The 230,686-nt window shown below is 67.0% G+C and carries 196 protein-coding genes and 5 tRNA genes (1 of these 201 cut by a window edge); 76 read left to right on the forward strand and 125 right to left on the reverse strand.

Features of this window, described 5'->3' with window-relative positions; translation table 11 throughout:
- The 7 genes from CAL25_RS15510 to CAL25_RS15540 form a co-directional block, all read right to left on the reverse strand.
- On the reverse strand, positions 1 to 517 hold a 517-nt coding region (locus CAL25_RS15510), incomplete at its 3' end, for a nucleotide sugar dehydrogenase (RefSeq protein WP_432759244.1).
- Positions 518 to 538: 21 nt separating this feature from the next.
- Positions 539 to 1,633, reverse strand: a complete 1,095-nt coding sequence (locus CAL25_RS15515) for a polysaccharide biosynthesis/export family protein (protein WP_094801619.1) — start codon at positions 1,631 to 1,633, stop codon at positions 539 to 541.
- A gap of 10 nt (positions 1,634 to 1,643) precedes the next feature.
- Positions 1,644 to 2,570 carry a capsular biosynthesis protein gene (locus CAL25_RS15520; RefSeq protein WP_249279110.1) on the reverse strand — a complete coding sequence of 309 codons (927 nt, stop codon included), beginning with the start codon at positions 2,568 to 2,570 and terminating at the stop codon, positions 1,644 to 1,646.
- Between the two features lie 11 nt (positions 2,571 to 2,581).
- Complete coding sequence (locus tag CAL25_RS15525; protein ID WP_094801621.1) at positions 2,582 to 4,666, reverse strand: glycosyltransferase; 2,085 nt, start codon at positions 4,664 to 4,666, stop codon at positions 2,582 to 2,584.
- 40 nt (positions 4,667 to 4,706) lie between these two features.
- Positions 4,707 to 5,888 (reverse strand): capsule biosynthesis protein, encoded by a 1,182-nt coding sequence (locus CAL25_RS15530; RefSeq protein ID WP_094801623.1) that lies wholly within the window; start codon positions 5,886 to 5,888, stop codon positions 4,707 to 4,709.
- Between the two features lie 31 nt (positions 5,889 to 5,919).
- On the reverse strand, positions 5,920 to 6,645 hold the full coding sequence (locus tag CAL25_RS15535; protein WP_094801625.1) for an ABC transporter ATP-binding protein: 726 nt from the start codon (positions 6,643 to 6,645) through the stop codon (positions 5,920 to 5,922).
- Positions 6,646 to 6,652: 7 nt separating this feature from the next.
- Positions 6,653 to 7,423, reverse strand: a complete 771-nt coding sequence (locus tag CAL25_RS15540; protein WP_094802191.1) for an ABC transporter permease — start codon at positions 7,421 to 7,423, stop codon at positions 6,653 to 6,655.
- Positions 7,424 to 7,777: 354 nt separating this feature from the next.
- Here CAL25_RS15540 and CAL25_RS15545 point away from each other — a divergent pair, with 354 nt between their 5' ends.
- The 3 genes from CAL25_RS15545 (at position 7,778) to CAL25_RS15555 (ending at position 13,584) form a co-directional block, all read left to right on the forward strand.
- A complete protein-coding gene (locus tag CAL25_RS15545) occupies positions 7,778 to 9,100 on the forward strand; it encodes a glycosyltransferase family 2 protein (RefSeq protein WP_094801627.1) in 1,323 nt (440 codons plus the stop codon).
- Positions 9,101 to 9,132: 32 nt separating this feature from the next.
- Positions 9,133 to 11,217 (forward strand): glycosyltransferase, encoded by a 2,085-nt coding sequence (locus tag CAL25_RS15550; protein ID WP_094801629.1) that lies wholly within the window; start codon positions 9,133 to 9,135, stop codon positions 11,215 to 11,217.
- Positions 11,218 to 11,445: 228 nt separating this feature from the next.
- Positions 11,446 to 13,584 carry a capsular biosynthesis protein gene (locus CAL25_RS15555; protein WP_249279112.1) on the forward strand — a complete coding sequence of 713 codons (2,139 nt, stop codon included), beginning with the start codon at positions 11,446 to 11,448 and terminating at the stop codon, positions 13,582 to 13,584.
- 195 nt (positions 13,585 to 13,779) lie between these two features.
- Here CAL25_RS15555 and CAL25_RS15560 read toward each other — a convergent pair whose 3' ends face one another.
- From CAL25_RS15560 to CAL25_RS15580, 5 genes are all read right to left on the reverse strand, one after another.
- Entirely contained in the window at positions 13,780 to 14,289 is a 510-nt protein-coding gene (locus CAL25_RS15560) for a Dps family protein (protein ID WP_094801633.1), read from the reverse strand.
- 131 nt (positions 14,290 to 14,420) lie between these two features.
- Positions 14,421 to 15,380 carry a LysR substrate-binding domain-containing protein gene (locus CAL25_RS15565; RefSeq protein WP_094801635.1) on the reverse strand — a complete coding sequence of 320 codons (960 nt, stop codon included), beginning with the start codon at positions 15,378 to 15,380 and terminating at the stop codon, positions 14,421 to 14,423.
- A 64-nt stretch (positions 15,381 to 15,444) separates the two neighbouring features.
- On the reverse strand, positions 15,445 to 17,649 hold the full coding sequence (gene recG, locus CAL25_RS15570) for an ATP-dependent DNA helicase RecG (protein WP_249279113.1): 2,205 nt from the start codon (positions 17,647 to 17,649) through the stop codon (positions 15,445 to 15,447).
- 41 nt (positions 17,650 to 17,690) lie between these two features.
- Positions 17,691 to 18,077 (reverse strand): Rid family detoxifying hydrolase, encoded by a 387-nt coding sequence (locus CAL25_RS15575; RefSeq protein WP_094801637.1) that lies wholly within the window; start codon positions 18,075 to 18,077, stop codon positions 17,691 to 17,693.
- Positions 18,078 to 18,199: 122 nt separating this feature from the next.
- Complete coding sequence (locus CAL25_RS15580; RefSeq protein WP_094801639.1) at positions 18,200 to 19,108, reverse strand: LysR family transcriptional regulator; 909 nt, start codon at positions 19,106 to 19,108, stop codon at positions 18,200 to 18,202.
- 139 nt (positions 19,109 to 19,247) lie between these two features.
- Here CAL25_RS15580 and CAL25_RS15585 point away from each other — a divergent pair, with 139 nt between their 5' ends.
- From CAL25_RS15585 to CAL25_RS15595, 3 genes are read left to right on the forward strand one after another with little or no spacing between them, the layout of a single operon-like run.
- Positions 19,248 to 20,606 carry an acyclic terpene utilization AtuA family protein gene (locus CAL25_RS15585; protein ID WP_094801641.1) on the forward strand — a complete coding sequence of 453 codons (1,359 nt, stop codon included), beginning with the start codon at positions 19,248 to 19,250 and terminating at the stop codon, positions 20,604 to 20,606.
- Positions 20,599 to 20,991, forward strand: coding sequence for an AtuA-related protein (locus CAL25_RS15590; RefSeq protein ID WP_094801643.1), 393 nt, complete (start codon positions 20,599 to 20,601; stop codon positions 20,989 to 20,991). Before CAL25_RS15585 ends, CAL25_RS15590 begins: the two co-directional genes overlap by 8 nt.
- Positions 20,992 to 21,034: 43 nt before the next feature.
- On the forward strand, positions 21,035 to 22,012 hold the full coding sequence (locus CAL25_RS15595; RefSeq protein WP_094801645.1) for a Bug family tripartite tricarboxylate transporter substrate binding protein: 978 nt from the start codon (positions 21,035 to 21,037) through the stop codon (positions 22,010 to 22,012).
- Between the two features lie 119 nt (positions 22,013 to 22,131).
- On the opposite strand, the gene CAL25_RS15600 is transcribed toward CAL25_RS15595, so the two are convergent.
- Positions 22,132 to 22,908 (reverse strand): ferredoxin--NADP reductase, encoded by a 777-nt coding sequence (locus CAL25_RS15600; protein WP_094801647.1) that lies wholly within the window; start codon positions 22,906 to 22,908, stop codon positions 22,132 to 22,134.
- A 355-nt stretch (positions 22,909 to 23,263) separates the two neighbouring features.
- Here CAL25_RS15600 and CAL25_RS15605 point away from each other — a divergent pair, with 355 nt between their 5' ends.
- The 3 genes from CAL25_RS15605 to CAL25_RS15615 all read left to right on the forward strand — a co-directional run bounded on the left by CAL25_RS15605 (position 23,264) and on the right by CAL25_RS15615 (position 26,886).
- Positions 23,264 to 24,322, forward strand: coding sequence for a Fe(3+) ABC transporter substrate-binding protein (locus CAL25_RS15605; RefSeq protein WP_094801649.1), 1,059 nt, complete (start codon positions 23,264 to 23,266; stop codon positions 24,320 to 24,322).
- A 97-nt stretch (positions 24,323 to 24,419) separates the two neighbouring features.
- A complete protein-coding gene (locus tag CAL25_RS15610; protein ID WP_094801651.1) occupies positions 24,420 to 26,105 on the forward strand; it encodes an ABC transporter permease in 1,686 nt (561 codons plus the stop codon).
- A 1-nt stretch (position 26,106) separates the two neighbouring features.
- Entirely contained in the window at positions 26,107 to 26,886 is a 780-nt protein-coding gene (locus tag CAL25_RS15615) for an ABC transporter ATP-binding protein (protein WP_094801653.1), read from the forward strand.
- Between the two features lie 10 nt (positions 26,887 to 26,896).
- Here CAL25_RS15615 and CAL25_RS15620 read toward each other — a convergent pair whose 3' ends face one another.
- Both CAL25_RS15620 and CAL25_RS15625 read right to left on the reverse strand, forming a co-directional pair.
- Positions 26,897 to 27,805, reverse strand: a complete 909-nt coding sequence (locus CAL25_RS15620) for a pirin family protein (protein ID WP_094801655.1) — start codon at positions 27,803 to 27,805, stop codon at positions 26,897 to 26,899.
- A 122-nt stretch (positions 27,806 to 27,927) separates the two neighbouring features.
- Positions 27,928 to 28,626, reverse strand: a complete 699-nt coding sequence (locus tag CAL25_RS15625; protein WP_094801657.1) for a pirin family protein — start codon at positions 28,624 to 28,626, stop codon at positions 27,928 to 27,930.
- Between the two features lie 182 nt (positions 28,627 to 28,808).
- Here CAL25_RS15625 and CAL25_RS15630 point away from each other — a divergent pair, with 182 nt between their 5' ends.
- Positions 28,809 to 29,768 carry a LysR family transcriptional regulator gene (locus CAL25_RS15630; RefSeq protein ID WP_094801659.1) on the forward strand — a complete coding sequence of 320 codons (960 nt, stop codon included), beginning with the start codon at positions 28,809 to 28,811 and terminating at the stop codon, positions 29,766 to 29,768.
- 79 nt (positions 29,769 to 29,847) lie between these two features.
- Here the strand turns inward: CAL25_RS15630 and CAL25_RS15635 are convergent, their stop codons facing one another.
- The 3 genes from CAL25_RS15635 to araD all read right to left on the reverse strand — a co-directional run bounded on the left by CAL25_RS15635 (position 29,848) and on the right by araD (position 33,545).
- Complete coding sequence (locus CAL25_RS15635; RefSeq protein WP_094801661.1) at positions 29,848 to 30,843, reverse strand: Bug family tripartite tricarboxylate transporter substrate binding protein; 996 nt, start codon at positions 30,841 to 30,843, stop codon at positions 29,848 to 29,850.
- A gap of 135 nt (positions 30,844 to 30,978) precedes the next feature.
- Positions 30,979 to 31,698, reverse strand: coding sequence for a ribonuclease activity regulator RraA (locus tag CAL25_RS15640; RefSeq protein WP_094801663.1), 720 nt, complete (start codon positions 31,696 to 31,698; stop codon positions 30,979 to 30,981).
- A 116-nt stretch (positions 31,699 to 31,814) separates the two neighbouring features.
- Positions 31,815 to 33,545, reverse strand: a complete 1,731-nt coding sequence (araD, locus tag CAL25_RS15645) for an L-arabinonate dehydratase (protein WP_094801665.1) — start codon at positions 33,543 to 33,545, stop codon at positions 31,815 to 31,817.
- A 207-nt stretch (positions 33,546 to 33,752) separates the two neighbouring features.
- On the opposite strand from araD, the gene CAL25_RS15650 reads away from it, so the two are divergent.
- Positions 33,753 to 34,454 carry a GntR family transcriptional regulator gene (locus CAL25_RS15650; protein ID WP_094801667.1) on the forward strand — a complete coding sequence of 234 codons (702 nt, stop codon included), beginning with the start codon at positions 33,753 to 33,755 and terminating at the stop codon, positions 34,452 to 34,454.
- A gap of 153 nt (positions 34,455 to 34,607) precedes the next feature.
- Here CAL25_RS15650 and CAL25_RS15655 read toward each other — a convergent pair whose 3' ends face one another.
- From CAL25_RS15655 to rdgB, 6 genes are all read right to left on the reverse strand, one after another.
- Positions 34,608 to 35,660 (reverse strand): ankyrin repeat domain-containing protein, encoded by a 1,053-nt coding sequence (locus CAL25_RS15655; RefSeq protein ID WP_094801669.1) that lies wholly within the window; start codon positions 35,658 to 35,660, stop codon positions 34,608 to 34,610.
- A 214-nt stretch (positions 35,661 to 35,874) separates the two neighbouring features.
- Positions 35,875 to 37,413 carry a nitrogen regulation protein NR(I) gene (ntrC, locus tag CAL25_RS15660; RefSeq protein WP_094801671.1) on the reverse strand — a complete coding sequence of 513 codons (1,539 nt, stop codon included), beginning with the start codon at positions 37,411 to 37,413 and terminating at the stop codon, positions 35,875 to 35,877.
- A complete protein-coding gene (gene glnL / locus CAL25_RS15665; protein WP_170948520.1) occupies positions 37,410 to 38,471 on the reverse strand; it encodes a nitrogen regulation protein NR(II) in 1,062 nt (353 codons plus the stop codon). Before glnL ends, ntrC begins: the two co-directional genes overlap by 4 nt.
- 92 nt (positions 38,472 to 38,563) lie before the next feature.
- Complete coding sequence (gene glnA / locus CAL25_RS15670) at positions 38,564 to 39,976, reverse strand: type I glutamate--ammonia ligase (RefSeq protein ID WP_094801675.1); 1,413 nt, start codon at positions 39,974 to 39,976, stop codon at positions 38,564 to 38,566.
- Between the two features lie 182 nt (positions 39,977 to 40,158).
- Positions 40,159 to 41,385 carry a radical SAM family heme chaperone HemW gene (gene hemW / locus CAL25_RS15675; RefSeq protein ID WP_094801677.1) on the reverse strand — a complete coding sequence of 409 codons (1,227 nt, stop codon included), beginning with the start codon at positions 41,383 to 41,385 and terminating at the stop codon, positions 40,159 to 40,161.
- A 23-nt stretch (positions 41,386 to 41,408) separates the two neighbouring features.
- Positions 41,409 to 42,032, reverse strand: a complete 624-nt coding sequence (gene rdgB / locus CAL25_RS15680; protein WP_094801679.1) for an RdgB/HAM1 family non-canonical purine NTP pyrophosphatase — start codon at positions 42,030 to 42,032, stop codon at positions 41,409 to 41,411.
- Positions 42,033 to 42,265: 233 nt separating this feature from the next.
- On the opposite strand from rdgB, the gene CAL25_RS15685 reads away from it, so the two are divergent.
- On the forward strand, positions 42,266 to 44,104 hold the full coding sequence (locus tag CAL25_RS15685; RefSeq protein WP_094801681.1) for an EAL domain-containing protein: 1,839 nt from the start codon (positions 42,266 to 42,268) through the stop codon (positions 44,102 to 44,104).
- Positions 44,105 to 44,355: 251 nt separating this feature from the next.
- Here CAL25_RS15685 and CAL25_RS15690 read toward each other — a convergent pair whose 3' ends face one another.
- Positions 44,356 to 45,012 (reverse strand): SMI1/KNR4 family protein, encoded by a 657-nt coding sequence (locus CAL25_RS15690; RefSeq protein WP_094801683.1) that lies wholly within the window; start codon positions 45,010 to 45,012, stop codon positions 44,356 to 44,358.
- 144 nt (positions 45,013 to 45,156) lie between these two features.
- On the opposite strand from CAL25_RS15690, the gene CAL25_RS15695 reads away from it, so the two are divergent.
- Positions 45,157 to 45,537, forward strand: coding sequence for an RNA-binding S4 domain-containing protein (locus tag CAL25_RS15695; protein ID WP_094801685.1), 381 nt, complete (start codon positions 45,157 to 45,159; stop codon positions 45,535 to 45,537).
- Between the two features lie 7 nt (positions 45,538 to 45,544).
- On the opposite strand, the gene CAL25_RS15700 is transcribed toward CAL25_RS15695, so the two are convergent.
- Positions 45,545 to 47,236 (reverse strand): methyl-accepting chemotaxis protein, encoded by a 1,692-nt coding sequence (locus CAL25_RS15700; RefSeq protein WP_094801687.1) that lies wholly within the window; start codon positions 47,234 to 47,236, stop codon positions 45,545 to 45,547.
- A gap of 174 nt (positions 47,237 to 47,410) precedes the next feature.
- Entirely contained in the window at positions 47,411 to 48,331 is a 921-nt protein-coding gene (locus CAL25_RS15705; protein WP_094801689.1) for a LysR family transcriptional regulator, read from the reverse strand.
- A 133-nt stretch (positions 48,332 to 48,464) separates the two neighbouring features.
- On the opposite strand from CAL25_RS15705, the gene CAL25_RS15710 reads away from it, so the two are divergent.
- A complete protein-coding gene (locus CAL25_RS15710; RefSeq protein ID WP_094801691.1) occupies positions 48,465 to 49,625 on the forward strand; it encodes an acyl-CoA dehydrogenase family protein in 1,161 nt (386 codons plus the stop codon).
- A gap of 22 nt (positions 49,626 to 49,647) precedes the next feature.
- The gene (locus CAL25_RS15715) at positions 49,648 to 51,030 is read left to right on the forward strand and encodes an MmgE/PrpD family protein (protein ID WP_094801693.1); all 1,383 of its coding nucleotides are present in this window, start codon (positions 49,648 to 49,650) and stop codon (positions 51,028 to 51,030) included.
- A 99-nt stretch (positions 51,031 to 51,129) separates the two neighbouring features.
- Here CAL25_RS15715 and rph read toward each other — a convergent pair whose 3' ends face one another.
- Entirely contained in the window at positions 51,130 to 51,864 is a 735-nt protein-coding gene (rph, locus tag CAL25_RS15720; RefSeq protein ID WP_432759245.1) for a ribonuclease PH, read from the reverse strand.
- A gap of 194 nt (positions 51,865 to 52,058) precedes the next feature.
- Between rph and CAL25_RS15725 the strand changes: the two genes are divergently transcribed.
- Positions 52,059 to 52,994 carry a YicC/YloC family endoribonuclease gene (locus CAL25_RS15725; protein WP_094801697.1) on the forward strand — a complete coding sequence of 312 codons (936 nt, stop codon included), beginning with the start codon at positions 52,059 to 52,061 and terminating at the stop codon, positions 52,992 to 52,994.
- Between the two features lie 116 nt (positions 52,995 to 53,110).
- Here the strand turns inward: CAL25_RS15725 and CAL25_RS15730 are convergent, their stop codons facing one another.
- Positions 53,111 to 54,475, reverse strand: a complete 1,365-nt coding sequence (locus tag CAL25_RS15730) for an MFS transporter (protein WP_094801699.1) — start codon at positions 54,473 to 54,475, stop codon at positions 53,111 to 53,113.
- 316 nt (positions 54,476 to 54,791) lie between these two features.
- Between CAL25_RS15730 and cyoA the strand changes: the two genes are divergently transcribed.
- The 5 genes from cyoA to CAL25_RS15755 all read left to right on the forward strand — a co-directional run bounded on the left by cyoA (position 54,792) and on the right by CAL25_RS15755 (position 59,918).
- Positions 54,792 to 55,844 carry a ubiquinol oxidase subunit II gene (gene cyoA, locus CAL25_RS15735; protein WP_094801701.1) on the forward strand — a complete coding sequence of 351 codons (1,053 nt, stop codon included), beginning with the start codon at positions 54,792 to 54,794 and terminating at the stop codon, positions 55,842 to 55,844.
- 100 nt (positions 55,845 to 55,944) lie between these two features.
- Complete coding sequence (gene cyoB / locus CAL25_RS15740; RefSeq protein ID WP_094801703.1) at positions 55,945 to 57,948, forward strand: cytochrome o ubiquinol oxidase subunit I; 2,004 nt, start codon at positions 55,945 to 55,947, stop codon at positions 57,946 to 57,948.
- Positions 57,941 to 58,579, forward strand: a complete 639-nt coding sequence (gene cyoC, locus CAL25_RS15745) for a cytochrome o ubiquinol oxidase subunit III (protein WP_094801705.1) — start codon at positions 57,941 to 57,943, stop codon at positions 58,577 to 58,579. Before cyoB ends, cyoC begins: the two co-directional genes overlap by 8 nt.
- A 20-nt stretch (positions 58,580 to 58,599) precedes the next feature.
- On the forward strand, positions 58,600 to 59,043 hold the full coding sequence (cyoD, locus tag CAL25_RS15750) for a cytochrome o ubiquinol oxidase subunit IV (RefSeq protein WP_094802194.1): 444 nt from the start codon (positions 58,600 to 58,602) through the stop codon (positions 59,041 to 59,043).
- A 71-nt stretch (positions 59,044 to 59,114) separates the two neighbouring features.
- The gene (locus CAL25_RS15755) at positions 59,115 to 59,918 is read left to right on the forward strand and encodes an SURF1 family protein (RefSeq protein WP_249279114.1); all 804 of its coding nucleotides are present in this window, start codon (positions 59,115 to 59,117) and stop codon (positions 59,916 to 59,918) included.
- 40 nt (positions 59,919 to 59,958) lie between these two features.
- On the opposite strand, the gene CAL25_RS15760 is transcribed toward CAL25_RS15755, so the two are convergent.
- Both CAL25_RS15760 and CAL25_RS15765 read right to left on the reverse strand, forming a co-directional pair.
- A complete protein-coding gene (locus CAL25_RS15760; RefSeq protein WP_094801707.1) occupies positions 59,959 to 60,792 on the reverse strand; it encodes an EAL domain-containing protein in 834 nt (277 codons plus the stop codon).
- Positions 60,793 to 61,043: 251 nt separating this feature from the next.
- On the reverse strand, positions 61,044 to 62,522 hold the full coding sequence (locus CAL25_RS15765; RefSeq protein ID WP_432759246.1) for an AMP nucleosidase: 1,479 nt from the start codon (positions 62,520 to 62,522) through the stop codon (positions 61,044 to 61,046).
- A gap of 224 nt (positions 62,523 to 62,746) precedes the next feature.
- Here CAL25_RS15765 and CAL25_RS15770 point away from each other — a divergent pair, with 224 nt between their 5' ends.
- Complete coding sequence (locus CAL25_RS15770) at positions 62,747 to 63,346, forward strand: C40 family peptidase (RefSeq protein ID WP_170948510.1); 600 nt, start codon at positions 62,747 to 62,749, stop codon at positions 63,344 to 63,346.
- Positions 63,347 to 63,428: 82 nt separating this feature from the next.
- Here CAL25_RS15770 and ypfH read toward each other — a convergent pair whose 3' ends face one another.
- Positions 63,429 to 64,133, reverse strand: coding sequence for an esterase (gene ypfH, locus CAL25_RS15775; RefSeq protein ID WP_094801711.1), 705 nt, complete (start codon positions 64,131 to 64,133; stop codon positions 63,429 to 63,431).
- A 265-nt stretch (positions 64,134 to 64,398) separates the two neighbouring features.
- Here ypfH and imuA point away from each other — a divergent pair, with 265 nt between their 5' ends.
- The 3 genes from imuA to CAL25_RS15790 are packed head-to-tail and all read left to right on the forward strand — an operon-like array spanning position 64,399 to position 69,734.
- Entirely contained in the window at positions 64,399 to 65,130 is a 732-nt protein-coding gene (gene imuA, locus CAL25_RS15780; RefSeq protein ID WP_094801713.1) for a translesion DNA synthesis-associated protein ImuA, read from the forward strand.
- Positions 65,063 to 66,526 (forward strand): Y-family DNA polymerase, encoded by a 1,464-nt coding sequence (locus CAL25_RS15785; RefSeq protein WP_094801715.1) that lies wholly within the window; start codon positions 65,063 to 65,065, stop codon positions 66,524 to 66,526. The genes imuA and CAL25_RS15785 overlap by 68 nt, the downstream gene beginning before the upstream one ends.
- Positions 66,527 to 66,530: 4 nt before the next feature.
- The gene (locus CAL25_RS15790; RefSeq protein ID WP_170948511.1) at positions 66,531 to 69,734 is read left to right on the forward strand and encodes an error-prone DNA polymerase; all 3,204 of its coding nucleotides are present in this window, start codon (positions 66,531 to 66,533) and stop codon (positions 69,732 to 69,734) included.
- A gap of 70 nt (positions 69,735 to 69,804) precedes the next feature.
- Here the strand turns inward: CAL25_RS15790 and CAL25_RS15795 are convergent, their stop codons facing one another.
- The 3 genes from CAL25_RS15795 to hmpA form a co-directional block, all read right to left on the reverse strand.
- Positions 69,805 to 71,052 carry a D-amino acid dehydrogenase gene (locus CAL25_RS15795; RefSeq protein WP_094801717.1) on the reverse strand — a complete coding sequence of 416 codons (1,248 nt, stop codon included), beginning with the start codon at positions 71,050 to 71,052 and terminating at the stop codon, positions 69,805 to 69,807.
- Between the two features lie 202 nt (positions 71,053 to 71,254).
- Positions 71,255 to 71,695, reverse strand: coding sequence for an Rrf2 family transcriptional regulator (locus CAL25_RS15800; protein WP_094801719.1), 441 nt, complete (start codon positions 71,693 to 71,695; stop codon positions 71,255 to 71,257).
- 59 nt (positions 71,696 to 71,754) lie between these two features.
- Positions 71,755 to 72,972, reverse strand: coding sequence for an NO-inducible flavohemoprotein (gene hmpA / locus CAL25_RS15805; protein WP_094801721.1), 1,218 nt, complete (start codon positions 72,970 to 72,972; stop codon positions 71,755 to 71,757).
- Between the two features lie 148 nt (positions 72,973 to 73,120).
- On the opposite strand from hmpA, the gene CAL25_RS15810 reads away from it, so the two are divergent.
- The gene (locus tag CAL25_RS15810; protein ID WP_094801723.1) at positions 73,121 to 73,579 is read left to right on the forward strand and encodes a GatB/YqeY domain-containing protein; all 459 of its coding nucleotides are present in this window, start codon (positions 73,121 to 73,123) and stop codon (positions 73,577 to 73,579) included.
- Between the two features lie 54 nt (positions 73,580 to 73,633).
- Here the strand turns inward: CAL25_RS15810 and dinB are convergent, their stop codons facing one another.
- Entirely contained in the window at positions 73,634 to 74,716 is a 1,083-nt protein-coding gene (gene dinB / locus CAL25_RS15815) for a DNA polymerase IV (RefSeq protein WP_094801725.1), read from the reverse strand.
- A 218-nt stretch (positions 74,717 to 74,934) separates the two neighbouring features.
- Between dinB and CAL25_RS15820 the strand changes: the two genes are divergently transcribed.
- Positions 74,935 to 75,366, forward strand: a complete 432-nt coding sequence (locus CAL25_RS15820) for a PaaI family thioesterase (protein ID WP_094801727.1) — start codon at positions 74,935 to 74,937, stop codon at positions 75,364 to 75,366.
- Positions 75,367 to 75,368: 2 nt separating this feature from the next.
- On the opposite strand, the gene CAL25_RS15825 is transcribed toward CAL25_RS15820, so the two are convergent.
- Positions 75,369 to 75,821 (reverse strand): BPTD_2524 family lipoprotein, encoded by a 453-nt coding sequence (locus CAL25_RS15825; protein ID WP_094801729.1) that lies wholly within the window; start codon positions 75,819 to 75,821, stop codon positions 75,369 to 75,371.
- Positions 75,822 to 75,988: 167 nt separating this feature from the next.
- Between CAL25_RS15825 and CAL25_RS15830 the strand changes: the two genes are divergently transcribed.
- Positions 75,989 to 77,902 carry an alpha/beta hydrolase family protein gene (locus CAL25_RS15830; RefSeq protein ID WP_094801731.1) on the forward strand — a complete coding sequence of 638 codons (1,914 nt, stop codon included), beginning with the start codon at positions 75,989 to 75,991 and terminating at the stop codon, positions 77,900 to 77,902.
- 231 nt (positions 77,903 to 78,133) lie between these two features.
- The gene (locus CAL25_RS15835; protein WP_094801733.1) at positions 78,134 to 80,779 is read left to right on the forward strand and encodes a penicillin-binding protein 1A; all 2,646 of its coding nucleotides are present in this window, start codon (positions 78,134 to 78,136) and stop codon (positions 80,777 to 80,779) included.
- Positions 80,780 to 80,870: 91 nt separating this feature from the next.
- Here CAL25_RS15835 and CAL25_RS15840 read toward each other — a convergent pair whose 3' ends face one another.
- Positions 80,871 to 81,635, reverse strand: a complete 765-nt coding sequence (locus CAL25_RS15840) for a metallophosphoesterase (RefSeq protein ID WP_094801735.1) — start codon at positions 81,633 to 81,635, stop codon at positions 80,871 to 80,873.
- Positions 81,636 to 81,836: 201 nt separating this feature from the next.
- Here CAL25_RS15840 and CAL25_RS15845 point away from each other — a divergent pair, with 201 nt between their 5' ends.
- Both CAL25_RS15845 and CAL25_RS15850 read left to right on the forward strand, forming a co-directional pair.
- Entirely contained in the window at positions 81,837 to 83,012 is a 1,176-nt protein-coding gene (locus tag CAL25_RS15845) for a PepSY-associated TM helix domain-containing protein (protein ID WP_094801737.1), read from the forward strand.
- Positions 83,009 to 83,194, forward strand: coding sequence for a hypothetical protein (locus CAL25_RS15850; RefSeq protein WP_094801739.1), 186 nt, complete (start codon positions 83,009 to 83,011; stop codon positions 83,192 to 83,194). The genes CAL25_RS15845 and CAL25_RS15850 overlap by 4 nt, the downstream gene beginning before the upstream one ends.
- Positions 83,195 to 83,253: 59 nt before the next feature.
- Here the strand turns inward: CAL25_RS15850 and CAL25_RS15855 are convergent, their stop codons facing one another.
- Entirely contained in the window at positions 83,254 to 84,234 is a 981-nt protein-coding gene (locus CAL25_RS15855) for an aldo/keto reductase (protein ID WP_094801741.1), read from the reverse strand.
- Between the two features lie 50 nt (positions 84,235 to 84,284).
- Entirely contained in the window at positions 84,285 to 85,112 is an 828-nt protein-coding gene (locus CAL25_RS15860; protein WP_094801743.1) for an aldo/keto reductase, read from the reverse strand.
- Positions 85,113 to 85,295: 183 nt separating this feature from the next.
- On the opposite strand from CAL25_RS15860, the gene CAL25_RS15865 reads away from it, so the two are divergent.
- Positions 85,296 to 87,230, forward strand: coding sequence for an ABCB family ABC transporter ATP-binding protein/permease (locus CAL25_RS15865; protein WP_094801744.1), 1,935 nt, complete (start codon positions 85,296 to 85,298; stop codon positions 87,228 to 87,230).
- Between the two features lie 61 nt (positions 87,231 to 87,291).
- On the forward strand, positions 87,292 to 87,666 hold the full coding sequence (locus CAL25_RS15870; RefSeq protein ID WP_094801745.1) for a Rieske (2Fe-2S) protein: 375 nt from the start codon (positions 87,292 to 87,294) through the stop codon (positions 87,664 to 87,666).
- A gap of 42 nt (positions 87,667 to 87,708) precedes the next feature.
- Here the strand turns inward: CAL25_RS15870 and CAL25_RS15875 are convergent, their stop codons facing one another.
- The 6 genes from CAL25_RS15875 to CAL25_RS15900 form a co-directional block, all read right to left on the reverse strand.
- Positions 87,709 to 88,407 (reverse strand): alpha/beta fold hydrolase, encoded by a 699-nt coding sequence (locus CAL25_RS15875; protein WP_249279115.1) that lies wholly within the window; start codon positions 88,405 to 88,407, stop codon positions 87,709 to 87,711.
- A gap of 156 nt (positions 88,408 to 88,563) precedes the next feature.
- On the reverse strand, positions 88,564 to 88,896 hold the full coding sequence (locus CAL25_RS15880; RefSeq protein WP_094801747.1) for a hypothetical protein: 333 nt from the start codon (positions 88,894 to 88,896) through the stop codon (positions 88,564 to 88,566).
- 283 nt (positions 88,897 to 89,179) lie between these two features.
- Positions 89,180 to 89,395, reverse strand: coding sequence for a hypothetical protein (locus CAL25_RS24430; protein ID WP_094801748.1), 216 nt, complete (start codon positions 89,393 to 89,395; stop codon positions 89,180 to 89,182).
- 278 nt (positions 89,396 to 89,673) lie between these two features.
- Positions 89,674 to 90,792, reverse strand: a complete 1,119-nt coding sequence (locus CAL25_RS15890; RefSeq protein WP_094801750.1) for an AGE family epimerase/isomerase — start codon at positions 90,790 to 90,792, stop codon at positions 89,674 to 89,676.
- 219 nt (positions 90,793 to 91,011) lie between these two features.
- Positions 91,012 to 91,224 carry a hypothetical protein gene (locus CAL25_RS15895; protein ID WP_094801752.1) on the reverse strand — a complete coding sequence of 71 codons (213 nt, stop codon included), beginning with the start codon at positions 91,222 to 91,224 and terminating at the stop codon, positions 91,012 to 91,014.
- A gap of 157 nt (positions 91,225 to 91,381) precedes the next feature.
- Entirely contained in the window at positions 91,382 to 91,603 is a 222-nt protein-coding gene (locus tag CAL25_RS15900; protein WP_094801754.1) for a hypothetical protein, read from the reverse strand.
- A 717-nt stretch (positions 91,604 to 92,320) separates the two neighbouring features.
- Here CAL25_RS15900 and CAL25_RS15905 point away from each other — a divergent pair.
- Entirely contained in the window at positions 92,321 to 92,503 is a 183-nt protein-coding gene (locus tag CAL25_RS15905) for a hypothetical protein (RefSeq protein WP_094801756.1), read from the forward strand.
- A gap of 120 nt (positions 92,504 to 92,623) precedes the next feature.
- Here CAL25_RS15905 and CAL25_RS15910 read toward each other — a convergent pair whose 3' ends face one another.
- From CAL25_RS15910 to CAL25_RS15920, 3 genes are all read right to left on the reverse strand, one after another.
- Positions 92,624 to 92,905 carry a CsbD family protein gene (locus tag CAL25_RS15910; protein WP_094801758.1) on the reverse strand — a complete coding sequence of 94 codons (282 nt, stop codon included), beginning with the start codon at positions 92,903 to 92,905 and terminating at the stop codon, positions 92,624 to 92,626.
- A gap of 82 nt (positions 92,906 to 92,987) precedes the next feature.
- On the reverse strand, positions 92,988 to 93,581 hold the full coding sequence (locus CAL25_RS15915) for a BPSL1445 family SYLF domain-containing lipoprotein (protein ID WP_094801760.1): 594 nt from the start codon (positions 93,579 to 93,581) through the stop codon (positions 92,988 to 92,990).
- A 196-nt stretch (positions 93,582 to 93,777) separates the two neighbouring features.
- Positions 93,778 to 94,698 carry a DMT family transporter gene (locus CAL25_RS15920; protein ID WP_094801762.1) on the reverse strand — a complete coding sequence of 307 codons (921 nt, stop codon included), beginning with the start codon at positions 94,696 to 94,698 and terminating at the stop codon, positions 93,778 to 93,780.
- 153 nt (positions 94,699 to 94,851) lie between these two features.
- Between CAL25_RS15920 and CAL25_RS15925 the strand changes: the two genes are divergently transcribed.
- The gene (locus CAL25_RS15925) at positions 94,852 to 95,322 is read left to right on the forward strand and encodes an Lrp/AsnC family transcriptional regulator (RefSeq protein ID WP_094801764.1); all 471 of its coding nucleotides are present in this window, start codon (positions 94,852 to 94,854) and stop codon (positions 95,320 to 95,322) included.
- Between the two features lie 16 nt (positions 95,323 to 95,338).
- Here the strand turns inward: CAL25_RS15925 and CAL25_RS15930 are convergent, their stop codons facing one another.
- Complete coding sequence (locus CAL25_RS15930; protein WP_094801766.1) at positions 95,339 to 95,938, reverse strand: low affinity iron permease family protein; 600 nt, start codon at positions 95,936 to 95,938, stop codon at positions 95,339 to 95,341.
- Between the two features lie 80 nt (positions 95,939 to 96,018).
- Positions 96,019 to 97,893 carry an ABC transporter ATP-binding protein gene (locus CAL25_RS15935; RefSeq protein ID WP_094801768.1) on the reverse strand — a complete coding sequence of 625 codons (1,875 nt, stop codon included), beginning with the start codon at positions 97,891 to 97,893 and terminating at the stop codon, positions 96,019 to 96,021.
- 178 nt (positions 97,894 to 98,071) lie between these two features.
- On the opposite strand from CAL25_RS15935, the gene CAL25_RS15940 reads away from it, so the two are divergent.
- Positions 98,072 to 98,347: a hypothetical protein gene (locus CAL25_RS15940; RefSeq protein WP_094801770.1), complete on the forward strand. Its 276-nt coding sequence runs from the start codon at positions 98,072 to 98,074 to the stop codon at positions 98,345 to 98,347.
- A 303-nt stretch (positions 98,348 to 98,650) separates the two neighbouring features.
- On the opposite strand, the gene CAL25_RS15945 is transcribed toward CAL25_RS15940, so the two are convergent.
- Positions 98,651 to 99,205: a DUF4142 domain-containing protein gene (locus CAL25_RS15945; protein WP_094801772.1), complete on the reverse strand. Its 555-nt coding sequence runs from the start codon at positions 99,203 to 99,205 to the stop codon at positions 98,651 to 98,653.
- 364 nt (positions 99,206 to 99,569) lie between these two features.
- Here CAL25_RS15945 and CAL25_RS15950 point away from each other — a divergent pair, with 364 nt between their 5' ends.
- The 6 genes from CAL25_RS15950 to CAL25_RS15975 all read left to right on the forward strand — a co-directional run bounded on the left by CAL25_RS15950 (position 99,570) and on the right by CAL25_RS15975 (position 104,872).
- Positions 99,570 to 99,902 (forward strand): DUF4148 domain-containing protein, encoded by a 333-nt coding sequence (locus CAL25_RS15950; protein WP_094801774.1) that lies wholly within the window; start codon positions 99,570 to 99,572, stop codon positions 99,900 to 99,902.
- A gap of 632 nt (positions 99,903 to 100,534) precedes the next feature.
- Positions 100,535 to 101,212, forward strand: coding sequence for an HD domain-containing protein (locus tag CAL25_RS15955; RefSeq protein ID WP_094801776.1), 678 nt, complete (start codon positions 100,535 to 100,537; stop codon positions 101,210 to 101,212).
- A 14-nt stretch (positions 101,213 to 101,226) separates the two neighbouring features.
- Positions 101,227 to 101,865: a hypothetical protein gene (locus CAL25_RS15960; protein ID WP_094801778.1), complete on the forward strand. Its 639-nt coding sequence runs from the start codon at positions 101,227 to 101,229 to the stop codon at positions 101,863 to 101,865.
- 120 nt (positions 101,866 to 101,985) lie between these two features.
- The gene (locus tag CAL25_RS15965) at positions 101,986 to 103,581 is read left to right on the forward strand and encodes a sensor domain-containing diguanylate cyclase (protein WP_212590915.1); all 1,596 of its coding nucleotides are present in this window, start codon (positions 101,986 to 101,988) and stop codon (positions 103,579 to 103,581) included.
- 80 nt (positions 103,582 to 103,661) lie between these two features.
- Positions 103,662 to 104,489, forward strand: a complete 828-nt coding sequence (locus CAL25_RS15970; protein WP_094801780.1) for an isocitrate lyase/PEP mutase family protein — start codon at positions 103,662 to 103,664, stop codon at positions 104,487 to 104,489.
- Positions 104,486 to 104,872: a hypothetical protein gene (locus CAL25_RS15975; protein WP_094801782.1), complete on the forward strand. Its 387-nt coding sequence runs from the start codon at positions 104,486 to 104,488 to the stop codon at positions 104,870 to 104,872. The genes CAL25_RS15970 and CAL25_RS15975 overlap by 4 nt, the downstream gene beginning before the upstream one ends.
- 4 nt (positions 104,873 to 104,876) lie before the next feature.
- On the opposite strand, the gene CAL25_RS15980 is transcribed toward CAL25_RS15975, so the two are convergent.
- A complete protein-coding gene (locus CAL25_RS15980) occupies positions 104,877 to 105,437 on the reverse strand; it encodes a hypothetical protein (protein ID WP_094801784.1) in 561 nt (186 codons plus the stop codon).
- 227 nt (positions 105,438 to 105,664) lie between these two features.
- Between CAL25_RS15980 and CAL25_RS15985 the strand changes: the two genes are divergently transcribed.
- Positions 105,665 to 106,069: a hypothetical protein gene (locus tag CAL25_RS15985; protein ID WP_094801786.1), complete on the forward strand. Its 405-nt coding sequence runs from the start codon at positions 105,665 to 105,667 to the stop codon at positions 106,067 to 106,069.
- A 59-nt stretch (positions 106,070 to 106,128) separates the two neighbouring features.
- Here the strand turns inward: CAL25_RS15985 and CAL25_RS15990 are convergent, their stop codons facing one another.
- The 14 genes from CAL25_RS15990 to azu form a co-directional block, all read right to left on the reverse strand.
- Positions 106,129 to 106,884, reverse strand: coding sequence for a YoaK family protein (locus CAL25_RS15990; RefSeq protein WP_094801788.1), 756 nt, complete (start codon positions 106,882 to 106,884; stop codon positions 106,129 to 106,131).
- A gap of 61 nt (positions 106,885 to 106,945) precedes the next feature.
- Positions 106,946 to 108,634 carry a methyl-accepting chemotaxis protein gene (locus CAL25_RS15995; protein ID WP_094801790.1) on the reverse strand — a complete coding sequence of 563 codons (1,689 nt, stop codon included), beginning with the start codon at positions 108,632 to 108,634 and terminating at the stop codon, positions 106,946 to 106,948.
- A 269-nt stretch (positions 108,635 to 108,903) separates the two neighbouring features.
- Positions 108,904 to 109,761: a 3-deoxy-8-phosphooctulonate synthase gene (kdsA, locus tag CAL25_RS16000; RefSeq protein ID WP_094801792.1), complete on the reverse strand. Its 858-nt coding sequence runs from the start codon at positions 109,759 to 109,761 to the stop codon at positions 108,904 to 108,906.
- A 91-nt stretch (positions 109,762 to 109,852) separates the two neighbouring features.
- A complete protein-coding gene (locus CAL25_RS16005; RefSeq protein WP_094802206.1) occupies positions 109,853 to 110,632 on the reverse strand; it encodes a heme ABC transporter ATP-binding protein in 780 nt (259 codons plus the stop codon).
- Complete coding sequence (locus CAL25_RS16010; RefSeq protein WP_170948521.1) at positions 110,629 to 111,594, reverse strand: FecCD family ABC transporter permease; 966 nt, start codon at positions 111,592 to 111,594, stop codon at positions 110,629 to 110,631. Before CAL25_RS16010 ends, CAL25_RS16005 begins: the two co-directional genes overlap by 4 nt.
- 43 nt (positions 111,595 to 111,637) lie before the next feature.
- Positions 111,638 to 112,480, reverse strand: coding sequence for a heme/hemin ABC transporter substrate-binding protein (locus CAL25_RS16015; protein WP_094801794.1), 843 nt, complete (start codon positions 112,478 to 112,480; stop codon positions 111,638 to 111,640).
- On the reverse strand, positions 112,477 to 113,523 hold the full coding sequence (locus CAL25_RS16020) for a hemin-degrading factor (RefSeq protein WP_094801796.1): 1,047 nt from the start codon (positions 113,521 to 113,523) through the stop codon (positions 112,477 to 112,479). The genes CAL25_RS16015 and CAL25_RS16020 overlap by 4 nt, the downstream gene beginning before the upstream one ends.
- Positions 113,524 to 113,584: 61 nt before the next feature.
- Positions 113,585 to 116,170, reverse strand: a complete 2,586-nt coding sequence (locus CAL25_RS16025; RefSeq protein ID WP_094801798.1) for a TonB-dependent receptor — start codon at positions 116,168 to 116,170, stop codon at positions 113,585 to 113,587.
- Positions 116,171 to 116,299: 129 nt separating this feature from the next.
- A complete protein-coding gene (locus tag CAL25_RS16030; RefSeq protein ID WP_249279116.1) occupies positions 116,300 to 117,295 on the reverse strand; it encodes a FecR domain-containing protein in 996 nt (331 codons plus the stop codon).
- Positions 117,292 to 117,798: a sigma-70 family RNA polymerase sigma factor gene (locus CAL25_RS16035; protein ID WP_094801800.1), complete on the reverse strand. Its 507-nt coding sequence runs from the start codon at positions 117,796 to 117,798 to the stop codon at positions 117,292 to 117,294. The genes CAL25_RS16030 and CAL25_RS16035 overlap by 4 nt, the downstream gene beginning before the upstream one ends.
- Before the next feature lie 218 nt (positions 117,799 to 118,016).
- Entirely contained in the window at positions 118,017 to 120,425 is a 2,409-nt protein-coding gene (locus tag CAL25_RS16040) for a TonB-dependent siderophore receptor (RefSeq protein ID WP_094801802.1), read from the reverse strand.
- 124 nt (positions 120,426 to 120,549) lie between these two features.
- On the reverse strand, positions 120,550 to 121,503 hold the full coding sequence (locus tag CAL25_RS16045; protein ID WP_094801804.1) for a FecR domain-containing protein: 954 nt from the start codon (positions 121,501 to 121,503) through the stop codon (positions 120,550 to 120,552).
- A 61-nt stretch (positions 121,504 to 121,564) separates the two neighbouring features.
- Positions 121,565 to 122,074 (reverse strand): sigma-70 family RNA polymerase sigma factor, encoded by a 510-nt coding sequence (locus CAL25_RS16050; protein WP_094801806.1) that lies wholly within the window; start codon positions 122,072 to 122,074, stop codon positions 121,565 to 121,567.
- 194 nt (positions 122,075 to 122,268) lie between these two features.
- The gene (azu, locus tag CAL25_RS16055; RefSeq protein WP_094801808.1) at positions 122,269 to 122,721 is read right to left on the reverse strand and encodes an azurin; all 453 of its coding nucleotides are present in this window, start codon (positions 122,719 to 122,721) and stop codon (positions 122,269 to 122,271) included.
- A gap of 292 nt (positions 122,722 to 123,013) precedes the next feature.
- On the opposite strand from azu, the gene CAL25_RS16060 reads away from it, so the two are divergent.
- Complete coding sequence (locus CAL25_RS16060; protein WP_094801810.1) at positions 123,014 to 123,733, forward strand: hypothetical protein; 720 nt, start codon at positions 123,014 to 123,016, stop codon at positions 123,731 to 123,733.
- Between the two features lie 55 nt (positions 123,734 to 123,788).
- Here CAL25_RS16060 and CAL25_RS16065 read toward each other — a convergent pair whose 3' ends face one another.
- The 11 genes from CAL25_RS16065 to CAL25_RS16115 all read right to left on the reverse strand — a co-directional run bounded on the left by CAL25_RS16065 (position 123,789) and on the right by CAL25_RS16115 (position 134,793).
- Positions 123,789 to 124,472 (reverse strand): Fe2+-dependent dioxygenase, encoded by a 684-nt coding sequence (locus CAL25_RS16065; protein ID WP_094801812.1) that lies wholly within the window; start codon positions 124,470 to 124,472, stop codon positions 123,789 to 123,791.
- A gap of 28 nt (positions 124,473 to 124,500) precedes the next feature.
- Positions 124,501 to 126,708: a TonB-dependent receptor gene (locus tag CAL25_RS16070; protein ID WP_094801814.1), complete on the reverse strand. Its 2,208-nt coding sequence runs from the start codon at positions 126,706 to 126,708 to the stop codon at positions 124,501 to 124,503.
- 468 nt (positions 126,709 to 127,176) lie between these two features.
- Positions 127,177 to 127,253, reverse strand: a tRNA-Pro gene (locus CAL25_RS16075).
- A 401-nt stretch (positions 127,254 to 127,654) separates the two neighbouring features.
- Complete coding sequence (locus CAL25_RS16080; protein WP_094801816.1) at positions 127,655 to 128,068, reverse strand: MerR family transcriptional regulator; 414 nt, start codon at positions 128,066 to 128,068, stop codon at positions 127,655 to 127,657.
- Between the two features lie 57 nt (positions 128,069 to 128,125).
- Positions 128,126 to 128,470 (reverse strand): integration host factor subunit alpha, encoded by a 345-nt coding sequence (locus CAL25_RS16085; RefSeq protein WP_094801818.1) that lies wholly within the window; start codon positions 128,468 to 128,470, stop codon positions 128,126 to 128,128.
- Positions 128,471 to 128,472: 2 nt separating this feature from the next.
- Complete coding sequence (gene pheT / locus CAL25_RS16090) at positions 128,473 to 130,890, reverse strand: phenylalanine--tRNA ligase subunit beta (RefSeq protein ID WP_094801820.1); 2,418 nt, start codon at positions 130,888 to 130,890, stop codon at positions 128,473 to 128,475.
- Positions 130,891 to 130,902: 12 nt separating this feature from the next.
- A complete protein-coding gene (gene pheS, locus CAL25_RS16095) occupies positions 130,903 to 131,925 on the reverse strand; it encodes a phenylalanine--tRNA ligase subunit alpha (protein ID WP_094801822.1) in 1,023 nt (340 codons plus the stop codon).
- Positions 131,926 to 132,001: 76 nt separating this feature from the next.
- Positions 132,002 to 132,361, reverse strand: coding sequence for a 50S ribosomal protein L20 (gene rplT / locus CAL25_RS16100; RefSeq protein WP_094801824.1), 360 nt, complete (start codon positions 132,359 to 132,361; stop codon positions 132,002 to 132,004).
- Positions 132,362 to 132,376: 15 nt separating this feature from the next.
- A complete protein-coding gene (rpmI, locus tag CAL25_RS16105; protein ID WP_006387997.1) occupies positions 132,377 to 132,574 on the reverse strand; it encodes a 50S ribosomal protein L35 in 198 nt (65 codons plus the stop codon).
- Positions 132,575 to 132,811: 237 nt separating this feature from the next.
- Positions 132,812 to 134,320, reverse strand: coding sequence for a YifB family Mg chelatase-like AAA ATPase (locus tag CAL25_RS16110; protein ID WP_094801826.1), 1,509 nt, complete (start codon positions 134,318 to 134,320; stop codon positions 132,812 to 132,814).
- 191 nt (positions 134,321 to 134,511) lie between these two features.
- The gene (locus tag CAL25_RS16115) at positions 134,512 to 134,793 is read right to left on the reverse strand and encodes an accessory factor UbiK family protein (protein ID WP_094801828.1); all 282 of its coding nucleotides are present in this window, start codon (positions 134,791 to 134,793) and stop codon (positions 134,512 to 134,514) included.
- Between the two features lie 773 nt (positions 134,794 to 135,566).
- On the opposite strand from CAL25_RS16115, the gene CAL25_RS16120 reads away from it, so the two are divergent.
- Both CAL25_RS16120 and amt read left to right on the forward strand, forming a co-directional pair.
- Positions 135,567 to 135,905 carry a P-II family nitrogen regulator gene (locus tag CAL25_RS16120; RefSeq protein WP_094801830.1) on the forward strand — a complete coding sequence of 113 codons (339 nt, stop codon included), beginning with the start codon at positions 135,567 to 135,569 and terminating at the stop codon, positions 135,903 to 135,905.
- A gap of 34 nt (positions 135,906 to 135,939) precedes the next feature.
- Positions 135,940 to 137,178 (forward strand): ammonium transporter, encoded by a 1,239-nt coding sequence (amt, locus tag CAL25_RS16125; protein ID WP_094801832.1) that lies wholly within the window; start codon positions 135,940 to 135,942, stop codon positions 137,176 to 137,178.
- A 115-nt stretch (positions 137,179 to 137,293) separates the two neighbouring features.
- Here the strand turns inward: amt and CAL25_RS16130 are convergent, their stop codons facing one another.
- A complete protein-coding gene (locus tag CAL25_RS16130) occupies positions 137,294 to 138,325 on the reverse strand; it encodes a LacI family DNA-binding transcriptional regulator (protein WP_094801834.1) in 1,032 nt (343 codons plus the stop codon).
- Positions 138,326 to 138,533: 208 nt separating this feature from the next.
- On the opposite strand from CAL25_RS16130, the gene CAL25_RS16135 reads away from it, so the two are divergent.
- From CAL25_RS16135 to CAL25_RS16150, 4 genes are all read left to right on the forward strand, one after another.
- Positions 138,534 to 139,508, forward strand: coding sequence for a Bug family tripartite tricarboxylate transporter substrate binding protein (locus tag CAL25_RS16135; RefSeq protein ID WP_094801836.1), 975 nt, complete (start codon positions 138,534 to 138,536; stop codon positions 139,506 to 139,508).
- 65 nt (positions 139,509 to 139,573) lie between these two features.
- A complete protein-coding gene (gene gudD / locus CAL25_RS16140) occupies positions 139,574 to 140,923 on the forward strand; it encodes a glucarate dehydratase (RefSeq protein ID WP_094801838.1) in 1,350 nt (449 codons plus the stop codon).
- Positions 140,924 to 141,466: 543 nt separating this feature from the next.
- Positions 141,467 to 141,889: a tripartite tricarboxylate transporter TctB family protein gene (locus tag CAL25_RS16145; RefSeq protein ID WP_094801840.1), complete on the forward strand. Its 423-nt coding sequence runs from the start codon at positions 141,467 to 141,469 to the stop codon at positions 141,887 to 141,889.
- Between the two features lie 11 nt (positions 141,890 to 141,900).
- Positions 141,901 to 143,406, forward strand: coding sequence for a tripartite tricarboxylate transporter permease (locus CAL25_RS16150; protein WP_094801842.1), 1,506 nt, complete (start codon positions 141,901 to 141,903; stop codon positions 143,404 to 143,406).
- Between the two features lie 271 nt (positions 143,407 to 143,677).
- Here the strand turns inward: CAL25_RS16150 and CAL25_RS16155 are convergent, their stop codons facing one another.
- The 10 genes from CAL25_RS16155 to CAL25_RS16200 form a co-directional block, all read right to left on the reverse strand.
- Complete coding sequence (locus CAL25_RS16155; RefSeq protein ID WP_094801844.1) at positions 143,678 to 143,974, reverse strand: hypothetical protein; 297 nt, start codon at positions 143,972 to 143,974, stop codon at positions 143,678 to 143,680.
- Between the two features lie 313 nt (positions 143,975 to 144,287).
- Complete coding sequence (locus CAL25_RS16160) at positions 144,288 to 144,533, reverse strand: hypothetical protein (RefSeq protein WP_212590916.1); 246 nt, start codon at positions 144,531 to 144,533, stop codon at positions 144,288 to 144,290.
- A gap of 84 nt (positions 144,534 to 144,617) precedes the next feature.
- A complete protein-coding gene (locus CAL25_RS16165) occupies positions 144,618 to 145,319 on the reverse strand; it encodes a transposase (RefSeq protein ID WP_094801848.1) in 702 nt (233 codons plus the stop codon).
- 405 nt (positions 145,320 to 145,724) lie between these two features.
- The gene (locus tag CAL25_RS16170) at positions 145,725 to 146,033 is read right to left on the reverse strand and encodes a colicin (RefSeq protein ID WP_094801850.1); all 309 of its coding nucleotides are present in this window, start codon (positions 146,031 to 146,033) and stop codon (positions 145,725 to 145,727) included.
- On the reverse strand, positions 146,030 to 146,290 hold the full coding sequence (locus CAL25_RS24595; protein WP_094801852.1) for a polymorphic toxin type 50 domain-containing protein: 261 nt from the start codon (positions 146,288 to 146,290) through the stop codon (positions 146,030 to 146,032). The genes CAL25_RS16170 and CAL25_RS24595 overlap by 4 nt, the downstream gene beginning before the upstream one ends.
- Positions 146,291 to 146,397: 107 nt before the next feature.
- Complete coding sequence (locus CAL25_RS16180) at positions 146,398 to 146,868, reverse strand: hypothetical protein (protein ID WP_141217941.1); 471 nt, start codon at positions 146,866 to 146,868, stop codon at positions 146,398 to 146,400.
- 144 nt (positions 146,869 to 147,012) lie between these two features.
- Positions 147,013 to 147,453 carry a DUF4279 domain-containing protein gene (locus tag CAL25_RS16185; RefSeq protein ID WP_094801856.1) on the reverse strand — a complete coding sequence of 147 codons (441 nt, stop codon included), beginning with the start codon at positions 147,451 to 147,453 and terminating at the stop codon, positions 147,013 to 147,015.
- A 386-nt stretch (positions 147,454 to 147,839) separates the two neighbouring features.
- Positions 147,840 to 155,858 carry a hemagglutinin repeat-containing protein gene (locus CAL25_RS16190; RefSeq protein WP_170948512.1) on the reverse strand — a complete coding sequence of 2,673 codons (8,019 nt, stop codon included), beginning with the start codon at positions 155,856 to 155,858 and terminating at the stop codon, positions 147,840 to 147,842.
- Positions 155,859 to 155,996: 138 nt separating this feature from the next.
- The gene (locus tag CAL25_RS16195) at positions 155,997 to 157,742 is read right to left on the reverse strand and encodes a ShlB/FhaC/HecB family hemolysin secretion/activation protein (protein WP_094801860.1); all 1,746 of its coding nucleotides are present in this window, start codon (positions 157,740 to 157,742) and stop codon (positions 155,997 to 155,999) included.
- A gap of 579 nt (positions 157,743 to 158,321) precedes the next feature.
- A complete protein-coding gene (locus CAL25_RS16200; RefSeq protein WP_094801862.1) occupies positions 158,322 to 159,035 on the reverse strand; it encodes a TetR/AcrR family transcriptional regulator in 714 nt (237 codons plus the stop codon).
- An 84-nt stretch (positions 159,036 to 159,119) separates the two neighbouring features.
- Between CAL25_RS16200 and CAL25_RS16205 the strand changes: the two genes are divergently transcribed.
- Positions 159,120 to 160,409: an MFS transporter gene (locus CAL25_RS16205; protein WP_094801864.1), complete on the forward strand. Its 1,290-nt coding sequence runs from the start codon at positions 159,120 to 159,122 to the stop codon at positions 160,407 to 160,409.
- Between the two features lie 150 nt (positions 160,410 to 160,559).
- Here CAL25_RS16205 and CAL25_RS16210 read toward each other — a convergent pair whose 3' ends face one another.
- From CAL25_RS16210 to clpS, 14 genes are all read right to left on the reverse strand, one after another.
- A complete protein-coding gene (locus CAL25_RS16210; protein WP_094801866.1) occupies positions 160,560 to 160,778 on the reverse strand; it encodes a hypothetical protein in 219 nt (72 codons plus the stop codon).
- A gap of 164 nt (positions 160,779 to 160,942) precedes the next feature.
- Positions 160,943 to 161,680, reverse strand: a complete 738-nt coding sequence (locus CAL25_RS16215; RefSeq protein ID WP_094801868.1) for an ABC transporter ATP-binding protein — start codon at positions 161,678 to 161,680, stop codon at positions 160,943 to 160,945.
- Positions 161,677 to 162,480: an ABC transporter ATP-binding protein gene (locus CAL25_RS16220; RefSeq protein WP_094801870.1), complete on the reverse strand. Its 804-nt coding sequence runs from the start codon at positions 162,478 to 162,480 to the stop codon at positions 161,677 to 161,679. The genes CAL25_RS16215 and CAL25_RS16220 overlap by 4 nt, the downstream gene beginning before the upstream one ends.
- A complete protein-coding gene (locus tag CAL25_RS16225; RefSeq protein ID WP_094801872.1) occupies positions 162,477 to 163,571 on the reverse strand; it encodes an ABC transporter permease subunit in 1,095 nt (364 codons plus the stop codon). Before CAL25_RS16225 ends, CAL25_RS16220 begins: the two co-directional genes overlap by 4 nt.
- Positions 163,568 to 164,497, reverse strand: a complete 930-nt coding sequence (locus tag CAL25_RS16230; RefSeq protein ID WP_094801874.1) for a branched-chain amino acid ABC transporter permease — start codon at positions 164,495 to 164,497, stop codon at positions 163,568 to 163,570. The genes CAL25_RS16225 and CAL25_RS16230 overlap by 4 nt, the downstream gene beginning before the upstream one ends.
- A gap of 247 nt (positions 164,498 to 164,744) precedes the next feature.
- Positions 164,745 to 165,890 carry a branched-chain amino acid ABC transporter substrate-binding protein gene (locus tag CAL25_RS16235; RefSeq protein WP_094801876.1) on the reverse strand — a complete coding sequence of 382 codons (1,146 nt, stop codon included), beginning with the start codon at positions 165,888 to 165,890 and terminating at the stop codon, positions 164,745 to 164,747.
- A 370-nt stretch (positions 165,891 to 166,260) separates the two neighbouring features.
- Positions 166,261 to 170,082, reverse strand: coding sequence for a trifunctional transcriptional regulator/proline dehydrogenase/L-glutamate gamma-semialdehyde dehydrogenase (gene putA / locus CAL25_RS16240; RefSeq protein ID WP_094801878.1), 3,822 nt, complete (start codon positions 170,080 to 170,082; stop codon positions 166,261 to 166,263).
- A gap of 337 nt (positions 170,083 to 170,419) precedes the next feature.
- Positions 170,420 to 171,079, reverse strand: coding sequence for a PqiC family protein (locus CAL25_RS16245; protein WP_094801880.1), 660 nt, complete (start codon positions 171,077 to 171,079; stop codon positions 170,420 to 170,422).
- A 3-nt stretch (positions 171,080 to 171,082) separates the two neighbouring features.
- Positions 171,083 to 172,747, reverse strand: coding sequence for an intermembrane transport protein PqiB (locus tag CAL25_RS16250; RefSeq protein ID WP_094801882.1), 1,665 nt, complete (start codon positions 172,745 to 172,747; stop codon positions 171,083 to 171,085).
- Positions 172,748 to 172,867: 120 nt separating this feature from the next.
- Positions 172,868 to 174,202, reverse strand: coding sequence for a paraquat-inducible protein A (locus CAL25_RS16255; RefSeq protein WP_094801884.1), 1,335 nt, complete (start codon positions 174,200 to 174,202; stop codon positions 172,868 to 172,870).
- A gap of 13 nt (positions 174,203 to 174,215) precedes the next feature.
- Positions 174,216 to 176,525, reverse strand: a complete 2,310-nt coding sequence (gene clpA, locus CAL25_RS16260) for an ATP-dependent Clp protease ATP-binding subunit ClpA (RefSeq protein WP_094801886.1) — start codon at positions 176,523 to 176,525, stop codon at positions 174,216 to 174,218.
- Positions 176,526 to 176,580: 55 nt separating this feature from the next.
- Positions 176,581 to 178,806, reverse strand: coding sequence for a penicillin-binding protein 1C (gene pbpC / locus CAL25_RS16265; RefSeq protein WP_094801888.1), 2,226 nt, complete (start codon positions 178,804 to 178,806; stop codon positions 176,581 to 176,583).
- Positions 178,761 to 183,995: an alpha-2-macroglobulin family protein gene (locus tag CAL25_RS16270; RefSeq protein ID WP_094801890.1), complete on the reverse strand. Its 5,235-nt coding sequence runs from the start codon at positions 183,993 to 183,995 to the stop codon at positions 178,761 to 178,763. Before CAL25_RS16270 ends, pbpC begins: the two co-directional genes overlap by 46 nt.
- Positions 183,996 to 184,170: 175 nt before the next feature.
- Positions 184,171 to 184,485, reverse strand: coding sequence for an ATP-dependent Clp protease adapter ClpS (gene clpS / locus CAL25_RS16275; RefSeq protein WP_094801892.1), 315 nt, complete (start codon positions 184,483 to 184,485; stop codon positions 184,171 to 184,173).
- Positions 184,486 to 184,707: 222 nt separating this feature from the next.
- On the opposite strand from clpS, the gene CAL25_RS16280 reads away from it, so the two are divergent.
- A complete protein-coding gene (locus CAL25_RS16280) occupies positions 184,708 to 184,953 on the forward strand; it encodes a cold-shock protein (protein ID WP_094801894.1) in 246 nt (81 codons plus the stop codon).
- Positions 184,954 to 185,384: 431 nt separating this feature from the next.
- A complete protein-coding gene (locus CAL25_RS16285) occupies positions 185,385 to 185,849 on the forward strand; it encodes a DUF192 domain-containing protein (protein WP_094801896.1) in 465 nt (154 codons plus the stop codon).
- A 106-nt stretch (positions 185,850 to 185,955) separates the two neighbouring features.
- Here the strand turns inward: CAL25_RS16285 and pcaF are convergent, their stop codons facing one another.
- From pcaF to xseA, 3 genes are all read right to left on the reverse strand, one after another.
- Positions 185,956 to 187,161, reverse strand: coding sequence for a 3-oxoadipyl-CoA thiolase (pcaF, locus tag CAL25_RS16290; protein ID WP_094801898.1), 1,206 nt, complete (start codon positions 187,159 to 187,161; stop codon positions 185,956 to 185,958).
- 255 nt (positions 187,162 to 187,416) lie between these two features.
- Positions 187,417 to 187,995, reverse strand: coding sequence for a superoxide dismutase [Fe] (gene sodB / locus CAL25_RS16295; protein ID WP_094801900.1), 579 nt, complete (start codon positions 187,993 to 187,995; stop codon positions 187,417 to 187,419).
- 93 nt (positions 187,996 to 188,088) lie between these two features.
- Entirely contained in the window at positions 188,089 to 189,456 is a 1,368-nt protein-coding gene (gene xseA, locus CAL25_RS16300) for an exodeoxyribonuclease VII large subunit (RefSeq protein WP_094801902.1), read from the reverse strand.
- Positions 189,457 to 189,810: 354 nt separating this feature from the next.
- Here xseA and CAL25_RS16305 point away from each other — a divergent pair, with 354 nt between their 5' ends.
- The 10 genes from CAL25_RS16305 (at position 189,811) to rpsT (ending at position 198,218) form a co-directional block, all read left to right on the forward strand.
- Positions 189,811 to 190,422: a MotA/TolQ/ExbB proton channel family protein gene (locus CAL25_RS16305; protein ID WP_094801904.1), complete on the forward strand. Its 612-nt coding sequence runs from the start codon at positions 189,811 to 189,813 to the stop codon at positions 190,420 to 190,422.
- Entirely contained in the window at positions 190,419 to 190,838 is a 420-nt protein-coding gene (locus tag CAL25_RS16310) for an ExbD/TolR family protein (RefSeq protein WP_094801905.1), read from the forward strand. The genes CAL25_RS16305 and CAL25_RS16310 overlap by 4 nt, the downstream gene beginning before the upstream one ends.
- A 1-nt stretch (position 190,839) precedes the next feature.
- A complete protein-coding gene (lpxK, locus tag CAL25_RS16315) occupies positions 190,840 to 191,874 on the forward strand; it encodes a tetraacyldisaccharide 4'-kinase (protein ID WP_094801907.1) in 1,035 nt (344 codons plus the stop codon).
- Between the two features lie 75 nt (positions 191,875 to 191,949).
- Positions 191,950 to 192,129, forward strand: coding sequence for a Trm112 family protein (locus tag CAL25_RS16320; RefSeq protein ID WP_094801909.1), 180 nt, complete (start codon positions 191,950 to 191,952; stop codon positions 192,127 to 192,129).
- Between the two features lie 50 nt (positions 192,130 to 192,179).
- Positions 192,180 to 192,944, forward strand: a complete 765-nt coding sequence (gene kdsB, locus CAL25_RS16325) for a 3-deoxy-manno-octulosonate cytidylyltransferase (protein ID WP_094801910.1) — start codon at positions 192,180 to 192,182, stop codon at positions 192,942 to 192,944.
- Positions 192,945 to 193,038: 94 nt separating this feature from the next.
- Positions 193,039 to 193,695, forward strand: coding sequence for an adenylate kinase (gene adk, locus CAL25_RS16330; protein WP_094801912.1), 657 nt, complete (start codon positions 193,039 to 193,041; stop codon positions 193,693 to 193,695).
- A 99-nt stretch (positions 193,696 to 193,794) separates the two neighbouring features.
- Positions 193,795 to 194,553 carry a 3-hydroxyacyl-CoA dehydrogenase gene (locus CAL25_RS16335; protein ID WP_094801914.1) on the forward strand — a complete coding sequence of 253 codons (759 nt, stop codon included), beginning with the start codon at positions 193,795 to 193,797 and terminating at the stop codon, positions 194,551 to 194,553.
- A gap of 116 nt (positions 194,554 to 194,669) precedes the next feature.
- Positions 194,670 to 196,247, forward strand: coding sequence for a murein biosynthesis integral membrane protein MurJ (gene murJ, locus CAL25_RS16340; protein WP_094801916.1), 1,578 nt, complete (start codon positions 194,670 to 194,672; stop codon positions 196,245 to 196,247).
- Positions 196,248 to 196,591: 344 nt separating this feature from the next.
- On the forward strand, positions 196,592 to 197,584 hold the full coding sequence (locus CAL25_RS16345; RefSeq protein ID WP_094801918.1) for a FecR family protein: 993 nt from the start codon (positions 196,592 to 196,594) through the stop codon (positions 197,582 to 197,584).
- Between the two features lie 370 nt (positions 197,585 to 197,954).
- Positions 197,955 to 198,218: a 30S ribosomal protein S20 gene (rpsT, locus tag CAL25_RS16350; RefSeq protein ID WP_094801920.1), complete on the forward strand. Its 264-nt coding sequence runs from the start codon at positions 197,955 to 197,957 to the stop codon at positions 198,216 to 198,218.
- 93 nt (positions 198,219 to 198,311) lie between these two features.
- On the opposite strand, the gene garL is transcribed toward rpsT, so the two are convergent.
- From garL to CAL25_RS16375, 5 genes are all read right to left on the reverse strand, one after another.
- Entirely contained in the window at positions 198,312 to 199,085 is a 774-nt protein-coding gene (gene garL / locus CAL25_RS16355) for a 2-dehydro-3-deoxyglucarate aldolase (RefSeq protein ID WP_094801922.1), read from the reverse strand.
- Between the two features lie 78 nt (positions 199,086 to 199,163).
- Positions 199,164 to 200,156, reverse strand: coding sequence for a Bug family tripartite tricarboxylate transporter substrate binding protein (locus CAL25_RS16360; RefSeq protein WP_094801924.1), 993 nt, complete (start codon positions 200,154 to 200,156; stop codon positions 199,164 to 199,166).
- 154 nt (positions 200,157 to 200,310) lie between these two features.
- A complete protein-coding gene (locus CAL25_RS16365; RefSeq protein WP_094802211.1) occupies positions 200,311 to 201,420 on the reverse strand; it encodes an Ldh family oxidoreductase in 1,110 nt (369 codons plus the stop codon).
- Between the two features lie 85 nt (positions 201,421 to 201,505).
- Positions 201,506 to 202,225 (reverse strand): FadR/GntR family transcriptional regulator, encoded by a 720-nt coding sequence (locus CAL25_RS16370; protein WP_094802213.1) that lies wholly within the window; start codon positions 202,223 to 202,225, stop codon positions 201,506 to 201,508.
- A 177-nt stretch (positions 202,226 to 202,402) separates the two neighbouring features.
- Positions 202,403 to 203,332 carry a dihydrodipicolinate synthase family protein gene (locus CAL25_RS16375; RefSeq protein ID WP_094801926.1) on the reverse strand — a complete coding sequence of 310 codons (930 nt, stop codon included), beginning with the start codon at positions 203,330 to 203,332 and terminating at the stop codon, positions 202,403 to 202,405.
- Positions 203,333 to 203,537: 205 nt separating this feature from the next.
- On the opposite strand from CAL25_RS16375, the gene CAL25_RS16380 reads away from it, so the two are divergent.
- The 3 genes from CAL25_RS16380 to CAL25_RS16390 all read left to right on the forward strand — a co-directional run bounded on the left by CAL25_RS16380 (position 203,538) and on the right by CAL25_RS16390 (position 206,752).
- Positions 203,538 to 204,539, forward strand: coding sequence for a tripartite tricarboxylate transporter substrate binding protein (locus tag CAL25_RS16380; protein WP_170948513.1), 1,002 nt, complete (start codon positions 203,538 to 203,540; stop codon positions 204,537 to 204,539).
- Positions 204,540 to 204,681: 142 nt separating this feature from the next.
- Positions 204,682 to 205,623 carry a Bug family tripartite tricarboxylate transporter substrate binding protein gene (locus CAL25_RS16385; RefSeq protein WP_249279124.1) on the forward strand — a complete coding sequence of 314 codons (942 nt, stop codon included), beginning with the start codon at positions 204,682 to 204,684 and terminating at the stop codon, positions 205,621 to 205,623.
- A gap of 172 nt (positions 205,624 to 205,795) precedes the next feature.
- On the forward strand, positions 205,796 to 206,752 hold the full coding sequence (locus CAL25_RS16390; protein ID WP_094801930.1) for a 2-hydroxyacid dehydrogenase: 957 nt from the start codon (positions 205,796 to 205,798) through the stop codon (positions 206,750 to 206,752).
- A 160-nt stretch (positions 206,753 to 206,912) separates the two neighbouring features.
- Here the strand turns inward: CAL25_RS16390 and CAL25_RS16395 are convergent, their stop codons facing one another.
- Positions 206,913 to 207,203 carry a DUF3579 domain-containing protein gene (locus CAL25_RS16395; RefSeq protein ID WP_094801932.1) on the reverse strand — a complete coding sequence of 97 codons (291 nt, stop codon included), beginning with the start codon at positions 207,201 to 207,203 and terminating at the stop codon, positions 206,913 to 206,915.
- Positions 207,204 to 207,382: 179 nt separating this feature from the next.
- Here CAL25_RS16395 and CAL25_RS16400 point away from each other — a divergent pair, with 179 nt between their 5' ends.
- From CAL25_RS16400 to CAL25_RS16415, 4 genes are all read left to right on the forward strand, one after another.
- Positions 207,383 to 208,564, forward strand: coding sequence for an aspartate aminotransferase family protein (locus tag CAL25_RS16400; protein ID WP_094801933.1), 1,182 nt, complete (start codon positions 207,383 to 207,385; stop codon positions 208,562 to 208,564).
- A 57-nt stretch (positions 208,565 to 208,621) separates the two neighbouring features.
- Entirely contained in the window at positions 208,622 to 209,563 is a 942-nt protein-coding gene (argF, locus tag CAL25_RS16405; RefSeq protein ID WP_094801935.1) for an ornithine carbamoyltransferase, read from the forward strand.
- A gap of 153 nt (positions 209,564 to 209,716) precedes the next feature.
- A complete protein-coding gene (gene argG, locus CAL25_RS16410; protein ID WP_094801937.1) occupies positions 209,717 to 211,054 on the forward strand; it encodes an argininosuccinate synthase in 1,338 nt (445 codons plus the stop codon).
- A 244-nt stretch (positions 211,055 to 211,298) separates the two neighbouring features.
- Positions 211,299 to 212,915, forward strand: coding sequence for a methyl-accepting chemotaxis protein (locus CAL25_RS16415; protein ID WP_094801939.1), 1,617 nt, complete (start codon positions 211,299 to 211,301; stop codon positions 212,913 to 212,915).
- 80 nt (positions 212,916 to 212,995) lie between these two features.
- On the opposite strand, the gene CAL25_RS16420 is transcribed toward CAL25_RS16415, so the two are convergent.
- The 11 genes from CAL25_RS16420 to rnr form a co-directional block, all read right to left on the reverse strand.
- Complete coding sequence (locus CAL25_RS16420; RefSeq protein ID WP_094801941.1) at positions 212,996 to 214,906, reverse strand: potassium transporter Kup; 1,911 nt, start codon at positions 214,904 to 214,906, stop codon at positions 212,996 to 212,998.
- Entirely contained in the window at positions 214,903 to 215,988 is a 1,086-nt protein-coding gene (locus CAL25_RS16425) for a sensor histidine kinase (RefSeq protein ID WP_094801943.1), read from the reverse strand. Before CAL25_RS16425 ends, CAL25_RS16420 begins: the two co-directional genes overlap by 4 nt.
- A gap of 92 nt (positions 215,989 to 216,080) precedes the next feature.
- Complete coding sequence (locus CAL25_RS16430) at positions 216,081 to 216,752, reverse strand: response regulator transcription factor (RefSeq protein WP_094801945.1); 672 nt, start codon at positions 216,750 to 216,752, stop codon at positions 216,081 to 216,083.
- Positions 216,753 to 216,827: 75 nt separating this feature from the next.
- Complete coding sequence (locus CAL25_RS16435) at positions 216,828 to 217,370, reverse strand: ExbD/TolR family protein (protein WP_094801947.1); 543 nt, start codon at positions 217,368 to 217,370, stop codon at positions 216,828 to 216,830.
- Positions 217,370 to 218,344, reverse strand: a complete 975-nt coding sequence (locus CAL25_RS16440) for a MotA/TolQ/ExbB proton channel family protein (RefSeq protein WP_094801949.1) — start codon at positions 218,342 to 218,344, stop codon at positions 217,370 to 217,372. The genes CAL25_RS16435 and CAL25_RS16440 overlap by 1 nt, the downstream gene beginning before the upstream one ends.
- Position 218,345: 1 nt before the next feature.
- Positions 218,346 to 219,161 carry an energy transducer TonB gene (locus tag CAL25_RS16445; protein ID WP_094801951.1) on the reverse strand — a complete coding sequence of 272 codons (816 nt, stop codon included), beginning with the start codon at positions 219,159 to 219,161 and terminating at the stop codon, positions 218,346 to 218,348.
- A 538-nt stretch (positions 219,162 to 219,699) separates the two neighbouring features.
- Positions 219,700 to 219,775, reverse strand: a tRNA-Val gene (locus CAL25_RS16450).
- A 97-nt stretch (positions 219,776 to 219,872) separates the two neighbouring features.
- On the reverse strand, positions 219,873 to 220,145 hold the full coding sequence (locus tag CAL25_RS16455; protein WP_094801953.1) for an HU family DNA-binding protein: 273 nt from the start codon (positions 220,143 to 220,145) through the stop codon (positions 219,873 to 219,875).
- A 466-nt stretch (positions 220,146 to 220,611) separates the two neighbouring features.
- The gene (locus CAL25_RS16460; protein WP_094801955.1) at positions 220,612 to 221,853 is read right to left on the reverse strand and encodes a cystathionine gamma-synthase family protein; all 1,242 of its coding nucleotides are present in this window, start codon (positions 221,851 to 221,853) and stop codon (positions 220,612 to 220,614) included.
- Positions 221,854 to 221,908: 55 nt separating this feature from the next.
- Positions 221,909 to 222,646, reverse strand: coding sequence for a 23S rRNA (guanosine(2251)-2'-O)-methyltransferase RlmB (rlmB, locus tag CAL25_RS16465; protein ID WP_094801956.1), 738 nt, complete (start codon positions 222,644 to 222,646; stop codon positions 221,909 to 221,911).
- Positions 222,647 to 222,757: 111 nt separating this feature from the next.
- Complete coding sequence (gene rnr / locus CAL25_RS16470) at positions 222,758 to 225,184, reverse strand: ribonuclease R (RefSeq protein WP_170948514.1); 2,427 nt, start codon at positions 225,182 to 225,184, stop codon at positions 222,758 to 222,760.
- Between the two features lie 320 nt (positions 225,185 to 225,504).
- Between rnr and CAL25_RS16475 the strand changes: the two genes are divergently transcribed.
- A tRNA-Leu gene (locus CAL25_RS16475) sits at positions 225,505 to 225,589 on the forward strand.
- 240 nt (positions 225,590 to 225,829) lie between these two features.
- Here the strand turns inward: CAL25_RS16475 and CAL25_RS16480 are convergent.
- On the reverse strand, positions 225,830 to 226,450 hold the full coding sequence (locus CAL25_RS16480) for a tRNA-uridine aminocarboxypropyltransferase (protein WP_094801960.1): 621 nt from the start codon (positions 226,448 to 226,450) through the stop codon (positions 225,830 to 225,832).
- Between the two features lie 246 nt (positions 226,451 to 226,696).
- Here CAL25_RS16480 and CAL25_RS16485 point away from each other — a divergent pair.
- Positions 226,697 to 226,781 (forward strand) — tRNA-Leu (locus tag CAL25_RS16485).
- A gap of 234 nt (positions 226,782 to 227,015) precedes the next feature.
- Positions 227,016 to 227,100: transfer RNA gene (locus tag CAL25_RS16490), tRNA-Leu, on the forward strand.
- Positions 227,101 to 227,354: 254 nt separating this feature from the next.
- Here the strand turns inward: CAL25_RS16490 and CAL25_RS16495 are convergent.
- A complete protein-coding gene (locus CAL25_RS16495) occupies positions 227,355 to 227,795 on the reverse strand; it encodes a GNAT family N-acetyltransferase (protein WP_094801962.1) in 441 nt (146 codons plus the stop codon).
- A 150-nt stretch (positions 227,796 to 227,945) separates the two neighbouring features.
- Here CAL25_RS16495 and CAL25_RS16500 point away from each other — a divergent pair, with 150 nt between their 5' ends.
- The 3 genes from CAL25_RS16500 to CAL25_RS16510 all read left to right on the forward strand — a co-directional run.
- Entirely contained in the window at positions 227,946 to 228,896 is a 951-nt protein-coding gene (locus CAL25_RS16500; RefSeq protein WP_094801964.1) for an AEC family transporter, read from the forward strand.
- A 5-nt stretch (positions 228,897 to 228,901) separates the two neighbouring features.
- A complete protein-coding gene (locus CAL25_RS16505) occupies positions 228,902 to 230,212 on the forward strand; it encodes an arsenic transporter (protein ID WP_094801966.1) in 1,311 nt (436 codons plus the stop codon).
- Positions 230,213 to 230,352: 140 nt separating this feature from the next.
- Positions 230,353 to 230,686: the start of a YeeE/YedE family protein gene (locus tag CAL25_RS16510; RefSeq protein ID WP_094801968.1), read on the forward strand. It continues 893 nt past the right edge of the window; 334 of the gene's 1,227 nt are visible here — the first part of the coding sequence; its start codon is at positions 230,353 to 230,355; the stop codon falls past the right edge of the window.

A 230,686-nucleotide genomic window follows, 5' to 3' on the forward strand; every position in this document is an offset into this window, starting at 1 on the left:
TGATGGTGCTGACGCGGTGCGCCTTGTCGCCCGGATTGATGCGCTCGGGGCTGTAGCCGGCGTAGAAGTCTTCGTTGAACTTCAGGCCCGACACGCGCTCGAGCACCGGCACGCAGTCTTCTTCGGTCGCGCCCGGGTACACGGTGGACTCGTAGATCACGATGTCGCCGCGCTTGAGCACGGCGCCGATGGTCTCGCTCGCCTTGACCAGCGGCGTCAGGTCGGGCTGGCGGTACTCGTCGATCGGCGTGGGCACCGTCACGATGAACACGTTGGCGCGGCCGAGGGTTTCCTTGTCGGTGGTGTAGCTCAGCTGTTTGGCGCTGGCCAGCTCGTCGTCATCCACCTCCAGCGTGTGGTCATGACCCTTGCGCAGCGCATCGACGCGGCGCTCGTTGATGTCGAAGCCGATAACCTCGCGCTTCTTGCCGAACTCGACGGCCAGGGGCAGGCCCACATAGCCCAGGCCGACGACGGCGAGCTTGATTTGGTCCAAGGATTTAAGCAATTGCGACATGAAACACCTTCTACAAAAAAATCAGTTGGAGCCGACACGTTGGCCGACGATCAGGACCTGGACGATCGGGGTGATGATCTTTTCCCACTCGTACATCGGCGCGTTGCTCACGTACACCACGTCTTCCGGCATCAGCTCGAACTGCTTGGCCAGGAACATCGACTCGGGGTTGCGCATGTTCAGACGGAACACGGTCGGATGCGGCGCGGCGCCCGCATTGCGCCCATCGAGGCGGAACACGAACACGCCGGTCGCGTCGGCGGCGCGGTCATTCAGGCCGCCCGCCACACCCAGCGCGTCCAGCAGATTGGTCTGCTTGGAGGGCAGCTCGTGCAGGCCCGGCTTGGTCAGCGCGCCCATCGCCACGAAGCGCTTCAGATTGGGTTCGACCACCACCTCGGAACGCGGCTCGACGGCCACGTTGCGGCCATTGAGCAACTGCTGGTAGGGAATGCGCTTGACCTTCTTGCCGCTGCGGATCACCACGTCGGCCTGATACGGCGGCAGCGTGGAGCCGCCGGCCTGCGTGATGGCGTCCAGCGCGGTCAGCGGCCCCTTGTTGCCACCGAAGCGGCCCGGCCGGGGCACGGCGCCCGCCACCAGCACGGAGTTGGAGCGGTCGTCCGCCAGGTCCACCATGACCTGCGGCTGCACCGCGGCGCTGGCGCGCAGCGCGCCGCGCACCTGCTGCTCGATGGCTTCCAGCGACTTGCCCCGCACCTTCAGGCGGCCGACATAGGGCAGCGAGATCGACCCGGAGGCATCGACGCGCACCGCCTCGAACACCGTGCCGCCATTGGCGAGCGGCGCGAACAGGCCACCTTCCATGCTGTCGGCCACCAGCACGCGCAGCACGTCGCCGGGCATGACGGTCATGTTGCCCACGTAGCCGTCGCTGGTCGCGCCTTCGGCGTCGGCGTCGTGCCGCACCAGCACATACGGTGCGATCGTGTCGGCCCGCACATCCACCACCTCGTAGGCGGGCTGGGCATCGCCCGACGGTTTGGCGCCATCCAGGATCGCGCCTTTCGTGGGCCCCGAGCCGGACAGCACGCCGCAGCCGGAAAGCGCCAGTACGGCCAGCACCGATAGCAGTCGAAATAGGTTCTTATTCATGCCCGTCTTGTTACTCCGGTAAAGAAAAGGAATGGCGTGCGGCGCGAGCCGGACCCGAGCGGCGCAGTTGCGCGCGCACGCGGTCCAGCATGTGTTCGGCCAGCACAGCCTCGAAACGTGGGGAATAGTGATTGACGTCGGCCCCGTCCTTGTCGAGCAAGGCGGCTTCGTCCCAGCCCTGGGCAATCTCCAGCGGATCCATGACCTCGACGCCGGGCACGCCCTCGGCCGCGGTCTTGACCCGCTCGACGTGACGGCTGCGCGACACCATGCGGCGGCCGTCCGGGCGCGCCACGTCGACGTGCGTCACCGCGAGCAGCGGCTTGTCGACCACGCGGGCCAGATAGTGCAGATCGGCGCGCACATCGGCTTCGGTGTCCTCGGCGCACACCGCGCCGCGCAGCACGCGCTCGCCCGCCGGCTTGAGCGCATCGTCGATCACGTGCTCGAACACCGGCCGCACCGCGTCGTAGGCCTCGGGCAGCACCCGGCCGTTGCGGACCAGCGAGCGCCACCAGGCCATGCCTTCGTCACCCAGTTCACGCACCAGATGCCGCACGACGAGATTCTTCTGCAGGAACACGCCGTCGACGCTCACGCTGCGCTCGGCGGCCGCCTCCACCACGAGCAGGTCCGCGGTGCGCAGCTCGTCGGCCAGCGCCGGCGTCACGATGGGCACGCGCGCGGCCGGAAACAGGAACGGCAGCAGTTGACGGTCCAGCCCGGTGCGCTCGGCCAGCCAGCGCACGCGCTGCGCGGCCTCGCGGGTGCTGTGGATGTAGCCGCTGACGCCGGAGGTGTGCAACCGCGCACTCCCGCTTTCCTGCAGCAGCTTCACCGGACGGTGCACGCGGCAGCTGCCGAGCACGAACAGGTTCAGGGCGGCGGAATCGGGGGTGGACGCGGTATGCAGGGGCGCCTGGACGGCTTGGATCATCGGCGGTTTCCTCAAGGATTCTGGTAGCAACGCACGGTGGACGCGATCATCTGCGACAGCGAGAAGCGCGCCGTGGCCCACTGACGGGCGTGTTCGGCGATGCGGGCGTCGGCCTGGCACATCTCATGGATGCGCGTGAGGGCCTGCGCCACGTCGTCGGCCGTCACGGTGTCCGCGGGCAGCGTGAGACCGGTCACGCCTTCCTGCACGGCCTCGCCAGCGCCGCCCGCGAGCGTGGTCACGACCGGCACGCCCGAGAACTGCGCCTCGATCAGCACATTGGGCAGCCCCTCGAAACGGGACAGCAGCAGAAAGGCGTCGAACTGCGTGAGCCAGTAGCCCACGCGCTTGGACAGACCCGTGAAGAGGATGCGGTCGGCCATGCCGATGCGCTGCGCGAACTCCTTGACCGGCTCGAGCAGCGGACCGCCGCCCACCATGATGAAGCGCGCGTGCGGGTGCGTGGCGGCGAACTTCTGCGCCGCCTCGACCCACAGGAACGGCCGCTTGTTGTCATCCACGCGCATCACCGTGCCCACCGTGAACGTCTGCTCGGCGGTGCGCGACGCGAACTCGGCCATCAGGCCCAGCGCCTTGTCGTCGCTGGCGGGCTTGAGCGGCGCCAGGCCGTTGTAGACCACCGGAATCCGGCGCGCATCGACCTTGAGCCAGTCGGCATAGCGGTGCGCGGCGAATTGGGAATTGGAGCTCAACACCACGCCGCGCATCTTCAGCAACTCCGAGTAGATGGTGTCGTACTCGACGCGGTAGCGGTCGGGCCGGTCCACCGGCGGCATGGTGCGCACCGACAGCACGATGCGGGGCACGCCCGCGAGCAGCGCGGCCAGTGCGGTCGCGAAGATCGAACCGTCCTGCCAGATGTGCGCGACCTGCGGCACCGACGAGCGCATCACGTCCGTGAGCTTGGTGGTGCCCTCGATGATCTGCTTGGGCAGAAAGCGCAGATATTCGCGGTACGGGGCCAGCAGCGACGAATACTCGCAACCGCCCCACGCCTGCATGTCCGCGTAGACCGACACGGGGATACCGTTCTCGCGCAGCGTCGCCGCGAAAAAGTCGGCGCCCTCGCGGCTGCGCAGCGACCGGCACACCACCTGCACCGGGCCCACGACGCCATAGCCGGCCACCGACTGTCCCGACTGGATCGCGGTCTGCAGCGCCACCGCGGTGTTGACGAACTGCCGTTCCGCGCCGCCGGCGCCGAGCGAGCCGTTGATCATGAGCACGGTGCCCACGAACGATTCCGGGCCCGCGTCGTACTCGGCGTTGCGGCGCTTGCCGATCTCCTGGAACAGCCGCTCCAGCACCAGAATGCTGACCGGCACGTCGCGGCCTTCGCCCTCCACGCCCAACTGGCGCAACGCGGCGATGTCGTTGTCGAGTTCGCCCAGCCGGCGCGCGACCTTGCGCCCGGCATCGCCCAGCGTGGCCGCACCCGTGCGCAGCATGGCGCGGGCACGCCAGAGCGCGCCGCGGCGCACCAGCGATTGGGCCCAGCCCACGTAGCCGTTCTCGAATGCGGGATGCTCCGCGACCAGCCGCGCGAAGCAACGGTCGGCCTCTTCCGAATTACCGATCTCGTCCCAACTCTTGGCTTCGAGCAGGATGTCACGCGCGCTGCTGCTGCCGCCCGAGAAGTACAGCTCGAGCTCGCCGCGCGCCGCCTCCACGCCCAGCTGGCGCTTCACGCCGCGCAGCATCAGGATGAAGGCATCCGAGGAATCCGGAAAGCGCTGGTGGATGCTGCGCCACACGACCAGGCTTTCGTCGGGCTTGTGCGCCGCCTCCAGGCTGCGCGCCACCAGCACCTGGAACAGCTCCGTTTCGGGATAGTGGCGCACATACTCGAGCAGCTTGGGCACGGCGCCCTGCGGGTCGCCGGCGGCCACATGCTGTTCGAGCAGCTTGCGCGCCTCGAGCAGCGTGTCGCGCGAAGGCTCCTCGTTCTGCGGCTCGGCGGTCGCGGCCGCGGTCAACATATCGACGACAGCCAGCGTGCTCGGGCGGCCGCCGGCCGGGCCGTCGCCGGGCTCGGCACGACGCGGCTTGCGAAGACGTGAGAGAAAGGAAAACATCGAGATCTCGCTTTCGGCTATCTGCCCTCGCCCACCGGGCTCAGGCGTGGTCCTTGATCGCGTACACCACCAGCACCGCCACGATCCACAGGATGAACAGGCCCAGAATGCCCAGCGCCGTATCGATCAGGCGGCGCGGATACTGGGATTCGTCGGCCATCGTCGGCTGCGATGCCACCACCGTGTAGAGCATCTGGCGCGCGGCCAGGCCACGGGCCTCTTCGAGCGCCTTGAGGGCGCCGGTGTAGTACACCTCGGCAAACTGCCGCTCCGTTTCGGCCGCTTCGTACTCGCGCAGCACGGCCGACAGAGAGCCCTTCTCCTGGCCGGTGGTCGACGCACGCGCCACGCTGATCTGGTGATCGTTGAGTTCCTTGAGCTGGCGTTGCAGCGCCTGCAGGCGCGCCTGCACCCGCTCGTAGGCCGGGCCGCTGCGCAGTCCGCCGGCGCGCATGGCGTCCAGCTCGGCCGCCGCGGTGGCGATATCGGCGCGCACCTTGGCCGCGATCTGCAGATTCGCCTCGGCTTCCTTCACGGGGTCCAGCACGCCGGTACGGGCGCGCAGATCCTGCACCTCGATACGGGCGGCCACCAGACGCTTTTCGGCGGTCTGAACTTCGCCCTGCGCGAAGCGCACGCTGTCTTCGCGTGCCTTGACGGACATCTGATTCACCAGCTTTTCACTGGCGGTCAGGATGGCCTGGGCGAGGCGCAACGACTCTTCCGGCGTAAACGCGCGCACGCGCAGAATGATGGCGCCGGTCGACATGTCGAACTCGATGTCCACCATGCGCTTCCATTGCCGCCAGAGCGCCTCGTCGGTATCGTCGCTCGAGATGCGGTACCAGAGGTCGATCGTCGGCTTGGACCACATGTCGCGCAGATTGAGCTGCTTGTCCAGCTCGCGCACGATCTGGCGCGACTTGACGTAGTCGACCACCGCGAACGAGTCCACGAACAGCTCGGCCGTCATTTCGCTGCCGCCCAGCGTGGCGCGGCCGTCGCGGCTCGCCGCCGTCGACTGCGTCTGGGCGCCCGCGCGCAGGCCGAAGCGCGCCTCCGACACGAACTGGTCGTGCGCAATGAAGGTCAGATACAGGGCCAGCAGCACGCCGGGCACGCCGATCAGCAGAATGGCCGACCAGCGCAACCAGTGCGTCTTCTGCCGCGGGCGTCCGCCAGGCAGGCGCGGCCCCGTGTAAGTACTCTCCGGACTCGTCATAAGCAATCGTCGTCTTGGTTCAAAAAGGGGTTCAGGACTGCGGTTCTTCCTGCGTCACGTCGTCGGGCAGCGGCTCGGCCTTGGCGACCGGGGCACCGTCCTGCGTGAAGCGCTCGGCCACCTCGGGCAGCGGACCGAAGTCCACCAGCCGGCCGTCGCGCAGGATTACCGCGTGGGTGCAGAAGCGCCGCACGGTCGTGGTGGCGCTGGAGGCCATCAGAATCGTGGCGCCGCGCGTGCGTTCGGCGAACACCTCCAGGCATTTGCGCTTGAAGGCCATATCGCCAACGGCCAGCATCTCGTCGACGACGTACACGTCGCACACGAGTGCCATCGAAATGCCGTAGGAAAGACGGGCGCGCATGCTGTTGGCGTAGGTCGCCACGGGCAGGTCATAGGCGCGGCCCAGTTCGGAGAATTCGTACACGAAGCGCTCGACCTCGCCCACGTCGCAGCCGTAGACACGGGCGACGAAGCGCACGTTGTCGCGTCCGGTCATGTTGGAGCTGATGGCGCCCGCGAAGGCGAGCGGATAGGAGATCACCGCATGACGGTGGATCCGGCCCGAGTCGGGCAATTCCATGCCGCTGATCATGCGCACGAGCGTCGACTTGCCGCTGCCGTTGGCGCCGAAGATCGCCACGTTCTCGCCGGCGGCGAAATCGAAGCTCACGCCGTCGAGCACATGACGCGTGCCCTTCTTCGACCGGAAGCCCTTGCGCACATCGCGCAGCGACACCACGATTTTCTTGTCCATGGCGTCCTCAACGGGTATGCAGGCGGCGGCGCATCGCACGCTCGAGACACAGGCCGATCACGACGCTGCCGATGGCCCACTGGATGAGATAGGCCCGATCCAGCGTGAGCGAACTGAAGTTCGCGAAGTAGCCCACGCGGAACCACTCGATGGAATGCACGAGCGGGTTGTAGACGAGGACGCGGCGCGCCTGGTCCGGCAGCGAGTCCACCAGGTAGAACACGCCCGACAGCAGGTACAGCGGCCGCGTCACGGCGCTGTAGAAATGCTCCCAGGACTTGAACAGCATGTTCAGCACGGCGTTGATCAGGCCCACGCCGAAGCCCAGCAGGAAGGTGAAGAAGGCCGCGGCCGCGCAGGTTTCGATGTTCTCAGGCACGATCATCTTGTCGCCCAGCATCAGCAGGAACAGCAGGATGACGAACACCGCGACCCAGGTGAGCCCCTGCAGGATGGCCTTGGCGAACACGATGTCCATGTTGGTCACCGGCGGCAGGCGCAGCAGTTGCACGTTCGACGAGATCGAACGGGCCAGCCGCGACGACGTATGGCTGAACAGGAAGAACGGCATGATGCCGGTGATGAAGAACATCTGAAGGTTGCCGATCGGCGCCTGGCGGCCCCAGACCACATAGATGGTCGAGAGCACCGCCACGTGCAGGATGGGCTCGATCAGGGCCCAGAGGTAGCCGAGCCGCGTCCCGCCAAACCGCACCCGGGTTTCCCGGTAGATCAGAGACATCACCACCCGGGCCTGCACGCCCAGCGCCTGCGTCAGCACCTGCGCGCTCAAGCCGCCGCTCCGTGTCGCTTCATTCGCCGCTCCCGTTGATCCGCCTGATGACTTTCCGGCGGATCCAAATCAATTATTTGAATAAGGAAAAATAAATTCCACCGCCGGTTATTAATCCGGTCTCGTGGAACTGGGGGGCATCATATCGGCGGCCCCGGGGGCGGACATTTCAACTTATATCAAATCAACACCAAGCATGGGTCTGGATTTTCGGCAGCATTTATCGTGTAGACCAGCGCCTATAATTAATAGCGGCACCCTGCATTTACAGAGGGTTCACGTACGGTTTTGACAAGCGGAAGGGCCTCCACGCCCACCGCAAGGGAGCGCCCAGGGCAGATGCTGAGAACAACTCTGTTAAATCTTTATCAAAGACGAGTACACGAGCAGACCTGGGGTGAATGCGCGCATCGCATCTACCAGCAAGGCCCGCATGACCCCGTTCTGCTTAACCGGATCGGCCTGTTTGATACCTCTCGCAATACTGAGACGGGTGTCTCGGAAAAATCGCTCGCGCGTGCGCGTGCGGCACTCGAGTGGGATTCATCCGTGGGCGTCGAGCCGTCGCGGGCCTACCGGGGCAAGGTCTCCGACCATGAGCGGCGGCAGTACGCCCTGGCCCTGGCGCGCCTGGCGCCGGAGCGCGCCGCGGAGTGGCTGCGCCCCGCGGAGCGAGAGCTGGCGCTGGCCGCGGCCCTGGCGGCCGGTGACCTCGACCGGGCCCGGTGGCTGGCCCTTCGTATGCAAATGTCCGCAAATATGAGGAATTCGCATAATTTGCATGCAATGTTTGCTGCGCTGCACACTCGCCAGGGAGATAATCGCCGCGCTCGCAAACATTTAATGCATGTGCTGACAGATCAGCGCATCGAGTTACCTGATCGCGGCGCCCCTATGAAAATCAACGATTTTCTGACCGCCACCGGGGCGGCGCCCCCCGTTTGCGCCGCGCATGCCCCCCTGATCAGCGTCATTATTTGTGCTTATAATGCCGCGCCTCATATTCGCTCCGCCCTGCGCTCGGTGCTGCAGCAGAGTTACGGCAACCTCGAAATCATTGCGATTGATGACGGTTCGACGGATAACACATTCCTACATATGCAGGAAATGGCGGACCAGAATCCGCGTATAAATACCGCCAGGTTGGAAAACAGCGGTGTTTATGCGGCTCGCAATATGGGTATGCGCCTGGCTAAAGGTGACCTTATTACCTTTCTGGACGCCGACGACATAATGCTGCCGCTGCGCCTGGAACAACAGGCGGCACGCCTGCTCGCTTCGGGTGCCGGTGCGGTCGTGAGCCGCCTGCTGCGCATCACGACGCAAGGGGTGCCCGTTGCACCCCGCATTTATCCGCTGATCCGCCATAACCCCTCTTCGATCATGCTGCGCCGGTCCGCCGTGGCGGTCACCGGCGGCTTCGAAGAGGTCCGTTACGGGGCAGACGAGGAGTTCGAACATCGTATGCAGCTTTACATGGGCCGGCACGGCATCGTGCGCGACGCCACCATACAGACCATCGCGCTGCATCACGGTGATTCTCTGACGCAGCGCGGCGATACCGGCCTGCAATCCGAACAGGGCCGCCGCGCCCGGATCCGCTACCGCGAGGACTGGGTCCGCCGGCACGCACAGTTCGCCCAGCAGCGCAACGCGCGCTGACCCTGCCCCCACTCTTCAGAAGAACCAGACCCATGGACAATCGCAACACCGCACGCGTGATGCCACTGAGCGAGGCGGGACGGAGCAACGCCTCCGCCGATCACCAGCGGCTGCACGAGCTGCTGCAGGAAGCGCAGAACGCGCACGCCCGACTCGAGCAGGAGCGCGCGGCCCGCGTGCAGGCCGAAAAGGATCTCGCGAGCGTGAAGGCCTTGCTGCGCGAATCCAACCAGCAACTCGCCAAGCAGCGACGCACGCTCACCTGGCAGTTCGGCGAGGCCGTCACGCGCGCCAACTCGCTCGGCGCCTACGTCATGCTGCCCTATCAACTCGCCCGCCTGTCGCGCGAGCACAAGCGCGAATTGCGCCAGACGCCGCAGGCCCGCAAGGGCGCGGCCGCCCTGCCCGCCGAGACCGCCAATGCCATCAAGGAAGCGCTCGACTACGTCAAGCGCGTGCGCAGCCCCGAGGTGATCCTGTGGTGCGCGCGCCAGACCTGGCCCAACGACGTCCGCTCGAAGGTGCTGTGCGAGGTCGCCCGCTGGGCGCGCACCAGCTACCCAGAGATCGCCGAGCAGATCGCCGAACAGCTCGCCACGCTGGATCCGGGCGCACCGCATGCGCGTCAGCTGGCATACAGCCTCTACGACGCGGGCATCGTCACGGCCTCCGCGCGGCTGTTGCAGGCGGCGCTCGACAGCGGCGTGCGCCTCAACGCGACCGAGCAGCTGCGCAGCGACCGTATCCGGCAGTCGCAACGCATTCTCGAATGGAACGACGACGGACTGCAGCCGGACGGCCAGCGCTTCGATCTGCACGGTGACGGCCCGCTGGTGGTGCTGACCCAGCGTTCGATCCTGCACGGCCGCGGCGCCAGCGACAACGCGCTGCATCGTTACGCGACGAGCCTGAAGGCCCGCTTCGGCGATGTGCTGGTGATCAGCCTCGCGCCGGTCGAATCCGACGACGCCGATCCCAACCTCGCCCGCGCCGAGCTGCAACTCGATGGCATCGCCTACAAGGCCGCGCCACAACCCGCCCTCGATACGCAACCGGCCGACGCGCTGGCCGATCTGTTGTCCGAAGCCATCCTGGCCGCCACCGTGCGGCAGCGTCCGCGCGCGGTGCTGGCGTGGGACGACGCGCATTGCGCGCTCGGCGCGCATGCCGCCGCGCGCAAGCTGCGCGTGCCCAGCGGCCTCGTGCTGAACGGCATGCGCTATTTCCAGAAGACGGCGGCCAACCACACGCTGTCGCAGCGCGCGCATGTGGATCTGCGTCTGCTGCGCCGTGCGCTGCGCCAGACCGACATGCTCGCGCTCGGCAGCACCGCGCTGCACGAGCCCGTGCAGACCCTCATCGGCACGGAGCGCAACTGCACCATCGTGCCGCCCCTGCCGCTGCCGGCCGCCAATCTGCGCGGCCGTGACGATGGCCCGGCGGATATGCAGCTCACCTCCACCTTGCGCCAGCTCGAAGGCAAGCGCGTGATCGCGCTCACCGAAGACGAGCCGCCCGCCTTGATCGCCCGCGCGGTGATCGACCTGTACGCCGAGATCTCGTTGCGGCAGACCGATGCGGTGCTGCTCGTGCTCTCCGGCGGCAAGACGGCCGCCGCGATGCGCAGTCATGCCGTCGCCATCGGGCTGCACGAGGACCAGGTGATCTTCGCGCCGGACCTCACCGACGCCGTATCGCGCGAGCTGCTGCTGCGGCGCGTGGAGCTGGCCTTGTTTCCGTATCAGACGACACGCGCCGAAGCGGCCATCGTGCCGTCGCTCGCGAACCTGCTCGAGTGCATGGCGTTGGGCATCTGCCCCGCGGTCGGCCCGAGCGTGGCCTACACCAATCTGGTCGATGCCGGCGACAACGGTCTGTGCATCGACATGGCCGCGCCCTCACATGACACCGCCACGCAGGTTATCGAGGTGCTGCAGGCGCCCGACGCACTGAGCGCGATGGGCAGGCGCGCGCGCGAAAGCGTGCAACGCCGTGCGGCGTGGCAGGACTACGAAGAAGGACTGGCGGCCATGCTGTTGCAAGCCGCCCAACCCGAGCCGCGCGATCCGGCGCGGCGCGCGGAACCGCGCCTGCTGCATCTGAAGCGCGCATCTTGAAGTTTCGAGGAACGTAGCCGCCATGCACTCAGATGCAACATTGCCCTACGCCTGTGTTTGCGCCACTGACCGTTTGCGCCGCGTGACGGCCTAAACCCCGTTACGTAATCACACGGCCCGCAGCAGGACCGGCGGGCACGTTCCAGTATCTTTCCCTCCTTGTTGTACTAGACGGAGTATCGACCAGTGATTATCTCTACGATCGGTTCCTGCCGCGTTGCGGGCCCCATGACCAAAGTCCAGGCCCAGCGCAATTTCGTGCTGGATAACCGGCTGCTGTATGGCTACACGCACAACACCAAGGAAACGATCCAGGCTATCCGCTACATGCGCGGTGAACTGACGATTCCGGAAGCCGCCTGGAAATTCCTGTCCGACCAGCCCTACCGCGCGTCGAACCCGGCGCGTGCCCGCGAGGACGTGCCCAAGGAAGACCGCCATGTGGTGGAGATCAGCTCCATCAAGGTCCTCGAGTTCCGCGGCGTTCAGTTGCAGCTCGTGCGCTTCAAGGAAGCGCTGTCGTTCTGCCCGGACCTGCGCAAGATTTTCTTCGACCATCCCGACGCCGACGCCATCCCCGCACGACTGGCCGCGCTGCAAGCCACGCCCTCGTTCTCGCGTGTGCCGGCCAACGTGCAGGACGTGCTGCGCGAAACCGTGCTGCGCACGCAGACCGCCGCCGAGATCGAAGCCGACCTCAAGCAAGTGGTGCAGATGCTCGGCCAGCACTTCGTGCTCGTGACCCACTGCAATGCGATGAACGCACAGAACCAGCTCATCGCCGAGCGCGCCAAGATGGTCGAACGCGTCTCGCGCGCGGCCTCGCGCGCCGGCATCACGCTGGTCGATCCGGGCGCCCTGCTGACGGCCTACGGCCAGGAGCGCGGCATGCCCGACGACGGCCGCGACACCGCGCACTACACGCCCTCCTTTGCCCGCCTCGTGGGCAAGGAAATCGCCGACAAGCTGCTGGGCGTGCAGGAGCTCGCCGCGCTGCCCGCGGGCGAAGAAGGCCTGAACTGGAAGCAGTGCATCGAGCGCGCCAAGGAAACCGCCCAGGCACAGGAATGGGATCGCGCGCTGCTGTACGCCAACCGCGCCATCGATCTGAAGTCGACCATCTCGGCCGCCTACGTGCTGCGGGCGCGCGCCGTCACCGCGCTCGACCAGACGGACGACGTGCTCGACGCCTGGAGCGCCGCGCTCGCGATCGACGCCAACCGCAATGCCTACATCCTGCGCCAGGCCGCGGAAGCCGCGCTGTCGCTGCAGAACGATGCGCTCGCGCTCGAATGGGCCAGCGCTTCGCTCGAGAAAGAGGCCGACGAAAAGACCGCGCTGCTGCTCGGCCGCATTCATGCCCGCCTGGGCCAGAACAAGGAAGCCGAACGCGCCTTCCTGATCTGCGCCAAGCAGACGCCCGATCGCGCCCTGCGCTACGCGGTGCGCGGCTCGACCGCCCTGGAAGAGGCCGCCAGCATGATCAACGCGCTGGCCGCCACGCATGCCGTGGACTCGGGCTCGCTCGAAACCGCCCGCGACCTAGTGCTCAAGCGCGCCTCGCGTGAAGTGCGCCACACCGGCCGTGCCGGCGCGGCCCTGCCCAGCCCGGGCGCGTTCTACGCGCTGCTCACCCTGGCCGGCGACCGTCTGGCGGAGTTCAACGACGAAATCAATCAGGCCTACCGCCGCCTGTTGAAGGCCTTCGAGACGGTGTCCGAGTATCAGCAGAGCGAACAGGCAATCGCCCTGCTCGGCCAGCTCGCCGCGATCAAGGCCGTGGATCCGCGTTATGTGCAGCGTGCCGCCAAGGGCCTGCAGACCGCCGGCCATCGCGCCGCGGCGATCCAATGCTGGCAGCGTCTGGCCAACAGCGACCTGCCCGCGGAACGCGAAACCGTGGTGCTGGCCGCCGGCCGCCTCAGCCAGCTCGAGGCCCACACGCAAGCCGCCGACGTCTATCGCCGTCTGGCGCAAAGCGGCGCCGTGCCGGCCGACCAGGCCAACGACCTGATCGACCGCAATCTGCGCGCCCTGGCGCGTGCGGTGCGCAAGCACCTCACCGAAGGCAATCTGCGCGACGCGGAACAGGAGCTCGAAGCGATCAAGCGCATCGACGCCGAGTACCCGGGCCTGTCGTCCCTGCAACGCTCGCTCAACGATGCGCACCGCCGCGAGTTCCAGAGCCAGCGCGAGCAGTCGGCCGCCAACCCGGCGGATCTGGCCGAGAGCGCACGCCGCGTGATCGAGGCCAGCCCGCTCGACCGCGATGCCAACATCGAGCTCGTGATGCAGAACCTGCGCAACGGCAATCTCACCGAAAGCCGCCGCATCCTGAATCGCTTCCTCGAAGGCGCGCCGGCCTGACGCCGTCGGACGCGGGGCGGGCCCACACCCGCCCCGATGTTCCCGACGCGCCCTGGCGGCAAAAAAAATCGCCCCACCTCGGTGGGGCGATTGCATTCGAGGCGCGGCCGGCGAGGCGCGGCCGGCGAGGCGCGGCCGGCCAGGCGCGGCCGGCCAGGCGCGGCTGGCGAGGCGCGGCCGGCCAGGTCTACGCGATCACTGCAGCAGGCTGCGCAGCATCCACGCGTTCTTTTCGTGCACGTCCAGGCGCTGCGTCAGCAGGTCGGCAGTCGGCTGATCGTTGGCGGCATCGGCCTTTTCGAACGCGGCGCGTGCCGTCTTGGCCACGGCTTCGTTGCCCTTGACCAGCAGACGCACCATCTCGAGGGCTTCGGGCACCGACTCGGGCTCGGAGATCGAGGTCAGCTTGCCGAACTCGCGGTACGTGCCGGGCGCGTAGTGACCCAGCGCGCGGATACGTTCGGCGACGGCGTCGAGCGCGCCCCACTCTTCGGTGTACTGCGTCATGAACATGTTGTGCAGCGTGTTGAAGAGCGGACCCGTGACGTTCCAGTGGAAGTTGTGCGTCATCAGGTAGAGCGAGTACGAGTCGGCCAGCAGCTTGGACAGCTCACCGGCGACCGCGGCGCGGTCCTTGTCGGAGATGCCGATGTTGATGCTCAGGGCGCCCGAAGCGGCGGTCGATTTCTTGGACGATTTGGACATGTCTTGCTCCTTCTGAGGGATACATGATCAAGAATACACCGCACATCACGCCATTCGTCATGCGCGGCAAAGCAGGGTCGGCTCGCCTTGCGCGACATCAAATGCCACGCAACACGGGCCGGCACGAACAATCAGGCGGCAGCGCTCTGCTGCGAGGCCGCTTCTTCGCTCAGCATGCGCACGTTGGGCAGGTCGCAGGCATACACGGCCTGCGCCAACGCCTCGATCGCGGCCAGGCGCGGAAAGCTGCGACGCCATGCCAGCACCACGCGCCGCTCCGGCGGCATGCCGGTGAACGGGATGTAGCGCAGCAGGCTCTTGCTTGCCGGGTGCTCCGGCACCGCCGTTACGGGCAGCACCGTCACGCCGATGCCCGCCGCCACCATGTGGCGGATGGTCTCGAGCGACGAGCCCTCGAACGTGCGCTGGATGCCGTCGCTGGAGGCCGAAAAGCGCGAGAGCTCCGGACAGACCTCGAGCACCTGGTCACGGAAGCAGTGACCGCTGCCGAGCAGCAGCATGGTCTGCTGCTTCAGGTCTTGCGCGTCGATGGACTCGCGGTCGGCCCAGGGATGCTCGTGCGGCACGGCCACCACGAACGGCTCGTCGTAGAGAGGCTGCATGACCAAACCGGCCTCGGGCAGCGGCAGCGCCATGATGGCGCAATCGATCTCGCCCTGACGCAGCAGCTCGACCAGCCGGACGGTGAAGTTTTCCTGGAGCAGCAGCGGCATCTGCGGCGTGCGCTCGATCTGCAGCGGCACCAGGCGCGGCAGCAGATAGGGGCCGATGGTGTGGATCACGCCGACGCGCAGCGGGCCGGCCAGCGGGTCGTGGCCCTGCCGCGCGATCTCCTTGATGCTGGCGCTTTCTTCGAGCACTTTCTGGGCCTGGGCCACGATGCGCTGCCCGATCGGCGTCACGCCGACCTCCGCCCCGCCGCGCTCGAAGAGCGTGACGCCGAGCTCGTCTTCGAGCTTGCGGATCGCCACGGAGAGCGTGGGCTGGCTCACGAAACAGGCTTCGGCGGCGCGGCCGAAATGGCGCTCGCGCGCCACGGCCACGATGTACTTGAGTTCGGTCAGGGTCATGCGACCTGCTCCTCGAATTCGGCGCACGCGAGGGCGCGCGCCTGATTTTGCCCGAAAGATGATGTCATGTGCGCAGGAAATCCTCGCGCCCGCGCATCCACCGCGCCAGATGCGCCGCCACCGCGTCCGGCGCCGACTGGCGCAGCCATACCGCCGTGTCGCGCGCCTGCTCGGCCAGCGCCACGTCGCGCTCCAGGTCGGCAAAGCGCAGCAGCGCCATGCCCGACTGACGCGTGCCCAGAAACTCGCCGGGCCCGCGCTGCTCCAGATCGCGGCGCGCGATCTCGAAACCGTCGCCCGTCTCGAACATCGCACGCAGGCGTTCACGCGCGACCTGCGACAGCGGCGTCTGGTAGAGCAGCACGCAGACCGACTCGGCCTCGCCCCGCCCCACCCGGCCACGCAGCTGATGCAGCTGCGCCAGACCGAAGCGTTCGGCGTGCTCGATCACCATCAGCGAGGCGTTCGGCACATCCACGCCCACTTCGATCACGGTCGTGGCCACCAGCAGATCGATCTCGCCCGCACGGAAGGCCTGCATCACCGCGGCCTTCTCGGCCTGCGGCAGCTTGCCGTGGACCAGACCGACGCGCAGGTCCGGCAGCTCTTCCTGCATGGTCTGATAGGTATCAACGGCCGTCTGCAATTGCAGGGCCTCGCTCTCTTCGACCAGCGGACAGACCCAATAGGCCTGGCGTCCCTGGCGGGCGGCCTGCCCGATGCGCGCCAACACTTCTTCGCGGCGGGCATCGGACAGCAGCTTGGTCAGCACCGGCTTGCGGCCCGGTGGCAGTTCGTCGATCACCGACACGTCGAGATCGGCGAAGAAGGTCATCGCGAGCGTGCGCGGAATCGGCGTGGCGCTCATGTTGAGCTGGTGCGGCACGATGAGGCCGGCCTCGCCTTCGCCTTCGCCCTTGCGGGTCAGCGCGAGCCGCTGGCCCACGCCGAAGCGATGCTGCTCGTCCACGATGGACAGCCCCAGGCGATGGAAGATCACGTGATCCTGGATCAGCGCCTGCGTGCCGACCACCAGCTGCACCGAGCCGTCGGCGGCCGCGGCCGCGCCTTCGCGACGCAGTTTGGGCGTCAGGCTGCCGCTCATCCAGGCCAGCTTTACCCCGAGAGGTTCGAGCCAAGCACAGAGCTTGCGATAGTGTTGTTCGGCCAGGATCTCGGTGGGCGCCATCAGCGCCACCTGAAATCCGCGCGAGATCGCCTGTGCCGCGGCCAGCGCGGCCACCACCGTCTTGCCGCTGCCCACATCCCCCTGTAGCAGCCGATGCATCGGAAACGGCTGTGCCATATCGGCCGCGATCTCGGCGACCACGCGCTGCTGGGCGCCCGTGAGCGTGAAGGGCAAGGTCTGGTGCAGCCGCGCGGTCAGTCCCGCGCCCGGCGCCTCGGCCGGCATGGGATGGGCGCGCTTTTCGCGGCGAGCCGCACGCGCGGCGGCCAGCGATAATTGTTGCGCGAGCAACTCATCGAACTTGATCCGGCGCCAGGCCGGATGCGCGCGCTCCATCAGATCGTCTTCGGCGATGCCCGGCGGCGGTGCATGCAGCAGGCGCACGGCGGGTTCGAAGGCCATCAGATCGAGCTTGCGCAACAGCGCCCCCGGCAGCGTATCGCTCAGGTCGGCGCTGGCCAGCGCTTCGCGCACCGCCTTGCGCAGCGTGGGCTGCGGCAGTCCGTCGGTGCTCGGGTACACGGGCGTCAGGGACTCGGGCAGCGAGGTGTCGGCCTGGCTCATGCGCGGATGCACCATCTCGCGGCCGAACAAACCGCCCCGCACTTCGCCGCGCGCGCGCAGCCGCCGGCCGGCCGTGAGCTGCTTCTGCTGACTGGGGTAGAAATTGAGCCAGCGCAGCTGCAGTTCGCCGGTGTCGTCGAAGATCACCGCGGTGAGCTGCTTGCGCGGCCGGTATTGCACTTCGGTGCCGCGGATCTCGCCCTCGACCTGCGCCGAAAACCCCGGCCGCACCGATCCGATCGGCACGACGCGGGTTTCGTCTTCGTAGCGCAGCGGCAGGTGCAGCACGAAATCATCGGCGGTGAGCAGGCCGAGATTGCGCAGCTTGCGCTCGACGTCCGTGAGCTTGCGGGCCGCAGGCGCGGCCGGCCGCGCCGCGGCACCGGCCGCCGCGGCATCGGCCGCCGCGGCATCGGCCGCCGCAGCATCGGCCGCCGCAGCACCGGCCACCGCACCCTCGGGCACGGGCGCCGGCTTGGCACCGGCGGATTTGCGGGACTTGAGCGTCGCCGGCATGTAGCGGCTGGACCGTATGACGTACTGCGCGTGCGGGCCGCTTACAGGACCAGGATCGCCTCGACCTCGAACTGCGCACCCTTGGGCAGGCTGGCCACCCCGATGGTGGAGCGCGCCGGGAACGGCTGCGGAATCAGCTCGGCCATGATGGCATTGGCGGCCGTGAACTTGCTCAGGTCGGTCAGGAACAGCGTGAGCTTCACGATGTCTTCGAGCTTGCCGCCCGCTTCCGTGACCACGGCTTCCATGTTGGCGAACGCCTGGCGCACCTGGGCGTCGAAGTTCTCGGACACCAGGTCACCGGTACCGGGCTCGAGACCGATCTGGCCCGACAGATACACCGTCTTGGTTCCGGTGGTGGCCACGGCTTGCGAGTAGGGGCCAACGGCGGCGGGTGCGGCGTCGGTGTGAATGATCTGCTTGCTCATGGGACACTCCTGCGTGGGCAAAAAGGATGACTATCGAAGTTTAAACAGCAATAGACTTTCGCGAAAGCCCTGCATCGGCCTTCGAACCATCCATTATCACCACAAGACATGCACCGCGCGTGTCACGGACCGGCCTCACCCGCCCCCTCGGACATGGGATGCGCGAGCAGCAGGTCGTGCAGCCCCTGCGCCGCCACCGACAGCGCGCGGCCCTTGCGCCTCACCATATAGAGAGGCCGCGTCAGCGCCCGGCCCGCCAACGGCCGGATCACCAGACCGGGCCGCTGGAAATGGAACAGCGTCATCCCCGGCACCAGGCTCACCCCCACCCCCGCCTGCACCAGCCCCGTCACGGTAGCCAGGTGCTCGACTTCCAGCAGCGGCGGCGGCGCCGCCTCGCCCAGGGCCTGGTCGAGGTGTTTGCGCACGCTGCTGTTGCGGGCCAGCGCGATCCACGGCCAGCGCAGCACGTCGCGCAGCCGCACCGTGGCCTGCTGCGCCAGCGCATGATCGGCGCGGCACACCAGATGAAAGCGGTCGGCATGCAGAAACGCGCTGTCCAGCCCCGACATATCGGCGCGCCGCGACGCGACCGCGAAGTCGACCTCGCCCTGGCTCACCATGTCCAGACAGGGATCCAGCAAGGCATCGCGCAGATGCAGCTCGATGCCGGGATACTCGGCGTGAAAGCGCGCGAGCAGAGGCGGCAGCCAGCCCGCGGCGAGCGAGGGCAAGGCCGCCACCGCCACCCGTCCGCGCCGCCGCGCCGCGTGGTCGCGCAGATCCTCCATCGCCAGCTCCATGTCGGCGAGCAGCCGCCGCGCCGACACCTCGAGCACGCGCGCCTCGGCCGTGAGCTCCACGCGCCGCGTATTGCGGTCGAACAGCCGCACTCCGGCCGCCTCCTCGAGCGTGCGGATCAACGCCGAGAACGCCGGCTGCGTGAGATGGCAGCGCTGCGCGGCGCGCGTGAAATGGCGTTCTTCGACGAGCGCGACAAAGGCGCGCAGCTGGCGGGCGGAGAGATTCATCGGCGGCCGATTCATAGATGATTTGGATTAATTCATCTTATCTTTCTATTTTACGCATGATGCCCCCCTGCCTATAGTGCAGACAGAAAGGCGCGCCACGACGCGCGCCGCCACCGCAACACTGGAAGAGACACGCTTCATGCCCGACTCCATCTGCCTGGTCGGCTGCGCCACCGGCTTCTCGGGAGATCGCACCGACGGCGCCCCCGCCGTGGTGCGCACCCTGATCGCCCGGGGCGGCGGCACCCTGATCTTCGAAACGCTCGCCGAGCGCACCCTCGCCCTCGCCCAACTGGCGCGCGGGCAGAACCCCGAGGCCGGCTATGAGCCGCTGCTGGACGAGCTGGTCGCGCCCGTGCTCGCGGATTGCCTGCGGCACGGCATCCGCATCGTGAGCAATTTCGGCGCGGCCAATCCGCCCGCCGCGGCGCGCCGCATCGCCGAGCTGGCGCGTCAACAGGGCCTGCCCGTCCCGCGCATCGCCGTCGTGCATGGCGACCAGCTCGACAGCCCGGCACAGCGCGCCTTGCTGCGCGAGCGCCTGGGCCCGCGCCTGGACGAGGTCGACGTCGTCAGCGCCAACGCCTATCTGGGCGCGACCGACATCGCCGAAGCCTTGCGCGCCGGCGCGCAGATCGTGGTGGCCGGCCGCGTGGCCGACCCCTCGCTGACCCTCGGACCGGCCCTCGCCCATTTCAACTGGCCGGCCGACGCCTGGCCCGAGCTCGGCCGTGCCACCATGGCCGGCCATATGCTCGAATGCGGCACGCAGGTGAGCGGCGGCTATTTCGCCGTGCCGGGCCTGAAAGACGTGCCCGACCTGCACGACGCCGGCTTTCCGATCGCCGAGATCCATGCCGACGGCAGTTTCGTGATCGGCAAGGCCGACGCCACCGGCGGTCGTCTGGATGCCCTCACCGTCAAAGAACAGCTGCTCTACGAAGTGCACGACCCCGCGCGGTATCTCACGCCCGACGTGACGGCCGACCTGAGCGGCGCGCACGTCGAGACCCTCGGCGCCGAGCGCGTGGCCGTGCATGGCATCACCGGGCACGCGCGCCCCGCCGAGCTCAAGGTCAACGTCTGCTATCACGGGGGCTGGCTGGCCGAGGCCGAGATTTCGTATGCGGGCGTGCAGGCCGAGGCGCGCGCGCGGCTGGCCGCCGACATGGTCGGGCGCCGGATCGGCGCCGCCCTGCCCCTGCGCTTCGATCTGATCGGCGCGCTCAGCATCCTGGGCGATGACGCCGGACGTGGCCTGGCCAGCGAGCCCGACCGCCAGCGCCGCGACGTGCGCCTGCGCGTGGCGGGCGAACATGCGGATCGCAAGGTCGCCGAGCGCGTGCTGCGCGAAGTGACGGCGCTCTACACCTGCGGCCCCGCGGGCGGCGGCGGCGTGCGCACCAGTCTGCGTCCGCGGCTGAACATGATGTCGTGCACGATCCCGCGCGAGGCGGTGCCGTCGGGCTGGCGCTGGCTGGAGGATTCCCATGACTGACCGTACCCTCACCGTTCCGCTCTATCGCCTGGCGCACAGCCGCACCGGCGACAAGGGCAACACCTCCAACATCAGCCTGATCGCCTGGGATAGCGCCTGCTATGCCGTCATCCGCGCCGAGGTCACCGAGGCGCGCGTGGCGCAATGGTTCGCCAACCGCGAGCCGGCGCGTGTCACTCGCTACGACCTGCCCGGCCTGGAGGCCATGAACTTCGTGCTCGAAGGCGTGCTCGATGGCGGCGTGAACGATGCGCTCAACCTCGATGCCCACGGCAAGAGCCTCTCTTTCCACCTGCTGGACATGCCGGTGTCCGTGCCCGCCGACCTGGCGGCACGCCTGCCCGACATTCCCGCCCTGCCCCCCGACCCGCCGGCGCCTGCCTGACGGTCACATGTTCGTCCTATAACAACACCCAGGAGACATCCCCATGCGCTACCCCTTGCTCGGCAAGCTCACCACCCTGGCCCTGGCCTGCAGCGCGGGCTTTGCCGCGCCCGCCCTGGCCGCCGACACGTTCCCGACCAAGCCCGTCACGCTGGTCGTGCCCTTCGCCCCGGGCAGCGCCACCGACCAGATCGGCCGCGCCATCGCACAAGGCATCACCGAACAGACCGGCACGCCCGTCGTCATCGAAAACAAGCCGGGCGCCAGCGCCATGATCGGCGCGCAGTATGTTTCGCGGGCCCAGCCCGACGGCTACACGGTGCTGATCACGACCAACACGACGCACGCGGCCAACGAGCACCTCTACAAGTCGCTCTCGTACGACCCCGTGAAGGACTACGCGCCCATCACCCTGCTGGGCAAGGGCGGGCAGATCATGGTCGTGAATCCGAATTCCAAGGCCACCACCGTGCAGCAATTCCTGGAGCAGGCGCGCGCCAATCCGGGCAAGCTGAGCTTCGGCAGCGGCAGCTCGAGCAGCCGCATCGCGGGCGAACTGCTGCAGCAGATGGCCGGCGTGCAACTGCTGCATGTCCCGTACAAGAGCAATCCGCTGGCGGTCACCGATCTGCTGGGCGGCCAGATCGACATGATGATCACCGACACCGCGACCGGCCTGCCGCAGGTCAAGAGCGGCAAGCTGCGCGCGCTCGGCGTCACCGGCACCAAGCGCAGCCCGCTGGCGCCCGACGTGCCCACCATCGCCGAAGCCGGCGTGCCGGGCTACGAGATGGGCTACTGGTTCGCCGCCTATGCGCCGGCCGGCACGCCGGCGCCGGTGGTCAAGCGCCTGCACGAGCTCATGGTCAAGGCCACCGAGAGCAACGCGGCCAAGCAGTTCTACGCGTCGACCGGTACCGACGTGGCCACGTCGACCCCCGAAGAGCTCGCCAAGTTCCAGAAAGAGGAATCGGGCAAGTGGGGCGGCATCATCAAGAAGGCCGGCATCCAGCCCGAGTAAATCCTGGTCTGCCGCGGCGGCTCGCCGCGGCAGACCGGCCGCGCCCGCGCGGGCGCCGCCAGACGTAAAAAAAGCGACCTGTCTGCACAGGTCGCTTTTTTCGTGGCGCGGCCGGTCGATTACTTCTCGACGAAGGCGCGCTCGAACACGTAGTCGCCGGGCTCGCCCACGCCGGGCGAGACCTCGAAACCCCGCTTGTCGAGCATGTCGCGGATGTCGGCCAGCATGTGCGGGCTGCCGCAGATCATGGCGCGGTCGACCGCGGGGTCGAGCGGCGGCAGACCGATGTCTTCGAACAGCTTGCCGTTTTCGACCAGATCCGTGATGCGGCCCTGGTTACGGAACGGCTCGCGCGTGACAGTGGGGTAGTAGATCAGCTTCTCGCGCACGACGTCGCCGAAGAATTCGTTCTGCGGCAGCTCGCGTTCGATGAAGTCGGCATAGGCCAGCTCGCTCACCCAGCGCACGCCGTGCAGCAGCACGACCTTCTCGTAGCGATCGTAGATCTCGGGATCCTTGATGATGCTCATGAAGGGCGCGAGGCCGGTGCCGGTGCCGAAGAGGTACAGGTTCTTGCCGGGGCGCAGATCGTCGGCCACCAGGGTGCCGACGGGTTTGCGGCTCACCAGGATCGTGTCGCCCTCTTTCAGATGCTGCAGGCGCGAGGTCAGCGGGCCGTCCTGGACCTTGATGCTGAAGAATTCGAGGTTCTCTTCGTAGTTGGCGCTGGCGATGCTGTAGGCGCGCATCAGCGGCTTGCCTTCGACTTCCAGGCCGATCATCACGAAATGACCATTGTGAAAGCGCAGCGCGGCGTCGCGCGTGCAGGTGAAGGAGAAGAGAGTGTCGTTCCAGTGGCGCACGCTGAGCACGCGCTCGGTGTTGAAAGCTGCCATGTCGTATTCGAGGGGTTGCGGCACGAGGCCGGAGGGGCGATGGCGGGGCCGTGAAGGCTGGCCCGCAGGCCCTAGGGTTATCCCGATTCTACTCGATCTATCTAAGAATTGCTCTCATTAATCAGTAATACCCTTATAGCGTTTGCGCTGGGTCAAACCCTGGAATCAGGTCCGAAAGTTGGAACGCAAAAGCGCCGCAAGCCCCCGCCCCGCAAGCCTCTCCGACGGCTGAGAATCGTGGGCCTCAGCTGTCAGGAAGTTGAATGAAATCAGCGTTTTCTGGTATTGTCCGGCTCTCAGTTGATAATCATTTACGTTAGCGCAGACCGCGCTGGCGAGCACAGGAGAGACTCACATGTCGACCAAGCGATCCTCGTCCCTTTCGCTGCGTCCCTTGATGGCAGCATTGGCCCTCGCCGGCGCCACCGTCGGTATCGCGCAGACGGCCCACGCGGCCGAGGAAGTGAGCCTCTACACCACCCGCGAACCCAAGCTGATCCAGCCGCTGCTCGACGCCTTCACGAAAGACACCGGCATCAAGGTCAACACCGTGTTCGTCAAGGACGGCCTGCTCGAGCGCGTCAAGGCCGAAGGCGCCAAGTCGCCCGCCGACGTGCTCATGACCGTGGACATCGGCAACCTGGTCGACCTGGTCGACGGCGGCGTGACCCAGTCGATCAAGTCGGACACGCTCAACTCGGTGATTCCCGCCAACCTGCGCGGCGCCGATGGCAAGTGGTACGCCCTGTCGCTGCGCGACCGCGTGCTCTACGTCGAAAAAGACCTGAAGCTCGAGAAATTCAACTACGAAGATCTGGCCGATCCCAAGTGGAAGGGCAAGGTCTGCATCCGCTCGGGCCAGCACCCCTACAACACCGCCATGATCGCCGCGATGATCGCGCACGACGGCGCCGAGGCCACCGAGAAGTGGCTGCGCGGCGTGAAGGCCAACCTGGCCCGCAAGGCCGCCGGTGGCGACCGTGACGTCGCCCGCGACATCCTCGGCGGCATCTGCGACATCGGCCTGGCCAATGCCTATTACGTGGGCCACATGAAAAACGCCGAGCCTGGCACCGACGCGCGCAAGTGGGGCGACGCCATCAAGGTCATCCGCCCGACCTTCGCCAACGACAAGAGCCAGGGCACGCACGTCAACGTGAGCGGCGCCGCCGTGGCTGCCCACGCCCCGCACAAGGCCAATGCCGTCAAGCTGCTCGAATACCTCGTGTCCGAGCCCGCCCAGACGCTGTACGCCCAGGCCAACTACGAGTATCCCGTGCGTCAGGGCGTGAAGCTCGACGCCGTGGTGCAGAGCTTCGGTCCGCTGAAGGTCGACCAACTGCCGGTCGCCGAGATCGCCAAGCATCGCAAGCAGGCCAGCGAGCTGGTCGACAAGGTGGGATTCGACAACTGATGCCCGTGACGCGTCCCGCCTGCGCGGGGCGCGTCATGCAGTGCAGATCGGCAAAGCGGCCTCGTGCCGCTTTTGTGCTTTCCCTACCTGAAGAAGCATGCATATCGAATCGACCGCGAGGGTGCCCGCCCCCGTCCGCTGGTGGCCGCGCCGTTCAGAACGTGGCGCGGGCTGGCTCATCGGCGCCCTGCTGATCGCGCTGGCCGTCGCCGCCCCCATCGCCGCCCTCGTCTGGTGGGCCGCTGACGCCGACCTCGCCCACTGGCAGCACCTGGCGCAGTACGTCCTGCCGCAGGCGCTCGCCAACACCGCGATGCTGCTGGCCGGCGTGGGCGTGCTGGTCACGCTGCTGGGCACCGGCGCCGCCTGGCTGGTCACCGCTTACGAATTCCCGACCCGGCGGATGCTGACCTGGGCGCTGCTGCTGCCGCTGGCCGTACCGACCTATATCATCGCCTTCGCCTACCTCGATCTGCTGCATCCGATCGGCCCGATCCAGGGCGCGATCCGCACTCTGCTGGGCTACGACAGCCCGCGCCAGTTCCGCCTGCCCGACCTGCGCTCGATCTGGGGCGCGATCTTCGTGCTGGGCTTCGTGCTCTACCCCTACGTCTACCTGAGCACGCGCGTGATGTTCATGACGCAGGCCGCCAGCCTGCTCGAGGCCGCGCGCTCGCTGGGCGCCGGCCGCGTCGGCGTCTTCGTGCGGGTGGCGCTGCCGCTCGCCCGCCCCGCCATCGCCGTGGGCGTGAGCCTGGCGCTGCTCGAAACGCTCAACGACATCGGCGCCTCCGAATTCCTCGGCGTGCAGACGCTCACCGTGTCGGTCTACACCACCTGGGTCACGCGCTCCGACCTGGCGGGCGCGGCCCAGATCGCGCTCACCATGCTGCTGTTCGTGGTCGCGCTGATCCTGCTCGAACGCCAGGGCCGCAAGCGCCAGCGCTATGCCAACACCCAGCGCATGCGGCCGATGCAGCCGCGCCGTCTGCGCGGCGTGCATGCCGTGCTCGCCATCGTGCTGGGCTGGATCCCGGTGTTGCTGGGCTTCGTGGCGCCCGCGGCCTATCTGGTCTGGGAAACCTACAAGCGCCTGCATCTGGTGGGCGGGGTCTCGGGGCAGTTGCTCACCGGCCTGCAGAACACGCTCATCATCGCCACGGCCGCCACGGTCATCACGCTCGTCTGCGGCCTGATCGTGGCCTGGGCCGGCCGCACGCTGCGCGAAAGCGCCCGCTTCAACCCGGGCCGCATGTGCGCCCGCGTGGCGAGCCTGGGCTACGCCGTGCCGGGCACCGTGCTCGCCATAGGCCTGCTCACGCCGTTCACCTGGATCGACCGCGCCGCGGGTGGCCTGTTCGGCTTCGAGGGCATGCTGCTGATGGGCAGCATGGGCGCGCTGGTCTGCGCCTATACCATCCGCTTTCTCGCGATCTCCACCGGTGGCATCGAGGCCGGCCTGGCGCGCATTCCGGCCTCGCTCGAACAGGCGTCGCGGCTGCTGGGCGAAACGCCCGCCGGCACGCTGCGCCGCGTGCACCTGCCGCTGTTGCGCCCGGCCCTGGCCGCGGCCGCCCTGCTGGTGTTCGTGGACACCATGAAAGAGCTGCCCGCCACCCTGCTGTTGCGGCCGATGAATTTCGACACGCTGGCCACCTGGCTGTACGCCGAAGCCGCGCGCGGCACCTACGAAGAAGGCGCGGTCGCGGCCCTGGCCATCGTGCTGGCCGGACTCCTGCCCGTGATCCTGCTGGCGCGCACGAACCTGAAGATGGGACATTGAGATGTCGTCCGACCTGCTACAAATTTCGAACATCGCGCTGGGCTACGACACGCCCGCCGGCCTGAAGACCATCGTGAGCGATCTGAGCCTGGGCTTGCCCGCCGGCCACATCGGCTGCCTGCTGGGCGAATCCGGCTGCGGCAAGACCACCGTGCTGCGCAGCATCGCCGGTTTCGAGCCGGTGCGCGCCGGCCACATCGCGCTGGCCGGACGCGTGCTGTCCTCGCCCACCGAGCAGGTGGCGCCCGAACGCCGCAACGTCGGCATGATGTTCCAGGACTACGCGCTGTTCCCGCATCTCACGGTGAGCGAGAACGTGGCCTTCGGCCTGCGCAAGCTGGAGCGCGCCGCGCGGTCCGAGCGCGTCACCGAGATGCTCGAGCTCGTGGGCCTGGGGCATGTGGCGGGCAGCTATCCGCACGAGATCTCCGGCGGCCAGCAGCAGCGGGTGGCCCTGGCGCGCGCGCTGGCGCCCTCGCCCGAGCTGCTGCTGCTCGACGAGCCCTTCTCCAATCTCGACGTGGACACGCGCGAACGCCTCGCCTTCGAGGTGCGCGACATCCTCAAGAAGACCGGCCACACCGCCATTCTGGTCACGCACAACCAGGCCGAGGCCTTCGCCATCGCCGATCGGATCGGCATCATGGCCAAGGGCGAGATCGCGCAGTGGGACACGCCCTACAACCTGCGCCATCAACCGGCCAGCGACTTCGTGCGCGACTTCATCCGCCGCGAGGCCCTCGCAGAACAGCGCGAACAGGCCTACGCGCGGGGCCGCTGAGGCAGATCGTTCAGACGCGCGGCGGCGGCAGCGGAATGAACTCGCTCTCGTCGCCCGGCACGACCTGATTGAAGCGGTCGCGCGACCAGTCGTCCTTGGCCTGCTCGATGCGGTCCTTGCTGCTCGACACGAAGTTCCACCAGATAAAGCGCGGGCCATCGAGCGGCTCGCCGCCCAACACCGCGAAGCGCGCTTCGGTGAGCGCCTTCACGGTGACCGGACAGCCGGGCTTGAACACCACCAGACGGCCCGGCTCGAACACCAGTCCATCGACCTCGATCGTGCCCTGCACCAGATAGGCGGCGCGCTCCTCGTACTCCGCGTCGAGCTGCACCTGCGAACCGGCGCGCATCTGCACGTCGCCGTAGAACAGCGGCGACAGGGTCTTGACCGACGAGGTCTTGCCGAACAGCGTACCGGCCACCACCTGCGTGCGCACGCCCTCGCCTTCGACGATGGGTTGCGCGTCCAGGCCGTAGTGCGTGAAACCCGGATCGGTCTCTTCGTGCTGGCGCGGCAGGGCCACCCAGGTCTGCAGGCCGTAGAGCCGCTGCGGACCCTTGCGCGCCTCTTCCGAGGAACGCTCGGAGTGGACGATGCCGCGGCCGGCGGTCATCCAGTTCACTTCTCCCGGCGAGATCAGCTGCGTGTGGCCCGCGCTGTCGCGGTGCATGATGCCGCCCTCGTACAGGTAGGTCACGGTCTCGAGGCCGATGTGGGGGTGCGGCCGCACGTCCATCCCGGTGTTCGCGGGGAACAGGGCCGGACCCATTTCATCGAGAAACACGAACGCACCGACCGAGCGGCGCTGGGCCGACGGCAATGCACGCTTCACCTCGAAATCGCCCAGGTCGCTGGTGCGGGGCACGACGACCGTATCGACGGCGCTGGAGGGTTCGGAATGGGACAGATCGGACATGAGACACCTGAGTCGGAGGTAGGAAGAGTTGGGCAAGGCGCCCGGACAGGCAAGAGCGAAGGCGGCGCGGGACTCGGCGCGGCGCGCCCGGCTCGAGGCCGGGGCGCGCCACGCATCCCACTTTACGGCAAGTCGAACACCAGCACTTCGGCGGCATCGCCGTGTTCGATGCGCACACTGGCTTCGCCATCGAGCGCCACGGCGTCGCCGGCTTGCAGCACCTGACCATTGACGGTCACGTTACCGCGGGCCAGATGCACCCAGGCCTTGCGGCCCGCCGCCAGCGGCAGCTCGGCGGTTTCGGCGCCATCGAACAGGCCGGCGTACAGACGCGCGTCCTGGTGAATGCGCATCGAGCCGTCGGCGCCGTCCGGCGAAATCACCTGCACCAGCTTGCCGCGCTTGTCCTCGGCGGAGTACGACTTTTGATCGTACTCGGGCTCGATGCCCGTCACGTCGGGCTGAATCCAGATCTGCAGCATGTGCGTACCGGCGTCGGGCTGCGGGTTGAACTCCGAATGCAGCACGCCGCGGCCGGCGCTCATGCGTTGCACATCGCCCGGGCGCACCGTCGAGCCGGTGCCCATGCTGTCCTTGTGCGCCACCGCGCCGTCCAGCACGTAGGTGATGATTTCCATGTCGCGATGGCCGTGCGTGCCGAAGCCGCGGCCGGCCGCGATGCGGTCGTCGTTGATCACGCGCAGCGGGCCAAAACCCATGTGCTCGGGATCGTAGTAGTTGGCGAACGAAAACGTGTGCCAAGAATCCAGCCAGCCATGGTTGGCGTGTCCTCGATCGGCGGCGGGGCGAAGGGTGATCATGGTGTACTCCTGGTTTCGATTTGATGAACGATCTGTTGTCGGATGCCAGTCCAGCCTATTCCGTCTGGCGCTCCGGTGTCGTTCACCGGATGAATCACATTCTGCGCGCCGGGCCCGGCATTGAGGTGGCGTGGATTTGATGAGATCATTCAAATTAATTGAATGATCCCAGGCCTCCCTCGATGAACAGCCCCTTCCGCCCGTCCCCGGCCGCCCCCGACATCACCTCGATCACCCCGGAGCTGCTCGCCATGGTCGACGCCATCGCGCGCCACGGCAGCTTCGCCCGCGCGGCCCGCGAGCTGGGCAAGGTGCCCTCCGCCGTCACCTACGCGGTGCGCAAGCTCGAGGACGGCCTGGACGTGCTGCTGTTCGACCGCTCCGGGCACAAGGCGCGGCTCACCGAAGCCGGCCAGACCTTGCTCGACGATGGCCGCGTGGTGCTGCAGTCGCTGGATGATCTGGCCTGCCGCGTCAAGCGCGTGGCCACCGGCTGGGAGGTAGAGCTGCGCATCGCCGTCAGCGCCGTGCTGCCGCTGGAGCCGCTCTACGACCTGATGCGGGAGTTTGAATCGGTGGCGAGCGCCACCACGCTGCGCTTCTCCACCGAGGTACTGAGCGGCAACTGGGATGCGCTCATGTCCAACCGGGCCGACCTCGTGATCGGCGCCGACGCGGCCGCCGCGCCCGCGGGGGCCTATCGCAGCCAGCCCATGGGCGATACGCAGTTCGGCTTTTGCGTGGCCCCGCATCATCCGCTCGCCCGCCTGGACCGCCCGCTCACGCCGCAGGACATCGCCGCGCACTGCGTCATCGTGGTGGCCGACACCTCGCGCAACCTGCCGCCGCGCACGCGGGGCGTGCTGCAGAACCAGGCCATGATCGTGATGCCCACCATGGAGGCCAAGATCGAAGCGCAGATGCGCGGCCTGGGCTGCGGCCACCTGCCGCTCACGCTGGCCGCCCCGTACATCACCCAGGGCAGACTCGTGGTGTGCCCCACGTCGGATGTGATCCCGCTCACCGAACACGTCGTGTACGCGTGGCGCCCCGAAGCGGCCGGGCAGGCGCTCAAGTGGTGGCTGGAGCGGCTGCGCTCGCCGCGGCTGTGCGAGTCGCTGCTCGGCGTGCGCGCCGACTAGCCGCGGCCACGGCCGCGGCTAGTCGGCGCACAATGAAAAACCGGCCCATGCGGGCCGGTTCGGGATGCCGGGAAGGCGGTCAGTCGACGCTTGCGCCCGACTCCTGCACGACCTTGGCCCAGCGCGGGATTTCCGAGGCCATCAGCTCGCGCAGCTGCTCGGGCGTGCCGCCCACGAGTTCCATTCCCATGGTCTTGCCCAGGCGCTCCTGCACGTCCGGCTCTTTCAGGATCGCGGCGATCTCCTTGGACAGGTGGTCGACGATGGGCTTGGGCGTGCCCTTCGGGGCGTACACGGCCTGCCACGACGCCACCGAGAAGCCCGGCACGCCGGCCTCGGCCAGCGTGGGTGTGTCGGGCGACAGGGCGATGCGGTTGGGCGTGGTCACGGCGAGCAGCTTGAGCTTGCCCTGCTGCAGCAGCGGCAGCGCGGCCGTCATCTGGTCGAACATGAAGGTCACCGCGCCCGACGACACATCGATCATCGCGGGCGGCGTGCCCTTGTACGGCACGTGCGTGAGCGGCACGCCGATGGTGCGGGCGAACAGCTCGCCGGTCAGATGGGTGGAGGTGCCGGCGCCGGACGACGCGAAGGTGCGCTTGGTGGGGTCGCGCTTGAGCAGCGCGATCAGGTCCTGCACCGAGTTCACGTTGAGATTGGGATCGACGAGCAGCACGTTCGGCAGCGTGGCGACCAGCGACACGGGCTCGAAGTCCTTCACGGGATCGTACTTGAGGCTTTTGTACAGACTGGCGTTGATCGCGTGCGTGCTGATGGTGCCGCCGAACAGCGTGTAGCCGTCGGGCGGCGCCTTGGCCACGTAGGTCGCGCCGATGCCGCCGGCCGCGCCGGGCTTGTTCTCGACCACCACGCTCTGGCCCAGGCGCTCGCCCAGCTTCTGCGCGATCACACGGCCCACCACGTCGGTCGAGCCGCCCACGGTGAACGGCACGACATAGGAAATCGGCTTCTGGCTCGGCCAGTCGGCGGCCTGCGCCGCGCCGAAAGCCAGGGCGGCGCCGGCCGTCGCGACGGCCACGACGGCGCGCGCAACCGGGTTGCGTAAAGAGTTCATGCTTGTCTCCTGCCTTCTCGATGAGCCCGGCGCCCGCGATGGGACGCCGGACGAGCTGGACGCGGCGGGCTTATGTCTGCCCGCCTGCCTCCGATGACGCCGGCGCACTGCCGCCCGCGTATATGAAGCCTCGCGCTAGCGGCCCTTCTGCTGGCGCCAGGCGGCGAAACGCTCGCGCGTGCCCGGTTCGGTGGGCGGGTACAGGCCCAGGATGGACGCGCCGCCCTGCACTTCTTCCGTCACGAAGTCTTCGAAGGCGGTCATTTCGACGGCTTCGGCCGCGATCTCGTCGGCCAGATGCGCGGGAATCACGACCACGCCTTCGCGGTCGCCCACCATCACATCGCCCGGAAACACCGCCACGTCGCCGCAACCGATCGGCACGTTGATGTCGAGCGCCTGATGCAGCGTGAGATTGGTCGGGGCCGAGGGACGCTGATGATAGGCCGCGATGCCGAGCTCGGCGATCTCGGGCGAATCGCGGAAGCCACCGTCGGTGATCACGCCGACGACGCCACGCTTCATCAGGCGGGTGACGAGAATCGAGCCCGCGGAAGCCGCGCGCGCATCCTTGCGGCTGTCGATCACCATGACCGCGCCCTCGGGGCAGGTCTCGACGGCGAGGCGTTGCGGATGGCTGCGGTCTTCGAACACCTTGATCGAGTTCAGATCTTCGCGCGCCGGGATGTAGCGCAGCGTGAAGGCCTCGCCCACCATATTGGGCTGGTTCGGATTGAGCGGATGCACGTCCTGGATGAACTGGTTGCGCAGACCGCGCTTGAAGAGCGCGGTGCACAGCGTGGCGGTGCTCACGCCCAAGAGGCGCTTGCGGGTATCGGGGTTGAGCTTGGACAAGGCGAATCTCCGGTGAAAGGGGGCGATGCGAGGCGCGACGCGCCGAGGTGCGGCTGGCGGTGCGGGGCGCGGGATGCGTCGCGGGGGCCGGGCCGAGGCGCCAGCCCCCGCGGGGATCAGAAGATGTCGGGTTCCGGCACGGGCGCGCCGAAATCGGTTTCGAGAAAATCGAAGTCGCAGCCGTCGTTGGCCTGCAGAATGTGTTGCGAGTACATCCAGCCATAGCCGCGCTCGTAGCGCTTGGGCGGCGGCGTCCAGGCGGCGCGGCGGGCGGCGAGCTCTTCGTCGCTCACGTTCACGTGGATGGTGCGGGCGGGCACGTCGACCGTGATCAGGTCGCCGGTGCGCACCAGCGCCAGCGGACCGCCGATATAGGCTTCGGGCGAGGCGTGCAGAATGCAGGCGCCGTAGCTGGTGCCGCTCATGCGCGCATCCGACAGACGCAGCATGTCGCGCACGCCCTGCTTCACGAGCTTGGTCGGGATCGGCAGCATGCCCCACTCCGGCATGCCCGGGCCACCCTGCGGCCCCGCATTGCGCAGAATCATGATGTGGTCGGCGGTGACGTCGAGATTCTCGTCGTCGACCGCGGCCTTCATGCTGGGATAGTCGTCGAACACCAGCGCGGGCCCGGTGTGCTGCAGGAACTGCGGCGCGCAGGCGCTCGGCTTGATGACGCAGCCGTCGGGCGCGATGTTGCCACGCAGGACCGCCAGCGCGCCCTCGTCGTAGATGGCGTTGTCCAGCGGCCGGATCACGTCGTCGTTGTAGACCTGCGCGCCGGCGATGTTTTCGCCGATCGACTTGCCGGTCACGGTGAGCGGGCTGCGATCGAGATGCTCGCCCAGACGCTCCATCAGCGCCGTCAGACCGCCGGCGTAATAGAAGTCTTCCATCAGGTAGGTGTCGCCACTGGGCCGGATGTTGGCGATCACCGGCACCTTGCGGCTGGCCGCGTCGAAGTCGTCGAGCGTGACCTGGCAGCCGGCACGGCGCGACATGGCGACCAGGTGCACGATGGCATTGGTGGAGCAACCCATCGCCATGGCCACGTTGATGGCGTTCTTGAACGAGGCGGTGGTGAGGATCTTCTGCGGCGTGAGGTCTTCCCAGACCATCTCCACGGCGCGGCGACCGCACTCGGCCGACATGCGCATGTGGTTCACGTCGGCCGCCGGAATCGACGAGGCGCCCGGCAGCGTCATGCCGATGGCCTCGGCGATGGCGGTCATGGTGCTGGCGGTGCCCATGGTCATGCAGGTGCCGTAGCTGCGGGCGATGCCGCCCTCGACTTCGGTCCATTCGGCCTTGCTGATGTTGCCGGCGCGGCGCTCGTCCCAGAGCTTCCAGGCATCCGAACCGGAACCGAGAATCTTGCCCTTCCAGTTGCCACGCAGCATCGGGCCGGCGGGCACGTAGACGCAGGGGAGATTGGCGCTGATGGCGCCCATGATGAGCCCGGGGGTGGTCTTGTCGCAGCCGCCCATGAGCACTGCGCCATCGACCGGATGGCTGCGCAGCAGCTCCTCGGTTTCCATGGCGAGGAAGTTGCGATAGAGCATCGTGGTGGGTTTGACGAACGACTCGGACACCGAGATCGCCGGAAGCTCCACCGGGAATCCGCCCGCCTGGAACACGCCGCGCTTCACGTCGTCGACGCGCTGCTTGAAGTGGCTGTGACAGGGGTTCAGATCGGACCAGGTGTTGATGATCGCGATCATCGGCCGGTCGACCCAGTCTTCGGGCGCATAACCCATCTGCATCATGCGTGAACGATGACCAAACGAACGCAGGTCGTCCTTGGCCATCCAACGCGCGCTACGCAGGCTCTCGTAACTCCGCTTCATTGCTGTCTCCATGGTGCCGGGTGCGCCGGTCTGTTCCGGGATTGCACCGGCTATGCAGAAGATTGAAACACTAATATATTAGTATGTCAACGAAGTGCCGACCGGTAAAATCCCTAGGCCGGCGCGCTTCCGCGGCCCTTCTGGCGACACGCCGGAGGGTCGTGCAATACCTCGTGGCTCTATCCTGGCTACCGCACTTTTTCGCCCATGAATCTCGCCGACGTCCTGCCCGTGCTCAACCTCGACCGCTCGCGCCATGCCGCGCCGCAGGTCTTCGAAAAGCTGCGCGACCTGATCGTATCGCTGGAGCTCAAACCGGGCACGGTGCTGGCCCGGCCGGAGCTCGCCGAGGCCTTCGGTCTGTCGCAGACGCCGATCCGCGACGCCCTCATGCGGCTGTCCGAGGCCGGCCTGGTCGACATCTTTCCGCAGCACACCACCGTGGTCAGCCGCATCGATGTGGCTGCCGCCCGCGAGGCGCATTTTCTGCGCCGTTCGCTCGAGCTCGAAATCGTCAACCTGCTGGCCCAGCGCGACGACCCGGCGCTGATCGCCCGCCTGCAACTGCACATCGACGCGCAGCAGGCCGCGCGCCGCGCCGACGACTACCCGCGTTTCATCGCCGCCGATCAGGCGTTTCACCGCGACATGCACGAGGCCGCCGGCGTGGCCGGCCTCTGGGACCTGGAACAGCGCTACAGCGGCCATGTCGACCGCCTGCGCCGCCTGCACCTGCCCGAAACGGGCAAGGCCGAGCGCATCCTCGACGACCATCAGCGCATCCTGGACCGCATCGCGGCGCACGATGCCACGGGCGCGCAGCAGGCGCTGCGCGAGCATCTGTCGGGCACGCTGAGCCAGGTCGAAGAGATCTGTCAGCGCTATCCGGATTACGTCAGGCTGGCGTAGCGCGGCTCGCGGGTCCCGCACCGCGCATCACGGATCGCGCATCACGGATCGCGCACCGCGCATCGCGGATCGCGCATCGCGCATCGCGCATCGCGGATGACGCACCGCGCATCGCGCGCGGCCGGGCTTGCCAGACACGCCCTGCCGCCCCGCCTAGCGCTTGTAGGCCGGCGCCGGCAACGCCACGGGCTTCGGATTCAGCGCCACCCAGGCCACCGCCAGTTCGCAGAGCCGGAACGTATCGCCGTCCTTGCGCTTGACCTCGGCAACGAGGGTGGCCGCCTCGTCGCGCTGCGCCGCCGGCAGCGCCGCGCCCGAGCCCAGATGCACGAGCAGCGCATCCGCCATGGCGCGGAAATCCGCGCCCCAGTTCACCCCGCCGTTGCCGTAAAGCTCGCGATGGATCTTGCCCGTGACGCGGATCACCTCGCCCTGCACCGTGGCCGCGGCACCGCTCGACGGCACCAGCAACTCCCACAGTTCCTGATGCTGGTCTTCCCACGTGCCCGCGCGCGCGACGATCGGCGTCTTGCCGTCGTGCAACACGCGGCGCGGCACCGGCGGCACGTCGAACAGCGCGTAGAGCCGATCCAGCGCCGCGCTGGTTTCCGCCACCGAATCGGGATCGAAATTGGCGCGATGAAACTCGAAGTTTTCGCCGAGCCGGGTCACGAAATCCGTCATGCGCGGCGTGCGGGCGGCGCCGGCGTCGAGCAGCACGCAGGCCACCTCGGCCATGCCGCACAACTGCGTATTGCTGCAACGCTGCAGCGCATACTCGAGCGGCGTAAGCCGTTGCGCATTCAGCGCGTCGACCCTGGCGCCCCGCGCCAGCAGCAGCCGGGCATTGGCCGCGTTACCCACGCCCGCGGCCTCCTGGAGCGGCGTGCCGCGCGCCCCCTCGCCCGCATTCACGTCCGCGCCCAGATCCAGCAGCACCTCGATCCTGCCCTGCCAATGGCCGGCCCGCGCATGCAGCGGCGTCTCGCCGTAACTGTCGACCGCGCCGATGTCGGCGCCCTGCTCCACCAGCCAGCGCACCAGCGCATCCGGAAAGTCGTTGAACGCCAGCGCCGTCTGCTTGCTGTAGCCACCGCGCGCATCGAGCGCGCAGGTCTCGAATACCGCTTTGAGCGCCTCGTGGTCACCCGCCTCGAGCAGTTCGTCGAAATTCTTGGGCAGCAGTTTCTTCTTCGCCTTGGCCATGCGCGTGGATCTCCAGACTGGCGCCGGCATCGCGCCGGCTCGGGGCCAGAGCGTAAACCGCGACGCACGCGCATCGTTGTCAGTTTGAAACGGCGTGTGAGCGGCTGGATCGGGTGCGCGTCCAAGAAAAATCCCCCCAACGCCCGGCGCTGGGGGGATCGTTCCGGGCGGCGCTTTGCGCTCTCCCCTTTCCCCTTGGGTTGGCTGCCTTGATCTATTCGTCGGCAATTCCCAATTCACGCAGCTTGCGCGTGATCGTGTTGCGGCCGATGCCGAGCCGCGATGCGGCCTCGACCCGGCGGCCGCGGCTGGCGTCCAGCGCGCTTTGCAGCAGGATTTTCTCGAACTGACGCGTGAGCGTCGCCATCACGGCGGGCTCGCCGCGTTCGAGACGGTACTGCGCGTCGCGCAACAGGGCGTCCTGCCAGTTGCGGGGCACCTCGTCGACGGCGGCATAGGCGCTCGCCGCTGCGCCGCCATAGCCGCCGGCGGCCGGCGCAGGCGCGGCGGCGCCAGTGCCGGCCTCGGACGAGGCCAGCGGCCGCGCCGGATTGGCGTTGATGACGTGCGACTGATGCTCCACCGCGCGGATCTCGGGCGGCAGGTCATTGCGATCGATGGTCTGGCCCGGCGCCATCACGGTCAGCCAGTGGCAGAAGTTCTCGAGCTGGCGCACGTTGCCCGGGAAATCGAACTTGGTGAGCACCGACACCGCCTCGGGCGTGAGGCGCTTGACCGGCACGCCGAGCGAGCGCGCGCTCGCGGCCAGGAAGTGATTGGCCAGCGCCGGGATGTCTTCGATGCGCTCGCGCAACGGCGGCAGACGCAGGCGGATCACGTTCAGGCGATGGAACAAGTCTTCGCGGAACAGCCCCTGCTCCACGCGCTGCTCGAGCGGCTGGTGGGTGGCCGCGACGATGCGCACGTCCACGCGCACCGGCTGGGCGCCGCCAACACGATAAAAGCTGCCTTCGGCCAGCACGCGCAGCAGGCGGGTCTGGAGCTCGATCGGCATGTCGCCGATTTCGTCGAGGAACAGCGTGCCGCCATGGGCCTCTTCGAAGCGGCCGCGGCGCAGCGTGTTGGCGCCGGTGAAGGCGCCGCGCTCGTGACCGAACAGCTCCGCCTCGAGCAGGTCGCGCGGGATGGCCGCGGCATTGAGCGCCACGAACGGACCCGACGCGCGGGCGCCGTGGCCGTGCAGCGCGCGCGCCACCAGCTCCTTGCCGGTGCCGGACTCGCCGGTGATCAGCACGGTGACCTTGGACTGCGCCAGTCGGCCGATCGCGCGGAACACTTCCTGCATGGCGGTGGACGCCGACTGCGTCATCATCCAGCGCTCGTTGTTCTGTGCGGCCTCGCTGTTCTCGCTTTGCGTGGAGGCCGGCTCGGACTCCTGCATGGCGCGCTGGATCAGCGCCACGGCTTCGTTCACGTCGAACGGCTTGGCCAGGTAATCGAACGCGCCGCCCTGAAAGGCCGACACGGTGCTGTCGAGATCGGCGAACGCCGTCATCACGATCACCGGCAGGCCGGCGTGGCGCTCCTTGATCTGGCGCAGCAGCTCGAGGCCGTTGCCGCCCGGCATGCGGATATCGGACACCAGCACCGAGGGCATGTCATGCGCGAGCGCATCCAGCACATCGGGCGCCTGGTGGAAGCTGCGGGTGGCGATGCCGGCGCGGGCCAGTGCTTTCTCGAGCACCCAACGGATGGCCTGATCGTCGTCGACGATCCAAACGGGTTTCGTCACAATGAAGACTCCATCGGAAGGACCAGACGGAACTCGGTATGCCGGGGACGGGATTCGAATTCGATGATGCCTCCGTGCTGTTGCACGAAATCCTGGGACAGGCTCAGACCCAGGCCGGTGCCGCCGGCACGGGCGGTCACCAGGGGATGAAAGATGCGGTCGCGGATGTGCTCGGGCACACCGGGACCGTTGTCGATGATGGACAGCACGAGGGCGAGGCGGTGGTGGCGATGCGCCAGCATCACCTGCCGCGCCACGCGGGTGCGCAGCACGATCTGTCCGGGCGGCACGTCGCTGCCCTTTTGCAGATTGAGTTCCTGCGCGGCATTGCGCGCCACGTTGAGCACGGCCTGCATCAGGCGCGCGGCATCGCCCGGGATGTCCGGGACCGACGCGTCGTAGTCGCGCACGAGCGTCACGCTGTCGCGGAACTCGGCCTGGATCAGCGCGCAGACGCGCTCGCAGATCTCGTGGATATTGACCGGCCGCGTATTGAGCGGCACACGTTGCGGGCCGCTCAGGCGGTCCACCAGCGCCTGCAGGCGGTCGGCTTCGGAAATGATGACCTGCGTGTATTCGGCCAGCTCGGCGCTCGGCAGCTCGGCTTCGAGCAATTGCGCGGCGCCACGCAGCCCACCCAGGGGATTCTTGACCTCGTGCGCCAGATTGCGCAGCAGCTCGCGGTGCGACTCGATTTCGTCGACCAGGCGATGATTGCGGTCGGCCAGCACACGCTGCTCGATCTCGCGGGTTTCAATCAGGACGGGCCAGGTCTGGCCGGTCAGCGCCACGGTGGTGACCGTGACTTCCGCGGACTCGGAGCCGCGGCGGAAAGACGACAACTGGCGCACGTCGGCAAACTTGCCGGCCACCGCGCCATCGATGGACGTCTGCAGATCTTCGGGATGGTCGAACAGCGTGGCGGCCGAAGCGCCGCGCAACTGCTTGCGGGAGCGGCCGAAGAGGTCTTCGGAAGCCGCATTGGCGTATTCGATGTGGCCGCGCTCGTTCAGCAGAAAAACGGACGTGGCGAGAAAATCAAAAGCATCTACGTTCATCATTCGGGGCTCCGGGGCGGGTCAGTCGGCGGGCCAGCTACCGCTTGGCCCGCCCCTGGAAGGGGCCTAGGCCCCCATCAAGCCGCGGAAGATCACAGGCTGTAGTACATGTCGAACTCGACCGGGTGCGTGGTCATGCGCAGACGCGTCACTTCGAGCATCTTGAGCTCGATGTAGGCGTCCAGCATTTCGTTGCTGAACACGCCACCGCGGGTCAGGAACTCGCGGTCCTTGTCGAGCGCGGCCAGCGCTTCTTCCAGCGACGCGCAGACGGTCGGGATCTTTGCATCCTCTTCCGGCGGCAGGTCGTACAGGTTCTTGTCGGCCGGATCGCCCGGGTGGATCTTGTTCTGCACGCCGTCCAGACCGGCCATCATCAGGGCCGAGAAGGCCAGGTACGGGTTGGCCAGGGGATCCGGGAAGCGCGTTTCGATACGGCGCGCCTTGGGGTTGCCCACGTACGGAATACGGATCGAGGCCGAACGGTTGCGAGCCGAGTAGGCCAGCTTGACCGGAGCTTCGAAGTGCGGAACCAGACGCTTGTACGAGTTGGTACCCGGGTTGGTGATGGCGTTCAGCGCGCGAGCGTGCTTGATGATGCCGCCGATGTAGTACAGCGCGAATTCCGACAGGCCGGCGTAGCCGTTGCCCGCGAACAGGTTCTGGCCGTCCTTCCAGATCGACTGGTGCACGTGCATGCCCGAGCCGTTGTCACCCACGACGGGCTTCGGCATGAACGTGGCGGTCTTGCCGTAGGCGTGCGCGACGTTGTGGATCACGTACTTCATGATCTGGTTCCAGTCGGCGCGCTGAACCAGCGTGCTGAACTTGGTACCGATTTCGAGCTGGCCCGGTGCGGCCACTTCGTGGTGGTGCACTTCGACCGGCACGCCCATCTGCTCGAGCAGCAGGCACATTTCCGAACGCATGTCCTGGAACGAATCGACCGGGGGCACGGGGAAGTAGCCGCCCTTCACGCCCGGACGGTGGCCCATGTTGCCGCCTTCGAATTCCAGACCGGTCGACCACGGGGCTTCTTCGGACTTGATCTTGACGAAGGTGCCCGACATGTCGGTGTTCCAGGTCACGCCGTCGAACACGAAGAATTCGGGTTCCGGACCGAAGTAGGCGGTGTCGCCCAGGCCGGAGGACTTGAGGTAGGCTTCGGCGCGCTTGGCCAGCGAACGCGGGTCGCGGTCATAGCCCTTCAGGTCCGACGGTTCGACCACGTCGCACGACAGGATCAGCGTCGGCTCTTCGCGGAACGGATCCAGGTTGGCGGTGGTCAGGTCGGGGATGAGCAGCATGTCGGAAGCTTCGATGCCCTTCCAGCCCGGGATCGAGGAGCCGTCGAAAGCTTGACCGCTTTCCAGCTTGTCCTCATCGACCGCCGAAGTCGGCACGGAGACGTGGTGCTCACGGCCTTGCGTGTCGGTGAAGCGGAAATCTACAAACTTGACTTCGTTATCGGCGATCTGCTTGAGAACGTCTTTGGGGCTTGCCATGTCATCTCCATTAGAAAAAGCGTCGAGGGCTATGTCGCCCGACCGGCATAAAACAAGGAAGCAATATGCGTGCCAGGTTTTCCCCGGGGGAATCCCCGGGGGTCATGCACGGTTCTGGAAAATGGTAGCACCGTAATGGTGCAAAACGTGGGGCACGATTGCCCCAGTTTGGTGCCGATCAATTACAGGAAGATTTCCTGGAGATCGTTGAGAAAGCGCCATCCCAGTGCGCTGGCCTTGAGCCGGGTGGGATCCGCGTCGAGGAGATCGCGTCGGGTGGCCGCCTCCAATTGGTGCGCAATGGTGGCGAGCGACATTCCGGTGCGCTCCTCGAAGGCCGAGGCCGCCACGCCCTCTTTCAGGCGCAGCACGTTGAGCATGTACTCGAACGGCAGCGCGTCGGGTCCCACGAGCCGGGTTTCGGCGATATGGCTGCCGTCGCGCCGGGCCACCCGTTCCATCCACGATTCCGGGTTCTTCATCCGTGCCTCGCGGACGATACGGTCGTGAAATGACAGTTTGCCGTGCGCGCCGGGGCCCAGGCCGAGGTAGTCGCCGAACTCCCAGTAATTGACGTTGTGGCGGCAGCGCGCCCCCGGCCGGGCGTAGGCCGACACCTCGTAGCGCGCCAGCCCGGCCTGGGCCAGGGTGTCCTCGACCAGATCCTGCATGGCGGCGCTGGTGTCGTCGTCCGGCACCTCGGGCGGGTACTTGGCGAATACCGTATTGGGTTCGAGCGTCAGGTGATAGAGCGACAGGTGCTCCGTCCCGAACGACAGCGCCTGGCGCAGATCGGCCTCGCAGGCCGCCAGATCCTGGCCCGGCAAGGCGAACATCATGTCCAGATTGACCCGGCCGAATGCCGCCTGGGCCATCTCGATGGCCGCGCGCGCCTGCGCCGCGTCGTGGATCCGGCCCAGCTTCTTGAGCTGCGCGTCGTCGAAACTCTGGATGCCCAGCGACACCCGGCTCACGCCGCTCGCTGCGTAGGCCTTGAAGCGTCCGGCTTCGGCCGTGCCCGGATTGGCCTCCATCGTGATCTCGGCGTCGGGCAGCACATTGAGACAGGCGCGCAACATGGCGAGCAGTTCGTCCAGGCCCTCGGGCGACAACAGGCTGGGCGTGCCGCCGCCGATGAACACCGACACGACCTGGCGCCCCCAGATCGAAGGGATCGCCTGCTCCAGGTCGGCGCGCAGCGCGTCGAGATAGGCGCGTTCCGGAATCTCTTCTCCGCCGGCGGTGGCATGGGAATTGAAGTCACAGTAAGGACACTTGCGTACGCACCAGGGCACGTGCACATAGACCGACAGGGGCGGCAGGCTGGTGAGCGTGGCGCCGGCCGGCAGCACGACCGGCGCGCGCGCCGGGGCCGCGCCGGCGGACAGAATGGGAATGGTGATGGCCATGCGATGACGGGCAGCGCGCCGCCTCAGCGGGCGCGCAGCTTCTCCAGCAATTGAGCCAGGGCCATCGCGCGATGGCTGACCCGATTTTTTTCGGCCGGATCGAGCTCGGCCGCCGTCTTGCCCAGGCTGGGCAGGAAAAAGTGCGGGTCGTAGCCGAACCCATGCTCGCCGCGCGGCTCGGCCGCGATCTCACCGTGCCAGTGCCCTTCGCCGATGAGCGGACAGGGATCGTCGGCGCTTTGCACCATGACCAGCACGGCCACGTACCAGGCATGCCGATCGGCCTGACCGGCCAGATTGCGCACCAGCAGCGCGTTGTTGGCGCCGTCTTCGCGCGGGCCGCCCTGCAGCTGGGCATAGCGGGCCGAATACACGCCGGGCGCGCCGCCGAGCGCGGCCACGCACAGGCCGGAGTCGTCGGCCAGCGCCGGCAGACCGGTGGCGGCGCTGGCGTGGCGGGCCTTGGCCAGCGCGTTTTCGACAAAGGTCACGTGCGGCTCTTCGGCCTCGGACACGCCGAGCTGGGCCTGGGGAATCAGCTCGATGCCCAGCGGTGCGAACAAAGCGGAAAATTCACGCAGCTTGCCGGCGTTGTTCGAGGCGAGCACGACGCGGCGCGGGGCGCCGGATGAGGTATCGGTAGACATCCCGCCATTATAAAGAGCGCGCCCCGCCCTGCCCGGCCGGCCACCCTGACGGCGGCAGGGTCGGGCCTAGACGTCTGCACCGATTGTACCGTGTGCCGCCGCGAGCGCCCGAGTCATGCGGATCCGGAATGTCGTCATTCCGCAAACATGACAATTTGCAACATTCGGGACATAAACGCGCGGCATAGTGAGGACCTCGGCCACTCCGACGTGGCGCAGCCCTCAGACCTCAGATGAATTCCCTCCAAGCCCGGGCCATCAGGGCCGCGGACCTTTCGCTTGAATCCATCCTCCAGCAGGAATTGCTGGCCCCGCGCTTTCAGCCGGTGGTCGACCTGGCCAGCGGCCGCATCTACGGCCACGAGAGCCTGATCCGCGGCCCGCACGATTGTCCGCTGCACATGCCGGACGCGCTGTTCGCCGCCGCGCATCGCCAGCAGCTGCAGACGCAGCTCGAGTGGCAGGCCTTTCGCACCGGCCTGACCCAGTTCGCCGACACCGCCGCGCACGGCAAGATCTTCCTGAACCTGTCGGGCTCGGCGCTCTGCCACTACTGGACGCAATGGCGCGAGGCCCTGCCCGAGCAACTGTTGCAAGGCTGCCGGATCGACCCGACCAAGATCGTGATCGAACTGACCGAGCACGATCCCGCGAAGGGCGACCTGCAGGTGCTCACGCAGGCGCTCGACACCCTGCGCGGACATGGCATGCGGCTGGCGCTGGACGACTACGGCGTCGGCCATGCCACGCTGCAGCTCTGGGCCGAGATCCGGCCCGATCTCGTCAAAATCGACCGCTATTTCTTCAAGGACATCGCCCGCGACGAGCGCCGCATGCAGCTGGTGCGCGCCATGCTGGCCGTGGCCCAGCACATGAACACGGCGGTCGTGGCCGAGGGCGTCGAATGCCACGAAGACCTGGCCGCGATCAGCGAACTCGGCATCCGTTACGCGCAGGGCTGGCACCTGGGCCGCCCCGAGGCGCAGCCCCTGCCCCGCCTGCCCGACGCACTGGAGCACGCCATGTCGAGCCTGCCGCGCGCGGCCGGTCGGCCGCGTGCCTCGACGCTGGGATCGGGCCGCACCGCGTCGGCGCTGCGCGTGCAGGCGCGCCCGGTGCTGCTGAGCAAGCACAGCAACGACGACGTGCACCGGCTGTTTCAGGAACAGCGCGGCCTGCACGCGGTGGCCGTGCTCGATGGCGACAGCCGGCCGGTGGGCATCATCAACCGCCGCGATTTTCTCGAACACTACTCGCAGCGCTACACGCGCGACCTGTTCGGCCGCAATTCGTGCAGCACGTTCATGAACCCGGACCCCGTGCTGATCGACGTGGCCACCTCGATCGACCAGCTCAGCCACGTGCTGACCTCGGACGACCAGCGCTACCTGGCGGACGGCTTCATCGTCACCAGCGACGGCCGCTATGACGGGCTCGGCACCGGCGAAGCCCTGGTGCGCTCGGTGACCGAAATCCGGCTCGAGGCCGCGCGCTACGCCAACCCGCTCACGTCCCTGCCCGGCAACATTCCCATCAGCCAGCACATCGCGCATCTGCTGGAAGAGCCGGGCGAGTTCGTGATCTGCTATGCCGACCTGAACAACTTCAAGCCGTTCAACGACGTGTATGGATACTGGCGCGGCGACGACATGATTCTGCTGTGCGCCGAGGCCATCAAGCGCCATTGCGACGCGCAGCGCGACTTCGTCGGCCATGTGGGCGGCGACGACTTCGTGTTTGCCATGCGCAGCGAAGACTGGCGCAGCCGCACCGAGGCCGTGATCGCGCAGTTCAATCTGCTGGCCCTGGATCTCTACGACGAACAGGGGCGCAGCGAGGGCGGCATTCATGCCGAAGACCGCTACGGCGTGCTGCGCTTTTTTCCGTTCGTGACGCTGGGCATCGGCGCGCTGATCGTGAACCCGCCGCAGATCGCCGCCAGCGGCGTGCGCGTGCGGCCCGAAGACATCGCGTCGGCCGCCGCGCAGGTCAAGCACAAGGTCAAGCACGGCGACCACTCGCTGGTGGTGGAAAACTATCTGCGCCAGAGCTGGGCAACGGAGCGCGCCTGAGTGTCTGAATGCCCGAGTGACTGAGTGACTGAGTGACTGAGTGACTGAGTGACTGAGCGACTCAGTGACTGAGTGCCCGAGCAACTGGGTGCCTGAGCGCCCGATTGTCTGAGTGCCCGCCTCATGCAACCGGCCAGGGCGACCGGCGAGGGCGACCGGCGTGGGCAACGGCAACGGCGCCGGCGCCGGCTCAGGCGCGAGTACGGCCCGGCGCGGCTGCGGCCCGGCGCCGGGCCGCCCGCGCCCACCCTTCAGTCGTCGACTTCCCAGGACGGCACCACCGCGAACACCAGCGGTTCTTTCAGCGTGAAGGACGCGGCGCGCGCCTCGGCGTCTTCCTGGGCCAGCAGGGCCGGCACCTGGATCGGCCGCGCGCGCGGACCCGATTGGTAGGCGCGCGCCACGACCGCATTCTGCGCCGGCACCAGCAGCGCCTCGGCATGCGCGGGTGGAAGCGCCGGCGTGCTGCACGCCAGGCCGGCGCGTATCGTGTCGGCGATCGCGCTTTCGTCGTCACCCAGATGCGAGAGATCGGCGTACGACTGGAGATACGAGGCCGCGACGAAGTCCGCGAAATTCGCGTAATCGATCTGGCTGTTTTCGTCGTCGTGCCAGATGCAGGCCACGCCCTCGCGGCCGTCGGCCAGGCGCACCAGCGCGTAAAAATCGCCCCCGCCCGACTGCGCGAACGGGAAGAACCGGATGCCTTGCTGCGCATCCGGATTGAGCCATTCTTCGATCTCGCGCTCGCTGGCGTCGGGCGTGAGCCATTCGAAGTCATAGACGCCGTCCATGGCCTTGCCCGTGTGGTTGCCGGCGCTATCCGTGCGATACCACTGCGCGAGCGGCGCCGGCAGATCGAAGCCCGCGTCCCGCGCGATCGCGGTGAACCTTTCCAGCAATTCCATATGGCCTCCCGACGCCTCGCGTCCGTTCCTGACTGCGTCATATTGCCACGAGCGCGTGACACGCGGCCCGCACGGCGTGGCGCGGGTATCCCACGGGCTATCATAGGGAGGTCGCGCGTACTCCACGCGCCCGCCTGTGCACTCATGGACAAGATTCGACTCGACAAATGGCTCTGGGCCGCGCGCTTTTACAAGACGCGCAGCCTCGCGAGCACCGAAATCGGCAAAGGCCGCGTGCAGGTCAACGGCCAGCCGGCCAAGCCCGCCCGCGAAGTGGCGCCCGATGACCTGATCACGATCCGCAAGGACGATCCCGCCATCGAAGTGCGCGTGGTGGCGCTGAGCGCCGTGCGTGGTCCCGCCCCGGCGGCGCGCCTGCTCTACGAAGAGACCGAGGCGAGCCGCACGGCGCGCGAACGCGCCGCCGAAATGCGCCGCCTCGCCCCCGAGCCCGCGCTCGGCATCGCCGCGGGCCGTCCGACCAAGCGCGACCGCCGCCAGATCGATCTGGTGCGCGGCAAGTAAAACAGGCTCAGGCCGCCCGCCGTGCCGGCGGCGCGAAGTCCAGCATCGTCATCGCGGGCTGGGCGGCGGATTCGTCGCGCACCGCGCGCAATGCCGGGCGCATCTCGATCACCTCGGCGGTGGGATCGGCCTCGCCCGCCTCCGACATCAGGCGGAACACGGCGACGGCCTGGCGCAGCGCCTGCGCCTGACCCTCCAGCGCGGCGGCCGCGGCCGCGGTTTCCTCGGCCATGGCGGCGTTTTCCTGCGTGGCGCGATCCACGTCGGACACCGCGTTATTGATGGCCGCGATGCCGCCCGCCTGCTCGCCCGCCGCATGCGAGATCTCTTCCACGATCACGGTGACCCGCTCCACGGCCTGCACCACGTCGTCGATGGTCTGGCCCGCCTGGCCGACCTGGCGCACGCCCGCCTCGACGCGCGCGCCCGATTCGTCGATCAACACCTTGATCTCGCGCGCGGCCTGCGCGCTGCGTTGCGCCAGCGAGCGCACTTCGGCCGCGACCACCGCGAAGCCCTTGCCCTCCTCGCCCGCGCGCGCCGCTTCCACGGCCGCGTTGAGCGCCAGAATATTGGTCTGGAACGCGATGCTGTCGACCACGCCCACGATCTCGCCGATGCGACGCGCCGAGGCGGCGATGCCGCCCATCGTGTCGACCGCTTCGTGCACCGAGCGGCCGCCGGTGCGCGCCAGCTCGGTCGCATCGCGCGCCTGCTCGCGGGCCTGCTCGGCGTTGCTCGCCGTGGCGTGCACGTTCTGCGCGAGCTGCGTCATGCTGGCGGCGGCTTCCTGCAGCGAGGCGGCCTGACGCGAGGTGCGCATCGCCATCTCCGAGCCGCCGGCCGCGATCTCGCCGGCGCCGCCGTGGATTTCTTCCACGCCGTGCCGCACCGCGTGCACGGCCTTGGACAGCCCGTCCTGCATGCGGCGCATGGCCAGGAACAACACGCCGATCTCGTTCTCGCCACGGCGCTGGATGGTGCCGGTGAGATCGCCGTCGGCAATGTGGTCGAAGTGCCGGCCCGCCTCGCTCAGGGGCCGCAGCACGGCACGGCGGAAGGCCAGACGAATCACCAGCGCGGCCAGGGCCACGAACACCACCAGCGCGAGCGCGGCGGCGATGGCATGGTTCAGGCGCGTCCCGGCATCGGCGACCGCCGCGCGGCCCTGCGCACGGGCATGCGCCTGAAACGCGTCCACCGCCTGCACGTAGCCCTGCACCGCCTGCGGCAGGACCTTGTCGTTGATGCGATTGGCCTCGATGCCGTTCCATTTCGAGATCGCGTCGCGCATCGGCACGAGGGCCTGGTCGGCCAGCCCGGTGTAGGCCATGAGCATCGCGTCGAACAGGGGCGCGCCCTCGGCACCGGTCTCGGGATTGGCGGCGAGGCGCTTCTGGCTCTCGGCCGCGCTGCCGAGCAGCTTGTCGACCCGGCCCAGGAACTCGTCGCGCTGCTCCTCCATGCCGCCTTCCATCGCCGTCTTGGCGTCGGTCAGCAGCGCACGGGCGCGGAACAGCCAGCTGCTGGTGTCGTTCAGATCGCCGGCGCGCTCGATGCTGCCCCGCCCCAGCGCCTCGACATGTCCACGGCTTTCCTGCAGCACGGCGATCGCACCGGCGGCGGCCAGCGCGAAGATCAGAACGAAAAGAAGCAAGGTCGCCGACAGGGCGGTTGCGACGCGTAGATTTTTGCGCATGAATGATCCGTTACGAGCTCGCCCGGCCGATGCACGGGCAGACGGCGGCACAGAAATGTGCCGCCATAATCGGTAACGAATTATGTGCGCCGGACTTGGCAGTTTCTTTACAGCGCTATCACGACGTCAAGAATCGCAATAAACCGAATTGACGGCCAAATTGACGCCCGCGCCCTATATGCCCGGCTGACGCTCGTCGGCCGGAATGTCGTCGATGAGCGTCTGCACCAGCTCGCGCGCAAACGTCGGCAGCGCGTCGAGGTCGCGCACCACGATGTGCAGCTTGCGCAGGCTCCACTCGTCGGTGAGCGGCACCAGCGCGATATCCAGCACGCGGGCATAACGCAGCGCCACCGATTCGGGGATCACGCCGATCCCCACGCCGCTCTCGATCATCCGGCACGCGGCCTCGAAGTTGCCCACCTCGACACGAAAGCGGAAGGTTCGGCCCAGCGCCGCGGCCGCCTGCACCAGGAAGGGATGAATCGCGCTCCACTCCGACAGACCCACGTAGTCGTACGCCAGCGAATCGGCGAAAGGCACGGCGCCTTCGGTGGCGAGCGGATGGCGGGCCGCGGTGACCAGCACCAGCCGGTCGCTGCGGTACGGAATGAACTGGAGCTTGGGATCCGGACCGCAGCCGGCCACGATGCCCAGATCCGCCGAGCCATCGGCCACGGCGCGCACGATCAGATAACTCAGACGCTCGCGCAGCTCGACGTTCACGTCGGGGTGGCCGGCCAGATAGCGCGCGAGCACGCCGGGCATGAATTCGGTGATGGCGGTGGTGTTGGCCAGCACGCGCACATGGCCTTTCACGCCGCGCGCGAACTCCTGCATGTCTCCGCGCAATTGCTCGATCTGCTGCATCACGGTGCGGGCATGGCGGGTCAGCGCCTCGCCCGATGGCGTCATGGTGACGCCCTGGCTGGTGCGATAGAGCAGCTGGGTGCCGAAGTGCTCTTCGAGGTTCTTGACCCGGGTACTCGCCGCGGGCAGCGACAGATGCGACTTTTCCGCGCCGCGCGTCAGGCTGTGCCAGTCGCCGATGTGCACCATGAGTTGCAGATCGGTCAGGTCAAAGTGTGTAGCCATTCGTCCCCCTATACCTTCGGGATTGGAAAACCCCGTATTAAGCAATCATAAATTGGCAGCTTGGACCGCATCCGGCAAAGTGCGGGCTGACCCTGCCCGACCTGCAACCCGAGAGTTCGAGACGACGCACCCCATGGTTGATACCCAAACCGATTTCCAAGACATCCGCGAAGCCGTGCGCGACCTGTGCGCGCAGTTTTCCGCCGAATACTTCCGCAAGGTCGACGAAGAGCGCGGCTATCCCGACGCCTTCGTGCGCGCGCTCACCGAGGCCGGCTGGCTCGCCGCGCTGATCCCGCAGGAATACGGCGGCTCGGGCCTGGGCCTGACCGAAGCGTCCGTCATCATGGAAGAAATCAACCGGTCCGGCGGCAACTCCGGGGCCTGCCACGGCCAGATGTACAACATGGGCACGCTGCTGCGCCATGGCAGCGACGAGCAGAAGCGCACCTATCTGCCGCGCATCGCCAGTGGCGAGCTGCGTCTGCAATCGATGGGCGTGACCGAACCCACCACCGGCACCGACACCACCCGCATCAAGACCACGGCCGTGCGCAAGGGCGACCGCTACGTGATCAATGGCCAGAAGGTGTGGATCTCGCGCGTGCAGCATTCCGACCTGATGATTCTGCTCGCGCGCACCACGCCGCTCGAAGCGGTCACGCGCAAGTCCGAGGGCATGTCGATCTTTCTGGTCGACCTGCACCACGCCATCGGCCACGGCATGGAGGTGCGGCCGATCCCGAATATGGTCAACCACGAAACCAACGAGCTGTTCTTCGACAACCTCGAGATTCCCGCCGAAAACCTGATCGGCGAAGAAGGCAAGGGATTCAAGTACATCCTCGATGGCCTGAACGCCGAGCGCACGCTGATCGCGGCCGAGTGCATCGGCGATGGCTACTGGTTCATCGACAAGGTCACCGCCTATGCCAAGGAGCGCGTGGTGTTCGGCCGGCCGATCGGCCAGAACCAGGGCGTGCAGTTTCCGATCGCGCGCGCGCACATCAACGTCGAAGCGGCCAGCCTGATGCGCTATGAGGCCGCGCGCCGGTTCGACGCGCACCAGCCCTGCGGCGCGCAGGCCAACATGGCCAAGCTGCTGGCGGCCGACGCCTCCTGGGAAGCCGCCAACGCCTGCCTGCAGTTCCATGGCGGCTTCGGCTTCGCCAACGAGTACGACGTCGAACGCAAGTTCCGCGAGACGCGCCTCTACCAGGTGGCGCCGATCTCCACCAACCTCATCCTGTCTTACGTGGCCGAGCATGTGCTGGGCCTGCCCCGCTCCTTCTGAGCCCATTTTTCCCGGGACCGCCATGTCTGCCCTGCCTCGCTCCCTGCCCGACGCCCACCCCTCGGCCACGCTCGCCGAGTTTGCCAGCACGCTGCAGTTCGACGACATCCCCGCCGCCGTCGTGCGGCGCGCCGAAGACCTGCTGCTCGACACGCTCGGCTCCATCCTCGCCGGCGCCGGCTCGCGTGCCGTCCAGACCATCGGCCGCTACGCCAGCACCATGGGACCGGCGCAGGGCCCCGCCGAAGTGCTGATCGACCGGCGCGGCACCACCCCGCTCTTCGCGGCCATGGTCAATGCCGCGGCCGCCCATGTGGTGGAACAGGACGACGTCCACAATGGTTCGGTATTCCATCCCGCGGCGGTCGTGTTTCCGCCGGCGCTCGCCGTGGCGCAGGCCCTGGGCGCGAGCGGCCGCGACCTGCTGACCGCGTCGGTCGCGGGCTATGAGGTCGGCATCCGCGCCGGCGAATACCTCGGCCGCTCGCACTACAAGATCTTCCACACGACGGGCACGGTGGGCACGCTGGCCGCCGCCGTCACGGTGGGCCGGCTGCTCGGGCTCGATCCCGCCCGCATGCTGCACGCGCTCGGCTCGGCCGGCACCCAGGCCGCGGGCCTATGGGAATTTCTGCGCGATGCCGCCGACTCCAAGCAGCTGCACACGGCCAAGGCGGCGGCCGACGGCCTCACCGCCGCCTATCTCGCGCAGGATGGCTTCACCGGCGCGCAGCGCATTCTGGAGGGCAAGCAGGGCATGGCGGCCGGCATGTCGACCGACGCCGATCCCTCGCGTCTGACCGACCGCCTCGGCGAGCGCTGGGCCCTGGCCGAGACCTCGTTCAAGTTTCACGCGTCGTGCCGTCACACCCATCCGGCGGCCGACGCGCTGCTCGCGCTGATGCGCGACCATGGCCTGAAGGCCGACGACCTCGCGGAGGTCGACGCCCAGGTGCACCAGGGCGCGATCGACGTGCTCGGGCCGGTCGTGAATCCCACCACCGTGCACCAATCCAAGTTCTCGATGGGCACGGTGCTGGCGCTGATCGCCCGCGAGGGCCGCGCGGGCCTGGCCGAGTTCGATGCGGCGTTGCACGACGCCGAGGTGGCGCGGCTGCGCGAGCGCGTGCGCATGTCGTTCGACGCCGAAGTCGACGAGGCCTATCCGCAGCGCTGGATCGGCAAGGTGTCGGTGCGCACGACCGACGGCCGCATCTTGTCGGCGCGGGTGGACGAGCCCAAGGGCGATCCGGGCAACACGCTCTCGCGCGGCGAGATCGAAGACAAGGCGATGCGACTGGGCACCTACGCGGGCGCGGCCACCGAGGCCGAGATGCGCGCGCTCATCGATCAGGTCTGGCGCCTGGCCGAGCTGCCGCGCGTGGGGCGTCTGCTGCCCACCTGAGCCGCTGCATCGGCGACAAAAAAGGCGGGCCCGTATCGCACGGCCCCGCCTTTTTCATGCCCCCGAATCGGGGCGGTTCGAGCCTGACGACGCGCGCGCTCAGCCTGCCAGCGCCGCGCGCTGCTGCGCCACCAGCCGGGCGATGCCGGTCTCGGCCAGGCCGAGCATGGTGTCGAGCTCGGCGCGCGTGAAGGTGGCGCCCTCGCCCGTGCCCTGCACTTCCACGAAGGCACCGGCGCCGGTCATGATCACGTTCACGTCGGCATCGCAGGCCGAGTCTTCCTGGTAGTCCAGATCGAGCACCGGACGGCCATCGACCAGACCCACCGACACCGCCGCGACCGCGTCGCGGATGGGGTTGCGTTCGATGTCGCCGCGCTCGAGCAGCAGATTGATGGCATCGCTGGCCGCGACCCAGGCGCCCGTGATGCTGGCGCAGCGGGTGCCGCCGTCGGCCTGGATCACGTCGCAATCGAGATGCAGCGTGCGTTCGCCCAAGGCCGACAGATCGAACACGGCGCGCAGGCTGCGGCCGATCAGACGCTGGATCTCCTGCGTGCGGCCGCTCTGCTTGCCGCGCGCGGCCTCACGATCGCCGCGCGTGTGCGTGGCGCGTGGCAGCATGCCGTATTCGGCCGTGACCCAGCCCTCGCCGCGGCCTTTCATGAAGGGCGGCACCTTGTCGAGCACGCTGGCCGTGCACAGCACGTGGGTGTCGCCGGCCCGCACCAGCACCGAACCCTCCGCATACCGGGTGAAACCGCGCGTGAGCGAGAACGGGCGCAGCTCGTCGACGGCGCGTCCGCTGGGGCGGGAAGTAGAGGTGGCGTTCACGGAGAGCTCCAGGTGTTGATCGTAAGAAGAGCCGAATTGTACGGGCTCGACGGCTACAACGGCCGCGCGCATCGGTTATCCTGCGGCCGTGGGCGCGGCTCGCCCGGCAAGCAGACCGCGCGACACCCTGTCTACCTTCGTCTTACCCCGTGCCCGCGGCCATCGGCCCCGGGCCCTCTTCAGGATATCGCACCATGATCCGCAGCATGACCGCGTTCGGCAATGCCCGCGTCGACCTCGAACAAGGCACGCTCGCGCTCGAACTGCGCAGCGTCAATAGCCGCTTCCTCGATCTCTATTTCCGGCTGCCCGACGAACTGCGCCACGCCGAGACCCCGTTGCGCGAGCTGCTCACCGCCAACCTGGCGCGCGGCAAGGTGGAAGTGCGCGCCTCGTTCACGCGTGCCAGCAACACCGAAGTGACCCAGCTCGATCCCGAATGGCTCACCCGCCTGGCCGACCAATTGCAGGCCGCGCGCAAGATCCTGCCGGAGACCACCGCGCCGCGCCTGGTCGAGCTCTTCAACTGGCCCGGCCAGCGCACCAACGACGCGCTCGACCCGCAGGTCTGGGGCGCCGCCTGCGTGCAGGCCGGCCAACAGGCGCTCGCGCAGCTGCAGGAGGGTCGTACGCGCGAAGGCGAACGCCTCGCCGGCATGATGCGCGACTGTGCCGATGGCGTGGCCGCCATCGTCGATCAGGTCGAGACCCACCTGCCCCAGTTGCTGGCCGACCATCGCGACAAGCTCGCCACCAAGCTGCGCGAGACGATCGAAAACGCCTTCCCGGGCGGCTTCACGCACATCTCGGGTGCCGAGCTGTCCGAACGCCTGTCTCAGGAAGCCAACCTCTTCGCGCTGCGCATCGACGTCGCCGAAGAGCTGTCGCGCCTGCGCTCGCACCTCGAAGAGCTGCGCCACCTGCTCACCGAGGGCGGCGGCAAGGCGGGCAAATCCGGCGGCAAACAGGGCGGCAGCGCCGGCAAGCGCCTCGACTTCCTGTTCCAGGAAATGAACCGCGAAGCCAACACGCTGGGCTCGAAGGCAGGCAGCATGGAGGTCACGCGCGCCGCCATGGACCTGAAGCTGCTCATCGAGCAGATGCGCGAACAGGCGCAGAATCTCGAGTAAGAGCCCCCGCGCCAAAAACAAGGGCCGTCATCCTTACCGATGACGGCCCTTTTTTTACCGGTCCTCGAAGGCGCAGCTAGGGGGCAGCAACCCGAAGGCGCAGCGTGGGGGCACCTTCAATCTCTCGACTCCAGAAGTTTGTTGATGCGTAATGCCAACAGCGTGCACACCACACCCGACAGCAGATACACACTCACCGCGGCCAGACCGAATCGGTCCGACAGGCCCAGCGCGACGACCGGCGCGAACGCGGCGCCGATCAGCCACGCCATGTCCGTGGTGAGCGCGGCCCCGGTGTAGCGGTAGCGCCGCGTGAAGTTGGACGTAACCGTGCCGGCGGCCTGACCATACGAGACGCCGAGCAGCGCGAAGCCGATCAGGATGAACGCGTCCTGCGCGTAAGGCCCGCCGCCCAGCAGCCAGGGCGCGAAGAGCGCGAAGATACCGATCAGCACGGCCAGCACGCCGAGCGTGTTGCGGCGGCCGATGCGGTCGGCGATCACGCCCGAGAAAATCGTGCCGACGATACCCACCAGCGCGCCCACGATCTGCACCACCAGCACATCCGCCACGGGCTGTGTCTGGCTCACCACGATCCACGACAGCGGAAACACCGTCACGAGGTGGAACAGCGCATAGCTCGCCAGCGCGGCGAATGCACCGATGAACATGTTGTAGCCCTGCTCCCGCACGATCTCGCTGGTGCCGATCGGCTCGAGCTCGCCCTCTTCGAGCAGCTCGGTGTATTCCTGCGTGACCACGAGCCGCAGCCGCGCGAACAGCGCCACCACGTTGATCGCGAACGCCACGAAGAAGGGATAGCGCCAGCCCCAGTCGATGAAGTCTTCGTCGGTCAGGGTGAGATGCAGATACAGGAACAGCGCGCTCGCGATCATGAAGCCGATCGGCGCGCCCAGCTGGCCGATCATCGCGAACCAGCCGCGCCGCTTCGCCGGCGCATTCAGCGCCAGCAGCGACGGCAGCCCGTCCCAGGAGCCGCCCAGCGCCATGCCCTGCAGCGCGCGGAACACGGCGAGCAGGATGATGGCGTACATGCCGATGGAATCGTAGCGCGGCAGAAACGCGATGCCGCAGGTCGCGGTACCCAGCAGAAACAGCGACGCGGTGAGCTTGATGCCGCGCCCCCATCGGCGCTGGATCGCCATCGATATCGCCGTGCCCACGGGGCGCACCACGAAGGCCAGCGCGAAGACCGCAAAGGACCACAGCGTGCCTTCGAGTGGCGCTTCGAACGGGAAGAACACGCGTGGAAACACCATCACGCATGCGATGCCGAACACGAAGAAATCGAAGTATTCGGAGGTGCGGCCGATCACGACGCCGACGGCGATCTCGCTCGGCGCCACCTGCGTATGGCTGGCGCCCAGCGTCGGTACCGACCCCGGAGGGAGAGACCCCGGCTGATCGGTCTGACCAGGCTTGGGTGGGAGAGAGCCGGGGTACTGCGTGGTGGTCGACATATGCGCACTCGCTGAAAGAGGCCGGCTGCGGCGCGAAGGCGCGCTGTCTGCCCGGGTCTACGATCCTGCATCACAGTTGCAGGGCCATGGTCGCACGTTCCGCGCCCGACCGGAAGAGGCGGCGCGCGTCGCGCGGCACGCGCGCCACGACACGTGATTCAGGCATCGCACTTGCTATGGCCAGCGCCGAAAGACGTTGTGCGCGCAACACCCGGCGCTATCCGTCACCGCATTTTTACTCTTTTGGCCCTGGATTTTTCCGACCTTACAGCGTAGGGTTGAGACTCTTCCCACGGTTACGTTTCGGGGTATGGCAATGCCGTTATTCCAAAGACTCCGCGGAGCAGCGCTGCTGGCCTGCATCCCCATGCTTGCCGGTTGCAACACCGTGCTGATGGCCCCGTCGGGAGATATCGCCTGGCAGCAACGCAATCTGATCCTGATCTCTACAGGTCTGATGCTGCTGGTCATCGTGCCGGTCATCGTGCTCACGTTCGTCTTTGCGTGGCGCTATCGCGAGACCAATACCGAAGCTCGTTACGATCCCGACTGGAATCACTCCACCATGCTGGAGCTGCTGATCTGGTCGATCCCCCTCCTCATCATCATCGCGCTGGGTGCCATCACCTGGGTCAGCACTCACCAGCTGGATCCCTACCGTCCGCTCACCCGCGTGGCCGAGGGCCGCGAGGTGCCCGCGGGCACCAAGCCGCTCGTCGTGCAGGTGGTCGCGCTCGACTGGAAGTGGCTCTTCCTCTATCCCGAGCAGGGCGTGGCCACGGTCAATGAGATGGCCGCGCCGGTGGATCGGCCGATCGAATTCCAGATCACCTCGTCCACGGTGATGAACACCTTCTTCGTGCCCGCGCTGGCCGGCATGATCTACGCCATGCCCGGCATGCAGACCACGCTGCACGCCGTGATCAACCGCCCCGGCGACTACGACGGGCTCTCCGCCAACTACAGCGGCGAAGGCTTCTCCGGCATGCGCTTCCGCTTTCATGGCCTGGACCAGGCCGGCTTCGACCAATGGATCGCGCAGGCCAAGAAAGACGGCTCCGCCCTCTCGCGCGAGACCTTCCTGCAGCTCGAGCAGCCCAGCGAACGCAACCCCGTCGCCCGCTACGCCAGCGTGGCGCCCGGACTGTTCGACGCCATCGTCAACCGCTGCGTCGAACCCAACCGCATGTGCATGAAAGACGCCATGGCGATCGACGCCGCGGGCGGCCTGGGCATTCCGGGCGCACTCAACGTCACCACCATCGACCCCGCCCTGCGCGAACGCCTCGGTCTCACCGAAGGGCCGCTGCGTCAGTACGTGGGCGCGATGTGCACGGCGGCCAACGAGTCCGCACGCATTCCGCTCTGATCGCAGGCGCCGGGCCCTTGGCACGGCGCTTGATACACGCGCCAAGCAAGTACTGCCGGTCGGCGCCCTCCCCGACCGGATTCATTAGCCGGGAATCGAGATGCCAGAATCATCAGACATCACCACGCTGATCTTCGGACGGCTCACCTGGGAAGCGATTCCCTACCATGAACCCATTCTGATCGCGACCTTCGCCGCCGTGCTGCTGGGCGGCGCCGCGCTGCTCGGCGCCATCACCTATTACGGCAAATGGGGCTATCTGTGGCGGGAGTGGTTCACCAGCATCGATCACAAGAAGATCGGGATCATGTACGTGATCCTGGGCCTGGTGATGCTGCTGCGCGGTTTTGCCGATGCGCTGATGATGCGCGCGCAGCAGGCCGTGGCGTTCGGCGACAACATGGGCTACCTGCCGCCGCACCACTACGATCAGATCTTCACCGCGCACGGCGTCATCATGATCTTCTTCGTGGCCATGCCGCTGGTCACGGGTTTGATGAACTACATCGTGCCGCTGCAGATCGGCGCGCGCGACGTGGCCTTTCCGTTTCTCAACAACTTCAGTTTCTGGATGACGGCCGGCGGCGCGATGCTGGTGATGGCCTCGCTCTTCGTGGGCGAGTTCGCGCGGACCGGCTGGCTGGCCTATCCCCCCTTGTCGGGCATCCTGCACAGTCCGGACGTGGGGGTGGATTACTACATATGGGCGCTGCAGGTGGCCGGGGTGGGCACCCTGTTATCGGGGGTGAACCTGCTCGTGACCATCGTGAAGATGCGCGCGCCCGGCATGTCGCTCATGCGCATGCCGGTGTTCACCTGGACCTCGCTCTGCACCAACATCCTGATCGTCGCGGCCTTCCCCGTGCTGACCGCCGTGCTGGCGCTGCTCACGATGGACCGCTACGTCGGCACCAACTTCTTCACGGCGGATTTCGGCGGCAACGCCATGATGTACGTGAACCTCATCTGGATCTGGGGCCACCCCGAGGTCTACATCCTGATTCTGCCGGCCTTCGGCATCTTCTCCGAGGTGGTCTCCACCTACTGCCGCAAGCGCCTGTTCGGCTACGCGTCGATGGTGTACGCCACGGTGGTGATCACGGTGCTGTCGTACCTGGTCTGGCTGCATCACTTCTTCACGATGGGATCCGGGGCGAGCGTGAATTCGTTCTTCGGGATCACGACGATGATCATCTCGATCCCGACCGGGGCCAAGATTTTCAACTGGCTCTTCACGATGTACCGCGGCCGCATCCGCTTCGAAGTGCCGATGCTCTGGACGCTCGGCTTCATCGTGACCTTCGTGATCGGCGGCATGACCGGCGTGCTGCTCGCGGTGCCGCCGGCCGACTTCGTCCTGCACAACAGCCTGTTCCTGATCGCCCACTTCCACAACGTGATCATCGGCGGCGTGCTGTTCGGCCTGATGGCCGGCATCACCTACTGGTTTCCCAAGGCGTTCGGCTATCGGCTCGATCCGTTCTGGGGCAAGTGCTCGTTCTGGTTCTGGCTGGTGGGCTTCTACGTCGCCTTCATGCCGCTCTATGTGCTCGGGCTGATGGGCGTGACGCGCCGCGTCAACCACTTCGAAGACATGTCGCTGCAGATCTGGTTTCAGATCGCGGCCTTCGGCGCCATTCTGATCGCGATGGGCATCGCCAGCTTCCTGATCCAGCTGGTCGTGAGCTTCCGCCGCCGCGCGCAGCTGCGCGACACCACCGGCGATCCCTGGGACGGCCGCACGCTCGAGTGGTCGACCTCGTCGCCGCCGCCGCAATACAACTTCGCCTTCACCCCGCGCGTGCATGATCTGGACGCCTGGTGGCAGATGAAGCAATACGGCTACGAGCGCCCGCAATCCGGCTTCATTCCGATCCACATGCCCAAGAACACCTGGGCCGGCATCGTGCTGGCCGGGCTCTCCACCCTGCTCGGCTTCACGCTGATCTGGCACATGTGGCCGGCCGTGGTGCTCACCTTCGTGGCGCTGGTGCTGGTATCGATCGTTCACACCTTCAACTACAAACGCGATTACTACGTGCCGGCCAACGAAGTGGCCCGTTGCGAAGCCGATCGCACCTTGCTGATGGCCAACCATGTCTGATACCGCGGCTCACCTCACTCCCTCGGGCGCGCCGGCGGACCGGCCGCTCTTCTACATTCCCGAAGAACACCACCCTAAGAACGGCACGCTGCTCGGTTTCTGGGTCTACCTGATGAGCGACTGCCTCATCTTTGCGTGCCTGTTCGCCACCTACGGCGTGCTGGGACGCAACTATGCGGCCGGCCCCTCGGGCGCTGATCTGTTCGAGCTGGAGCTCGTGGCGCTCAACACCGCGCTGCTGCTGCTCTCGTCGATCACGTACGGCTTCGCCATGCTCGAGATGCGGCGCCGGCGCATCGGCGCCACGCAGGGCTGGCTGGCCGTGACCGGGCTCTTCGGTCTGGCCTTTCTGTGCGTCGAGATCTACGAGTTCCACCACCTGATCCAGCTGGGCGCGGGCCCGCAACGCAGCGCCTTCCTGTCGTCGTTCTTCGCGCTGGTCGGCACCCACGGTCTGCACGTGACGTTCGGCATCATCTGGCTGGTCGTGCTGATGCTGCAGGTGCAGCGGCACGGGCTGATCCTCGAAAACCGCCGGCGGCTGATGTGCCTGTCGATGTTCTGGCACTTCCTGGACCTGATCTGGGTGGGCGTCTTCACCTTCGTGTATTTGATGGGAGTCCTGCCATGAGCACCACCCGCAGCGATCACATGGGCAACCTGGAGTCGAGCCCGGATCCGCGCCACGTGACGCCTCACGGCGGCAGCGGCCATGGCCAGGGCGGCGGCCACGGTCACGCCGACCACGACGACGACGGCGGCGCGAGCCACGGCAGCTTCAAGAGCTACATGACGGGCTTCGTGCTCGCGGTGATCCTGACCGCCATCCCGTTCTGGCTGGTGATGAATCAGGTGTTCGAGAGTTCGCGCACCACGGCCCTCATCATCCTGGCCTTCGCGGCGGTGCAGATCGTGGTGCACCTGGTGTACTTCCTGCACATGGACACGAAGTCGGAGAGCGGTTGGAGTATGCTGGCGCTGATTTTCACGCTGGTGCTGGTCGTGATCACCCTGTCGGGTTCGATCTGGATCATGTATCACCTCAACAGCAACATGATGCCGATGGCCCCGCACGACATGCGCAACATGCCCTAGCGGACCTGGCGCACACGCGTCGTGCACGGGGGCCCGGCTGGGCCCCCGCCTTATTTCCAATAGCAGACATCTTGACCCGACCCGATTCCCTTCCGCCCCGCCCCGCCTCCGACGAGCCGCCCCGCCGCCCCCGCGGCACGCTCACCCTCGTGATCCTGGCCCTGATCGCCGCGTTCCTGTTCGCCGTGCTGTGCACGCTGGGCAAGTGGCAGGTGCAGCGTCTGGCCTGGAAAGAAAATCTGATCGCGCAGGTCGAAAGCCGCGTGCATGCGCCGGCCGTGCCGGCGCCGGCGCGCGCCGAGTGGGCCGGCCTGGACAATGCCAGTGCCGAGTATCGCCACGTGCAGGCGCAGGGCGTGCTGCGCCACGATCTTCAGACCCTGGTGCAGGCCGCGACCGAACTCGGCAGCGGCTACTGGGTCATGACGCCGCTGCAGCAGGCCGATGGCTCTCTCATCATGGTGAATCGCGGCTTCGTGCTGCCGGGCTGGCGCAAGCGCGCCCCCGAGGCCGGCACGAGCGAGCCCGTGAAGGTCGAGGGGCTGCTGCGCATGGGTGAAGGCCCCGGCGGATTCCTGCGCGAAAACGACGCCCAGGCCGACCGCTGGTATTCGCGCGACCTGCCCGCGATCGCCACGCGCCGTGGCATCGACCCGGCGCTGGTCGCCCCCTACTTCATCGACGCCGGCGCCAGCAGCGCCCGCGATCCCGAGACCGCGCCCGTCGGCGGTCTCACGGTGCTGAGCTTCGCCAACCACCACCTGGGCTATGCCATCACCTGGTTCGCGCTGGCGCTGATGGTGCTGGTGGGCGCGGGCATCGTCGCCCGCGAAGAATTGCGCACGCGCAGGCAGCAGCAGGCATCCGGGCGATAGAGAAGTGCCGCGGGGCGCGCCACGCGCCCCGTGCTCCGGCCTAGCCCGCCGGGGCGCCGGCTCGCAATTCGGCCTGCGGCAACCACACCGCGAAGGCCTCGAGCGACATGGGCTGGTCGAAGAAAAATCCCTGACCGCCCTGAATGCCGAGCTCGCGCAGGCGCACCACCTGCATGGCATTTTCGATGCCCTCGGCCACGACCCGCACGCCCCGGTATGCGCCCGCGTAGCGGGCCACGTCGAGCAGCGCCCGGTTTTCGTCGGGCGTGCCTAGCGCGGCGGTCAGCGATTGGTCGAGCTTGAGAAAATCGGGTTGGACGCGCGCCACGGTCTCGACGCCATTGAAACCGGTGCCGAAATCATCGACGCCGATCTTCACCCGGCCGTGCCGCACGCTGGCGAGCCGGGTCAGTGCGGCCTCGCTGTCCGGCAAGGCTTCGTCTTCGGTGAGCTCGATCCAGATGTCGGCCTGCGGCGGCAGGATCTGGTCGATCTCGGCCAGATGGGCATCGAAGCGGTCATCGAGCAGATAACCGGCCGGCACGTTGAACGACACATGAAAGCCGTCGGGCAGCCCGATGGCGGCCAGCGCGCTGGCCGCATGGACGAACACCTCCCGGCTCAGCACGGGCAGGCAGCCGAGCTCGCGCGCGATCGGAATGAAGCGTTCGGGGGGCACGTCGGTGCCATCGTCGAGGCGCCAGCGCATGAGCACCTCGGCCCCCACGCAATGGCCCGACTCCAGGGCCAGCATGGGCTGAAGCACCGCGCGAAACTGCGCCCGCAGGGCGGCATCGCGCCCCGCTGACTCGAGCATGGCGCGCAGCCCGACGGCGTCGGGTAGCGCGCGATTGCCTTCTTGTTCCTGCGTCACTCCCGGTCTCCTGTGTCCTTGCCACCGCGTGGCTGCCGTGCATTCGGCGCCGCGGGCCGGACCGGCGTGACCCTGGCGAGCGCAGGCCAAGCTTAACGCGTTGTGCGCGGGACTGCCGAGCGTGGCTCGATGCGAGGAGAAAAAAAAAGCGCCGACGAAGCGCGAGCTGGACGCGTGCCTGCTGCTCGTGCCTGCTGCGCGCGCTTCGCCTCACGCGGGCCGGCACCAGGATGGTGCGGGCCCGCCGCGGCTTATTGAAACGCCGTTTCAGTGAAGGTGCGCAGCTTGCGCGAATGCAGGCGTTCGGGCGCCATGTCGCGCAGCAGCTCGAGCGCGCGGATACCGATCTCCAGATGCTGGTTGACCTGGCGGCGGTAGAACGCGCTGGCCATGCCCGGCAGCTTGAGCTCGCCATGCAAGGGCTTGTCGGACACGCACAGCAGCGTGCCGTACGGCACGCGGAAGCGAAAGCCGTTGGCGGCGATGGTGGCCGACTCCATGTCGAGCGCGATGGCGCGCGACTGGGCGAAACGCTGCACCAGCTCGCCCTGGTCGCGCAGCTCCCAGTTGCGGTTGTCGATCGTGGCCACGGTGCCGGTGCGCATGATGCGCTTGAGGTCCCAGCCCGACAGCCCGGCCACCTCTTCGACCGCCTGTTCCAGCGCCACTTGGACTTCGGCCAGCGGCGGCACGGGCACCCAGGTCGGCAGGTCGGCGTCGAGCACGTGATCGTCGCGCACATAGCCGTGGGCCAGCACATAATCGCCCAGGCGCTGCGAATCGCGCAGGCCGGCGCAATGCCCCAGCATCAGCCAGGCGTGCGGGCGCAGCACGGCGATGTGATCGGTGATGGTCTTGGCGTTGGACGGTCCCACGCCGATATTGACCAGCGTGATGCCGGAATGATTCGGCCGGATCAGGTGATAGGCCGGCATCTGCGGCAGACGCACCGACGAGGCGTCGTTCGGTGCGCTTTCACCGCGGCGCGTGATGCGGTTGCCCGGCTCCACCAGCGCGTCGTAGTCGCCGCCACCTTCGGCCATCAGGGCCCGCGCGCGCGCGCAGAACTCGTCGACATAGAACTGGTAGTTGGTGAACAGCACGAAGTTCTGGAAATGCGACGGCGCCGTGGCGGTGTAGTGCTGCAGGCGATGCAGCGAATAATCCACCCGCGTGGCCGTGAACGGCGCCAGCGGTCGCGGCTCGCCTTCGCGGCCCTTCCAGGAGCCGTTCACGATGGCGTCGTCGGTGACGGCCAGATCGGGCACGTCGAACAGATCCCGCAGCGGCCGCTTCAGGCTTTCGAGGTGTTCGCCCTCGACATAGGCGCCATCGGGAAAGGCGAAGTGCAGCGGGATCGGCATGTCGGATTCGCCCACCTCGATCGGCACGCGGTGGTTCTGCAGCAGCTGGCCGAGTTGCTCGATCAGGTAGTCGCGGAACAGTAGCGGCTGGGTGATGGTGGTCTGGTAGCTGCCCGGCTCGGCCACATGCCCATAAGAAAGGCGGGTATCGATGGGATCGTAGGTGTCGACGCCCACCCGGACGGCGGGATAGCAGGCGCGAACCCGGGTTCGCAGGTCTTTGCCCTGCAGGACTTCCTGGAAGGCGTCGCGCAGAAAACCGGTATTGCGGGCGTAGATTTCGAGCAGGCGCTCCACCGCGCGTTCGGCGTCGTCGAAAGGCTCGAAAGGGATCGGGTCGGGGCTGTACAGAGGGGCTGCGGTCATGTTCCGGTCCATGGCCGACGCCGACGCGGCGCCGGTGGAGGGATTATGCCGCATGGCTCGCATCGCACCGCGTACATTCGCGCACATCGATGCAGCATTTCATTGCAAATGTAATGAAATACTATTGCATTACAATCGGACGGCGCTTCGATGACAGAATGCGCACTGCCGCCGGCTAGCACGTTGCAGCCATCACGCCCACTCCGATTTTTGAAGTGTCGCTAATGACTCCACCCACGCGAGAAGTCCGCCGACAATCCTCTGTGTTGTCTGCTTTGATCAGCGCCCCGCTTCTGGCGCTTTGTTTGACCACTTTCAGTGGCGCGGCCCAGGCCTCGCTGCACCCCACGGCCCGCTCCAACCTCAATGGTCTGGCGCTCGCCAACGAACCCACCGTTCCCACGCTGCGCGACCGCGTCGTGCAGGCCGGTCTGCAAGCCATCGGCACGCCCTATTCCTGGGGCGGCGATGATCCGCTCGACGGCTTCGACTGCAGCGGTCTGGTGCTGTTCGTGTACCGTGAAATCGCTGGCATGGATATGCCTCGCACGTCGCGTGCCCAGCGCAGCGCCGGCAAGAATGTCGCACGCACCCGCCTCAAGCCCGGCGACCTGGTGTTTTTCGCCACGCGCGGCCGCGGCGTGACCTCGCATGTGGGGATCTACATCGGCCAGGGCCAGTTCGTGCATGCGCCTTCGCGCGGTGCGAAGGTCCGTGTCGACCGCCTCGACAACACCTATTGGTCCAAGCGCTATCTGGGCGCGCGCGCCTATCTCGACGAGAGCACGCTCGACGGCGGCACCCTGGTGGCCGCCAAGGGCTGAGTCGGCAAAGCGACGCTTCGCGGCACGAAAAAAGCGGCGCAACGCCGCTTTTTTTACACCCTGCTTCTGTATTTTTTACCGCTCAGTGCACGCTGGTGCCGGCGGGCGGCGATTGGTCCAGGCCGAGCGCCGTTTCCCAACTGCGCAAGGGCACGCAGGTTTGCAGGCGCTGGATCGCGCGCTCGATGAGCGCCGGATGCAGTTCGTGGCCGATCGTGCTGGCGATGTCGAGGGTGGCATCGCCATGGAGTTCGTCGAGGCGCAACTGCGCCGCCTGGGCCAGCTGAACCGGCATCACGGGATCGGCCGCGCCATGCAGCAGATGGATGGTGGTGTAAGGCGGCGGCACCTTGGGCAGCTCGGCATAGCGCCCCGAGAAAGCCAGCACCCGGCCCGCCAGCGCTTCGTGCGCCTGCACGGCCTCGAGCGCCATGATGGCCCCCTGCGAGAAGCCCGCCAGCGCGGTGGCGGGGGGCAGCAGCTTGAAGCGCGCCTGGGCCTGGTGGATGTAATCCACCAGCGCCGGCAAGGCCTGCGCCACGCGTTCGGGGCGATTTTCGTCTGTGACGCCCTGCACCGAGAACCACTGGCGCCCGGCGCCGCCGCCCTCGAAGGGCGCGAAGCCCTCGGGGATCAGCACCGCGGCGGCGGGAAACGCCCGCCGGATGGCCTGTGCAAGCCCCTCGAGCCCCTCCGGCGTGCCGCCCACGCCATGCAACAGCACGAACAGCTGTTTGACCTCTCCGTCGGGGGTGGGCAGGAATTCGATGACGCGGGGCGAAGACATGATGCGCAAATCCAGGAACGGCCGGCGAACGGCCCAAGAAAACATTCTATACGTGTGCGCGCGGCGGATCCGGCCGGCGGACCGACCCAGGCGGCCGCCCATCCGGCGGGTGGCGCGGGCCACGCGGCACCCGGCGATGTGGGCCGTGGTCAAGGGAAGCCGCGCTTGGTTGCCAGTGGATTCGGACCCACGCTCAATTTTACTGTATATTTGTACAGTCCTATTCTGATGCTATGGATCGCCGCGCGCGACCCGCCCGCCGGCCATGCCTTCGCCCGAACTCATCCATCCCGCCCTGTGGCGCGCCACGCAATTGGCGCAGGGCAGTGCGCGCGCCGTGCCCACCGGCCATGCCGCGCTGTCGGCGCTGCTGCCCGACGAGGGCTGGCCGCAGGGCAGCCTCACCGAATTGCTGGCGCCTCATCCCGGCTGCGGCGAGCTGAGCCTGCTGCGTCCGGCACTGACCGCCCTGCCCGCCCATCGCGACATCGTCCTGCTGCAGCCGCCGTTCACGCCGCACATCACCACATGGATGCATTGGGGCCTGGATCCGCAGCGTCTGCTGTGGCTCACGCCCGCCTCGCCGCGCGACACGCTCTGGGCCGCCGACCAGGTGCTCAAGCACGGCAGTTGCGCCGCTCTGCTGTGCTGGCTGCCGCAGGTCCGGCCCGAGTCGCTGCGCCGGCTGCACCTGGCCGCGCAGGGCAGCGAAACCCTGTTCTTTGCCCTGCGGCCCGCCAATGCGGCCCAGCACGCCTCGCCGGCGCCCTTGCGGCTCGCGCTGGCGCCCGCCGCGGCCGGCCTGAGCGTGCAGGTGCTCAAGCGCCGCGGTCCGGTCTGCGACGTCACCCTGTATCTGCCTTTCGAAGAAAACACCGGCCGCCTGCTGCCCGCCGTACCGGCACAGCCGCTGCATTCCCCCTTGCCCCATGCGCCTCTGGATCGCCGTCTTCCTGCCACGCCTGCCGCTGGACGCCGCACGACCGCATTGGTCTGAGCAGCCCGAGCTGGTGTGCGCCGTGCTCGAACAAGAGCGCGTGATCGCCCTCACCCCGGCGGCGCGTGCGGCGGGCCTGCGCCTCGGCCTGCGCCGCGCCGGCGCGCTGGCGTTGTGTCCCGACGCGCTGCTGCTCGAGCGCGATCCGGCGGCCGAGGCCCGCACGCTCCAGGCCGCCGCGCTGTCCCTGCTGCAATACACGCCGCAGCTGGCCGTCCCCGACGGCGACAGCCTGCTGCTCGATGTGGGCGCGAGCCTGATGGTGTTCGGCGGCCCGCGCGCCCTCTACCGGCGTGTGCGCGACACCCTCGCGGCCCTGGACCTGCAGGCCGGCATCGCGGTGGCGCCGACCGCACGCGGTGCCTGGTTGCTGGCGCGCAGTCCGGGGCGGCGCCGGGTCTTGCGCGAACCGGCGCTCGCCCGCCGGCTCGATGCGCTGCCTCTCGTGCTGCTGCCCGAGGCCCAGCCCCGCCTGGCCTGGCTGCAGGGCCTGGGCTGCAAGCGCCTGGCCGACCTGCGGCGATTGCCGCGCGCGGGCCTGCAGCGGCGCAGTGATCCGGCGTTGCTGCGCGCGCTCGACGCCGCGTATGGCGATGCCGCCGAAGTCCACGCCTGGCTCACGCCGCCCGCGCATTTCGAGGCGCGCACCGAACTGATGGACTACGTGGAGCACGCCGAGGCGCTGTTGCATGTGAGCGGCCGCCTGACCGAACAACTGAGCGGCTGGCTGGGCGCGCAGCGGCTCGCGGTGCGCGCCATCACGCTCACGCTCGAACACGAACGAGGCCGTCACGCCCGCGATCCCTCGCAACTGCATCTGGCCATGGCCGAGCCGGTGTGGCAGAGCGCGCACCTGCGCGGCCTGCTGCGCGAACGCCTGTCGCGGCTCGAGCTGGCCGCGCCCGTGATAGCCGTCACGCTGTCCGCGCCGCTCACCGTCGACATGCCCGCGATCAGCACCACGCTTTTTCCCGAGCCGGGCGGCAACGCCACCGATCACGCCCGCCTGCTCGACCTGCTGTGCGCGCGGCTCGGCCCCGAGCAGGTGCGCCGGCCCGCCCCCCTGGCCGATCATCGGCCTGAAGTGGCCAACCGTTGGGTCGCCCTGGAGGCGGCGGGAGGCCGCCCGCCGGTGCTGCCGCCCGCCCTGGAACGGCCGTTCTGGCTGATCGAGCCCGCGCAGGCGCTCGAGATTCGCGCGCACCGGCCGGTCTACCAGGGCCAGGCGCTGCGCCTCACGCGCGGCCCCGAGCGCATCGAAAGCGGCTGGTGGGACGCCATCAATACCCAGCGCGATTACTTCGTGGCCGAAGACGCCGCGGGCGCGCGCTATTGGCTCTATCGCGAACGCGGCGGCGAGACCGCGCGCTGGTTCCTGCACGGACGCTACGCCTGATTCCATGCAGCCACCCCACGAACCCGCCTCCCTGCCGCTCCCGCCCGCCGATATCGGCGCGGGGCTGCCCGGCTATGCCGAGCTGGATTGCCAATCGAACTTCTCGTTCCTGCAAGGCGCCTCGCATCCCGAAGAGCTGGCCGAACGCGCGCATCGCCAGGGTTACGCCGCGCTCGCGCTCACCGACGAATGCAGCGTGGCCGGCGTCGTGCGGGCGCATGTCGAGGCCGAAAAACTCGGGCTGGCGCTGATCGTGGGCAGCCGCTTCGTGCTCCACGACGAGCCCGGCCCGCCCATCGAACTGACCTTGCTCGCCCAGGATCGCGAGGGTTACGGCAATCTCACCGAGTTCATCACGCTGGGCCGCTCCCGCGCGGCCAAGGGCAGCTATCACCTGCGCGCCGACGATCTCGCCGCCCCGCCCGCCTCGCTCGCGCATCTGCGCGGCCTGCCGGGTTGCCTGGCCATCCTCACGCCCACTTACGGGCTGGACACCGCGCAGATCGTCGCGCAGGCCCGCTGGCTGGCCCGCGTGTTTGCGCAACGCGCCTGGCTCGGGCTCACGCTGCTGCATCGATCGCGCGACGACCTGCATCGCGCCGCGCTGGACGCGGCGGCGCAGGCCGCGGCACTGCCTCAGGTGGCGGTCGGCCAGGTGCAGATGCACGTGCGCTCGCGCAAGCCGCTGCACGACACCCTCACCGCAATCCGCCTCGGCCGCCCGGTGGCGCAATGCGGCTACGAACTCGCGGCCAATGCCGAGCGGCATCTGCGCTCGCGTCTGCGGCTGGCGGGCCTGTACCCGCCCGCCGCGTTGGCGCAGACGCTCGAGATCGCGCGACGCTGCACGTTCTCACTGAAAGAGCTGCGCTACGAATATCCCGACGAGATCGTGCCGCCGGGCGAAACCCCCGCCAGCTACCTGCGCCGCGCCACCTACGAAGGCGCGCGCGAGCGCTACCCGGACGGCGTGCCGCCGATCGTCGAGGCGCAGGTCGAAAAAGAACTCGAGCTCATTGCCGACCTCGGCTACGAGGCCTACTTCCTCACCGTCCATGACCTGGTCCGCGAGGCGCGCCGGCTGGGCATCCTGTGCCAGGGCCGCGGATCGGCGGCCAATTCGGCGGTCTGTTATTGCCTGGGCATCACCGCCGTCAATCCCGCCAACGGCAACGCGCTTTTCGAACGCTTCATCAGCAGAGAGCGCAACGAGCCGCCCGATATCGACGTCGACTTCGAGCATCAGCGGCGCGAAGAGATCATCCAATATATTTACGGCAAATACGGCCGGCGCCGCGCGGCGCTCACCGCCGTCGTGATTTCGTATCGGCCCCGCAGTGTGCTGCGCGATACCGGCCGGGCATTGGGCATCGATCCGACCATCATCGATGCGGTGGCGCGCGCGCACCAATGGTGGGACGGAAAAAAGGCCATGCTGCGCACGCTCGGCAACTGCGGGCTCGATCCGGCCTCGCGCGTGGCGCGCCAATGGGCCATCCTGTCCGAAACCCTGATGGGCTTCCCGCGCCACCTGTCGCAGCATCCGGGCGGCTTCGTGATGTCGCGCGGCCTGCTCTCGCGCCTGGTGCCCATCGAAAACGCCGCCATGGCCGATCGCAGCGTCGTGCAATGGGACAAGGACGACCTCGACGCGCTGGGCCTGCTCAAGGTCGACGTGCTCGCCCTGGGCATGCTCTCGGTGCTGCGCCGCGCGCTCGAACTGGCCGGCGCGCGCCGCGGCGAGCCGCTGGCCCTGCATCAGATTCCGCAAGACGACACGGCCACCTACGACATGATCTGCGAAGCCGACACGGTGGGTGTGTTCCAGATCGAGTCGCGCGCGCAGATGAGCATGCTGCCGCGCCTGCGGCCCCGCGAATACTACGACCTCGTCGTGCAGGTGGCCATCGTCCGCCCGGGTCCGATCCAGGGCGGCATGGTGCACCCCTATCTGCGCCGGCGTCAGGGCAAAGAGCCCGAGACCTACCCCGGGCCCGCGGTCCAGGCCGTATTGTCGCGCACGATGGGCGTGCCGATCTTCCAGGAACAGGTGATGCAGATCGCGGTGGTCGCGGCCGGCTTCACGCCCGGCGAGGCCGACCAGCTGCGCCGCTCGATGGCTGCATGGCGCCGCAAGGGCGGCGTGGACAAATTCCGCGCCAAGCTGGTGGGCGGCCTGCTCGCCCACGGCTACAGCCTGGAGTTCGCCGAGGCCTTGTTCCGGCAGGTGGAGGGCTTCGGCGAGTACGGTTTTCCCGAAAGCCACGCGGCGAGCTTCGCGCTGCTGGCCTACGCCAGCTCCTGGCTCAAGTGCCACGAACCCGAGGCCTTCCTGGCCGCCCTGCTCAACTCCCAGCCGATGGGATTCTATGCACCCGCGCAGCTGGTGCAGGATGCCCGGCGCCATCAGGTGCGCGTGCTGCCGGTCGACATCATGCACAGCGGCTGGGAGGCCGCGCTCGAGCCGCGCGCGGATGCGGCCCGCCCCGCCGTGCGCCTGGGTTTCAATCAGATCAAGGGGATGTCCGAAGACAGCGCGCGCGCCATCGAGCAGGCGCGGGCACAGCGGCCCTTCGCCAACACCGCCGATCTGGCGCGGCGCGCCGGGCTGGGCCGCCACGAGCTCGATGCGCTGGCCGCGGCCGACGCGCTGGCCGCCCTCGCCGGGCATCGGCGCCAGGCCAGCTGGGAAGCGGCGGCCGGCGTGGCCGACCGCGACCTGCTGCGCGATGCGCCGATCGAAGAGGCCCAGGTGGCCGAGCTCGCGGCCCCCTCCGAAGGCCAGGGCATCTCGGCCGACTATCTCAGCACCGGCCTGAGCCTGCGACGCCATCCCCTCGCCTTGTTGCGCGCGCAACTGGCGGCGCGCCGTTTCGAGACCTCGCAGACACTCAACACCTACCCCAACCGCCGCCTCGCCCGCGCCTGCGGCATCGTCACCGTGCGGCAACGGCCCCAGACCGCCAAGGGCACCATCTTCGTCACGCTCGAAGACGAAACGGGGCCGGTCAACGTGGTGGTGCGGCCGGAGCTGATCGAGTCACAGCGGCGCGAGCTGCTCGAATCGGTGCTGCTGGGTGTCTACGGGGTCTGGCAAAGCCTCGATGGCGTGCGCCACCTGGTCGCGCGCCGGCTGGTCGACATGAGCCCGCTGCTGCGCGAGCTCGACGACGCCGGCCTGCCGGCGCGCAGCCGCAACTTCCATTGAGCTCGAGCCTGCAACCCCGCGCACCCCGCGCCCGCGCCGCGCCCGGACGCGTGGGTTCCGCGCGATCGCGTCAGGGCAGAAACGGCGAGTCGTCGATGGGCGGCTCGACGCCGCTCATGCGCGTGGTGAGCAGCGCGGCGCTGCCGCAGGCCAGCGTGAAGCCGAGCGCGCCCTGGCCGATGTTGAGCCACAGATTGTCCACCCCGCGCACGGGCCCGATGAGCGGTTTGCCGGTCGGCGTCGCCGGCCGCAGACCCGCCCACGGCTGCGCGTCGGACAGGTCCAGATGCGGAAAGACCTCCAGCACCTGGCGCTTGAGCAGCGCCACGCGCGCCGGATCGATGCCGGTGTCGCGGCTGCCGATATCCACCATCGCCGCGATGCGCAGCACCCGGCCCACCCGCGCATAGACGATGCGGCGTTCGTAGTCGGTCACGCTGATGCGGGGCGCGGTGTCGTCGTCATCGGACAGCGGCACGCTCAGGCTATAGCCCTTGAGCGGATAAATGGGCACGTCATGACCCAGCGGCCGCAACAGGGCCCGCGAACCCACGCCGGTCGCGAGCACGACGGCGTCGGCGCCGATATCGCCGGCATCGGTGCGCACGCCCGTCACGACCGGACCATTGGTACGCAGCCCCAACACCTCGGTCGACATGCGGCACTCGACCCGGTCGAGCGCGCCCAGGCGGTCGAACAGCGCCTGCGTGAACTGGCGGCAATCGCCCGCCTCTTCGCTCGGTGTGTAGATGGCGCCGGCCAGGCTCGCGCCCATGCCCGCCAGCGCGGGCTCGAGCGCCAGCGTCTCGCGCGCATCCAGCACACGCTGCTCGGCGCCCAGCCCGGCCTGATAGGCCACCAGCTTGCGCGCCTTGTCGAGCAGCTCGGGGCTGCGATAGGCGATCAATTTGCCGTTGCGCAGATGACCGAACGCCAGCGGCTCCTGTTCGAGCAGGCGGTGCATCACGTCGCGGCTCAGATAGGACAGGCGCTGCAACTCGGCCGTGGAACGCTGCGCCACCGAGGCGCGGCACGCGAGCGCGAACTGCAGGCACCAGCGCCACTGATGCGGGTCGAGACGCGGCCGGAAGCGCAACGGAGAATCGCTGCGCAGCAGCCAGCCCGGCACGCTGGGCAACACGCCCGGTCCGGCGAGCGGCGCCACGTAGCTATAACTCAGCTGTCCGCCGTTGGCGAAGCTGGACACCTCGGCCGGATAGGCCCGGCTGTCGACCAGGACCACCTCATGCCCTTCACGGGCGAGGAAATACGCCGAGGTGACACCGACGACACCCGCCCCCACGACACAGACACGCATAAGCCTTCCCTGCAAGGACAATGGCCCATTCTGTCCGCGGTCGGGCCCCACGCGCAAATAGCCAGCGCCGCAGCAGCCATAACTTCGGTCTATGGGCCGGTCTCGTCCGCCGATCGCGGCGCGGGCAAGACCAGGCGACATGGCCCGGAACCCCGGCGCCCGCGCCCAGGGTCAGTGACGGCGCGGCGCCGCGCGAAAGCCCCTACGCCGCCAGCCCGTGCAGCCTGATGATGGCGGCGCCGGTGGGCTGGCGCACCAGCTCCGCCAGCGTGTAGCGGTCGAGCTCGGCGTAGAAGGTGCGCAGGGCGTCGTGCAGCACGCCCGCCAGACGGCAGGCGCCGTGCAGCGCACAGGGCGGATCGGCGCATTCGACCAGATTGCCCTGATGTTCCAGCAAGCGCACCAGCTCCCCGACCCGATAGCTATCGGCCGGGCGCGCCAGCGCCAGGCCCCCGCCCTTGCCGCGCGTGGCGGCCACCAGGCCCTGTCGCGACAGGAAATGCACCACCTTCACGAGATGGTTGCGCGAGATGCCGAAGCGTTCGGCGATCTCGGGGATCGTCACGGGCTGGGCGCGATCGCGGCATTGCGTCAGGTACATCATGACGCGCAGGCCGAAGTCGGTGAAACGGTTGAGTTGCATGGTCGGTGATCCGTGCCGGGCGGGCAGCGGCAAGCATACACCGCACCCGCCCGCGCGCTTCAGAGCCCCGTGCCACCCGTGCCGAACACCTCGGCATGGATGCGCGCGGGCGGCACGCCCAGCGCCAGCAGCGAGGCGTGCTGCGCCTGCATGAAGGGCAGCGGGCCGCACAGGTAGTAGTCCGCCTCGGGCAGCACCACCTCGTCCTTCAGGGCGGCCAGGTCGATGCGGCCCTCGCGGTCGTAGTGCACGCCCTGGCGGTCGGCGGCGCCAACGGTCTCGTAATGAATCCACTTGCGCATCGTGGGGCTGCCCGCGACCAGCGCGTCGACTTCGTCGCGCATGGCGTGGCACGCGGCATCGCGACAGCCGTGCACGAAGCGCACCTCGCGGCCGGCACCGCGCGCGGCCAGCGTCTTGGCCATCGACAGCATCGGCGTGATGCCCACCCCGCCGCTGATCAGCACCACCGGCGTGTCGCGCGATTCGTCGAGCACGAAGTCCCCTTGCGGCGGCGCCAGGTCCAGCACGTCGCCCTCGTTGTAGCGCTCGTGCAGCAGCGTGGACACCATGCCGTCCGGGCTGGTGGCCACGCCACGCTCACGCTTGACCGAGATGCGCAGGCGGCCCTGGCCGGCCGCGTCCGACAGGCTGTACTGGCGCGGCTGCATCATGCCCAGCGAGGGCACGAACACGCGCACCGAAATGTACTGGCCCGGCTTGAAGTCGGGCACCTCGCCGCCGTCGGCGGGCGCCAGGTAGAACGACGTGATCTCGCTGCTCTCCGGCACCTTGCCCACCACCTTGAAGCCCCGCCAGCCGCTCCAGCCGCCCGGCTGCGTGGCCGCGGCCGTGTACAGCGCGGCTTCCTGCGCGATCAGCGCGTCGGCCAGTTGCTGGTACGCGGCCGCCCAGGCGGCGATCAGCTCGTCGGTGGCGGCCTCGCCCAGCACCTCGCCGATCGAGGCCAGCAGATGCTTGCCCACGATCGCATAGTGCTCGGGCCGGATGCCCAGGCTCACGTGCTTGTGCGTGACGCGCTCGATCACCGGGCCGAGCACCGAGGGATTATCGATATGCACGGCATAGGCGGCCAGCGCGCCGGCCAGCGCCTGCTGCTGACGTCCGCCCTGCTGGTGGCCCTGGTTGAAGACCTGCAACAGCTCCGGATTGCCGCGGAACATCCGCGCATAGAAGTGGCGCGTTAGCGCCTCGCCATGGGCCTGCAGAACGGGTGCGGTCGCCTTGACCTGCGCGCGGATGGTTTCGCTCAACATGCATCGACTCCTGGCCGGGCCACACGCCCGGTGTTAAAGATGCATTTATTCTACATCTTTTAAATCGCAGGATGCGGGCGCCGACTTGCGAGTGTGGGTATGGGCCGGTTAAAACACCGGCTCTGGTTGTCACTTATTAGGATTTGCCATGAGCACCGAATCGCTCAAGACCCGTCTGTCCAACGCCATGAAAGACGCGATGCGCGCCAAGGACAGCGCCCGGCTCGCCACCCTGCGCTTCCTGCTCGCCGCAGTAAAACAGAAAGAAGTGGATGACCGCCGTGAGCTCGACGACGCGGAAATCACCGCCATCATCGAAAAGCAGGTGAAGCAGCGCCGCGAGTCCATCGCCGCGTTCGAACAGGCCGGCCGCACCGAGACCGCCGAGCAGGAAAAGGCCGAAGTCGTGGTGCTGCAGGAATTCATGCCGCAAGCGGCGAGCGCCGAAGAAGTGGCGGCCACGATCGACGCCGCAGTGGCCGAAGTGGCCGCGCAGGGCGTGACCGGCGCCCCCGCGATGGGCAAGGTCATGGCCATCCTCAAGCAGAAGCTGGCAGGCCGCGCCGATATGTCGCAGCTGTCGGGTCAGGTGAAGTCGCGCCTCTGATCAAGGCGCACGGGGCGGCGCATCCGCGGCCGCCCCGCCGAACGATCCTCGTTCTCAGAACACCCCGCCAAAAAGATCCGGCTGCACCGCTGTCAGCTCCGGGTCCGCGAAGTTGCTCATCCCCACCCCCACCAGCCGGTAGCGCGTATGCGCCGGCAGCTCCACGCGCTCGCATAGATGCCGTGCCACCTGCGCAAGCTGCGCCGCAGTGGCCGGCGGCGTTGGCAGCGTCTGGCTGCGCGTGAGAATGCGAAACCGATCGGTCTTGAGCTTGAGCACCACGGTGCGGCCGATGCGCGCCTTGCGCAGCGCCTGCTCCCAGACCTTGCCCGACAGCCGCTCCAGCGCGGCGTCGAGCTCCACGATCCGCAGATCGGTGTCGAAGGTGGTCTCGGCGGACACCTGCTGCAGCGGCTGGTCGGGCTGCACCTCGCGCTCGTCGATGCCCTGCGACAACTCGTGCAGCCGCACGCCATAGCGCCCGAAGCGCTGCTCCAGCGCGGCGCGCGGATGACGGGCGAGGTCGCCGACCGTCGCGATGCCGAGCTCCTCGAGCTTGCCCTGCATCACCTTGCCCACCCCCGGCACCTTGCGCACCGGCAGCTCCTGCAGAAATCCGAGCACCTGGGCCGGGCGGATCACGCACAGGCCGTCGGGCTTGTTCCAGTCGGAGGCGATCTTGGCGAGAAACTTGTTGGGCGCCACGCCGGCCGAGGCGGTCAGGCGGGTCTCGTCGCGGATCTGGCGGCGGATGATCTCGGCCACCTCGGTCGCGGACGGCAGACCGAGCTTGTTGTGCGTGACGTCGAGATAGGCCTCGTCGAGCGAGAGCGGCTCGATCAGGTCGGTATGGCGGGAAAAGATCTCGCGCACCTGCGCCGACACGGCCTTATAACGCGCGAAATCCGGCGGCACATAGACGGCCTGCGGACAGAGCCGCTGGGCCCGCGCCACCGCCATCGCCGAGTGCACCCCGAACTTGCGGGCCTCGTACGAAGCCGCGCACACCACCGAGCGATTGCCCGTCCAGGCAACGATCACGGGCTGGCCACGCAGTTCGGGCTGGTCGCGCTGCTCGACCGACGCGTAAAAGGCGTCCATGTCGATGTGCACGATCTTGCGGGTCGGGGAAGGCATGGGAAGCGGGCGGAACCGGCGCCAGGCACGCGCCAAAACTACTGGATATATATACGGTACCGCTATTATGCCGCGCCCCGCGGCTTTGCGCCCGCCGAGGACGGATCGACCGGGCGGCCGGTGACCGGACACCGGCGCTGCCACCCCCGCCGATGTGCGCTACAGTCGCTGCTTTGCAGCAACCCTACCCGCGAGCGCACCCCGCGCCGCGTCTTGCGATGACCGATAACAACACCTCCGAGACTTCCCCCGCGGCCAGCTATTTCGGCCTCGAAATCCCGTTCATGAGCTTGCTGGGCCTGGTGCCCGAACAGGCCGGCGATGGCGTGGCACGCTGCCGCCTGCCCTGGCGCGCCGACCTCACCAACAGCCGTGGCGACGTGCATGGCGGCACGCTGATGAGCGTGCTGGACTTCTGTCTGAGCGCGGCGGCCCGGGGCCACGAGACCGACGTGGGCATGGCCACCATCGACATGACCACGAGCTTTCTGTCGCCCGGTCGCACCGACCTCGTGGTCGAGGCGCGCTGCCTGCGCCGCGGCATGTCGATCGCCTTCTGCGAAGGCGAGATCCGCGACGCCTCGGGAGAACTGGTCTGTAAGGCCAGCGCCACCTTCAAGGTGGTGCGCCGCCGGCCCGGCAGCGACTGAGCTCAGCGCTGGCGCAGACGCCAGACCTCTTCGGAGGGCTGCGGATCGCCCGGCATGTAGGCCACGCACGACGGCAGGCCATACACGACCGCTTCGCGCATCGCGCGCAGCGCATCCGAATTCCAGATGCTCTTGCCCCACATCGAAATGCGCACATCCGAGCTCTTGGCGTCGGTGCCGGCGATGGTCACGCTCGCCATTTCGCTATCGCTGAACGGCGCGAGCACGCGCACGCTGGCCTTGCGCTGGCCTTCGTCGACCTCGTTCACCAGCCGGTAGCCGCCCTGACCGAGCAGGCAGCGTTCGGATTGCGCGATCGCCGCGCGATAGGCATCGAGGTAATACACATTGACCTTGTAGTCGCCGTTGACGGCACCCGCGCCGGGTGCCGTACCGACGGCGCAACCGGCCAGACCGGCGCCTAGCGTGAGCGCGGCCGCAATCGCTTTGAGCATGATTCCTCCATAGTGCTTGGGCGCGATTATCCCGCATCTTGCGCGGTTCGACACCGTCATCGGCGCTGTGGCATGATCGGTCACGCTCGGCGCACCCCTCGCGCCGGCCCCATGATGGCCCCGGCACCCGCCGCGCGCGGCCGTCATCGCATCTACCGGAGGCTCTCTTGCTGAATTTCATGAAGCGCACGTTGATCGCCGCCAGCCTGATTGGCGCGGCCGCCGGTGCGGCTGCCCAGCCGCCGCGCGCCTATCCCCTGAAAGACTTCTTCCGCAACCCCGAGCGCGGCGCGTTCCGCCTGGCCGACGACGGCCGCACGCTCGGCTTCATGCAACCGGTCAGCGTCGACGGCAGCCCGCCGCGCATGAACATCTATGTGCAGCCGCTCGTCGATGGCAAGCCGCAGGGCGAGGCCCGCAAGCTCACCAGCGAAAGCGCGCGCGATATCAGCAACTACTTCTGGAAGGGCTCCGACGTCGTGCTCTACCAGAAGGACTTCGGCGGCGACGAAAACTTCCACGTCGTGGCGGTCAACACCAAGACCGGCCAGGTGACCGACCTCACCCCCTACGACGGCGTGCGCGCCGGCATCGAAGACGACCTGCCCGACGATCCCGATCATGTGCTGATCGGCCACAACCACCGCGATCCCGAAGTCTTCGACGTGTACCGCGTCAACGTGCGTACCGGTGCCGCGGTGCTGGTGGCCCAGAACCCCGGCAACATCGTCGGCTGGCAGACCGATCACGCGGGCAAGGTGCGCGCCGCCATCACCAGCGACGGCCTGAACACCACCCTGCTCTATCGCGACGACGAGGCCGCGCCGTTCCGCCCGCTCGTCACGACCGACTATCGCAGCAGCGTCAGCCCGATGTTCTTCACGTTCGACGACCGCAAGATGTATGCGCTGTCGAACCGCGGCCGCGACAAACTCGGGCTGGTCGTGCTCGACCCGGCCAAACCCGATGCCGAAGAGCTGATCTTCGTGCCCGACGAGGTCGATCTCGACGCCGCCGGCTATTCGCGCAAGCGCAAGGTGCTCACGCTCGCCGCCTACCAGACCGACAAGCCGCAGTACCGCTTCTTCGACAAGCAGACCGAGGCCCTCTACGGCAAACTGCAGGCGCACCTGGCCGGCTACGACTTCGCCCTGCAGGGCTGGAACCGCGAAGAAGACACCTTCATCGTGGCCGCCTACAACGACCGCACGCCCGGCTCGCGCTATCTGTACAGCGCCGCCACCGACACGCTCACGAAGCTGGCCGACATCAACCCGGCCATCCCCGAGGCCGACATGGCGCCGGTCAAGCCCATCAGCTACACCTCGCGCGACGGCCTCACGATCCACGGCTACCTCACCTTGCCGGTCGGACGCGATCCGCGCAACCTGCCTTGCATCGTCAATCCGCACGGCGGCCCGTGGGCCCGCGACGGCTGGGGCTACAACCCCGAGGTGCAGTTCCTGGCCAACCGCGGCTTCTGCGTGTTGCAGATGAACTTCCGCGGCTCGACCGGCTATGGCCGCAAGTTCTGGGAAGCGAGCTTCGGCCAATGGGGCCTGGCCATGCAGGACGACATCACCGATGGCGTCAAATGGCTGATCGATCAGGGCATCGCCGATCCGAAGCGCATCGGCATCTATGGCGCGAGCTACGGCGGCTATGCCACGCTGGCCGGCGTGACCTTCACGCCCGACCTCTACGCCGCCGCGGTCGACTACGTGGGCGTCTCGAACCTGTTCACGTTCATGCAGACCATCCCGCCCTACTGGAAGCCCATGCTCGAAAAGATGCAGGACATGGTGGGCGATCCCGAGCGCGACCGCGAGCGTCTGACCGCGACTTCGCCCGCGCTGCATGTCGACCGGATCACCACGCCGCTGTTCATCGCCCAGGGCGCCAAGGATCCGCGCGTCAACAAGGCCGAGAGCGATCAGGTCGTCGAAGCCCTCAAGAAGCGCGGCGTCGAGGTCGAGTACATGGTCAAGGAAAACGAAGGCCACGGCTTCCACAACGACGAGAACAAGTTCGAGTTCTACGAAGCCATGGAAAAATTCCTGACCACGCATCTCAAGCCCTGATTGCCATGGGCGTCCACGGGCCGGACACCACCGTCCGGCCCGTGATCAATTTTTGTGCAGGGTGGGCGTGGCGCCGCGTTCCGACACGCGCCTCGCCTGCCCCGGGCGCCCGGCCCCGGCCGCCTGCGCCTCGTCCCTGTATTTCTCCGCCGTCACGCCGGGCATGTTTGGTTACTGAAACCTTCAGGCCCGACCAACGGTCTATGCGGTTCTGCCCTAGAATCGGCTCCGATGAAAAACCCTGAGCACTCCCCCAACAGCGCGGGCCGCGCCTGGTCGCGCGCCCGCATCAAGCAGTGGGCCGTCCGCGCCGCCGTGGCGATGGCCGGCCTCGGCCTGTGCGGTGCGATCGCGATCGGCCTGGCCCTGGCGCTGGCCTGGCCCAGCCTGCCCGAGCTGCACGCCATGACCGATTACCGGCCGCGCGTGCCGCTGCGCATCTACACGGCCGACAAAGTCTTGATCGGAGAATTCGGCGAAGAGCACCGCAACGTGCTGCGCGCCGACGAGATTCCGCAGGTCATGAAGCAGGCCGTGCTGGCCGCCGAAGACGACGGCTTCTATCACCACAATGGCGTGGACTGGGCCGGCATGACCCGCGCGGTGCTCGCCAATCTGGTGAGCATGGCCAAGGCGCAGGGCGGCAGCACCATCACCATGCAGGTCGCGCGCAACTTCTATCTCTCGTCGGAGAAGACCTATTCGCGCAAGTTCTACGAGCTGCTGCTGACCTTCAAGATCGAGTCCGAGCTCACCAAGGATCAGATTCTCGAGCTCTACATGAACCAGATTTATCTGGGTCATCGCGCGTACGGCTTCGCGGCCGCGTCGCGCACCTACTTCGGCAAGCCGCTCTCCGAGGTCACGCCCGCCGAGGCCGCCATGCTGGCCGGCATTCCGAAGGCGCCCTCGCGCTCGAACCCGATCACCAACTTCGGCCGGGCCCAGACGCGCCAGCACTACGTGATCAACCGCATGCAGACGCTCGGCTACATCACCGCCGAGCAGGCGCAGGCCGCGCGCGACGAGCAGATTTCGGTGCGCGGCTCCGAGGGTGGACCGGCGCGCGGCTTCGCGGTGCACGGCGAATACCCCGCCGAACTGGTGCGTCAGCTGATGTACGGTGTCTTCCAGGAAGAGGCCTACACCCGCGGCATCAATGTCTACACCACCATCGATTCCAAGGCCCAGCAGGACGCCTACGTCGCCGTGCGCGACAACGTGCTGGCGTACACGCGCCGCGCCGCCTACCCGGGCCCGGAAGACCAGATCGACCTGCCCGACGGGGTCGAGAACGATCCGCAGGCCTTCGACGAGATCATCGACGGCGTCCAGGACAAGGCGCCCGACAGCGGCGAGCTGTACTCGGGCGTGGTGCTGTCTGCCAGCCCCACCGAGATCAAGGTGGCGCGCAGCGCCCGCGAGATCCTCACGATCGACGACAAAAAGGCGCTGGCCGTCGTGGCGCGGGCGCTCGCGCCCAATGCCAAGGACGACCTGCGCATCCGCCGCGGCTCGGTCGTTTACGTGCACAAGACCGGCGACACCTGGGAAGTGATCAACATGCCGGCGCTGCAGGCCGCGCTGATCACGCTCGACCCGCAGGACGGCGGCATCCGCGCCATGATCGGCGGCTTCGATTTCTATCGCGGCTCGTTCAACCGGGTGACGCAGGCCTGGCGCCAGCCCGGGTCGAACATCAAGCCCTTCATTTACGCCGCGGCGCTCGAGCGCGGCCTGACCCCGGGCACGCAGATCTCCGATCAGCCCTTCATGCTGACCGCCGCCCAGACCGGTTCGCGCGACTGGACGCCCAAGAACGACGGCAACCAGTACGAGCCCATGCTCACCTTGCGCGAGGGCCTGTACCGCTCGAAAAACATGGTGTCGATCCGGATCCTGCAGGCCATCACGCCGCAGTACGGCCAGGACTACCTGACCCGCTTCGGCTTCGAAAAAGAGCGCTGGCCGGCCGTGCTGCCGATGGCGCTGGGCGCCGGCGCCGCCACGCCGCTGCAGGTGGCGAACGCCTATGGCGTGTTCGCCAACGGCGGCTTCCGCGTCACGCCCTATCTCATCAACACCGTGACCGATAGCGCGGGCAAGGTGCTGATGCAGGCCGAACCCGTGAAGGCGGGCGACGAGACCCACCGCGCGATCGATCCGCGCACGGCCTGGCTGATGAACGACATCCTGCGCGATGCCACCACCAAGGGCACCGGCGCGCGCGCCTCGCGCACGCTCAAGCGCACGGACATCGGCGGCAAGACCGGCACCACCAACGACGCCGTGGACGTGTGGTTCTCGGGCTTCAACCAGCACATGGTCACCACGGTCTGGATGGGCTTCGACCGCCCTCGCCCGCTCGGCAGCAACGAGTTCGGCAGTGGCCTGGCGCTGTCCGCCTGGCTGGACTTCGCCCAGCCCTACCTGAAAGACAAGCCGCAGACCCCGCCGCCGCCCCGGCCGCAGGGCCTGATCGCCGCCAACGGCGACCTGTACTTCTCCGAGTTCCCGCCGGGACAGGCCGTCGCCGCGCTCGACCTCTCGTCGGGCGATCAGCTCACCGACTTCCTGAACAACATGCGGCCCAGCGACAACGCGCCCACGCGCGTGAATCCGCTGCCGGGGCAGCCCGCCGCGCCTTCTGGCGCCGGCCAGCCGCCGCAGCCCATGAGCGTGCCGGGCACCGGCGCGGCGCCCAACGGCGGTGGCCCGGTGAGCAGCACGCCGATGGGAGGCCAAGCGGCCGACGGCACGCCCGCCGCCTTCCCCGCGATCCCCGTGCCGCGCGCCGACGGCCCCGCGGCCCAGGCGTCGCCGGTATCGACCACGCCCGTCACGACCGGCGGCGGCCTCACCGCGCGTCCGCTCTGATCGGCCTTCGCGTTAAAAAATGCCCGCCGGGTTCGCACCCGGCGGGCATTTTTCCATTCGGCGCCGCCCCTGACCGGCGCGCGTGCGCGCCTCAGCCGTGCACGACGGGCCGCGGCCAGGCCGACAGGGCCTGCAGATCCAGCAAGGTGAAGTAGCCGTGCGGCTGCCAGCCTTCGGTATCGATGTGATAGACGTTGCCCAGCGCCAGCGGCTCGGGCACGGGCGTATGCCCCGCCACCACCGCCCGCACGCCCGCCACGCCGCTGCTGTCGCGCAGGGCCAGCCGCTCGCGTGACCATTGGCAGGTGGCGCGCGTGCGGCGCCTGCGCGTCAGGAAGCGGCCCGGCAGATTGTCCCAGTGGCTGACCGGACTGTCGGCATGCAGCACCGCCACGATCCCCATCGGCGTCGGCACTTCGATCACGACGGGCAGACGCGCGTAACGCGCGGCGAGTTCGCGCTGCCGGGCGGGCGGCAGATCGATGAACCAGCCGCCGCCATACCGGCGCCAGCTCTCCAGTTCCACCCGCCCGGTGCGCACGTGGCGGATCGCGTAATCCTCGTGATTGCCCTGCACCGCATGGAACCAGGGCTCGTCCAGCCAGTCGAGCGAGGCTTCGTTCTCGGGGCCGCGATCGACCAGATCGCCGACCGAAAACAGCCGGTCGCGCGCGGGATCGAATCCCATGCGATCGAGCGCCGTGCGCAGCCGCGAGAAATGGCCATGGATATCGCCCACGGCGAAATCCCGCCCTTCGGTATTGGGCGGCACGCGCTGCACCACGGGGCAGGCGGCGTCGGCGGAAAGAGGGTCGGAAGGGGCCGGGATGGCCGGGGTCTGCAGGGCGTCGGTCATGACGGATGAGGCCGGCACGCGGCCGGAACAGCGGTGAGTTTGCGGCATGCGCGCCACAAAAAGACCTGGGCGCGCCAGCGTTCCATGGTAACGCCGCTCGCGGCGCGAGGCGAATCGCCGATCGCTCGCCGCGATGCACTAGAATTCTGAGAATAACTATTATTCCCGGTCGAAACACGTCCCCCGGTCCGCTCGCATCCCATGACAAACGCCGCCCGCATCAAAACCTGGTACCTGGTCCACAAATGGACCAGCCTCGTCTGTACCGTCTTTCTCCTCATCATCTGCCTCACCGGGCTGCCGCTGATCTTTCACCACGAGATCGAGCACTGGCTCGACGAAGGCAAGCCGATCGTCGAGATGCCGGCCGACACGCCGCTCGCCAGCCTCGACAAGGTCGAGGCCACGGCCCGGGCGCTGTATCCCAACGAAGTCGTCGACTACCTGTTTCTCGACGCCGAGGAGCCGCAGGCCTACGTCGGCATGGCGCCCACGCCGGGCGAAGGCATCGCCAAGGGCCACGCCGTGCGCGTCGACACGCGGACGGCCGAGGTCCTGCACGACGGGCCGCTTTATTCGGAAGACAAGTTTTCGTTCATGGGGATCATGCTCGCGCTGCACGTGGACCTGTTCGCCGGTCTGCCGGGCGAGCTGTTCCTCGGTTTCATGGGCCTGCTGTTCTGCATCGCCATCGTCTCCGGCGTGGTGCTCTACGGCCCGTTCATGAAGAAGCTGGAGTTCGGCACGGTGCGCGCGTCGCGCTCCACGCGCCTTAAATGGCTCGACCTGCACAACATGCTGGGTATCGTGACGCTGGTGTGGGCCTTCGTGGTCGGGGTCACCGGCGTCATCAACGAGCTGTCCACGCCGCTGTTCCGCATGTGGCAGGCCAACGAACTCACCGCGCTGGTCGCGCCGTTCCAGGGCAAGCCGGTGCCGACCCAGGTCGCCGCGCCGCAGCGCGTCGCCGAAACCGCGCTTGCCGCGGTGCCGGGCAGCAAGCTCACCACGATCGCCTATCCCGGCAACGCCTTCGGCAGTCCGCATCACTTCATCGTCTGGCTGCGCGGCGACACGCCGCTCACCTCCAAGATGAACACCCCTGTCCTGGTCGATGCCGTCAGCGGCGATCTGGTCAAGGTGGCGCACATGCCCTGGTACCTCACCGCGCTCGAGCTTTCGCGTCCGCTGCACTTCGGTGACTACGCGGGCCTTCCGCTCAAGATCATCTGGGCGCTGCTGGATCTGATCACGATCGTCGTGCTGGTCAGCGGCCTCTATCTCTGGCTCGCCCGCCGCAAAGCCACCGAGGCGCGCGTGGCCGAGCTGATCCGCAAGCATCAACAGGCGGCCGAGCCGCAAAGGACGCCCGCATGACCCCGCGCCAACGCTTTCTGTTCGTCTGGGGCATGCCGATCCTGCTCGGCATCCTGAGCACCTTCGGCCTGCTGGCCGCCCTGCTCGGCACCGGCGTGTGGCATTGGGCCTCCTGGGCCTCGCTCACGTGGCTGCTGGTGGTGATGGCACGCTTCTGGATCATTCCGCGCCAGCCGCGCTGAGCGGCACCGCTGCACAAAAAAACGGCCCCTCGGGGCCGTTTTGCATGAGTGCTGCCGGCTCAACTGAAGCCAGCCACCGCGTGCGGCACGTAGTCGCGCTCGAGCCGCGCGATCTCGTCGTCGCTCAGCTTGAGCGACAGCGAGGCCACCGCGTCTTCGATGTGCCCCGGCCGGCTGGCGCCGATGATGGGCGCGGTGATGGTGGGCTGGGCCAGCAGCCACGCCATCGCCACCTGCGCGCGCGGCACGCCGCGCCCGCTCGCCACTTCGCCGACCGCATCGATCACGCGGGCATCGGCGGCTTCGGTGGCGCTATAGAGACGCTTGAACACCTCGTCGCTGCGCGCACGGTCGCTGGACTGCGTCGCATCACGCGTGAGGCGGCCGCGGGCCAGCGGGCTCCAGGGCAGCACGCCGATGCCTTCGGCGGCGCACAGCTTGAGCATCTCGCGCTCTTCTTCGCGATACAGCAGGTTGTAGTGCGGCTGCATGGTCACGAAGCGGGTCCAGCCGTGGCGATCGGCCAGATACAGCGCGCGGGCGAACTGCCACGCATACATCGACGAGGCGCCGATGTAGCGCGCCTTGCCCGCGCGGACCACGTCGTGCAGCGCCTCGAGCGTTTCTTCGATCGGGGTGTCGTAGTCCCAGCGATGGATCTGATAGAGATCGATGTAATCGGTGCCGAGCCGGCGCAGACTGGCGTCGACCTCGCGCATGATGGCCTTGCGCGACAGGCCGCCGCCGTTGGGGCCCTCGTGCATCGGAAAGTACACCTTGGTGGCGATGACCACGTCGTCGCGCTTCACGTATTCATTGAGCGCACGGCCGACGAACTCTTCGCTGGTGCCGTCGGAATAGCTGTTGGCGGTATCGAAGAAGTTGATGCCGGCGTCCAGCGCCTGCTTCAGGAAAGGCCGGCTGGCCGCCTCGCCGATCGTCCAGGGATGTTTGCCCCGCAACGGCTCGCCGTAGGTCATGCAGCCCAGGCACAGGCGCGACACCTTCAGACCGGTACTGCCCAGATTCACATATTGCATGGTGGCTCTCGAAAGCGCCGCGCCGGCGGGCGCGGCCGGTTGGAATGGAATCAGCCCTTGAACCGCGCGGGATCCGGACCGAGCCGGCCGCCTTCCGGGATGGCGTCGATCGCGGCCATGTCGTCGGCAGTGAGCTCGAAGCCGAACACATCGATGTTGGCGGCGATGCGCGCCGGCGTGACGGACTTGGGGATCACGATGAAGCCGCTCTGCAGATGCCAGCGCAGGATGACCTGAGCGGGCGTCTTGCCCAGGCGCTGCGCGATGCCGGCGATCACCTTGTCGTGCAGGGCCTCGCCCTGCCCCAGCGGGCTCCACGATTCGGTCGCGATGCCCTGCTCCGCATGGTAGGCACGCAGCTCGCGCTGCGCGAACCCCGGGTGCAGCTCGATCTGATTCACCGCCGGCACGACGCCGGTCTGGTCGATCAGCAGTTCGAGGTTTTCGCGGGTGAAGTTGGACACGCCGATCGAACGGGCGCGGCCGTCCTCTTTCATCTCGACCATGGCGCGCCAGGCGTCGAGAAACTTGTCGCTGCCCGCGACGGGCCAGTGGATCAGATAGAGATCGACATAGGCCAGGCCGAGCTTCTGCAGGCTCTCGTCCATGGCGCGCTGCGCCGCGTCGTAGTCGTGCTTGTCGTTCCACAGCTTGGTGGTGACGAAGAGTTCGCGCCGGCCCAGGCCAGCCGCGCGCAGGCCTTCACCCACGCCCGCCTCGTTGCCGTAGATCGCGGCGGTGTCCACCGAACGATAGCCGGCATCGAGCGCGGTCTTGACGGCCGCCGATGCCTGCTCGTTGGGCACCTGCCATACGCCCAGACCCAGCTGCGGCATCTTGTTGCCGTCGTTCAACGTGATTGCGGGGACCTTCGTCATACCACCTCCCGATTCAGATAGACGCAATGCCGGCCCGGCCAGGACGGACCCGGAACCGCCCCCCGCGATGCGCCCTGCGCGGCCTGGGGGTATTGCCCTCGATGATAGCGCCGTGCGGGATAATGGCCAGAAATCCCCTACTTTGCCCACCGGGCGCGCACGGCGCCCCTTTCGCGCGCCTCCATGTCGTCCTCCGAAACACCCCCGCCACGCAGCAATCTCGCCACCTTCCGCACGCTGATGCCGTATCTGTGGCCCAAGGGCGAGACCGGCCTCAAGCTGCGCGTGGTGCTGGCCGTGCTGAGCCTGCTGATCGCCAAGGCGGCGCTGGTCTACACGCCGATCCTGTACAAGTCGGCCATCGATGCGCTGAGCGCGGGTGCCCCGGGCGCGGTCACGGTGCCGCTGGGCCTGATCCTCGCCTATGGCGCCGCGCGGGTGCTGTCGCTGTTGTTCTCCGAGCTGCGCGATGCGGTCTTCGCGCGGGTGGCGCAGCATGCCATCCGCGCGGTGGGCCTGCAGATCTTTCGTCACCTGCACGCCCTCGCGCTGCGCTTTCATCTGGCGCGGCAGACCGGCGGCCTGACGCGGGCGATCGAACGCGGCACGAAGGGCATCCAGACCCTGCTCACGTTCCTGCTGTTCAACGTGCTGCCCACGTTCTTCGAGATCGGCCTGGTCTGCATCATCCTCTGGAAGCTCTTCGATGGCTGGCTGGCCCTGGCCACCGGCTCGACCGTCACGCTGTACCTCGCCTATACGCTGGTGGTCACCGAGTGGCGCGCGAAGTTCCGCCGCGCGATGAACGAGACCGACGCGCAGGCCAACACCAAGGCCATCGAAAGCCTGCTCAACTACGAGACGGTGAAATACTTCGGCAACGAAGAACACGAGGCGCGCCGCTACGACGCCTCGCTGCGCGACTATGAGCGCGCGGCCGTGCGCAGCCAGGTGAGCCTGTCGATTCTCAATATCGGTCAGGCCGTCATCATCGCCGTCGGTCTCACGCTGGTGATGTGGATGGCGGCGCAAGGCATCGCCGACGGCCGCTATACGCTGGGCGATTTCGTGCTGGTCAACACCTACCTGCTGCAGCTCTACGACCCGCTGTCGTTCTTCGGCTTCATCTATCGCGAGATCAAGCAGGCGCTCATCGATATGGAGCGCATGTTCGAGCTGCTGGGCCAGGACCGCGAGGTGGCCGATGCCGCCGGCGCGGCGGCGCTCGTCACGCGCGGTGGCCGCATCGAGTTCCGCGATGTCTCGTTCGGCTACGACGCGCGCCGACCCATTCTGCAAGGCGTGAGCTTCACCATCGAGGCGGGCAAGACGGCCGCGGTGGTCGGCACCTCGGGCGCGGGCAAGTCCACGCTGGCGCGTCTGATGTTCCGCTTCTACGACCCGGACGGCGGCGCCATCCTCGTCGACGGGCAGGACATACGCCAAGTCACGCAATCCAGCCTGCGCGCCGCCATCGGCGTGGTGCCCCAGGACACGGTGCTGTTCAACGACACCATCCGCTACAACATCGCCTACGGCCGGCCCGGCGCCAGCCAGGCCGAGGTCGAGCATGCGGCGCGCCTCGCTCACATCCATGATCACATCATGGGCATGCCCGAGGGCTACGACACCGTCGTCGGCGAGCGCGGCCTCAAACTATCCGGCGGCGAGAAGCAGCGCGTGGCGATCGCGCGCACCATGCTGAAGAACCCCTGCATCTTCCTCTTCGACGAAGCCACGAGCGCGCTCGACACCCATACCGAGCGCGAGATCCAGGCCAATCTGCGCGAAGTGAGCACCGGCCGCAGCACGCTGATCATCGCGCACCGGCTGTCCACCATCGCCTACGCCGACGAAATCCTGGTGCTGGGCGGCGGCAAGATCCTCGAGCGCGGCCGTCACCACGAGCTGCTGGCAGCCGGCGGCGTGTACGCCGGCATGTGGTCGCGCCAGCAAGAGAGCGCGCGTCAGGCCGAAGCAGGCGGGGCCGGCACGGCATCCGCTGCGGACGCCGACGCACAAGATGGCGCCGACACATCGGATGGCACCGTCGCACCGGATGGCGCCGTTGCGGCACAGCCCGGCGAAGTGCCGCCCACCGACGACACCCCGCGCTGACGCGGGCAGGCATTACACTGCCCGCTGTTGCGCCTCAGCCTAGACTTACTCCCTTCCCGCCATGTCCGATTCTCCCGCAGTCCGCGTCTGTGCCGCCTCCGATCTCGTCAATGGCGGCCTGGGCGTCAAAGTCCCCGTCACCGACGGCACGCACGAAACCACGGTCTTCTTCGTGCGCTATCAGGATCGTGCCTACGGCTACCTCAACCGCTGCACCCATGTGGGCGTCGAGATGGATTGGGAAAACAGTTTCTTCACGCGTGCGGGCGATCTGATCATGTGCGCGCGCCATGGCGCCACCTACCACCCGGACACGGGTCTGTGCGCCGGCGGCGCCTGCCGCGGCAGCCGCCTCACGCCGCTGCAGGTCGAAGAGCGCGAAGACGCCGTCTACTGGCTGCCCGCGGGCAAGATCCAGCCCCTGCCTTCCGCCTGAGCTTCCGGCTTCGAGGCGCCGCACCTGCCCACCCGGGCGCGCTCAGCTTCGATCCGGCAGGCCGCGGCTGAACGCGATGAGCGCGTGGGCGGTCGTTTCCGGCGATGCCTGCAACAGGCAATGCGGCCCGCGCACCGCCTCGATGCGGGTCGCGGGATAAGCCGCCTGGATGCGCGCCGCCGCCGCTGGCGGCACCACCCTGTCCTGCAGGGCCTGCAGATACAGCAACGGCACCGACAGGCCCCGCAGCGCCGCGGTCATATCGACGCGCGCCACTTCGCGCAGGCGCCGCGCAAGCACCGCGGCGGGCACCTCCGCCAAGGCCTCGGCCAACGCCAGCCGCAACGCCGGCGTCTCGAACGGGCCCAACAGCGCCCGGGACGCGATGAGCCGGGGCGGCGAAGGCAGCGGAAGGCGCCCGGCCAGCGCCATCAATGCGCCCGCGCCGGGACGGGGATTCGACACAAAGCTGCAGCACAGCGCGAGCGCGGCCACGCGCTCGGGCAATCGGGCCGCCAGCGATACCGCGATCGGGCCGGAGAACGACTCGCCCAGCAGCAGCAGCGGTCCGTCCGGCGGCAGGGCCTGTGCGGCATGCTCGGTCAGCCTGGCGTAGCTTTGCTCGCCGGTCACCGGATAGCGCACGATCACCGTGGGAAGCGCATCGCCGAGCGCGTCGACAAAAGGCGCGAACAGCCGTCCCGTGCCGTCCATGCCGGGCAGCAACACCAGGGTCACCATCGATAGAGATCCATGCAGCGCTCCAGGGGCCCGCTGCGAGCCCGAAACCGCGCGCCGGGGCGCGTCCGTGCGGACGCGGCACCGGCCGCCAAGCGCGTCATCCTACGCGAAGGCCGGGCGGCGCGGCGCAGCGATGGCGCCCGCGCGGGCCTTGCCTCATTCCGGCAGCGGGTCGGGCACGCCGTCCTCGTCGACGGTGCGCACGCGGTCCAGCGCATTGCGCGCGGCGGACATGGCTTCCACGGTGCTGCGAAAGCGCCGCGAAATGAAGATTTCGAACGCCTGGGGCGCCTCGGGCTCCGGCGCGACATCCTCTTCCACCGGGTCGGCGTCGCCCGCCTCTGCCTGCGCCTTGTCGGCCTGCGCGGCCTTGGGATCGACCTTGGGCGGCAGGCGACGGCTTTCGATGAAGGCGCGCGGCGGTATCCCATGCTCGGGTTGGGTCGCATATGCAACCAGCGCAAACCCATTGATCAGTTTTTCCGCCATCACGCCTCTCCGTCAACACATTGCCCGGCCATGCCGTAATTCAGGGTTAACGGCCGCAAAGAACGGAAACTTAAGGGTCGGCGGGCCGGCACCACCGGTGCCGGTGTCGGCCCGGCGAGCGATGCGTGTCGAAGGAATGCGGCCCGGCGAGCGCGCAGCAAAAACCGCGTGGGGTTCATGTCGTCGACATGCCCATCACGCGGTCGAAATGGCCGGCACGGCTACCAGGGCAAGCCGGATGCGACGGAGGCCAAGCACGCAAGCCGCCTTCGCATCAGGCTTGTCAGGGTGCCAGTCGGAATCCGAGGTCCACGCCCCACTTGTCGGTCTCGCGCAGCCACTTGGCGCCGCACTCGATGCAGCGGAAGTGATCTTCCCGATTCTCTTCTCGACCTTTCTGGGTGGGACTCGTGAATCCCTGGTGCCCCATCCGGTGATGCGGTTGCACCCCCGACTGTCCAGGGTAAATCGCCTGGCACGCAGGACACATCACGCTCATGGCTTACTCCCTTCACAATAACTCGCAAATTGTAAGGGATTCGGTCCGATCCGCGTGTTGCGGTAACGTTTTACGACTATGAAAGTAACTTCATACGTCAATTTAGCCACAATCCGATATCTGCGGAAGCAGAGCGCAGCAGTGCGGACGTAGGGTCGGTCAGAGAGGCGAGTGGGCGCACGCAAGCGCGTGCACCCGGCCGGACGCCCGGCAGCCAGAAGCGCCGCCTCCGTTCACATCGAGTGACGTTTCAAAGTTGCAGCCGCCACCCGCCGGCGCTAGGCCGAAGGCAGCGCCGCATAGCCGGTGGCGAGATGGTAGGGCGTGGTGGCGGGCATGTCGGCGCGCACCACGGTCCCGTCGGGGCTCAGGCATTCGTGCCAGCCGCGCTCGTGCAGGAAGCGGCGGCGCAGCGCGTCGAGCTGCCGCGCCAGTGCATCGTGCTCCCCCACCAGCGCGAGGTAGCGGGTGTACTCCGTCTGCGCCCAGATACGCTCCACGGGGTCGGCGATGGCGCCGCTCAGATCCAGCGCCGCCACGACCGCGGAGGTATCGGCGCGCACGCCGTGCACGCGCGCCCAGGCCGCGCCTCGCACCGTGGCGGTCTCGAGCTCGAGGCCCTCGAACACCTCCGGCGAGCGGGTGACGAGCGCATGCCATTCGAACTGATGCCCGGGCTCGATGCGATTGTCCGGGGTGCCGATCGGCGCCTCGGCAATGCACAGCGTGGGACCGTGCAGATAGAGGTCGGCGACATCCTGCGCGATGTGGCGCAACAGCTGGGCGAAGCGCGCGGGCTCCGCCACCGCGGCGGCGGCCAGATAGGCCTCGGTGAGATGCATCACGGGATTCTGGGCCGGGCCGCGCAGGACCGCCTCCCAATCGCTGGCCAGCGCCGCTACATAGTGCCCATCGGCGCGCCGGAACTGCGACTCGACGCGTTCCGCGGTCGCCAGCATCAGCTTGCGCGCCGTCGCGCTCTGGCTGCGCGCCGCCCAGGCGGCGCAGGCGAACACGACGAACGCATGGGTGTAGAGATCCTGCGTGGTGTCCAGCGGCGCGCCGGCCGCGTCCACGCTGTAATACCAGCCGCCGTGCTCGCGGTTGATGAAGTGCTTCTGCAACGACGCGAACAGCTCACCGGCATGCCGGCCGGCGTGCGGGTCGGGATCGATCGCGTGCACATAAAGCTGCCTTGCACACGCCATCGCGCGGTAGCGGGTATCGGGCAAGGGCTGGGCGCTCGCGCCATCCAGCGATTCATGCGCCAGACCCAGCGCCGCGTTCCATCCCTGGGCCCGCCACGGCGGCAATACGACGGCGGCGTAGTGCTGTCGCAGCGCGGCGGACAGCGCGAGAGGAGTGCTCGAGGACGACGGAGACGGGGCGGAAGGCATAGGGACAATGACACCAGAACCGGGATCGTGGCGCAGGACGACCGCCTGGCTGCACGCACCCGGGACAATACCGCAGTTCGGTCGCGCCTCGCGCGTGTCTAGATCAAACGCAGGCCAAATGGCGAATCAGGGGGGATAAAGCGAGGAAGGAAATGCGGGTCGGCCGTGGGGCCGGACGGGATGCCGCGCCAGGCGCGGCATCCACGGAGAGGCTGAAGATCAGCGATAGATGTTTTCGCGCAACCAATCTTGCGCGAAAGCCTCGGCGCGATTGCGTGCCTCGTCGAGCGAATCGCAGGCGCCCAGATAAGAAAAGGCCGCGTCGACTTCAGTACCGCCTTCGGCGGTCACGGTAAGCAAGACCCCGTATCCGCCGGTATCCATGGCTGCCGTGGATACGTCGATCAGTACTTCCTGGTCACGATGCTGCATGGCGTCCTCCCAGTCGATTTACTGCAGCACACAGATCGGATGATCTGCATGTCGGCGGCCGGCTTGCACCGCCATTTACTACTTGGACTGTCCCAATGCCTGCAAGTTCAACCGTTATTGATGCGACTACCGCAACAGTGTGTTCGATGTTGCAAGGTCAACGGTGTATCGCACCCGGTCCTTCCATATGCAATGCCAGCTTGCCTTTCTCCGTCAACACCAGCCGGCCATCTTCGGACTGCGTAACGCATCGCAGCGTCGTCAACGCTGCAACGAACTGCTCGGGCACGGTGGCTTCCAGGCCCTTCCCCTGCTCTTGCTCGGCCACGACCTGAAGCCAGTAGGCCAATTCTCCTTGCTGCATGCGGGGGCTTGCCATGAACGCTCGTACCTATGAATGAAAGCGTAGACCATACCACGCGACCCATCAGCGACCCGTGATCGGCTGAAACAATTTTGTGCTTGCAGCCCGAGGCTCACAGCAATAAATTGGACTTGCCGGGCCCACTGACACCCAATGCGTGCGTAGGCCGGCAAGAGCGCCCCAGACTCATCCGCGAGCTGGGGCGCTCTTCATTGTGCGCCCCACGCATGATGGCCCTGCTGCCTCCCGCGCCCTGCCTTCATGACTGTTCTACGGCAGCTTGCGCCGCCTTCTTAATCGCGCGTTACATCGTCGCCCCACTTTGGCACGAACGCCGCGCGCGGCGCAATCCATCGGATGCGCGAGGGGGTAAGCACTGCTGTTGCCCGCTCCCCACACGCGGGATCTCATCCAAGCTGTGACAAGGCATTGCGCCGCTCGCGCTGACGCGATGCACAAGCCTTGGCCGACAGATCCCCCGCAACTCCAGTGCCTGCGGCAAGCGGCGGGCTTGCTGCACGGCAGCGCGCGACCGCCCTCCTCTGTGATGCCCCCGCACGCGCCATGCCGGGCCCCAGGAAAACCCCCACAGCAATTCGCCAAAAGCGGCGTAGATTGATCTCGACAGCAGCACGAGCATCAGGCATCGATTCCGCAATGGAAACAAGACCAAGCCCCGGCGCATCGCGTACGCGGCACTGACTTCCCCTGGTGGGTAAGGACGGAGGCAACATGACCTATGTAGCAGTCTGTTCGTTGTTGGTGATCCTGGCCATTCTGGCCCTGTTGGTGGCAACCATCCGATTCGCGGGTGCCGAGCGGTCGGCACGCGTTTCGGCGGCGCTGGGCGGATCCACATTCGCCTTCCTGCTGATCCTTCCCGTGAGCCTCGTGCTCGTACAAAGCTTCGAATGAATACCGGAGTCCGGTCGCGCTGCGGCCGGACTCCGTTTCGTTCGGCGCAGCATGCATGAAAAAACCCGCCGCAAGGACGGGTTCTTCTGCCTGCGCATCCCTTGCGGGACGACGTGGCGTTTAGTCGCGGCTGAAACCGCTGCGCACGCGGCCGATCAGATAGGCGAGAACGCCCACCGCGACCACCGCGCCGACCGGGTGACGGCGCACCAGCGTGCTCACGCTGTCGGCGAAGGTGTCCAGGCCTTCGGCGGCGTGGCCGACGGCGTACTGCACCTTGCCTTCGACCTGGCGCGCGACACCGCGCAGGCGGGCTTCGGGATCGGAGAACGCATCACCGAGCGCCTCTTCGCCACGTCCGACCAGGTCCTTCACTTTTCCTGCTGCACGATCCATCGACATATTGGGACTCCTTGAGGCCTCCTGAGAGGAAGCATTGCGCGGGGCGCGCGGGCGCCCCGCTGGTTGCTGCGATCAGGGCGGATCAGAGATCCAGCTTGTTGATCTTCGCGCCTTCGAGCGACACACCCGCCATCAGGCCGGTGTTGTTCATCACGAAGCCGACGATGGGCTGCTGCGCGGTGTTCGTATCGATGCGGCCGTTGGCGCCGATGTTGGCCACGGCGACCGACGCGTCGGCACCGGCGGTCCAGCCATTGCTGTTGCGGAACTTGTCCAGCGACTCTTGCGTCATGAAGAGCAGCACGACGGCCTTCGACTGCGCGCCGGCCTGGAAGCCCACCGAACCGGCGGTGGTGCTGTAGTACCCGGCGTTGGCGCCGTTCACGCGCAGCACACCCTTGCCGTGCTGGGCGCCGACCACGAAGCTCGCGCTGAGCACCGACGGGAAGACCAGCACGCCCTTGGCCTTCTGCACGAGATCCTTCGCCTGCGGCGAAGTCTGATACAGCTTGCTCAGCGTGGCATCGGCGCCGGAGTTGATCTCCTGGCGTTGGCTGGTCGACGACGCGGTGCTCTGCGGAGAGGTGGTCGTGCAACCCGTGAACACCAGCCCTGCGAGGGCCACCGTTGCCGCAGCAAGACCACCACGGCGCAAACCGGGAAATTGATCCAACATGGAACTCTCCTTGATTGTTGTATACACAACCACCCTGGCAAGGTGCTTGTATCGGACCACGACAGCGACGCGACACGCGTCCCGTCATGATTGGGGCGGGTATCCGCAAGTACCGTGCCCAGCCCCTGCCAGGTGTGCCCGACGCGCGTGGCGTGGGCCTTTCATGGATCCGTAAGCTCCGCGCGGACCGATCCCGCTAGGCTGCGCTTCGGGCCACGCCCCGGCCCATGGCCGGCAGGCGGTGGCCGACCGCCGACACCAGCACGCTCGCGCCGATCAGCGCCAGGCCCGCCATCAGGTCCGCCGACAGCCGCTCCTGGAACACCCCGGCGGAAATCAGCAGACCGATGAGCGGCACGCACAACATGGCGATCGACGTGGCCACCGGCGGCATGCGCTGCGTCATGCCCAGCACGACGATGAAAGTGAGCGCGGTGGCGAGCGGCCCGGTGTAGGCGATGAGCGGCCATACCGCGGCGTCCGCCAGAAACACCGGCGCCCCGTCGTGCAGCCAGGCCAGCGCCAGCAACGGCACCGCGGCCACGGCGGTCTGCCACGGAATCATGTCCACGCCCAGCCGCACATGGCGGCTGGCGCGCAGCTGGATGATGTTGCACGCCCATGCGAATGACGCGCCCAGCAGCATGACGAGCCCGATGACGGTCTGCGGCTGCCAGGGCGAAAAGGCCGGCGCCACGATGGCGCCGATGCCGGCATAGCTCAGGATGGTGGCCAGCCATTGAGCGGCCGTGAGGCGCTCGCGCAACAGCAGGGACGAGAGCGGGATGACCCAGATGGAGGTTGCGTACGCGATGATCGACGCCCGGCCGGGCGGCACATATTGCAGCGCCCAGAGCGCCAGCGCGGTGAAGGCGCCCATCTGCAGCAGCCCCACCCCCGCCACCAGCGGCCACTCGCTGCGCGTGGGTCGGCGCAGCCGGCCCAGCAGCGCCAGCACCACCACGCTCAACAGCGCCGCCGAGGCGAACCGGCTGGCGGCGAGCCACAGCGGGCTCATATGCCCGAGGCCCAGTTTCATGACGGGCCAATTGCCGCCCCAGATCACCACCGCCCCGATGAGCGGACCGAACCTGCCCCACATTCCCTGCTGCGCCATCTTTGACTACCGACCCTTCGCGGGCCACCGGCGGCAGCCCCTGCAACGCAGCAAAGTCTATCGGGGGTGGCGCCGCAGAGGTGACTGCAATACACTGCGCCAGGCCGCACGCACAGCATGCGAGAACGGTATTTTCAATATTTGAGGCATATCATGCTGGACATCTCCCTGGATGCCACTGACATCCGAATTCTCAACGAACTCCAGCGTGATGCGCGCCTGACCAACGTGGAGCTCGCGCAGCGCGTCAACCTGTCGCCGTCGCCGTGCCTCGCACGAGTGCGCAAGCTCGAAACCGACGGGCTGATCGACCGCCGCGTCACCCTGCTCAACGCGCGCAAGCTGGGCCTCAAGGTCAATGTGTTCATCTCGATCTCGCTCGACAAGCAGCGCAAGGCCGCGCTCGATGTGTTCGAACGCGAGATCGCGGTGCTTCCGGAGATCATGGAGTGCTACCTGATGTCGGGCGACGCGGATTACCTGGTGCGCGCGCTGGTGCCCGACGTGGACGCCCTGGAACGGTTGATCGTGGAACACATCACCCGCATCCCGGGCGTGGCGAGCATCCGGTCGAGCTTTGCGCTCAAGCAAGTGCTCTACACCACCGCGGTTCCGCTTTCCTGAGACGCCGCTCGCCCGCTCAGTCGCCCGGCCGATCGCCGGGCTCGTCGATGCGCGAGATCCGGCCCTGCACATGCCGGGCCAGCCGCGTGTAATGCTCGGCAAGATGGCGCAGCTCGTCTTCGTCCAGGTCTTCCGCGTCGACCAGACGGTCGTCCGCGCCGCGCAGGGCGAGCAGCAGCTCGTCGAGCTTGAGGTGCACCGCCTGGCTATCCTTGTTCTGGCTTTGCTGAATCAGAAACACCATCAGGAAAGTGATGATCGTGGTGCCGGTGTTGACCACCAATTGCCAGGTCTCGGAAAAACCGAACAGCGGTCCGGTCACGCACCAGATCACGATGGCCGCCAGCGCCAGGCCGAACGCCACGGACGACCCCGTCCAGCGCGTGACCGTCCGTGCGAAGCGATCGAAGATGTGCCCGTGCTTGTGGGCGGCGGCAGCGCCGTCCTCGCCGGCGTCGCGGCGCTCGTCCGCGTCGCCGCGCGCGTCCCCCGCGTCGCGACTGGCTCGCCCCGGCGGCGAATGACAGGCCTGCCCCCGGGAAGGCTTGTGCGGCGTGGCGGCGCGCCGGGTGCTGCGGTCGGGGCGTGTTGCAAACTTGCGCGATGGCAGGCTCATATACGAGTCTCCGTGGCCTAGGCTGCAACCAACATAGCGCAGCGCCCCGCCCCGGACAAGCCATCACACGGTCGGGAGCCTCAATACACCGTGTTCCACGGCGCGGGCCCCTCCGAGGCCTGCGGCCGATCGTCGTCGTCCTCGTCACCGTCCGGCTCGAGACCGCGCGTGAGTTCAAGCGCCTGGCGCTCGAACAGGCGCCGATAGAGACCCTGGTCGCGGCGCACCAGTTCGGCATGGGTGCCCTCTTCGATGACGCGGCCGCGCTCCATGACGAGCAGACGGTCGAGCGCCCGCACTGTCGACAGCCGGTGCGCGATCACGAGCGTGGTGCGTCCGACCATGAGGCGCTCCATGGCCTGCTGGATCAGCATCTCGCTTTCGCTGTCGAGGCTGGACGTGGCTTCGTCCAGAATCAGGATCGGCGCATCCGCCAGAAAGGCGCGCGCGATCGCGACGCGCTGGCGCTCGCCGCCCGAGAGCTTGATCCCCCGCTCGCCCACCAGGGTGTCGTAGCCTTTGGGCAGACGCATGATGAAATCGTGCGCGCTGGCCAGGGCGGCGGCCGCCTCGATCTCCGCGCGCGTCGCGCCAGGGCGGGCGTAGGCGATGTTCTCGGCCAGGGTGCGGTGGAACAGCACGGGCTCCTGCTGCACGATCGCGATCTGGCTGCGCAACGATGCCTGACTCACGCGCGCGATGTCCTGTCCGTCGATCAGGATGTGGCCCGCGTTGATGTCGTAGAGGCGCTGGATCAGCTTGACGAAGGTGGTCTTGCCCGAGCCCGAGTGGCCGACCAGCCCCACGCGTTCGCCCGGTGCGATGCGCATCGAGAAGTTTTCGTACAGCGGCGTGCTGCGCGGGCCGTAGCGGAACGTCACGTTCTCGAAGCGGATTTCACCGGCGCCGATGCGGATGGCTGGCGCCTTGGGCACATCTTCCACGCCCAGCGGCTGCCGCTCCATCGCCACGAGCTCTTCCATGTCGTTGACCGAGCGCTGCAGGTTGCGGATGTGCATGCCCACGTCGCGCAGGTAGCCTTCGAGCACGAAGAACATCGTGAGCGCGAAGGTGATATCGCCCACGCTCGCCTGCTGGCTGGCCCACAGATACAGCGCGGCGCCCAGCATGCCGACCTGCATGAGCACCAGCATCAGGCCCTGCACGCCGCCATTCAGGGTGCCGCGCACCCAGGTGCGCTGCGTGCGCGAGCGCCATTTGAGGATGACCCGGCCCAGGCGCGCCTGTTCGCGGTCTTCGGCGCCGAAGGCCTTGACCACGGCGTTGCAGCTGATGGCGTCGGCCAGCGCGCCGCCCATGCGGGTATCCCACGAATTGGCCAGACGCGCGGCCGGCGCCACAAAGCCCAGCGACAGCGCCACCGTGACCGACACATAGACGACGGACCCCACGCCCACCACCACGCCCATGATGGGCCAGTGCAGGCCCAGCATGACCGTGGCGCCCACCAGCATCGCCACCGACGGCAACAAGGCGATGAGCAGCGTGTCGTTGAGCAGGTCGAGCGACCACATGCCGCGCGTGATCTTGCGTACGGTGGACCCGGCGAAGCTGTTGGCGTGCCAGTCGCTCGAGAAGCGCTGCACGCGATAGAACGAATGCGTGGCGATGTCGCTCATCATCTTCAGCGTGAGCCGGATGATGTTCATGTACACGCCCTGGCGCAGCAGGGTGCCGGTCAGGCCCAGCGCCGCGAGCGTCACGAAGGCCGTGATCGCAGCCTGCCAGGCGAGCTCGTCGGAGGCCACGCCCGACGCCACCGCGTCGACCAGCCGGCCCGCGAAGAGCGGCGTCGCGATATCGGCGGCCGCGGCCGCCAGCGCCAGGAATGCGATCACCACAATGCGCAGCGGCTGCCGCACCCAGTGCTTGAAGGTGAACCCCAGGACTTCCTTGAAGACCTCGCCACGAAACAATGAAGGTTTACTTGCCATATGCCATCTGGCCGCGCGATGCGCGGCACGCTCCTTTGCGCGAGGGCCCGCCTCGCGATGTTGCGAGGCCGCGGCCCCGACCCGGCGCACGGGGCAGCCGTTGCGCCTGCGCGGCGGACGGCCTTGCCCGTACACTCGGGGTTTTGTTCATCACGCGCCACTCGGGCACGACATCACCATGGAAAATCAGGAAATCCTCATCGCGCTGGCGCAGGCCATTCAAAGCGTGGCGGCCAAGCAGGCCGTCGCCGAAGCCGTGCTGCAGAGTCTCATCACCGCGCAACCCGCGGAACAGCGTGAGCAGTTCCTGGCGTCTTTCCAGCAGGCCACGGAAGGCTTGATGGTGGGCGCCGACGGCCAGGCCCTCACGGGCTCGACGCTGGCTCAGGTCACCCTGGCCATCAACGCCTACCTGGAAACGGCGGGCAGCCCGTCGCTCGCGCCGCGCGGCTGAACGCCGCGAGGCCGTCCGCCTGGCACCCGTCGGGCGGCGCAGGCCGGGCGCTCGACGGATCCGCCTAGCGCGGACCGCGATGCGTCATGTGCCGCTCGAGCGGAGGACGTGGGCGAGCCGGTCGCGGCAACGGCGCGGTCGCCGTGGCACGATAGTTGATGGTCTTGGGCATCGCGGACCTCCTGTGTGGCGAGTGAGGGCAAGGCTGCATTCTAGCGGGAAGCCCGATGCGCATCCGGAATCCCCCTGCCCGCCCAGGGGTTCGGCAAGCCCGCGATGCGCGGGCCGGCGCTGCTGCCCGCGCTAGGGCTTGAGGTCGACCTTGTCCTGCAGGCTGCGCGCCTGGTCCAGTTGCTTTTGCAAGGCCGGCAGGCGTTCCTCGACGTACGCCCGCACATCGGGATCCTGCGTCTGGTGGGCCGCCTCCTGAAACAGCACCAGCGCGTCCCGATGCGCCGCCACGCCGAAGCGTGCCGCGTAGGCACGATCGAACGCAGCGCCCTCTTCGCCCACCAGCGCCCCCAACTTGCCCTTGCCCACGAATGACGGCCCCTCGGGAACGCGCACGCCCTTCGCCTGTCCCAACTGGGCCAGTTTGTCCAAAGCCCGCGATTGGGTCTCGTGCACCTGCTCGGCATACGCCTTGACGTCCGGATCGGCGCTGCGACCCTGCACCAGTGTGCTGCCGGCCAGCTCGGTCTGACCGCCGCGCGCGGCGCGCTCGATGAAATCACGATCCGTGGCGGTCAGACCGTCGGCCCAGGCGGCGCCGCAAGCCAGGGCGGTGGCGGCGATCAGCGCGCGGGCGACGTGGGCGCGGCGCGCGCGCCGGGCGGGGAGGAAATCGGTTTTATGCATGGCGTTCTCCTTATAGGGGCCGTGCCTGCCCGGCCCTGTCCGGGGTGAAACACACCTCCAGCTTACCGGGCGGCCCGCCCACGTGGCGACGACGGGGCGACGAGGACATGTCCCGGTTTAGAGCCTGGAACAATCAAGACAGTTCACCCGATTGTCACATTGCGATACCACTTTCCCATACAATGATCGCAAATGATTTTTCGTGATGATTACATCGTTCAATGGAATAATCTTTTCAGATATACAGGGTTTATCCCTAGTCAAACGGAGTGCACAATTCGTTCATTGGGAAACACAACACGAACGACGACGGAATAACCCGCCGTGTCCGGATCCCAGATCCAAGTGAACGGAGGAATGCACCATGAAGACCCTTACCAGCGCCCTTTTCCTATCGATGGCCGTGATGAGCACCGGCGCCCTGGCGGCGCAAAACATCGAACCGAACAACGTGCCCTTCCAGGGCGTGTACGGCCAGGTTGACGCCAACGGCGCCACCCGCGCCCAGGTCCAGGCCGATCTGGCCCAGGCCAAGGCCAACGGTACCTACACGTTCGGTGAAAACGACTACCCGCCCGTGCAAGCCACGTCGGGCGCCTCGCTGAGCCGCGATCAAGTGCGTGCCGAGCTGGCCCAAGCCAAGGCCGACGGCACCTACACGTTCGGCGAACTGGACTACCCGCCCGTCGCCAAGTAAGGCGAGTGGCGACACCCTCTCTAGGGGGCAATCTGGACGCAGTACGGTCCAGACGCGGTACCCGGGTTGCGGTACGAACCCGGTGCAACACCCAGGCGGCAGCAATGCCTGGCGCTTCATCCGGGCAGCAGTCAGGCCCGGTGCTCGAACCGGGTCTCGCAACACGCCCGGCGCTTCACCCGGATCCGCTGTCAGGGGTCCGGCGCAGGACCGGGCGTGCAGTCTGCCCGGCGCATGAACCGGGTCTCGCAACACACCCGGCGCCTCATCCGGATCAGCCGTCAGGGTCCGGCGCATGATCGGGCCGCTGCACGCCCGGCCGCGTTCCAGGTCCGCTGTATACCTGTTCGCGGCCCGCGCCGCTGCACGCCCGCGCACTAACCGGGTATCGCAACACACCCGGGGCAGTCCAACGCCGGCGCATCGCGCCGGCGTTCCTTTTTGGGCGGCCGTATCACGCGCCGCCCGTACGCGGAGCCCGCTTCGCCGCGCCCGTCGCACGCGGTCCGTTGCACGGCGCCCGTTGCACGGCGCCCGTTGCTCGGCGCCCACATGCCACGCCGCCGGGCCGGGCTTTTGCACCGGCGGGCGCCGGACGCTAAGCTTTGCGGTTCGATCGCCGGAGCCTTCGCTTGTCACTCGCTCGCCCGTATTCTCCCGACCTCTGGGAACCCCGCGTCATCGCCATCGCCACCGCCGCGCTCGACGGCGACGCGGCGCACGACCTCACACACCTGCGCCGGGTCTGGGGCACTGCCCTCGAACTGGCGCGCGGCCACCCCGAAGCGGATGTCCTCGTCGTGATGGCCGCCGCCTACCTGCACGATCTGGTCAATCTGCCCAAGAATCATCCGCAGCGCGCCCAGGCCTCCACGTTGGCCGCGCACAAAGCGCGGGCCGCGCTGGCCGACGCCGGCTTTCCCGCGGACCGCCTCGACGCCGTGGCCCACGCCATCGAAGCCCACAGCTATTCCGCCGGGATCGAACCGTGCACCCTCGAAGCCTGCATCGTGCAGGATGCGGACCGCCTCGACGCGCTCGGCCCCGTGGGCCTGGCGCGCATGCTCCACGTCGGGGCGAGCCTCGGGCGGGCCATGGCCCACCCGGACGATCCGCTCGCGCAGGCGCGGCCCCTGGACGACAGCCGCTACACGCTCGACCACATCGAAGTGAAGCTCGCCACGTTGCCTGCCACGATGCGTACCGCGGCGGGGCGCGCGCTCGGCGAAGCGCGGCTCGCCTGGATGCGGGATTTCCGCGAGCGCTTCGCGGCACAATGGTCCGGCAGCGCCACCTCTCCCGCCGTTTGAACCCTCCTCTCCTCATGCCTCACACCTACTGTGTTCGCGCCATCCGCCGCGTGGCCCGCTACGCGGGCGCCGTCCTGCTCGCCAGCGCGAGTCTGGCTCACGCCGCGCAATTCAACGCGACGAACGCGTCGGCCGACGTGCTGGTCAATGCGCGCGATGCGGCCGCCTACCTGACCGCCGACAATAAAGACGCGCTCCCGGCCCTCGAAGCCGGCAAGGTGTCCGTCAACGACGTGCACGAAAACTGGCCTCCCGAGGGCTGGCCGTACACGCTGACCTATGCCTACCAGAACGCGGGCGGCCTCATTCTGGTGTCCGGGGTGATCGTCAGCCGCGACGCCAAGCAGGCCCGGGCGGTGTTCCGCCAGACCGCCACCGATCTGCGCGGCGACGCCATCAAACAGGCGCTCGCCCTGGCGCCGCTCGAGGGGCTCAAGGGCTGGCAGGAAGACGTCACCGCCTGGTCTGCCGCGCAGGGCGAGCGGCAGACGCATCCGAGCGGCGTGGTCGCCGTGATGCGGCGCGGGGTCAACGTGGCCTACGTGATCGTGCTCGGCCCGGCCGCACCCAAGAATGCCGCGGCGTTCAAGGCTTTCCTGGACCACAAGGCCGATCGCATGCTGAGCTTCAAGCCCGAACTGCCCGTACGCTGAGCGGCGGGCCCGAGCGCCCGGACAGCCACGTGGGGGGAAGTGTCAAAAAAACGACAAGGACGCTCCGAATGACCTATCATGTAACACACCCCCCAAACACCGTAGCAAGGACGCGTGCTTATGCGCCTGAAGCAGCTGTTTCGTGTGGACCTGTTGCGCCTGATCCTGGCCCTGGCCGTCGGCAGCGCGCTGCTCACCCTGGCCAACGGCCTGCAGGCTTCGTACCGTCTCCAACGTGACGTCGTGCTCGAGGCCACCCTCGAAGCGAATCGCAGCTACGCCGCCAAGCTCGCCGACAACACGCACCAATTTCTCACCACCGCGCAGCAGCGCCTTGCCTACAGCGCGGGCCTGCTGGCCGACCAGACCGGCCACGCGGACCGGCTCTACAACGAAGTCAGCCGGCTGCGCGATGCCCAGCAAAGCTTCAATTCCACCGTGGTCGTCGATGCCGAGGGGCGCGTGCTTGCCGCCATGCCCGAGAACATCGGCCAGCGTCTCGTGGGTACCGTCCTCGACACCATCGGTTCGCGCGGTGCCCTCTCCTCGCAGGCCCCGCTGATCAGCAAGCCCTACGTTTCCGCGGCCGGCAACCTGATGATCCACATCAGCTATCCGATCCGCGGCGGCAACGGCGCCTATCAGGGCTACGTGGCCGGCACGATCTATCTGCAGCAGAACAGCGCGCTCCAGACCCTGCTGGGCGTGCACTACTACCGCGACGGGTCGTATCTGTACGTGGTCGATCAGGAGCGCCGCATCCTCTATCACGCCCAGCGCGATCGCATCGGCGAGGTCGTGGGCGGCAACCTGGCGATCGATGCCGTGCTGCGCGGTGAGTCCGGCGCGCAGAACGTCATCAACAGCCGCGGCGTGCCCATGCTGGCGGGCTACGCGCCGGTGGGCGCGTCCGGCTGGGGTGTAGTGTCGCAGCGGCCGGTCGATGCAGCGCTCGCGTCGATGGGATCCATCATGGGCCGCATGACGGTCTACCTTTTGCCGCTCACGTTGGTCGCGCTCGGGCTGATCTGGTGGCTGGCCTATCTGATTTCCAAGCCCCTGCGCGATCTGGCCCACGCGGTACAGGCCGCCGAAGCGCCGGACGTGCCCAAGCAGGTCAAGGGCGTGCGCGCGTGGTACTTCGAGGTACACCAGCTGCGCCGCGCCGCCCTCACCGCGCTGACCGTGCTGCACGAACGCATCGGCTCGCTCAATCAGGTCACGCTGACCGACCCGCTCACGGGCCTGCTCAACCGGCGCGGCCTGCAGGCCCGGCTCAAACAATGGCAGTCAGAGCGGCGCGCCTTCTCCGTGCTAGCCATCGACACCGATTGCTTCAAGCGCATCAACGACACGCTCGGCCATGCCGAGGGCGACGAGGTGCTGCGCCGGATCGCCCGCGTCATGACCCAACAGGTGCGCGGCGGCGATATCTGCTGTCGCACCGGCGGCGAGGAGTTTCTGATCCTGCTGCCCGACACGGGACTGGCCGAGGCCTGTCATCTGGCGGAACGTCTGCGCATGGCGGTCGCCGCCCACGCTCCCGGCGCCGGCCAGGTCACCGTGTCGATCGGGGTGGCCCATTGCGACGGCATGCCGGAGGCTCAGGGCCAGGCGCTGCGTTGCGCGGATGCCGCACTCTATCGCGCGAAGCAGCTCGGACGTAACCGGACGGAATGCGCGCCCACCGCGGAAGACGCGGCGGCCATACACTAGGCGCACCCTCAGCAGGGCCGCCTCAGGCAGCACCCGGCAGGCCCCTTCGACGCCCCTCTGGAGCCCCCTCGGAGCCCACCATGTCCGCCAGTCTGCAAGCCGCCGTCTTTCGCAAGTTGCACCAGCAGGCCCAGCCCCTGCGCCTGCCCAACGTCTGGGACGCGGGCAGCGCCGTCCAGATCGAGAACCTCGGCGCGCAGGCCGTGGCCACCAGCAGCGCCGCGGTGGCGTGGTCGCTTGGCTACCCCGACAGCAACACCGTGCCGCAGCACCTCTATCTGGCCCAGGTGGCGCTGATCGCCCGCGTGATCCGCATCCCCCTGTCGGTCGATATCGAGAGCGGCTATTCGCGCACCCCCGAAGAGGTCGGCGAGGCGGTCGCGCGGTTCATCGATCTGGGCGCCATCGGCATCAACATCCAGGATGGCACCAGCGAACCCGATCTGCTGGCCCGCAAGATCGAAGCGGCGCGCCACGCGGGCGAGGCGCGTGGCGTCCCGCTCTTCATCAACGCCCGCACCGATGTTTATGCCCGCGACCTGGTCGCGCCCGGCGAGCGCGTGGCCGAGGTATTGCGCCGGGCCGCGCAATACGAAGCCGCCGGCGCCGACGGCCTGTTCGTGCTCGGCCTCACCAATACCTTCGAGATGCGCGACATCGCCGCCGGCACGCGGCTCGCCCTGGCGCTGGCCGTGGCCCAGGGCCTGCCGCCCGTGGGCGAGCTCGGGGACTTCGGCGTGCGCCGCGTCAGCATGGGATCGCTCGTGCCCCAGACCCTCTGGAGCCACGCCGGCGCGCTGGTCTCGGGCTTTCTCGCCGATGGCCGGGCCGAGCCGCTGGTGCGGGGCGCCGTCATGTACAACGAGATCAACGACCTGTTCAAAACCGCCACGGAGAATACGCAATGACGATAGTCGTCCATACCGCCGATGCCAAAGCCCTCTGGCAGCACCTGCGTGATGGCCTCAAACGCATCAACGACGGATCGGTCGCGGGCGAAGGCACCTGGAAGAAAGACGACACCGAACGTTCCACCAAGGTCTACTACGCCCCCAAGACGGGCGAGTACGACAAGCGCGCTTATTTCGTCGGCACGGTGCGCACCGGGCAACTGCTGCTGCTCGACCTGCTGCCGGGCAGCGAAGGCCTGAGCTGGCAGCTGTTCGGGCTGTTGCACGGTCGCATGGTGAGCCTGCTCATGACGACCTATCCCGACAAGATCATGTCGCTCAACGTATTTCCGAATCGGCCGGTGCCTGGCGAAGCCAGCGCGAACGCGCCGGGGCAGTGACCGGCTACTGGCCGGTGGCGAAGACCTTGCTCGCCACCGCGCCGTGCGCGAGCATCGAGATCGTGAACGCCGGCACCAGCGCAAAATAGCTCCAGGCCGCGGCCACCGGGCGGCGCACGTCCGGCATGGCTGCGCTGAGCGCCGTCGCCAGCACCCATGGCGAATACAACAGCACCGCGATCAGGAAGGCGTTGGGCAGGCCGAGCGCCGACAGCACCACCACGACCATATCGAGCACGAACCAGCAGGCGATGATGAGATTGAACAGGCTCCCCTCGCCATCCCAGCGCTGAGTCACCCGCAGCCAGCCGAAGCTCACCAGCCACACGGCCAGCATCGCCCCCCACGCGCCCGCCATTTCGGTCGCCATGAAGCGGGGCATCAGCATTTGCGCGATCGACGGATCCTGCGGCGCGAACACGGTGCCCATACTGATCTGCGCTCCCGAGGCGATGCCGACCAGCATCACGGCCAGCACCGACCAGTGCGTGGGGTAATCGTAGGCGGACAGCGGCAGGGGCTTGAGCAAGGCGGCACGCCAGGAAGCGCGAAGCAGATCGATCATGGAAGGCAATGTCGGGAAGGCGGCGGGGCCGCGGGCGTGCCGCCGGCAGCGGCCCGCGGGCTACTGCGGCGGCCACGGACAGGCGCGGCGGCGAGGCGCAAGAATAACGTTCGCGGGCACGCGGGCGCAAACCGGCGGCCGGCGATCCGGCGCCCGGCGATCCGGCGACCCGGCGGCTCGCGCGCCCCTATGCGAAAATGCGGGGTTTCTTACGTGCCGGGGCCGCCATGTCGACCAACGTCTTTCTCGAACACTTTCCCGCCGCCCCGCCGGCGCCGCTGGCCGACGTGCTCGCCCTGTTCTCGCCCTACGGCGAGATCACGCACATCGACGAGCGCTTCGAGGTGGCCTTCACCGATGGTCAGCCCGCCCGGCTGGCCTGGATCGACAGCAGCGATGACATCTCGGTCGATGCGATCGGCTTCGAAGATGCCGATCTGGCCGACCCGTTGCGCCATCTGGTCTACGCCGCGATGCAGCGCTTCGGCTTCGTGGCGCTCGACGACGACGGCCGCCACGCCTACGTGCGCAGCGGTCTAGCGCACGCCGTGCCCGCGCCGCTGCTGCAAGACCTGCCCGGCGGACTGATCGAGGTGAGCCACCCGGGCGAGCTCTGGCCTGGCGAACACTGACGCCGGGATTGCTTCGGCGGCGCGGCGGCCAGCGCGCGCGCCCGCCGCTCTGACGCCGCTCAGTGGCGCAGATGCCACTGCCGCAGGTCGTCCACCATCGGCACGGCCGCGAGCAGCGCCAGCATGGCCGCCAGCGGCAGCGTCGCGCCGAAGCCGAAGTGCGCAAACGCATAGGCGCCGGCAACGCCGCCGCCGAAAAACAGCAGCACCAGAGTGATCAGCACGCGCAGCTTGAGGCGATCGGCGCGCACGTGCAGCGCCGGGTCATCGATGCGCGCGGCGTTCCAGTAGCACAGCTTGCCCAGCTCGATGCCGATGTCCGTGACCATGCCGGTAATGTGCGTGGTGCGGATCTCGGCGCGCGAGACCTTCGTGATCATCGCGTTCTGCAGACCCATGATGAAGCACAGCAGCATGACCGTGACCGGCACATACAGCCAGCGATGCTGCTCGAGATTGGCGCCGAGCAGGCCGAACGCCAGCAGCAGCGCGGCCTCGAACGCGAGCGGCAAGGCATAGCCGCTCGCGAGATGCGCGCGCTTGCCCAGATTGATCAGGAACGCGGACGTGGCCGCGCCGGCCACGAACGACATCAGGGCAGCCGCGCCTTGCAGCACGACCACCAGCCCGCCGAGCGCGAGATAGTCGGCCATGCTCGAGACGATGCCCGACATGTGCGACGTGTATTGCTGCACGGCCAGGAAGCCGCCGGCATTGACCGCCCCCGCCACCAGGCTGAGGATGTAGGCCAGATGCCGGTTGGCTTCGGGACTGCGTTGCAAGGCCGTGAGCGTACGCAGATACGGAATGGCCACGATGGTTGCCCCCGCATGAACAGAACCGGCTCATTCTAGACCCGGTTCGTCCTGCCGGCGTCTACTCGTCGCGGGCGGAGGCCAGTGCCAGACGCTGGACGTGTCCGCCACCCTGCCCCAGGCGCGTCGCGCGCGCCTCGCTGCGCAGTAGCACCGCGTCCGGGGCGGCGCGGCTCGCCGGCGTGCGGAACACGCCGATCGCCTGCGCCAGCGCCGCCGACTCCTCGCCCAGATGCTCCGCCACGTGCGAGAGCTCGCCCACGAGCGAGACGTTCTGCTGCACCACGCCGTCCATTTCGTTCACGGCGGAGCTGATGCGGTCGACCCCCTGCGCCTGCTCTTGCGAGGCGGTCGAGATCTCTTCCATCAGCACGCTGACCCGCTCCACCGACTGCAGGATTTCCTGCATGGTGGCGCCGGCCTGGCTGGCCTGGTTCGAGCCGGCCGACATGCGGCCCACCGACTCTTCGATCAGCGTCTTGACCTCCTTGGCCGCCTGCGTGGTGCGCTGCGCCAGGCTGCGCACTTCACCGGCCACGACCGCGAAGCCCTTGCCCTGATCGCCCGCCCGCGCCGCCTCGACGGCGGCATTCAAGGCCAGGATGTTGGTCTGGAACGCGATGCCCTCGATCACCGACACGATGTCGGAGATCTTGCGCGAGCTCTCGTCGATGCCGTGCATGGTCGACACCAGCTGGCGCACGATCTGACCGCCCTGCCCCACGACCACCCGGCTTTCCTGCGTCAGCGCGGCCGCGCTGCGGGCGCTCTCCGCGTTGCGCGCCACGGTGGCGGCCAGCTGCTCGACACTGGCTGCCGTGTCCTGCAGCGAGCCCGCCTGCGCCTCGGTGCGGTCCGCGAGGCCCTGGCTGTCCGTGTGCAGCTTGGAGATCGTGCGCACGTGATCGCTGGTCTTCCCGATCACCTCGGTCGAGATCCCGATCAGGCTCTTGCGCATGATGTCGAGATAGAAGTACAGATTGCGCAGCTCGCCGCGGGCATCGGTACTCACCTCGTTCACGAGGTTGCCGGCCGCGATCTGGCGCGCCGCCTCTTCGGCGTTCACCAGCTGGCGGCTGAACCTGCCCGCCACGCGCTGCGTCGCCCACAGCACCGCCAACGCCGCCACGGCATAGCCGCCCCAATACCAGGGCAACTGCTCGGCCGGCGCGGCACGCGCGGCAAGCCAGGTCGGAATCGCACCCAGGGCCGCGGCACCGACGGCCACGCGCAGCATCGCCGGCCGCAGGCCGCCGCGAAACGGCATGCCGAGCGCGCGCACGCCGCGGCGCCAGCCCGCCGGCACACGCCGCCCGTGCTTGAGGGCATAACCGCCCAGATTGCCCTCGGCCACTTCCTCGTAGAACGCGGCGGCGGCATGGATCTGCTCGGCGCTGGCCTTGACCCGCACCGAGGCGTAGCCCGTGACCTCGCCGTTCTCGATCACCGGCGTCGCATTGGCCAGCACCCAGTAATAGCCCCCGGACTTATGCCGGTTCTTCACCACGGCAAGCCAGGGTTTGCCGGCCGCCAGCGTGTCCCACATGTCTTCGAACACCGCGGGGGGCATATCGGGGTGCCGCACGATGTTGTGCGGCTGCCCAAGCAACTCTTCCCGGGTGAACCCGCTGATCGCCACGAAAGCCGGATTGCAGTACGTAATGCGGCCCTTCAGGTCAGTCTTGGAGATCAGGTATTGATCGTCCTGCAGCACGAATTCCTGATCCGTAATGGGCAGATTCTTGCGCATGGAATGTTTCTCGCCAGTAATGGATTAACCCCGGGCGCCACACTGCGCCCGGCGGAATAATCAATGTAGAGAAACCGTCATATCCGTGAAACGCAAATAGCGGCACCTTGATACCCTAATTTCACGGCGACCGTAATAATGCGCAATAAATCCCTTATCTATCAGGGCACAGGCCGCCGCAGCGCCGCATCGCATTAATCAAACAAAAAACGCGGCGCCGCTCCGGACTGTATTTCCGGCGCGACACCGCGTCAGGGATAAGGCGGGTATCAGGGCTGAATGTCGAGCGCCGGGAAGGATTTCACCAGGTCATCGATCGCCTTGAGCTGAGTCAGGAAGGGCTCGAGCTTGTCGAGCGGCAGCGCGCTCGGACCATCGCACTTTGCCTGGCTGGGATCCGGGTGCGCCTCCAGAAACAGGCCGGCCAGACCGACGGCCATGCCCGCGCGCGCGAGCTCGGCCACCTGTTCGCGACGGCCGCCCGACGCGGTGTCCAGCGGCGAACGCTGCTGCAAGGCATGCGTCACGTCGAAAATCACCGGGCGATCGCCGCAGGTTTTCTTCATGACACCAAAACCCAGCATATCGACCACCAGATTGTCGTAGCCGAAATTGGCGCCACGCTCGCACAGAATCAGTTTGTCGTTACCGGCTTCGACGAACTTCTCGACGATATTGCCGACCTGCGTCGGGCTCAAAAACTGCGGCTTCTTGATGTTGACGATGCGCCCCGTTTTGGCGAGCGCGACGACCAGATCGGTCTGCCGGGCCAGGAACGCCGGCAATTGCAGCACGTCGACCACTTCGGCCACCGGCGCGGCTTGCCAGGGCTCGTGCACGTCGGTAATCACCGGCACGCCGAAGTTCTCTTTGACCGCCTCGAAAATACGCAGGCCTTCTTCCAGCCCAGGGCCGCGGTACGAATGGATCGAGGACCGATTCGCCTTGTCGAACGACGCCTTGAACACATACGGGATATTCAGCTTGCGCGTGACACGCTGATATTCCTCGCACGCACGCAGGGCCAGATCCCTGGACTCGAGCACATTGATGCCGCCGAACAGCACGAACGGAAGGTCATTGGCGCAGCGGATATCCGACGCGATGGAAACAAGAGGAGCGCTCATGATGAAAACCGGAAACGACTGGGACAGCCGCTACTGTACTAAATGCGGCAGCGGATCGCTTCGGGCGGGCGCGTCATGAAACGGGGCGGCGTCAATGCACCAGCACCAGCGGCCGCTCGGGCGCGTGCGGATGCGGCAGGATCTCGGCCTGAACGCCATAGGCCGTGCGCAGGTGCGCGGCGGTCAGCACGGCGGCAGGCGCGCCGGCCGCGGCCACCCTGCCCTCGGCCAGCAGCACCAGCTCGTCGCACCAGCGCGCGGCCAGGTTCAGGTCATGCAGAATCACGAGCACCCCGGTATCGCCCGCGTGCGCCAGATCGCGCGCCACGGCCAGCAGGTCGAGCTGATGGCGCGGGTCCAGGCTGGCCGTTGGCTCGTCCAGCAGCAGATACCTGGGCCCGGACGCCGCACGGCACTGCAGCAACACGCGCGCGAATTGCACCCGCTGCTGCTCGCCCCCTGACAGCGACAGATAGCGCCGCCCGGCGAGATGCGCCACGCCGGCGAGTGCCAGCGCCGCTTCCGAAGCACGCCGCACGGCCGCGGGGCTGAGCTCCGGAAACGGATAGGCGCCCATCGCGACCACGTCGTCCACGCCGAGATCGAAGCTCAGGCCGGGCTGCTGCGGCAGGACGGCACGGCGCCGCGCCTGCGCAGCGGGCGTCAGGCCCGCCAGCACATCGCCATTGCAACGCACCGTGCCGGCGCGCAAGCTCAGTTCGCCGGCCAGCGCGGCCAGCAAGGTGGACTTGCCCGCGCCATTGGCGCCGAGCAGACCGACCAGACGCCCCGGCGCCACCTGCAGCGACACGTCCGCCACGACCTGACGGCCGCCGCGCATCAGCGTCAATCCTTGGGCCTGCAACATCAGAAACGCCCTCCGCGGGCCAGCAACCAGAGGAAGAAGGGTCCGCCCACCAGCGCCGTGACCAGGCCGATCGGCAGCTCCGCCGGCACCACGACGATGCGGGCGAGCAGATCGGCCAGCACCAGTGCCAGGCCACCGCCCAGCATGGATGCCGGCAACAGCCAGCGGTGATCCGCGCCCAGCGTCAGACGCACCAGATGCGGCACGACCAGTCCGACGAAGCCGATGCCCCCGGTGGCGGCCACCAGCGGCCCCACGAGCAGCGCCGTCATGACGACCAGCCGCACCCGCACGGCGCGCAGCGCGTAGCCCAGATGCGCGGCCTCGCGCTCGCCCAGCAGCAGGGCGTTCATCACGCGCCACTGACGACATAACCACCACGAGCCGGCCAGCGTCCAGGGCAGCAGAAAGGCCAGCAAGGACCAGCGCGCGCCGGCCAGACTGCCCATGTTCCAGAAAGTGAGGTCGCGCAGTTGCGCGTCGGTCGCGAAGAACGTCAGCAGCCCGATCAGGCTGCCGGTCACCGCGTTGATCGCGATGCCGGCCAGCAGCAGACCGGCCACGCCCGGCACGCGCCGGCCCAGCACATACGCGCAGGCCGTGGCCGCGAGGCTGCCGACGAAGGCGCTCGGCGCCACGAGCGCGAAGCCGCCCGCGCCCAGCACGATCGCCGCGACCGCGCCCAACGCACCACCGGCCGAAATCCCGACCAGGCCGGGCTCGGCAAGCGGATTGCGAAACAGGGCCTGCATCGCCGCGCCGCTCACGGCGAGCGCGCAGCCCGCCACCATGGCGAACAGCACACGGGGCAAGCGCAGCTCCAGCAGCACATTGCGCCAGAGCGCGTCCTGCGCGTCCGCGGGTGCCCACAGCACGCGCGGAATCGCGGACAGCGGAATCTGCACCGCCCCGGTCGCCGCCGCCACCAGCGCCACCACGGCCAGTACCGCGGCCAGCCCGAGCATCACCCCGATCTGGCGCGGACAGCGATACGCACGCGGCGCGGCCTCAGCCAGCGCTGGCGACACAAGCGGTCTCCTTGAGCATGCGCAACGCCTCCGGCAGGCGCGGGCCGGCGCCCAGGGCGAGCAGATCGTCCATCACGACGATGCAGCCGCGCCGCGCCGCCGGCGTGGCCGCGACGCCGGGCCAGGTCTGCACCTGCGCGACGCCGCCCTTGCCCTCGATCGACGCGGCCGTCACCACGATCACTTCGGGTGCGAGCGCGGCCAGGGCTTCGGCATTGAGGGGCTTGTAGCCTTGCTGTTCGGACAGCGCATTGCGCAGACCCGCCAGCCGCATCACGAGGTCGGCGGCGGTGCCCGCGCCGGCGGCCTGCGGCGTGCCGGCGCGGTTCATGAGCAGCACGGTGCTGCGCTGCGAGGCGGGCATGGCCGCGACCGTGGCCAGGGCCTCGCGCACCTCGGCGGCGAGACGCTCGCCGCGCTCCGGCACGCCCAGCGCCTGCGCCACCTGCGCGATCCGGTCGTAGAGCGACTGCACCGACGCGGCATCCGACACGGTGGTGACCTTGACGCCGACCGACGCGAGGCGCGCGAGCGCGGCGGGCGGGCCCGCCTGCTCCGACGCCAGCACCAGATCCGGCGCGAGGGCCAGCACGCCTTCCACCGGCACGGCACGGTAGTAGCCCACGCGGGGCAGGCGCGTGGCCGCCTCGGGATAGAGGCTGGACTGGTCGTCGGCCACGACCCGATCGCCCTGCCCCAACGCGAACACGATCTCGGTCACGCTGCCACCGAGGGTGACGACGCGCTGCGGTCCGGCGGCCATCGCCGTGGCGAGCGGCAGGAGCGCCGTCAGCCACAGCCCTGCTGCAAAAAGGCGCTTCATGCGGCGAGCGGCTCCGTGCAATAGCCCGTGAGCAGCTTGCGCCAGGCGGTGAGCTCGGGTTGGCCCGGTTTGCGCTCACCGAAAAACTGCACGATCAGGTCGCCATTGGCGGCGTAGCACTCGATCGACGTCACCCAGCCGTCGGTCGTGGGCTTGTTGACGATCCAGGCCTGCTCGATCGCGGTGGTATCCAGGTGCAGATTGAAGCGCGGATCGAGCACGTTGAACCACGGACCGGTGCGACGCAGGTTGTTGACCGTGCCGGTGTGGATCTGGATCATGCCGCGATTGCCCACGAAGCACATGATGGGCAGCAGGTCTTCGGCGGCCTGCGTGAGCATGCGCTCGGCCACGTCGGTGGGCACCTGTTGCGCGAGATCGTGGCCGGCGGCGCGCAGCGCGCCCAGGCGCGAGACCTTGTACTTGCGCAGCAGCGGGAAGAAATGGTGCGTGTCCGTCATGGCGAGCCACGCGTCGCGGAACGCGGCGGCGTCGGTCACGTCGGGCTGCTCCTCGGCCGGCGCGATGGCCTGCGTCTCGGGCCAGACCGGCGCCACAGTGTGCTTCTGCACGAAGGCGTCCCAGGCCGCCACATCGCTCTCGTCGGTGCGATAGACCTTGTGCACGGCGACGCCGGCGCGGTCGAAAAACTGAATGCTGTGGCGTCCATCCTGATGCACGGCCCACGCGCTCTGCCAGCATTCGAAGAACACGCGCAGATCGATGTCCGGACCGAGCACGATACCGACCATGCCGGTGGCGTTGATGTTCTCGTAGCGGCCGTGACGCTCATGCACGCACGCGTCGTTGCGCGTGAGGGCCATCACCTCGCCCAGCGTGCCGATGTCGCGAAAGAGGGCCTGCATCTCGCCACCCAGCGGCGTGACATCGGCCCCGCCACAGCCGGCGGCCACCAGCTCGGCCTCGCTCACGCCCAGCGCCTGCGCCTGATTGCGGGCGCGCATCTTGGGCTCGCGCTCGGCCAGTTCGGCCGCGCGGCCACGCAACGCCTCTGCGCGCGCTTCGAAACTCAAATCGGTCATCATTACACTCCTCGTTGATGCGGCGGCCGGAACCTCCGGCCGCCAGGGGCGGCCTCGGGCCTCAGTATTGATAGGTGAGCGACAGACGCACGCTGCGTCCGGGCTCGGTGTACCAATCCACCGGCCGCGGGATCGCCACGGCGCCCGCCGTGGGCACGTTGATCGCTTCCCAGTACTTCTTGTCGAACAGGTTATAGACGCCGAGCTGAACTTGCACGCCCTTCACGGCCGCCGGGCGCCAGTAGCCCGACAGATCGACGATGCCATAGCCGGGCGCCTGGAAGTCGGGATTGGGCGCGGCGGCCGAGTTGCCGTCGTACTGGACCTTGCTGCGGCTGGCGGCCGCGGTCAGCATGGCGTCCACGCCCCACTGCTCGCGTTCATAGCCCAAGCCCACGATGCCTTTCACGGACGGCACCGAGTTCAGGTACTGGCCGGTGACCTGGTCTTTGCCCACCGCCCATGCCACGGAACCCCACGTGCGCCAGCCCGGCGCGAAGCGCCATTGTCCGGCGGCTTCGGCGCCGTAGATGCGAACACGCGCGCGGTTCACGGCGCCCGTCACGCCCAGCGGATACGCGCTCCAGCCCGGCTGCCACTGCGGCGAGCTCGCATTGAGCGGCACCTGTTTGTCGATGAAGTTCTGATAGCGGTTGTCGAAGAACGACAGCGAGCCGCCCAGCGTATCGTCGCCGAACTTGCCACCGAGCTCCCAGCCCTTGCTGGTCTCGGGCTTCAGGTAGGGGTTGCCGACGCGCAGGTACGTGCCCGCGCCGCCGTAGTTGGTGTAGAGCTCGCTGGCCGACGGCGCGCGGTAGGCATAGCCGTATTGCGCGTACAGGGTCACGTTTTCCGCGGCCTTCCACGAGCCCAGCAGTTTCGGCGAGAAGCGGCCTCCCGACGAGGACGGCGGCAGACCGCCGGCCGAATTACCGTTGCTATCGTAAGCCGCGGTGTTCTGCGGCTTCTGCTCGTAGTGGTCGTAGCGCAAGGCGGGCGTGAGCGTGTAGCGTCCGTCGGCAAAGCCGAATTCGTCCTGCACCCACAGGGCGAACTGGCTGCCCTTGACCCGGGGCATGTCGGCCTGGTTGGTGTGCAGCATGTCGCAGGAGCGCGGACCGAACGGCGCGGGCAATCCCGGCGCGATCGTGGGGCAGTTGTCGTAGCCGCCCGAATACTGCTCCGTGCGGTTGCCGACCCACTCGCCGCCCACGGTCCAGAGCTGCGACACCGCGCCGTCGAACCGGCGCTGCGCCTGGCCACTCACGCCGAAGAGCGACTCCTGGATGGAGTTGCTGCGGCCGTAGTCGCCCGAAGGGAAGCCGTAGCGGAAGGGGTCGCGCGGAATGATGGAGGCGCGGGCATCGCGACTGCGCACGCCTTCCAGCGAGTTCTCGAGCGTCATGCGCTGCCAGTACACGACGGCGCTTGCACGATCGACCAGACCGCCGGACGACGGCGCCACGTACGAGTAATCGGCCGACACGCGCTCGCGCTTGGTGGTCTTGATCGTGCTGTTCTGACCGATCAGGTAGCTCGTGCCCGGGCCCTGCTCCCACATGCTGTCCATGTCGGCGTGGCGCTTGAAGTATTCGCCCGTGATGCCGAACTTGTGACCGCCGTCGACCTTCTGCTGCAGCTTCAGCAGGAAGTTCTGCTGGAGATAATTTTCGGGTGTGGGCTCGCTGCGCGCCGCGCCGTAGCCGCCCTGGTCGCCGCGATTGTCGAGCGCATGGCCGCGGCGCATGCCGGCCTGCAACAGCCACGAGGTGTTTTCCTGTACCCGGCCCGCGAGCGCGGCATTCGCGCCCCAGCTGCTGTCGGCGCTGTCGTAGTCGGTCTTGGTCAACGCGACGAAGTTGCGGTCGCCGCTCAGCAGGTCGCCCGGCTCGAGCGTGCTCAGATTGGCCGCGCCGCCCAGCGCGCCCGAACCGGCGCTGGCCGAGTCGGAGCCGCGCACGATATCGAGCCGCGACAGGGAATTGAAGTCGATCGTGTCCAGGCCGCCTTTCACGCCACGCGCGCCGTCATCCAGAAACGGCACGCGGATCCCGTCGATGCGAGTGACCACGCGGTTCTCGTCCAGACCGCGGATGTTGATGCTGTTGTTCTGCCGATTGAACGACACGCCCGGGTCCAGGCGCTTGCCCACGTCGCTCCAGCTGCGCGCCTGCACGCCATCGAGCTGGCGGCGCGTGGTGGTGCTCACCCAGGCCGGCTCCGCGCGCGGCGTGGCCCCTTCCACCATGACCGGCGCCAGCTGCGTCACGGCGTCCTGCGGCTGAACCACATACGTGCCATCGCCCTGCGGCCGCGCCGACAGGCTGCTGCCCGCAAGCAGACGACGCAGCCCTTCGGCCACATCGTAGCTGCCCGACAGGCCCGCGCTGCGGCGCCCCGCCACGCTCTCGGGCTGATACAGCACCGTCACGCCTGCCGTGTCGGCAAAGCGCGCGAGCGCTTCGGCAAGATCGCCCGCGGGAATCTGGAAGCTGCGGCTGGCGGCCGAAGCGCTGGACTGCGCCGCGGCCGGCGTGCCGAACACCAGCAGCGGCGCGGCGAATGCCACCGCGCACAAGGCGGCGCCGAGTGCCTGAGGCAGCGCGCGGCGCGCGCCGGGAGAGACAGGATGACGTGCGTGAGCCATGAGGGTCGTTCCGTTCAAAGTGAAGCCGGCAACTGAGTGCCACTACTTCCCATGACCCCCGGCGGCGGCAAACCGGACAGCATTGGCCTCATTTTTTTGTAACAGCGGCCCGCGGGCCTGACGCGGACCTCAGGCCGACTGCTCGCGCGGGCCCACCACCACCCAATACGCGGTGCGCGTGCGCACCTGCACGGGCAGCAGCGCCGGCAGCGCCTGCAGGATGCCGTCGATGTTGTCGAGCTGGAAGGCGCCCGACAGGCGCAGCGAGGCGACGTCGGGATCACAGCGCAATACGCCCTGGCGATAGCGCGCGAGCTCGGTGACGAACGCGTCCAGCCGCATGTCGCGTGCATGCAGCACGCCGCGCATCCAATCGGGCGGCGTGTTGGCCGCCCCTGGCGCGAGCACATGCAGCCCGGCCGCGTCGAGCCGCGCCCTGGCCGGTGCCAACATCCGGTGCGGCGCGACGCCCGCCATGTCGGCCAGGGCCAGCTGCACGCTGACCTCGCCCTGCATCACATCCACAAGACACTGCGCGTCGGAATGGCGCACGCTGAAATGCGCATGGCGCGCGCGCACACTGCCCTGCCGCGTGCGCACGGCGCACGGCCCGGCCGTCTCGACGTAGATCTCGCCCGCGCGCAGTTGCACGAGCGTCTCGCCACCGAGCACCGGATCGCCGTAAGACACGTCGACCGCGGTACCCGTATTCATGTGCACGCGCGTCCCGTCGGCAAGCGTGATGGCGCGGCGCTCGCCCGCGGCCGTCCGGTATTCGGCCAGCCAGCCCTGCTCGCGCGCCGAGCGCCACCCGGCCCAGCCCAGCGGGCCGGCCGCGATCAACACGGCCATGGCCTTCAGCGCCTTGCGCCGGCTCATATCGGGGCGGGTCAGCGCCCCGCGCGCCAGCTCCGCGGGCAATTGGCCGAACAGGGTATTGATGCGCTGGGCCCGCTGCCAGGCGTATTCGTGCATCTGGCTGCGGGCGCGCCAGCGCGCGCATTCGGCATGCGTCTCGGCATCGTGGCTGCCCTCGCCCAGGCGCATCAGCCACAGCGCGGCCTCGCGGGCGATCCGGCGATCGATCGGATCCGCGCCCATCGCGGTATCGGACACCGGCGTCATGGCGCGGCCAGAATAATCTGCTCGTAGGCACGCACGATGTGCCGTTGCACGGTACGCACCGACACCTGCATGCGCTCGGCGATCTCGGCATAGGGCATCTGATCGACCTGCGCCAGCAGAAACGCCTCGCGCACGGCCGCCGGCATGGCGGCCAGCAGGCAATCGATCTCGTCGAGCGCCTCCAGAATCAGCAGCTGCTGCTCGGGCGACGGCGCCAGGGGCTCGGGCATCGTCGCCAGCGCCTCTTCGAAGGCGCGCTCGAGCGAGCGGCGGCGATACAGGTTGATGACCAGGCGGCCCGCGATCGTGACCAGATAGGCGCGCGGCTCACGCACCGCCGCCAGCTCGCGACGGTGCCGCAGCACCCGCACGAAGGTGTCCTGCACCAGGTCGGCGGCATCGAAGGTACTGTCGAGCTTGCGCCGCAGCCAGCCGTGCAGCCACCCCTGGTGTTCGGTGTAGAGATCGCGGACGGCGTCCGGGGCAGCGAGGGTAGACGGCACGATAGACCCAATCATTGCAAATGAGATTGGCTATCATTCTAAATAAAAATCAGGATTCTTCAAGAATCTGTAACGATTTTGTTGAGGCAGTCGTCCGAGATTTGGTTTGACACCGTCCGATTCCGCTACTCGCCGAGGTCTATGGCCCCGGCACAGGGGCGGCGGCCGGACATTGCGTATCGTCCGAAGCCCCCGCCCTGGCTGGGCTCGCCGGCGCGTCAGTATTGATAACGCAGGGTCAACATCACGCTTCGCGGCTGGCCGTAATAGTTCTGCCGCGAGGCTCCGCCCAGCTTCTCGTAGTACTTGCGGTCGAACAGGTTATCGACCGTCAGCGTGCCCTCGATGTGCCGGTCGTACCGGTAGCCGATCTGCGCCGACACGAGCGCGTAGCTGCCCTGGTCCCATCGCACGTTGCCGCTCTGCAGGTAGTTGCCGCTGTTCCAACGCACGCCCGTGCCCACGCTGAAACCCTGCAGCGCCGGTTGCGTGAAGCGGTAGCGCGTCCACAGATTGATGGCGTGGCGCGGCGTGATGGTGCTGTACGACAAGCCCTCCGTGCCCGCGGCCGCCTCCAGGTACTTGGTCTGCGTGTAAGCGTAGCCCGCCACGATGTCCCAGTTCGGCAGCGGTGAGCCGCTGATCTCGGTCTCGAAACCCTGGCTGCGCACTTTACCGGCCGCCACCGAGTACATCGGGTTATCGATATCGTTCATCGCGCGGTTGCGATCCACGATCTGGAACAGCGCGGCATGCGCGTTGAGGCGGCCATCCATGAACGCGCCCTTCAGGCCGGTCTCGATCTGGCGCCCCACGCGCGGTGCCAGAGTATTGCCCTGCGCGTCGATGTCCGTCTGCGGCTGAAAGATGCTGGTGTAGCTCGCGTAGGCCGACAACTGCGGCGTCAGGTCGTACACCAGCCCGGCATACGGCGTGGTGCGCGCGGCGATGCGCGTCTCGGCCTGGCTGAAGTCGCCGAAATACTGGTTGGCGTTGCGCGCGTCATTCTTCCACCACGCCAGCCGGGCGCCGGCGATGACCTTCAGGTGGTCGGTAGCCTGGATGTTGGCGCGCGTATACAAACCGAACTCGCTGGTACGCCCATCGTTGCCGTTGACCTGGTCCATGTCCGGGAGCGTCATATCGATGACCGGCGCGTAGACATTGGTGGGAAACACGGTGCCGCCGCCGTAGCTGAACTGCTTGCGCGTATGGCTGTAGTCAGCGCCAACCAGCAGGCTGTGTTCGCGCCCGAAGGCCTCGATCGGCAGGTTCAGGTTGGCATCCGCACCGGTGGTTTTCCAGTGATTGCGGTACGACCATGCGATGAGATTGGTGGCGCCGGTGACGGGATCCACCGCCCGATTCGGCCAGGTCGTCAGGCGCGTCGGCGTATCCGTGTCTCGATGGAACACGCTGGCCTTCACAGTGCCGCCGCCCGCCAGCCCGTGCTCCAGGTCGGCGAACAGCTCCGTGGTTTCCTCTTCGATCCGATTCCAGGCAGCGCTCAGGTTGGTGCCGCGGCGCACGTCGAGTAGCGAGCCGTCGGCGTACGCGGGCAGGCCGAACGCGGGCGTGCTGCGCGAGCGCTGATGCGTGAGGCCGGTGGCCAGCTTGGTGCGCGGCGTGAGATCGGCCTCGACGATACCGTAAAGCGTGGGCCGCTCCGAGCTCACGCGATCCACGAACGAACCGCGATCCTCATAAGCGGCGATGAACCGTCCACGCACCTTTCCCTCGCTGTCGAACGGCGTGCTCAGATCGGCCACCGCGCGGTAGTAATCCCACGAGCCCACACTGGCTTGCGCGCTGAAGGCGAAGTCCTGCAGGGGCCGCTTGCGCACGAGGTTCACACTGCCGCCCGGCTCGCCTGTGCCCTGGTACAGCCCGGAGGGGCCACGCAGCACTTCGATGCGATCGTAGATGGCGAGATCGAAACCCGCCGACAGATTCCCCGCCCCCGCAGGCGTGCGCATTCCGTCGACCTGAATCGCGTCGAGCGTGTAGCCGCGCGAGATAAAGCCCGAGATATCGCCGCCGCTCGAAAGCGTCTCCACCGTGATCCCCGTCACGTTGCGCATCGCGTCCGACAGGCTGTTCAAGTTCTGGTCATCGAGCTGCTGACGCGTCACCACCGACACCGACTGCGGAATCTCTCTGAGCGTCTGCGTGCCCTTCCCCAGCGTGACCGCATTGCTGGTGTATGACTGCGTGCCTTCGCTGGTGGCGCGCTCGCCGACGCCCATTACGGTCACGGCCTCCAGCTGCGTGACGCCGCCCGCGCTCTGCAAGGAATAGGTACCCGCGCCGCTCGGCACGGCACGATACGCCGAACCCGCGAGCAGGCGGTCGAAACCCTCCTGCACGCTCATCTGCCCGGAGATCCCCGTGCTCTGGCGGCCCGCCAGCCAGGCGGGGTCGTACACGATCTGCACCACCGCCGCGGCGGCGTAGCGGGCAAGCACGGTATCGAGCGGGCCCGGGCCGATCGCCACGTCGTGAATCTGCGAAGCCGGCGCGGCGGTCTGTGCGCCGGCAGCGGCACTCGCCAGGGCCGAGCACCAGAGCGCCGACCAGATCAATGCCTTGCGGGATCCCCTGCCCCGCGGTGCGCGTACACGTGCCATCACTCTTTCATCCTTTCGTCGTCAAGCAAGAAGCGCCCGCATCCCCTCGATGCGGTGTCACTACCTACTCCGCACGAGAACGAAAAAGTGATCACCTCGCAGCAAAATATTTTGGCGCCACCGCTCAAGCGTCGGCCGGCCCCACCGACACCCAATAGCGCGTGACGCGCCGCACCGCGATCGGCAGGCGTTCGGCCAGGGCGGCCAGCGCCGCATCGGTGTCGCGCAGCGACAGCGCGCCCGACACCCGCAGCTCGGCAACGGCAGGGGCGCAGCGCAACACGCCGGGGCGGTGCCGGGCCAGCTCCGCCACCACATCGGCGAGGCGCTGATCGCGCACGACCAGCATCCCCCGCTCCCACAACGCCGCGCTGTCGTCCACCGGCGCGAGCGCGCTGGTGCCGGCAACCGTGAAACTGGCCCGTTGCCCCGCGTCGATGCGCAGCGGCGGGGCATGCACCGGACGCGCCATCACCGCGTGCTCGAACACCATCACCTGCGTACGGTCCTCGAGCAGGCGCACCGAAAAGCGCGTCCCCAATGCCTGCACCTCGCCTTGCGGCGTCTGCACCACGAAGGGCCGGTAGGCGCCCTGCGGCTTCTGGCCCGTGGTGACCAGCACCTCGCCGGCCAAAAGAACCAGCCTGCGCTCGGCGGCGCCGTAGCGCAGATCGACCGCGCTGCCACTGTTCAACACCAGCCGTGTGCCATCTTCCAGCGTGCGGCTCAGTGGCTCTCCCGCGGCGGTACGCAGATCCGCCCGCCAGGCGGGCGCCTCACGCCACACCATCCAGCCGACCGGCACGGCCACGCCCAAGCCCAGCGTGGCGCGCAGCACGGCGCGCCTGCCCTGCCGCTTGCGCGTGGCGCGCAGCACATCGTGTCCGATGCGCGCTGGCACCCCTTCGAAGGCGCCCAGCACCTGCTCCGCGCGTGCCCAAGCCCGGGCGTGCGCCTCACCCTGAGCCAGCCAGCGTTCGAATGCGCGGTGCGTGATGACATCGGCGGGCTCGTAGCGCAGCCGGATCACCCAATCGGCCGCTTCTTCGAACAGTGGATCGTCAGGCCCAGCCGTCATGGCCTGAAAACCCAGGCGGGCACAGGCAAGGCCACCGACGTCGGCGCAATCACATGGGAAGTCATGCGGCGGCCGTCATGCACGCCACCAACGCTTTCTGCAGGTGGCGCCGCACCGTGATGACGGGTTTGCCCGTCTGCTCGGAGATCTGCTGCAGCGTCAGCCCGTCGAGCTGGGCCAGCAGGAACATCTCGCGGGTGGCCGCGGGCAGCCGCTGCAACATGGCGTCGATCGCCACCAGCGTCTGCACGATCATGAGACCCGTTTCGGGCGGCGGGACCTGCGGCTGCGGCAGGTGCGCGATCGCCTCAATGTAGGCCTGCTGCACCGCGCGGCGGCGCCAATGATCGACCAGCAATCCCTTGGCAATATGCGTGATCAACGCGCGCGGCTCGTCCTGCAGTACGGGTGGACGCCGCGCGGCCATCAGCCGCACGAACGTGTCCTGCGCCAGATCGGCCGCGTCGCTGCTGTCGCCCAGCTTGCGATGGAGCCAGGTTTGCAGCCAGCCATGGTGATGGCGATACAACTGCTCGACCGCGGGGAGAGAAAGAGAGTCGGTAGATGACAAGATGCCCTGCAGTCTACCGAATGCGAATAAGAAATACTATTAATTAGAACGAAGCACCCGGTGCCACCGCGGCGCGGGCGCAACAACGGGCCGGCGGTTGCGTTGCGGCTATGTCTGCCGGGCGCCGGCCAACCCCGTGCCGGCGACGGCGCTGCACCCTGGCCCACACCGTCGCCGAGCAGGGAGACCGTCAATCAGGGAGCCAGCGTCAGCTCGCCCTTCATCAGCGCCGAGTGGCCCGGGAACGTGCAGTAGAAGCTGTACTTCTGACCCGCGGCCAGCTTGGCCACGTCGAACGTGGCGGTGTCTTTCTCGCCGCCGCCCAGCATCTTGGTGTGCGCGATCACGCGGGTATCGCCTTCCTTGAAATAGCCCTTGGCGGCACCGGCCGCCATGGCTTCGCCGATCACGCCCTGCATATCGGCCGTGCTCGACAGCACCCAGTTGTGGCCCATCACGTTCACCGGCAGCTTGCCCGCATGCGCCAGCGTCACCGAAAACGTTTTGCACGACTTCGGCACTTGAATGGCCTTGGTGTTGTATTGCATCTGGTCGTTGGACGAGATCTCGACCGCGCACTCATTGGCGAACGCCGGCGAGGCAAGCAGGGTCAGTGCGATCAATGCAGCATGTTTGGCGAATACCACGGAACACTCCTTCGAATTCGGTAAGCCGCGCGCACCCCGCGCGCGGCGCGCATCTCACGGTGTCCCGGCCATGACCCGGTAACCGCACGACGACGCAGACAGAGCGTACCGCTGCAGTTGAAGAATAGTGTTGATATGGGACAAGTATCGAGCACGCGCTCCGAGAACGAACACCGTTGTTCTTTCTCATCAAGAGTGGGCGCGCGCAAACGGAATGCCGATTCAAATTGCGCTTTTGCCCGCTACTCGACAGCGACCATTTATAGTTGGCACTTCTTCACGCGAGCTCGTCATGACCAATCCCAACTCCGAATCGCTCATTGCCCTCAAAGATTGCACGGTACTTGGTGCCAGTGGCTTTCCGTTCGACACCGGGACCCCTGTCACTATCGGCTTTCTCGGCGCCGATGTCATATGCACGAGCGGGCAGCAAATCGCCAAATTTTCACTCGTCGAAGTGTTGGATATTGAGATAACCGGCCCGGGGACGACCGTCAGTGGCGGAGGATTTTTGGGCGGAGGCTTTGGCGTCGAGGGAGCGCTGCAGGGGATGGCCATCGCCGGCGTGCTCAATGCACTCACAACAAAGAAGACTACCCACACGTTCCTGACCATCACCACCAACTTCGGTGAGCTGCATCTGCACTACGGTCTGATGGAGCCAGGCGCCTTGCGCATTTACCTGTCGGGAGTTTTTGTGCATCTCAGGCGCATGAACGCTCAATGGGCTAATGCACGGGTCCAGCTCATTTCTGCCCAAGTGGCTGCGGGCGCCATCGCAGCCGAAGATGCGGAGATCTATAAGTCTCGCGTCCTGTCTCCCGCCGTCTGGCCAGACCCCTACGCCGAACAAAAGGCGCTTGCACGCATGGAAGAACTGGCCTTTCAGGAGGCCCCGAAGGGCCGATGTCCCAATTGCGAGAAGATCATCCCTCTTCTAAGCGAAACATGCCCGTTCTGCCGCGCCAATTTCGGCGAGTACGCCCATTGGAAGGTGCTTCCCCTGACCTAGCGCGCCCGCACCAGCTGACCAGCTCTGCAATACCCGGGCACGTACCGGCAAAGCCCTACGGCGTCGCCCACCGGCGCAGCAGGTTGTGATACGTGCGCGTCAGCCGGACCACGGTGTCGTGGCCCGGACCGAGCTGGCTGCCCGCATCCTGAATGGCGCAGTCGAGGTCGAACAGCAAGGTTCGCTGGCCCTCGTCCCGCACCATGCTTTGCATCCAGAAGAACGAACACAGCCGCATCCCGCGGCGCACCGGCGTCACGTAATGCAGGCTGTCCGAGGGGTACAGCACCATGTCGCCCGCCGGCAGTTTGACCGCGTGCTCGCCATAGGTGTCCTGCACCCGCAATTCGCCCCCGTCGTAGCTGTCCGGCTCGGCCAGGAACAGCGTGGCGGACAGATCGGTGCGGATGCTCACACCCGTGCCCGGAATGCGGCGGATGGCGTTGTCGACATGCAGACCAAACGACTGGCCCTCGCCGTACACGTTGAACAGCTTGGGAAAGATGCGCGCCGGCAGTGCCGCCGACATGAACAACGCGGACCGTGCGAGCCCCGCGTCGATCAGGGCGGCGGCCTTCAGCCCTTCTTCCGAATCCGGCGGCAGCTGCAGATTGTCTTTCACCAGCGCCGACTGAAAGCCGGCCGTGCCGCGCCCGTCCTGCCAGTCTGCCTGCAGCAGGAGCTGGCGGCACGCGTGCACCTCGTCGGCGCTCAGCACGCTGGGTATGTGAACCATCATGACGCTGACCTCCGGATGTGTGTGGGCATCAGAACCGATACAGCGCGGACAGCATGGCCGAGCGGCCGTCGCCGTATTCGATCGCCGACGACCGCGCCTGCGTGCCGGCGGTCTGGCGCACGCGCTCGACATACAGCTCGTCGGTCAGGTTCTCGATATTGAGCTGCAGCTTCAGGTTGCGTGTCACGTCGTACGACGCCATGACGCTGTGCACCCAATAAGGGCTCAGCTTGCCATCGCCCTGCGACGTGACATTGCGCGAGCCGACAAAGCGCGTGCCGTAACCCACCGTCCAGCCCTGCGGCAGCACGTACGTGGTCCACAGACTGAAGGAATGGCGCGGCGTGTTGCCCAGCGCCTGGCCGATGCGCGCGGGCGTCACCAGCGACCGTCGCGTCTCGCTGTCGCTGTACGTGTAGTTGGCGAACACATCCCACTTCGGCGTCAGCTTGCCCGAGGCATCGAGCTCGACGCCCTTCACGCGTTGCGCCCCCGCGAGCAGGTAGGAGCCATCGGCCAGCGCTTCGCGGGCATTGGTCTTGTCGACCTGGAACAGCGCACCGCCCACGGCGAGCCGCTTGTCGAACAACTCCCACTTGGTGCCCAGCTCGAGCGTGCGGTTTTTCTCGGGTGCGAGCGAGGACGTGCTCTGACTCACGCCCGAGCCCGTCGTGACGAGAAACTCGGCGGACGGATTGAACGACGTGCCGTAGGCCACGTAAACACGGCCATTCTGCGCCGGCTTGTAGGTGAGCCCGAAACGCGAGCTGAGCTTGCGATCGGACGTGCGGTCGTCGGTGCTCGCGGCAGAGACCGAGTGGCTGGCCGAGCGGCCGTCGATCCAGTCGTAGCGCAGCCCGACGTTGGCATCGACACGCTCGCTGAGCGCGACCGTGTCCATGGCATAGATCGCCTTGGTGTCGAGCCGGGTTTTGTTGCGGGCCGATATCTTTTTATCGACGGCGCCGCGCCAATACCCCGGCGGATTGGCCAGGGCATAACCCGCTGCGGGGAACAGCCTGCTGATGTTGTACGAGTACGTGTCCCGCTCGTAGTCTTCCTGCGAGAACTCCACGCCCGTCACGAGGGTGTGCTGCAGCCCCATCGTGCCGAACTTGCTCGTCAGATTGGTTTGATTGGCCCACATGGTCGTGTGCGAATCGCGCCCGTAAGCCTGCGGGCCGGCGGGCTTGTAGTAGCCCGTGCGCATGCCCTGGCGGTTCACGTGCGAGGCGGAGATCACGGTGTCGCGATTCAACGATGCATAGCGCAGCGTGTTCTGCAGCTTCAGGCTTTCCGAGAACGTATGCTCGAGGCGGGCGGTCGCCGTGTCGGACTGAATTTTGTCTTTGTCGAGATTGCGCCAGCCGAAGTAAGCGTGGCGCGACACGCCATCGAGCGGCTTGCCGCGGAAGGCCGGCACGCCATAATCGGGCACGTTGTCGTCGGTCTGATGAAACACGCTGACCGTAAAGGTGGTGGGACCGTTCAGGCCCAACGCGAACGACGGCGCGATCCCCCAACGCTTTTTCTCGATCTGATCGCGGCCGGGCACGTCGTTGCCATGCCCCATCAGGTTCAGGCGGAACGCGCGCGATCCGTCGTCGAAGGCCTGGTTGGTGTCGAGGGTCAGGCGCTTGTACCGGTCGGTGCCCAGGCCCGCGCCGACCGTGGTGAGGTCGGAGGACTTGGGCGCCTTGCTGATCATGTTGATACTGCCGCCCGTCGTGCCCGCTCCGCCGAAGACGGAGTTGGGCCCCTTGATGACCTCGACCGATTCGATGTTGAACAGGTCGCTGCGACTCGTTTGCGCGCTGTCCCGCATGCCGTCAACCTGCATGCTCGCATTGGCGCTGAACCCGCGGATGTTGATGGAGTCGCCACTGCCGCCACCGCCCTCGCCCGCGTTGAACGTGATGCCGGAGACGTTGGATAGCGCCTGCCGCAGGCTGAGCGCGTTCTGCTCGTCGAGCACCTGGCGCGGCACCACCGTGATCGTTTGCGGCACGTCGATCAGCGGCGCGGCGTACTTGCCCGACGCGGACGCATCGGTCTTCGACCCCTGGGGCGCATCTCCCGTCACGGTCACCGGCGCGAGCTGCACCGGCGGCCTGGCGTCGTTGGGCGAAGCCCCGCTGGCTTGCGCCGGCACGCCAAGAACGGCGACAGCAGCCAACGCGGGCGCCAGGCAAGAACGGGGAGGAAGCGCGCGAGCGGTAATGTGCGGCGATTTCATCGGAGCATTGATTCTTTAATGAGAACCATTACGGTTCCTGGATAGACGGAGACACAGCCGACCGATGGTTGCACGCGAGCAAACCGCAAAGACTGATGAAAACTGGACGCCGCCAGATGGCCGCGGCGCCGTGGCGCGGCCCGGCCCGAGCCGCGCGAATGAGGCCAGCCGCTGGTGGCACCGTGCAGGTGGCAGCACTCAGGCGGCAGCACTCAGGCGGCAGCACTCAGGCGGCAGCACTCAGGTGGCAGACATTCAGGTGGAAGATATTCAGGCGGCAGATGCAGGTGCCAGATGCAGGTGCCAGATGCAGGTGCCAGATGCAGGTGCCAGACGCAGGTGCCAGATGCAGGTGCCACATACTCAGGCGCCAGATAGGCCACAAATACCGGATCGGCCATTGCAGCCAAAATCCGAAGCACCAACGACAAAGGCCGTCAGTGATTTCTCACTGACGGCCTTTCTTTTTGGTCGGGACGGCGGGATTCGAACTCGCGACCCCTTGCACCCCATGCAAGTGCGCTACCAGGCTGCGCTACGCCCCGAAGACCGAAAGTATATCAGAACTAAATCAATTTGCGCAAATCCGGGCATCTATCTTTGCAAGCCACGCAAAAGCGAGATCACATCGATGGCGGGTGGCGAACCTGGCGTTTGGGGAACGCCTCGCATGCCACGCGCATGCCGGAATGCACGAACAGACTGCGCGAAACGGAGGCGGAAATCTTGCGATGCCCTGCTCTTCGTGCCGCGTCGCTGAGCTACGACCGGGCCGGAATAATACCCCATAAAAAAGACGCGTGCGGCGCATCGGCGACTTTTTTTCATGCTGATGACATGAGGGGATGCCGCGGCGGCCACATCCGCGCGCACCAAAGCAAAAGGCACCCGAAGGTGCCTTTGCGAATGCGTGTGTGGCGAGAGCCGCGCCCTCACCTGCCACGCGTCATGCGGCCTGACTGGCGGGCTTGGAACTCGAGGTGCCGAGCGCTTCGGCCAGCGAGGCCGAGATGTCGCCCAGCTCGTTGCGCAGCGATTGCAGTTCGGCTGCGCTGAGGCGGACGGCGGCGTCGGCATCGTGCGGCACATCGCGCGCATCGCCGAGGCGATTGCGGGCACCGCTGATCGTGAAGCCTTGCTCATACAGCAAGGAACGGATGCGGCGGATCAACAGGACTTCATGGTGCTGGTAATAACGCCGATTGCCACGACGCTTGACCGGCTTGAGCTGCGTGAATTCCTGTTCCCAGTACCGCAGGACATGGGGCTTCACCCCGCACAGGTCGCTCACCTCACCGATGGTGAAATAGCGCTTGGCGGGAATGGGCGGTAGCGTGACAGTGGATTCGGGACGAGTCATAGGTGGATTTTATGCCGCAACGCTTCGAGGACCGATAACAATTGCCGACAAAGCGTATCACTCCGCGGGGTTGATGAGAGGGTCGGACGCCGGGGTGTGCTCGACCACGCTTTTGAGCTTCTGGCTGGCATGGAATGTCACCACACGGCGCGCCGCGATCGGGATCGTTTCGCCGGTCTTGGGATTGCGCCCGGGACGCGGCGGCTTGTCGCGCACCTGGAAATTGCCGAAGCCCGAGAGCTTCACGGCATCGCCACGGGCCAGGGCTTCGCGGATCTCTTCGAAAAAGGTATCGACGATATCCTTGGCCTCGCGTTTGTTCAGACCGACCCGCTCGAACAGAAGTTCGGCGAGTTCGGCCTTGGTGAGCGTGCGCGGCTCGGCAAGCATAGGGTTCCCCATGATCACACCCGTTGACGTGCGCCGTGTGCGGAGACCAGCGCGTCTTTGAGGCGGGCCAGGCAGTCGGCCACGCGGGCTTCGTCCAATGTTACCGCAGTGTCCTGCAGCCAGAAGCGGAAAGCCAGGCTCTTCTCGGTGACGGGCTGACCGTCGCGCGGCTTGTCGCGCCACACGTCGAACAGGCGTGCATCCTGCACCACCGCCAGTTGCGGATCCGCGGCCACGGTGGCGGCCACGGTATCGAGCATGGACTGCACCTGCACGCCCTCGTCGACCCACAGGGCCAGGTCGCGCACCACCACCGGCTGGCGCGACAGCTCGGCCACGCGCGGCAGACGCCCCGCGGCAAGCGCGTCGGCGTCGAGTTCGAACACGACCGGCGCATGCGCCAGGTCGGCCTGACGCGCCCACTGCGGGTGCAGCTCGCCGATCCAGCCCACGACCTTGCCGTCGAGCTCGATGCGGGCGCTACGGCCCGGGTGCAGCGCGGGATGACGATCGGCCGTAAAACGCAGCTCGGGGCCACGCACGCCGAACAGTGCCACCACGTCGAGCTTCACGTCGAAGAAATCGACCTGACGCGTGGGCTCGCCCCACTGCTCTTCGTTGGCGGGGCCCCAGGCCACGCCGGCGAGCTTGATCGGCTGGCGCACGCCCGCCACTTCGAGGGGGCCATCGGCCAGCTGCGCATCGCGCACGAACACGCGGCCCAGTTCGAACAGGCGCACGCGCGATTGCTTGCGATTGGCGTTGTGGCGCACGATGGCCACCAGGCCGGCGATCAGGCTCGAACGCATCACCGACAGATGGCTGGCGATGGGGTTGAGCAGGCGCACCGGGTTGGTGTTGTCGGCGTAGTCGCGTTCCCAGTCGGCTTCGACGAAGCTGTAGTTCACGACCTCTTGGTAGTCGCGCGCGGCGGTGGCGCGGCGCAGCGCGTGCGGACCGTGCTGCACTTCGGGCGTGGCGTGCATCTTGGCGCGCGCCACCGGCGGCACGCTGGGGATGCGCTCGAAGCCATAGACACGGGCCACTTCTTCGATCAGGTCTTCTTCGATCTCGATATCGAAGCGATACGACGGCGGCGTGACGATGAAGTCGTCGCCTTCGCGGGTATGGGGCAGGCCCAGACGCGTGAAGATGTCGGCGACCTCGGCGGCCGTGACGGGCACGCCGAGCACACGATGGCAACGCGCCAGACGCAGACGCACGGGCGCGCGCTCGGGCAGACGGGCTACCTGGTCATCGACCGGGCCGACCTGACCGCCGCAGATGTCCACGATCAGACGCGTGATGCGTTCGATGTGCTCGACGATGTTGTCGAAATCGACACCGCGTTCGAAGCGATGGCTGGCTTCGGAGCTGAACTTGTAGCGGCGCGCGCGGCCGGCGATGGCCTCGGGCCACCAGAACGCGGCTTCGAGGTAGATGTTTTGCGTGTCGAGCGTGACGGCGGTGGCCTCGCCGCCCATGATGCCCGCCAGGCTTTCGACCTGCTCGCCGGCGGTCACGACACCGACCTTCGGGTCGAGCGTGACGGTCTGGCCATTGAGCAGCTCGAGCGATTCACCGGCGCGCGCCCAGCGCACGTTGATGTCGCCCTGGATCTTGTCCAGGTCGAACACGTGCGACGGACGGCCCAGCTCGAGCATCACGTAGTTGGAGATGTCGACCAGCGCGGACACCGAACGCTGCCCCGAACGCTCGAGGCGCTCGCGCATCCAGTCGGGCGTGGCGGCCCGGGCGTTCACGCCACGGATCACGCGACCGGCGAAGCGGCCGCACAGGTCGGCGGCCTGGATGGAGACCGGCAGGCGGTCGTTCAGCGTGACGGGCACGGGCTCGAACGCGGGCAGCGTGAGCGCGGCGCCGGTCAGCGCGGACACCTCACGCGCCACGCCGAGGATCGACAGGCAGTCGGCGCGGTTGGGCGTGAGCTTGAGCACGAACAGCGTGTCGTCGAGCGACAGCGCGGCGCGGATGTCGGTACCGGGCGCGAGGTCGCCGGCGAGCTCGAGCAGGCCGCCGTGATCTTGCGACAGGCCGAGTTCGCGTGCCGAGCACAGCATGCCCGACGACTGCACGCCGCGCATCTTGGCCACGCCGATCTTCATGCCGCCAGGCAGCTCGGCGCCCACGCGGGCGAGCGGCACCGTGATGCCGGCCGCCGCATTGGGCGCGCCGCACACGATCTGCAGCAGTTCGCCCGAGCCGTCATCGACCTTGCACACGCGCAGTTTGTCGGCATCGGGATGCGGCGCGATCTCGGCGATACGCGCCACCACCACGCCTGAGAACGGCGGCGCGGCGGACAGGGTTTCTTCGACTTCCAGCCCGGCCATCGTGAGCTGGTGCGCGAGTTCGTCGGTTGCGATCGCCGGGTTGACGAGCGTGCGCAGCCAGGATTCAGGAAATTGCATGATCAGCCGTCTTTATTCGTTGAACTGGCGCAGGAAGCGCAAATCGCCTTCGTAGAACTGGCGCAGGTCGTTCACGCCGTAGCGCAGCATCGTCAGGCGCTCGAGGCCGGAGCCGAACGCGAAGCCGATATAGCGCTCGGGGTCGAGCCCGAAGTTGCGCACCACCTGCGGATGCACCTGACCCGAGCCGGAGATTTCCAGCCAGCGGCCACGGTTCGGACCCGAGGTGAACATCATGTCGATTTCGGCCGAGGGTTCGGTAAACGGGAAGAACGACGGACGGAAGCGCACGACGAGGTCGTCGCTTTCGAAGAAGCAACGCAGGAAGTCGGTGTAGACGCCCTTCAGGTCGGCGAACGAGATGTCTTCGGCGATCCAGAGGCCTTCGACCTGATGGAACATCGGCGAGTGCGTGGCGTCGCTGTCGACGCGATAGGTGCGGCCCGGCGCGATCACCTTGATCGGCGGCTTGTGCATGCGGGCGTAGCGCACCTGCATCGGGCTGGTGTGCGTACGCAGCAGCAGCGGCAGGCCATCGGCGTCGTTCATGTCGACGTAGAAGGTGTCCTGCATGGACCGCGCCGGATGATCCAGCGGATTGTTCAGCGCGGTGAAATTGGTCCAGTCGTTTTCGACTTCGGGGCCGTCGGCCACATCGAAACCGATCGAGCGGAAGATGGCTTCGACGCGTTCCCAGGTGCGGATGACCGGATGGATGCCGCCTGCCACACGGCCGCGGCCGGGCAAGGTGACATCGATGGTTTCCGAAGCGAGGCGTGCGTCGAGCTCAGCCTGCGCCATCTGGGCGCGGCGAGCATTGAGCAGCTCTTCGATCTGTTGTTTGGCCTTGTTGATTCGGGCGCCGGCCTCGCGCTTGGCTTCGGGATCGAGCTTGCCCAGCGCCTTGAGCTGCACGGTGAGCGCACCGTCCTTGCCCAGGAATAGCGCTTTCGCGTTTTCCAGCGCGGCCGCATCGGTGGCGGCGGCGAATCGTTCTTGCGCCTGGGAAACCAGGTCGTCAGCCAGTAGAGTCATGAAATGTGAGCCTTGAAAACGCAAACGGGGCCATTACAGCCCCGTTTGCAGCGATCCGCGATGTATGTGGACGCGATCAGGCAGCCAAGGCCGCCTTGGCTTGTTGCACGATGGCGGCAAAGCCAGCCTTGTCGCGCACGGCCAGATCGGCCAGCACCTTGCGGTCGAGTTCGATCGCAGCCTTCTTCAGGCCGGCGATGAACACGCTGTACGACAGACCCTGTTCACGCACGGCGGCGTTGATACGGGTGATCCACAGAGCGCGGAACGTACGCTTCTTGTTGCGGCGGTCACGGTAGGCGTATTGACCGGCGCGCATCACCGCTTGCTTGGCGATGCGGAAGACGTTGCCACGACGGCCGCGGTAACCCTTGGCGGCGGTCAGGACTTTTTTGTGACGGGCACGGGCGGTAACGCCACGTTTGACGCGAGGCATATCAGATCTCCGTTATCAAGCGAAAGGCATCATCGCTTTCACGGAAGCGACGTTGGTTTCGTGGACCGCAGCCGAACCGCGCAGCTGGCGCTTGTTCTTCGTGGTCTTCTTGGTCAGGATGTGACGCTTGAACGCCTGACCGCGCTTGATGGATCCGCTGCCGCGGACCTGAAAGCGCTTTGCAGCGCTTTTCTTGGTCTTCATCTTGGGCATGATGATTCCTAAAAGGCTTTGTTGATTGATTGTGGCAACAGGTGCTTGATCCGCCCAAGAAGGAGAAACCAAAACTTGTAGACCCGCGCCACTTCTAATTTTCCCGACAGAGAATGCCGGAAAGCCTTTGATTATATGGTGATTTTGCGTCGCTTGTCTATTCGCCTGACACAGCCGTGTCGGATAGCGGCGACGGCGGGCGTTTCGGGCCCGATAAATTAGGGCCGGAGAGGCCTGTCAGCGAACCGCTCCGGCGTGCCGGTACTGGAGTGCTTCGGCCAGGTGAGGCACCCCTACCCGCTGCGCGCCCTCCAGATCGGCCAGGGTGCGGGCCACCCGCAACAGCCGATGCGCGGCACGCGCCGACGCCCCCGCCCGCTCGAGGGCGCGCGCCAGCCAGACCTGCGAGCCGCCATCGAGCCCGCACACCCCCGCCAGCGCATCCACCGGGAGCTGCCCGTTGGCGCAGCCCTGCCGCAAGCGCTGCCGGCGGCGGCAGCGCCGCACCCGTGCCCGCACCGCCTGCGAGGTTTCGCCGGGTCCGTCCTCGAGCCGCGCCGGCGCGACCGGCGGCAGATGCACATGTAGATCGATGCGATCGAGCAGTGGCCCCGACACGCGCCCCACATATCGCGCGACCTGATCCGGCGTACAGCGACACGGGCGGGTTGGATGGCCGCGCCAGCCGCACGGGCACGGATTCATCGCGGCCACCAGCAGGAATCGCGCGGGATAACGCACCCGATGCAAGGCGCGCGCCACCATGACCTCGCCATTTTCGAGCGGCTCGCGCAAGGTTTCGAGCGCCTGACGGCCGAACTCCGGCAGTTCGTCGAGAAACAGAACACCGTGATGGGCCAGGGTCACCTCGCCCGGACGCGGCCGCCCGCCCCCGCCTGCCAGCGCCGCGGCGCTCGCGGAGTGGTGCGGCGCGCGCCAGGGCAGCCGACCGAAATGCACGGCCTGGCCCGCCAGATCGGCAATCGCGGCCACCTGCAGGGCCGCCGTGCGGCGCAGCGGCGGCAACAAGCCGGGCAGGCGCTGGGCCAACATGCTCTTGCCCGCCCCCGGCGGCCCCGTCAGCAGCAGGCTGTGGCCGCCCGCGGCCGCCACCTCGAGCACGCGCCGCCCCTGCGCCTGGCCGCGCACGTCCGACAGGCAGGGCCAGGGCGGACCCGCGGGCGGTGGCGCGGCGGCCGGCGGGGTCAATGCGCCCTGCCCGGCCAGCCAGGCCGCCACCTCGCCAAGCGTGTGCGCGGCCAGCACCCGCAAGCCGGGCACCCACGCCGCGATCGGCGCGCACGAGGCCGGCAGCACCAATATGGCGTCGGGTTGCTGGCGGGCCACGCCCAGCGCCAGCGCCAGCGGCTGTGCCACGGCCACCACCGCGCCGGTGAGCGATAGCTCGCCGGCCAACACCATATCGGTCAAGACCTGGGCCTGCGCCTCGGCCAGCACCAGCTGGCCCGAGGCCTGCAGCACCCCGAGCGCGATCGCCAGATCGAACCGGGCCGACGCCTTGCGCAGATCGCCGGGCGACAGGTTCACCGTGACCCGGCCGTGAGGAAAATCGAATCCGCTATTGAGAATGGCGGCGCGCACGCGCTCGCGGCTCTCGCGCACCTCGGTGTCGGCCAATCCGACGACCGTGAACGCCGGCAGGCCGCCCGCCACATGGACCTCGACCCGGACGACAGGGGTATCGAGTCCGGCCAGCGCGCGGCTGGCAAATACGGCCAGGGTCATGGCCACTCCAGCAGTCAGGGGGAGTGGCAGTATGCAACGCCGGCACGGGCTTCGTGGCCGCGCCGGGACGCTTTGGTCGCACCCCTGCACGGCGCAGGCGGCGCGGTTCGCAAAGCCGCGGGGCGGCCTCGCGCTGAGTCGGGTTCACCGCGTCGGACCCGATTGCAACAGGGCCCGGCGCGGTGCGAGGCTCAGGCCTCGCTGGCGGGCGAGCCGGTGCGGCTGCGCTCGAACGCGTCGAGGCGCGCTTCCAGCGCCTGAACCTGCGCGGCCAGCTGATCCACGCGGGTGCGGGCGCGCGCCAGCAGGTCGGTCTGCACGTCGAACTCTTCACGCGTGATCAGATCGAGCTTGGCAAAACCCTGCGTCATCATGGAGCGCATGTTGCGCTCCAGATCCGCTGCGGGGCTGCGTGCGATGAGGTCGGAGATGTTCTTCTGGAACTCTTCCATCCATTGTTGGGTGCGGTTCATGATTGCGCTCGCCTTCGTATGAATGACAACACTGCCAGTGTAGAGCCTGACGGGCTTCCCTGCAGACACATCGCGGCACCGGGCCGCATCGGGCTCCGCTGGGATGGCGCGAATGGACGGCCCGGACAACGCGCCCCGCCGGTGGCAAAAAAAAAGCGGGCCGATGTCGGCGCCGCTTTTCAAAGCACAGGAGAAAAACAGAATCGCCGGGAGGCGACTCCAGGAAGCTGCCGTCAAGGCGCACCCCCAAAACCTGCCGGATATCGATTGCCGCGACATCCGACGGGCTGTTGCTCGCGCAATGCACTAACAACGCCTCGATTCTTCCCCAGCCGGGTCAGGTCAACAAGCGCATACGTGTAAACCCGCGTTTCAGCGGCGCGGTAATAACGTGGCCGGAACAGGCCATGGCGAGGACGCCGGCGTCATGTCGAGACCCGCGGACCGCCCCAGCAAATCAAGGGTCTACGCCCGAAAAATCCGCCGACGGGCGGCCCTGGCCACGCACGGCGCGACGCGAGCCCGCAGCGCCCCGGATACGCAATTTGCTACAAACTCGCGACGCTTCACACATTCCGTTGCAGCGCGTGAGCCGACGGCGCCTTAGCACCATTTTGATGCATGGACGCCCCGCTTTATGCCCCAGTTTGGCGCTGCGTGCGCGGAAACTGTGCCTGTCCTCTCGCACCCGTCCCTGACCAGCGGGTCAGCAAAAGTTGGCATGGATGTTGCTTGATAGCCCATGCCAACGTGCAACCATGAGAGGAAAAGCCATGAAACTCGTCATCGCCATCATCAAGCCATTCAAGCTCGACGAAGTGCGGGTGGCTCTGTCCGGGATCGGCGTCCAGGGGCTGACGGTCACCGAAGTCAAAGGCTTCGGCCGCCAGAAGGGTCACACCGAACTGTACCGGGGCGCCGAATACGCCGTCGATTTCCTGCCCAAGCTGCGGGTGGAAGCCGCCGTGCCCGACCACCTGGTCGACCAGGTCGTCGAAGCCATCGAACAAGCGGCCCGTACCGGCAAGATCGGTGACGGCAAGATCTTTACCGCCCCGCTGGAACAAGTCATCCGTATCCGGACCGGCGAGTCGGGCGAAGCAGCCCTGTAATAACGATAAGCAAGACTCTTTGGAGCCATGAAAAATGGATAAAGCGGATATCTCCTGGTTGCTGGTCTCGACCCTGCTCGTGCTCATGATGGCCGTGCCGGGCCTGGCCCTGTTCTACGGCGGCCTGGTGCGCAGCAAGAACGTGCTGTCGGTGCTGATGCAGGTGCTCTGCACCTTCGCGCTCGCCGTCGTGCTGTGGTTTGTCTACGGCTACTCGTTGGCCTTCACCGAAGGCAACGCCTTCTTCGGTGGATTCAGCCGTACCTTCTTCTCAGGCATCTTCAACCCGGCGGACGGCACCTTCGCGCTGTCCGGCACGTTGCCCGAGCTGCTGTTCGCTTCGTTCCAGGCCACGTTCGCCGGCATCACCTGCGCGCTGATCGTGGGCAGCTTCGCCGAGCGCGCGCGCTTCTCCGCCGTGCTGGTGTTCACGCTGATCTGGTTCACGTTTGCCTACATCCCCATCGCGCACATGGTGTGGTTCGCTTCCGAAACCGCGCCGGGCCTGCTCAATGCGCGTGGCGCACTGGACTTCGCCGGCGGCACGGTCGTCCACATCAACGCTGGCGTGGCCGGTCTGGTGGGCGCCTACGTGATCGGCAAGCGCGTGGGCTATGGCCGCGAAGCGATGCAGCCGCACAATCTGCCCATGACCTATATCGGCGCGATGCTGCTGTGGGTGGGCTGGTTCGGTTTCAACGCGGGCTCTTCCCTGGCCGCCAATGAAGGCGCCACGCTGGCCTTCTTCAACACCATGGTCGCTACCGCTGGCGCCGTGCTGGCCTGGATCTTCACCGAGTGGTCGATCAAGGGCAAGCCCTCGATGCTGGGTGCCGCCTCGGGTGCCATCGCCGGTCTGGTCGGCATCACCCCGGCCGCTGGCCTGGTGGGTCCGGTGGGCGCGCTGTTGATCGGTATCGCCGCCGGCGCAATCTGCGTGTGGGGTGTGAACGGTCTGAAGCGCCTGCTCAAGGCCGACGACGCGCTGGATGTGTTCGGTGTGCACGGCGTGGGCGGCATCATCGGTGCGCTCCTGACGGGTGTGTTCAACGCCAAGGCCCTCGGCGGCCCGGGCCTGGACAGCGCCGGCCTGATCCTCGGCCAAGTGTGGGTGCAACTCGAAGGCGTGCTGCTGACCATCGTGTGGTCGGGCATCGTCGCCTGGATCGCCTACAAAATCGCCGACATGCTCTGCGGCCTGCGTGTGCCGGAAGACCAGGAACGCGAAGGCCTGGACGTGACCAGCCACGGCGAATCCGCGTACCACAGCTGATCTCGGTTTCTCGCCCTGCCCCGCCCGAAGTCTCCCGGGTCGGGGGCAGGCAGAAAGCGCACGGCGCCCTTCGGGGCGCCGTGTTTTTTTGGCGAGCGCGACGAAGCTGCGCGGCTTACGCGCTGTCGCGGGCCTCGATGCGGAATCCGATCTCGACGACGTCGCTATGCGGCCCATCGCCGTTGGCGCGGGCCGCGATCATGTCCGCGGCCTGCGCCCCGATGGCCGCGCCGTCCACATGCACCGAGGTGATCGCGGGCTGCATCGACGCGGCGAATTCCATGTCGCCAAAGCCCACGACCGCCAGATCGCCCGGCACGGACAGGCCCTGCGCGATCGCTTCGGTGATCACGCCCGCCGCCATCAGATCGGAGCTGCAGAACACCGCGTCGATCGGATGCCCTTGCGCCTGCAACGCGCGCAGGCCTTCGCGCCCTTGCGCATGCGTGGTCGCCGGTCGCACATAGTGCACCGGTGGCTCGGCGAGACCGAGCTCGCCAGCCGTGCGCACGAAGCTCTGCGCGCGCAGACGGGCGCGCTCGTCGCCCCCGCTCAGCACCGCGTGGCGCGTCTTGCCGGCAGCATGCAGATAGCGGCTGACCGCCGCGCCGATGTCGGCGTGCGACAGGCTGAGCAGCATGTCGATCGGCGTGGGCGTGGTGTCCCAGGTCTCGACGATAGGAATGCCCGACGCCTGCAGCAGCGCCCGCCCCTGCGCGGAATGCATCACGCCGGTGAGCACGATGCCATCGGGCCGCCGGCCGATGATGGCGCGCAACAGCGCGTCTTCGCGCGGTGCGTCGTAGCCGCTCTGCCCCACCATCAACTGATAGCCCTTGGCCTCGAGCGAGTGCGTGAGCGCGCTCAGCATGCCGCCGAACAGCGGCCCCGCCAGCGAAGGAACCAGCACCATCACGAGATTGCTGCGCGACAGCCGCAGCCCGCCCGCCATCAGGTTGGGCACATAACCGAGCTGTGCAATCGCGGCGTTGACCTTTTCGAGCGTCGCGGGCGAGACGTGTTGCGGCGTATTGATCACGCGCGACACGGTGATCATCGACACGCCCGCCGCCCGCGCCACTTCGCGAACGGTGACGCCGGCTTTATCGGCGCGGCGGGCGCGAGGTTTCGGGGCGGACGTGGGCATGCGGATCGGATCGTGTGAAGGAATAAGGGCCACAGCCTACCTGCTGCAGCCCGCCATGGCGCGGCGGCAGGCCTAGGGTTTATACGGGGTAGCGATGCGCTCCCGCCTGAACCTATCCTAACAAAATCCTGTTGTTAACGTTACCAACGCAAATGGTAACGTTAACTCACCCGACAGGGCCTATACCAATTCAACCAGGAGACAAAGAATGAACCTCACTGCACGCCGGTGGATGGCCGGACTGGGCCTGCTCGTGGTCGCCAGCTCGGCCCAGGCCGCCTGGCCCGACAAGCCCGTGACGATGATCGTGCCCTTCCCGCCGGGCGGCGCCACCGACTCGGTCGCCCGCTCCGTGGCCAACAAGCTCGGCGAATCCCTCAAGCAGTCGTTCGTGGTCGAGAACAAGGCCGGCGCCACCGGCACGATCGGGGCGGCCCAGGCTGCGCGCGCCGCTCCCGACGGCTACACGCTGATGGTGACGTCGCTTGCGCCGCTGGTCGTCGCCCCGCATCTGATGAAAGGCATTCCGTACGATCCCGCCAAAGACTTCACCTATCTGACGGTGGCCGTGCAGACCCCGAACGTGCTCGTCGTGAATCCCAAGCTCGCGCCGCAGATCAATTCGGTGCAGGACGTCCTGGCGCTGCTGAAGTCCAAGCCGGGCGAAATCAGCTTCGCCACCTCGGGCGCCGGCTCGTCGGATCACCTGACCGCCGAGCTCTTCTGGCAGAAGACCGGCACCAAGGGTCTGCATATTCCGTACAAGGGCGGCGCCCCCGCGATCTCGGATCTGCTGGGCAATCAGGTCGACATGTCGTTCCAGAACGTGAACGCGGTGCTGCCGCACATCAAGGCCGGCAAGCTCAAGGCCATCGCCGTCACGGGCAACAAGCGTTCGCCGGTGCTGCCCGACGTGCCCACCTTCGCCGAAGCGTCCGTGCCCGGACTCGAGGTGTACGCGTGGCAGGCCGTGGTCGCCCCCAAGGGCATTCCGGACGACGTGCGCAACAAGCTTTCGCAGGCGCTCACCGCGGCCATCAAGGATCCGGCGGTGAGCAAGCCCTTCACCGACGTGGGCCTCGAAGTCGTGGCCAACTCGCCCGAAGCCTTCACCGAGTTTCAGAAGAAAGAAAGCGCGCGCTGGAAGCAGGTGATCGAAGCCGGCGGCATCACGGTGCAGTAATTTCACATCGACGCATTGCCCGGCGCGCGCGGCGCGCCGGGCCCAACTTGTAGAAGCAGCTCATCATGTCCCACACCTCGCAAAGCCCCTCTTCCACGCCCACGGTCACGCAGATGCGCGTGATCCCCGTTGCCGGCCAGGACGCCATGCTGCTCAACCTGAGCGGCGCGCACGCCCCTTATTTCACGCGCAACCTGATCGTGCTGACCGACAGCGCCGGCAATACCGGCGTGGGCGAAGTGCCGGGCGGCGAGAAGATCCGCGTCACCCTCGAAGACGCGCGCGAGTTCATCGTGGGCAGCCCGATCGGCCAATACAACCAGACGCTCAACCGGATGCGCCACGCCTTCGCCAGCCGCGACAGCGCCGGCCGAGGCCAGCAGACCTTCGACCTGCGCGTGGCGATCCACGCCGCCACCGCCGCCGAATCGGCGCTGCTCGACCTGCTGGGCAAGCATTTGGGCGTGCCCGTGGCCGCGCTGCTCGGCGAAGGGGTGCAACGCACCTCGGTACAGATGCTGGGCTATCTGTTTTATGTGGGCGATCGCAACGCGACGCCCCTGCCCTACGCCAGCGCCCCCGACGAAGCCGACGACTGGCTGCGCCTGCGCCACGAGAAAGCGCTCACGCCGGAAGCCATCGTGAAGCTGGCCGAGGCGGCCTACCAGCGTTATGGCTTCGAAGATTTCAAGCTCAAGGGCGGCGTGCTCAGCGGCGATGCCGAGGTGGAAGCGATCCGCGCGCTGCACGAACGCTTTCCGAAGGCCCGCATCACGCTCGACCCCAACGGCGGTTGGCTGCTCGACGAGGCGGTACGGCTCTGCCGCGACCTGCACGGCGTGCTGGCCTATGCCGAAGATCCCTGCGGCTCCGAAGGCGTGTTTTCGGGACGCGAGGTGATGGCCGAGTTCCGCCGCGCCACCGGCCTGCCCACCGCCACCAATATGGTTGCCACCGATTGGCGCGAAATGGCGCACACGCTCTCGTTGCAGTCCGTGGATATCCCGCTGGCCGACCCGCACTTCTGGACCATGCAAGGCTCGGTGCGCGTGGCCCAGACCTGCCAGGCGTTCGGCCTGACGTGGGGCTCGCACTCGAACAACCATTTCGACATCTCGCTCGCCATGTTCACGCATGTGGGTGCCGCGGCACCCGGCCGCGTCACCGCGATCGACACGCACTGGATCTGGCAGGACGGCCAATACCTCACGCGCAACCCGCTGCAGATCCGCAACGGCTACATCGAACTGCCTCAAACCGGCGGGCTGGGCATCGAACTCGACATGGATGCGGTCGAGCGCGCGCACCAGCTCTATCTGCAACATGGTCTGGGTGCGCGGGATGACGCCATGGCGATGCAGTATCTGATCCCGGGCTGGACCTTCGACCGCAAGCGTCCGTGCATGGTGCGCTGAGCCCCGGGCTCCGGGCCTAGGCTCCAAGCCAGGTTGCGGCGCGCGCGGACGCGCCGCCGCCCCGTTTGCGCCCGCGCCGCGCGGCCGGGTCGAGCCCCCATGACACCTGCCGCGTGCCAGCCGCCTTGCCGCGGCCAGCGCCCCTCTTCCCCGCATCCGCAGCACCTCCTCCCCGGCGCGTAGCCCCCGGGCACACCGCTTGCCTTCGCGGCGGACCGTCGCCCTTCCTCGTCCGAACGCCTGTCAGTCAGCTTTCATGCCGTAAGCAATTCGCGCATGCGAACGACCCACGCTCGAGCGTTCATTCTCTGGACTAGGGGAAATCCCGGAAAAATTTATCGCAATTACGGGTTTTCAGGAAATTCCGATACCGGTACCATTCCGTCTGCTTTCGATTTGCTTTCAATACGCTTTCTTCATGAAAGCGATTTGAGAGGTCAGAATGCGTTCCCGCCGGGGCTACCCCGGTTTTTTTATTTGGGCGCGCCAGAACTTGGAGACACGACGTTGTTAAGAAACAGACAAGACTTTTGGTCTGGGGTGATGTTCATCGGCCTGGGGGCTGGCTTTGCAGTACAGGCCACGCAATACAGCATGGGCACCGCTGCCCGCATGGGCCCCGGCTACTTCCCATTCTGGCTCGGCATCGTTCTCGCGCTCATGGGCGCCATCGTGATGCTGGGCGCCCTCAACAAGCGCGCCACCGAGACCCACGTGTCGCGCTTCGATTTCCGCATCGTCGCGTTGGTGGTCGGATCGGTGGTGCTGTACGGCTTCGCCCTGCGTCCGCTCGGCCTCTACCTCTCGCTTTTCCTGCTGGTCATCGTCAGCAGCTTCGCAAGCCATGAGTTCAACTGGAAGGTCGCCGTCGCGAACGGCCTCTTCCTGGTGCTGTTCTCCTATGTGGCATTCATCCGCGGCCTGGGCCTGATCTTCCCGCTCTGGCCCGCGGCGCTGGGCAACTGAGGAGCACACACATGGAACTGATCGACAACCTGATGCTCGGCTTCTCGGTGGCCTTCACCCCCGAGAACATGCTCTACGCCTTCATCGGCTGCCTGCTCGGCACGCTCGTCGGCGTGCTGCCCGGCCTGGGCCCCGTGCCCACCATCGCCATGCTGCTGCCCATCACGTATGTGCTGCCGCCCACGGCGGGCCTCATCATGCTGGCCGGCATCTACTACGGCACGCAGTACGGCGGCTCGACCACGGCCATCCTCGTGAACCTGCCTGGCGAGACGTCCGCGGTGGTGACCGTGCTCGACGGCCACCAGATGGCACGCAACGGCCGCGCCGGCGCGGCCCTGTCGCTGGCGGCCATCGGCTCGTTCTTCGCGGGCAGCGTGGCCACCCTGCTGCTCGCCGCCTTCGCGCCGCCGCTGGCCAATGTGGCCTTCGCGTTCGGCCCCGCCGAGTACTTCTCGCTGATGGCCCTGGGCCTGATCGGCGCCGTCGTGCTGGCCTCGGGCTCGCTGCCCAAGGCCATCTGCATGATCCTGCTGGGCCTGTTGCTCGGCATGGTCGGCACCGACGTGAACTCGGGCGTGGCGCGCTACGACTTCAGCATCCCCGAGCTGCAGGATGGCATCGACTTCGCCATTGTCGCCATGGGCGTGTTCGGCCTCTCCGAAATCATGGCCAACCTCGAGCTGAAAGAACAACGCGTCGAGATCCAGGACAAGGTGGGCTCGCTCTACCCGAGCCGCCAGGAATTCCGCGAAGCGGCCCCCGCCGTGCTGCGTGGTACCGCGCTGGGCTCGATCCTCGGCATCCTGCCGGGCGGCGGTTCGGTGCTGTCGGCGTTCGCGTCGTACACGCTCGAGAAGAAGATCTCGAAGAACCCCGAACGCTTCGGCAAGGGCCACCCGGCGGGTCTCGCCGGCCCCGAGTCGGCCAACAACGCGGGCGCGCAGACCTCGTTCATCCCGCTGCTCACGCTCGGCATCCCGGGCAACGCCGTGATGGCGCTGATGGTCGGCGCCATGACGATCCACAACATTCAGCCGGGTCCGCAGGTCATGACCAGCCACCCCGAGCTCTTCTGGGGCCTCATCGCCTCGATGTGGATCGGCAACCTGATGCTCGTGGTGCTCAACCTGCCGCTGATCGGCATCTGGGTCAAGCTGCTGCGCGTGCCTTACCGCATGCTGTTCCCGGCGATCCTGGTGTTCTGCACCATCGGGGTGTATTCGCTGAACTACAACGTCTTCGACGTCTTCATGTTCGCGATCTTCGGCATCATCGGCTACATCTGGAGCAAGCTGCGTTGCGAAGGCGCGCCGCTGCTGCTGGGCCTGGTGCTCGGCCCCATGATGGAAGAAAACTTCCGCCGGGCCCTGCTGCTGTCGCGCGGCGACTTCACGACCTTCGTCACGCGCCCGCTCTCGGCCTCGCTGCTCGCCGCCGCCGCCGTGCTGCTGGTACTCGTGGCCCTGCCCGCGCTGCGCAAGAAACGCGAAGAGGCGTTCGTCGACGTCGACTGACCCACATCGAATAGATTGGCTCTTTGCCCGGGTTTTCTGCCGATTCCCCGGGCATTTTTTTATCTGCCGATTCCGTGGGCTTTTTGACCTGCCATTCTGAACTCCCCCCCGAAGGTCGGATCAATGTCCAAATTTCGGGGGTTAGTTCATTCCCCGGGCTTTCTTCATCCGCGGGCTTTAGCTTCTGACCATCCAACTTCCGGGGGTCAGTTCAATTTCCCCGGGGTTTCTTTATCTGGACGTAGTGCAGCGCCCACCCGCGGCGCCGGGGTCACTCAGGCGACCCGACCCCCAGCACCTGACGCACCGCCAGCGCAATGCGTTCGACCAAGCCGCTGGGGCCCGCGATGCTCAGCCCCATATAGGTCTCTGACTCCACCGTGACCAACTCCCCCGCGACCCGCAGACGCATCGTCTCGACTTCCTGGGACCCACCCACGCCCCACGTCCGATCCAACAACTCCATATCCATCTCGAGCAACACGCGCCACAGCGCGCTGCGCAAGGCATCGTCGTACTCATCCCCCAAAACGAGGGTGTCTATCGGCTGATCGGGCTCGGTGCTCATGATGGATTCGCGGCTGGGGGTTCAGATGGGCAATAGTGGGCAAGTGCTTGGGCCGTGCCGGGCATATGACACGGAGACGTCTTACCGGACGGGAAAGCTGATGAAGTTACCACCGGAACTTCAAATTCGCTGTGAGACAGGAATGGATAGAGCAGATCGAAGCGAGAGGGGAGTCTGGCACCTTATTTACTTAGCATGGCGAAAAGGCAAGCTGACACCTTATTCTCCGGGAGTGGGACTAAAAACGGTGGGCTGACACCTTGCTTCTCCGGGCACCGGGCTATCCGACGGAGCTCACCCGAGCTCTATATCTTTATGTATAAATTTTAACGGAAATGCAGTAATCGGGACCCAATTCTTCCCTCAGACATTCTGCCAAGCGCTCACCTTCTGATCGGAAATTTTGGGCCATTTCCTCAGTTTCGAATCGCGAATCAGGTGGATATTCCTCATCCAGCGTTTCATCGTAGAGGGCAGCCCATTTCAACAAACGTTCCTGAAGGCCTTTGGAGATAGGAAGTGCAGAGGGCGGTATATCGCCGTAATCCTCGTGCGACATGTTCCATATCGGGTAGCATTTATAATCGGCCATTAACTTTATATATTTCACCTCACCCTCCTTCTTGGATTGGCACCCACCGCATTAAGGTGTCAGACTGCCTTTTAAAGGCCTTCCCCTCTTGCCAACGAGCACCTTCCGACCCAATGCGCCTTCGAGTTGCCGGGAGTACTGTTCGCTGGCTAGCGGCTGCCCTGATCTCGTTGCCGTACGAATGCGGTCCGTGGCTTCAGCGTCACACGACGAAGCGATGTACTCTCGATAGACCCGTCTGCGCTCGGCCTCGTCGCGACCGAGGGCAAGATAAACCGGGTGAAAGTTCAAAAACCCCATGCTGGCTGTTCCCATTCGCGCGCGATGGCTCGACCAGCGATAGTCCTCTGCCGCCGTGACCATGCCCGCCCTCACCGGATTGAGCTCGATGTAGCGTATGCACGCCAACAGGTACAGCTCAGTTTGGACGGCGCTTGATTTATAACGGCTCTCCCAAAGCGTGCCTGTTGCTCCAATCCGAACATTCCACCGCCGCGTCGCGCGCCGCGAAACCTCTTTCATGAGCTTTGCTAATGCGGCGGGCTCCGAGGGCGTCAGCAAAAGGTGCACGTGGTTCGTCATGAGGCAGTACGCGTGCACCTGCACGTCGAGCTCTTGCCTCTTCTCGTCCAGATCATCCAAATACGCTCGGTAATCGTCATCGCCAGCAAAGATCGTCTGGCGACGATGCCCCCGCTGGACTATGTGATGCGGAACGTGAGCCACCACGGTTCGTGCGAGACGGGGGGACATGGCACTTCCTTTCGAGCCGGACGGCTAAGGAAGTTACCACCGGGACTCCGTATTAGCTGTCCGACAGTGATCGATCAAGCACATCGAAGCGAAAAGGCAGTCTGACACCATATGCCCGCATATCTATCTCCTAAAGCTTGGGGTGGACCGCCCTCTTTGGACTGAGATAGCCTTCAATGAAAGGTATCAGAATGCGATTATTAAGCGGGAGGGAGATGAGCCCCCGGATCATTTGTGGGGCCAACGCGTTTAGGATGCTTACATTATGGCGAAAAGGCAGTCTGACACCTTAGTCTCTGACACCTTAGTCTCTGGTACTTATTCCTCCGGGTTAGCTCAATCTGACAACTTACTCCCTGAGGCGAGGGTGACGCCTTAACGCGGAGCCAGTTTTTGCTAGCGCACCTACAAGTCATACTCTCGGCGAGAGTAGACAAAACCTCCCAAGGACTCAAGCATTCCAATAGGACCCAACTCAAATTTGCATTCCAAATCTATCTGCGTAATTTTGTCCTGTCCCATTGAGGCAGAAATGTTTGTAGCGACAACTTCCAAGCTCTCCCAATCAAAGTCGGTTGGCTGCCTGTCGAGGTAGTAGCGAATAAGCAATCTACCATCATCATCGAGGGATATAGCGATTGATCTTATGGCCGAATATATCTCACCAATTAAAGCGCGCCAAAGGCACAGAATTAACCATTCTGGATTTTTCATGGCTTTACTCCACTCCTAGCGGGATTTGCGGGAACAATATGTGCTCCATTTTTCCCTGAATGTAGCGTGCCATATCGCGTCGCTGAGCCGGATGAGGCATCAACACCAATATCTCGACCGAAATCAACGATTGGCTGACCGCGGGAACTGTAACCTACGACCGGAAATTCTCCCGCAAGAGCACCATTTAACAATTTTTGAGGATCAACACCATCAAATAAATAACTACGTCCGGGAATAACAATGAAAAGTGTCAGACTGCGATTTTCAAGCGGGGAGAGAGGAGCCCCCGGATAATTTTTTTTGGGGCCAACGCGTTTAGGATGCTTACATTATGGCGAAAAGGCAGTCTGACACCTTAGTCTCAGGAAACAAATATCTCGCATCCCAGTCTTAACTTAATTAGCTCGCGCATGATATTTGGAGTGATTTCAGGACCACCCCCGCCCCTGTGGTTTACCCATTTGCACACCGCCTTCACTTCGACGTCACCCTGACGCAGGCTCAGTTCATTGAAATAAAGCGCCTCATACTGCGGAAGAAGCCAATTGAAGTGCTCTGACATGTCCTCCGAAATGATGACGCCCAATGAGGTCAACAGTTCGGCCCCCTCCTCGTCAACGGGGATAGATCCCGCATGGGCCACTTCGACAGAAGACCTTCTCTTCACCCTAATGCAAACATGTATATCCCGCATGCCCCACCCGAAAAGTTTGATTAAATGGTGACAGACCACGCTTTCGGCAATCCCCGATTCGGAGACGCGGCGCCGCCTTGAGTAGATCAAGCGGGCGGAAAGGAGCCGCTGGATCACTTGTGGCGTCGACGCGTTCAAGATGCTTACCTTGCGACGAAAAGGGAGTCTGGCACCTTATTCGCAAGATTAAATTTACAAATTGCTTGCATAGTCTTGCTCACTCGCACTCAAAGTGAACGCCAGTCTGAATACCTCATTCAAGCCAAATGGTAATTTGATGCCTCAATCTTGCTCGTCTCCGTCGTCAAAATAAACACCGACGGAATAATTTATATTTAGATCTGCCAGAATCTGCATGTGGTTTACATCTAGGGTCCCCGCCCACGAAGGGGCCGAGGAAAAAACCACCAGTCGAACCCTCGCAATTACTTTTCCCAAGGTTTGGATGGTACGGGCGGCTTCCTGGATCGTCGACAGCCTAGCCATAATCCAGCCAAAATGATCCGCCATGTTTGGCGAATCAATCTCTTTTTCTGAACTGATACCCCATATAGACTGGGATGCCACACGCTCCTTCCCTGATGGGGTAGTAAATTTCTCCCCTCTCACGCGAAACATAGTGGGCTCCATACTCAGCAATGCTGTAACGTCTTGCGGGCGGACATCCCCAGTATAAATTGTAAAATCAGCGTAACATTCAACCGGTGGAAGTTTTTTCTTCATGTCGGTAGTAGATTTTCCAGTGCGAGCTAGGTTTTCATTCAGTCTACGTAACAATTATTTCGCAACCCAATCTTAATTTAGTTAGCTCGCGCATAATGTTCGGAGAGATTTCCGGACTGCCACTTGCAGACCGCCCTCGCCTTAACGTTACCCTGCCGCACGCATACCTCATTAAAAGAGAGTGTTTTATACTGCGGGAGAAGCCATTGAAGTGGTCTGACACGTCTCCGAATTGACGCCCCCCAGTGACATCAAGAATTCAGCACTCTCCCCGTCAACGAGGAAAGATCCTGTATTGCGTACTTCGACGGAAGACTTTCGCTTCGCTCTAATTCAGACATGCATATTCGCATTACTCGCTCCCAGAAAACTTCATTTGCTAATTGTTAGTGAATCCCCTCGCCTATATTTCCTAGCCATTCTCCGGTTTGCGACTGATAATCGCCGTTACTGAGCAAACGTCCGTGATGATCGTTGCCAAGGAGCAATTCTCTTTTTAGCGCCTCCAAAGCCCTCCCCCACTCTCTCGCGTGAAGATTCTTCCCAAATTCCTTGTTCAATATTTTCGCAGCCGTTGAGTTGATAGTTCTCCCGCCCGTCTGAATTACTTTAGCCGGACTGCCGTCGGCATTTCTAACGTTATAGATTAGATCAGGACCTACAACGTCCGGAATCGGATTTATCAGCGTCCCGTCGCCGTATTGCTCGCCACTATCTACCGGATTTTCAAGCCTCTCCCCAGTGGCCACCGGCTGCGCAGGTGAACCCGGTGTCGTGGTATCCACCGTCCCCGACGTATCCGGATTAACCAGCACCGAATCGGTCTTCGGCGGCTCGGAGGGTTTGCCGGGGATTGCGCCGGCGCCGGCCGGCTTGTCGATTACCATGGCCGACGAACTGGCCAGGAGCGCGACGAGTTCTGCTGTCGCGGCCGCTTCGGCGCCGCTTTCGGACATGCCCTGCAGCACCTTGGCTGCCACCAGCGCTTTGAACGCGGGTGAGTTCAGCGCCTCGGCAAATTCCTTCAGACCGACTTTGGCCAGGCCACTCAAACATGCGGGGAATCTGGCGCACACGGCAATTCCGCGCGCGCCCATCTTCAGCGCCAGACTATTGTTTTCCAGTTCGAGCTGGGCACTGCCCACCAAAGCTGACAGGTCGGATCCCAGGCTTCCCGCCACACCGGCAAGCAGGCTGGTGATCAGATTGATCCGCTGTTCCCGCTCTTCCGCGGTATTGGCTTTGTCGAGTTTGTCCAACAAGGCCGCAACGACGGTGGCCGATGCCGCGCCCAGCGCCGACGCACCGCAAGAGCCGGTCACGGAACCGCCACCGCATGCCACCAAGGCGTGCAGTGCGGCTCTGGCGGCTATCCCGGCTGCGTCGTCTCCCAGGCTGGCGGTGAACGCCTTCACCTGCTGAGCCCCAAGCCCCTGCAGATACGCTGCCGCGCTTGACCGGACCATGTCGACCGCACTGGCCGAGATGTTCCCCGAGATTCCCCCCATGATCGCGGTCGCGATCAGACGGTATTGGCCGCCCGGTGCCCAGTTGCTCGCCGTTTCGAGTTCTTTCGCGAGCCGGGCGATCTTGCCGGCGTCCTTGCCCTTCTGCAGTTCCTCCGCCAGCTCGTTGCCGATCCGTGTCTGTTCTGCCTCGGCTTCTTTTGCGCGATTGGCGAGGAACGTGCCGGCCTGCCTCTGCAGCTCCAGCGCGATCTCCAAGCCCGCCTCGATCTTTTCCTTGTCGAAGATCGGCTTGAGCGTGTTCAGCGTGTCGCTGGTGTCGCGATTCACCTTCGCGATGGTCTCCGGCACGGTCATGCCGGTCAGGTCGCGTTGTGCGACGGCATCGCGGATGAGGATGGTGCCGCCGCTGATGGCGCTTTCCGTGGTCGACGTGGCGTTCTTGTACGCCCCGGCCACGGCCGGGGGGCCGAGGCCTGGCTTGCTCATCGACGGGCTCAGCGTCAAAGACGCCTGCGCTGCCTTGTATTCGGCCTTGTTCTTGATGTCCTTCGTGATGAGCGTGCCGGTGGCGAGCTGGTTCAGGTTGTCGTTGACCGCCTTCTCGCTGCTGCCGATCACCGCGCCGATGAGCGAGGTGTTGCCCTTGACGTCGATCTGGAAGCCGCGGTCGCCGGCCCACAGGCCTGCCTGGCTGGTCACCGAGTCGAGGTTGCTCTTCATGTAGCCCGCGCCGACGCTCAGCGAGCCGGAGCTCGTGCCGTAGCAAAGAGGCGGAATGCAGAGCGAGACCGACACGCTTGCGTTGGATTGCGAAGACTTGAACCGGCTGCTGTCCTGCAGGCTCTCGATCAGCAGATTGCCGCCGACCGATGCGATGATCTGGTCGGCGCGGCCCGCGGCACCGCTGAGCGTGGTGTTACCGCCGGACTGGATGGCCAGGGTGTTGCCTGCAACGAGGCTGCTGTTGGTCCAGCCGTTGTCCTTGCCGTCCTCCTTGGCGCGGGACCGGTTCATGCCCGCCTCGAAGGCGATGCCGTTCTGTTGGCCCGTGCCAATGCTGATCCCGAGACTGGCGCCCGAGCTCTTGGTGCGGGTCTTCTCCTCGTAGAGATTCTTCGCGGCCTCCAACAGGACGTCGCCATCGGCCTTGAGCACCGCGTTGCGCCCGGCGGCCAGGGTCGAACCCGTCACCGTGATGTCGGAATCGCTGCCCGCGCCGCGAGCGATGATGGTCAGGTCATTGCCTGCCGTCACCTTGGAGCCGGCCGACGTGGAGGAGGAGCGCTCCGTGGTGGAGGTGCTCTTGCTGTTGCCATAGCTGATCTTGATGCTGCCGCCACCGGCCTTGTCGAGCGCGCTCACGCCGGCGTCTGGATTTGGCGAGCCCGTCGGGGCGTTCGCCCCCGAGCCTGCCGAGGCGGGACTGCTCGCAAGAGAGGCCTGCCGGGCCGCAGCTTCCGCGCTCTTGATCTCGTCATAAGCGTTGCTCGCCGCGAGGACCGTGGTGCCGCCCGCCAGCGTCGCCATCACGGCGTTGCCCGACTTCTTTGCCTTCTCGGCCATGCGTACGCCCGTCTTGGCCGCATCGATGATCGGACTGCTGGCCGTCACCGTGAGCCCCGACTGCTTGGCCTCGAATACCTCGCGTTGACGCATGGTGTTCGACACCGCACCGATCGTCACATCGCTCGCGACGAGCGATATGTCGCCTCGGCGCGCGATGATGTCGCTGCCCATGACCCGCAGCGAGCCGCCCGCATTGATCAACACGTCGCCTTCGACGCTGCCCAGCAGGCTGCCGGTGTTCATGCCCCGCTGCGTGTCCACGGTGCGCGTGGTCTGGCTGCTGCCGTAGCTCAGGCCGCCCATGGCGCCGAAGCCGGACTTCTTTGTCTTCTCGTAGTACAGGTCGGTCGAGCTGTTCTGCGCCGTGACGATGTTCACGTTGCGGTCGGCGGAGACGATCATGTCGTTCTGCGCGCCCGCGTTCGAACCGGTCACGTTCACGTCGCGTCCGGCCATCATCACGAGCATGTCGCCCGTGAAGGTGGTGGACAGCGACTCGGTCCAATCCGACTGCTCGCGCGTATGGCGGCTGCGGCTGGACATGAACCCTCTCTTCTTGAGATAGGTCTCGACGTAGCTGTGGCTGGACTTCTGGCCAGCCTGCAGGTTGATGTCGCGCCCCGCGCCGACCGACAGGCGGCCGTCGGCCGACACCTCCGCCGCGCGGGCGTTCACGTCGCGCCCGGCGATCATCGTGAAGTCGCCACCCGCCGAAAACTGCGAGCCGATCTCCGACGTCACGTTCAGGTTGCTGCTGTTCCTCGGCTTGCGGTAGTAGCTCTCGGAGTATGTCGTCTGGGTGGTCGTCAGGTTGATGTCGTTGCCTGCCTGCAGGCGCGCATCGCCCTCGGCACGGATCACGGCGGTCCGGGCGTTGATGTCGCGCCCGGCCTGCACCTCGAGGTTCTTCGCGTCGATGCGGGCAACGCCGTCGACCGCGGTGCCGCGCATGCCGCGCAGGACGTCACCGGCCTGGAACGAGCGGGTGGTGGCGAGCAGGTTCACGTCGCGCCCCGCGGAGAGCGAGACGTCGTCGCCCTTGATGAGCCCCGCCACGTTGGTGATGTCGGTGCGCGCGGCGAGGTCGACCGTCTTGCCCTGCACCGTGCCGATCGTGTTGTTGATGTTCTCGGCGGAGACCACGAGTGCTTGCCGGGCGCCCAGGGTGCCGCTGTTGTTCACGTTGCCGCTGACCTCGATCACCGTGTCGCGGCCCGCCATCAAGGTGCCATCGCCCTTCAGGTCGCCGGGCTTGAGCACCAGATACACCTGCGGCGCCAGCACCTTCTGCCGGCTGCCGTCGGGCAGCGTGACGGTCTGCTCCACCATCCATACGATGTCCGAGGTCAGATGTTTCATCTGCTCTTCGGACAACGCGACGCCGATCGTCAGGCCGAACTTTTTGGCGAACTCGGCGCCCGCCTGCATCAGGGCTTTGTATTGGGATTCGTTGTCGGTGTAGTCGCCCACGAAGCGTTGGCCCGTGCCCAGACGGATCTGCTCGGCGACCAGGCTCTGTTCGTAGAAGCCGTCGCCCAGGCGCTTGAGCACGTGGCCGGGGTCCTGGTTCAGTTGCTGGAACAGGAAGTCGCTCGACAGCACGCTGCGCTGGCCAATGAAGCGCGTGTCGGTCTCCACCAGATAAGGCGCGTTGGGCGCGCCGATCACGCGGTAGAGCGAGGTCGTGGGGATCACCGGCGGCAAGGTAACGACCGAGATGCTGCGGCCGCCGGGCATCGAGACGCGCACGACTTGCGCGGGAGGCACCTGCGCCGTCGCGCCCGGGCTCGCGTTGGTGGGCACCGCGCCCGTGTTCTGTCGGGTAACGCCGAGCCCGACGTCGATGCGCTCGGACGAGATCACGGCGTCATACGGTGACTTGCTGTGCTTGCGGCCGTCGGAGTCGTAGGTCCATACCGCCTCGCCGACGAGTCGCGTGACGCGTTCGCCCGCTGCACCGATGTTGTCGAGCTGGCCGCCGGTGACGGCGAGCGTGCCCCCCGCCACGATCTGGCTCATGTCGTTGACCACGTGCCCAGCCAGGCGGGCGTCGCCACCGACCAGGATCTTGCCGGGGTCGCTCGAGGTGATGCGGGTCTCGCGCGTGATCTCGACGACTTCGTAGTAGAAGAAGTCTTTGACCATGCGGTTGTTGAGGAAATCTTTGTTGAACGCGCGGATCTCCGCGTTCAGCGCTTCGTAGAGCGTGAGATCACGGTCGTAAGCGGCCTGCTGGGCCTGCAGTGCCGCGCAGTCTGGGGCGCACTGGTCCAGGCCGACCGGCTCGCGGACGCCCGACGGGCGCTCGATGCCAAAAACCTCCCAGATCTTGGCGTCGGGCTTGTACATGAACGTGGCCGGCCACGTGATCGTGAGGTCCGCGTCGCCGCCCGACGATCCCCTTCCCGCCGGCGTATAAGCCAGTCCGATCGGTGCCGACTCGCCACGACGTCCCAGGTCGTCGCCCTGAATGTTGCTGTAGTCGAACGGCGGGCCATACCGAGACTGCGGGTAGCGCTCCGATGGCAACAGCAGGCGCCGCTCGTGGTATTCGCCCAGGAAGCTCGGCGTCTGTCCGCAGATCGACTTCACGATGTTGCAGAACCACATCCCTGTGCCGTCGTGGATCTCGTCGGAACCTTGGAAGCGGTAGTACCACTTTGATTGCCGGCCCGTCTCGACCGTCTCGCTAGCGAAGTGCAAGTTGCGGTTTCGCAGTAGCGCGGCGGTGATGTGGGCGTTGCCCGCCACTTCGATCGTGGCCGAATCGTTCGATACGAGCGTGGCCTCGCCCGCGGCTCTGTGGCTGGCGTCGAGCGCGCCGCCGATGCCCATGTCGCCGCCGGCATAGATGAGCGCGTGCTCGCGATTGATGAGCGTGTTCACGCCCAGATCCAGATCGCCGCGCGACGCGATGACGGCATTGGGCTCGTTCTTGAGCGTGGGCGTCTGAATGGCCACCCGGTCGCCATAGATGCGGCCGGTGTTCGTCACTTCGTTTGCGCTGATGCGGGTGAAGCCGCCGTCGATGAGGCCTGCATTCGCGAGCGTGCCGGCCACGTTCAAGACGTTGCTGCCGCGCGCCACGATCTCGCCCGTGGCGTGGTTGCTCAGCGACGTCGCGTCGAGGGTGAGGTCGCCGCCCGCGTGGATGCGGCCGGTGTTGTCCAGCGCACCGGTCTTGAGCGTGAGCGAGCCGCCCGCGGCCACCGTGCCGGCGACATTGTTCAGGGCCGAAACGTTCAGGCCGGCGGTGCCGTCCGAGCCGATGAGCCCGCTGGTGTTATCGAACGCGCCCGTACTGACGGTGAGCGTTTCGCTCGCGCCGATCCGGCCGCGCTGGTTGTCGACGCTCGTGGCATCGATCTGAACGTGTCTGGCGATGATGCCCAGCGACGCGCCGCTGGCCGGGGCGGTATCGCGGTTGAGCACACTGCCGGCCGTGATGCCCAGCGTGCCGTCGGCCTGCAGCAGTCCGCCGGAGTTGTCCAGCACGCCTAGGTTGGCCAACGTGATGCCTTGGGCGGCAATCAGGCCGCCCGTGTTGGTCAGGCGCTGTGCGCCGAGCATGGCCTCACCGCGAGCCGCCATCGTGCCGCGGCTGTTGTCGAGCAAGTCCTGCGCACGCACGGCCAGCGTGCCGCTCGCGACGATGCGCCCGCCGGTGTTGTCGAACGTGGCGGCGCTCACGTCGATGTTCTTGCCGTAGATTTCGCCGGCGGCGTTGTTGAGCGCCCCGGCCGGGTTTGCGTCGAGCGCACCCTGCGCCTGCAAGACGCCGCCGCGGTTATCGATCGACTGGGTCAGCCCGAGGGCGAGGGTGTCGCCCGCGATCACGCCCCTGTCGCGGTTGTCCAGCGTGCTGCCCGACAGCGTGAGGGCGCCATCGGCGGCCAGCTTGCCGGCACGGTTGTCGATGGTTTCGGCCTGCACCCGAAGCGCGCTGCGCGCGGCAACGGTGCCCGAGCGATTGTCGAGCGCCCCCGTCCGCAGGCTCAGCGCGGTATCGGAGGTGAGCGCGCCGCCCTGGTTAACGATGGTCGCGGCATGGACCTCGACGCCGCGGCCATGCGCCGTGCCGCCCCGGTTCGAGAGGGCTCCGGCGGTCTGTAGCGACAGGAGGTCGCCCGCCACGACCTTGCCGCCATCGAGCGTGATCGCGTCGGCAGTGATCCGCGCATTGCCACCGGCCACCAGCGTACCGGTGTTGTGCACCAGGGCCGACGTGACGCGCAGCTCCGCGTTGCCTAGAGAGCCGTCGTTGCGCTGGCCTGCCGTGATGGTGCCTGTATTGCTGAACGCGCTTGCGTTCACGGTGGTATCACCCACCGACGACATCGCGCCCGTATTGCTCAGGCCACGGTTGGCAGAGAACGTCAGGGCACTGCCCGCACTCACGCCACCGGTGTTGGTCAGCGTGCCGCTGGATACGAGGGAGAGGTCACGCGCGGCGACGATGGTGCCGTCGTTGGCGATCGTCGTCGCCCGCAACTGGAGGCCCTGCGCAGACTGCAGGCGCCCCTCGGAACGCACGCGCAGCTCGCCGTTCACGTCGAGCTCCAGCGCGCCGGTCATGGCCGTGAGGTTGCCGCCCACGTTCACGCCCACCCCGGCCTCGGTGCCCACCAGGCGAATACTGTTGGCGTACATGCCGCCCAACGCCGCGGTGTCGAGCGCGAACGCCGGTGCACTGCCCTCGCCCGCGATCACGCTGTACGCGCCGGTACCGTAGTCGACGCGGATCGTACCGGTTACCACGTCGAGATGGCCAGCCCAGAGGCCTGCGTTGAGTTCCAGCGAGCGCGACAGCAGGTCCACGCGCGAGAGGTTGCTCGCGTTCAGGCCCAGCCCTTCGATCCCGATGTGGCCACGCGTGACATCGAACTGCAACGCCCCATCGGGCCCGAGGATGGGCTTGCCGGTGGTGAGCGTGGCGCGGTTGGCATTCAGGAAACCGCAGCCGTTGCAGGTCAGGCCGGCCGGATTTGCCACGATCACGTTGGCGCGATGGCCGGCCACTTCGATCAAACCCTGCAAACGCGAAGGATTGTTGGCCGTGACCTGGTTCAGGATGGTGGTGGCGCGCTGGTTGCCCAGCATCGGATTGCCCGTTACCGGGCCCGCGAGCTGCGTCTGGCTCGACCCGCCGCTGTTGTTGAGCACCACGCCACCCGGCCCCACGTTGAACTGCAGGTAGCGGTTGTTCGACACGCCCCCCGCCGAGGGCGGTGCGATGTTCACGACCGGCACGCCCTGGCTCTTGCTCACGAACGGCCGCTGCCCCGGCGCGCCGGGGTCGACCTGGATCGGCAGGGTCTGCGCCAACGCAGGCGTCCAGACTTGCGTGAATAAAAGCAGCCAGGCAATCAAGGCGCGACACTTGGTCATGATGAGTACGTCAGGTGATGAAGATTGCTCTTCGATTACGGGGTCTTGCGGAAGCTGCTGGTGCTGTCTTCGATACCGCCGGGTGGTGCAGGACCTGCCTTCGATACGGGTAAACGGGCCTCAGAACTCGAACGTCAACGTGGCGGCCACCACCATGCTCTGGGCCTTGAGCACGTCGGGCTTCTTCAAGGGCCAACCGGCGGAGAGGTCGTAAGCAGCGGTGACGTAGGGCATGGGGAGGCGGCCACGCAGCCCCGCGACCGCGCCCACCAGCGTGCGACTCGCGAGGTATTCGGCCGAGGGGCCCGAGACACGGCCCACGTCCAGGCCGGTGTAGAGCTGCTGGCCGCCGAGGCCCGCGCCATCGAGGTTGAGGGATACGTCGTTGCGCAGGCTCCAGCCGTGTTCGGCGGCGAGGGTCATCTGGCCATCGAAGCCGCGGACCGCGTAGCGATTGCCGATCGTGAAGAAATCGGCCGGCACCAGCGGCGTCTTGGCATGCTGGATTTGAGCGACGCCCTGATATGCCATTTGCTGGCCGGCGAGGGTGAACGGCAGATACAGCCCGGCGTTGCCACTGAGAATCAGCGTGCGGCCGTCCCAGTCGGGATCGCCCAAGACATAGCCCACGTTGTTCGACCGGCTGGGCACCACGCCGCGCACGCCCCCGCCGATATCGAGGGCCGCGCGGCCCACGTAATGACGGTGCCCATAGCTGAACTCGTAGCCCGCCACGTCGCGGCGCTGCACTTCGATATCGATGTCGTTGAGGGTGCTGTTGGCGCGCTTGCGCAGCACCTTGAGGCTGGCCGTGCCCTTGTACGCCGCCCCGCGGTACGGCACGACGGCCACGCCCGCCTCGATCTGCTTGCTCGTGCCGCCGTACACGATGGGCTCGTCGAAGCCCGCCACTGTCTGGCGATAATGCGAGCGGCTGGCGCCCGCGAAGACGCTCCAGTAACCCACCGGCACGCTGTAGTTGACCGACGCGGCACGGGCGCCCGCCTGCCCGTTGCCCATGTCGGCGTTGCTGTTCCACGAGGCCGACAACTGGTCGTAGAGGAACAAGGGGGAATCGAGCGTGAGGCCCGCGTTGATCTGGTTCTTGCCCGTGGTATTCATGCCCGCGTTATCGGCGCCGACGTTGGCGTGCCAGCGCTTGCCGGTGCCGGGCTTGATTTGCAGGTCGGACTCACCGAGCTCCGTGCCGGGCACGAGGTCGATGGACGCATCGCCCTGGCCGGCCAGGCGGCGGATGTTTTCGAGGGCCTGATCGAGATCGCGCTGATTCACCGCGCCACCGGGGCCGGTGGGTAAGGCGGTGCGCCACCAGCCCGGCGTGGCCTCGTCGCGTATGACGCCGATCCTGCCGGCCATATAACGCAGGGTCAGCGTGCCGTCGGCCAGCGACTGTTCGGGTACGAGCACCCGCGTCGTGATCAAGCCCGCGTCGATGAGCAGCTCGCCGAGGTACTTCTGGAATTGCTGCAGGCCCTGGACGCCGACGCAACGCCCTTGCACCGCTTCGGCGGCGCGCCGCAAGCCCGCGGGCGGCGCGGGGGCCTCCCACTGAACGCGTGCGATCAGGAAGCACGGATCCTCGGTGGGCAGGCGCAGGTCGCCCGACGCGTCCGGTGCCGCTTCGGGGGCCAGCACGTCGGGCCGGTGTTGCGCCCGCTCGCGCTGCGCCTCGATCTCCTGCTGCTGGCGCCGTTCGATCTCGTGCCGGGGCGCGGCCTCGGGCGGCAAGGGCTGCGACTGGGCGTGGGCGAAGCCCGCCGCGCTGAGCGCACCGAGCGCCACGATCCCGGCTGCCAGGTGAAGTCGAGTCTTGCTGGGTCCCGCCTGTGTGTGTCGATCGGCCACGTTTCTGCTCTAGCTGGTTGTTGCGGGCCCATCGCCGGCGGCAGCTTGCGCTACCCCGACGCGAAACCTGCCTGTTCAGTGTCGGTGCAGTCACATCCGATCTTTCTGCCCACCCGAGATTTCGGACGGACGTCGCCGTCCACCTTTTGCGGCCGCGCAACGGCGTAGCGCATGCCACGTCGGCTCCCGACACGAGGCAGGCGATATGAAGTGCATGCACTTCGTTGCGAAGCGCGCATGGTCGGCTGTTGATTGAAAAGCACGTGTGGTGCGAGGGATGGCGCGAGCGTGTGCGCCAAGTGCATGCAATTCGTGAAAGGGCCGCGCCCGGGCGCTGAGGACGCGGCGCGGGTCGCCGCCGTCAGCGGAGGCGTCGCGCCTTGGCCTTTCAGGACAACGCGAGCCGCCGCTCGAATTGCATGCAGTTTTTAGGGATGCCGCGCGCAGGCGCGCACCGACGCGCCCGGGCCGCCGGTTGGCGGAACCCGAGGGGTCGGCTCAGGGAAAGAGAGGAAGGGGTGAAGCGCAGGCAGCGGAGGCAACGATGCCGGTGCCCCGCGGCCTGGCGTGGCCCGCGGCTCAGCGCAGGCTGGCGTCGATCAGTCGCTCGGCCGCGGCGACGAGGTACTTGGGCGGGCCGTCTTCGCCGAACATCTGGCCGGTCAAGAAGGCGCCTTCGAGCATGAGCAGCAGACCGTTGCCCAGTTCGTCGGGATCCTGCGCGCCCATGGCCCGGGCGAGTTCGACCATGCGGTCACGCAATACATGTTTGTGCGCGACCGCAACTTCCCGCGCCGGATGGTCGGGCTCGGGATACTCCACGCAGGCATTGCTCAGACCGCAGCCCCGGTAGTTCGGCAGCTCGGTGGCGCGCTGGGACAACACGCGAAAGTAGGCCAGCACCTGCTCGCGGGGATCATCGGGATGGGTGTCGAGGCCGGCGTCGAAGCGCGCCCAGAACTCCTGTTCGTAGTCGCGCAGGTAGGAGGCGGCGAGCTCGTCCTTGGAGGAAAACGCCCGGTAGAGGCTGGGCTTGGTGACGCCCGCCTCGTTCACGATGGCATCGACGCCCACGGCACGGATGCCGTCGCGATAGAACATGCGGCGCGCGGTTTCGCGGATACGGTCGGCGGCCAGGCGCGGCGTGGCGGGTTGCGGGCCGGCCTGCCGCGGCGCGGCCTCACGCGGCCCGGCCTGGCGCGGCCCGGCCTGACGCGGCCCGGCCTGGCTTGCCTGCCCCGCTTCCGTCGCGCGGGGAGCCGCGGAAGGGGAATCCGTCGTCTTGGAAGCCATCGTGTCTCCTCCAGAAAAAACGCTTGACGATGTTACTGACCGGTACGTACGATTCGAGTTCCTGATTACGTACCGGTCAGTAACATGAGTATAGCCCAGCCTCCTGCCCCATTCCGCCGCTACGGCCAGAAGTACGCTTTCGTGGTCGTGGCGGTGATTTTCTTCGCCCTGCTGATCTCGGCCGGGCTGCGCTCCACGCCCAGCGTGCTGATCGTGCCGCTCGAAGAAAACTTCGGCTGGAGCCGCGCCACGATTTCGTTCGCGGCGGCCGTCGGCATCTTTCTGTACGGCCTGACCGGGCCGTTCGCGGCGGCCGCGATGGAGCACTTCGGCCTGCGCCGGGTGTTGATCGGCGCGCTCATTCTGATGTCGGCCTCGAGCGCGGCCAGCGCGTTCATGACCGAGTCCTGGCAGCTGTTGCTGACCTGGGGCGTATTTTCGGGAATCGCCTCGGGCGCGGTCGCCGTCGTGCTCGGCGCCACGATCGTCAATCGCTGGTTCGCCACCCGTCGTGGACTGATGATGGGCCTGCTGACCGCGAGCACCGCGACCGGCAACCTGCTGTTTCTGCCCATTCTGGCCGCGCTCGCCTCGTCGGGCGATTGGACGCGCGTGGTCTGGGCCGTGGCGGCCGGCGCCGCGGTGCTGGTGCCGTTCGCGATCTGGCTGGTGCCGGACCGGCCGGCCGACGTCGGCCTGCGCCCCTATGGCAGCGCGCCCGACGCGCCGCCGCCCTCCTCCGCGCCGCGCACCGGTCTGCTGGCCGCGACGTTCGGGGCCCTGCGCCGGGCCTCCGTCACGCGCACGTTCTGGTATCTGTTCGCCACGTTCTTCGTGTGCGGCTTCACCACCAACGGCCTCGTGGGCACGCACCTGATCGCCATGTGCGGCGACCACGGCATCGCCGAGATCCAGGCTGCGGGCCTCCTGGCCTTGATGGGCATCTTCGATCTCGTCGGCACCACGGCTTCCGGCTGGCTCACCGATCGCTACGACCCACGCCGTCTGCTCTTCATGTATTACGGCCTGCGCGGGCTGTCGTTGATGTATCTGCCCTACTCCGATTTCTCGTTCTACAGCCTGTCGATCTTCGCGATCTTCTTCGGGCTGGACTGGATCGCGACGGTGCCGCCGACGCTGCGCCTGACCACCGAGGCGTTCGGCGAACGCGACGCGCCGATCGTGTTCGGCTGGATCGTGGCGGGCCACCAGCTCGGCGCGGCCAGCGCCGCCTGGATGGGCGGCTACGTGCGCGAATCCACGGGCAGCTACCAGTGGGCCTTCGTGATCGCGGGCGCCACCGGCCTGATCGCCGCCGTGATTGCCCTGATGATCGCCCGCCGCCCGGCCACGGCGGCCGCGCAGCCGGCCTGACGGCCGGCGCCAGGCGCATCAAGCGCGCAGCACAAACGAACCGCCCCCCGGCGCATGGGTTACTTCCCAATGCGCCGGGGGGCGGTTTGCATCGCCGGGCTTGCGCCGCGCCGGTCGAGGTCTCGTGTCGCTGACCTCGATGCGCAACGCCTACTCGGCGATGTGCGTGCCTTTGACCGAAGCGGGGTCGATGCCCGCCTTGCGCAGACGCTCGTCGGCGCTGGCCTCCTGACCGCCCTCGGCCTCGGGCGGACGCGCCAGCTGATCGGCGAGCGCGCTCTTGGCCTGCACCACGTCGGTGGCATCGCCACTGACGAGCGCCACGCCTTCGCTGCCGTCGGTCTTCTTGAACTGGATCTGGGTCTTCATGCTGCTCTCCTTTGGGCGGACGGGGACAACCCCCCTATCAGCATGCGCCGTGCCGCGACCGCGCCGTAACACCGGGCGGACGGGCCCCGCTCGAACCGCACAAACGACAAGCCCCGGCTTACCGGGGCTTGGAGGCTTGCGTGGCGGCACCCGAGCGCAGCCGCTCAGGCCTCGGCTTCGACCTCGCCGAGATAGGCCGCGCGCACCTTCGGGTCGTCGAGCATCTCGCGGGCGGGGCCCGCCAGGATGATCTCGCCCGATTCCATCACGTAACCGCGATGGCTGTTCTCCAGCGCCAGACGCGCATTCTGCTCGATCAGCAGAATCGTGACGCCTTCGTTGGCGATGGTGCGCACCACCTCGAAGACTTTCTCGACCATCAACGGGGCCAGGCCCATCGAGGGCTCGTCGAGCAACAACAGCTTGGGACGCGCGATCATGGCGCGACCCATGGCCACCATTTGCTGCTCGCCGCCCGACAGCGTGCCGGCGGCCTGCTTGCGCCGCTCGGCCAGACGCGGAAACAGCGTGAACACGCGTTCGGTGTCCTGCCGGATCTGCGCCGCGTCGCGCCGGGTATAGGCGCCCATGGCGAGGTTCTCTTCGATGGTGAGCTGGCCGAAGATGCCCCGGCCTTCCGGCACCATGACGAGCCCCTGGCGCACGAGTTCGTAGGAGCGCTTGCCCGCGATGGACTGGCCGTTGTATTCGACCACGCCGCCCGCGGTGGGCACGAGGCCGGTGATCGCGCGCAGCGTGGTGCTCTTGCCGGCGCCGTTGGCACCGATCAGGCACACCAGTTCGCCTTCGTTCACATGCAGGTCGATGCCGCGCACGGCACGGATGCCGCCGTAGGCGACTTCGAGCTGGCGCAGCGCCAGTAAGGGTTGTGCAGTGCTCATGCCGGCTCCTCCGAATGATGCAACAGCGGATCGGTGGCCGCACCGGCGCCGAGATAGGCTTCGATGACCTTGGGGTCACGCTGCACCTGCGCGGGCTTGCCCATCGACAGCACCTTGCCGTACTCGAGCACGAGTACACGGTCGCACAGGCCCATCACGAGCTTCATGTCGTGCTCGATCAGCAGCACGGTGATGCCGTCGGCGCGGATCTTCTCGATCAGCTGGCGCAGCACCACGGTCTCGGAAGCGTTCATACCCGCCGCCGGCTCGTCGAGCGCGAGCAGCTTGGGATCGGTGGCGAGCGCCCGCGCGATCTCCAGGCGTCGCTGATCGCCATACGACAGCGCGCGTGCGACGTCGTTGGCGCGATGGCCGATGCCGACGTACTCGAGCAGATCATGCGCCCGGCGCTCGATGGCGGCCTCTTCGGCGCGCTGTGCCGGCGTGCGCAACACCGCGCCGAACACGCCGGCGCGGGTGCGCACGTGACGCCCGATCATGACGTTTTCGATCGCGCTCAGGTTCGCGAACAGGCGGATGTTCTGGAAGGTGCGGGCCAGCCCCGCGGCCGCGACTTCATGCGGCTTGGTGCCCACCAGCGAAATGCCGTTGAACGTGCACTTGCCGTCTTCGGGGATATACAGCCCGGTCAGCACGTTGAACAGCGTGGTCTTGCCCGCGCCGTTCGGTCCGATGAGGCCGTAGATCTCGCCCTCTTCGATATCGAAGCTCACGTCGGTGAGCGCGCGCAGGCCGCCAAAGCGTTTGCCGAGTCCTTCGGCCTTGAGGATCACGCTCATGCCGCACCTCCCTGCTGGCGGTTGCCCGCCAGCTCGCGCTTGCGCACCGCCGAGGGCCACAGGCCGGCCGGGCGGAACAGCATCACGCAGACCATGGCCAGGCCGAACAGCAGCATACGGATGCCTTCGGGGTCGAGGACCACGGCGCCGAACAGCATGTGCTGCACCGGCTCGACGACCGCGCGCAGGAACTCGGGCAATGCGGCCAGGATGATGGCGCCCAGGATCACGCCCGGGATGTTGCCCATACCGCCCAGCACCACCATGCACAGGATCGAAATCGATTCGGTGAGGCTGAAGCTCTCGGGGCTGACGAAGCCCTGCATGGCCGCGAACATCGCGCCCGCCACGCCGCCGAACGACGCGCCCATCGCGAAGGCCAGCAACTTGATGTTGCGCGTGTTGATGCCCATGGCCTTGGCGGCGATTTCGTCTTCGCGGATCGCTTCCCAGGCGCGGCCGATGCGCGAATTCTGCAGTCGCGCGCACACCAGGATGATCAGCAGCGTGAGTCCCACCAGCAGGTAGTAGTACTTCTCGGGCCCCGTGAAGCGGATGCCCATCAGCGTTTCGGTGCGATTGAAGGCGAAGTCGCCCACCCGGAACGGATCGATGCGGTTCACGCCCTGCGGCCCGTTGGTGATGTTGATCGGCGCGTTCAGGTTATTGAGGAAGATCCGGATGATCTCGCCGAAGCCCAGCGTCACGATGGCGAGGTAGTCGCCCCGTAACTTCAGCGTGGGCGCCCCAAGCAGCACGCCGAAGACGCACGCCAGTGCCAGGCTGATCGGCAGGATGGCCCAGAACGGCAGGTGCAGGCCGAAGTGCGGCGAGGCGAGCAAGGCCCACACATAGGCGCCGACCGCGTAGAACGCGATATAGCCGAGATCGAGCAGGCCGGCGAAGCCCACCACGATGTTCAGGCCCAGCGCCAGCATCACGTAGAGCAGCGCGAAGTTCATGATGCGCACCCAGCTCTGGCCGGCCATGCCGATCACGAAGGGCAGCACGGCCAGCACCACGCCGATCAGCGTGATGGCGGCGAGCTGGCGGGTGTTGATACCCGAGCGGTTGGAAGGCAGCGTGCTCATGCGCGGTCCCCCACCCGTTCGCCGAGCAAGCCCGACGGACGGAAGATCAGCACCAGCACCAGCACGACGAACGCGAACACGTCCTGGTAGTGGCTGCCCAGGAAGCCGCCGGTGAGGTCACCGATATAGCCCGAGCCCAGCGCTTCGATGATGCCCAGCAGCAGGCCGCCCGCCATGGCGCCGACCAGATTGCCGATGCCGCCCAGCACGGCGGCCGTGAAGGCCTTCAGCCCGAGCATGAAGCCCATCGTGTACTGCGACACGCCGTAGTAGGTGGTGATCATCATGCCGGCCACGGCGGCGAGCGCCGAGCCGATCAGGAAGGCCGCGGAAATCACGGTGTTGATGTTCACGCCCATCAGTCCGGCCACTTCGCGATTCTGCGCGGTGGCGCGCATCGCGGTGCCCAGGCGGGTCTTGTGCACGACCACCAGCAGCGCGCCCATGATCGCGGCGGCGATCACCACGATGGCGATCTGCAGCGTGCTCATGCGGGCGCCGAAGATGTTCAGCACGTCGGGCTGCAGCACCTGCGGGAAGTTGAGATAGTTGCGCCCCCACACCATCATCGCGACGTTCTGCAGAATGATGGACACGCCGATGGCGGTGATGAGCGCGGCCAGGCGGGGCGCGCGGCGCAGCGGCCGGTAGGCCACGCGCTCGGCGGTCCAGCCCACCGCCATGCACAGCGGCACGGCGACCAGCATGCCCACGCCGAGCACCATGAAGGCCGAGGCGTTGGGATCGGCGCCCACCATGGCGGCGGCGATCATGGTGGCGGTCATCGCGCCGATCATGACCACATCGCCATGGGCGAAGTTGATCAGACCGATGATGCCGTACACCATGGTGTAGCCCAACGCGACGAGCGCATACACGCTGCCCAGCGTGAGGCCATTAATCAGTTGTTGAGTGAAGATATCCATACGGGCTTCGAAAAGGAGCCGGGTAACAGGCCGCCGTGCGGTCTGCACCGGTGCGCGCCCGGTGAGGGGTCGGCGCCGTTATGGCAGGCGGCGCGGAGGCCGGTCCGCCGCGGCGACACGGTGTCGGGGCGGTACGGACGGCCGCCGGCCGCGGCACGGTCGGCGGACGAAGCGCGGTGCGCTTCGCCGCGTGGACACGGCACATGCCGGGCCGTCAGGCGCCAGGCAGGTGCCGGGGTCGGTCGGCTCAGTTGGCCTGGCTGACCATCGTTTCGACCATCTCCCACTTGCCGTTCTTGACTTGATAGATCGTGACCGAGATTTCTTTCAGGTCGCCGTTCTTGTCGTACGAGATGTGCTCGCTGGTGGCGCCCTTGCGCTCGAGCTTGGCCAGCGACGACAGGTACTTCGAGGGATCGGCCGAGTTGGCCTTCTCGATCGCCGCGATCATGTTCCAGGCGCCGTCGTAGGCGTAGGGCGCGTACACGCCGGGGGCCTTCTTGAAGCGGGCTTCGTAACGTTGGGCGAAGTCCTTGCCCGCGGTCATCTTGTCGAGCGGCACACCGGCCAGCGAGGCGTAGGTGCCGTCGGCGGCGTCGCCTGCCAGCTTGATGAAGGTGTCGCTGCGGGTCATTTCGCCCGAGACCAGCGGTGCCTTGATGCCCAGCGTCGCGATCTGGCGCTTCATCGGGCCGGACTGCGCGTCGAGGCCGCCGAAGAAGATGGCGTCGGGCGCGCTGCCCTTGATGTTGGTCAGGATCGACGTGAAGTCGTTGGCCTTGTCGGTGGTGTACTCGCGGCGCACGATCTGGCCACCGGCAGCCTTGACGGCCTTCTCGACTTCGTCGGACAGACCCTGGCCGTAGGCGGTGCGATCGTCGATGATCGCGACCTTCTTGGCGTTGAGCTTCTCGACGATGAACTTGCCCACGGCGGCGCCCTGCTGGGTGTCGCTGGTCATCATGCGGAACGTGGTCTCGTAGCCTTGCTTGGTGTACTCGGGCGACGTGGCCATGGCGATCTGCGGCAGGCCGGCGTCGTGGTAGACGCGCGACGCCGGGATCGTGGTGCCGGAGTTGAAGTGGCCGAGGATGCCGTTGACGTCCTGGTCGACGAGCTGCTGAGCCACCTGCACGGCAACGCGCGGGTCGGCCTGGTCATCGCGGGACACCAGCACGAACTTGGCCGGCTTGCCATCGATCTTGATGCCCTTCTGGTTCGCTTCTTCGAGCGCCAGGTTCAGGCCGTTCTGCATGTCTTCGCCGTAGTGCGATTGCGGGCCGGTCAGGGGCGCCGCGAAGCCGAACTTGATGTCGGCAGCCTGGGCGGCGCCTGCCACGCAGGCGGCGGCAATGCCCGCGGCCAGCAGTTTGATGGGGGTGCGCAACGTCATGGTTTCCTCCCGATAGGTCGCACGAAATGCCTTGCTTTGTTTTATATCCGGGCTTGTGGCCCGAAGCCGGTTTTTCTGCCGCCGGGCTGGCCTGGGACTGCGCTCTCGAAGGAGCCAGAGGCCGCAGGCGCTGCACGGGGCAGGTCTTGTGGCACCCCGGGTTCGGGGTCCGACAAGCCGGCGCCTTGCAACAGGCACCGGGCACTGCAGGAAAACGACCGGAAACGACGGTAAAGCAACTGCAATCTGACTGCTGTATATCCCGGTGGGAGCGGATTGTGAACGGGTGCAACCCGGGCTGGTATTGGAGATAACCCGAGGTTGTACATCGGGTTAGCCCTAGCTCGAATCGCCCCCTATTCTTTCTTCCTCAACCGATGGTCATGAGGCTGGCATTGCCCCCGGCGGCGGCCGTATTCACGCTCAACGAGCGCTCGCACAGCAGGCGCTCGGGCGCGTAGCTGGCGCCGGCGGCAAGCGCGTCCGACGACAGTCCATGCACCGCCACCAGCGGGCCGGCACGACGCGCCACGCGCTGGTTGAGCGCCCGCAGCGTGTCGCCATCACCCTCGAACAATACGGCCTGATACTGCGCCTCGTCGACCTCGGCGTCATCCAGGATGGCGGCCTGCTCGCGTGCCTCGGCATCGAGACCGGCCAGCAGCGCCTGCGCGGCCGGCGTGTCGGCGAACCAGGCCTGGTTGCCGGTGGCGCGCGCCACCGCCCATTGCGCGCGGGCACCGGCATCCGTCGCCGCCACGCAATAGACCGCGCCGCGCGGCTCGACCATATAGGTGTTGGTTTCGCCCGTAGGGCCGGGCAGCGCCAGCGCGACCGGCATGCTGGTGGCACCCTTGAGCGCCGGCGGCAGGCCTTGCGGACGCACCGACAGCAGACGGTACATGTACAGCGGACCGCCCGCCTTCGGACCGGTGCCGGAGAGGTTTTCACCGCCGAAGGGCTGCACGCCCACCACCGCACCCACGATATTGCGGTTGACGTAGAGGTTGCCGGCCTGGACGGCCTCGGTCACGTGCGCCACGGTTTCGTCGATCCGCGTGTGCACGCCGAAGGTGAGGCCGTAGCCGGTGCCGTTGATCTGCTCCAGCACGCGGTCGAGGTCGCCTCGCGCGTAGCGCACCACATGCAGCACGGGGCCGAACACTTCGCGCTTGAGTTCGCCGATGTCCTGGATCTCGATCAGCGTCGGCGGCACGAAGGTGCCGCCGCGGCATTCCGGTGCCAGCTCGACCTGGTCGACGCGATGGCCGGCCGCGCGCAGCGTGTCGATGTGGTTGAGGATGTTGTGTTGGGCTTCGCCGTCGATCACCGGACCCACGTCGGTAGAGAGGCGATCGGGGTTACCCACGCGCAGCTCGCGCATCGCGCCGCGCAGCATGGTGAGAACGTGATCGGCGTTGTCTTCCTGCACGCACAGCACACGCAGCGCCGAGCAGCGCTGGCCTGCCGAATCGAACGCCGAGCTCAGCACGTCGAACACCACCTGTTCCGACAGGGCCGACGAGTCGACCACCATCGCATTCTGGCCGCCCGTCTCGGCGATCAGCGGAATGGTGTGGCCGTCGTCGTCGAGGCGCTCGGCCAGGCTGCGGGCGATGATGCGCGCCACCTCGGTCGAACCGGTGAACATCACGCCGCGCACGGCGGCGGCGCCCACCAGGCGCGCGCCGATGGTCTCGCCACGCCCCGGCAGCAGTTGCACCGCGCCCGCCGGCACGCCGGCGGCGCGCAGGATGGCCACGGCCTGGGCCGCGATCAGCGGCGTCTGCTCGGCCGGCTTGGCCAGCACGGTGTTGCCGGCGGCCAGCGCGGCGGCCACCTGACCCGTGAAGATCGCCAGCGGGAAATTCCAGGGGCTGATGCACAGCACGGTGCCCAGCGGACGGTGCGTGTCGTTGTCGAACTCGCGTTCTGCCTGGTCGGCGTAATAACGCAGGAAGTCGACCGCCTCGCGCACCTCGGCAATCGCGTTGGGCAACGACTTGCCGGCCTCGCGCACGATCAGGCCGAGCAGATTCTGCATCTGCTCTTCGAGCATCTGCGCCGCGCGGCGCAGGCATTGCGCGCGTTCGGCGACCGGCGTGGATTGCCAGATCGGGGCGACGTTGGCCGCGCCGCGCAGCGCGATGTCGGCCTCGACTTCGTTGGCTTCCATCACCCGGCCGACCACGTCCCGCTGATTGGCCGGATTGAGTACGTCGATGGCGCGGGCATCGTCCCAGAGCGGATCGCCCTCGCCCAGCATCGGCGCGGCGCGCCACGGCATGGCGGCGCTGGTCTGCAGTGCGGCCGACAGCGATCCCAGACGATGTTCGTTGCTCAGATCCAGACCGGCGGAGTTGGCGCGCACCCCTTCGCTGGTGTTGCCATACAGGTCGCGCGGCAGCGGGATCTTCTCGTGCGGCGCGCCCAGCGGCACCACGCGCGACGCGGCTTCGACCGGATCGGCGACCAGCTGCTCGACCGGAATGGTCTCGTCGCCGATGAGGTTCACGAACGAGGTGTTGGCGCCGTTTTCGAGCAGGCGGCGCACCAGATAGGCGAGCAGCGTTTCGTGCGTGCCCACCGGGGCGTAGATGCGGCAGGGGCGATTGAGCTTGCCCTGGGCCACGGGGCCGACCACTTCGTCGTACAGCGGTTCGCCCATGCCGTGCAGGCATTGGAACTCGTATTGGCCGGGGTAATAGTTTTGCCCGGCCAGGTGATAGATGGCCGCGAGCGAGTAGGCATTGTGCGTGGCGAACTGCGGGTAGACCGCCTCGGGCGCGCCGAGCAGCTTGCGCGCGCAGGCCAAGTAGGCCACGTCGGTATAGACCTTGCGCGTATAGACGGGGTAGCCCTCGAGGCCGTCGACCTGGGCACGTTTGATTTCGCTGTCCCAGTAGGCGCCCTTGACCAGGCGCACCATCACGCGGTGGCCGCTGCGGCGCGCGAGATCGATCACGTAATCGATCACGAAAGGCGCACGCTTCTGATAGGCCTGGATCACGAAGCCGATGCCGTTCCAGCCGTCGAGTTCGGGCGTGAAGCACAGCGCTTCGAGCAGGTCGAGCGAGATTTCCAGGCGGTCGGCTTCTTCGGCATCGATGTTCAGGCCGATGTCGTATTGGCGGGCGAGGATCGTGAGCGCGCGCACGCGCGGCAGCAGCTCGGCCATCACGCGCTCGCGCTGGGCACGCGAGTAGCGCGGATGCAGCGCCGACAGCTTGATCGAGATGCCCGGGCCTTCGTAGATGCCGCGGCCGGCCGCGGCCTTGCCAATGGCGTGGATGGCCTGTTCGTACGAGGCGTAGTAGCGCTCGGCGTCTTCGGCCGTGGTGGCGGCCTCGCCCAGCATGTCGTAGGAATAACGGAAGCCGCGCGACTCCAGCTTGCGGTTGTTGGCCAGCGCCTCGGAGATCGTCTGGCCCGACACGAACTGCTCGCCCATCATGCGCATGGCGATGTTGACGCCCTTGCGCACCAGGGGCTCGCCCCCCTTGCCGATCAGGCGCGTGAGCGCGCGCGACAGCGATTGTTCGCTGCTCACGGACACCAGCTTGCCGGTGATCATCAGGCCCCAGGTGGCGGCATTGACGAACAGCGACTGCGAACCGCCCATGTGCGACTTCCAGTCGCCGCGGGCGACCTTGTCGCGGATGAGCGCGTCGCGCGTGGCGCGATCGGGGATGCGCAACAGCGCTTCGGCCAGACACATCAGGGCCACGCCCTCCTGGCTCGACAGCGAAAACTCCTGGATCAGCCCTTCGACACCGCCACCGGTGCGCTTGGCGCGCAGCGCCTGCACCAGCTTGGCCGCCATCGCATGCGTCTTTTCGAGCTGCGGCATGCGGGCCTGCCCCAGCAGCAGCGGCACGCATTCGGATTCGGGGCGGCGGTAGGCAGCCGTGATCGCGGCGCGAAGGACCGACTGCGGCTGCACGTCCTGGCCGAAATCATAGAACGGCGGGTGATTCACGACCGGCGTGTCGTCGAGGTCATCCACACCGCCGTCTTCACGGCCCAGATGCGCCATCTCGGGCGGCAATTGGCCGCGTTCGATCTTGTCGAGATAGGAGACGATGGCCTGCTTGTGCAGCCAATGGGGTGTGCAGTTCAGCTTTTGTGCGGCCGCCTTGAGGCGATCCCGCAGCGCGTCGTCGACCTTGACGCCCAGGGTCGTGCTAGCCATAAATCGTGGGTTCCTGATACAGCATGGGAAGGCCGCGCGAGGCGGCATGGCGAGCGTGCCCCGGTGAAACCCACAGACGATCGGGGGCCCCGGAGCACCTCGGTGCCACCGTATGCTAATCAGGTTGCAACCCGGTCGATATACAGGTTAACCCTTACGTGCCTCGGGTTAACCGCATGGAAACAAGAGAGATTCTTCGGAATAACAGGAATCAACACGGCGCCTCGCCCGCCGCTCCCCGCTCCAAAACGGGACAAATGAGGCCGAACAGCCGGCAACGCGTCGACAAAATAAAAAAGGCGCGGTGCTACCCGCGCCTTCGGATCCGAAAATGTCTTCAGCGGGCCCCGTCCGCCAGTTGGGTGCAGCCGGAGACCCTCACCTGTTCGCTCGCCGGCTGGGCGTCCTGCCCGCCGGAACGCACCGCGCTGGCGATGGTGCGGGCGAGCAATTGCGCGGCCTGCTGCTGCGCGGTGACGAGGCCGGTCACGGCCGCACCCTCGACCGGCACGCTCACCACGGTGCGGCAGACGAGTCCGCGGCCCTGCGCATTGAGCGGCCGCGCGCGCCAGGTGGCGTCGAGCACGGCCGGGCCCCCGTCGTTCATGTCGAAGCGCTGCACATCCGTCTGCACGCGCCACACCGGCGCGCCCGCGGCCGGCCGCACCACCTGCACGTCGAGCACGCCCAATTCGCGCGTGAGGCCGTCGGACAGTGCCGAGCGCAGTTCGTCGGGCAGCGCGCCCGTCCAGCGGTCCGAATACAGCGGCGCCACGGTACCCGCCCCCGTGCGCAGCATGATCTGAGGTTGATCCACCTGACTGGGCACCGTCACCGGCAGCACCTCGATCATGTACGACGCATTGCCCGTGGACGCTGGCGCCGCCTGCTGAGGCGCCAGCAAGGTGTAATAGCGAGGCGTGGGCGAGGAGCCGCAGGCCGCGAGTGTCACCGCCACGCCTACATACGACAGACCGCGCAAGAAAATGGACTTCATGGATTAGTTCCTGACAGGGCCCGCGCCCGGGATGGGATCTTCCCCACGCCCGCGCAGCAAGGCTTCGGGATTGGCCTGGAGATAATCGGACAGCGCACGCAGCGAGCGCGCGGCCCGGCCAAGCTCCTGCATGGCGCGCTCGGTATTGACCGGCAGCGACGAATCCGAAGCGAGCAATTCGTTGACCGCCGACAGCGACTGACGCGCCTGCTTGAGGACCGACTGCGCCTCGGGCGCCACGTCTTTCTCGAGGCGGCCCATGAGCTTGGAGGTGTTGGCGAGCGTGCTGCGCAGCTCGTTGCCGATCTGCTCGAACGGGATCTTCTCGACCTTGTTGACGATGCTGGTGATCTGCTCCTGCAGCTGATCGAACTGACCCGGAATGGTCGGGATGGTCATCGGCTCGGTCGGCTTGTAATCCACCGGCGGCGCCTTCGGGAAGTGGTCGAGCACGATGAAGAGCTGGCCCGTCAGCAGGTTGGCCGACCGCATCTGCGCGCGCAGACCGTACTTCACCATCACGGTCATGACCTGGCCCGGCGCCAGATGGCCCGTGCCCACCTTTTCGGCCTCGGCGCGGATCTCTTCGTACAGACGGCCCAGACGCTCGGGGTAGAGCGTGGCGTCGACCCAGGCGAAGAAGCGCTTGGTCTTGCTGTCGAAGTCGATCGTGATCTTGGTGACGTCGCCGAGCGTGATGCCCTGGAAGTCGATCGGCGCGCCGACCGACAGGCCGCGTACCGACTGATCGAAGCGCATGCGCACGGGGAACGGCTCGCCATCGGTGTTGGCCTTGGCGACGCCTTCGCCGGTGTAGAGCTCGAACGTGTCGTTCTCCTTGGCCACCTCGGTATTGCGCGGGGATACGTCTTCGAACGCGATGCCGCCGATGGCCACCGACACCAGCGACTGCGTGCGGACTTTCAGCCCTTCCGCGTTCACCGAAAAATCGACGCCGCTGGCGTTCCAGAAGCGCGTGCCGCTGGTCACGAACTTGTCGTTGGGCGCATCGACGAAGATCTCGACGTTGACGGCCTTGCCGTCCTGGTCGAGCGAGTAGCCCACCACCCGCCCGACGCTGATACGGCGGTAGTAGACGGGCGAGCCGATATCGAGCGAACCCAGGTCACGCGCCTTGAGCATGAAGCGCTTGCCCTCGCGATCGTGCGTGACGGCGGGCGGGGTTTCGAGCCCCACGAAATCGAACTTGCTGGCCTTGGCGGGCGCCTCGCCGGTGTCTTCGGCGGCATCGACGCCGATGTAGGCGCCCGACACCAGGGTACCCAGGCCGGACACGCCGCTCACGCCCAGGCGCGGACGCACCACCCAGAAGTTGGTGCCTTCACGCGCGAGATTGGAGACGTTGCGGGTGAGCTCGGCCTCGACGACGACCTTGCTGCGGTCTTCGTTGAAACCGATGCCCTTGACCTGACCGATGGTCACGTCTTTGTAGCGCAGCTGCGTCTTGCCGACTTCGAGCCCTTCGGCGGTCTCGAACTGGATGGTGATCTCCGGGCCGCTCTGCATCCAGGTGCGAACCACGAGCGACAGCCCTGCCACCGCCGCGATCAGCGGAACGAGCCAGATCCAGGAAATGCGCGAGCGTTCTTTCTTCGAGACGGACACCTTGTGCACCGGGGTGCCACCAGGAGGAGTCTGTTCGGCCATTGTCACGTTTCCTTTGTACGACGCCGCATGCCGGGGGCATGGGCAACTCCGGCAATTGTGCCAGTTACATCATTGAATGCCATTGTGCCTTAAAGGCGCGGATGCGGCGTCCCGCCGCGTTCAGACCGTAGGCGACGCCGGCGAACGCTCGGCAGGCCGCGACGCCTGGACCTGCTCATGAAAGTGCGGATGGTCGTGCGCCCATTCGGACCGCTCCTGCACGTCCCATGCCCGGCGCATGTCGAAACTCATGGCGGCGAGCATCGTGAGCACCACCACGAGCCCGAAGGCCGCAGCACCGGGCGCGGCGCTGATCTGCATCAGGCCCGGGAAATCCGCCAGCGCGGCAAGCAGGATCACCACGAAGACGTCGAGCATCGACCACTGCCCGATGAACTCGACCAGCTGATACAGGCGGGTACGCTGGCGCAGATTGGTGGCGCTGCCGTTCTGGGTGGTGAAAGCCAGGAACGCCAGCGAGAGGATCTTGGTGAGCGGCACCACCACGCTCGCGATGAACACGATCAACGCGATGTCCCATGAGCCGGTCTCGTAGAGCTCGACGACGCCGCCCAGGATGGTATGCGCGCCGTCGCCCAGCAACGAGGTGATGTTCATCACCGGCAGGACATTGGCGGGAATGTAGAACACCGCCGCGGCCAGCAGCAGCGCCCAGGTGCGCGCCAGGTGGTCGGGCTTGCGATAGTGCAGCACGGCGTCGCAGCGGCGGCAATGGTGCGTGGCTTCAGGGTCTTCGGCGCTGGACAGGGCCTGCACCTGACCGCACACATGACAGCCGGCCAGCACCGTCGCGCCGCTCATGTCGGGAAGATGGACTTCGGTCGCGCCCTCGAGCTCGGCCATGCGCCACACGGCGGCCGGCGAGAGACGGCTCATGATGGTGAGCAGGATGGTGAGAAAGCCGAAGCCCAGCAGACCCACGGCCGGCGCGACCGACGCCATGCCGGCCAGCTTGACCACGGAGACGACCACGCCCAGCAGGAATACCGGCACCATACTCCAGGGCCGCACCAGGCCAAGCATACGCAGCACCGTGCGAAAGCCCGGCGCCAGCCGCCCGCGCGCGAGCGGCCCCAGCACCCACAACAGCAACACGATCTGCAGCAAGGGGATCAGGAATCCCACGATGCCGGTCATGATCGCCACGGCCCAGTGATCCTGGCGCCAGGTGATGGCCACCGCGTCGAGGAAGGTGGCGTCGCTGACCATGCCCTGCACGGTCAGGGTGGCCACCGGATAGATGTTGGCGACCAGAAAGATGATCAGCGTGCCGAGCGCGAGCGCAAACCAGTTAGCGGGCGTGAGCCCGCTGTAGCGCCACAGGGTGGATTCGCAGCGTGCACAGCTCGCTGCCTCGCGCGGGGCCAATGCGTGCCAACGATAGACGTTGCCGCAGTGTTCGCACGAGAGCAGCGAGTGACGGTCGTCGCTCAAGGGGTGCCCGGACTCAGTCGACCAGCTCGACTTCCGGCTTGTCGGACGCCTTGGGCGCCGCCTTATCCGGCGTCTCGAAACTCAGCACGACCTTGTCTTCGTCGTCGAGGTCGACCGTGACATTGCCACCGTCGGCCAGCTTGCCGAACAGCAACTCGTCGGCCAGCGCGCGGCGGATCGTGTCCTGGATGAGACGCTGCATCGGCCGTGCGCCCATGAGCGGGTCGAACCCGTTCTTGGCGAGGAAGTCGCGCAGTTTCTCGGTGAACACGGCTTCGACGCGGCGCTCGTGCAGCTGATCTTCGAGCTGCATGAGGAACTTGTCGACGACGCGCAGGATGATGTCGCGCGACAGCGGTGCGAACGGAATGATCGAATCGAGGCGGTTACGGAATTCCGGCGTGAACATGCGCCGGATTTCGGCCATCTCGTCGCCCGTTGCGCGGCTGTTGGCAAACCCGATCGACGGACGATTCAGCGTTTCGGCGCCCGCATTCGTCGTCATGATGAGGATGACGTTGCGGAAATCCGCCTTGCGGCCGTTGTTGTCGGTGAGCGTGCCGTGGTCCATGACCTGCAGCAGGATATTGAAGATATCCGGGTGCGCCTTCTCGATTTCGTCGAGCAGCAGCACGCAGTGCGGCTGCTTGGTGATCGCCTCGGTGAGCAGACCGCCCTGATCGAAGCCCACGTATCCCGGCGGCGCGCCGATCAGGCGCGAGACGGCATGGCGCTCCATGTATTCGGACATGTCGAAGCGCAGCAGCTCCACGCCGAGCGTGAAGGCGAGCTGACGCGCGACCTCGGTCTTGCCCACCCCGGTCGGGCCGGAGAACAGGAACGCGCCGATCGGCTTGTCGGGCTTGCCCAGGCCGGAACGGGCCATCTTGATCGAGGCGGCGAGCGCCTCGATGGCCTGGTCCTGGCCGAACACGACGGTTTTGAGGTCGCGATCGAGCGTGGCCAGCTTGCTGCGGTCGTCGTTGGAGACGGACGCCGGCGGGATGCGCGCGATCTTGGACACGATGTGTTCGATCTCGCCCTTGCCGATGACCTTTTTCTGGCGCGAACGCGGCAGCAGACGCTGGGCCGCGCCGGCCTCGTCGATCACGTCGATCGCCTTGTCGGGCAGATGACGATCATTGATATAGCGCGCGGACAACTCGGCGGCGGCGGACAGCGCCGCGGCCGAATAGCGCACGTTATGGTGTTCTTCGAAGCGGCTCTTGAGGCCACGCAGGATCTGCACGGTCTGCTCGACCGACGGCTCGGGCACGTCGATCTTCTGGAACCGGCGGCTCAAGGCGTGGTCTTTTTCGAACACGCCGCGATATTCGGTGTAGGTGGTCGCGCCGATGCACTTGAGCTGGCCCGAGGACAGGGCCGGCTTCAGCAGGTTGGACGCGTCGAGCGTGCCGCCCGAGGCCGAGCCGGCCCCGATCAGCGTGTGGATCTCGTCGATGAACAGGATCGCGTCGGGGTTGCCGCGGATCTGCTTGAGCACGCCCTTCAGGCGCTGTTCGAAGTCGCCGCGGTACTTGGTGCCGGCCAGCAACGCGCCCATATCGAGCGCGTAGACCTGGGCGGCCTGCAGAATCTCGGGGACTTCGCCGCGCGTGATGCGCCAGGCGAGGCCTTCGGCGATGGCGGTCTTGCCCACGCCGGCTTCGCCGACGAGCAGCGGGTTGTTTTTGCGGCGGCGGCACAGCACCTGGATCACACGCTCGACCTCGTGCTCGCGACCGATCAGCGGATCGATGCGGCCCGCCAGCGCGGCGGCGTTGAGGTCGGTGGCGTACTGATCGAGCGGCGACTGGCGCGACTCGCCCTGCTCTTCGCTGCTGGCTTGCTTCTCTTGCTGCACGGCGGAGGACTCCTCCTGCGGCTGCTTGGTAATGCCATGGGACAGGAAATTGACCACGTCCAGGCGCGTGACGCCCTGCTGTTGCAGGTAGTACACGGCGTGGGAGTCTTTTTCGCCGAAGATGGCGACCAGGACATTGGCACCGGTAACGGGCTTCTTGCCCGTGCCGCCTGCCGATACATGCATGATCGCGCGCTGAATCACGCGCTGGAAACCGAGCGTAGGCTGCGTATCCACTTCGGCGCCACTGGGGATGACCGGGGTATTTTCGGTCACGAACTGACGCAGGTTACGGCGCAAGTCATCCAGATTGGCGGCGCAAGCGCGCAGCACTTCGACAGCCGAGGCGTTGTCAAGCAACGACAGCAGCAAATGCTCGACGGTAATGAATTCATGCCGGGCCGAGCGGGCCTCGACAAATGCCATATGCAGGCTGACTTCAAGCTCTTGGGAAATCACGCTTCCTCCGTAACGCACCGAAGCGGTCTGGTACACGATTCATATTCTATGCCGATCAGGGCGTAACGCCAGCGATTTCAAATTCAAGCCCGGCATAACGGCCCTGCGCATCCATGACGGTCAGCGCATGCCGACCGTTGCGGGTCAAGGCGAGGGTCTGTCTTACATCGGCCTCCGCCTGCCCATATAACCTACCATCTAGCAACCACCATACCTGTCCGCTCGCACCGCTCACCCCCACGTCGACGCCCACTTCCCGCGCGCCCGGCACCGGCCGCAGGATGGAGCCCTGCGCCACGCCTTCGATGCGCAGCGGACCGGTCGACGTATCGGCATAGCCCGCGAACGTGGGCGGCACCGTGTCGTTGAGCGCCCACGCGGCGCGCTGTTGCGGGCACGCACCGTCGGGCGAACTGCCGAGCCGCCAGCCCAGCGGCCAGCAGGTGGTCACGGCGTGCACGGTGGCTGGCCGCAAACGCTGCCGCGGCGCACCGGCCGGCAACGCGGCCACGATGTCCTGTAACAGCGGCGCCGCGATGTTGGCGCCGAAAAACCCGGGGTTGGGCGTGCCGTCGGGACGGCCCACCCAGACGCCGAGCGTCCATTGATCCGTCACCCCCACCGCCCAGGCATCCCGGAATCCAAAGCTGGTGCCGGTTTTCCAGGCGAGCTGCCGGCCCGGCGTCCCGGTCTGGTGCAGCGGCCGGTCGGGGTGCCCGCCCGCCTCCAGGATATCGCGAACGATCCAGGCGGCACCCGCGCTCATGGCGCGGGTTTCGATGCGGGGCGAGGCCGGCGACAACCGGGGCACGCCGGCCAGACCGTCGCGTGCCAGCGCACGGTACGCGCCGACCAACTCTTCCAATGTGGTGCCACCCCCGCCCAAAATCAAGCTCAGATTGGGCGAGGCGCCGGCGGGCAGCCGCAGCCGCACGCCGGCCCCCAGCATAACCGATGCAAATCGCACCGGTCCGATGCGATCCAGGAGGTCCACCGCGGGCACGTTCAGCGAGCGCTGCAGGCCCTGGGCCACGCTCACCGGGCCCGAGAACGCCGCCTGGAAATTGCCCGGCGCGTAGCCGCCGAATGACATCGGCGTGTCCAGCAACAGACTCTCCGAATGCACCAGGCCGTCGTCGAGGGCCAGGGCATACAGGAAGGGCTTGAGGGTCGAGCCGGGCGACCGCACCGCCCGCACCATGTCCACGTGGGCATAGCGGCTCGCGTCGCCGAAATCGGCGGATCCGGCATAGGCCTTGATTTCGAGCGTGTCGTTGTCCATCACGAGCACCGCCATCGACACCTTGGGCGGCAAGGCGTCGACCCGGTCTTCGAGCATGCGCTCGACCGTGGCCTGCAGGTCGGCATCCAGCGTGGACGCCACCACGTCGCGGCCGCGACGGGGCGCCTGGGCCAGCAGGCGCTGCGCGGCCAGCGGCGCCAGCCAGCGTGCCCGCAACGGCGGCGCGACCACGTTTTCGATGCGGGCGTCGGCCACCCGCGCCTCGCTCCAGACGCCACGCTCGGCCATGCGCGCCAGCACCTTGTCGCGCGCGACCAGCGCCAGCTCCGGGTGGCGGTCCGGCCGCAATCGGGACGGCGCCTGCGGCAGGGCCGTCAGCAGCGCGGCCTCGGCATCGCTCAGGTCGCTGGCCGGTTTGCCGAGCCAGAGGCGCGATCCCATTTCCACGCCCTCGACGATGCCGCCCATGGGCGCGTGACTCAGGTACAGCGACAGGATCTCGTCCTTGCTGTAGTGCATCTCGAGCTGGACGGCGCGCCACACCTGGCGCCACTTGGCCGACAGATTGCGCGAAGGCTGGCCGGCCAGCTCGGGATCGAGCATGCGAGCGACCTGCATCGTCAGCGTGGAGCCGCCCGACACGATGCGTCCGTGGGCCATCCACTGCCAGCCGGCGCGCGCCATCGCCGCCGGATTGACGCCGGGATGCCAGTAAAACCAGCGATCCTCGTAGGTCAGCAGGGTTTCGAGGTAGCGCGGCGACACCTTGTCGGGCGTGACCGGATAGCGCCAGATGCCGTCGCGGCTGGGGTAGTTGCGCAGCGGCGTGCCATCCGCGGCCACGACCACGCGCGCCCCGCCCTCTCCGATCGGCGGCAGCGGGTCGAGCGTGTCGGCCAGCCACAGCGCGGCGAACGCCAGGCCGCTCAGCACCAGCACCGCGCGCCCGAGACGGCGGAGCCGCCGGGGCCGCGCGGGTGTCGCGGACGGGGTTACGGACGCTTCGCGGCCCGGTCCCGGATCTCGACCGTGGCCCATTGCTCACCCACCCCACGAATCTCGGGCCGATACATATCTTCAGCCACCGTGGACGGCACGCTGTACCGACCCGGCGTCACCACGCGCGCCATGTAGAAGATGTCGACCCGGCCACGACCGAGCGACGCCGCCGCCACATAGCGATCATCGCGGAACTCGCGGTGCTTCAGGTTCGGGCTCGCCATGGCGTCGGCCACCCGCACCTTGCCGATCTGCCATTCACGCATATCGGGGCTCTGCGACAGATTGAGGTTTTCGACCTCGATGCCGGCGGGCACCCGATCCACGATCAGCGCATCCGGGATGTACTGATTGGCTTCGGCCTGAATCCACACCACCAGCATGTCGCCGGTCTGCAGCATGCCACCATCCCACGGACGGCCGTCGGGGTAATACCAGCCCCGCTTGAGCCGGATGGTGTCGTTGCGCGGCGCGGGCGCCGTGAGCGGCGTGCCTTGTACGTCGAACTCGACGAAGAGCGCCTGGCTACCGTTGTTGCGCAGTTGCATGAGGCCGGCTTCGTCGCGGCTGACCGGAACGGTCAGGTCGCTGTTGCCGGTCAGGTTGCGCGAACCGCTGGCGCCCGTTTGCAGCATGGCTTCCCACGGCGTGTTGCGGTCACCGCCCGCGGCCTTGGCCGCGACCAGCAGCGCGTACTGCTCCTGCGTCGACAGATAGCTGCGGCTGCCGAGGCGGCCGTTGAGCTGATCGAGCAACGGCGACGGATCCTGACCGGTCAGCCCGTACTGATTGATCAGCGCGTACGACAAGGCGTAGTCACGCACGGCGGTGCCGTAGTCGCCGAGCCAATCGTCGTAGGAGGCGTTGCGGCGGGCGAAGCCATACGGGCGCTTCATGGCCTCGGCCAGCGCGGCCTTCATGCGGCCTTCGTCGCCCATCAGCTTGAACGCCACGGCCAGTTGCACGAGCGGCAGCGGCGAACGCACACGGTCCTGGTAGCCGTCGTACAGCTGGCGCACCGTGGACAGCGGCGCCTTGCCGTCGCGCGCCAGCACCAGCGCGGCCGCGGCCAGGCCGGCGAAGCGGCGATGATCCTCGCGCAGCACCTCGGTATTGACGTTGTCGTAGCGGCCGGTTTCGACGGCCGTACGCAGATTGGCCGACCAGGTGCCGAAGTTGCGCGAGGTCTGCTGCAGCTGCTCGAGCAGCCACGTGCGCGGGCGTTCGAGCGAGCTGTCGGGCACGGAGAAGCCGGCGTCGCGCGCGTCCTGCATGAAGGCGAGCGCATAGGCGGTCAGCCAGGTATCGCGCGACGAGGCGTTGCCCCACAGCGAATACGCGCCGGCGGCGTTGCGCATGCCGGACAGGCGCGCCAGCGCGCCGTCGATGCGTTTTTGCCGTTCGGCCTGCGGATGCGCCTTGATGCCGAAGCGCTTGGCGGTGGCGTCGTCGACCACGATCCACGGCATCGCGCCGCTGATGGTCTGCTCGGTGCACCCATACGGATACGTGAGCAGGCCTTCGATCATGCGATTCACGTTGATCGGCGGACGATTGGACAGCGTCATGGACATCGTGACCGAGTCCGCGAAATAGCTGCCCGTCCAGTCAGACGGCGCGTTCCACGTCTCGCCCGGGTTCAGGCGCACGCGGCGCACGCGGCGTTCGGCGGCATAGGCCGGCTGCACCTGCAGCACCGACTCGCGCACGATGTGCACGGGCTTGGCACCGCCCTCGCCGTCCACGGTCAGACGCATCAGGCCGAGGCCGTACGAGCCGGTGGTCGTGGCGACGAAGCGCAGCGTGGTGCGTTGCTTGTCCTTGAGCGTGACGGTGCGCGTGCTGTCGGCGATCGCCAGCGGGTCGAGGGCCTGCAGGCGCACTGTGATCTTCTGCGGCGCGCCGCTCAGGTTGGTGAGGTCGAGCGCCACGGCGGCCTGATCGCCCGGCGTAATGAAGCGCGGGGTATTCAGCTCGGCCACGATGGGAGCCGCGACGACCATTTCGGTATCGGCGCTGCCGTACTGCTCGTCGGTGAAGGCCACGGCCATCAGACGCAGCGTGCCGTTGAAATCGGGCAGATCCAGCGGGATCTCCGCCTCGCCCTGATCGTTCAGGCGCACGACGCCCGAGAACAGATCGACCAGCTTGACCTTCTTGGGCAGGCTGCGGCTGTCGCCACGCATGGCGGCGTCGCCGCCCCACTTCAGCTTGCCCTGCGTGCCGTCCATCTTCTCGATGAGCTTGCCGTACATATCGAGCAGCTCGGGGGCGTAGCGATGCTTGCCGAAGAAGAAGTCCAGCGGATCGGGCGTCGGGTACTGGTTGATGTTGAGAATCCCCACATCCACGGCCGACAACGTGACGTGCGCGACCTTGTTCTGGGCGCCTTCGACCTTCACCTTGACCGGCACCTTCTGTTCGGGCTCGGTCTTTTGCGGCGCGGTAATCGCAACCTTGAGCTTGCGGTCACCACTGTCGATCGGCAGGAACGCCAGGCCCAGCGCGCGCGCCGGCGTGACGCGGTCGCCCTGGCTGCCCGGGCGGAACACCGTGGCCGCCACGTACAGATCATGACGCTTCCAGCTCGCGTCCACGGGAATCTCGACCTCGGTGCCCGCGGTCTTGACCGCGATCCACTTCGACCAGAGCATGCGGTCGCCTTCCACCGTGATCAGCGCCTGGCCGTCGTGCGGCGGGGTCAGCGTGAGCTTGACCGTGCTGCCCGGCTTGGCCGGCACGTCCGAGAGCTTCATCTGGACGCGGTCGGGGCGATTGCCCATCGCGTCGGCGTCCTGGGCGCCCCAGCCGGCGTAGAAGCGATAGCGCAGCACTTCGCCGGTGTCGGGATCGGCCACTTCGAGACGATAGCGGCCATAGCGCACCGGCAGCGTCAGCGGCGTGCGCTCGCCGATGTCGATGACGCGCGAATCTTCCAGGTCCTCGTTTTCGGTGTAACCGCTGTTCCAGCCGCGCTGGTCGTCGAAGCGCCAGTAGTACTGGCGATATTCACGGTACAGGCGCATCTGCGCCCCCTGCACCGGCTGCGACACGCCCTGCGTATTCACGCGGGTGAGTTCGAAGCCGGCGGGCGCGCCTTCGCGTGCGACGTCGTTATCGAACAGCGGGCGCACGCCGATCAGCGTCTCGGCCGGCCAGACGTTGCGTTCGATCGAGCGCACCACCGGGCGGCCGCCCGATTCCAGCAGGCTCGCGGACAGGCGCACCTTCATGGGCGAACGCGTCCCGGCGGTCAGGGGATCCACGTCGAGCGTGGCACGACCCTGCGCGTCGAGTTCCGTTTCGGGCAGCTCCTGGAACGCGCGACGGCTGTCGTCGGCCACGTCGCCGAAGACAAAGCCCGGCCACTGCTTGGGCAGCGCCTGACGGTCGCGACGCATCTGCAGGCTGGACAGCAGGCGGTTGCCGGCGGCGGGCGCGCCATAGAGGTAATCGCCCTGCACGTCGATCTGCCACTGCTCGTCGGACGTCAGCACGGGCTGCTCGGACGTGAGCGTGAGCTTCATGCGTTCGGGCAGGAACTCCTCGACCTGGAATTTCCAGGCGGCGTCGGGCACGCGCGAGGCCGGATCGACGCGCAGCTCCAGCGACCAGCTGCCCGTCTGGGCGTCGGCCGGGAGCTCGATCGATTGCTCGAGATAATTGGGCGTGTCTTTCTGCGGTTGCCACAGCGACGTGCGGACGGTGCGGCCATCGGGACGCTTGAGCGTCGCGGTCAGCGGCGCCGTCTTGATCGGGCGGCCGTCGGGATCGCGCGGCAACACCGACACATGGAAGGTTTCGCCGGGGCGATAGAGGTTGCGCCCGGAGTAGACGAATAGATTGTTGTTGCGCGACGGATGCCCGCCGATGTCGAACTCCGACAGGTCGAGCGCGGGTTCGCCCAGCGCCAGCACCGTCATCTCCTTGCCGCGCGAGGCGCGCAGCACGCGCGCGTTGGCGTGGCTGCCGTCGAACCGGACATGACCGGTCGCGTCGGACGCGGCCTTGGCGAGGGACTTGCCCGCGCCGTCGACCAGCTCGACCTGCACGCCGCTCACGGGCTCGCCCGACTTGAGCGACACCGTGTAGGCCTCGGTGCGGTCCGGGTACCGACGGGTGTGCAGACCGATATCGCTCACATAGAAGTACGTGACCTGATACTCGTAGCGGAAGCGGCCGGGCTGGCTCATGACGGCCACGTAAATGCCCGGCTCCTGGAGCTCTTTGATGCCCTCGACCGGCAGGAACGTGACATGGCGGCGATTCGGCTTGTCGTCGGTGACGAATCGGCCCTGATACGCGCTTTCGGTCAGGCTGTGCAGCCGGTCCAGATCCCAGTTGCTCACCAGGCCCTTGAGGCTGCGGTTGTCGGAATAGCGCCAGCTATCCTCTTCGTCGCCCTCGCCCTCGCCGGCGCCTTCGCTTTCGTCGTCGCTATCGCGCACGGTCGAACGGCCGACGCCCAGCACCGTGTCGAAGAACTCGGGCACGCGCTGCGGATTCACGCGCAGAAACTGCACGTCCACTTCCGGCATGTTCACGGTCGTGACGGGCAACCCGCCGTTCTGGCCCGCCGGCAGCACGACGCCGCGGCTCGCGAAATAGAACGAGGGCGGCATGGCTTCGGTCGGCACGTCGCAGCGGATGGCCTCGCCCAGTTTGGACGAACCCGTGCTCAGATCGCCCGCGACCTTGACGGCGTAGTTGCGCAGCGGCTGTACATAGGGAAAGTACGCCACGCGGGGATTGTCGCCAATGACCCAGCTGCCTTCGACGGCCTTGCCCTTGGGCAGGGTGTCGGCGGCGCGTACGTTGCCGGGTTGGGTCGAGTCGCTGGCCGGCTGAGGACCGCCTTCCTTCTTGGCGGCGCCGCTATCGACGACCTGGATGTGTTTGTTCAGCGTCGTCTTGCGATCGAGCGGCTGGGTGAAGGTCACCGCCAGCGCGAGCGAGTCGTTGTACTGGCGCGCCTGGCACGAGAGCACTGCGAACGGGTCGGGTTTGCCGATATCGGCCTGCGCGGGCGGCGTCGCGCCCGGGCTTGCGGCCGGGGGGCTCGCACCCTCGCCCGGCGGCTTGGCCGCGGGAGCAGTTACCGCCGGGGGATTGCTTCCCGGCGCGGGCTCGGACTTCTGCTGTCCAAACCACCATCCCAACCCAAGGGCGGCCGCAACGATCGCTACGGCGCCGACCGCAATCGCGGTCTTGTTGTTCTTTGCACTCAAGGCACACCTCTATGGTGACGAGATACCGCCGACGTCGCGCCCCTCGCGCCACGTCCGTCTTGCTATAGAGCCGGTGGCCCGCACCGAAGGCACGAGCCCAACGGCCGCACGAACGTGCGGCCGATGTAGAGCATGTCAGATTGCCACGTGCGATCGCCGCACGAACTACAAGGCCTCAGACGGGTTCCATCACACACTGCAACGGATGTTGCCGAGCCCGCGCGTACTGAGCGACCTGCGCAATACGCGTGGCCGCCAGATCTCGCGGATAAACCCCACAGATCCCGCGTCCTTCATGGTGGACCTGCAACATGATGCGGGTCGCCTCTTCTTGATTCTTGCCGAAGAATTTTTGCAGGACCTTCACCACGAATTCCATGGGGGTGTAATCGTCGTTCAACAACACGACCTGGTACATGGGCGGCGGCGCGGTCTTTGCCGGCTGCTTTTCCACGACCACATCATTCTGGGAATCCAAGGTAGAACTCATAGGGCGGCTATTCTATTTAATCGGCCAAATTCAATCGCGATACTTACGCAAACTTACACGCAGAAATGCGTAGTTTCCATACTTGACGACGGAAAGAAAAGGAGCGCATTATCCACGCATTCGGCGGCCTTTCAACTCGTTGAAAGCGCAACCGTAACCCGGAAGGGCGGCACGCTGGGCGACAGCCCTTTCGTCCACATACGATTCAATGAGGCAGTCCGCATGTCTGATACGACCGCACCCACTGTCCAAGGGGACAATCCTAAATCGACGGGCACCGTCAAATGGTTTAACGATGCAAAGGGTTTTGGCTTCATTACTCCGGATGACGGAGGTGAAGATCTCTTCGCACATTTTTCGTCAATCCAGATGAACGGGTTCAAAACCCTAAAAGAAGGCCAGAAAGTCTCTTTCGAGATTATTCAAGGTCCCAAGGGCAAACAGGCTTTGAATATTACGTCGGCTTGATTCCGGGCAGTGCGTGATACGCACGCTGGTCGTCACCGGTATTGACTCTGAGGCGGGGCGCGAGCCCCGCCTTTCTCATTTGCACGACGCACGCCGGCGGTTATAAACCCACCCGGCCATCGCTGCGCCCGCAAATCGCGCCCCTACCGCACCGGCGTCACATGCTCGCGCCAGCCTCTATTCTAGGGGGCAGCGGCGGTTCCCGCCACGCGAACCGCAAATCGTACCGCCGGCCGCACCTTGCCGGCCGCACCTCGCCAGCCGCACCTTGCCGGCCGCACCTAGCCGGCCGCACCTCGCCAGCCTTGGCAAGATCACCTCGCATCCCCCGGCCCGCTTCGATCCGGCCCGAATCCACCGATCCGACGCGGGCTTGTGGTTCAATGAGGCCGCCCGCGCGCTCGCGCACGAACCCGCACCTACGCCGCACCATGCCCCTGCCCTTCGTCTCGTCCGCCCGCTCTCTTCTGCGTTCGCTCGTTCTCGCCGCTAGCGCGCTGCTGCCGCTGGCCGCCTCGGCCCAGTCCGCGCAACCGCGCCTGCCCGTGACCCAGCTCTCGGCGGGCATCCACGTGATCCAGGCCGAGCTCGCGAATACGGATCAGAAGCGTCAGATCGGCCTGATGGGCCGCACCGAGTTGCCCGGCAACGAAGGCATGCTGTTCGTTTTCGAAGCCCCGGACATGCAGTGCTTCTGGATGCGCAATACGCTGATTCCGCTGTCGATCGCGTTCATCGCCGATGACGGCACCGTGACCAATATCGAAGATATGGCGCCGCGAACCGAAAACTCGCACTGCTCGCGCAAGCCGGTGCGTTATGCGCTGGAGATGGCCCAGGGCTGGTTCGCACGCCATGGCCTGAAGGCGGGCTCGAAGATCGACGGCCTGCCCTGAGCGCGCGCGTCGGCCCATCGCTCTTCACGCACAAAGGCCCGGGATGTCCCGGGCCTCTGTTTTTTGAGGTGGCGCGAGCCACCCCTGAACGGCGATCCGAATCGGATCAGACGCGCTCGACGATGAGGGCAATACCCTGGCCCACGCCGATGCACATGGTGCACAGCGCGTAGCGGCCGCCGGTGCGGTGCAGCTGGTTGATGGCCGTGGTGGCCAGACGCGCACCGCTGGCGCCCAGCGGATGGCCCAATGCGATCGCACCGCCGTTGGGGTTCACGCGCGGGTCGTTGTCGTCCAGACCGAGGTCGCGCATCACCGCCAGGCCCTGCGCGGCAAAGGCTTCGTTCAGTTCGATCACGTCCATCTGAGCCAGCGTGAGGCCCGTCTGCGCCAGCACCTTGCGGGTGGCCGGAGCGGGACCCATGCCCATGATGCGCGGCGCGACGCCGGCGGTGGCCATGCCGATCACGCGAGCGCGCGGGGTGAGGCCGTGACGGGCCGCCGATTTTTCGTCCGCCAGCAGCAGGGCCACGGCGCCGTCGTTCACGCCAGACGCATTGCCGGCCGTGACCGAACCGCCTTCGCGCACCACGCCCTTGAGCTTGGCCAGCGCTTCGAGGCTGGTTTCGCGCGGGTGTTCATCGACGCCCACGATGACCGGATCGCCCTTGCGCTGGGCGATCGACACCGGCACGATCTCGGCGTCGAACACGCCTTCTTTCTGGGCACGGGCGGTCTTTTGCTGGCTGGCCAGCGCAAATTTGTCTTGGTCTTCGCGGCTGATCTTGTAGTCGTCGGCGACGTTTTCGGCGGTCTCCGGCATGGAGTCCACGCCGTACTGCGCCTTCATCAGCTTGTTGACGAAGCGCCAGCCGATGGTCGTGTCGTAGATGGCCGCGTTGCGCGAGAAGGCCGAGTCGGCCTTGCCCATGACGAACGGGGCGCGGCTCATGCTCTCGACGCCACCGGCCAGCATCAGCGCCGCTTCGCCCGCACGAATCGCACGAGCGGCGGTGCCGATGGCGTCCAGACCCGAACCGCAGAGGCGGTTGACGGTGGAGCCCGGCACGTCGACCGGCAGACCGGCCAGCAGCGTGGCCATGTGCGCGACGTTGCGGTTGTCTTCACCGGCCTGGTTGGCGCAGCCGAAAATCGTGTCGTCCAGCTCTTCCCAACGCACGTTGGGATTGCGGGCCATCAGGGCCTTGATGGGAATCGCGGCCAGGTCGTCGGCGCGCACCGAAGAGAGCGCACCGCCGTAGCGGCCAAAGGGAGTACGGATCGCGTCACAGATAAAGGCATGCACAGTCATGGCGAGCTCGATGTGAGGGAAGTCGGACAATGCGGGGCATGTTACCGCAGGGTTTCAGGCGCCACCTTGGTGCAAACGCGGGATGTCCGTTCAGCGGACGCTGTCTAGCCACTGGACATCCGGCCCCGACTCGGTGCGGCCGTGCACCGTGCCGGCCCATGCGCCGCCCGGCGCCAGCACCATGACAAACGGCCCGGCGCAGGGCCGGGCCGTCGCGGTGTCCGGCCAGGCCGGACACACGGGAACGCGCATCGATCAGGCGAAGTTCTTCGCGGCGAATTCCCAGTTCACCAGTGCCCAGAAGTTTTCCAGGTACTTGGGACGGGCATTGCGGTAGTCGATGTAGTAGGCGTGTTCCCAGACATCACAGGTCAGCAGCGGCTTGTCGGCCGTGGTGAGCGGCGTGGCGGCGTTGCTGGTGTTCACGATGTCGACGGAGCCGTCGGCCTTCTTGACCAGCCAGGTCCAGCCCGAACCGAAGTTGCCGGCGGCCGACTTGTTGAAGGCTTCCTTGAAAGCGTCGAAGCTGCCGAACTTGGCCTTGATGGCATCGGCCAGGGCGCCGGTGGGCTCGCCGCCGCCGTTGGGCGAGAGGCTGTGCCAGTAGAACGTGTGGTTCCAGATCTGGGCCGCGTTGTTGAACACGCCGCCGGAGGACTTCTTGACGATGTCTTCGAGCGAGGCGTTTTCGAATTCGGTGCCCGGAATCAGGTTGTTCAGGTTCGTGACGTAGGTCTGGTGATGCTTGCCGTAGTGGAATTCCAGCGTCTCTTGGGAGATGTGCGGAGCCAGCGCGTCGAGCGCGTACGGCAGAGGGGGAAGAGTATGTGCCATCGTCGATTCCTTCTGTTGTGGGTGCACGATCAAGCCGGGACATTGTATCGGCAGTTCATGCCACCACCACGCTTAACCCCGCGTTGGCGTGGGTTAAGGGACGGGGCGGTCGGGCTCCGCGGACACCACGTCGGCCTCGGCGCGGCCGCGCGCCAGATCGATGCGCACACGGTCGCCGGCACGCATCGCGGCCGCGTCGGTCAGGATGGCGCCCTGCGCATCGCGCACGATGGCATAGCCGCGTTGCAGCGTGTTGTCGGGGTCGAGCGCGCGCAGATGCGCGGCCACCGCCGCCAGACGACGCTCGGCGCCGTCGATGCCCTGACGCTGCGTGCGGGCCAGGCGCGCCACCACGCGCTCGAGCCGCTCGCCAGCGCGCGCGGTGTCGGGCACGCGGCGCGCCAGCCGCTGCATCAGCACCTGCAGACGACTCTGGCGCTGCTGCGCCGGCCGCTGCCCGGCCGCCGCCAGGCGGTGCCGCAGCGTATTGAGCCGCTCGCGCTGGTGCGCCAGGCGCTGGGCGGGTGAAATCAGTTGGGCCGCGGCCCGGTCCAGCCGCTGCGCGGCCTGGTCGAGACGGCGCTCCTGCGCACGCATCAGCCGCTGCGCCGCGTGGCGGGTCGCGCCGAGCAGGTCTTCGCGCGGCACGCAGGCCAGTTCGGCCGCGGCCGTGGGCGTGGGCGCGCGCAGGTCCGCCACGAAGTCGGCAATCGTGAAATCCGTCTCGTGGCCCACACCGCAGATGACGGGAATCGCGCTGGAGGCGATCGCCCGCGCGAGGTCTTCGTCGTTGAAGCTCCAGAGGTCTTCGATGCTGCCGCCGCCCCGCACCAGCAGCAGCGTGTCGACCTCGGCGCGCGCATTGGCGCGCTGCAGCTGAGCCGTCAGGCGGGGCGCGGAATCTGCGCCCTGCACGGGCGCCGGATAGATGACCACGGGAACCTGCGGCGCACGGCGCGCCAGGGCAGACAGCACGTCGCGCAGCGCGGCGGCGTGAAGCGATGTGATCACGCCGATGGCCCGCGGCAGACGCAGCGGCGTGCGCTTGACCTCGGCGTCGAACAGCCCTTCCCCCGCCAGCTTTTCTTTCAGGCGCAGGAAGGTTTCGTAGAGGTTGCCGACGCCGGCGCGACGCATCGCATCGGCCTGGAGCTGATAATCCCCGCGCGGCTCGTAGAGCGACACCCGGGCACGCACCTCGACCTGATCACCCGGCCGCGGCACGAAGCCGACCGACTGCGCCCGTCCGCGGAACATCACCGTGCGCACGGCGGCGCGGCTGTCCTTGAGGGTGAAATACCAGTGGCCGGAGGCCGCCTGCGTGAAATTGGAGACCTCGCCGCGAACCCACAGCGCAGGCACGCTGCGCTCCAACAGCTGGCCTACGGCCTGGTTCAACTGGGCAACCGACAGGATTTCCCGCGTAAATGCGTCATCTGTGACAGCAAATCCAATTGTCATGAGGCTTCCAAAGGGGATATATGTCCACAGGCCCGGTTTGACGGGCTCGCATGATACCTCAAATTTGAAAACGCGCCAGTGGCTGCCCGGAACGCCAGCGTTTTCCATGCAAGCACTTGATTTAATGGAGAAATAAAGAGAAAGGCCTGCGCACGTTTCGTGCCCACCCTAGCGCGGAACCAGCGTAGATGCGCGTTTCCGGGAAGTTTTACACAGAATTATCCACAGAATCTGTGGATAGTTTTGATCCGTCCCTACTTGCCTGCGGGCTGGGCGCCCGTTACAGTTCGGCCTTGGACAAGGCTGGCGTGCCACGCGCGCCTCCACGCCTGTCTTCCGCCCTGGAGCTCCCTTTTGTTGACCCTGATCCGCGATGCCGGCTGGCCCATCTGGCCGCTGCTGGCCCTGTCCGTGTTCGGCCTGGCCCTGATCCTCGAGCGGCTGCTCTCCCTGCGCCGCAGCCAGATATTGCCGCGCGGCCTGCCCGATCAGGTCGCCGACATGCTGCGCAGCCACCAGGACACCCCCGAAGCGCTACAGCGCCTGGAGCGCAATTCGCCGCTGGGCCGGGTGCTTGCCGAAGTGCTGCGCCACCGCCACCAGCCCCGCGCCGTGCTGCGCGAAGCGGTCGAAGACACCGGGCGTGCCGTTGCGCATGACCTGAACCGCTACGTGCCCGCCATCGGCACCGTCGCCATGGTGGCCCCGCTGATGGGCCTGTTCGGCACGGTGGTCGGCATGATCGAGATCTTCGGCGCGTACAGCCCAGGCTCGAGCGACCCCGCGCAACTCGCGCACGGCATCTCGGTGGCCCTGTACAACACCGGCTTCGGCATCCTGATCGCGATTCCCGCGATGATGGTGCATCGCTACCTGCGCAGCCGCATCGACGGCTACCTCAACACGATGGAACAGGCGGCCGCCCGCCTGGCGCGGCAGGTGGCGCCGGGTCAGGAGCGCGCATGAATTTCCGGGGCAGCCGAGGCCATCGCGCCGGCGATGAGCTGGACATCAACCTGATTCCGCTCATCGACGTCCTGCTCGTGATGCTGATTTTTCTGGCCGCGAGCACCACGTTCGCGCGCTACACCCAGCTCAAGGTCACGTTGCCGGAGGCCACGGCCAACGAGCAGGCCACCGCGCCCCTCGAAGTCGCCATCAGCCAGGACGGCCACTACGCCCTGAACGGCGTGCTGCTCGACGGCGCCGATCCCGCCAGCATGGCCGACGCGCTGCGCCTGGCCGCCGGCAGCCAGACCACGCCGGTGGTCGTGATCAATGCCGACGCCCAGGCCTCGCATCAGTCCGTCGTGAATGTCATGGAGGCCGCGCGGCAGGCCGGCATCGGGCGCGTGAATTTCGCCGCCCAGGCGCCGCGCTGACATGGCCGCCCAGGGCTCTTTCCTGGCCCGGCACTGGGCGCGGCGCGGCTGGCTCGCCCGGCTGCTGCAACCCCTCGCCGCGATCGCGGAACGCGTCGTCGCCGCCAAGCGCGCGGCCTATCGCGACGGCCGCCGCACGGCATGGCGCGCGCCGGTGCCGGTCGTCGTGGTGGGCAACATCTACGTCGGGGGTACCGGCAAAACCCCGGTCGTCATCGCCGTTGCCGAGGGCCTGCGCGCACTCGGCTGGCACCCCGGCGTGGTGAGCCGCGGCTACGGTGTCAAGATCGAAGGCGAACCTCGCGTCGGTCAGGGCGAGGTGGATCCCGCCCGCTTCGGCGACGAGCCCGCCCTCATCGCGGCCCGCACGGGCGCGCCCATTTCGGTGCATCCGCGCCGTGCGGATGCAGCGGCCGCGCTGCTGCGGACGCACCCCGAGGTCGATGTGATCGTGTCCGACGACGGCCTGCAGCATCTGGCGCTCGCGCGCGACCTGGAGATCGTCGTGCAGGACGCGCGCGGCATCGGCAATGGCCTGATGCTGCCCGCCGGGCCGCTGCGTGAGCCGCCGTCGCGCCTGGACGAGGTCGACGCCATCGTCACCAACGACGCCACCACGCCTGCCCCGCCCGCCACGGCCGCGACCCCGCGCCGCGTGACGATGCACCTCGAGCCGACGCGGGTCACGCAACTGACCACGGGCGACCCCCGGCCGCTCTCGGCCTTCGCGGCCCTGCCCGCCGCGCGCCTGGCCGCGGTGGCGGGCATCGGCAACCCGGCCCGCTTCTTCGCCACGCTGGCGGCCGCAGGCGTGCATCCCGCCACCACACTCGGCCTGCCCGACCACTACGCCTATACCAGCTCGCCGTTCGCGGGTCTGTCGGCCGACACGATCCTGATCACCGCCAAGGACGCCATCAAGTGCGCCGCCCTGACCGACCCGCGGCTATGGGTGGTGGAGGTCGGCGCGCGCTTCTCCGACCCGGGTTTTCTGGCGTGGGTCGATCGCCGCCTGCGCGACGCGACGGCCCGCTGACTCGCACGGGCGGTGGTACCATCGCCCCATTGTCCGGCGCCCAAGGCGCCCTTTTTTCTCCGATAGAATCGCGCCATGGAATCCCGCCTCCTCGACATCCTCGTGTGCCCGCTGTGCAAGGGCCGCCTCGACTTCCAGCGGCAAGCGTCCGAGCTCGTCTGCCACGCCGACCGACTGGCGTTCCCCGTGCGCGACGGTATCCCCGTCATGCTCGAGCAGGACGCGCGCGTGCTCGACCCCGCCACCGAAGCCTGATCCCTGCGGGCGCACGCCCTGCTCTTCCTGATCCTTTCCGGAGCCTCTGCTTGAGCTTCGTCGCCCTGATCCCGGCGCGCACCGCGTCGACACGCCTGCCCGATAAACCGCTGGCCGATATCGCCGGCAAGCCGATGGTCGTGCGCGTGGCCGAACGCGCCGTTCTGTCGGGCGCGCGCCGAGTGGCGATCGCCACCGACGACGAACGCGTACGGGCCGCGGCCCGCGCACACGGTTTCGAAGCCCTGCTCACGCGCGCCGACCACCCGACCGGCACCGACCGCCTCGCCGAGGCCGTGGCTCAGCTGCAGCTCACCGACGATGAAATCGTGGTCAACGTGCAGGGCGACGAGCCCCTGATCGAGCCCGCGCTCATCGACGCCGTCGCCCAGCGTCTGGTCGACGCACCCGAGGCCGCGATCGCGACCTGCGCCTGCCCGCTGGCCGACGCGCAGGCGCTCTTCAATCCGAACGTGGTCAAGGTGGTCTGCACGGCCGCCGACCGAGCGCTCTATTTCTCGCGCGCGCCGATCCCCTGGGCCCGTGATGCCCTGGCCACCGGCGAGCGCGTAATGGCGCCCGGCCTGCCGGCGCTGCACCACATCGGCATGTATGCGTACCGGGTGGCCTTCCTGCGGCAATACCCCACGCTCGCGCAGGGTCAGCTCGAACGTTTCGAATCGCTCGAACAACTGCGCGCGATGGAGCATGGCTACACGATCGCGGTGCTGCGCACCCCCGCGGCGCCGGCGGCGGGCGTGGACACGCCGGAGGATCTCGAACGCGTGCGGGCCGCGTACGCAAATCGGTTATAAGGGTTATGTCTCATGGCCCGGCCCAACACGCGCTGCTGCATTGCGGCATAATCGCCCCCGACTATAAAAAACCAATCCCTCTTCTGGAGCACTCATGCGTCTCATCCTGCTCGGACCGCCCGGCGCCGGCAAAGGCACCCAAGCCGCTTTCATCACCCAACAATACGGGATCCCTCAGATCTCGACCGGCGACATGTTGCGCGCCGCGGTCAAGGCCGGCACCCCGCTGGGCCTCGAAGCAAAGAAGGTGATGGACGCGGGCGGTCTGGTGTCGGATGAGATCATCATCGGTCTGGTCCAGGATCGCCTGAAGCAGCCCGACTGCGCCAACGGCTATCTGTTCGACGGCTTCCCGCGCACGATTCCGCAGGCCGACGCGCTGAAGAACGCCAACGTCAAGCTCGACTACGTGGTCGAAATCGCCGTGCCCGAAGAAGACATCATCGAGCGCATGAGCGGCCGTCGCGTGCACCCGGCCAGCGGCCGCAGCTACCACACGCGCTTCAATCCGCCCAAGGTCGAAGGCAAGGACGACGTGACCGGCGAAGACCTGGTCCAGCGTGACGACGACCGCGAAGACACCGTGCGCAATCGCCTCGCCGTCTACCAGAAGCAGACGCGCCCGCTGGTCGATTACTACGCCGGCTGGGCCACGCAGGACGCCGCCGCCGCCCCCAAGTACCGCAAGATTTCGGGCGTGGGCGCCGTCGAAGAGATCAAGGGCCGCGTGTTCGAGGCGCTGAAAGACTGAGCCGCTTCACCGGACCGGCGGCGCGCGGGCCGCGCCGCCCCTCACGGCTCCCCCCGGGCGGAGCCGCCATGAATTCCACTGCGTTTGAGAACATCTGATATGGAAATCACGAACAAGGTATTCATCGTGACCGGCGGCGCGTCCGGTCTGGGCGCGGGCACCGCGCGCATGCTGGTCGCCAATGGCGGCCGCGTCGTCATCGCGGACGTGCAGGACGAGCCGGGCCAGGCGCTGGCCAAGGAGCTCGGCCAGGTCTACGTGCATTGCGACGTCACCCAGGAAGCCGATGGCCGCGCCGCCGTGCAGGCCGCCCTCGGTCTGGGCAAGCTGTTCGGTCTGGTCAACTGCGCCGGCGTCGCGCCGGCCGCCAAGATCGTCGGCAAGAACGGCGCGCACCCGCTGGACCTGTTCCAGAAGGTCGTGTCGATCAACCTGATCGGCAGCTTCAACATGATGCGCCTGGCCGCCGAGGCCATGAGCGCCAACGAGCCCGAAAGCACGGGCGAGCGCGGCGTGATGATCAACACGGCCTCCGTGGCCGCGTTCGACGGCCAGATCGGCCAGGCCGCCTACGCCGCCTCGAAGGCGGGCGTGGCCGGCATGACCCTGCCGATCGCGCGTGACCTCGCCAAGACCGGCATCCGCTGCATGACGATCGCGCCGGGCATCTTCGGTACGCCCATGATCTTCGGCATGCCCCAGGAAGTGCAGGATTCGCTGGCCGCGAGCATCCCCTTCCCCGCGCGCCTCGGCCGCCCGGAAGACTATGCCAAGCTGGTCCAGAGCATCATCACCAACGACATGCTGAACGGTGAAACGATCCGCCTCGACGGCGCGATCCGCATGCCGCCGAAGTAAGCACGCTGGCACGGCCTACCCGATCAAAAGCGCCGGATTGTCCGGCGTTTTTGGTCTGGGGCCCGCCGCCTTGCCAGAACGCCACGCCTTTTTCCGAATTTTCACGTTCTCCACCCATGGCTTTGCTCCGTTCGGCCGCTACCGTCAGCAGCTTCACGCTCCTCTCGCGCATCACGGGCCTCGCCCGCGACATCCTGGTCGCGCGCGCTTTCGGAGCCGGACCGCTCACCGATGCCTTCTGGGTGGCATTCCGCATTCCCAATCTGCTGCGCCGCCTGTTCGCCGAAGGCGCCTTCGCGCAGGCCTTCGTGCCCATCCTCGGCGCGGCGCGCAACCAGCATGACGAAGAAACGGTGCGCACCCTGCTCGACCGCGTCGCGCTGCTGCTGACCCTCGCGCTCATGCTCGTCACCGTGGTGGGCATCGTCGCCGCGCCCTGGATCGTCACCGCGATGGCCAGCGGGCTGCGCGGCTCCGGGCAGGACACCGAGTTCGGCGCCGCGGTGTGGATGACGCGGGTGATGTTCCCGTACATCCTCTGCATGTCGTTGATCGCCTTTGCATCCGGCGTGCTCAACACCTGGCGCCGGTTCGCCGTGCCGGCCTTCACGCCGGTCCTGCTCAACGTCGCCATGATCGTCGCCTGCGTCTGGCTTGCGCCGCGCATGGACGTGCCGATCTACGCGCTCGCGCTCGGCGTGATGGCGGGTGGCGTCGCGCAATTGGCCGTGCAGTGGGTGGCCCTGGCACGCCTGGGGCTCACGCCCCGGTTCTCCTTGCGTATCGGCCAGGCCTGGGCCGACCCGACGGTACAGCGCATCCTGCGCCAGATGGGGCCGGCCACGCTGGGCGTCTCGGTGGCGCAGATCTCCCTGCTCATCAATACCAACATCGCCACCTGGCTGACGCCGGGCAGCGTGAGCTGGCTGTCGTTCGCCGACCGTCTGATGGAGTTTCCGACCGCCCTGCTGGGCGTCGCGCTCGGCACCGTGCTGCTGCCCAGCCTGTCGGCTGCCCACGCCCGGGCCGATCAGGCGGGCTACAGCGCGCTGCTCGACTGGGGCCTGCGTCTGACCCTGCTGCTGGGTCTGCCGGCGGCGCTGGGCCTCGCCCTGCTCTCCGACGGCCTGGTCGCCACTCTGTTCCACTACGGCGCCTTCTCGGCCGCCGACGTGGGCCAGACCCGCCTCGCCGTGATCGCGTATTCGGTCGGCCTCATCGGGCTGCTGGCCGTCAAGATCCTGGCGCCGGGTTTCTATGCCAAGCAGGACATCCGCACGCCGGTCAAGATCGCCATCGTCATCCTGATCCTCACCCAGGTGATGAACGCGGTGTTCGTGCCGTGGCTGGCGCACGCCGGCCTAGCGCTGGCGATCGGGCTCGGCGCCTGCATCAACGCGCTGGCCCTGCTCACGGGCCTGCGCCGCCGCGGCGTCTACCAGCCCGGTCCGGGCTGGGGCCGCTTCCTGGTGCGCACCCTGCCCGCCCTCGCCGCCATGGCGGGGGTGCTCTGGTGGGCCGACCAGAACCTCGACTGGATCGCGCTGCAGAGCTATCCCCTGCTGCGCGCCGGCTGGCTGGCCGGCGTCCTGGCCGCCAGCGGCATCGCCTATTTCGGCGTGCTTTTCCTGCTCGGCGCGCGTCCTCGCGACTTCACCCGCCGCCCCACGAGCACCGCGCCTCCCCCGGCCTGAGCCCCTGGCGACAGGGTGACTGGCGGGCCTTCGGCTCGCCACACTGGACAAAACGGGGACATTGCGGGAATATTCCGCAACATTCGCGCACACGTTACACCAACTGCAACATTCAGAATGCAGACTGACCGCTACGCGCGGTTTTGCGCCTTTCCCTTGATACATCAGGGAATTTTTCGAGAAAAACCTGGGAACTTCCTGGCACGCGCCAGGATCTTTTCATTTGTTTTGGCGTCACACCCTGCTACGCTAGGGTAATTTTTCGTAAAAAAGACTATTATTTACCGACTGCAATCTTTGACCCAACAGGGTCCAGCGTGGAAAAAGAAGTGATATCCACCGAAATGCCGCCGCTCTCCGACCAGGTCATCAACTGGTTGCTGCTGCTGCGCTCGGGCCGAGCAACGCGCCACGACTACGCCAATTTCATGGCGTGGCGCGATGCCAGCCCGATGCACGAGAGCGCCTGGCAACAACTGACACACGCGCTTGGTGGCCCGACCACCGGGCGGCTCGGTGACGCCTATCCGTCGGGATACGCCACCGCACCGGCACGCACGCCCTCGATCGAGATCGAGATCGCCGCCCAACCCGAAGCGCCGGAGCAACCCGCCCGCCGCAGCTTCCTGGGTCTGGCCGCCCTGCTGGGCGGCGCCGCCGTCGCGGGCGGCGTCCTCGCCGTGCGCGATTTCTATCCCCTGGCCAGCGTGGCGGCCGACGCCGCCACGGCCACGGGCGAGCGCCGCCGCTACCAATTGGCCGACGGCACGCAGCTCCTGCTCGACGCCCGCAGCCGCATCAATCTCGAATACACCTCCAGCTACCGCCGCCTGCAATTGCTCGAAGGCGCCGTGTCGGTCACCGCGCCGCACGATCCCGCCCGTCCCTTCCTGGTCCAGACCGCCGAAGGCGTGGTGCGCTCGCCCGGCACGCAGTACATGGTGCGCCAGCAGGCGCGCCGCACGCTGGTGGTGGTCCACGAAAACGAAGTCGATATCGAGACCGTGGGCGGCGCCCGCGGAACCGTCCGCGCCGGCATGGGTGCCCGCTTCGATGCCGCCCGCCTCGACACCGAGCGCAGCGAGCTCACGGCCGAGGCCGCCTGGGAACGCGGCTGGATCAACGCGCAGGGCCGGCCGCTGGCCGAAGTCGTGGCCGCGCTGCGCCCGTATCGCCACGGCACGCTGCGCGTGTCGATGGCGGCCGGCGGGCTGCCCGTCACCGGCATGTTTTCGCTCGACGACACCGATTCGGCGCTGCGCGCCCTGGAGCAGCAAATGCCCATCCAGGTCAGCCGTATGACGCCATGGTTTGTGTCTATCAGCGTATCGACATAAAATCGCAACGTTGTGCCGGTTGATCTGACCGCAGCCCTGTGTGTCTCGCGGGGTTGGAGCTTCCCATCTAGTCGCCTCCCCGCCCAGACCAGCCTGCGCCGTTACGACAAATCCGCGCGTACCCCCAAGCCCCTCATCCGGGCCACCACGGACGTATCCGCGCCGCGCCATTGCTGCTATCTCACGGGCAACAAGGGCCGGCAGCTGCACGAGGCGAGTGCCTCGCAGCGGTTTGTTGTTGCACTTCCACTACAGATCAACCCGTCGGCGTTCTGGTCGGATCCTGTGCCTGTCTGCACATGGGGCTTGCATTACCCATGAGACTTGATACAATGTCTGACTTTGCCGAATTCACTACTTTTTAAGCAACATGGCCAATACCGCCCAAGCCCGCAAGCGCGCTCGCCAATCGGTTGAGCGTAACAAGCACAACTCCAGCCTGCGCTCGATGCTGCGCACCGCCATCAAGCGTGTTCGCCAGGCCATCGAAGCCGGCGACAAGGCTGTTGCTGGCGAAACGCTGCGCAAAGCGACCAGCGTCATCGACCGCGTGGCTGACAAGAACATCATCCACAAGAACAAGGCTGCTCGCCACAAGAGCCGCCTGGCTGCCGCCGTCAAGGCGCTGGCCTGATTGTGACGTGCCGCCCCTCTCGAGGGGCGACACGAGTCGGCAAATAAAAAAGGATGCCTCCGGGCATCCTTTTTTATTGGCTCGACCCGAGCGTCACTTGGGCGTCGGGAACGCCTCGCGCAGCGCGAATGTCGCCTGCTTGAAGATGCCGAGGTCGGTGCCCACCGCCACGAAATGGATGCCCATGTCGATGTAGCGGCGCGCATCCGCCTCGACCGGCGCCAGGATGCCGACCGCCTTGCCGGCGGCGCTCACGCGCTCGTAGAGGTGGCGGATCGTTGCCTGCACCTCGGGATGGCCGGGATTGCCGAGATGCCCCAGGCCCGCGGCCAGATCCGACGGGCCGATGAAGACGCCGTCCACGCCCTCGACCGCCGCGATCTGATCGACGGCCTCGACGCCCGGCCGGCTCTCGATCTGCAGCAGCACGCAGATGTTGTCGTTGACCGTGTTCAGGTAGTCGGGCACCGTGCCATAGCGGTTGCTGCGCTGCAGGCCGGCCACGCCGCGCATGCCTTGCGGCGGATAGCGCGTGGCGGCAACGGCACGGCGCGCGTCGTCTTCGGACTCGATGAACGGAATCAGCAGGTTGTAGAAGCCGATATCGAGCAGACGCTTGATCTCGACGGGATCATTCCAGGTGGGCCGCCCGACCGGCGCGCTGCCGCTGCCCTGCAGCGCCTGCAGCTGCTGCAGGAACATGGGCACCTCGTTGGGCGAATGCTCTCCATCGAGCAGCAGCCAGTCGAACTCGGCCAGGCCGGCGAGCTCCGCGGTGATGTGGCTCGACATGCACATCCAGAAGCCGATGACCCGCTCGCGCGCGAGAATGCGCTGGCGAAAGCGATTGGGGAAAGGTGAAGTCATAGTGTTGCGGTTCTCCGACTACTTGGCGCGCGCCACCCATGGCGCGCGCCTCATCATGACACGGGCGGACGCCCGGCCTCAATCCATGCGGGCGCCCGACGCGCGCGCGGCCTTGCCCCACTTGTCGATCTCGGCGCTCACGAACTGCGAGAAGGCCTGGGGGTCATTGCCCACCACCACGAAGCCAACGGCTTCGAGCTTGCTCTTGAGTTCGGGTTGCGCCAGCGCCTTCACGGTGGCCTTGTGCAGACGGTCGACGACCGGTGCGGGCGTGCCCTTGGGCGCCGACAGCCCGAACCACGATTCCGCCGCAAAGCCGGGATAGCCCGATTCGGCGATGGTGGGGACATCGGGATAGGCGGGATTGCGCTTGGCGCTGGCCACGGCCAGCGCCAAGCGCAATCCCGCCTGCACTTGCGGCAGCAGGTTGTCCTGGTTCAAGAACAGGACGTTCACGCGTCCGCCGATCGTGTCGGTGATCGCGGCGGCGCCGCCCTTGTACGGCACATGCACCAGGTCGATGCCGGCCGCCTGCTTGAGCATTTCCATTGCCAGGTGGCCGGAAGAGCCATTGGCCGAGCTCGCATGGGTGTACTTGCCCGGGTTTTCCTTGGCGAGCTTGATGAAGTCCGCAAAGGTCTTGGCGGGGAAATCATTGTTGGCCACCAGCACGTTGGGCCCGGTCGCCAACAGCGAAATATGCACGAAGTCGCTGTCCTGGTACGGCATGCTCTGATAGAGCGCGTAGCTGATCGCATTGGAACCCACGCCCGAGAGCAGCAGCGTGTAGCCGTCGGGCGCGGACTTGGCCACGGCATCCGAGCCGATGTTGCCATTCGCACCGCCGCGGTTCTCGACAATGACGGTCTGCCCCAGATCCTTGCCCAGCTCCGCGGCCAGCAGGCGGCCGACGGCGTCGGTGCTGCCTCCGGGCGGGAACGGCACGATGAGGCGCACCGGCTTGTCCGGATAGGCGCCCTGGGCCTGGGCGGCGGCGGGCACGACCCAGCTCCCGATCGAGAGCGCGACGACAGACACAAGGCTGCGCAGCAAGTTACGGCGATGTTTCATGGATGTCTCCTGTTGTGGTGGTAGACCCGGACCCCTTGCACCTACCTGTCCGGGCTGTCCTGCCGGCCTGATGCCGGCGGACGGCTGCCGCTCGATGGTTGCTTGCGTGCGCAACCACCCTGGCGGCGTTTGTGGTTCTGAACGGCGAGGCGCGTCAGCCGCGCAGCACGAACGGCGCGCCGCTGCGTTCGCAGATGGCCGCCAGGCGTTCGATCAAGGCCGGCGCCAGCGCCACGCCCGAGCGGATGCGCTCGTCGCGCGCGGCCACCTCGGGATCGCCCGGCACCAGCACCGGCTGGGCCGCATTGGCGGGCGGCGTGTCGCGCATCGTGTCGATGAGCTCGTCGAGGTCGTCTTCGAACGAGCCCGCATCGCGAAAGGCATCGGGATTGAGCGCGAGGAAAAAGTGCCCCACGTCGTCGGGATCGCCGGGTTTGCGCAGTGCCTGCTGGCGCACCGCCAGCGAGCTGCCGCCGAGCGTGCCGCCCAGCACCTGGGCCATCAGCGCGAGCCCGTAACCCTTGTGGCTGCTCATCGCGGCCGTGCCGCCCAACGGCGTGAGGCCGCCCTCCGCCCGCTTGAAGATGAAGTGCATGGCCTGCGCCGAATCCGTGATCGGCGTGCCCTGCCCGTCCACGGCCCAGCCCGACGGCAGCGTCTTGCCGTGATAGTCGTACACCTTGACCTTGTTGGCCGCGACCGTGGTCGTGGCCATGTCGAGCACCAGCGGTTCGTTTTGGGCCGCCGGCGCCGCGAAGGCGATCGGATTGGTGCCCAGCATGGGCATGGCGCCGTGCGTGGGCACCAGGATCAGCGTGGTGGCGCTGCTGGTCACCAGACCCACCAGCCCGCGCTCGACGGCCATGCGGGCATACACGCCGGCCGCGCCGAAGTGATGCGAGTTGCGCACCGCCACGGCACCCACGCCATGTTCGAGGGCTTTGTCGCAGGCCAGGCGCATCGCCTGCGCGCTCACGGGGTGGCCCAGGCCTCCCATGCCATCGATCAGTGCGCTCGACCCGCCCTCGCGCACGATGCGCGGCCGGGCATCCAGGCGCAGCGTGCCCGCGGCACGCTTGTCTTCATAGGCCGGCAGCATGGAGATGCCATGCGAATCGACGCCCAGCAGATCGGTCTGCGCCATGAGTTCGGCGGTGATGGCCGCCAGGTCGGCAGGCATGCCCCACGCGCGCAGGATCACATCGATCTGCTCGCGGATCTGCGCGAACGAAACCCTTCCCGGCGCCAGAGACGCCGTCGTCATATTTTGCTTGCCGCTGTCCTGCACGTTGTCTCCCTGGGGTCTGATGCCCCGATGTCTGGTACGTGTTGCGGCCGGCACGCCGCAGCTAGTCGCGCTCCCGGTCGACCAGGCGGTGCCGCGCCTGACCCAGGTGAAACTGCATCGCGACGCGCGCGCGCTCGCCATCCTGCTCGCGGATGGCCGACAGGATCGCGGCGTGTTCGTCGGCGACGCGCTGCGCGCGCTGGCGCGAACCGGTCCGGGTCAGGCTCAGGCTCAGTCGCATGAAGCCGCTGATGGCCTCATGGATGTTCTCGAGCACGCCCCAATAAAAATCGTTGCCGCTCGCGTCGGCAATGCTGGCATGAAAAGCCAGATCGGCTTCGGCCGACACCTGGCCCTGCTCCAGCGCGGCGACGAAGGCGCGATGCGCGGCCGCGATGCGCTCGAGCTGCTCGTCGTTACGGCGCAGCGCGGCGAGCCGCGCCGCATCGCCTTCGAGCGCCACCCGGACCTCCTGGGCGCGCAGATAGGCACCGACGTTCTGGACGTCAGGGAAGGTTTTGAGGCGCGGCGCCGGTTGATGGCTCACGAAGGTGCCCAGGCCCTGATGCGCGGTCACGAGCCCATCGGCGCGCAGGCGCAACAGCGCTTCGCGCACCACCGGGCGGGACACGCCGAACTGATCGCAGATCTCGTGTTCGGACGGCAGCTTGTCGCCGACATTGAGCCGGCCGGACGCGATGCTTTCGAAGATCTTGCCATAGAGCTGATCGGCCAGGCGCACGCGCTGGCCGCGCTCCAGCGGCGCGGCCTCGGCCACCATCACGGGCTCGGCTTGCTTCTCGGACGAGGTCTTACGGGGCACGCGGACTCCTGTACATCTGAACGGCGAACGCTATCGTAGCCTCCGCCGCGCACCTGCGCTTGAATGCAACGCGTGGAGAGCGGCGCGCGGCGAGCGGCGCGCGGCGAGCGGCGCGCCGCTAGCGGCCAGCCGCCCTCAGGCGGGCACCGCCTCGCGGTCCCAGGCGTAGAGCGCACGCGCCACCGGCTCGACGCGCTTCTTTTCATCGGCCGACAGATTGCTCAACAACGGCAGCATCGGACCCATGTCGGCCACGCCGGCCAACGTCACCGCGTCGTGCAGCACGCGCAGCGGGCTGATCTCGTCGCGGCAATCTTCCAGCGCCATGTACTGCTCGCGCAGCGCGTCGGCCTCGTCGAAACGGCTTTTATGCAGCAGCTGCAGGATGCGCATCGAGCCGCGCGGCGCCAGGCACACCGAGCCCGAGGTGAAGCTCTTCAGACCGAAATGACGGTAGTGCTCGACCGCCGGACGCTCGCCGATACCGCTCACGATCCAGCGCGATTCCACCTCGGCCAGCAAGGCCGTGAGATAGGGATCGCGCGAAGGATCTTCGCGCACGACGGCGTACTTGAGCGCAACGATGCGCCCTTCTTCAATCAGCTTCGCCACCGTGTCCGGACGCAGATAATCCGCCGCCTTGATGTAGACCACCGCCGGCTTGCCCAGGGCATCGGAGAAGCGCCGCACGCCGTCGGCCAGGCCCGCATCCGTGTACGGGAACGACATCGGCAACAGCATGGCGGTCGGAAATGCGCGGCTGCGCAGGATCGCGGCCTGATCGATCAGCTTGCCGTAGTCGGGACCGGCCGAGGGCAGCACCCAGGTATCCGGGCCGGCCGCTTCCGCCAGAAAATCGACGATGCGCACGTACTCGCTCACGGCAACGTTGTAGAAATTCGCATTGCCGCCGTACATCACATTGCGCACCCCGCCCGCCTCGAGATGGCCGAGCAGCTTGCGGTTGGCCTCTTCGTTGAGCGTAAGGTCCGCGTGGCGCGCCAGCGGCGGCACGGCAATCACGGAACGCTGCAGGTCGGCGGGGGTGACCGGGGTGGTTTTCATGAGCCTGAATCCTCGTATCGGACGGCGCACGGCGGCGCGAAAGTGGCGGCCAGTATGCGGAAAAAACACTTGATTGACAAGTTTGCGCTGCCTACCTATATTTGTTTTACAAGCAGGCCGATTCACCCCGACGGGCGTCCACGCTCGCGGGGCACACCACACGATGCGCCGGCACAGCACAGGCGCACATCCGGAGACAAGATCGATGCACCTGACACTGCGCCGAGGCGCGCTCGCGCTCGCCACCTGTTTCGCCGCACTGGCCACCCCGGCAGCCCATGCCGATCCCGCCGCCAACTATCCCGACCGTGATGTCCGCATCCTCGTGCCCTTCCCGGCCGGCGGCACCGCCGACATCGCCGCGCGCACCGTGGCCGCCGAACTCGGCAAGCGCTGGAACCGCGCGGTGGTCGTCGACAACAAGGCCGGCGCCGGCGGCAACGTCGGCACCGCCGAGGCCGCACGCGCCAAGGGCGACGGCTACACGCTGTTGATGGGCACCGTCAGCACGCACGCCATCAACCAATCCGTCTACCGCGAACTGCCCTACGATCCGGTCAAGGATTTCGAGCCGGTCACGCTCGTCATTCCGGTGCCGAACGTGCTGGAGCTCAACCCGGCCTTCGCCAAACGCCACAACATCAACACCGTGGCGGACCTGATCAAATATCTGAAGGCCAACCCCGACAAGGTCAACATGGCCTCGACGGGCAACGGCACGTCCACCCATCTGTCGGGCGAGCTGTTCCAGACCATGACCGGCACGCGCATGACGCACGTGCCCTACAAGGGCAGCAGCCCCGCGCTGACCGACGTGATGGCCGGTTCGGCCGATCTCATCTTCGACAATCTTCCCTCCTCGATGGGCTTCATCAAGGGCAGCAAGCTCAAGCCGCTGGCCGTGACCACCGCGACCCGATCGCCCGCCCTGCCCGACGTGCCGACGCTCGCCGAGGCCGGCGTGCCCGGCTACGAGGCCTCGAGCTGGTTCGGCCTGCTCGCGCCCGCCGGCACCCCGCCCGCCATCGTCGCCAAGGTGCAGCGCGACGTGGCCGAGGTGCTGCAGCTCGAACAGGTGCGCGCGCAACTACTGGCCCAGGGCGCCGTTCCTTCCGGCATCAGCCCCGCGCAATTCAAGACCTTCATGGCGGACGAGACCAAGAAATGGGCAGCCGTCGTGCAGAAATCCGGCGCCAAGGTGGACTGAGGCCCGCGCCTCGGTCACCGGGCAACCGGCATAAACGCCCGCTGCCGATGCGCGCGGCAACGGGCATCACAACACCATACGCGCGCCAGGAGACACCGTGAAACGCTTCCACTTTGCCGCCGCGAGCCTCACGCTCGCCACTCTGGCCTGCGCCCCCTTCGCGCACGCCGCCGACGATGCCAAGTCCTGGCCCAACAAGCCGGTCACCATGATCGTGCCGTTCGTGCCGGGCGGATCCTCCGACATCACCGCGCGCTCGGTCACGCCGGGCCTGTCGAAGATCCTGGGCCAGACCTTCGTGGTCGAGAACAAGCCCGGGGCCAATAGTTCGATCGGCGCGCAGCAGCTCGCGCGCTCCACGCCCGACGGCTACACCATGATGGTGGGATCGATCGGCACGTTCTCGATCAACGAGGCCCTGTACGCGAACCTCGCCTACAACCCCAGCAAGGACTTCATCTACCTGACGCAGGCCGTGCGCAATCCCAACGTGCTGGTGGCGCCGCCCTCGTTCCCGGCCAACACGGTCGCCGAACTGGTCGAATACGCGAAGAAAAACCCCGGCAAGGTTTCGTACGCCTCGTCGGGCACCGGCTCCTCGGATCACCTGTCGGCCGTGATGTTCCGCCAGCGCACCGACACCACGGGCGTGGACGTGCCGTACCGCGGCGGCGGCGCGGCGATCGCCGATCTGATGGGCGCGCAGGTCAACGTGTCGTTCCAGAACCTCGGCGCGGTGCAGACGCACATCAAGGGCGGCAAACTCAAGGCGCTGGCCATCACCGGTGCCGAGCGCGTGAAGGACCTGCCCGACGTGCCCACGCTCGCGGAGGCTGGTGTGAAGGACATGGTGGTGTATTCCTGGCAGGGCTTCGCCGTGCCCAAGGGCACGCCCGCCCCCATCGTGAGCAAGCTGTCCGATGCGCTCATCAAGACGCTGCACGACGAACAGGTCGCCAAGACGCTGGCCGGCCTGGGCTTCGAGGTCGTGGCCAACACCCCGAAGGAGTTCGCCGCGTTTCAGCAACAAGAGGTCAAGCGCTGGAAGGACGTGATCGAAAAGGGCAACATCAAGCTCGAATGATGCAAGCCGCATGAGGGATGCCGATGCCCGCACCGGCATCCCTCGCGGTCGCTCGACCCCAGCCGCACCCGCCGCGCGCCCCTCCCGGCCGCGCCCTCTTCCCGCCGTGCGCTATGCCAGCGCCACGCGATCAAGTAGCATTTTCGTTTTGCCACCCCCAGATTCGATTCCCATGACTACCAAGCAACGCATCATCCAGGTCGGCTCGTATGCCGGATCTCCCAGCGCCAATGCCCGTCTGGCCGAAAGCTATGACGTCTTCGAGCTCTGGAAGCACGAAGACCGCAAGGCGGCGCTGGCCGAGCACGGCAAGGGCGTGACCGCGCTGGTGACCTCGGCCACCTTCGGCTGCAGCGCCGAGTTGATGGATGCACTGCCCGACCTGAAGGCGATCTGCAGCTGGGGCGTGGGCTATGAAACCATCGACGTCGCCGCCGCCAAGGCGCGTGGCATCCTCGTCAGCAACACGCCCGACGTGCTCACCGACTGCGTGGCCGACCTCGCCTGGGGCCTGCTCATCGCCGCCGCCCGCCGCATCGGCCAGGGCGAGCGCTTCGTGCGCGCCGGCCAGTGGGGCCAGGTGCACGGCAACATCCCGCTCGGCATGCGCGTGAGCGGCAAGAAGCTCGGTATCGTGGGCCTGGGCCGCATCGGCGACGCGATCGCCCGCCGCGGTCTGGGCTTCGACATGGAAGTGCGTTATCACAACCGCCGCCAGCGCGACGACGTCGACTACGGCTACGAGGCCAATCTGGTCGATCTCGCACGCTGGGCCGATTTCCTGATCGTGGCCACCGTCGGCGGTCCGCAAACCCGTCATCTGGTGGGCCGCGAGGTGCTCGAAGCCCTCGGCCCCAAGGGCATCGTCGTCAACATCGCGCGCGGCCCGGTCATCGACGAGACCGCCCTGGTCGAGGCCCTGACCAGCGGCAAACTCGGCTTCGCCGCGCTGGATGTGTTCGAACACGAGCCCAAGGTGCCGGAAGCCCTGCGCACGGGCGACCAGGCCGTGGTCCTGCCGCACATCGGCAGCGCCACCTACGAGACCCGCATGGGCATGGAAGACCTGATGCTCGCCAACCTGAAGTCGTACTTCGAAACCGGCACGGTGGTCACGCCGGCCGAATAACGCGGGCCGACCGCCGCGCGCCCGCGTGCCGGGCCGGCGGACGCCCCTCGCAGGAAGGCAAAAGCCGCCGGGAGTCACGCTCCCCGGCGGCTTTTTTTCGTGGGCGCGGCGCACAAGGCGGCGCGCCGTCCGGGCGGGACGGTCACGGCCGCCCGCGGGATCAGATTTCCCGTTCTTCGGTCTTGAGCTGGTTGTCGCGCGCGAAATCGACCACAAACTTGTAGGCGAGCGGTTCGAGCTCGCGCAGACGCAGATCGACCACGATGCCGCGCACGCCGTCGATCACGACGGGCAGCACATAAGGCGAGTAGGTCAGGTGATTGCCGGCGCTGCCGGGCGGACGGAACTGGGCCATCACGCCGGCGAGGCGTTCTGCCCAGTCACTGGGACGAAAGCGTGAGCCACTCTCGGTCACACCATGAATAACGAATTGTTTGACGCGATTTGCCATGGATTCTTCACTGCGGGCTGCGCGCGCGGACGCCGGATCGGCCGCGTCTCAAACATGCGACCCGCGCCGCGAATTGTATATGATTGATCCTTTGCCCTCCTGTCAGGCAGGTGCCGACAGGGGACGGAAGGTCCCGACCCGCCCCCCGCCACCGGGGCATATCCGTGGAGATGATCGCGATGTCTACCCCTCTGGCCAATATCTATTCACGCCTTCCCGTGTCGTTCACGCATGGCAAGGGCGTGTGGCTGTGGGACCCGCAAGGCCGCAAGTATCTCGATGCCCTGGCGGGCATCGGCGTATCGTGCCTCGGTCACGACCATCCCGGTCTGGTGCAGGCGATCACGCAGCAGGCCGCGCGCGTGATCCACACGTCCAACATCTACGAAGTCCCGCAGCAGACGCAGCTCGCGGCGCGCCTGAACGCGCTGTCGGGCATGGAAGAAGTCGCCTTCAACAACAGCGGCTCCGAGGCCAACGAGGCGGCCATCAAGCTGGCCCGCTACTACGGCTATAAAAACGGCAATACGCACGCCCACATCATCACGATGGACTCGTCGTGGCACGGCCGCACGCTCGGCACGCTGGCCGCCACCGGCAGCGAAAAGGCCCGCAAGGGTTTCGAGCCGCTGCCCACGGGCTTCATCCAGGTGCCCTACAACAACCTCGCCGCCGTGCGCGAGGCCGGCGACCGCGAACCGCGCGTCACCGCCGTGCTGCTCGAGGTGCTCCAGGGCGAAGGCGGCATCCGCCCCTCCGACACCGAATACCTGCGGTCCCTGCGCGCGCTCTGCACCGAGCGCGGCTGGCTGATGATGATCGACGAAGTCCAGTCCGGCATCGGCCGCACCGGCAAGTGGTTCGCCCATCAGTGGGCCGGCATCGAGCCCGACGTCATCACGCTGGCCAAGGGCCTGGCGGGTGGCGTGCCCATCGGCGCCATGCTGGCGCGCGGCCCCGCGGCGGGCGTCTTCACGCCCGGCAGCCACGGCACGACCTTCGGCGGAGGCCCGCTCGCGTGCGCCGCCGGCCTGGCCGTGCTCGACGCCATCGAAAAAGAAGGGCTGCTCGACAATGCCGAACGCATCGGCGAGTACCTGAAACAAGCCCTGGCCAGTGCGCTGGCGGGGCTGCCCGGCGTGACCGAGGTGCGCGGCCGCGGCCTCATGCTGGGCATCGAGCTGGCCCGGCCCTGCGGCATCCTGGCGCTGCGCGCCATGGAAGCGGGCCTGCTCATCAACGTGACGCGCGACAAGGTCATCCGACTGCTGCCGCCGCTCATCCTCACGCAAGACGAGGCCGACCAGATCGTCGGTATCCTCGTGCCTCTCATCAAACAGTTCCTGGCCGAACAAGCATAATCAACGGCGGGCGGCGCCACGCGCCCCAGCCCGCACAAACGACCTGTGACATCGAACATGACTTCTCCCTCGAATCAGAACGGCCCGCTGCGGCACTTCCTGCAGTTCAAAGATCTTTCCGCCGCCGAAATCGGCTACGTGCTCGAACGCGCCCGCATCATCAAGTCCAAGTTCAAGCGCTACGAACCCCACATGCCGCTGCACGACCGCACGCTGGCGATGGTGTTCGAGAAAGCCAGCACCCGCACCCGCGTGTCGTTCGAGGCCGGCATGTACCAGATGGGCGGTTCGGTCATCAACCTGACCTCCAATGATTCGCAGCTGGGCCGCTCCGAGCCCATCGAGGACACCGCGCGCGTGATCTCGCGCATGGTCGACATCGTCATGATCCGCACGTTCGAGCAGACCCGCATCGAACGCTTCGCCTCGCACTCGCGCGTGCCGGTGATCAACGGCCTGACCAACGAGTTCCATCCCTGCCAGATCCTGGCCGACCTGTTCACCTACATCGAGCACCGCGGCCCGATCGCGGGCAAGGTGGTGGCATGGGTGGGCGATGCCAACAACATGTCGTACACCTGGCTGCAGGCGGCCGAGCTGCTGGGCTTCACGCTGCATGTGTCCACGCCGGCCGGTTATCAGCTCGACCCGGCCCGCATCGGCACGCCGCCCCCGTCCGTCCTCAAGCAGTTCAAGGATCCGATGGAAGCCTGCCAGGGCGCGCACCTGGTCACGACCGACGTCTGGACCAGCATGGGCTACGAAGCCGAAAACGAAGAGCGTCGCAGCGCCTTCGCCGACTGGTGCGTGGATGCCGAGATGATGGCCGTGGCCGATCCGCAGGCCGTGTTCATGCATTGCCTGCCCGCCCACCGCGGCGAAGAGGTCACCGGTGAGGTCATCGACGGCCCGCAAAGCGTCGTCTGGGACGAGGCCGAGAACCGCATGCACGCCCAGAAGGCGCTGATGGAGTTTCTGCTGCTCGGCCAGTTGCCCTGAGACCGCGTATCCGTCCCCCCCGGGGCCGCGCCGCGGCGAGGCCCGCCTCAAACGCGCTAAAATAGCCCGTTGATTTCAATCTCGCGCCGCCTGCGGGCGGCGCGCGTCGTGCGGCACGTCGCCGTCAGTCCTGTTGGCGCTCTCGATCACACAATGACTACCATTCTCCCGAACCTTCCCACCGGCCAGAAGGTCGGCATCGCCTTTTCCGGCGGCCTGGACACCAGCGCGGCCCTGCTGTGGATGCGCGAAAAGGGTGCGATTCCCTACGCCTACACGGCCAATCTCGGCCAGCCCGACGAGCCCGACTACGACGACATCCCCCGCCGCGCCACCCAGTACGGCGCCGAGAAGGCCCGCCTGGTCGACTGCCGCGCGCAGCTCGTCGCCGAAGGCATCGCCGCCCTGCAGAGCGGCGCGTTCCACATCACGACCGCCGGCATCACCTACTTCAACACGACCCCCATCGGTCGCGCCGTGACCGGCACCATGCTGGTCGCCGCCATGAAGGAAGACGGCGTCAACATCTGGGGCGACGGCAGCACGTTCAAGGGCAACGACATCGAGCGCTTCTACCGCTACGGTCTGCTCACCAACCCCGACCTCAAGATCTATAAGCCCTGGCTCGACCAGCAGTTCATCGACGAGCTCGGCGGCCGCGCCGAGATGTCCGAGTACATGCAGAAGGCCGGTTTCGACTACAAGATGTCGGCCGAGAAAGCCTACTCCACCGACTCGAACATGCTGGGCGCCACCCACGAAGCCAAGGATCTCGAGCAGCTGAGCTCGGGCATCAAGATCGTCAAGCCCATCATGGGCGTGGCCTTCTGGCGCGATGACGTGGTCGTCAAGGCCGAAGAAGTCACCGTGCGCTTCGAAGCCGGCCAACCGGTCGCGCTCAATGGCGTCGAATACGCCGACCCGGTCGAGCTGATGCTCGAAGCCAATCGCATCGGCGGCCGCCATGGCCTGGGCATGAGCGATCAGATCGAAAACCGCATCATCGAGGCCAAGAGCCGCGGCATCTACGAGGCCCCGGGCCTGGCGCTGCTGTTCATCGCCTACGAGCGTCTGGTCACCGGCATCCACAACGAAGACACCATCGAGCAGTACCGCGAAAACGGCCGCAAGCTCGGCCGACTGCTGTACCAGGGCCGCTGGTTCGACCCGCAAGCCATCATGCTGCGCGAGACCGCCCAGCGCTGGGTCGCCCGCGCCATCACCGGCGAGGTCACGGTCGAACTGCGCCGCGGCAACGACTACTCGATCCTGAACACCGTGTCGCCCAACCTGACGTACGCGCCCGAGCGTCTCTCGATGGAGAAGGTGGAAAACGCCCCCTTCACCCCGGCGGACCGCATCGGCCAGCTGACCATGCGCAACCTCGACATCGTCGATACGCGCGAGAAGCTCTTCACCTACGTGCAGACTGGCCTGCTGGCACCGTCCAGCGGCGCGTCGCTGCCGCAGCTGAAAGACACCGGCAACTAGTAAGTCCTTGCCGCGTCAGCAAAAACCGGATCTCGCGATCCGGTTTTTTTTTCGCCGGCGATCTGACGGCATCGCGCGCGGGTACCTGGCCGGGTCCGCCCTCCGGGTCGATGGAACCACCGATCTGGCCCTCTAAAAATCGACGGTACTTTTCATACAAAACATTAAAGACCGGCGCCCAAGCTGACGTTAAGGGTGCGCGGCCCTCCCTTCTCTATTCCGGGTCGCGCTTACTGGACCCGACATGCCCCGCTTAACCCTGCGTCAAAAACTCTGGATTCCCCTGGCCATGGCCTGGATCGGCCTGCTGGCTGTCACGGTCTTCAACGCCTTTCAGGCGCGTTCGCTGCAACTCGCCGAACGCCGCCAGGATCTGTCGAATCTGGCCGAAGCCGCCCACAGCCTCATCGTGGATTCGATGAAGCTGGGCGAACAAGGCAAGCTCACGCCCGAGCAGGCTCGCAAGCAGGCCATCGAGCGCGTGGGCGCACTGCGCTACGGCAGCGACGGCTATGTCACGCTGACCGACGCGCAGTCCAACATCGTGATGCACCCGATCAACGCGAGCCTGAACGGCAAGAACATGTCGAGCTTCCGCGATGCCAAGGGCGGCGACCTCTACGGTGAGATCGCGCGCGCTGGCGCAAGCTCGAGCGGCAACGGCTATCTCGAATACTGGTGGCCGCGCCCCGGCGCCAAGGAAGCCAGCCCCAAGCTCGGCTACGTGATGCGCTACAAGCCCGCGTCCTGGGACATCATCGTGGGCACGTACATGGACGACATCCAGGAAGCCTTCATGAGCGCGCTGATGAAGTCGATCGGCCTCCTGGCCGGTCTGGGCCTGCTGATGTCGTGGGTCGCCGCGCTCGTCGTGCGCAGCATCCAGCGCTCGGTGGGCGGCGAGCCCGACGTGGCCGCCCAGGTGGCCGGTCGCATCGCGGCGGGCGACTTGAGCACGCGCGTCACGCTGCGTCCCGGCGACGACCAGAGCGTGATGGCGGCCATTGCGCACATGCGCGATCGCCTGGCCGAGACCGTGGGCAAGATCCAGATCGCGGCAGGCTCGATCGACGCGGCCGCGCGTGAGATCTCCGCCGGCAATACCGACCTCTCCTCGCGCACCGAAGAGCAGGCCGCATCGCTCGAACAAACTGCCTCGAGCATGGAAGAGCTGACTTCCACGGTGCGTCAGAACGCCGACAACGCACGCGAAGCCAGTGAGCTGGCCTCGCAGGCCTCCAACGTGGCGGCTCAGGGCGGCCAGGTCGTCAACCAGGTGGTCGACAAGATGCGTGGCATCACCGCCAGCTCGCGCAAGATCGGCGACATCATCGGCGTGATCGACGGCATCGCCTTCCAGACCAACATCCTGGCGCTGAACGCCGCGGTCGAGGCCGCGCGCGCCGGCGAGCAGGGCCGCGGCTTCGCGGTCGTGGCGGGCGAGGTGCGCAGCCTGGCGCAGCGTAGCGCCAGCGCCGCCCGCGAGATCAAGGACCTCATCGGCGAATCCGTCGGCCAGGTCGAAACCGGCTCGGCGCTGGTGGAACAGGCGGGCGCCACCATCGAGGAAGTCGTGCAGGCGGTGCACCGCGTCACCACCATCATGGGCGAGATCGCGACGGCCTCCTCCGAACAGACGCGCGGCCTCGAAGAGGTGAACCGCGCGGTTTCGCAGATGGACGACGTCACGCAGCAGAACGCCGCACTGGTCGAGGAAGCCGCCGCCGCGGCCGGCTCACTGGAAGACCAGGCGCAGCAACTGCAGCGCGCCGTCGCCATCTTCCGTCTCGAGCAGGCCCCGGTCGCCACCGCCCTGCCCGCCCACGCGGCCCGGCTGAGCTGGGAGCCGCAGGGCGCCTGAGCGGTTCGACGCGCACGGCAAAAAAGAGAGGCGGTCCGCACTCAGGCGGACCGCCTCTTTTCATTGATGGCCGGATCGGTTCAGAGCTCGACCTGCATGCCCATTTCGACCACGCGGTTGGGCGGAATCTTGAAGAACTTGGTGCTGCGCGTGGAATTGCGCGCAAGGAAAGAAAACACCGCGCGGCGCCAGCCCGAGAGGGCCGGACGGCGCGCCGCCACGACGGTCTGGCGCGACAGGTAGAACGAGGTGCGCATCGGCTCGAGATCGATTTCCGGATAGGCCTCGGTCACCAGGCGCAGGGCCTCCGGGACATCGGGATCTTCCTTGAAGCCGTAATGGATCACCACGGTCCAGCTCGAGGCACTGATCTTCTCCACCACGAAGCGTTCGTGCGCGGCGATGTAGGGCACGTCGGCGACCTTGATGGTCAGAAAGATGACGTGCTCGTGCAGCACCTTGTTGTGCTTGAGGTTGTGCAACAGGGCCGGCGGCACGTGATCCGGATTCATGGTCATGAAGATGGCCGTGCCATGCACGCGGGCGGGCGGATAGGCTTCGAGCTGTTCCATGAACGACACGAGAGGCTGACGATCGCGCGCCTGCATCTCGGCCAGCAGATGACGGCCACGGCGCCACGTCATCATCAACGTGAATACGACGATGCCCACGACCAGCGGCAACCAGCCGCCCTCATGGATCTTGAAGATATTGGCGCTGAACAACAGGATATCCACCACCAGCAGCACGCCCAGCGCCACCAGCCACAGCACGCGCTTGGCGCCGCTGCTGCCGCGCGGCAGCACCGCGAACGCAAGCACCGAGGTGGCGAGCATGGTGCCGGTCACGGCGAAGCCATAGGCGGCCGCCAGGCTTTCGGAGTCCTGGAACAGCACCACCAGCACCAGCACGGCGCACAGGAGCAGCGCGTTGACCTGCGGCAGGTAGATCTGACCTTTCTCGATGGCCGAGGTATGCAGGATCTGCATCCGCGGCCAGAAGCCGAGCTGCACGGCCTGGCGCGTGACGGAATATGCGCCCGAGATCACGGCCTGCGAGGCCACCACGGTCGCGATCGTGGCAAGCACCACGAGCGGCACCAGCCCCCACTCGGGCGCCATCAGGAAGAACGGATTGCGAATCGCCGTGGGGTCGCGCAACAGCAGCGCGCCCTGGCCAAAATAGCAAAGCGTGAGCGCCGGCAGGACCGCGGCGAACCAGGCACGCCGGATCGCCGGCCGCCCGAAATGCCCCATGTCCGCGTACAGCGCCTCGGCGCCCGTGAGCGCGAGCACCACGGCGCCCAGCAGCAGAAAACTCATCATGGGCAGCTCGACGATGAAGCGCAGGCCCCAGATCGGATTGAGCGCCGCCAGCACCTGGGGCGCCTGCCAGATCTGCCATCCGCCCAGCACCGCCAGCGTCAGGAACCACACGCCCATGACGGGCCCGAACAGCTTGCCCATGGCGCCGGTGCCGCGCGACTGGATCACGAACAGCGCGATCAGCACGATGAGGGCCAGCGGCACGATCCAGGGGTCGAGCGTGTGGGACACGATCCCGATGCCCTCGAGCGCGGACAGCACCGAGATGGCGGGCGTGATCATGCTGTCGCCGTAAAACAGCGCCGCGCCGAAGATACCCAGCACGACGAGCAGCCAGCGCGCCTTGCCGGTGCGGCCGCGTACCGCCAGCTCGAGGAGCGCGAGCGTGCCGCCCTCGCCGCGGTTATCGGCGCGCAGCACGAGCATCACGTACTTGAACGACACCACCAGCATCAGCAGCCAGAACAGGATCGACAGCACACCCAGGATGTGGGCCGGCTCGAGGTCGGCGAAGCCGGTGAGACAGGCGCGCAGGGTGTAGAGCGGGCTGGTGCCGATATCACCGTACACGACGCCGAGCGCGCCGAGCATCAGCGCGGCCTGCCGCGAAGGAACGTGCGCAGGCACGCCGGCCCCGGGCGTGACGCTGGAAGAGGTCTGGCTCATAGCAGTCGTTCTTGACGCGAGAGTTGAGTGCCCTTGCGCGGGCCGGGAAACACAACGGACAGGCGGGTGCCCGAAAACTCGGGGCGGCTTACCAACTTCCACCACGCGCCATGCGCATGGGCGATTTCTCGCACGATGGCCAGGCCCAGACCGGAGCCGTCGGCGGTGGCGCTGGGCGAACGGTAGAACGCCTCGAAGACGCGTTCGCGCTCGTCCGGCCGGATGCCGGGGCCGTCGTCTTCGACGGTCAGGGCCGGCGGGTTCTCACCGACGGTCAGGACGATGCGTCCGGCCGGCTGGCCGTAACGCAGCGCGTTGTCGATCAGATTGCCCAGCAGCTCGTCGAGCAGCAAGGGATCGCCATCGATCCAGACGGGATGCTCGGGCGCCGCGAGGTCGATCTCGACCTGCGACAAGCGCGCGTGCGGAATCCATTCGGCGCCGCTGGCGCGCACCCATTCGCAGAGGTCGAGCCGCACGAAGCGGTCTTGCGGACGGGCATTGGGATCGGCCTTCGCGAGCACCAGCAACTGCTGGCCCAGGCGAATCATGCGGTCGCTCACGGCCTTGATGCGTTCGGCCCGGGCGCGCACGTCGTCGGGCAGCGGGCGGGCCAGCATGAGCTCCGATTCGAGCCGCAGGCCGCTCAGCGGCGTGCGCAATTGATGCGCCGCATGGCCGATGAAACGCCGCTGGGCCGCGAGCGATGCATCGAGGCGCAGCAGCAGATCATTGATGTGGGTGACGAGCGGCGCGATCTCGGCGGGCAAGCCGTTGACCGCCATGGCCTGCATGTCATCGATCGAACGCAGGCGGATCTCTTCGGCCAGATGATTGACCGAGGCCAAGCCTGAGCGCACGCCCTGAATGACGACCCAGGCGAACAGCGCCACCAGCAGCACCTGCCCGACGACCATCAGCCAGAAGAAGTCTTCCAGCATCCAGACCGACATGTCGATCTTGTGGGTAATGACCCAGGTCGCGGCGAGATCCAGCAGGACGAGCAGCAGAATGGGCGGCATGAGCCGCACGACGAGATGCCGCGCGAGCGAGCCGCGCGGCAATCTGAAGCCGCTATGCATGGATGGCGGGGGCAGCGGAGTCTGCGTATCCGGCATGGGAATGTAAGGCGGTCAGGGTTGCGTGAGCATGGAGCCTGGTCCGCCGGAGGGCATCACGCCGGTTCGACGTCCAGCATGTAGCCAAAGCCACGCACCGTCTGGATGCTGGCGCCGGTGCCTTCGAGGCGCTTGCGCAGACGATAGACATAGACTTCGACGGCATTTTCGCTGAAGTCGGCGTCCCAGGCGGACAGGGAATTGACGATCTGGCGCTTGGTGACGACGCGGCCCACGCGGGCCATCAGCATCTCGAGCACGGACAGCTCGCGCACCGACAGCGCCAGGCGATGCCCATTGGCGCGGACTTCGCGGCCGACCGTGTCGAAGACCAGCGGACCGACTTCGATCAGCGGCTGCGCCTGACCCGTGCGACGGCGGCCGAGGGCGCGCACGCGGGCGGCGAGCTCGGGCAGGTCGAACGGCTTGGTGACGTAGTCGTCGGCGCCGGCGTCCAGGCCGGCCACACGGTCGTCGAGACCATCGCGGGCGGTGAGGATCAGGACCGGGACCTGGTTGTTTTCCTGGCGTACCTGACGCAGCACCTCGAGGCCGCTCAGGCCAGGGAGGTTCAGGTCCAGCAGCAGCAGGTCGTAGGGCTGCCCCGCCAGTGCGCCCTGGACTTTGTCACCTTCGGTGAGCCAGTCGACGGCATAGCCCTGGTCGGACAGGAATTCCTGGAGCGCGTGGCCCAGGGTGGTGTCATCTTCGATTACGAGAACTCGCATGCTGCGATTCTAGCGCGAACCGGGGCCGGACACTCAACTGTCTGAGATTGTCCGGCCACCGGATGGCCGAGCGGGTCAGCGGGCCGGGGCGGGGGCGCCCGCCGCGGGTGCGCCCGCCGCGGGAGCGGCCGGTGCGCCGGCAGCGGGTGCGCCTGCCGCCGGTGCGCCGGCCGCCGGTGCGCCTGCCTCGCCAGGGGCGGTCGCGCCCGGCTGCGTGATGAAGCCGATGCGCGTCATGCCGCTGCGGCGAGCCGAGGCCATGACCTTGGCCAGGGTTTCGTAGCGCGTGTTTTGGTCCGCGCGGATACGGATCTCGGGCTGGGGCTTGTCCTGGGCGAGCGCACGGAACCGATTGGGCAGGTCGTCGAGCAGGACCGGCTTTTCATCCCAGAAAAGCGCGCCCGACGCATCGATCGCCAGATCCACCGTCTTGGGATCTTCCTGCACCTGTTCGGCGCTCACCTGCGGGATGTTGATCTTGATCGAGTGCGCGAGCAGCGGCGCGGTGATGATGAAGATCACCAGCAGCACCAGCATGACGTCGATCAACGGCACCATGTTGATCTCCGACACGGTGTGGCCGCCAGAGCCCTTATTGTCGAAGCTGCCGAAGGCCATTACTCGCTCCCACGCGCGCCGGGTTGCGTACCCTGACGACGCAGCGCACGGACCTTGCCATCGGACACGGCGACTTGCTGGCCGGTCGTGAGGAAGGCGAACAGGTCATGGGCGAATGCGTCGAGGCGCGACAGGAACACGCGGTTGTTGCGCACGAACGCGTTGTACGCCAGCACCGCCGGGATGGCCACGGCCAGACCCAGACCGGTCATGATGAGCGCTTCGCCCACCGGACCCGCGATGCGGTTGATGGTCACGCCATCCGACAGGCCGATGCCGACCAGTGCGTGATACACGCCCCACACCGTGCCGAACAGGCCGACGAACGGTGCCGTCGAGCCGACCGAGGCCAGGATCGTCAGGCCGTTTTCGAGCTTGGCGGTTTCTTCGTCCATCACCTTGCGCATGGTGCGGGTCACGAATTCGCCGTTGCTGCCGGCCTCTTCGAGCTTGGTCGCACCGTACTTGGCGTGGTGGGTCTGGGCATGGATCGCGTGGCTGGCCAGATGAGAGAACGGATCGCGCGCGCCGTGCGTGGCGATTTCGTTCTGCACCTGCTCGAGCGAGCCGGACGACCAGAACTTGTTCAGGAAGTCGGCCGAGCGCTTGCGCATGGACAGGTTCGAGAACGCCTTGACGACGATCAGGTACCAGGTGACCAGCGACATGATGATCAGGATGATGAAGAGCGTCTTGCCGACGAAGTCGCTCTGCGCGATGAAGTGCATGAACCCCATGTCGGGGGCCGGCGGCGCTGCCGGCGGCAATGCGGCGGCAGCCGCGGGCGCGGCCGACGATGCGGCGGTATTGAGCGTATCGGCGGCCTGCTGCACGGTGCCGGGCGCGGTGGCGCCCGCGGCCGGTGCGGTGGCGCCCGGCGTAGCGACGCCCGACGTGGCGGCGCCCTGCCCAGCCGGCGCGGTGGTGCCCGCCTGAGCCATCATGAAGATGGCGTTCTGGATCGCGTTGAACATCTTATTTCCTCAGTACGAAATCGAATGGGAGTTTTGCCTTGGCCGGGAGGGCCACGCCGTTACGCATCAACGGCTTGAATCGGGCCTTGCGGGCAGCGGACAGCGCGGACTCATCGAGACGCGAATAACCGGACGACGAGTCGATGGACGCCTTGTCCACCGTACCCTGCGTGTTGATCTCGACCAGCACCACCACACGGCCCTCTTCCCTCAGGCGTTGGGACGACATCGGGTACGTCGGCGCGGGGCGCGCACCCACGTACTCCACCTGCGACAGCATGATGGCCTCGTCGGGCGGCGGGCCCTGACGTGGCGCCTGCGTGACCTGCGCGCCTTCGGGCGCGCCGGTGGGCGGCGTGGGCGGGGTCTCGGGCTTCGGCTCCTGCTTGATCTCAGGCTTGGGCTGCGGTTTGGGTTGCGGCTTGGGCTTGGGCTTGGGTTTGGGCTTCGGCTTGGGCGCGGGCTCCGGCGGTTTCTCGATCACCGGGGGAGGCTCCGGCTCCGGTTCCGGCTCGGGCTCGATCTCGGGCTCGGGTTCCGGCTCGATCTCGGGTTCCGGCGGCGGCGGAGGCGGCTCTTCGACCGGGGGTTGGGGGGGCTCGGGCGTGGGTTCGGCCTTGGCGACCTGAGGCGTGGGCGCCTCGATCACACTGACCATCACCGCCTCGGGTTCGAGCAACACAGGGGGGCTGTCGGGGGTGGCGAAGAAAATAGCGCCAACCACCGCGGCGTGAGCCGCTACGACGAGTGTGCCGGCCCCTGCGCGCAATGCGAAAGTCACCTGCGAAGTATTCCGACCGCTTTGAACGCTAGGCATGAATCAGCCAAAATCATTGATCAATGCCGCACCGCAACACCCTCGGGGCGCGCTACGACCGTAAACACGGCACGATATATCAAATGCGAATGATTCGCAAGTTAGTTTAATAAATTGATCGTACCGCAGCGCGTCGCCGCGCGGCAAACGCGGTCTACCCGGCGCGCGGGCCGGGGCTCGAGTTCGACCAGATGCCGCTCGTCCCAGGTTTTGACAGTGCACGCGCGTCCGCCCTGCCCGCACACGGTTTGTTCAGCGATCCGGGCACGGCGCAGCGCAAACCGCGATGAAGCGCATGGGCGAAGACGAACACGACGAAGCAAAGCGTGGCGCACGGCGTTGCGTGGCAAGCGAAGGACGAGCAACGAAAACTTGAGAGCGCCCGAACGGGCGAATGACGCACGGCGAACAAGCAGAACCCAACACGCGCGGATCACGTGGGATCGTGCGAGGGTAATACGGAGGGAGCTTGGAGATGGGTCGCGGAACCGGGACTGTGCAGTCGGGCTCGGACGCGGAGAATTTGAAACCGGGAGATTGGTGGGTGCTACAGGGGTCGAACCTGTGACCTACGCCTTGTAAGGGCGCCGCTCTACCAACTGAGCTAAGCACCCCGGGATCAAACGCGGCCCGCAGTATAGCGGACCGCATTGAAGTCGGCAAATGACGCGGATGATCTGATCGATCTGCGTCGAGCCGACGGGCACGTCATTAGTTGACGGCGTCCTTCAGGGCCTTGCCCGGACGGAACTTGGGCACCTTGGCCTTCTTGATCTTGATGGTTTCGCCGGTGCGCGGATTGCGGCCCGTGCGGGCGGCGCGCGACGAGACGGCGAAGGTGCCGAAGCCCACCAGGGTCACCGTGTTGCCCTTCTTCAGGGTCGTTTTGACGCCACCGATCAGGGCGTCAAGCGCGCGGCCGGCGGCGGCCTTCGAGATATCAGCCTTGCTGGCGATGTGATCGATGAGTTCGGTTTTGTTCATTCAGGTTTACCCCTCACAAGGTATGGCTTTCGCGGCCTTGGCGCAAAAGCTCGCGACGGCGACTGCGCAGGCCGGAGATAGAACGGACGGTGTGGAAGAAATAGTTCTTGCGCTGCAAAGCACAACTTTTTAACTGCTGCGTCGCAGTTCTCAGGGTGCCGTGAAGGGTGCCCGGATAGCTGCGACGCAGAGTGATATTAAGCCTCGCGCGTCTGCGGCTGTCAAGGGAAAACCCAGCGGGAAGCCGCGCCAATACTAGCTTTTAGAGCTTTGCGCAATAAACAAAAACGCCTAGCAAACACTCGCGCACACTTTGATGCAAGGTCCAATCTCAAGCAGAAAACGTGCGTGAGCGCCACGCTCGCAGCGCACACAAAAACCTCGAGCGCGCATGACACTGGACGTGACGAGCGCCGCATGAAGCGGCGCTCGAGATGGTGCAATGCGCGCGGCGAAGCGAGGCGGATCAGGCCATCGCGCCGTTGAGCGCCTGGTCGAAATCGTGCAGCAGATCGGCTTCGTCTTCGATACCGACCGACACGCGGATCAGGCTGTCGGCGATGCCCATCTGCGCGCGCCGTTCGGCGCCCATCTCGTAATAGATGGTGTGCGCGGCGGGCAACGCGAGGCTGCGCGTGTCGCCGAGATGAGTGGCGTTGAGCACGATGTTCAGCCGGTTGAGGAAGTCGAAGCAATCGATGCCGTCGGCCAGCTCCACGCCAAGCAGGCCGCCGAAACGGCCTTTGAAGAGCTGCTTGGCGCGTGCATGCTGCGGATGGCTTTCGAGACCCGGATAGTGCACGCGCGCCACGCCGGCATGCGAGGCCAGCAGGCGCGCGAGCGCCAGGGCATTGCTGCTGTGGCGATCCATGCGCAGCGCGAGGGTTTCGGCGCCGATCGCGATGCGGTGAGCCGGCTCCGCCGCCAGCGTGCCGCCCATGTCGCGCAGACCCTTCTTCTTGATCTGCGTCAGGCCCCAGCCGGTGGACGGACCCTTTTTGTAGGCGTCGTAGATGTTGGCGTAATCCTGCCAGTCGAACAGTCCCGTGTCGGTGACGGAGCCGCCCAACGCGTGGCCGTGACCCGCGATGTATTTGGAGAGCGAGTTCATCACCAGCGACGCGCCCACATCGCGACCCTGGAACAACCAGGGCGAGGTCAGCGTGTTGTCGACCACGTACACGAGGCCGCGCTCGCGGCACAGCTCGCCCATGCCGGCGAGATCGGCCACTTGGGTGCCGGGATTGGCGATGGTTTCGGTGAACACCATGCGCGTGTTGGGACGGATCGCGGCACGCACCTGCTCGATATCCGTCGCGTCGACCGACGTGATCTCGACGCCGAGCTCGGTCAACGTGCCCAGCAGGCTGTTGGTATTGCCGAACACGAACTGACTCGACACCAGATGATCGCCACGGCGCAGCAGCGTCGTGAAGATCGCGGCCAGCGCCGCCATCCCGGTCGCAAAGCTCACCGTGCCCTTGCCGTTTTCCATGCGCGAGATCTTGGCCTCGAGCGCCGTGGTGGTGGGCGTGCCCTGGCGGGCGTACGTGAAACCCGCCTTGCCCTGGAACACCGCGGCGAGCTCATTCGCATCGGCGTAGGCGAACTCCGACGACGGGTGCATGGGCTTGTGCACGGCGCCATGCTCGACGCCTTGATCGCGGTCGGAATGAAGAATCGTGGTGGTAAAGCCGTTCTGATGCATGATGATCTGGACTCGGAGATGACGATCGGCAGCCGCGACGGCTGCCCGCGAAAAATCAGCCGCGGCGCTGGCGCACGGTCTCGTACAGGCAGACGGCGCTGGCGACACTGACGTTCAGGCTCTCGACCGAGCCCTGCATGGGGATGCGCACCAGCTCGTCGCAGGTCTCGCGCGTGAGGCGGCGCATGCCCTCCCCTTCGGCGCCCATGACCCAGGCCATCGATTGCTTGGCATCGACCTGATGGATGTCGTGGTCGGCCTGATCGTCCGTGCCCACGAGCCACACGCCGCGGTCTTTGAGCTCGCGCATCGTGCGCGCCAGATTGGTGACCGTGATGTACGGAACGGTGTCGGCCGCACCGCAAGCCACGCGCTGCACCGTGGCGTTCAGGCCCACCGCACGATCACGCGGCGCGATGACGGCATGCACGCCGGCCGCGTCGGCCGTGCGCAGGCAGGCGCCCAGATTGTGCGGATCGGTCACGCCGTCGAGCAGCAGCAGAAACGCGGGACCTTCGATCACGTCGAGCACTTCGTCGACATCGACTGCCAGCTGGCGCTCGTCGGCCAGCGCGACCACGCCCTGATGGCGCGTGCCGCGCGCGATGCCGTCGAGCCGCTCGGCCGATACGGGATGCACCCGGCAACCGGCCTTGTTTGCCTGCTCGATGAGGCTTTGCATGCGCTTGTCGCGGCGCGATGCCTCGACGTAGATTTCTTTGATGGACTCGGGCGCGTGACGCAGACGTGCGACGACCGCGTGAAAACCCGCCAGAACCTGGGCCGACGCCATGATCTCGACTACCTATATTGGAATGACTACAAACCCCGCCCGAGGTGGGCGGAACACGCCCGCCGGCGAACCGGCGGGCGTAGACGATTCCGCAATGTTACCGCGCCCGCGTCAGCGGCGGGTACGGCTCGCCTTCTTGGCCGCGCCGCCGCTGCGCGACGCGGTCTTGGGCGTCTTGGGCGGCTGGCTGGCCTTTTTGGCCTCGGCACGACGCTGCTTGGCCGTCTGGCCCTTCAGCGCTTCGGGCTTGGGCGCGGCGGCCTTCTTGACGCGGCGCGGCTCGTCGGGATTGCGACGGGCCTCTTTGCGCAGGGCGTCGAAGCTCGTGCCCTTGACCAGGCGGAACTCGATACGGCGCGCCTCGAGATCGACACGCGACACCTGGACCTGTACCTTGTCGGTGAGGCGGTAGCGCATGCCGGTGCGCTCGCCGCGCAGCTCATGCAGGCCGTCGTTGAACTGGAAGTACTCGCCGCCGAGCTCGGAGACGTGCACCAGGCCCTCGACGTGCAGCGTATCGAGCGTGACGAAGATGCCGAAGCTCGCGACCCCGGTGACGGTGCCGCTGAAGTCTTCGCCCACGCGCTCTTTGACGAACCAGGACTTGAGCCAGGCTTCGACGTCGCGCGAGGCCTCGTCGGCGCGGCGTTCGCTCGCAGACAGCAGCAGACCCAGCTTTTCCCAGATCGCGTGCTCGTGCTCGCGCTGTCCGCGGCCGATGACCAGCGGCTGGCCCTCGAGCTGCGGCACATACCGCTTGCCCTGCAGCAGCGCCTTGATCACGCGGTGCGTCAAGAGATCGGGATAGCGGCGGATCGGGGAGGTGAAATGGCCGTAGGCTGCGTACGCGAGGCCGAAGTGGCCCATGTTGTCGGGACTGTAGACGGCCTGCTGCATCGAGCGCAGGCACATGGTCTGCAGCAGCGGGAAATCAGGACGGCCCCGCACGGAATCGAGGAACTCGCCGTAATCCTTGGCCGTGGGCGTCTCGCCACCGCCGAGCGACAGACCCATCGTGCGCAGGAAGTCGCGCAAGGCCTGCAGGCGCTCGGGCGTCGGGCCTTCGTGAATGCGGAACAGGCCCGGATGCTTGCTGCGCGCCATGAAGTCGGCGGCGCAGGTGTTGGCGGCCAGCATGCATTCTTCGATGAGCTTGTGCGCGTCGTTGCGCACCGAGGGCACGATCTGTTCGATGCGGCCCAGCTCATTGCAGACGATCTTGGTCTCGACCGTGTCGAAATCGATGGCGCCGCGCTTCTTGCGATTCTGGACCAGCAACTGGAACAGCTCGTACAGGTGCTGCACGTGCGGCATGATGGTCTTCATGGCAGCGGCGGCGGGGCCACCCGGCTGCTGCAACGCTTCCCAGATGCTGGTGTACGTGGTGCGTGCCTGCGAGTGCATCACCGCGTTGTAGAACTGATAGGCCGTGACCGAACCCGCCTTGGCGCCCGTCGCGGGGATCACCATGTCGCACACCAGCACGAGGCGGTCGACGTTGGGATTGAGCGAGCACAGGCCGTTGGAGAGCGACTCGGGCAACATCGGAATCACGCGGCGCGGGAAGTAGACGCTGGTGCCGCGCTCGAGCGCGTCGTCGTCGAGCGGCTCGCCCGGCTGCACGTAATGGCTGACGTCGGCGATGGCGACGATGAGACGCCAACCCGGCCGCTTGCGCTGACCGGTGCCGAGATCCACCGGCTCACAGTAGACCGCATCGTCGAAGTCGCGTGCGTCTTCGCCATCGATGGTGATGAGCGGCACATCGCGCAGGTCGATACGACCCTTGAGGTCGGTCTTGCGCACGACGTCGGGCAGGCGCGCCGCCTGCTTGCGCGCGGCCTCGCTGAATTCGACCGGCACGTCGAACTTGCGCACCGCGATCTCGATCTCCATGCCGGGATCGTCGATCTCGCCCAGCACCTCGAACACCTTGCCCAGCGGCTGGGTGTGACGCGTGGGCTGCTCGATGATCTCGACGGAGACCACCTGGCCATGCTGCGCGCCGTTGGTGTCGCTGGGGGGAATCAGGATGTCGTGCTTGATGCGCTGATCTTCGGGCACGACGATGGACAGGCCATGCTCGTGCAGGAATCGGCCCACCAGTTTGTTGGTGCGGCGCTCGATGACCTCGACGATCGTGCCCTCGGGCTTGCCTCGGTATTCACCGGAAGGCTTGACCAGCACGCGGTCGCCGTGCAGCACCTTGAGCATTTCGCGCGGCGACAGAAACAGATCCTGGCCGCCATCATCGCGCACCAGGAAACCGAAGCCGTCGCGATGGCCCTGCACACGGCCCGCCACGAAATCGAGTTTGGTCGCGAGCAGCAGCACGCCCTTGCGGTTGGGCATCAACTGACCGTCACGCTCCATCGCGCCCAGCCGGCGGTCGAAGCCCACGCGCGTGGCTTCCCGCTCGACTCCCATACGCTGCGCCAGCTCGTCAGGCGACAAAGGCGCCCCGGCCGATCGCAGTGCCCGCAAAATGTCTTCGCGAGAAGGCACATCAGGATCGAAATCGGGCGGCGCCTCGGGCATTACGGAAGTTGATCTGTTGTTATTGGAGTCGTTGTTCGATCGTTTTGCCAAAGGTGAAAATCCCGTTTATACTGCGCAGCTCTGCGGTTAGCCCAACGGCGATAACAACGTCAATAACTGCAGCAATAAAGTAGTACTGAAAGAGTGATGCTTGATGTGAAGCACAGTAGCTAGTCTACATGAGCCAATCACAAAAGAGATTGCACCACTCCTCGATCCGACGATATCGAATTGCCGAAAGACAAATCATTGAATCAATCGAGACATCAGGCCAGCGCGAAGCCCGACCCCGTGTCAGCGCCCAGCAACGCTTGATCTTTGCCCAGGTGGCGGAATTGGTAGACGCGCACGGTTCAGGTCCGTGTGCCGCAAGGTGTGGAGGTTCGAGTCCTCTCCTGGGCACCATAAATTCCCAAAGAGCCCGCAAAAATGCGGGCTCTTTGCTTTTCAGCGCCCAGGAAGCAAAGCGCCTGCGCGCTTTGCGTGAGGACGAGAAGGGCCGCGCGTGCTCGCGCGGCCGGGGTCGCGCTTGTGTGACCGAGTCCTCTCCTGGGCACCATAAATTCCCAAAGAGCCCGCAGAAATGCGGGCTCTTTGCTTTTCAGCGCCGCCCTGCCCGATTGCGCGCGCAACCAGACGACGCCGCTACGATTTGCGGCGCGTGCCGGTCCGGTCCACGTGGTGGCGCTGGTACACATCCTCACCCATCGCCGCGATCTGCTGGGCCACGAGGCGCTCGAATGGCGCGAGCAACGCGTCGTAGCGGGATGTGCATTCGAATGCGTTCAATGCCGCGCCGATGGCCTCGATGGTCGACAGCGCACCGGCCGCATCGGCATGCCGCACCCGATATCGCGTGACGGTGCCCTCGGCCAGCGTGATCCGCGGCAGCGCCGCCAGGGCCGGGTTGTCGCGCAGAAGCGCGCGCGCATGGCGCCACGTGCCGTCCGGCACGATGAGAAGTCGCTCATGTCCGTCCGCGATCGGCGTGGCCAGGTCCTGCGCTGTCCGAGCGCCCTCGCCCGGAAACAACAGATAGCAATCGCGCTGCGGGCGTTCCCAGAGAGCGGCGTCGAAGCGGGTGCCGGTGACCAGCTCCGCATGTTCGAGCCCGAGCACAGCAAGGCGCGCCGTGTTCAGCGCATGCCGCGCTTCGTCGGGGTGCTGCAGCACCAGGACGCGCACGGCATTGTCGAGAGCGGGAATGTCCGCGCACAGGCACAGAGGCACGGGGCGCAGGCAGCGGGGGCAGGCAGGACGGGACATTGAGGTTGAACGTGACGAAAGGGTCGGCGCGGCCAGGATCCGCGCCGACACCGCGTCGCGCCCTGACCGCGCAGCCGCAAGGATAAACCCCCGCCCCCGCGCCGCCCGTCGCAGCCTGACGCAATGACCGTGACGGGCTGGCCTCTTGCGCATGGAATGAAAAATTCCATGACGGAGTTGCACAAACGAAAAAAACTGTGCATAATCTCGCTTCTGTTGATTTTGACGGCAACGCCAAAACACAGAGCCCAGGTGGCGGAATTGGTAGACGCGCACGGTTCAGGTCCGTGTGCCGCAAGGTGTGGAGGTTCGAGTCCTCTCCTGGGCACCATAAATTCCCAAAGAGCCCGCAGAAATGCGGGCTCTTTGCTTTTGTGGCGCGATAGTCGAAGCGGTTGATTCGAAGCGGTCGACTCGGGTCTGCGGCTCTGAAAAGGCCGCCCTGCCCTGCCAGAAAAAATATTTTCGAGAAGTCCGCGAATTCGCGTGCACGTTTTTAAAAATGTGTGCATAATTCGCCTCCTGCTGATTCGACGCGACGGCAACGCCGCAGAAGATCAACAGAGCCCAGGTGGCGGAATTGGTAGACGCGCACGGTTCAGGTCCGTGTGCCGCAAGGTGTGGAGGTTCGAGTCCTCTCCTGGGCACCAATAATTCCCAAAGAGCCCGCAGAAATGCGGGCTCTTTGCTTTTGAGCGCCCAGGAAGCAAAGCGCCTGCGCGCTTTGCGTGAGGACGAGAAAGGCCGCGCGTGCTCGCGCGGCCGGGGTCGCGCTCGTGTGACCGAGTCCTCTCCTGGGCACCATAATTCCTCAAAAGGCCCGCAGAAATGCGGGCCTTTTGCTTTTGAGCGCCCAGGAAAAAGCCCGCTCGATGCGGGCTTCGATAATGTGGCGCGGCGAAACTCAGCGCGTGAGCTCGCGCGTCATCACGACGTGCGGGATGCCCGCCTCCATGAATTCGTCGCCGTCGGCCTGAAAGCCGTGCGCCTCGTAAAAGCCTTTGGCGTGGCTCTGCGCATGCAGCACGAGCATGCGATGCCCATCGCCATGGCCCTGCTCGATCAGCGCATCGAGAATCTGACCGCCGACGCCGGCGCCCCGCGCGATCTTGCGCACCGCCATGCGGCCGATATGGCCATCCGGCAGCAGACGGCCCGTACCCAGCACGCGATCGTTGGCGTCGTACGCCACGGCGTGCACGCTCACGGCATCGTCGTCGTCGAGCTCGATCTCGGGCGGCACGGCCTGTTCCTGCACGAACACCTCGAAACGCACCGCACTGGCGTCATCGCGCAGGCGGTCCCAGGTGCCCAGCACGACGCGGACTTCAGCGGGAGTGATCATGTCTCTTCCTTTGCAGCTTGGATTCATAAGGCAGCGCACATTGTCGCACTCCCGCCCGACGCCGTGCACGCCGCCCGCGCGCGCTGACAGTAGAATGGGCGCCTTCTTCCACCGCCTGCCGCGCTTCGATCGCGCGCCTGCCCGCACCCCATGTCCGCTGTCGTCAATGCCGCCTTTCCGGTATTCGCCCTGATCCTGACGGGCTGGCTGGCGGCTCGCGCGAAGATACTCGGCGAATCCGCCACGCAGGCGCTCAACCGCTACGTGGTTTACCTGTCGCTGCCGGCGCTGCTGTTTCGCGCCATGGCCAACGCGGATCTCACCCAGCTCAATCACTGGGGCTACATCGGCGCCTTCTGGGGCGGCATCTGCGTGACGTTCGTGCTGGCCTTCGTGCCGCTGACGCGCCGGGAGTCGGGCACCGCGTTCTCTGATCGAAGCCTGCAGGGCCTGGCGGGCGCCTACGCCAATGCCGGCTACATGGGCATCCCGCTGTGCCTGGCGCTGCTCGGGCCCGCCAGCCTGCCGCCCGCCATCATCGCGACCCTGTTGACCGCCTGCGCGCTGTTCGCGGCCACGATCGCCCTGATCGAATTCGACCAGCATCGCGACCGCCATTGGGCCGCCACGCTGACCAAGGTCGCACGCGCGCTGGCCCGCAACCCGCTGCTGATCGCACCGGTGACCGGCCTGGTGCTCGCGTTGGCCGGCCTGCAGGTGCCTAGCGGCGTGGATCACTATCTCGAGCTGCTCGGCGCCTCGGCCAGCCCGTGTGCCCTGGTCACCATCGGCCTGTTTCTCGCACAGACGCCCGCCGCCGGCGGCAATCACAGCGTCGGCCGCATGGTGCTGGCCAAGCTGCTCGTTCAGCCGGGCGTAACGGCGCTGCTGGCATTCTGGGTGTTCGACATGCCGCCGGTCTGGGCCTGGACCGCCGTACTGATGGCCGCCCTCCCGATCGGCACCGGACCTTTCATGCTTGCGCAAATGTACGGTCGTGACGCCACGCCCACGTCGCGCGCCATCCTCGTTTCCACCCTCGCCTCCGTGGTCACCGTCAGCCTGCTGGTTGCGTGGATCAGCCGGCACCCCCTCGTCTGAACGCCATGTTGCTCGCTCTCTCGCTGTTCGTCTTTACCCTGGTCCTGGTGATCTGGCAGCCGCGCGGACTGAACGTGGGATGGAGCGCATTGATCGGCGCGGGCCTGGCGCTCCTGACCGGCGCCGTGCATCTGAGCGATATCGGCGCGGTCTGGCACATCGTCTGGAACGCGACGGCCACCTTCATCGCCATCATCATCACCAGCCTGATCCTGGACGAGGCGGGCTTCTTCGAATGGGCGGCGCTGCACGTGGCCCGCTGGGGCCGCGGCAGCGGCCATCGCCTCTTCATCCTCATCGTGCTGCTGGGCGCGGCCGTGACCGCCCTGTTCGCCAACGACGGCGCCGCGCTCATCCTCACGCCCATCGTGATGGAGATGCTGCTTGCGCTGGGCTTCGGCCCGGGCGCCACGCTCGCCTTCGTGATGGCGGCGGGCTTCATCGCCGACACGGGCAGCATCCCGCTGATCGTGTCGAACCTCGTGAACATCGTGTCGGCCGATTTCTTTGGCCTGGGCTTCGGCGAATACGCGGCGGTGATGGTGCCGGTCAACGTGGCGGCCGTGCTGTCGACGCTGGCCGTGCTGTGGCTGTACTTCCGCCGCGACATCCCGGCGCGTTTCGATACCGGCAGCCTGCCGGACCCGCGCAGCGCCATTCGCGACCCGGTGACCTTCCGCGCCGGCTGGGTCGTGCTGACCCTGCTGCTCGTCGGCTTCTTCGTGCTCGAACCGCTCGGCATTCCCGTGAGCGCGATCGCCGCCGTGGGCGCGGCCGGCCTGCTGCTGGTGGCGGGCCGCCAGCATATCGTGGGCACGCGCCGCATCATGCGCGGCGCCCCGTGGCACATCGTCGTGTTCTCGCTGGGCATGTATCTGGTGGTCTATGGCCTGCACAACGCCGGGTTCACCGCGTGGCTGAGCCGCGCGCTCGCCTTGACCGCCGGCATCGACGCCGACGGCGCCGGCGGCAACGTCTGGGGCGCGGCGCTGGGCACGGGCTTCATCACGGCCCTGCTGGCCTCGATCATGAACAATCTGCCCACGGTGCTGGTGGGCGCGCTCGCCATCGCCGACGTGCATACGACGGACGCCGCCGTGCGCAGCGCGATGATCTACGCCAATGTGATCGGCAGCGATCTCGGCCCCAAGATCACGCCGATCGGCAGCCTCGCCACGCTGCTGTGGCTGCACGTGCTGGCGCGCAAGGGGCTGCACATCTCGTGGGGCTATTACTTCCGCACGGGCATCGTGCTGACCCTGCCGGTGCTGTTCGTGACGCTCGCCGCCCTGGCCTTGCGCCTGCAGTTCTCCTAGGCCGCCCCTCGTTTTATTGCTTTTGGTTATTTAATTAGACGAATTCAATTCTTCACGGAATTAAGGGTTATCCCTAGACTAAGGCATCTTTCCGAGTCGGGTGCCGCCCTGCGCGCGCCCTACCTTGCCTGGAACGCGCCATGAGCACACCCGCTTCTACCCTGCCCTTTCCTTCGTCTCTCCCGCCCATTCAGATCAACCGCAAGCCGCTCTGGGTCGCGCTCGCGCTGCTGGCCGTGGGCGCGGTCTATCTGCTGCAGACGGTGAGCCTGCGGCAGAGCGCCCTGTGGATCATCGGCGCCCTGCTGGGCGTGGCGCTCTACCACGCGTCGTTCGGCTTCACCCAGGCCTGGCGCGTGTTCGTGGCCGACCGGCGTGGCGCCGGCCTGCGCGCGCAGATGTTCATGCTGGCCCTCGGCGTGCTGCTGTTCTTCCCGGTGCTGTCGCAAGGCACCCTGTTCGGCCAGCCGGTGA

Source organism: Bordetella genomosp. 5 (assembly GCF_002261315.1).
Classification (GTDB): domain Bacteria; phylum Pseudomonadota; class Gammaproteobacteria; order Burkholderiales; family Burkholderiaceae_B; genus Bordetella.

Bases quoted from the DNA above. Each gene is read 5' to 3' on its own strand.
- CAL25_RS16210 (WP_094801866.1), bottom strand. From the start codon at position 160,778: ATGAAGACCCAGATCCAGTTCAAGAAGACCGACGGCAGCGAAGGCGTG.
- CAL25_RS15785 (WP_094801715.1), top strand. From the start codon at position 65,063: ATGCGCCTCTGGATCGCCGTCTTCCTGCCACGCCTGCCGCTGGACGCC.
- CAL25_RS15870 (WP_094801745.1), top strand. From the start codon at position 87,292: ATGTCCGATTCTCCCGCAGTCCGCGTCTGTGCCGCCTCCGATCTCGTC.
- adk (WP_094801912.1), top strand. From the start codon at position 193,039: ATGCGTCTCATCCTGCTCGGACCGCCCGGCGCCGGCAAAGGCACCCAA.
- dinB (WP_094801725.1), bottom strand. From the start codon at position 74,716: ATGCCTTCCCCGACCCGCAAGATCGTGCACATCGACATGGACGCCTTT.
- CAL25_RS15860 (WP_094801743.1), bottom strand. From the start codon at position 85,112: ATGACGAAGGTCCCCGCAATCACGTTGAACGACGGCAACAAGATGCCG.
- CAL25_RS16360 (WP_094801924.1), bottom strand. From the start codon at position 200,156: ATGAAACATCGCCGTAACTTGCTGCGCAGCCTTGTGTCTGTCGTCGCG.
- rnr (WP_170948514.1), bottom strand. From the start codon at position 225,184: ATGCCCGAGGCGCCGCCCGATTTCGATCCTGATGTGCCTTCTCGCGAA.
- CAL25_RS15855 (WP_094801741.1), bottom strand. From the start codon at position 84,234: ATGCAATATGTGAATCTGGGCAGTACCGGTCTGAAGGTGTCGCGCCTG.
- CAL25_RS16235 (WP_094801876.1), bottom strand. From the start codon at position 165,890: ATGACGTTGCGCACCCCCATCAAACTGCTGGCCGCGGGCATTGCCGCC.
- CAL25_RS15895 (WP_094801752.1), bottom strand. From the start codon at position 91,224: ATGCAGCATCGTGACCAGGAAGTACTGATCGACGTATCCACGGCAGCC.
- CAL25_RS15710 (WP_094801691.1), top strand. From the start codon at position 48,465: ATGGTTGATACCCAAACCGATTTCCAAGACATCCGCGAAGCCGTGCGC.
- CAL25_RS15650 (WP_094801667.1), top strand. From the start codon at position 33,753: ATGAATCTCGCCGACGTCCTGCCCGTGCTCAACCTCGACCGCTCGCGC.
- CAL25_RS15565 (WP_094801635.1), bottom strand. From the start codon at position 15,380: ATGACCCTGACCGAACTCAAGTACATCGTGGCCGTGGCGCGCGAGCGC.
- CAL25_RS15935 (WP_094801768.1), bottom strand. From the start codon at position 97,893: ATGGCAAGTAAACCTTCATTGTTTCGTGGCGAGGTCTTCAAGGAAGTC.
- CAL25_RS16390 (WP_094801930.1), top strand. From the start codon at position 205,796: ATGACTACCAAGCAACGCATCATCCAGGTCGGCTCGTATGCCGGATCT.
- CAL25_RS15820 (WP_094801727.1), top strand. From the start codon at position 74,935: ATGACCGATAACAACACCTCCGAGACTTCCCCCGCGGCCAGCTATTTC.
- garL (WP_094801922.1), bottom strand. From the start codon at position 199,085: ATGACTTCACCTTTCCCCAATCGCTTTCGCCAGCGCATTCTCGCGCGC.
- cyoD (WP_094802194.1), top strand. From the start codon at position 58,600: ATGGGCAACCTGGAGTCGAGCCCGGATCCGCGCCACGTGACGCCTCAC.
- CAL25_RS16225 (WP_094801872.1), bottom strand. From the start codon at position 163,571: ATGAGCACGCTGCCTTCCAACCGCTCGGGTATCAACACCCGCCAGCTC.
- CAL25_RS16215 (WP_094801868.1), bottom strand. From the start codon at position 161,680: ATGAGCACTGCACAACCCTTACTGGCGCTGCGCCAGCTCGAAGTCGCC.
- pcaF (WP_094801898.1), bottom strand. From the start codon at position 187,161: ATGACTGTGCATGCCTTTATCTGTGACGCGATCCGTACTCCCTTTGGC.
- CAL25_RS16445 (WP_094801951.1), bottom strand. From the start codon at position 219,161: ATGCCTAGCGTTCAAAGCGGTCGGAATACTTCGCAGGTGACTTTCGCA.
- CAL25_RS15835 (WP_094801733.1), top strand. From the start codon at position 78,134: ATGAAAAACCCTGAGCACTCCCCCAACAGCGCGGGCCGCGCCTGGTCG.
- hemW (WP_094801677.1), bottom strand. From the start codon at position 41,385: ATGGCCATCACCATTCCCATTCTGTCCGCCGGCGCGGCCCCGGCGCGC.
- CAL25_RS15825 (WP_094801729.1), bottom strand. From the start codon at position 75,821: ATGCTCAAAGCGATTGCGGCCGCGCTCACGCTAGGCGCCGGTCTGGCC.
- CAL25_RS16280 (WP_094801894.1), top strand. From the start codon at position 184,708: ATGTCTGATACGACCGCACCCACTGTCCAAGGGGACAATCCTAAATCG.
- CAL25_RS15580 (WP_094801639.1), bottom strand. From the start codon at position 19,108: ATGAATCTCTCCGCCCGCCAGCTGCGCGCCTTTGTCGCGCTCGTCGAA.
- rlmB (WP_094801956.1), bottom strand. From the start codon at position 222,646: ATGGCGTCGGCCCAGGTTCTGGCGGGTTTTCACGCGGTCGTCGCACGT.
- CAL25_RS16045 (WP_094801804.1), bottom strand. From the start codon at position 121,503: ATGACGGCTGGGCCTGACGATCCACTGTTCGAAGAAGCGGCCGATTGG.
- CAL25_RS15530 (WP_094801623.1), bottom strand. From the start codon at position 5,888: ATGACGAGTCCGGAGAGTACTTACACGGGGCCGCGCCTGCCTGGCGGA.
- CAL25_RS15900 (WP_094801754.1), bottom strand. From the start codon at position 91,603: ATGGCAAGCCCCCGCATGCAGCAAGGAGAATTGGCCTACTGGCTTCAG.
- CAL25_RS15810 (WP_094801723.1), top strand. From the start codon at position 73,121: ATGAGCACCGAATCGCTCAAGACCCGTCTGTCCAACGCCATGAAAGAC.
- CAL25_RS15595 (WP_094801645.1), top strand. From the start codon at position 21,035: ATGCGCTACCCCTTGCTCGGCAAGCTCACCACCCTGGCCCTGGCCTGC.
- glnA (WP_094801675.1), bottom strand. From the start codon at position 39,976: ATGGCAAGCCCCAAAGACGTTCTCAAGCAGATCGCCGATAACGAAGTC.
- CAL25_RS16120 (WP_094801830.1), top strand. From the start codon at position 135,567: ATGAAACTCGTCATCGCCATCATCAAGCCATTCAAGCTCGACGAAGTG.
- CAL25_RS15610 (WP_094801651.1), top strand. From the start codon at position 24,420: ATGCATATCGAATCGACCGCGAGGGTGCCCGCCCCCGTCCGCTGGTGG.
- pheS (WP_094801822.1), bottom strand. From the start codon at position 131,925: ATGACTCTACTGGCTGACGACCTGGTTTCCCAGGCGCAAGAACGATTC.
- araD (WP_094801665.1), bottom strand. From the start codon at position 33,545: ATGAAGCGGAGTTACGAGAGCCTGCGTAGCGCGCGTTGGATGGCCAAG.
- CAL25_RS16145 (WP_094801840.1), top strand. From the start codon at position 141,467: ATGTTCATCGGCCTGGGGGCTGGCTTTGCAGTACAGGCCACGCAATAC.
- CAL25_RS16115 (WP_094801828.1), bottom strand. From the start codon at position 134,793: ATGAACCGCACCCAACAATGGATGGAAGAGTTCCAGAAGAACATCTCC.
- glnL (WP_170948520.1), bottom strand. From the start codon at position 38,471: ATGAACGTAGATGCTTTTGATTTTCTCGCCACGTCCGTTTTTCTGCTG.
- CAL25_RS15695 (WP_094801685.1), top strand. From the start codon at position 45,157: ATGGACAAGATTCGACTCGACAAATGGCTCTGGGCCGCGCGCTTTTAC.
- CAL25_RS16010 (WP_170948521.1), bottom strand. From the start codon at position 111,594: ATGCTCGGGCTGGCCGCGGTACTGGCCGTGGTGGCGCTGGTGGCGGCG.
- pheT (WP_094801820.1), bottom strand. From the start codon at position 130,890: ATGCAATTTCCTGAATCCTGGCTGCGCACGCTCGTCAACCCGGCGATC.
- CAL25_RS15945 (WP_094801772.1), bottom strand. From the start codon at position 99,205: ATGCATAAAACCGATTTCCTCCCCGCCCGGCGCGCGCGCCGCGCCCAC.
- CAL25_RS16435 (WP_094801947.1), bottom strand. From the start codon at position 217,370: ATGGCCTTCGGCAGCTTCGACAATAAGGGCTCTGGCGGCCACACCGTG.
- CAL25_RS16110 (WP_094801826.1), bottom strand. From the start codon at position 134,320: ATGACCCTGGCCGTATTTGCCAGCCGCGCGCTGGCCGGACTCGATACC.
- CAL25_RS16375 (WP_094801926.1), bottom strand. From the start codon at position 203,332: ATGAAAACCACCCCGGTCACCCCCGCCGACCTGCAGCGTTCCGTGATT.
- CAL25_RS15620 (WP_094801655.1), bottom strand. From the start codon at position 27,805: ATGTCCGATCTGTCCCATTCCGAACCCTCCAGCGCCGTCGATACGGTC.
- CAL25_RS15965 (WP_212590915.1), top strand. From the start codon at position 101,986: ATGCGCCTGAAGCAGCTGTTTCGTGTGGACCTGTTGCGCCTGATCCTG.
- cyoB (WP_094801703.1), top strand. From the start codon at position 55,945: ATGCCAGAATCATCAGACATCACCACGCTGATCTTCGGACGGCTCACC.
- CAL25_RS15845 (WP_094801737.1), top strand. From the start codon at position 81,837: ATGACAAACGCCGCCCGCATCAAAACCTGGTACCTGGTCCACAAATGG.
- CAL25_RS15930 (WP_094801766.1), bottom strand. From the start codon at position 95,938: ATGAGCCTGCCATCGCGCAAGTTTGCAACACGCCCCGACCGCAGCACC.
- CAL25_RS16165 (WP_094801848.1), bottom strand. From the start codon at position 145,319: ATGTCCCCCCGTCTCGCACGAACCGTGGTGGCTCACGTTCCGCATCAC.
- CAL25_RS16200 (WP_094801862.1), bottom strand. From the start codon at position 159,035: ATGGCTTCCAAGACGACGGATTCCCCTTCCGCGGCTCCCCGCGCGACG.
- CAL25_RS16400 (WP_094801933.1), top strand. From the start codon at position 207,383: ATGTCTACCCCTCTGGCCAATATCTATTCACGCCTTCCCGTGTCGTTC.
- CAL25_RS16160 (WP_212590916.1), bottom strand. From the start codon at position 144,533: ATGTCGCACGAGGATTACGGCGATATACCGCCCTCTGCACTTCCTATC.
- CAL25_RS16460 (WP_094801955.1), bottom strand. From the start codon at position 221,853: ATGCATCAGAACGGCTTTACCACCACGATTCTTCATTCCGACCGCGAT.
- CAL25_RS16230 (WP_094801874.1), bottom strand. From the start codon at position 164,497: ATGGATATCTTCACTCAACAACTGATTAATGGCCTCACGCTGGGCAGC.
- CAL25_RS15725 (WP_094801697.1), top strand. From the start codon at position 52,059: ATGATCCGCAGCATGACCGCGTTCGGCAATGCCCGCGTCGACCTCGAA.
- CAL25_RS15730 (WP_094801699.1), bottom strand. From the start codon at position 54,475: ATGTCGACCACCACGCAGTACCCCGGCTCTCTCCCACCCAAGCCTGGT.
- CAL25_RS16395 (WP_094801932.1), bottom strand. From the start codon at position 207,203: ATGGCAAATCGCGTCAAACAATTCGTTATTCATGGTGTGACCGAGAGT.
- CAL25_RS15705 (WP_094801689.1), bottom strand. From the start codon at position 48,331: ATGGCTACACACTTTGACCTGACCGATCTGCAACTCATGGTGCACATC.
- CAL25_RS16430 (WP_094801945.1), bottom strand. From the start codon at position 216,752: ATGCGAGTTCTCGTAATCGAAGATGACACCACCCTGGGCCACGCGCTC.
- CAL25_RS15575 (WP_094801637.1), bottom strand. From the start codon at position 18,077: ATGAGCAAGCAGATCATTCACACCGACGCCGCACCCGCCGCCGTTGGC.
- CAL25_RS16065 (WP_094801812.1), bottom strand. From the start codon at position 124,472: ATGATGGTTCACATACCCAGCGTGCTGAGCGCCGACGAGGTGCACGCG.
- CAL25_RS15950 (WP_094801774.1), top strand. From the start codon at position 99,570: ATGAAGACCCTTACCAGCGCCCTTTTCCTATCGATGGCCGTGATGAGC.
- CAL25_RS16015 (WP_094801794.1), bottom strand. From the start codon at position 112,480: ATGAAGCGCCTTTTTGCAGCAGGGCTGTGGCTGACGGCGCTCCTGCCG.
- CAL25_RS15910 (WP_094801758.1), bottom strand. From the start codon at position 92,905: ATGTCGATGGATCGTGCAGCAGGAAAAGTGAAGGACCTGGTCGGACGT.
- CAL25_RS16130 (WP_094801834.1), bottom strand. From the start codon at position 138,325: ATGCCCACGTCCGCCCCGAAACCTCGCGCCCGCCGCGCCGATAAAGCC.
- CAL25_RS16135 (WP_094801836.1), top strand. From the start codon at position 138,534: ATGAACCTCACTGCACGCCGGTGGATGGCCGGACTGGGCCTGCTCGTG.
- CAL25_RS16205 (WP_094801864.1), top strand. From the start codon at position 159,120: ATGAGTATAGCCCAGCCTCCTGCCCCATTCCGCCGCTACGGCCAGAAG.
- CAL25_RS15915 (WP_094801760.1), bottom strand. From the start codon at position 93,581: ATGTTGGATCAATTTCCCGGTTTGCGCCGTGGTGGTCTTGCTGCGGCA.
- argG (WP_094801937.1), top strand. From the start codon at position 209,717: ATGACTACCATTCTCCCGAACCTTCCCACCGGCCAGAAGGTCGGCATC.
- CAL25_RS15690 (WP_094801683.1), bottom strand. From the start codon at position 45,012: ATGGAATTGCTGGAAAGGTTCACCGCGATCGCGCGGGACGCGGGCTTC.
- CAL25_RS16040 (WP_094801802.1), bottom strand. From the start codon at position 120,425: ATGGCACGTGTACGCGCACCGCGGGGCAGGGGATCCCGCAAGGCATTG.
- CAL25_RS24430 (WP_094801748.1), bottom strand. From the start codon at position 89,395: ATGAGCGTGATGTGTCCTGCGTGCCAGGCGATTTACCCTGGACAGTCG.
- CAL25_RS16420 (WP_094801941.1), bottom strand. From the start codon at position 214,906: ATGAGCCAGACCTCTTCCAGCGTCACGCCCGGGGCCGGCGTGCCTGCG.
- CAL25_RS15925 (WP_094801764.1), top strand. From the start codon at position 94,852: ATGCTGGACATCTCCCTGGATGCCACTGACATCCGAATTCTCAACGAA.
- CAL25_RS16480 (WP_094801960.1), bottom strand. From the start codon at position 226,450: ATGTCCCGTCCTGCCTGCCCCCGCTGCCTGCGCCCCGTGCCTCTGTGC.
- CAL25_RS15555 (WP_249279112.1), top strand. From the start codon at position 11,446: ATGACCAAAGTCCAGGCCCAGCGCAATTTCGTGCTGGATAACCGGCTG.
- CAL25_RS15535 (WP_094801625.1), bottom strand. From the start codon at position 6,645: ATGGACAAGAAAATCGTGGTGTCGCTGCGCGATGTGCGCAAGGGCTTC.
- CAL25_RS16440 (WP_094801949.1), bottom strand. From the start codon at position 218,344: ATGTTCAACGCGATCCAGAACGCCATCTTCATGATGGCTCAGGCGGGC.
- CAL25_RS15890 (WP_094801750.1), bottom strand. From the start codon at position 90,792: ATGCCTTCCGCCCCGTCTCCGTCGTCCTCGAGCACTCCTCTCGCGCTG.
- CAL25_RS16150 (WP_094801842.1), top strand. From the start codon at position 141,901: ATGGAACTGATCGACAACCTGATGCTCGGCTTCTCGGTGGCCTTCACC.
- gudD (WP_094801838.1), top strand. From the start codon at position 139,574: ATGTCCCACACCTCGCAAAGCCCCTCTTCCACGCCCACGGTCACGCAG.
- CAL25_RS15630 (WP_094801659.1), top strand. From the start codon at position 28,809: ATGAACAGCCCCTTCCGCCCGTCCCCGGCCGCCCCCGACATCACCTCG.
- CAL25_RS16335 (WP_094801914.1), top strand. From the start codon at position 193,795: ATGGAAATCACGAACAAGGTATTCATCGTGACCGGCGGCGCGTCCGGT.
- CAL25_RS15545 (WP_094801627.1), top strand. From the start codon at position 7,778: ATGCTGAGAACAACTCTGTTAAATCTTTATCAAAGACGAGTACACGAG.
- CAL25_RS16170 (WP_094801850.1), bottom strand. From the start codon at position 146,033: ATGAAAAATCCAGAATGGTTAATTCTGTGCCTTTGGCGCGCTTTAATT.
- sodB (WP_094801900.1), bottom strand. From the start codon at position 187,995: ATGGCACATACTCTTCCCCCTCTGCCGTACGCGCTCGACGCGCTGGCT.
- rpsT (WP_094801920.1), top strand. From the start codon at position 197,955: ATGGCCAATACCGCCCAAGCCCGCAAGCGCGCTCGCCAATCGGTTGAG.
- CAL25_RS16500 (WP_094801964.1), top strand. From the start codon at position 227,946: ATGTCCGCTGTCGTCAATGCCGCCTTTCCGGTATTCGCCCTGATCCTG.
- CAL25_RS15590 (WP_094801643.1), top strand. From the start codon at position 20,599: ATGACTGACCGTACCCTCACCGTTCCGCTCTATCGCCTGGCGCACAGC.
- CAL25_RS16025 (WP_094801798.1), bottom strand. From the start codon at position 116,170: ATGGCTCACGCACGTCATCCTGTCTCTCCCGGCGCGCGCCGCGCGCTG.
- CAL25_RS15585 (WP_094801641.1), top strand. From the start codon at position 19,248: ATGCCCGACTCCATCTGCCTGGTCGGCTGCGCCACCGGCTTCTCGGGA.
- CAL25_RS15560 (WP_094801633.1), bottom strand. From the start codon at position 14,289: ATGTCCAAATCGTCCAAGAAATCGACCGCCGCTTCGGGCGCCCTGAGC.
- CAL25_RS16020 (WP_094801796.1), bottom strand. From the start codon at position 113,523: ATGACCGATTTGAGTTTCGAAGCGCGCGCAGAGGCGTTGCGTGGCCGC.
- CAL25_RS16310 (WP_094801905.1), top strand. From the start codon at position 190,419: ATGAATTTCCGGGGCAGCCGAGGCCATCGCGCCGGCGATGAGCTGGAC.
- rpmI (WP_006387997.1), bottom strand. From the start codon at position 132,574: ATGCCCAAGATGAAGACCAAGAAAAGCGCTGCAAAGCGCTTTCAGGTC.
- CAL25_RS16495 (WP_094801962.1), bottom strand. From the start codon at position 227,795: ATGATCACTCCCGCTGAAGTCCGCGTCGTGCTGGGCACCTGGGACCGC.
- CAL25_RS15975 (WP_094801782.1), top strand. From the start codon at position 104,486: ATGACGATAGTCGTCCATACCGCCGATGCCAAAGCCCTCTGGCAGCAC.
- CAL25_RS16365 (WP_094802211.1), bottom strand. From the start codon at position 201,420: ATGACGACGGCGTCTCTGGCGCCGGGAAGGGTTTCGTTCGCGCAGATC.
- cyoA (WP_094801701.1), top strand. From the start codon at position 54,792: ATGCCGTTATTCCAAAGACTCCGCGGAGCAGCGCTGCTGGCCTGCATC.
- CAL25_RS15655 (WP_094801669.1), bottom strand. From the start codon at position 35,660: ATGGCCAAGGCGAAGAAGAAACTGCTGCCCAAGAATTTCGACGAACTG.
- CAL25_RS15515 (WP_094801619.1), bottom strand. From the start codon at position 1,633: ATGAATAAGAACCTATTTCGACTGCTATCGGTGCTGGCCGTACTGGCG.
- CAL25_RS15600 (WP_094801647.1), bottom strand. From the start codon at position 22,908: ATGGCAGCTTTCAACACCGAGCGCGTGCTCAGCGTGCGCCACTGGAAC.
- CAL25_RS16380 (WP_170948513.1), top strand. From the start codon at position 203,538: ATGCACCTGACACTGCGCCGAGGCGCGCTCGCGCTCGCCACCTGTTTC.
- rplT (WP_094801824.1), bottom strand. From the start codon at position 132,361: ATGCCTCGCGTCAAACGTGGCGTTACCGCCCGTGCCCGTCACAAAAAA.
- pbpC (WP_094801888.1), bottom strand. From the start codon at position 178,806: ATGGGCCACGGTCGAGATCCGGGACCGGGCCGCGAAGCGTCCGTAACC.
- CAL25_RS16070 (WP_094801814.1), bottom strand. From the start codon at position 126,708: ATGAAATCGCCGCACATTACCGCTCGCGCGCTTCCTCCCCGTTCTTGC.
- ypfH (WP_094801711.1), bottom strand. From the start codon at position 64,133: ATGTCTTCGCCCCGCGTCATCGAATTCCTGCCCACCCCCGACGGAGAG.
- CAL25_RS15970 (WP_094801780.1), top strand. From the start codon at position 103,662: ATGTCCGCCAGTCTGCAAGCCGCCGTCTTTCGCAAGTTGCACCAGCAG.
- CAL25_RS15875 (WP_249279115.1), bottom strand. From the start codon at position 88,407: ATGGTGACCCTGGTGTTGCTGCCCGGCATGGACGGCACGGGACGGCTG.
- amt (WP_094801832.1), top strand. From the start codon at position 135,940: ATGGATAAAGCGGATATCTCCTGGTTGCTGGTCTCGACCCTGCTCGTG.
- CAL25_RS15770 (WP_170948510.1), top strand. From the start codon at position 62,747: ATGACTCCACCCACGCGAGAAGTCCGCCGACAATCCTCTGTGTTGTCT.
- CAL25_RS15615 (WP_094801653.1), top strand. From the start codon at position 26,107: ATGTCGTCCGACCTGCTACAAATTTCGAACATCGCGCTGGGCTACGAC.
- xseA (WP_094801902.1), bottom strand. From the start codon at position 189,456: ATGACAATTGGATTTGCTGTCACAGATGACGCATTTACGCGGGAAATC.
- CAL25_RS15715 (WP_094801693.1), top strand. From the start codon at position 49,648: ATGTCTGCCCTGCCTCGCTCCCTGCCCGACGCCCACCCCTCGGCCACG.
- imuA (WP_094801713.1), top strand. From the start codon at position 64,399: ATGCCTTCGCCCGAACTCATCCATCCCGCCCTGTGGCGCGCCACGCAA.
- CAL25_RS15905 (WP_094801756.1), top strand. From the start codon at position 92,321: ATGACCTATGTAGCAGTCTGTTCGTTGTTGGTGATCCTGGCCATTCTG.
- CAL25_RS16505 (WP_094801966.1), top strand. From the start codon at position 228,902: ATGTTGCTCGCTCTCTCGCTGTTCGTCTTTACCCTGGTCCTGGTGATC.
- hmpA (WP_094801721.1), bottom strand. From the start codon at position 72,972: ATGTTGAGCGAAACCATCCGCGCGCAGGTCAAGGCGACCGCACCCGTT.
- CAL25_RS16245 (WP_094801880.1), bottom strand. From the start codon at position 171,079: ATGAAGTCCATTTTCTTGCGCGGTCTGTCGTATGTAGGCGTGGCGGTG.
- CAL25_RS16425 (WP_094801943.1), bottom strand. From the start codon at position 215,988: ATGCATAGCGGCTTCAGATTGCCGCGCGGCTCGCTCGCGCGGCATCTC.
- CAL25_RS16080 (WP_094801816.1), bottom strand. From the start codon at position 128,068: ATGACTCGTCCCGAATCCACTGTCACGCTACCGCCCATTCCCGCCAAG.
- CAL25_RS16370 (WP_094802213.1), bottom strand. From the start codon at position 202,225: ATGGTGGCCGAGGCCGCGCCGCTGGAGCGCGGCCAGCGCGTGCGCCTG.
- CAL25_RS16345 (WP_094801918.1), top strand. From the start codon at position 196,592: ATGCCGCCGCTCTCCGACCAGGTCATCAACTGGTTGCTGCTGCTGCGC.
- CAL25_RS15700 (WP_094801687.1), bottom strand. From the start codon at position 47,236: ATGCGCAAAAATCTACGCGTCGCAACCGCCCTGTCGGCGACCTTGCTT.
- CAL25_RS16060 (WP_094801810.1), top strand. From the start codon at position 123,014: ATGACCAATCCCAACTCCGAATCGCTCATTGCCCTCAAAGATTGCACG.
- rdgB (WP_094801679.1), bottom strand. From the start codon at position 42,032: ATGTCTACCGATACCTCATCCGGCGCCCCGCGCCGCGTCGTGCTCGCC.
- CAL25_RS16155 (WP_094801844.1), bottom strand. From the start codon at position 143,974: ATGAGCACCGAGCCCGATCAGCCGATAGACACCCTCGTTTTGGGGGAT.
- CAL25_RS16085 (WP_094801818.1), bottom strand. From the start codon at position 128,470: ATGGGGAACCCTATGCTTGCCGAGCCGCGCACGCTCACCAAGGCCGAA.
- CAL25_RS15790 (WP_170948511.1), top strand. From the start codon at position 66,531: ATGCAGCCACCCCACGAACCCGCCTCCCTGCCGCTCCCGCCCGCCGAT.
- CAL25_RS15525 (WP_094801621.1), bottom strand. From the start codon at position 4,666: ATGTTTTCCTTTCTCTCACGTCTTCGCAAGCCGCGTCGTGCCGAGCCC.
- CAL25_RS15920 (WP_094801762.1), bottom strand. From the start codon at position 94,698: ATGGCGCAGCAGGGAATGTGGGGCAGGTTCGGTCCGCTCATCGGGGCG.
- CAL25_RS16320 (WP_094801909.1), top strand. From the start codon at position 191,950: ATGGAATCCCGCCTCCTCGACATCCTCGTGTGCCCGCTGTGCAAGGGC.
- CAL25_RS15880 (WP_094801747.1), bottom strand. From the start codon at position 88,896: ATGGCGGAAAAACTGATCAATGGGTTTGCGCTGGTTGCATATGCGACC.
- CAL25_RS15795 (WP_094801717.1), bottom strand. From the start codon at position 71,052: ATGCGTGTCTGTGTCGTGGGGGCGGGTGTCGTCGGTGTCACCTCGGCG.
- CAL25_RS15625 (WP_094801657.1), bottom strand. From the start codon at position 28,626: ATGATCACCCTTCGCCCCGCCGCCGATCGAGGACACGCCAACCATGGC.
- putA (WP_094801878.1), bottom strand. From the start codon at position 170,082: ATGGCTAGCACGACCCTGGGCGTCAAGGTCGACGACGCGCTGCGGGAT.
- CAL25_RS15550 (WP_094801629.1), top strand. From the start codon at position 9,133: ATGGACAATCGCAACACCGCACGCGTGATGCCACTGAGCGAGGCGGGA.
- CAL25_RS16185 (WP_094801856.1), bottom strand. From the start codon at position 147,453: ATGAAGAAAAAACTTCCACCGGTTGAATGTTACGCTGATTTTACAATT.
- CAL25_RS16285 (WP_094801896.1), top strand. From the start codon at position 185,385: ATGCCCCTGCCCTTCGTCTCGTCCGCCCGCTCTCTTCTGCGTTCGCTC.
- kdsA (WP_094801792.1), bottom strand. From the start codon at position 109,761: ATGAGCGCTCCTCTTGTTTCCATCGCGTCGGATATCCGCTGCGCCAAT.
- lpxK (WP_094801907.1), top strand. From the start codon at position 190,840: ATGGCCGCCCAGGGCTCTTTCCTGGCCCGGCACTGGGCGCGGCGCGGC.
- CAL25_RS15940 (WP_094801770.1), top strand. From the start codon at position 98,072: ATGGAAAATCAGGAAATCCTCATCGCGCTGGCGCAGGCCATTCAAAGC.
- CAL25_RS16030 (WP_249279116.1), bottom strand. From the start codon at position 117,295: ATGACGCCGGTGTCCGATACCGCGATGGGCGCGGATCCGATCGATCGC.
- recG (WP_249279113.1), bottom strand. From the start codon at position 17,649: ATGCCGGCGACGCTCAAGTCCCGCAAATCCGCCGGTGCCAAGCCGGCG.
- CAL25_RS15800 (WP_094801719.1), bottom strand. From the start codon at position 71,695: ATGCAACTCAACCGTTTCACCGACTTCGGCCTGCGCGTCATGATGTAC.
- CAL25_RS16220 (WP_094801870.1), bottom strand. From the start codon at position 162,480: ATGAGCGTGATCCTCAAGGCCGAAGGACTCGGCAAACGCTTTGGCGGC.
- CAL25_RS15850 (WP_094801739.1), top strand. From the start codon at position 83,009: ATGACCCCGCGCCAACGCTTTCTGTTCGTCTGGGGCATGCCGATCCTG.
- CAL25_RS16455 (WP_094801953.1), bottom strand. From the start codon at position 220,145: ATGAACAAAACCGAACTCATCGATCACATCGCCAGCAAGGCTGATATC.
- CAL25_RS15685 (WP_094801681.1), top strand. From the start codon at position 42,266: ATGAATTCCCTCCAAGCCCGGGCCATCAGGGCCGCGGACCTTTCGCTT.
- CAL25_RS16415 (WP_094801939.1), top strand. From the start codon at position 211,299: ATGCCCCGCTTAACCCTGCGTCAAAAACTCTGGATTCCCCTGGCCATG.
- argF (WP_094801935.1), top strand. From the start codon at position 208,622: ATGACTTCTCCCTCGAATCAGAACGGCCCGCTGCGGCACTTCCTGCAG.
- CAL25_RS16250 (WP_094801882.1), bottom strand. From the start codon at position 172,747: ATGGCCGAACAGACTCCTCCTGGTGGCACCCCGGTGCACAAGGTGTCC.
- cyoC (WP_094801705.1), top strand. From the start codon at position 57,941: ATGTCTGATACCGCGGCTCACCTCACTCCCTCGGGCGCGCCGGCGGAC.
- CAL25_RS15995 (WP_094801790.1), bottom strand. From the start codon at position 108,634: ATGCGCAAGAATCTGCCCATTACGGATCAGGAATTCGTGCTGCAGGAC.
- CAL25_RS15635 (WP_094801661.1), bottom strand. From the start codon at position 30,843: ATGAACTCTTTACGCAACCCGGTTGCGCGCGCCGTCGTGGCCGTCGCG.
- CAL25_RS15520 (WP_249279110.1), bottom strand. From the start codon at position 2,570: ATGATCCAAGCCGTCCAGGCGCCCCTGCATACCGCGTCCACCCCCGAT.
- murJ (WP_094801916.1), top strand. From the start codon at position 194,670: ATGGCTTTGCTCCGTTCGGCCGCTACCGTCAGCAGCTTCACGCTCCTC.
- CAL25_RS15840 (WP_094801735.1), bottom strand. From the start codon at position 81,635: ATGACCGACGCCCTGCAGACCCCGGCCATCCCGGCCCCTTCCGACCCT.
- CAL25_RS15960 (WP_094801778.1), top strand. From the start codon at position 101,227: ATGCCTCACACCTACTGTGTTCGCGCCATCCGCCGCGTGGCCCGCTAC.
- CAL25_RS15765 (WP_432759246.1), bottom strand. From the start codon at position 62,522: ATGACCGCAGCCCCTCTGTACAGCCCCGACCCGATCCCTTTCGAGCCT.
- CAL25_RS15865 (WP_094801744.1), top strand. From the start codon at position 85,296: ATGTCGTCCTCCGAAACACCCCCGCCACGCAGCAATCTCGCCACCTTC.
- CAL25_RS15605 (WP_094801649.1), top strand. From the start codon at position 23,264: ATGTCGACCAAGCGATCCTCGTCCCTTTCGCTGCGTCCCTTGATGGCA.
- clpS (WP_094801892.1), bottom strand. From the start codon at position 184,485: ATGAGTTCTACCTTGGATTCCCAGAATGATGTGGTCGTGGAAAAGCAG.
- CAL25_RS15985 (WP_094801786.1), top strand. From the start codon at position 105,665: ATGTCGACCAACGTCTTTCTCGAACACTTTCCCGCCGCCCCGCCGGCG.
- CAL25_RS15980 (WP_094801784.1), bottom strand. From the start codon at position 105,437: ATGATCGATCTGCTTCGCGCTTCCTGGCGTGCCGCCTTGCTCAAGCCC.